This is a genomic window from Nonomuraea sp. 3-1Str (assembly GCF_031570565.1).
In the GTDB taxonomy this organism is placed as follows: domain Bacteria; phylum Actinomycetota; class Actinomycetes; order Streptosporangiales; family Streptosporangiaceae; genus Nonomuraea.
On sequence record NZ_JALHBK010000017.1, the window covers coordinates 1 to 173,743 of the forward strand.

The following is a 173,743-nucleotide window of genomic DNA, read 5'->3' on the forward strand; positions in this document are numbered from 1 at the left end:
GAGTACCTCTCGCTGGACATCGCCGCGGCCGTCGTCGACTCGCTGGAGGACGCCGTGGCCCACATCCGGGAGTACGGCTCGGGGCACACCGACGCGATCGTCACCCGGTCCCAGGGGGCCGCCCGCCAAGCTGCCCGTGCTGCCCGAGTGGGCGGACGTCGCGGTCCTGACACCGATCCACCTGCGCGGCGACGCGGGTGCGCTGCCGGCCGAGGCGGCCCGCCACGTGATGACGATGCTGGCGATCTCCCGGCCCGGTGATCCGTACGCCGGTCTCGCCCTGGTCAAGGAGGCCTGCGACAGCCGCAGCCTCGCGGACTTCGGCTGGGCGCTGTTCCAGCGCTGGCAGGCGGCCGGCTACCCGTCCAAGGAGAGCTGGATGATGGACGCGCTGGCACTGCTCGGCGACGACGAGACCGTCCGACGGCTGACGCCGTTGATCAGGACCTGGCCCGGCGAGGGCGGGCACGCGCGGGCGGTCGCGGGCCTGGACCTGCTGGCCGGCATCGGCTCCGAGGTCGCGTTGATGCACCTGCACGGCATCGCCGAGAAGGTCAAGTTCAGCGGGCTCAAGAACCGGGCCAGGCAGAAGATGGACGAGGTCGCCGCGGGGCTCGGCCTGACGTCGCAGGAGCTGGCCGACCGGCTGGTGCCGACCTTCGGACTGTCCGCCGACGGCAGCCTGACCCTCGACTACGGCCGCAGGCAGTTCGTCGTCGGCTTCGACGAGCAGCTCAAGCCGTACGTGACCGACCCCGCGGGAAAGCGGCTCAAGAACCTTCCCAAGCCGGGGGCGAACGACGATCCGGAGCTCGCGCCCGCCGCCCACCAGCGGTTCGCCGGGCTGAAGAAGGACGTGCGCGCCGTGGCCGCGGACAACATCCGCCGGCTGGAGCAGGCCATGGTGAACCGGCGCCGCTGGAGCGGTGCGGAGTTCAAGCGGCTGCTCGTCGGCCACCCGCTGCTCTGGCACATCGTACGGCGGCTGGTGTGGGGCCTCTACGACCCCTCGGGCCTGCTCACGGGCGCCCTGCGCGTGGCCGAGGACCGCAGTTTCGCCGACGTCGAGGACGACACGCTGACGTTGCCCGACGAGGCCGTCGTCGGGGTGGCGCACCCGCTGGAGCTGGGGGAGCAGCTGGCCGCGTGGGCCGAGATGTTCGCCGACTACGAGATCCTGCAGCCGTTCCCGCAACTGGGCCGGGAGACCTGTCAGCCGGACGAGACGCTGCTGTCCGAGATCAGCGCCGCCAAGATCCCCACCGGCAAGGTGATCGGCCTGGAACGACGTGGCTGGCGGCGAGGCGCGCCACAGGACGCCGGCATCCAGTGCTGGATCGAGCGTGACGTGCCCGACGGCAGGACCATCACGATCGGTCTCCTGCCGGGCATCGCGATCGGCTACCACGAGTTCGCCGACGAGCAGACCCTGGAGGGGGTCGGCCTCGACGGCCTCGACGGCCTCGACCCGATCACCGTCTCCGAGATCCTGCGGGACCTGCGGGAGATCACCCGATGAACGAGCACGTCCAGCGGCCCCCGGCCGAGATCCGCTACGCCGGCGAGCTGGCCCGGCTGCGGGAGAACGACACCGACGCCCGACCGCCCGGCTGGGCGTTGAGCCTGCGCGCCGCCCGGCGCTTCGTCCTCGGGGACGAGAAGCTGGGCATCAGCCGCAAGTTCGTGGGTGATCCTTCACTGATCGACCGATCCCTGGTGACGCTCGCGACCAACCGCGGGCTGATGCTGGTGGGTGAGCCGGGCACAGCGAAGTCGCTGCTGTCCGAGCTGCTCGCCGCGGCGGTGAGCGGAACCTCGACGCTCACCATCCAGGGCGGAGCGGCCACCACCGAGGACCAGATCAAATATTCGTGGAACTACGCGCTGCTGGTCGCCGAGGGCCCGTCCACCCGGTCGCTGGTGGCCGCTCCGCTGCTGCGCGGCATGGCCGAGGGCAAGGTGGTGCGCTTCGAGGAGATCACCCGGTGCCCGCTGGAGGTGCAGGACTGCCTGCTGTCGCCGCTGTCGGACCGTGTGCTCGCGGTGCCGGAGCTGACCGGTCCGGAGGCGATGGTGTTCGCCCAGGAGGGGTTCACCGTCATCGCCACCGCCAACACCCGCGACCGCGGCGTCAACGAGATGAGCGCCGCGCTCAAGCGCCGGTTCAACTTCGAGACCGTCTTCCCGATCGCCGACTTCGACACCGAGCTGCTGCTGGTGGAGGCGGAGGCCACCGCTCTGCTGAAGCGGTCAGGCGTCGGCGCGCCGCCACGGCGCGACGTGCTGGAGGTCCTGGTCACCGCCTTCCGCGAGCTGCGCGAGGGGCAGACCGCGCGCGGTGACGCCACCGACCGGCTGTCCGGGGTGATGAGCACCGCCGAGGCCGTCTCGGTCGCGCATGCCGTCGGACTGCGCGGCTGGTTCCTGCGCGGAGAGCCCGGCACCCCCGCCGACCTGGTCTCCTGCCTGGCCGGTACGGCGGCCAAGGACAACCCGGAGGATCTGGCGAAACTCCGCAGGTACCTGGAGCAGAAACGGCACGGCGACCAGTGGAAGGCCCTGTACGAGGCCCGCCACCTGCTTCCGGGCTGACGATGGCGGTCACATTCCTCGGCGTGCGGCACCACAGCCCCGCCTGCGCCCGACTGGTCGCCGACACCATCCATTCCGTACGCCCCGCGTACGTGCTGGTCGAAGGCCCCGCGGACATGAACCACAGGATGGACGAGCTCCTGCTCGGCCATGAGCTGCCGATCGCGGTCTACACCAGCTACCGGGACCCGGAACGACGGCACGGCTCATGGACGCCGCTGTGCGGCTACTCCCCGGAGTGGGCGGCGCTGACCGCGGGCCGTGAGGTCGGCTCCGAGCTGCGTTTCATCGACCTGCCCGCCTGGCATCCGGCGCTGGCCGAGGTCCGCAACCGTTACGCCGACGCCGAGGCTCGCTACAGCGAGGTGACCAGACGGCTGTGCCGTACCTTCGCCGTGGACAACGCGGACGCGTTGTGGGACCACCTGTTCGAGATCGAGCCGGCCGACGGGCTGGCCGAACGGCTGGCCACCTACTTCGACCTGGTGCGCGGCGACACGCAGGCCGGGCCGGACGACCTGGCCCGCGAGGCGTACATGGCGCAGTGGATCCGCGCCGCCGTCGCCGACGCGGGCGACAGGCCGGTGGTCGTGGTCACGGGCGGCTTCCACCGCCCCGCCTTGGTCCGGCTGGCCGAGCAGGGTGATCGCGGCTGGCCGGAGGTGCCGCGGCCGCCGGCGGACGCGGTCGTCGGCAGTTACCTGGTGCCGTACTCGTTCCGGCGGCTGGACGCCTTCGACGGCTATCAGTCGGGTATGCCGTCGCCGGGCTACTACCAGCACCTGTGGGAGTCCGGTCCCGCCGCCGCCGCGCGCGGGCTCACCGAGGCGGTGACGGCCCGGCTGCGCGCCCGGCGCCAGCCGGTGTCGACCGCGGACCTGATCGCCGCCCGGGCCACCGCGGAGGGGATCGCGCTGATGCGCGGTCATCCGCATCCGGCCCGGGTCGATGTGCTGGACGGCCTGGCCGGCGCGCTGGTCAGCGAGGCGATCGAGACCCCGCTGCCCTGGGCGACCCGTGGCCCGCTGCGGGCCGGCCACCATCCGGTGATCGTCGAGATGATCGCGGCCCTCAGCGGTGACCGGGTGGGCCGCCTGCATCACTCGACCCCGTTGCCACCGCTGGTCCACGCGGTTCTCGGGGTACTGGGCGGCCCGGGTGAGGAACGGCTCGACCTCGGCAGGGAAGCCGACCGCGAGCGCAGCCGGCTGCTGCACCGGCTGCGGGTGCTGGGGATCCCCGGAGTGGCGCGCACCTCGGGACCCCGCCCGGCAGGCGGCACGGAGCTGGTCGAGCGATGGACGCTGACCGAGTCCGACGACCGGCTGCCCGCTCTGATCGAGGCCGGCGGGTACGGCGTGGACCCGCAGGAGGCGGCGGCTGCCGCCCTCGCCGAACGGATCACGGGCGCGGACCTGGACCAGTTGGCCGACGTTCTGTTCGACACGGCGCTGTGCGGCATCGGCGAACTGACCGGACAGGTGCTGGACGACCTGGCGCGGGCTGTCGGCGCGACGGCCGATCTGGCATCGCTGGGCCGCACCCTCACCGTCGCCCTGGCGATGTGGCGCCACGACGACCTGTTCCGCACCAGCGGCAGCACCACCTTGGGCGCGGTCGTCCAGGCCGCCACGCGCCGGGCGCTGTGGCTGGCCGAAGGCGTGCGCGGCGGCCCCGCACCGGCTGACCTCCAGCGCATCAACGCCATGACCGCCGTCCGTGACGCCCTCAGGCACGCCGGCCCGTCGCTCGGGCTGGACACGCACGCGGCGCTGGGCGTCGCCGACCGGCTCGCCGCCGCCCGGGAGGCGCCACCCGACCTGCGCGGAGCGTCGCTGGGGCTGGGCTGGTCACTGCGTGGTACGGCTGCCGCGGACCCCGCGCGGGCGGTGCGCGGCGCGTTCGTCCCGGCGTCGGCCGGGGACTGGCTGGCCGGGTTGTTCGCGCTCGCCCGCGAGGAGGTGCTGCACACCGCCGGCCTGCTGGAGCTGCTCGACGAGCTGGTCGGAGGGATGACGGATGACGACTTCCTGGTGGCCCTGCCCGCGCTGCGCCAGGCGTTCGGCTTCTTCCCGCCCCGCGAACGGCACCTCATCGCCACTCGCCTGGTCGAGCGGCGCGCCGGCGGCGCGTCCGGATGGGACCTGATGCGGCTGGACGCGGCGCCGGAGCTGGTGGCCGCCGGTATGGCACTGGACGAGCGGGTCGAGGCGGCACTGCGCCGGGAAGGACTGATCACCCCATGACCGACCCCACCCTGGAACGGTGGCGCCTGCTGCTCGGCGAGCCCGGCGGCGCATGCCTCGGCGGGCGGCAACTCGACGCACGGGCCGCCGCCCGTGACGCGGCGCTGGACTGGCTCTACGGCCGCGACGAGGACCTGCGCCGGCGTGGCGTACGGCGAGGCGGGACGGGCCCGTCGACGCTGACGACCTTCGACTGGCTCGACGACATCGCCCGGCTGTTCCCCAAGGAGACCGTCGAACGACTGCAACGTGACGCGGTCGAGCGTTACGAGATCCATGACGTGGTGACCGACCCGGCCGTGCTGGCGCGCATCGAACCCAATCCCGCGCTGCTCAAGGCGGTGCTGCGGACCAAGCACCTGATGAACCCGCAGGTGCTGCGGCTTGCCAGGCGGATCGTGGAGCAGGTCGTACGGCAGCTGATGGAGAAGCTCGCCACCGAGGTCCGGAGCGCGTTCTCCGGCACCAAGGTGCGACGGTCCGGGGGGATGCGGCTGGCCCGCAACTTCGACATGGCCAAGACCCTGCGCGCCAACCTCGGCCGCTACCAGCCCGAGACCGGCAAGGTGGTGATCGAGACCCCGTTCTTCTTCTCCCGCACCCGCCGCCACCTGGAGCAGTGGCAGGTGATCCTGCTCGTCGACCAGTCCGGGTCGATGGTCGACTCGGTGATCCACTCCGCGGTCACCGCGGCGTGCCTGTGGGGGCTGCCCGGTGTACGCACCCACCTGGTGGCCTTCGACACCGAAGTGGTGGACCTGACCGCCGACGTGGACGATCCGGTGGAGTTGCTGATGAAGGTCCAGCTCGGCGGCGGCACCGACATCGCCCGCGCGGCGGCGTACGGGGCGGGCCTGGTGGACCGGCCGCGCCGGGCGATCGTCGTGCTGATCTCCGACTTCTACGAGGGCGGTGATCCGCACCGGCTGGTGCGCGTCGTGCGCGACCTGGTGGCCCAGGGCAGCAAGGTGCTGGGCCTGGCCGCCCTCGACGAGCAGGCCAATCCCGCCTACGACCGGGAGCTGGCGCAGCGCCTGGCCGATGCCGGAGCCTATGTGGGCGCGATGACACCCGGCGAGCTGGCGACCTTCGTGGCGGAGCACGTGGGCCGATGAGGACGGATCTCCTCGGGCTCACGGCGGACTCCCTCGCCGCGCTCACCAACCGCGGCCTGGTCAAACGTGCGGGCAAGGAGGCCGGTCCGGAGCTCCGGACCGACGCTGACGGCACCGTGCACGGCAGCTTCCCCGACGGCGTGGCCGCGGCCCTGCCTCCCGGCGGCCTCGACGTGGCCCGCTGCACCTGCGGCGCCACCGGCGTCTGCCGGCACGTCGTCGGGGTGGTCCTCGCCTACCAACGGCTGCCCGCTGAGCCTGCCCCGGAGCCCCTGCCCTGGTCACCGGGGCAGGTGACCGACGACGAGCTCACCGCCAGGATCGGTGCCCGCCTGATGGCCGCCGCTCGCCGCACGGAGCGAGCCGGATTCACCGCGCGGGTCCGCCGCGCCACCTCCGCCGATCCGGTGCCGCAGGTCGAGCTGCCCGCCGCGACCGTGCGCTTCCTGGTCCCCGGCGACCTCGGATTCGTCCACACCGACGCCGTCGCCGGTACCCGCGACGACGTCGTCGCCCTGGCGGTGTGGGCGTTCCGGGCCGCCGACGAGCTGCACCCCGGAGTCCCCGAGGTGCGCGTCGACGTCGGCGGCGAGGCCGGCGCCGGTGCCGGTTCCGGGCTGGAGCCGGCCCTGGGGCTGGCCGGCACGGTCCTGCGTGAGGGCGCGGCGCATCTCGGTCAGGGCCTTGAGGCCACCATCGCCGACGTGCGGCGCCGGCTGGACGCCGCCGGGTCGCGCTGGCCGCTGCTGGCCGTTGGCGACCTCGCCGAGCAACTGGCCGCCTATCACGACCGGAGCGCCCACTACCGTCCCGAGCTGCTCGCGAGCCACGTCGCCGAGCTGCACGCCCGGCACCGGGCGGTGACGCGGCCGGACGCCACCCTGCGCAGCAGCGTGCTCGGCACCGCCGAGGCCGCCGAGACCCCGTTGCGCCGGGCCCGGCTGGAGAGCCTGGGCTGCCGGATCCGCGGTCTGGGCGACCAGCGGATCGCCGAGGTCTACCTGGCCCACGGCGACAGTGGCATGGTGCTGGTCCTCCGCCGTCAGTGGGACGGCGACGACGACGGGGTGGCGCCGGCCCGGCGGCGGATCGCCGGCTCCACGCTGGCCGCGCTGGCCACCGGCAACCTGGTCACGGAGTCCGCCGTCCGCAGCGCCAGCCGTACGGTGCGGCTGGCCACCGGCCGGATCTCCAGGACGACGGTCAGCCCGTCACGGGGCGACTGGGATGAGCTGCCGCCGTCTCTGCTGGTGACCGACTTCGCCGCGCTCAGCCGTGAACTCGACGGCCTCACGCTCCGGCCCATCCGCCCGAGGGCGGAGGCGGAGCTGGTCCGGGCCGTCGCCGTCGCGCGGGTGGAGGCCGTCGCCTACGCCCCCGGAGACCAGCGCCTCGACGCTGTCATCGTCGACCGGGCGGGTAACACCGCCACGGTGCGGGCCGTTCACACCGGCGCCGCTCCCGGACGCCTCGACTCGCTGGCCGCCGTGCTCGCCGGTGAGGAGGGCGAGCTGCGTTTCGTCAGCGGCGTGGTCGGGCGGACCGGGGGCGGTGTCGTCATCGAACCGGTCGGTCTGGCGGTCGGCGGCCGGATCGTCGTCCCCGACCTGCAGCCTGCCGACGCAGGCGGCAGGCTCATGGCCGCCGCGGACGCCCGGCACGAACCGCTGACCGCGGCCCTGATCGACACCCGGGGACTGCTCGCCGAAGTGGCCCATCACGGCTTGTCCCACCTGCCGCCGACCTACGACGACCGGCTCGCCGCCGCGGCGCAGCGGTTGACCGTGCTCGGGCTGCACCGCATCGCCCAGGCCGTCACGGCCTTCGCGGCGACGCGCACCCACGACTCCGACGAGGCGGTCGAGCAGGCCTGGATCGACGCTTACCTGCGCCTGGAGGTGGCTGTGGACATGACCTGACCTGTACCCGGTGCGTCCTTGCCCGGAGGGTCAGACGCGGACCACCGCGGTGCGGGCGTGGCCGCGGCTGCCGCCGACCTTCACCTTGACCGCCTTCCTGGCCTTGCGGACGCCGCGGTCGCCTTCCTTGACCGATCTCACCGGCCAGGGCAGCGTGATCTTCACCTCGTCGGCGGTCCTCGACGGGTCGGAGACCGCGAGCCGTACCCGCTTGTGGTCGCGGCGGATCAGCAGCGTGCAGGGGCCGTCGGCGGCGAGCGGTCCGTCCGCTGTCTCGACGGTCCCCGCGCGCCAGAAGACGGCGGCGAGCACGTCGTCGCGGGAGACGGCCTGCACCGCTCCGGAGTTGGCCAGGATCTCGACCCGCCCGCGGTAAGCCGCGGTCTGCGCGATGGAGGCGTCGGGCAGTACGGCATAGGCGTAGCGCGCCTTGTGCGGATCGACGCCGTGGTCGACGAGGATCGTCGTGTAGTGCCTGGTGACGGGGGTCTTGTCGCCTCCGGTGGTGGCGCCCTGGTCGATGTCCCGCCAGCGGCCGGTGCGCTTCTCGCGGACCACCTTCGCCTCGACGCCGTCGAGCAGCGCGTAGCCGGCCGTACCCGACAGGTGGACCCAGCCGTCGCCCCGGGTCAGCGGCGGATGTCCGTCGTGGGTGTTGCGGTTCTCCACGACGGTCTCGATGCGGCGGCCGTCGGAGGCCGAGATGCCGGTGCCGAGGGCGATCACCGCGTCGTCGAGGAGGAACCACGCCTTCTTGGCCCGCAGCGAGGAGCCGTCGGCGATCAGCTTCATGGCCGCCACGCCGTACTCGCCGTCAAGCGCCACGCCGCCCGCCCACGGGGTGGGCGGCAGGCGACGCTTGCCGTGCGTGAGAGCGGCGCGTCTGCGGGTGTCGACCGTCGTGCCCGGCAGCCGGTACGGGTCGATCGTGGGCCACAGGTCGTCGTTCCAGTGGGTGAGGTCGCCGGTGTAGAGGTAGGTCATGCCGTCGCCGGTGTACCAGCCGTGCAGGTTCTCCTGGTTCATGGCCTCGGCCGCGCCGATGCGCTCCGAGCTCATCGCGATCGCGTAGGCCCAGGTGGGGCGGCGGTGCACGACCCGGTCCATGTCGGCGAAGACGTACGTGCCCGTCGTACGCGGGCCGACCGGCACCGACGGGTCCTCCAGCAGGGCCTTGGCCCGTGCGACGCTCGCCAGCGGCGCGAGCGTGTCGTAGGGGAAGGCCTGGTTGCGGGTGAGCCAGCCCTTCACCAGTGGTCGCCAGCGCCGGGCATAGCGCTCCGGCGCCGCCTCCAGCAGGGTGAGGACGGCCTCGACCGCCTTCTGCCCCGAGTGGTAGTCGCGGTGGCCCTGCACCGAGATCTGCCGGCCGCGTACGCAGTCCATCATCAGCCCGTCGAAGATGAACGGCGCGAACGAGCGGTCCACGATGTCGTAGACGTTCCCGATTCCGGTGATCTCCCACGGTGACCTCGCGAGCATGGCGATGAGCTTGGCCACGCTCTCCAGGTAGTCCACGCCGTAGCTGCCGGTGTAGGGGTACACGGCGTGCTGGATGAACGACCCGTCACGGTAGAAGCCGTCGCCTGGTCCCGCGGTCGGCCGCAACAGGTCGGAGACCGCGTCCCCGGCCCGCGTGATGAGGCGCGCGTCGTGGGTGAGCAATCCGCGCATCGCCACCGCCATGGCCTTGCCCGCCCGGTTGGCGCCGGTCTCGACGACGCCGGGGTGGCTGACGCGGCGCTCCGGGTCGGGGCACCAGCGGCGTAAGGGGCGCAGCCAGCGCTCCAGGCGGTCCTTGGGCAGGCCGTCGTACAGCAGGGCGCAGGCTTCGGTCAGCGAGCGGGGGACGCCGATCTCCCACCAGTACCAGTTGCTGCCCCGCCGGTCGAGCCCCTCGTGGTAGGCGTGCTCGTACAGGAAGTCCAGCGCGCTGACCGCGGTCTCGGCGACCTGCCTGTCCCCGTGCATGGCGGTGCCCGGCGTGGCCCAGCCCAGCGCCAGTGTGCGCATGCGGTTGTAGGAGCGGTTGAAGTTGCCCGTCCGGGGGTCGTCGAGCGGCAGGTCGGGCCACAGGCTCGGGCGACCGGGGACGGGCTGCAGCTTGCGCAGCACCGCGTTGGCCGAGCCTTCGATCGCCTGGGTCTTGTCGGTGTAGGTCGAGTCGTACGATCCGCCGGCCAGCAGGCTCACCCACCGCTCACGCGCGGCGTCGAACGCGGCGGCGTTGACCGCGGTGGTGTTGAACGCGGCGGTGCCGAATGCTGTGGTGCTGAATGCGGTGGTGCCGACCGCCTCGGCCGGTCTGTCCCACAGAGCGAGGCCGGCCACGGCCGCGGTGCCCAGCAGGGCGGACCGCCGGCTGAGGGGGTGGGGCATGGCGGCCTTTCCGACGATCGTGCAGATATCACTTGAAAGGATCATATGTCGACAGGAGGGGTGTCCATTTCGGCTTCGGCGAGGATGTCCTCCGCCCCCGAGCCCTCTCGATGAGGTTCACGATCCGGCTGCGGGACCGCGTAGGTTGATCAGATGTCCGTTGCCCGCTGTGGTGTCCTGCTGGGTGTGGCGGCCTACGTCCTGTGGGGTCTGTCCGCCCTCTACTGGCCGCTGGTGGAGCCCACCGGCTCACTTGAGGTCCTGGCCCTGCGCGTGCTGTGGTCGCCGGTGGCGATCGCCCTGCTGGTGCTCGCGACGGGCCGCCGCCGTCAGGTGGCCGCGCTCCTGCGCCGCCCGCGCGACCTGCTCCTGCTCGCCCTGGCCAGCGCGCTGACCTCGATCAACTGGGCCCTGTTCATCTGGGCCACGATGAACGGGCACGTCGTCGACGCCTCGCTCGGCTACTTCATCACGCCGCTGGCCAGCGTCACGCTGGGGGTGGCGGTCTTCGGCGAGCGGCTGAGCGTCCGCCAGTGGACGGCCATCGGGCTGGGTGCGGCCGCCGTGCTCGTCCTCACGATCGGGTACGGCGGCCCGCCGTGGATCGCGGTCGGCCTGGCGGTCACCTTCGGCGGCTACGGCATGATCAAGAAGCGGGTGGGCGCCGGGGCCGTCGAGGGGCTGATGGTGGAGACGGCCGTGGTGTTCCCGCTCGCCCTGGTGTACACGGTGTGGCTGCAGGCGACCGGCCAGGCCACGTTCGGGCACGTGTCGGCGGTCAACACCCTGCTCGGCATCGGCGCCGGCTTCGTCATGATGGCGCCGATGCTGCTGTTCAGCGCCGCCGCCACGAAGATCCCGCTCAGCCTGACCGGCATGCTGCAGTACATCGAGCCCATCGTGCAGTTCCTGGTCGGGCTGCTGGTCTTCAAGGAGTCGATGCCGGGCAGCCGGTGGGCGGCGTTCGGGCTGCTCTGGGCCGCTCTGGCGGTGCTGACCGCCGGCGGCCTCAGGCGACGGGATCGGCAGTCGGACGTGGCTCGTCGTCCAGCTCGACCGCGCTCCGCTCGATCATCTCGAACTGGCGCATCAGGCGTTCCAGATCCGGAGGCGAGACCGTGAACGTGTCGTGCACCGCCTCGCCCGCCGCCGTGTAGCTGAGCTCGTGCCCGCACGCGCCGTCCCACAGCCCGGTGATGACGCGCATCGGCGGGGGCAGGCGGTCCACCTGAACGCGGCGCACCTGGACCCCGGCCGCCAGCTGCTCGCGGGCCAGCGCGTCGAGGTCGTCCGTCCACTCGTGGTAGATGAACACCCGTCGGATCTTCACACCGCGCGCCAGCGCGTCCAGCTGGGCGCGCCAGTACTGCCTGCCGACCGGCTGGCGCCACCACGTGAGGTCCACGGCGGGGACGCTGGTGACGCAGATGTGCTCGCGTGCCTGCGCGATGAGGCGCAGGAAGACCTCGTTGTCGCCGTACGGCGTGCGGAAGTGGCCGCGTTCGAGGTCGGCGAGGGTGCGCAGGCACTCCTCGAAGGCGGCACGGCAGGCGTCCTCGGCGGGCGTCCCCTTGTAGTCGCGCTCGACGTGCTTGGCCGCTCGCAGCATCGGCTCCATGAGGTCGGTCATCCACGGAATCCTGTCGATCGTGGAGACCATCTGGCCGACTCTGGTCTCGTGCTCGACCCGGCGCCTGTCCTGGATCAGCGACTGGATCTGCAGGGTGATGACGCCGCCGATGAGCCCGGCGACGGTGCCGAGCGCCTGCGCGGTGTCCTCGCGGACGTAGAAGATCACGCCGAGCAGCACGGACAGGCCCGTGCCGATGATCAGGACGGGGTCGACGGCGAACGGCGACTTCGGGTGGGGCCTCTTCACCAGGACTCCCGGGGGCACAGGCGGGGGGACGAACCAGCATAGTCGATCTTGTCTGTCGCCGATCGCCGATTTCGGGCTCGATCATCTGAAGGGGATGTTGAGCCAAGGGCTGTTCGGGTCGCTCGTCAGGATTCTGTGTGCGTTGAGCATCTGCCCGTACCAGTCGCCGAACTCCTCCTCGTCGAAATGGAGGCAACGGCCCAGAACGTAGGCGGCCGAGAAGTCTTCCCATGATCGGTAGTTGATCCGGCTGAGCCTTCCGGCGCGGAGAACGGCCCGTTCGGCCTCCGCCAGGTCGCAGTAGCGGGCGCCGAGTCCCCACCGGGCCATCTTGGAAGCCCGTCCGTAGTCCCATGCCTCCACCGTGTGGACGAATCTGCCCTCGGCGAGGAGGCCGTCTGCACGAAATCGCGCCTCGTATCGGATGATCCGCCCGATGAGCCGTTGCGCTCCGGCGACCTGGGTCTCCGTCTCGGAGTCGCTCATGGTGACCCCGTCGGAGGCGGTGTCCTTCTCCGCGGCGCTGTTCCGTATGACCCGCGTGGTCGCCTGGCGCCAGTGATCCACCTCGACCATGCCACCGAAGTCGCGGGCGAGAACACTGCGTACCCGCAGGACCAGCCCCCAGAACGGGCTGCTCATCCGGCCGTTGAGAAGGTCCTCCTGGACCGGCAGCCACTCCTCGCGGCTGGTGATGTCCCACCACTCCTTGAGGCGTTTCCTCTCCCGGACGTAGCCGGTGCCGTGCCAGCCCATCGCGTTCCAGAGTGAGGCGTTGCTCACGCAGAGAAGAGCCCCGCAGGCGAGGCCGTGAGCGACCGGGCCGTGCAGCGGGCCTCCGGTCCATAGCGTGCGCAGCTCGTTTCGGCGAGGGTGGGGCATCCGGTCGGCGTGCCGGCGCCACGTCAGCCGATGGGCGGCGGTCGCGGGGAAGAACGCTTCGCACGGGCTGCCGGGGTTGACGGCCAGCCACTCGTCGTCCTGGGGCCAGTTCCGGGCCAGTTCGCCCAGGTCGTCTTGGAAGAAGACCGGGTCGGGCGCGGGTGCCGGGAGCATCCCGTCGGTGAGGAAGGCAAGGGCCTTGACGCCGGGCCGCGGGCCCCAGAACGTGGGGGTGTAGCCGACCCAGCCGGGTTGGGCATCGGCCCTGGCGCGCGACATCGGGTGATAGAGGTTCGCGGTGGCGAGGACGTCGAAGTACGCAGCCCAGTCGCCCCGCATCTTGGCTTCGTACAAACCGCGTTCGATGTCGGTGGGGGCTTGCCATGCGGGGGCGGGAGATCCCGCTCTCCCGTCGCCGGGCGCGCCCTGTCTCCCCATGAGGTCAGGGCTCATCCCTTCCCACGCCCCCATGCCGCAATACCTTACAACTGCCGGGACCGCCGCTCTGCCTCGCCGCCGGTGTGGGCATCGCGGTCGTCTCCGATTTCCGGTGAGTGCTGAAAGTTTCAGTTCTGTCGGCGTGTTCGCCCAGCTCGCGCGGACCCCTGCTTGACCGGCCGGCGCTCTGCGGAGAGGTTCGTTCTCGCGAACCTTTCTGATCGAGGGGGTCCGATGAGTCACGCCCGTCGCCGGTTGCTCGCCCTCCTGCTTCCCGGTCTCCTGGTCGCGCTGGGCGGCCTGGTGCCCTTGACGCAACAGCCCGCCGGCGCGGCCGGCGACCCGCCCGGCCCCGTGACGGGTAACGCCACCTACTTCGACGGACTCGGCGCGCCGTACGGCGGCTGCGGAGTGCCGCAGGCGAATCTCGACTCACCGGACTTCGTGGCGCTCAACGTCTACAACACGCCCGGCGACTACAGCTTCTACCCGCGGCCGTTGACGGGGGCGAACCTCAGCAAGGCCGGGTTGTGGAACAACGGGCTGAACTGCGGCCGCTACGTGCAGGCAGAGATCGGCGACCTCTGCACCGGCACCAACGACGGCGCGCAGAACCAGCCGTTCTGCCGCAACGGCTCCTGGGTCGCCGACGCCTACAAGGGCGCGAAGCTCACCATGCTGGTCGCCGACAGTTGCGGCGACTCCAACGCCTGGTGCCGCGACGATCCCTACCACCTGGACCTGGCCAAGGACTCGCTCAACCGGTTCGTGAAGAACGGCGCCACGGTCGGGGACATGTATCCCAGCCATTGGAACAACCGGCGCGTCACCTGGTCGTTCGTCCCCGCGCCGAACTACAGCGGCGACATCGGCATCGGGTTCCTGCGGTCCGCCCAGGTGTGGTGGCCCGCCATCTCCGTCTCGCACCTGGCCAACGGCATTCACGGCGTCGAGTACTTCGCCGACGGAGCGTGGCGGACGGCTCAGATGAACGGCGACATGGGCCAGTCGTACGTCATCGGCGGGACCACGTCGGGGGCGAGCCGGTTCCAGATCCGGGTGCGGGACGTCACGGACACGCTGATCAACGGCGGACGCGTGTACAGCTTCGCGCTTCCGCCGGCCTGCGACCCGCAGTGCGGCACGCCGTACACCAAGGTCGGCTACACCACCTCGGACGGCCCGACCTCCACGCCCACCCCCACACCCACGACCACCGCCACTCCGACCCCCACGACCACCGGCGGCACCGGCGGCTCCTGCGGCGTGGACTACCAGGTCGCCAACGTCTGGCAGGGCGGCTTCACGGCCAACGGCACCGTGCGGAACACGGGGACCACGACCTTGAACAACTGGACGGTCACGTGGACCATGCCGGCCGGCGTGACCCTGACCAACGCCTGGAGCTCCACCATCACGTCGTCGGGTGCCACCTGGACGGTCAAGGCGCCGAGCTGGGCCGCGAGCCTGGCGCCGGGCGCGTCGGCCACCTTCGGCTTCCAGGCCAACGGCCCGTCCACGCCCGGCCCGACCGGCATCACCTGCTTCTGAGGAACGACGTCTGCCTTCTAAGGAACGACGTCGGCCAGGGGAGTGGCGGCGTGCCCGGTCAGACGCGGGATGTCGTCGCTCACGCCGTCCAGTTGCCCGGCCGCGATGGCGGTGTAGGTCGACACCCACGCGTCGACCTGCCAGTCAGGCGCGCCGTAGGAGGCGCGCGACCGGTAGGCGTCCTCCACGGTCTCCGGGTGGTAGGTGATCGAGCGGCCGGTGGTCTCCGACAGGATCGCGGCGATCTCCGCCATGGACAGCGACCGCGGGCCCGTCATGTCGTAGGTGCGGCCCTCGTGCCCGGTGGCGTTCAGCAGCACCTGGGTGGCGGCGTCGGCGATGTCGTCCTGGGCCACGACCGCGGCCCGGCCCTCGCCCGCCGGGCCGCGGATGACGCCGTCCTGGCCCACGAGCGCGGGCATGAAGTCGGCGTAGAGGTTGTCGCGCAGGAAGGTGAAGGACAGGCCGCTGTCACGGATGTGCTCCTCGGTCGCCCAGTGATCACGGGCGAGGGTGAAGACGGCGTCCGGCGCGGCGCCGAAGAACGACAGGTACACCACGTGCCGTACCCCGGCTTCCGCGGCGGCGTCCACGAACGCCAGGTGCCGGCTCAGGCGGTCGGGCGACTCCGGGGCCGAGATCATGAAGAGCACCTCGATGCCTTCCAGCGCGCGGGCGGCGTCGCGGTCACCGTACGCGCAGCGGGCCGTGGTCGCGCCCGGTAGCTGAGGGGCGCGGTCCGGATGCGGCACCGCCATGCGCTGCGCCGCCCCGGCCGCCGCCACCCTGCGGGCGATCCGGCCGCCGATGCGGCCGGTGGCCCCCGTTATGGCGATCTTCGCGTTGTCGGGGCGGGTCATGGGCGACCTCCTTCGGAGACTGTCCGGCCAGTCTGGCAGCCGGCGCCGGGCGCCTCGCGGAGGAGGCGCACATGCCGGTCACAGCCCCTGCCGTACCGGCCGCACCGTCGTCAGTGCTTGGCGGCGCAGTCGTAGAGGGTGGTGTCGCCCATCATCAGGCCGCCCATCGTCAGACCGTCGGTCGTCGGACTGCCCGGCGCGGTGGAGGTGGGACGTCCTCCATACGCGGCGGCGGGGACCTCGGTGCAGTTCTCCTTGATCCATTGCGAGCGGCCCGCGCTCGTCCCGCCCATCATGGCGCCGACGCCGCCCCCGCCGGATCCCAGGACGAAGCGCAGGTGCCCGGAGCTCGTCCAGTCCTTCAGCTGCTGAACGGTCGGAGCGTCGTCGATGCCGATGAAGCCGCCCATGCCGATGACGGTCGCGTCACTGTTCAGGATGAAGGGGGAGGCGGCCATGGAGCCACCCTCGGCGGCGAGCTTGATCCGCGCGGAGCCGGAGTTCTCGACGGCATAGTCGAGGATCTTGCGCTGGTCGGAGGTCAGCTCGGCGCCGCCGCCGGGGAACCGGGGTGGCATGCCACCGTTCCCGCCCGGGAATCCTTCGGGGAGCTTCACGCCTGGCGGGAGCCGCATCCCTTCCGGGAGTCGGAACCCGCCCGGTCCCCGGCCGCCTCCGCCCCCGAGACCGAAGGGCATGGCCGGCGGCCCGGCGGTGGGGTTGGCGCCGCCCATCACCGACGTGGAGCCCGGAACGCTGATCGCCCAGGCCGCGGGCGCCGACAGCACCGCCAGGATCGCGACGCCGAGGGCGGCTGGCAGCAGCCGCCGGCGGCCGGCGGACAGCAGGAGCAGGACGATCGCCGCCACACCGGCCGTGGCCACGGGCCACGCCAGCCAGCCGTTCCAGGACGGGACCCGCTCGATCACGGCATAGGCCCAGGCCGCCGTCACCGCGACGGCCCCGGCTCCCAGCGGGAGCGCCCAGCGAGCCCCCGCCCGGTGGGCGCGGGCCAGCGTCGTGGCGAAGCCGGCGGTGACGGCGGCGATCGCGGGAGCCAGCTGCGTGGTGTAGTACGGGTGGAAGATCCCCTGCTGAGTGGCGTACACCAGGCCGCAGATCACCAGCCAGGCTCCCCACAGCACCCATCCGGCCGCGGCGAGCGGCTCACCGGGCATCGTGACCCCGCGCCGGCGCAGTACGGCGACGGCCACGGCCAGCGCCAGCGCCACCCCGCACAGGGGCAGCAGCCAGCTGATCTGCCCGCCGACCTGGTCGTTGAAGAGCCGGCCCAGGCCGGCCGCTCCGCCGAACGAGATGCTGAAGCCGCCCAGGCCGCCGCCGCTCCCGCCGAGAATCCGCCCGAGACCGTTGTAGCCGATGACCAGGTCCCAGGCGCTGCCGTCGGTGCTGCCGCCGATGTACGGGCGGTCGCCGGGCCAGAGCGCGACCATCGCGACCCACCACAGGGAGGACACCGCGAGGACGCCGCCGGCGGCCGGCAGCCTGGCGAGGCGGCCGGGCCAGGGACCGCGCGCGCCGACCAGCCAGGCCGCCGCGAAGGCGGGGATCACCATCCAGGCGGCCAGCATCTTGGTCAGGAAGCCGAGGCCGATCAGGAGCCCGGCGCCGCACAACCACCGCAGGGCGGCCCGGCCGGACCCCGTCCGCAGGGCCCGGGTCAGCGCGTATGCCGCCGCCACCAGCGTCAGCACCAGCAGGGTGTCGGGGTTGTTGTCACGGTTGATCGCCACCGTGATCGGCGTCAGGGTCAGCACCAGCGCGGCCAGCAGTCCCGCCGCCTCGCCCGCCCACAGGCGGACGGCGCGGTGCAGGAGGAACACCGTGGCCACGCCCTCCGCCACCTGGGGCAGGATCAGCGCCCAGCCGCGCATGCCGAAGATCTTGGTGCTGAGGACCTGCGGCCAGAGCGCCGCCGGCGGCTTGTCGACGGTGATCACCCCCGCCGGGTCGTAGGCGCCGAACAGGAAGTTCGTCCAGCTCTGGCCCATCGACTTCACGGCGGCGGAGTAGTAGCTGTTGCCCCAGCCGAGGGAGCCCAGGGCCCAGCCGTACAGGCCGGTGGCCAGGAGCAGGATCGCCGCGAGCGCGGCCGGAGCCGCCCAGCCCGGAAGCGGACGGTCCGCGGCGCGTGGCGGCGACGGCAGTTCGGTGGTGTCGGTCATCTGGGTCACTTCTCCGGAGACGGTCAGGGCGTGGTGCGGCGGAAGACGGCCAGCCGCAGCACCACGAAGCGGACAATGGTCACCAGCACCGACGAGGCGGTGAGCACCAGCGTCTCGGCCGCGGCCGACGCCTCGGGCTGGACCTGGCGGAACAGCAGCACGGCGGCGGAGGTGACGACGTACCCGAGCAGGAACAGGGCTCCGGCTCCCAGGTGGGCCCGTCCGGCGCCCGTGCCGGACCAGCGGAAGGTGAGGCGGCGGTTGGCCTCGGTGTTGAGTACGGTGAGGACGACCAGCGACGCCAGGTTGGCGAGCACCGGCGGCCACCACGTGCGCAGCAGCCAGTAGAGCAGCGCCTGACCGGCTGTCGAGAGCACGCCGATGGTCGCGAAGCAGCCGACCTCCCAGCTGATCCGGGAGCCCGCCCCGCCGGTGGCCAGCACGGCGTCGGGGTGCTCGGCGGCGGGTGCGGGGCGTCCCGGCAACGGGGCCCGCGCGGCGCCGGACGCCTTCATGCGGGCCACCCGCCACAGTCCGCGCAGATCGTCCGCGGCGGTGCTGACGACGTCGACCCGGGTGTCCACGTCCTCGACCCAGTCGACGGGGACCTCGTGGATGCGCAGCCCGTTGTGCTCGGCGAGCAGCAGCAACTCGGTGTCGAAGAACCAGGCGTCGTCCCGCGTCCGTTCGAGCAGCGGGCCGAGCACGTCCGTACGGGCGGCCTTGAAGCCGCACTGCGCGTCGCTGAACCGGGCTCCGTGGGTGAGCCGGATGATCGCGTTGTAGCAGCGGGAGATCAGCTCCCGGCGCGGCCCGCGCACGGTGCGCGCGCCGGGGGCCAGCCGGCTGCCGATGGCGAGATCGGAGTGGCCGCTGGCGAGCGGGGCGATCAGCGGCAACAGCCCGTCCAGGCGCGTGGACAGGTCGACGTCCATGTAGACGACGATGTCGGCCTCGCTCGCGCCCCACACCGTACGCAGCGCGAGCCCGCGCCCTTTCCCGTCGAGGTGGACCACGTCCGTCCCGGGCAGCTCGGCGGCCAGCTCCCGGGCCACCTGCAGCGTCCGGTCACCGCTCGCGTTGTCCGCCACGGTGATCCGCCAGGGGAACGGCATCCGCTCAAGCAGGTGCGCGTGGAGGGTGCGCAGGCAACCGGGCAGCGCGCGCTCCTCGTTGTGGACGGGGATGACGATCTCGACGGTGGGATTCGCGAGCTTCGCGGGCTGGAAATCGCGGAGGGCGCCCAGGCCGCGGGTGGTGTTGGTCATGGATGTCCTCGGGTGGCAAGGCAGGGGTGCCGGATCGCGCGGTGCGCGGGAACGGGCTACTCAAGACTCGCTGCCTTGCCCCCGGGGGAACGTCCGCCTGGAGGATGGTTCTGAGCTGCGGCGATCGCAGCAGACGCGGGCGCGGGCTACCACGCCCGCGGTTCCCGGCCGATCAACGGGCCTGGGGACGGACCAGGCCGGTCTCGTAGGCGATGATCACCAGTTGGGCGCGGTCGTGCGCCTTCAGCTTGGTCATGGCCCGGTTGACGTGCGTCTTGGCGGTCACCCGGCTGATCCCCAGCAGGTCGGCGATCTCGTCGTTGGTGCGCCCGTGGGCCACCAGGATCATCACCTCGCGTTCGCGCTCGGTGAGCACGGCCAAATCTTCGGGCACGTGCTGGGCGGAGACGCCGGGGCCGGCCAGGAAGCGGGTGATCAGACGCCTGGTCGCCGACGGTGACAGCAGCGCCTCGCCCGCGGCCACCACCCTGATGGCCTCCTGCAACTCGCCGGCCTCCACGCCCTTGCCGAGGAAACCGCTGGCGCCCGCCTGGAGCGCGGCGAAGACGTACTCGTCGATCTCGAACGTGGTCAGGACCAGCACCCGGACTCCGGCCGTGGCCGCCTCGCAGGTGATCTCCCTCGTCGCGGCCAGACCGTCCATTCCCGGCATGCGGACGTCCATCAGCACCACGTCGGCAAGGGTCTCCCGCGCCAGCCGTACGGCGTCATGACCGTCGGCGGCCTCGCCGACCACCTCCAGATCGGGGGCGGAGTCGATCAGCACCCGGAACCCGGCGCGGACCAGCGCCTGGTCGTCGGCCAGCAGCACTTTGACGGTCATCACGCGTTCTTCCTGGTGGTGGGGAGCACGGCGTGCACCCGGAAGCCGCCGCCGTCCACGGGACCGGCGAGGAAGGTCCCGTCGACGGACAGGGCCCGCTCGCGCATGCCGATCAGCCCGTGACCGGTCCCGGAGGAGGTCCCACCGGCATCGCTCCGACCGTCGTCGGCGACGTCGACGATCACCTTGTCGGCGGCGTAGCCGATCCGCACGGTCGCGGTCGCGCGCGGCGCGTGCTTGCTCACGTTGGTCAGCGCCTCCTGGACGATCCGGAACGCGGCGAGGTCCACCGGAGCGGGCAACGGCCGCGGGTCGCCGTGGACCAGCCAGCCCAGCCTCAGCCCGGCCGCGGTGAAGGAGTCGGCCAGTTCGGGCAGGCGATCGAGCCCCGGCGCGGGCTCGGTCAGAAGGTCGTCGCGGCTGCCCGGACTGCGCAGCAGCCCCACTGTCGTCCGCAGCTCCTCCAGCGCCTCCTTGCCGGCTTCGCGGACATGGCCCAGCGCCGTGCGGGCCTGCTCGGGCTCGGTCGCCAGCATGTACGCGGCTACCTGCGCCTGCACGTTGATCAGCGCGATGTGGTGGGCGAGAACGTCGTGCAACTCCCGCGCGATGTGCAGCCGCTCCTCCATCACCCGGCGTTCGGCCTCCTCCTCCCGTGTCTCCTCGGCCCTGCGCGCCCGCTCCTCGACGGCGGCCACGTAGGCCCGGCGGCTGCGCAGCGCGTCCCCGACGGCGGTGGCCATGCCGATCGACGCGATCGGTGCCACCACTTCGGGCGCCAGCCACGCGCTCTCACCGGACACGACCGTGGCCATGGTCACCACGAGCGCGGCGAGCCCTCCGTAGGTCCACGCGTGCCGGCGCGGGCATCGCGAGGCCACCGTGTACACCGCGACCGCCGGCCCCAGGCTCAACAGGCTCCGCCCGCCGTCGGTCATGGCGTAGGCGGCGAACCCGGTGACCGTGACGGCGAGAACGGCGCGGGGCCAACGCCGCCGGAAGATCAGAGCGCCGCAGACGACCGAAGCCAGCGCGATGTCGTCAGCGGTGAGGGGCGGAATCCGGGCATGCCACTCCACCCCCGGCGGAGGGGGCGCGCCCCGCGCCAGCAGCGTGATCGCATACACGCACCCGGCCAGGATCGTTTCGGCCACATAGGGGCGGGAGAGCAGCTCCCGTCTCAGCCAGGTCACCGTACGCACCTCTAAAAGGTAGGTCTGACCTGGGCGATTTCCCTCATCCCGGGGTACCCATCGGCCCTACTGCGACCGCAGTACGGCCAGACCGGGCTCGGCGTCCAGGCCGGCGGATCAACCTCAGCCGAGCGGCGGTGAGCCTGCCCAGTCCGGTAGCGGTTCGCATCGTGCTCTCCACTCCGGCGGCAGGTGGGCGCCCGAGGCGGCCGCGACGATGCCGCCGACGATGGCGCACGTGGTGTCGACGTCGCCGCCGGCCGTCGCGGTGGTCCACATGGCCGCTGTGAAGTCGTGGCGTTCGCGGGCCGCCACCCAGAGGGTGAACGGGACCGTGTCATGTGCGGAGACCTGCCGCCCGTTCCCGAGCATCCGGGCGGCGAGTGCGGGGTCGCTGATGGTGAGGAGGTGCCGGGCCTCGCCGATGCCGTCGTGGACCATGCTCGCGGGTACGTGCTCCCTGATCCGGTCGAGGAAACGCCCGGCGGGGAGGTCGGGCTCCTGGACGGTCACGGCTGTGGCCACGGCGACGGCCACGGCGCCGGCCACCGCTTCGGGATGCGTGTGGGTGACCTGCGCCGACAGGGCCGCCTGCCGGGCGACGTGCGCCAGGTCGCCGGCGAACCAGGCGCCGAGCGGCGCCACGCGCATCGCCGCCCCGTTGCCCCAGGAGCCCCTGCCGTCGAACAGTTCGGCCGAGAGCCTCCGCCAGTCGCCTCCTTCACGGACCAGCCGGAGCATCCGGTTGGTGGCCGGGCCGTACCCGCGGTCGAAGTCATGGCGGGCGGCGAAGCTCGCGGCGAGCTTGTCCTGGTCGATGGCGCCATGGTCGTCCAGGACGCGGTAGACGGAGCAGGCCATCTCGGTGTCGTCCGTCCACTGCCATGGGCCGGGTGGAAGGAGGCGAGCGGAAAGGGCGTGGCGGTGGTCGGGGACGAAGAACTGGGAACCGAAGGCGTCGCCGAGGGCCAGGCCATGGAGGGAGGCGGTGGCCCGCGCGAGGGGATGAGGTGACATCCCCTTCATTGTGAGGTACGTCAGGGCAGCCATCGCGCGCGGAGCACGCCGTCGGGGTCGGGGAGCACGGCGGCCAGCAGCGGGTGGCGGTCGTCCGCGTAACCGGAGAGGACCAGCATCGCGCGGGCTCCGGCCAGCCTCGCGGGCAGTGCCGGGTTGTCGGGGTCGTCGACCGTCAGGCTGGTGATGTGCCCCTGAGGGTCCTGCCAGACGATCTCGACGAGGTTCTTGCCGGCCAGGGCGTCAAGGGTCGCGTCCACGTCCGTGGACAGGTCGGGCCAGACGAGCAGCCTGGATCGGGGAGCGAGCCCGCCGCGTGTCGCGGCGACCTCGCCGGCGGTGATCCGGTGCCAGCGTGAGGCGTTGAAGACATGCCCCTCCTCCAGCACCACCGCGCCGCGCTCGACGAGAAGAGCGTCCAGCTCGGCCCAGAACGCCCCGTCGGCGGGGCGTCGCCGCGCGGCGTCGTCCTCGTCATCGTCGTCGAGTCGCGGGTCGTACGGTGACCGGCTCATCGGCTCGGCGAAGAGCCCCCGGTGGTGAGTGAGCGCCACCGCGTGCGGGCACGGTGACTCGCTGCCGACATAGACGTGCTGGTCGTAACCGACGTGGACGAAGAAGCGGTCCTCGTCCTCCAGCCGGCACCAGGCGCCGTTGTCGCGCAGCATCGCCCGGACCAGCTCCAGCGCGACGGCCATCGGCACCCGGGCGCCGTCGTGGTAGCCGGTCAGGTCGGGCGGGAACAGCCCGGCCAGACCGTGACCGTCGAGCGGGGGCTCCACTCCGAAGTTCACGAAACCGGTCACCCCGGGCTCCCGGATGGTCAGGTGGGTGATGCCGGTCTCCTCGGCGAAAGCGGCCACGGCTTCCAGGTAGGCCGCTTCCACCGGACCGTGGTCGCTGTGCACGTCCTCGGGGCCGGCATAGGAGCCGTCCTCGGTGCGGTCCGCGGGGTCGTACTTGGTGATCCGGTGGACGTGGACGCTCATGCCGGCTCATCCTGCCGTACGGAAGCCGTACGGAAACGGCCTTGCCGGTGGGCCGTGGGTGGCTGCTAGGGTGTGGAACGGTTGGGATCGGAATCGAGGAGAGCAGACATGGCAGGTGACGACGACATCTCCGGGTGATACCGGAGGTTGATCGGCCCCGGCAGGCGCGTATGCCCGCCGCCGGCGTGGCCTTGATCGTCGTTTTCCCTGTCCCTTTCGCCGGGCTGCTCCGGCACGCCCGGACCACGTATGCACGAGGTCTCCCGCATGTCCGACGCGTTCATCATCTGCTCCAACCTGTCCTTCTCCTGGCCTGACGACACGCCCGTCTTCAGCGACCTCTCCTTCACCGTGGGCGCCGGCCGGACGGGCCTCGTCGCCCCGAACGGCGCGGGCAAGAGCACGCTGCTCAAGCTGATCGCCGGCGAGTACCGGCCCGGTGGCGGCAGCGTGTCCGTCGACGGCGTGCTCGGCTACCTGCCCCAGAGCCTGCCGCTGACGGGCGACCAGGCCGGCGACCTGACCGTGGCGGAAGTCCTCGGGATCGCCCCGGTGATCGCCGCGCTGGACGCCATCGAGTCAGGCGACGCCGGCGAGGAGCACTTCACCACGATCGGCAACGACTGGGACATCGAGGAGCGCACCCGGGCCCAGCTCGACCGGCTCGGGCTCGGCCACCTGGAGTTCGCGCGCCCGCTGCGCACGCTGAGCGGCGGGCAGGTCGTGTCGCTGGGCCTGGCCGCGCAGCTCCTCAGGCGGCCCGACGTCCTGCTGCTCGACGAGCCCACGAACAATCTCGACATCGGCGCCCGTCGCAGGCTGTACGACGTGCTCGGCGACTGGAACGGCTGCCTGCTCGTGGTCAGCCACGACCGGGCGCTGCTCGACCGCATGGACCGCATCGCCGAGCTCGACCGGGGCGAGGTCCGCTTCTACGGCGGCGACTTCACGGCGTACGAGGAGGCCGTACGCACCGAGCAGGAGGCCGCCGAGCGGAGCGTGCGCAGCGCCGAGCAGGAGCTCAAGCGCGAGAAGCGGGAGATGCAGCAGGCCCGCGAGCGGGCCGAGCGGCGGGCGAGCAACGCGGCCCGCAACCTCAAGAACGCCGGCCTGCCGCGCATCTTCGCCGGGAACATGAAGCGGGGCGCCCAGGAGTCGGCCGGGCGGGCGGGCCAGACGCACGCGGCGCGGGTCGGCGACGCCAGGGCCCGTCTCGACCAGGCGGAGCGCGACCTGCGCGACGACCAGAAGATCGTGCTCCGGCTGCCCGACACCAACGTCCCCGCCGGCCGCACGGTCTTCCTCGGCGAGCACCTGCGGGCACGCGGCCTGTTCGCCGAGCCCGGCGTCGACCTGACGATCCGCGGACCCGAGCGCATCGCCCTGACCGGCCCCAACGGCGCCGGCAAGTCCACCCTGCTGCGGCTGATCAGCGGCGAGCTGGAGCCCGACGGGGGCACGACCAGGCGCGCCGACGGCCGGGTGGCCCATCTGTCGCAGCGGCTCGACCTGCTCGACGTCAGGCGCACCGTGGCGGAGAACCTGGCCGCGTCCGCCCCGGACATGCCGGAGGCGGAGCGGATGAACCTGCTGGCCCGCTTCCTGTTCCGGGGCTCCCGCGCGCACCTGCCGGTCGGGGTGCTGTCGGGCGGCGAACGGCTGCGCGCCACGCTGGCCTGCGTGCTGTTCGCGGAGCCGGCGCCTCAGCTCCTGCTGCTCGACGAGCCCACCAACAACCTCGACCTGGTCAGCGTGGGCCAGCTGGAGAGCGCGCTCGGCGCCTACGAGGGAGCGTTCGTGGTGGTCAGCCACGACGAGCGGTTCCTCGCGGAGATCGGGGTGGACCGCTGGCTGGAGCTGTCCGGGGGGCGGCTGCTGGAGACCGGAGGGCTCACCGGCACGTGACGCAGCCGCCCCGGGCGGTCAGTCGGTCAGGGCGGTGCGGAGCTTGTTGAGCACGGCGCGGAGGATGCGCGAGACGTGCATCTGCGAGATGCCGAACTCCTTGGCGATCTCCGACTGGGTCATGTTGCCGTAGAAGCGCATCAGCAGGATGTTCTTCTCCCTGGCCGGCAGGGCGTCGATGAGCGGCTTGATCGAGTGCCGGTCGAGCAGGGTGTCGAGGGAGTCGTCCTGCGCGGGCAGGAAGTCGCTCAGCTCGGCGGCGTCGTCGTCGGCGCCGCCGACCGGGGCGTCCAGCGACAATGCCGAGTAGGCGGTGGAGGCCTCCATGGCCAGCAGGACGTCCTCCTCGGAGATCCCCAGCTTGGCGGCCAGCTCGGACACGGTCGGCGAGTGACCGAGGACCTGGGTCAGCTCGGCCGTGGCCTTGTTGAGCTCGATGCGGCGTTCCTGGTAGACGCGCGGCACCCGGATGGCCCACGTGCGGTCACGGAAGTGCCGCTTGACCTCGCCCAGCACGGTGATCATGGCGTATCCGCGGAACTCGTGACCGAGCGTGGGGTCGTAGCCGTTGATGGCCTTCATCAGGCCGACGTAGGCGGCCTGACGCAAGTCGTCCATGGGCTCGCCGCGGTAGCGGTAACGGCGGGTGACCTCGGTCACCAGGCCCTCATGCATCTCCACCAGGCGCTCGCGAATGCGCGCGGCGTGCAGGTCGGAAGTCTGCGGGTCGGCCAGGCCGGCCAGGAGTTCCTCGGCGGTGAGCTGCTCGAATGCGACGGTGAGGACGGACACTGCTGCTCCCAGATGGGCGGGGCGGCCTCGTCCATGGAAAAAAGCCCATGCAGAGGCACGCCTTGGTTCTCGCGTAGTCAAAGCCCTCTGCTGGACTTCGCGATCTACCATGCCCGCTCCACGGGCCTCTGTCACCCATTTTCCGGTCACGGAAGCGTAACGAAGATCTGGTCGGTCCGGCTCGGCGTGCAGACGGAGGAGGTCGTTCCAGGCCGCGGCGGTGGAGCGCGAGGCCGGCCGCCGCGGTGGCCTGTCACGTCATGCTGACGGTCAGTTGGCGCAGTCCTGCTTGTGGAGCGCCAGCGCCATCTCGTACACCTTGCCCTTCTGGAGGAGGAACGAGTAGTAGGCCCCCGTGACGCCGGGGACGTCCACGTACGGGTAGCCGCTCGCGGCCGTCTTCACCTTGGGATAGGCCTTCTTGATCTGCTTGTAGGTGGAGCCCAGGCCGATGCCCGCCGGCGTCTTGACGCCCTTCGGGGCGAAGATCATCGCGACGCCGTGCTTCTTGGAGATGTAGAGCCCGACGCCGTCGCTGCCGGTCGGATGCGCCTTGAGCTGCCATCCGGTGCAGGAGGGGGAGTCCAGCCCCTTCTTGTGGGAGATCTTCCCGGTGGCCTGGGCGGCCTTGGCGCTCATCCCCAGCTTCACGCCCCCGTAGCCCGCGGGGCCGAACGTGGTGCCGGAGGTGGCGGCGTGGGCGGCGGGCGCGACGGCGCCCAGCGTCAGGCCGGCCGTCACCAGCGTCGCCAGCGCGGTACGGGTCATCGTGTTTCGGATCATGCACGGTTGGACGGCCGAAGGGGAGCAGAAGTTGTCACTTCTCCCTAGATCGTCGCCGCCTCCGGTAAGCAGAGGGTGAGCGCTCCGGGGACGGCCTCGGCCTTGAGCCGGGTGGTGGCCTCGCGCTCCCCGCCGTCCAGCTCGTACGTCAGCGGCGCGCCGAACCGGGCGGACACCTTCCTGGCGCGCGTGATCCGGACGAACGGGGAGTCGTCGGAGCGGCCCGCGGCCATCTTGCCGAGCACCCGGGCCCACTGGATCGGCCCCTTGGCGGTGGAGACGCCCACCTCCAGCCAGCCGTCGTCCGGCCGGGCGTCGTCGAACGCGTCGATGCCGCCGGCGATCCTGCTCACGTTGCCCAGCAGCAGGCAGCTCGCGTCGCCCTCGAACCAGGTCGTCCCGTCCACCTTGATCTTCATCGGCACCAGCGGCCCGCCGACGTGCCGGACGGCCGCCTTGACGTAGCTGAGCTTGCCGAGCCGTCTCTTGGCCTGCCCGTCGGCGTCGGCGATCATGTCGGCCTCGAACCCGGCGCCCGCCATGACCGCGAAGTGCTCCCCGTTCAGCAGCCCCAGGTCCAGCTTCTCCCGCCGGCCGTGGAAGCCGATCCGCACCGACTCCTCCAGGTCGACGGGGATGCCGAGGTTGGTGGCGAACAGGTTCGCGGTCCCCGCGGGGAGGATCGCCATGGGCACGCCGGTGCCGGCCATCGCGTCGGAGCAGCGCTGCACCATGCCGTCGCCGCCCCAGACGAACACCAGGTCGGCGCCCTGCTTGAGCGCCTGGCGGACCTTCTTCGGCGCCTTCCTGCTCTTGGGCACCTCGTACCAGAGGAGATCGCCCACGTTCTGTTCGGTGATGAGCACGCGGAGCCGGTCCAGGCCCGCGCCCAGGGTCTTCTTGCGGTGCGCGACGACCGCCACGGTGAGGGACATGCCACCCCGACTACCCTCGCCGCCGTCGTTCAGGCGAGGAATCATCTCCGGCCGACGGGGTAGCCGTCCGCGAACGCATCTCGCAGAAAGAGCCGCAACCATGACGCTTCACCAGCGCAAGGCCCGCGCCGACGGCGACAGCCGCCTGGGGCAGCGCCTGACGCTCGCCAGCCTCGCGGTGGCGCTGGTCATGGTCCCGTTCGGCCTGCTGCTCGTCGTGGCCAAGATGCCCCTCAACGGGCTCGACGCGGGAGTCGCCGCGGACCTGCACGAGTACGCGCTGGCTCATCCGGGCGTGACCAGGCTGCTCATCGTGTGGACGGATCTGTTCGGGCCCTGGCCGTGGCGGATCGCGGTCATCGCGTACGCCGCCTGGCTGATGTACAAGGGGGCGCCGCGGCTGGCCGTCTGGGCGGTCACCACCGTGACCGTGGGCGGGCTGCTCGGCCTCGCGCTCAAGATCGTCGTCGCCCGGGCCAGGCCGCACCTTCCCGACCCCGTCGCGCTCGCGCCGGGCGACTCCTTCCCGTCGGGGCACGCGGTCAACGTGACGCTCGGCGCCGGAGTGGTCGTCCTTCTCCTGCTGCCGCACCTGCCCCGCTGGGGACGGTGGGTGGCCTGGAGCGTCGCCTGGTTCCTCGTGCTGTCGGTCGGCTACACGAGGATCGCGCTCGGCGTGCACTGGGTGAGCGACGTGGTGGCGGGGATCGTGCTGGGCGTCGCGGTGGTCGCGGCCACCGCGGCGGGATTCGAGACGTGGCGGCGGGAGGAGGGCCGCAGGCCCGTCTCGCCGCTGACCGAGGGAGTGGAACCCGAACAGGTGAAGGTGACCCATGACCACAAGAACTGAGCACGTGAAGCACTACGCGCTGACGCTCTTACTCCCACTGCTCCTGCTGGCGGGCGTGACCTACGGCGTGGGCGAGCTGATCCTCGCCGTGCCGACCGGCGAGGCGGGTGTGAGCCGGGCCCTGGCCGCCGACCGCACCTCGCTGGGGAACACGCTCACCGACTTCGGCAGCAGCCTGTCGGACACCCCGTACATCGTGGCGCTCACCGCGATCGCCGTGATCCTCTTCCGGCTCGCGTACGGGCGCTGGCGCGAGTCGGTCTTCCTCGTCGCGGCGGTCTGGAGCCAGTCGCTCGTCTTCCTGGCCGTGACCGAGATCGTCGGGCGGCACCGGCCGCCGGTGGAGCACCTCGACCCGGCCCCGCCCACCTCCAGCTTCCCGTCGGGGCACGTCAGCGCCGCCGTCGCGTTCTACTGCGGGGTCGCGCTCGTCCTGGCCACGCACGTCCGCAACCGGGCGCTCCAGGTGGTGATCTGGGTGGTCGGCATCGCCGCCCCGCTCGCCGTCGCCTTCTCCCGGCTGTACCGCGGCATGCACTTCCTCACCGACATCACCTGGGGGCTGCTGCTCGGCGCCGTCTGCGTCGTGGTGGCCGCCCGCGCGATCCTGTACCGGCGCTCGCCGGCGCGGACGCGGGACTCCGCGCCGCAGGCCGTGCGGGGCGCTCAGTCGTCCATGACGCCGTAGGTCGAGGCCCGGAACACGAAGGAGGCCCAAGAGCGGTAGGGCCGCCACGCCTCGGCCAGCTTCCGGTACGCGGCGGGCGGCGCGTCCTCCGGCAGGCCGTACGCCTCGCGCAGGATGGCGAACAGGCGCGGCTCGTCCCCCGGGAACGCGTCCGGCGCGCCCGCCCCGCGGATCAGGATCAGGCCCGCCGAGAACGGGCCCACGCCGGGCAGGGCGCGCAGCTCGGCCAGGGCCTCCTCAGGGGCGAGCGAGCGCAGGTGCTCGGCGGTGAGGACGCCGTCGAGCGCCGCGCGGGCCAGCCCGCGCAGCCATTCCTCCTTCTGCGCGGGCAGGCCGAGGCCGCCGGCGTCCACCAGCGTCATGGGCGGCGGGAACGCCGTGTACGTCCGCTCGTCCACGGTGACCCGCGCGCCGTACCGCTCGGCGATGCGCTGCTTGATCCGGGCGGCGATCAGCATCGACGAGCGCTGCACGATCACCGCCCAGCACGCCGCCTCCCACGGGCTCCAGAAGCACACCGGCCGCAGTCCGGGGCGGCGCCGCTGCAGGTCGCCGAGCACCGGGTCGGCCTCGCCGAGCTTGGCGAAGCCGGCGCCGTCCACGTCGAGGGACAGGATGCGGGCGACCTCGCCCCGGACGCCCGGCCCCGCGGCCCGCGTCGTGGCCACGGCGACCCCGCCCGGCGCGGCCGTGACGCTCACGCCGATCGGCAGCCAGTCGGCCTCCGCGCAGTAGGCGAAGCGCAGCGCCCGCCCGTCGGAGGGCAGCGCGCTGGTGGCCGGCCAGTCCTCGACGAAACGCAACGAGGCTCCGAAGTCGAACGGTCCCTCGGCGGTGAGCGCGAATCCGTGCGTGGTCATGCGCGCATGTTACGAGGCGTCAGGGCCAGGCTCGTCAAGAGACGCAGAGGCCGGCCAGGCGGCGGACGTCGGCGCGGATCGACCGCCGCAGCAACCACCTCAGCGCCGGCTCCAGCAACCGCTCGGAGGTCACGCGCGGGGTGACGCGCACGTGGAAGGTGAAGCGGCACCGGTTCTCGCCGAGCGGCTCGACCAGCCTGCCGCCCTCGGCGTCGATCCCCGAGGTGGTGCGCCAGGCGAACGAGCGCCCCGGCTCCACCCGGATGACCTCGCCGCCGTTGCGGTAGGTCCGGCCCGCGAACCGCATCACCTCGGCGGTGGTCGTGCCCACCCGGACGATGCCTTCGGGGCACGGCGCCATCGTCTCGACGCCCTCGCGCCAGCGTGGGTCCTGGCCGTAGTCGGCGACGACCGCCCACACACGCGCGGCCGGGCAGGCGATCTCCCCGTCCTCCTGAAGCTCGATCACCCGGCGATGATAGGGGGTCGGCGGAGATGCCGGTGCGATGGCCGAGAAGGCGGTCTCACCCGCGCGGGAGGGTCACGCGCCAGGCGTGCGGGGCGACGGTCCAGGTGCGGGCGGTGTACGGGCCGATCAGCTCGCCGTCGGCGTTGACGTGCACCGGAGGGCCGGAGAGGCGGACGCGTGAGCCGCGGACCGTCACGACGTCCGCCCGGCTGGTGTGCCTGCCCAGCTTCAGGAGAAGGCCGTAGCACAGGCGGCGGAGCGGGCCCGTGGCGAAGGAGACCATCACGTCGGCGACCCGGTCGGCGGGGCCGGCGTCGGGGGTGATGGGCGTGCCGCCGCCGATGGTGCGGCCGTTGCCGATGCCGACCATGAGCACCCGGCGGCGCCCGTCCGCGACCACCCTGCCGTCCACCTCCACCCGCAGGGGCACGCCACGGGTCCGCACGCCGGCGATCACGCTGCCGGCCGCGTACGCGAAGCGCCGCAGGTACGGCTTGAGCGGCTGCGCCGTGCGCGCGGCCTCGACCCCGACCCCGGCGTGCACGGCGTTGACCACGACGCCCCCGTCGTCGTCGCGCAGCAGGTCGAGCGCGTGCGGCTCCCCGGTGGCCGCCACCCGGGCCGCCCGCACCGGGTCGAGCGGCACGCCGAGGGCGCGGGCCAGGTCGTTGCCGGTGCCCATGGGCACCAGCCCGACCGTCCGGGAGTCCAGCTCGCCCCGCTCGGCCAGCGCCGCCACCAGGCAGTGCAGCGAGCCGTCCCCGCCGAGCACCACGGGGTCGCGTCCGGGATGCTCTCCCAGGAGGCCGGGCAGCTCGGACGGGTCCTTGATCCGGGCCTCCACGGTGTCGGCGTGCCGGGTCAGCTCGGACAGGACCTCGGACAGCACGTCCTCGTCCGTGCCTCCGGCCGAGGAGTTGACGATGGCCAGCAGTCGGCGCACGAGTGCTCCCTTCTCACCTGCCGCCGTCTACCCCGTTCCGCGCCCGCGAGTCCCCTCATGGGCGAAGCGGCCGTCAGGTGCGCGGAACGGAGGCCGGCGGTCGTCAGGCCGGGCCGATGTTCCAGGTGCGCAGCGTGCGGTCCTCGGTGACGCCCGTCACGACCGGGAGGCCGGTGGCCTGGGCCAGGGTGGCTGTGAGGATCGGGCCGCCGGGGCCCGGCCCGAGGGAGCCGATGACGTCGCCGTCGGTGAGGTTCCAGACGCGGACGAGGACGTCGCCGCCGGACGGGTTGTGCACGGCGACCGCGATGGGGACGTCGCCGCTGCGGCCCATGGCCAGCGCGGTCACGCCGCGGTCGTCGGGGCTGCGCTCGCTGAACGTCCACCTCTCGCGGCGCTTGCCGGTGGCCAGGTCGTACACGCGGAGGGTGGCGTCCTGGTGCGTGGAGACCAGGACGGTCCTGCCGTCGATCTCGCCGCAGGCCAGCCGCTCGACGCCGCCGATCTCGCCGGTGACGAACGTGCCCGTCACCTTGCCGTCGGAGAGCCGCCGCACCCGGATCCGGTTGTTGCCGTCGCCGGTGACCAGCACGGGCTTCCCGCCGAGCGTGCCGAAGGCCAGGCAGTCGACGCCCTGGAAGTGGTCGGTGATCGTGGGCCCGATCTGCTTGCCGGTGGTGAGGTCCCACAGCCGTACGACGCTGTGGAGGTCCTTGGAGCCGTCGTACTTCTGCGACACCGCGACAGGGCGGCCGGCGACGGTCACCCCGATGACGGGGTCGGTGGCGCGATGGTCGGCCAGGCTCTCGCCCGTCAGGCTCCACAGGCGCATCCTGCCGTCGCCGTGGCCGGAGGCGACGACGGGAGTGCCGTCCCGCTCGCCGCACGCCACCGCGGTCACCGAGGCGCCGCCGTCGCCGAGGCGGGTGGCCGCCGCCTGGGCGGTGTCCCAGGCCAGCACGGTGCCCTTGCCGGTGCCGCAGGCCACCAGGGCGCCGGTGGCGGCGAGCGCGGTGGCCGTGCCCCACTCCCCGGGGAGGGCGACGGGACGGGTGAGGGGCGCACCGAACGGCTGCGGCGTGGGCGTCGCGCCGGCGGAGGCGGAGGCAGTGGGCGCGGGCGTCCCGGTCGGGGACGGCCGGGCGGCCTGGCCGCGGCGCCCGAGCACGGCGAACGCGGAGACGGCCGCGGCAGCGGTGACGGCGGCCCCGCCGATCAGGGCCCGCCGGCTGAACGTCCTGGGCCGGCTCGGCTCGGTCGCCGCCTCCCGGATGTCCGGGGCCTCCCGGATGTCCGGGGCCTCCCGGATGCCCGGGGGCGGAGGGACGGTGACGGGGCGGGCCGCTCCGTCACCGGTACGGCTGATCAGCCGTTGCAGCAGCTCGGGAGCCGTCGGCCGGGCCGCCGGGTCCTTGGACAGGCACTCCTGGATCGGTCCCGTCAGGCGGGGCGGAACGCCGGTCAGGTCGGGTTCCCTGCTCAGGACGCCGTTCAGGATGGCCGGCACCGTCTCGCCCGGGAAGGGCGGGTGCCCGGTCGCGGCGAACACCATCGTGCCCGCCCAGCTGAACAGGTCCGACGGCGCCCCGACCCGCTCGCCCCTGAACTGCTCGGGCGACATGTACGCGGGGGTGCCGATGGGGCCGGAGGCGAGCGTGGTGGCGTCCAGCGCCTTGGCGATGCCGAAGTCGATGACGATCGGCCCCTCGGGGCCCATCAGCACGTTGCCCGGCTTGAAGTCGCGGTGCACGATCCCGGCGTCGTGGATCGCGGCCAGCGCGGTGAGCGTCGAGATCGCCAGCCGGTCGAGCGCCCCTCCGCCGCGCGGTCCCTCGGCGCGGACGACCTCTTGGAGGGTGTCGCCGGGGACGTACTCGCTCACGATGTACGGCCGGTCGCCCAGCGTCCCCATGTCGAGCACGGCGGCGGTGCAGAACGCCGCCACCCGGCGGGCCGCCTCCACCTCCCGCAGGAAGCCCTTGACGGCGTCGTCGTCCTGGCTCAGATGGCTGTGGACGACCTTGACCGCGACGTCGCCGCCGCCGTCGCGCACACCGCGGTAGACGACGCCCTGGCCGCCGGAGCCGAGCACGCCGACGAGCCGGTACGCGCCGATCCGCTCGGGGTCGCCTGGCCGGAGCGGGCGTGAACCCGGCATCCCGCTCCCTTCCCGGACGCGCTGTGATCTGTGGGGCGATGCACACCCTAGGGCCGCACGACCCTCCCCCGGAAGCCGCACGACCCTCCCCCGGAAGCCGGAAGCCGGAAGCCGGAAGCCGGAAGCGGGGGTCAGCGGCGGGAGAGGCCGGAGAGCTGCCAGGAGAGGGCGCGCCGGACCCCGGGGAGCCGTCCGGCCAGCCCCATCACCGCGTTGCGGAGCGGGCGCACGGCCCGCCCGGCCGTGGCGAGGCGGGTGAGCCTGCTCGCCAGCCCCACCACCTCCTCGGCGACCGGCCGGCGGGCGTCGGCGTAGGCGTCGAGGAGGTCCGGCGAGCCGCCGTCGAGCACCCGGGCCAGGGTCTCGCCGAGCGTGACGGCGTCCTCGATCCCGAGGTTCATGCCCTGGCCGCCCGCGGGCGAGTGGACGTGCGCGGCGTCGCCCGCGAGCAGCAGCCGTCCCGACCGGTACGTCGCGGCGATGCGGTGGTGGACGCGGAAGCGCGACCCCCACACCACCTCCTCCACGACGGCGCGCTCGGCCCGCGGCCCGCGCTCGTCCAGCAGCGCCTGGACGAACGCCAGGTCCGGCTCGCGCGGCGCCTCCTCCACCGTGGCCACGATCCGGTACATGTCCCCGGGCAGCGGGGCGACGACGACCAGGCCGGCGGGCGAGAAGTACAGGATGACCTCCTCCGCCGGCACCCCGCCGCGCAGGCGCACGTCGGCGAGCGCGAACGACTCGGCGTACGTGCCGCCCTCGAACGCGATCCCGGCGTGCTCGCGGACCGTGCTGCGCATGCCGTCCGCGCCGACGAGGTAGGCGGCGCGGACGTGACGGCCGTCGTCGAGCGTGGCGGTGACGCCGGACGGGTCCTCGGCGACGGCGGTGACGGTGCGCGGGCGCAGCACCTCGACGCCCAGCTCCTTCAGCCGCGCCCGCAGGTGCGCCTCGGTGTCGGCCTGGGAGAGCATCAGCGTGTACGGGTACGGGGTCGGCAGGTCGCCGAAGGGGACGCGGACGAGCAGGCGGTCCCGGTCGCGCACGGTGAAGGTGGGCACGCGCGTGCCGTGGGCCACGAGCCGGGACGTCACGCCGTACGGCTCCAGGAGTTCGAGGGTGCGGGAGTGGACGACGGCGGCGCGGGAGGTGTTGGCGCCCTCGGCCTGCGCGTCGACCACGGTGACGGCGCGGCCGCGCTGGGCGGTCACGACGGCGGCGGTCAGCCCGACCGGTCCGGCCCCGACGACGAGGACCTCGGTGGTGATGTCCATGGCTCCTCCATGCGGTCTGCGGTCAACGGCTGTTGGCCAACGCTTGTAGGCATCACGGTAGGCTCGGCCGCCCGTCATGTCAACGGCTGTTGGCCTACACTCGTTGGCATGAGGAGATCTTCGGAGGAGACGAAAGCGGTCATCCTGGGGGCGGCGCGGGAGCGGTTCGCCGCCGACGGGTACGAGCGGGCCACCATCCGGGCCATCGCCGGGGACGCGCGCATCGACCCCGCCATGGTCATGCGGTACTTCGGCAGCAAGGAGCGCCTGTTCGCCGCCGCCTGCGCGTTCGACCTGGCGCTGCCCGCTCCCGGCGCGATGCCCCGGGAGCGGGTCGGCGAGCTCCTCGTCGCCCACTTCCTCGAACGCTGGGAGAGCGACGAGGCGCTGCAGATCCTGCTGCGCACCGGGGTGACGAACCCCTCGGCCGCCGAGCGGATGCGCGAGATCTTCGCCGCGCAGCTCGTCCCGCTCGCGGCCGAGCTGTCCGGCGACCCGGAGAGCGCCCCCCGCCGCGCCGGGCTGGTGACCACGCAGGTGCTGGGGCTGGCGCTGTGCCGCTTCGTGCTGGAGATCCCGCCGGTCGTGGCGATGGGCCGCGAGGAGGTCGTGCGCTGGGTCGGCCCGTCCGTCCAGCGCTACCTGCTCGACCCCGCGTGAGCCGGACGCGCTGACCTCCCGCCCGGGTCGCCTCCTGCCGAATGGGGAGATGTGGGAGGATCCGGGCGTGCGAAGCGTGCGGGCGGTCAAGGGTGCGCTGCTCGTCGCGGGGACGTCCTCCGACGCGGGCAAGAGCGTGGTGACCGCCGGAATCTGCAGGTGGCTGGCCCGTCAGGGAGTCCGCGTGGCGCCGTTCAAGGCGCAGAACATGTCGCTGAACTCCTACGTCACGGTCGACGGCGCGGAGATCGGGCGGGCCCAGGCGGTGCAGGCGCAGGCGGCCGGCGTCGAGCCGGACGCCGACATGAACCCCGTGCTGCTCAAGCCGGGCAGCGACCGCCGCAGCCAGGTCGTGCTGCTCGGCCGGCCCGTCGCCGACGTCGACGCGATGGAGTACGGCCGGGTGCGCGACATGCTGCGCGCCACCGCGCTGCGCTCCCTGGACCGCCTCAGGAGCCGGTACGACGTCGTGATCTGCGAGGGCGCCGGCAGCCCCGCCGAGATCAACCTGCGGCGCGGCGACCTGGCCAACATGGGGCTGGCCCGGGCCGCCGGCCTGCCCGTGATCGTGGTGGGCGACATCGACAGGGGAGGGGTGTTCGCCTCCTTCTACGGCACGGTCGGGCTCCTGGAGGCGGCCGACCAGGCGCTGGTGGCCGGGTTCGTGGTGAACAAGTTCCGCGGCGCGCCGGAGCTGCTGCGGCCCGGGCTCGACCAGATCCGGGCGCTGACGGGCCGCGAGGTGTACGGCGTGCTGCCGTGGGCCGACGGCATGTGGCTGGACGTCGAGGACTCCCTGGCCCTGGACTCGCGCCCGGTGGCGGGCCGGGAGCCGTACGGGCGGCAGACGCTGCGCGTGGCCGTGGTCCGCCTGCCGCGGATGTCGAACTTCACCGACGTGGACGCGCTGGCGGCCGAGCCCGGGGTGGTGATGCGGTTCGTCACGGCCGCGGCCGACCTCGACGACGCCGACCTGGTGATCCTGCCCGGCTCGCGGGCCACGGTCGACGACCTGGACTGGCTGCGCCGCACCGGACTGGCCGCCGCGCTGCTGGCGCGCAAGGGGCCGATCCTCGGCGTCTGCGGCGGCTTCCAGATGCTCGGCCGGGAGATCGTGGACGAGGTCGAGTCGGGCGCCGGCCGGGTGGACGGGCTCGGGATGCTGCCGGTGCGGTTCGCGTTCGTCCCGGACAAGGTGCTCGGCCGGCCCTCCGGGCACGCCTACGGCCGGCCGGTCACCGCGTACGAGATCCACCACGGCGTCCCGGTGGTGGAGGGCGGCGAGCCGTTCCTGGACGGCTGCCGCGTCGCGAACGTCTGGGGCACCACCTGGCACGGCGCGCTGGAGAACGACGGCTTCCGGCGCGCCTTCCTCGCGGACGTGGCCCGGGAGGCGGGGCGCGACTTCACGCCCGCGCCGGGCACGGACTTCGCCCGGCTGCGCGAGGAGCGCCTGGACGCGCTGGGCGACCTCGTGGAGCGGCACCTCGACACGGCGGCGCTGCTGCGCCTCATCGAGCACGGCCCGCCGGAGCTGCCGTTCCTCCCGCCGGGAGCTCCCGACCCCGTCCCGTAGGCGCGGCGGTTGCCGGTACCCGGAAGGAATCCGCGACCGCTCTTGCCGGACTCGCCCCTGACGCCGCCCCGTCCCGATCGCCCACCATGGCGGCATGACAGCAGTGGTGCAGGCCGAAGGGCTCAGCAAGTACTACGGCGGGCGCCGTGGCCTGGAGGACCTGACGCTCGACATACAGCCGGGCGAGATCTTCGGGTACCTCGGCCCGAACGGCGCGGGCAAGACGACCACGATCCGGCTCCTGCTGGACGTGATCCGGCCCACGCGTGGCCGGGTGCGCGTCCTCGGCGAGCCTCCCGGCGAGGCGGCGGTCCGGGCGCGGATCGGCTACCTGCCCGGCGACCTGGCGCTGGAGGGACGCGAGCGGGCCCGCGACTACCTGGCGTTCCTGGCCGGAGTGCGGGGCGGGGTGCCGCCCGCCCGGGTCGCCGAGCTGGCCGAACGGCTCGACGCCGACCTGTCCGTGCCGATGCGCAAGCTGTCCAAGGGCAACCGGCAGAAGATCGGGCTGATCCAGGCGTTCATGCACGAACCCGAGTTCCTCATCCTGGACGAGCCGACCACGGGACTCGACCCGCTGGTGCAGCAGGAGTTCCTGGCCATGCTGCGGGAGGTGCGCGCCTCCGGGCGCACGGTGCTCATGTCCTCGCACGTGCTGGCCGAGGTGGAGCACGTCTCCGACCGGGTCGGCATCGTCCGCGCCGGCCGCCTGGTCGCCGTCGAGAACGTGTCGACGCTGCGCGAGAAGGCCGTGCGCCGGGTCGAGCTGCACTTCGACGCGCCGGTGCCGCGAGAGGCGTTCGAGGGGCTGCCGGGCGTGCGCGACCTGCGGGTGGAGGGCGCCGGCGTCCGCTGCACCATCGACGGCCGGCCCGACCCGCTGATCAAGGCCGCCGCCCGCTTCACCGTCGTGCACCTCGTCAGCGCCGAGCCGGACCTGGAGGAGATCTTCCTCACCTACTACAGCGAGGAAGGCGCACACCATGATCATCAAGAGTCTGCGTGACCACCTCCGGACCCTGGTGGGCTGGACGATCGGCCTCAGCGCGTTCATGTCGATGTACCTCGGCATCTACGGCAGCATCAAGGACGACCCCCAGACCTACAGCGCCCAGGCCATGGCCAAGTACCCCGGCGCGCTGAGGGACCTGATGGGCGGCCTGAACGACATCGCCAGCGGCACCGGCTACCTCCAGTCGGTCGCCTACCAGCTCTTCGTCCCGGCGTTGCTCTCGGCCTGCGCGATGATCCTGGCCAACCGGTCGCTGGCCGGGCCCGAGGAGGCGGGCACGCTGGAGCTCGTCGTCACCCTGCCGGTCAGCCGCCGGCGGCTCGTGCTGGAGCGGTTCGCCGCGCTGGCGCTCGGCCTGCTCGCCGTGGCCGTCGTGACGTTCGCGGTCGCGTGGGCCATGACCCGGGCCGTCGGCATGGACGTCTCCTTCGGCCGGCTGCTGGCCGCGCACACCGGCGTGTACCTGCTCGCCCTGTGCTTCGGCACGGTGACGCTGGCCGTCGGCGCCGCCACCGGGCGCAAGGCCGTCGCCTCGGCCGTGCTCGGCGCGTGGGCCGTGCTCGGGTACATGGTCGTCACCGTCGGCCGGAACGTGGACGCCGTCTCGTGGCTCAAGTGGGTCTCGCCGTTCCACTACTACGGCGAGGGCAGGCCCCTCTATCAGGGGCTCCCGGCCGGGGACTACCTTGTGCTGGCGGGGGCGACGGCCGTGCTCGCCCTCATCGCGGTCCTCGCCTTCGACAGGCGTGACGTAGGAGTGTGATGGTGGCCTCCCGGGTGCCCGCCGACCTGCTCGGCGGGCACTTACAGGTGCTCGCGCGGGCCGCCGGCACCGGCCGGCTGCCGGACCGGGCCGATCTGGACGCCTACCACGAGGCCGGCGCCCGCGCCGCCCGGCTGGGGGTCCCGCTGCGCGCCGTGGTGGACGCGGCCCTGTCGGCGGCTGAGCAGCCGCCCGCCGGTGAGGGGGCGGGCAACCCCGCGCGGGGCGGCCCGGCCGTGCTGGCCGCCCTGCGCAGGGCGGTCGCCGCGCTCATGGAGGGGTACGAGCGGGCCCAGCTCGCCGCGATCCGTGAGGAGGAGACGGCGCGCCGGGAGTTCGTGGACGACCTGCTCCTCGGCCGGGCCGAGCGGCTCGCCGAGCGCGCCGAGCACTTCGGGCTGCGGCTCGCCGAGTCGTACGTCGTGGCCGTCGCGCGCGGGCTGAAGGACGGCGAGCAGGACCGCATCGAGCGCGACCTGGTCGCCCGCTTCGGCTCCCACAACGTGCTCGTGGCCGTCCGCGACGGGCTGCTCGTCTGCGTCGCGCCCGCCACGCTGCCGGCCGCGGTCGGGGAGTTCACCCACCATGTGCGCTCCCGCTTCCCCGCGGGCTGGCGGGTGGGGGTCGGCCGCCCGCAGCGCGGTCCCGGCGGCGTGGTGGCCTCGTACCGCGAGGCCGCGTCCGCGCTCGACCTCGCCGACCGGCTCGGGCTGGTCCGGGACGTGGTCAAGGCCGCCGACCTGTTGGTCTTTCCCGTACTGCTGCGTGACAGGAGCGCGATGGAGGACCTCGTGACGAGCGTGCTGAGCCCGCTGCTGAGCGCCCGTGGCGGGCACGGGCCGCTGCTGGAGACGCTGGAGGCGGTCTTCGCCGCCCAGGGCAACCAGACGGCCGCCGCCCGCCGCCTCGGCATCAGCACCCGGGCCGTCACCTACCGCCTGGAACGCGTCCGGCGGCTGACGGGCTTCTCCCCGGACGACCCCACGCAGCGCTTCACCCTGGAGACGGCCGTCCTGGGCGCCCGCCTCCTGGAGTGGCCGTGGTCCTGAGGAGTGTCCTCGTCACCTGTCGATCGCCAGCCGCAGGCCGAAGCCCACGATGACCACGCCCGTGACCCGGTCCAGGACCCGCCTGACCCGGGGCGTGCGCAGCACTCCGGCCATCAGCGTCGCCAACCCGACGAGCACGGTGCTCCACACCAGCCCCTCGGTCACGTGCACGCCCGCCAGCAGCAGCCCCATGGCGGCGTGCGGCGCGCCGTCCGGGATGAACTGCGGCAGCATCGCCACGTAGAAGGCGCCCACCTTGGGGTTCAGCAGGTTCGTCACCAGCCCGCGACGGAACCCGGTCCGGAACCGCGTCTCCTGGCGCCCCTCCGCCTCCTCCGGCGCGGCCGTGCCCCGGGTGAGCAGCATCCGCGCGCCCATCCACACCAGGTACGCGGCCCCCGCCCAGCGCAGCACGTCGTAGGCGAGCTGGGAGGCCGCGAGCAGCGCGGACAGACCGGCGGCGGTGAGCACGCCCCAGAGCAGCGTGCCGAGCTGGATGCCCAGCACGACGCCCCACGCCGTCCGCCGCCCGGCGACGACGGAGGTCCGCAGGATGAGCGCCGTGTCCAGCCCCGGCGTCAGCGTCAGGAACGCGACGACCACGGCGAACGACGCGACAGAGGCACCGATCTCCATAGCGCCGCACCCTATCCAAACCATGTCGAACCGGGCGGATCACCGTCCCCGCGGCGAGTGACGCGATCCCGGCGATCTATTCTCGTGAGCCGTGAAAGAAGCGGGAGAGCGCCACGCGAGCTGGCTTGAACTGTTCTTCGACCTGGTCGTGGTGGTGGCGGTCGCCCAGCTCGCCCACCGCCTCGCGCACCCGACGTGGGCCAACGTGGCCCTGTTCGCGGTGCTCTACTACGCGGTGTGGAGCGTGTGGACGTCGCTGACCCTCTACTCCAACGTCCGCGCCGAGCAGACCCACACGCGCAGCATGCTGATCGGCATGTTCGGCATCGCCGTCATGGCCGCCGCCGCGCCCGACGTCGCCCACGAGATCGCCGGTGTCGGCACGCACGACGGCTGGTTCATCGCCGCCTACATCACCTGCCGCATCAGCGCCTCCCAGTCCCTGCAGGCGTCGGGCACCATCATGACGGCCTGGCCGGCGACCCAGCTCGGCGCGGGGCTGGCGCCGTGGTTCGCCTCCATCTGGGTGGATCCGCCGCTCCGGTACGCCCTGTGGGGGCTCGGCGTCCTGCTCGACGTGGTCTTCTCGGTGGCGCAGAGCCGCCGGCCCGAGCGGTTCGTCGCGGAGATGCGGCGCCAGGCCGAGCGCGTGGAGCAGCGGCAGCGGCACAGGGGCGGCGCGGTGCGGGCGCGCCCGCCCCGCACCGTCACCGCCGCCGTCCTCGACCCCGCCCACCTGGGGGAGCGCCTCGGTCTCTTCGTGATCATCGTGCTGGGGGAGGCGGTCATGCAGGTCGTCCTCGCCGCGTCGGGCCAGGACTGGCAGCCGCCGCTCGGGCTCGCCGCCGTGGCCGGGTTCGGGCTGATCGTCTCGCTGTGGTGGCTCACGCTCCAGTACGGCCTGAGCGCCGTCCCGGGCGTCGGCGAACGGGGGCTCAAGTCGTACGTCGCGCTGCCCGCGCACTTCGCCATGACGGCCGGCATCACCGCGACGGCGGCCGGGCTGGGCGTGGTCGCCGCCGCCCCGGAGGAGCACCTGCACGGCGGCACCGGGTGGGTCATGGGCGGCGGGCTGGCCGTCTACTTCGCGGCCTCCGCCGTCCTGGGCTTCGCGGCGCGGGCCGGGCGCGTGTGGCTCTGGTGCTGGGCGCTGCCCGCCGTCGTGGCGCCGCTCGTGGTGGCGGCGGCGTCGGGTCTCCTGCCGGGGTGGGGCGTGGTGGCCCTGCTGCTGCTCGTGGCCCTGTGGCGGGTCGCCTACCGCCCCCGCGGCGGCCGTGCCGCGGGGGCGGTGTCGCCCGCCTGACGGTCAGGGGATCAGCAGCAGCTTGCCCGTGGTGCGGCGCGAGGTCAGGTCCTCGTGGGCCCGCGCCGCCTCCGCCAGCGGGTAGCGCGCGGAGACGTTGATCCGCAGCCGTCCCTCCCTGATCCAGCCGAACAGGTCCGAGGCCCGCTGGAGCAGCTCCTCCCGCTCGGCGATGTAGTCGGCCAGGGTCGGGCGGGTGAGGAAGAGGGAGCCGTTCTTGTTGAGCGTCTGCGGGTCCACGGGCGGCACCGGGCCGCTGGCCGCGCCGTACAGGGCCATGAGGCCGCGCGGGCGCAGCGCCTTCAGTCCGCCGTCGAACGTCGCGGCGCCCACCCCGTCGTAGACCACGTCCATCCGCCCGCTCAGCGCCTCGGCGAAGTCGTCGTAGCGCAGCACCTCGTCGGCCCCCGCCTCGCGGGCCAGCTTCTCCTTCTCGGCGGTGGACACCGTGGCGTGGACCTTGGCGCCCCTGAGCTTGGCGAGCTGGATGAGGAGCTGCCCCATGCCGCCGGCGCCGGCGTGCACGAGCACGTGGTCGCCCTCGCGCACGGCGTGCGTCGAGTGGGTCAGGTAGTGGGCCGTCATGCCCTGGAGCATCGTGGCGGCGGCCAGCTCGGCGTCCACGCCGTCCGGCACCGGCACCAGCCGGTCGGCCGGCACCACGGCCTTCTCGGCGTAGCTCCCGAGCACGCTCGCCCACGCCACGGTGTCGCCCACGGCCACGTCCCGCACGCCGGGGCCGACGGCGGACACGGCACCCGCACCCTCGGAGCCGATCGCGGCCGGCAGCGCCAGCGGGTACGCCCCGGAGCGGTGGTAGGTGTCGATGTAGTTCACGCCGGCGGCCGCGACGTCGACCACCACCTCGCCCGGGCCCGGCTCGGGGTCGGGACGTTCGACGTGCTCGAGGACCTCTGGGCCGCCGTGGGCGGCGATCACTATGGCTCGCATGCTCCTAGTCAACCCCCGCCCGGGTCTCCCGATTCCACCGCCCCTCCTCCGCTCGATGCCGCGACACTTCCTTACTCAGAGTTGACTAATGTGACTAAAACGGAATACTGGGACACCTGATCGGCCGCTGCTCACTGATTCAGAGGATGCCCATGCCGGATGGCCACACCCTGCCCGCGACGCGCTCGTGCCGGGCATGGAGCCGGCCCGGCCGCTTACGGCGGCGGGCGGCGCGTGGACGCGGCCCGAGCCGGCCGTCCCGGGACGGCGACGCGTCTCGCTGACGCCTCCCACCGGCGGCCCCTCCCGCCCGGCTCGTCCTCCCCCCCGACCTCAGGATTCTCATGCCGCAAGACTCCCTCATCGTCGCGACAGTGATCGGCGTCGCCGTCCTCGCCGTCGCGGGCGTCCTGCTCGTCCACCTCCGCGCACGTCGGGAACTGGCCCTGACCCGCGGGCAACTGGCCCAGGCCCGGCAGGCGCAGGAGCACCTGTCACGCGAGACCAGCGCCCGGGACCAGCGGCTGAGGGAGGCCGAGCGCCGGCTCCAGGAGGCCGCGGAGCGCAAGGCGTTCGAGGCGGCCGAGGCCGTCCGCGACGCCCGCGGCCAGTACGACCTGGTGTGCGCCGAGACGGAGTACCTGCTCGACAAGCGGATCCCCGCGCTGGCCTCGCACCTGCGGTCCCCGCACGTGATCGTGCCCGGCATGCAGAACCCGGCCCTGGCCGGCACTGAGATCGACCGGCTGCACCGCGGCATCCTCGACGCGCTCGCCCGCGCCATCCGCGACGAGGGCGAGCGCGTCGACGAGGCGGCCCAGGCGGTCGTCAGGGGCGCGATGTCCCGCGTGCAGACCCAGGCGCTGCGCGCCCAGGACCTGCTCGCGGACGTGCAGCGGCGCTACAGCGGCGACGAGCACACGGCGCTGATGCGCGAGGTGCTGGGGCTCGACATGTTCAACGAGCTCATCATCCGGCGCGTCCAGGCCACCGGCATCGCCTGCGGGGCCACGCCCGGTCTGTCGCGTGACGACACCTACCTCGTGGACCTGATGGTGGGCGCCATCTCCCGCGTCGAGAACTTCGAGCAGCGCGTCGAGGGGCCGGCCAACCACCTGCGCCGCCGGGTCGGCGTGGCCGCCCGCGCCGCCGAGCCGATCCTGTTCATCACCTCCGAGCTGCTGGCCAACGCGGTCCACCACTCCCACGGCACCCTCAAGGTGTCCATCGCCGTGCACGAGACCAACACCGGCGCCGCCATCGTCATCGACGACGCCGGGGTGGGGCTGAACGAGGAGCAGTACGCCCGCGCCACCCGCCTGCTCAGCGGCGCCCAGCCCGTGCGGCTGATCGACCTCGGCAACCCGCCGCACACCGGCTGGGCGGCGATCGGCCGCCAGGTGGCGCACTACGGCATGCAGGTCACGGTCAAGAAGAGCGCCTTCGGCGGGGTCCAGGCCGTGGTCGGCATCCCGAACGAGCTGCTGGTGGAGATGCCGGAGCACATCCGGCCCTCGGTGCTGGCGCCCGAGCCGGTCAGGGCCGTCCCGGCCGCGACGCTCCGCCGGGAGCCCGCCATGACGGCGTCCCGGGCCGGCGGCCCCACCGCTGTGCCGGCCGCTGCGCCGGTCACCGCGCAGGCCACTCCGCAGGTCCCGTCGCCGGCCCCTTCGCCGGCGACGGTGCCGATCAGCGAGCCGGCCACGGGCCCGATCGGCGCCCCGTTGTCCGCGTCCGCGTCCGGCCCCGTGCCCACGCAGGCGACCGGCGAGCCGGGACGGAGCGAGTCCGGGGAGCCCTTCCCCGGGCTGCCCCAGCGCCGCCGCCAGACGCCCCGGACCACCCCCGGCCGCGCCGGCGGCCCGGGCGGACGCTCGGGCGGCTCCGCGGACAAGGCGCTCACCACTCCGGAGGAGGCCCAGAGGAGGTGGGGAGACTTCCAGACCGGGGCCGAAGCGGGCCGCCGCGAAGCGCTCCCGTCCCAGCCGCACGACTTCACCGAAGGGAACTGACCACCCCATGGACGCCCACTCCGCTGCCCCCACCGCGCAGACCAAGGGCCGCCCGCTCTCGCTAGACGTGTCCTGGGTCCTGTCGCCGCTGCTGGCGCTGCCCGGCGTGAGCCGGGGCGTGGTGCTGAGCCGTGACGGGCTCATCCTCGGCGGCTCCGCCGGTACGTCGGTCGAGGCGGGGGAGCGCGCCGCCGCCATGACCAGCTCGGTGCTGGGCGCCGCGCGCGCCCTGTGCGAGGGCCTCAGCAACGGCGCCGACGGCGAGGTGGTCGACATCGTCATCTCGGCGGGCACCGGGTACTACTACATCGCCCCCGCGGGCGAGCGGGCCGCCATCGTGGTGGCGGCCACCGGAGCGGTCAACATCGGCTCCCTGGCCTACGAGGTCCAGCTCCAGGTGCAGAAGCTGATCAAGGCCCTCGACGAGGCCAGCGCGGCCAGGACGCCGGGCGTCCGGGCATGAGCTCCGGACGGCAACGGCGGCGTGTCGTACCGGACTACATGGCCGCCGCCAGGGTGGTCGTGCCCGAGCACATCAGCATCGAGCGGACCACCCTCGTCTACGTCGCTCCGGACGTGGTCGCCAACGGGCTGGACCCGCCGGCGTCGCACCTGCTGACCCTGCTGGGGGAGGGGCCGCTGTCGGTGTACGAATGCGCCGCGCACCTCGGCCTGCCGTACTGCGTGGTGCGCCTGCTGGTGGCCGGGCTGGTGGCCGGAGGGACGCTGCTGACCCGCGACCCGCCCCCCGCCGACCTGCCCGACCTGGAGATCTTGGAGTTGGTGCTCAGTGGCCTTCGCGCCCTCTGACGGCCGGATCAGTGCCGATCACATACCGGTCAAGCTGGTCATCGCCGGGCCGTTCGGCGTGGGCAAGACCACCATCGTCAACGCGCTCTCGGAGATCGAGCCGCTCAACACCGAAGAGATGCTGACGCAGGCCGGCACACTGGTCGACGACCTGACCGGCGTCAACGAGAAGACCACGACCACGACCGCGATCGACTTCGGCCGCCTCACCCTGCCCGGCGTGGTGCTCTATTTGTTCGGGGCGCCGGGGCAGACCCGGTTCCAGGTTCTCTGGGACGAGCTGGTCCGGGGCGCGCTGGGGGTGCTCGTGCTGGCCGACACCCGCCGCATCGACGACAGCTTCGCCGTCCTGGACCTGGTGGAGGGCGCCGGCATCCGCTACGCGGTGGCCGTCAACCACTTCCCCGACTCGCCCCACTACCCGGCCGACGTCCTGCGCAAGGCGCTGGACCTGGACCCGCGCACGCCGCTGCTGGTGTGCGACGCACGTGACCCCGTGTCCGCCCGCGCCTCGCTGATCGCGCTGGTGGAGCACATCAGAGAGCTGGTTCTATCGTGACGACGCGCTACATCCCCGACGCCGGCCGCCTGTACGGGCCGGAGTTCGCCCGAGACCCGCAGGCGGTGTACGCCTCGCTGCGCGCGCGGCACGGCGCGGTGGCGCCCGTCGAGATCTCGCCCGGGATCGGGGCGCACCTCGTGATCGGCTACCAGGCCGCCGTGGACGTGCTCACCAACGTGGGGGGCGCGTGGAGCAAGGACTCCCGCGACTGGATGGCCGCCCTGCCCGAGACCCCGGAGGCGGCCGGCGCGGTCGGCATGCTCGGCTACCGGCCCAACGCGCTGTTCTCCGACGGGGCCGAGCACACCCGCTACCGCAAGGCGATCATCGACTGCTTCGGCATGGTCCAGCCGCACAAGCTGCGCCAGCTCGTGATCGAGGTGTCCGACTCGCTCATCGCCCGCTTCGCCGCGACCGGCGAGGCCGACCTGGCCGCCGACTTCGCCAAGCCCATCCCGCTGAAGATCTTCAACCGGCTCTTCGGCCGCCCCGACTCCGACAGCGACGCCCTGATCAGCGCCCTGTCGGACCTGATGGAGGCCGACGGCGAGGCCGGCGCGCGCGGACTGGACGCCTTCAGCCGCTACCTCGGCGAGCTGGTCACGGCCAAGTACGCCGACCGGGGCGACGACCTCACCTCCTGGTTGATCGACCACCCCGCCGGGCTGAGCCAGGACGAGCTCATCTGGCAGCTCGTCCTGGTGGTGGCCGCCAGCTACGAGCCCACGGCCAGCCTCATCTCCAACGCCATCTCCCGCATGGTCAGCGACGACCGCTACTACAGCTCGCTGACCAACGGAGCGCTGAGCACGTACGACGCACTCCTGGAGGCGCTGCGCGCCGAGCCCGCCATGGCCAACTACGGCCCCTACTTCGTGCGGCAGCCCGTGCACTTCCACGGCACCTGGATCCGGCCGGCCGAGCTGGTCCTGGTCTCCTACGCCGCGGCCAACACCGAGCCCGCCAACGTGCCCGGCGGGCTGCGCTCCGACGGGGGCGCCTACCTGGGCTTCGGCGCCGGGCCGCACCGCTGCCCCGTCAGCGACCCGGCCATGCTCATCGCGATGACCGCGATCGAGCGCCTGACCTCCCACCTGTGCGACCTGGAGCTGACCGTGCCCCGCGAGGAGCTGTCCTGGCGGCCCGGCCCGTTCCACCGGTCGCTCGCCCACCTTCCGGTCCGTTTCACACCTATCCGTCCCGATCAGCCTGGAGAATCCCCTTGGGCAGTGCAGCCCCCGTCGTCCTCGATCCCTTCGGCCGAGACCTTCCCGGAGAGGTCCGCAGGTTACGTGACCTCGGCCCCGTGGTCCTCGTAGAGCTGACCGGAGGGATCCCCGCCTGGGCCGTCACACGCCACGACCTGCTCAAGGAGCTGGTCCTCAACCCCATGGTCAGCAAGGACAAGCGGCACTGGCGGCTGCTGCCGCAGGCCATGTCGGAGCCCGGCTGGACGTGGATCATGACCTGGATCGGCGTGTCCAACATGCTGAGCGCGTACGGCGAGGAGCACCGGCGGCTGCGCAGGCTCGTCGCCCCCAGCTTCACCGCGCGCCGTTCCCGGGCGATGCAGCCGATCGTCGAGGGCATTGTCGCGGAGCTGCTGGACGCCATGGCCGCCGTGCCGCCGGGCCAGGTCGTGGACCTGCGCGCCGCCTACGCCCACCCGCTGCCGATGCGGGTGATCTGCGAGCTGTTCGGCGTCCCCGCGCACATGCGGGAGGAGATGGCCCGGATGATGGAGGCCATCATGGACACCTCCGCCACCCCCGAGCAGGCGGCGGCCACGGCGGCCCAGATCGGCACGGTGCTGCCCGCCCTGGTGGCCTACAAGCGCGAGCACCCGGGCGACGACCTCACCACGGAGCTGATCAACGTCCGCGACAGCAGCGCCGCCGGCGTGGGCGGGGGCGCGTCGCTGAGCGACGACGAGCTGCGCGACACCCTGCTGCTGCTCATCGCCGCCGGGCACGAGACCACGGTCAACCTGATCGGCAACGCCGTGCACGCCCTGCTCACCCACCCCGACCAGCTCCGGCGCACGCTCGCGGGAGAGATCTCGTGGGAGGCCGTGGTCGAGGAGACCCTGCGCTGGGCGCCGTCCATCGCCCACCTCCCGCTGCGCTTCGCCGTCGAGGCGATCGACGTGGGCGGCGTGCGGATCGAGGCGGGGGACGCGATCATCACCTCCTACCTCGCCGCCGGGCACGACCCGGACCAGCACGGGCCGGACGCGGCGGCCTTCGACGCCACCCAGGAGCGGGACGAGCACCTCGCGTTCGGGATCGGTGTGCACCGCTGCATCGGCGCCCCGCTGGCCCGCCAGGAGGCGCTCACGGCCCTGCCGGCGCTGTTCGCCCGCTTCCCCGACCTGCGCCTGGCGGTGGAGGCGGACGCGCTCACGCACGTGCCGTCGTTCATCGCGCACGGCTGGAGCGAGCTCCCCCTGCTCCTGCACCGCTGATCACCGAGCCGCGGCCCGGAGTCCCCCTCCGGGCCGCGCGGCCGGCATGGCGCGAAGAGTGTCAGGGGATCTCCACCCGGGCGAGCGCGCCCGCTTCGAGGGCCACCCAGATGGCCCCGTCGGGCCCGACCGTCAGACCGTGCGGCTCCGCGCGTACGTCACCGGCTCCCGCGCCCGTCGCGGTCAGGTCGTACTCGTCCACCTCGCCCTTCACGGTGATGCGGCCGAGGCGGTCGGTGGCCCACTCGGTGAACCACAGCGCCCCGTCCGGTCCCGAGACGACGGCGTGCGGGCGGCAGGCGCGGTCCGGCAGCGGGAACTCGCTGATCTCGCCGGTCACGGTGACGCGCCCGATCTGCCCGGCGCCGATCTCCACGAACCACAGCGCCCCGTCAGGCCCGGCCGTGATGCCCGCCGGGGCGGCCCCGGGCGTGGGCAGCCGGTGGATCGTCATCTCGCCGTCGAGCGAGACGCGGCCGACGGCGTCGCCCTGGTTGAGCGTGAACCACAGGGCGTCGTCCGGCCCGGCGGTGACGGCCGAGGGCATGCCGCCCTTCACCGGCACCTCGAACTCGGTCACCGTGCCGTCGCGGGAGATCCGTCCGATGCGGTCGGCCTGCATCCGGGTGAACCACATCGCCCCGTCGGGGCCCGCGGTGATGCCGTACGGCGAGCCGGCCTCGAAGGAGGTCACCTCGCCCGACTCCGTCACCCGCCCGACCCGGCCTCCCTGGAACTCGGTGAACCACATCGCCCCGTCGGCGCCCGGTGTGATCACGGTCGGTCCGCCGTCCGCCGGGTCGAGCCGGTGGACGACCGGCTCCTCGCCGGGCACGAGCCTGCCCACCATGCCCTGGTGGACCAGCGTGAACCACAGTGCCCCGTCGGGGCCGGTCGCGACGCCGTAGGGGGCGCCCTGCGGGATCATGGTCAGTGACATACGTGTCCTCCTGAGACTTCCAGCCGCGTCCCCCGGAACCGCCTGTGCAGGGCGCGGTCGTGCGTGACCACCACGAGGGTTCCCGTGAAGCGGTCGAGGGCCTGCTCCAGCTCCTCGGCCAGCTCCGGGGACAGGTGGTTGGTGGGCTCGTCGAGCAGCAGCACGTCGTGCTCCTCGGCGAGCAGCCGGGCCAGCGCCAGCCTGCGCCGCTGCCCCACGGACAGCGCGCCCACCCTGAGGTCGAGCGTCTCCGCCCGGAACAGGCCGGTGGCGAGCAGCGCGGTCCGCCGCTCGTCGGGGTGGCCGTGGCCGTACGCCTCCAGGACCGGCAGCGCGGGGTCGAGAGCCGTCTCCTGGGCGAGGTGTCCCACGCGACCCCGGGCCCGCTCGGCGACGGCCCGCAACAGCGTGGACTTGCCCGCTCCGTTGTGCCCGTGGACGAGCAGCCGGTCACCGGCCCGGATCACGAGCGACTCGACGCTCAGCCGGTCGCCCACCCGCACGTCCCGCAGCTCGGCCACCACCGGGCGCGGGGACCGGGGCGACACCCCGTCGGCCTCCGCCGGCCCGCAGGCTGCCTCCGCGGCGCCGGGGGCGGCGTCCGCAGGGGTGGGGGCGGTGAACGTGCCGCGGAAGCGGAGCGGGGCCGGGGGCCGGGGGACCGGGTGCTCCTCCAGCCGGCGCAGCCGTTCCTGGGCGTTGCGGACCCGGCCGGCGATCGAGCTCTGCACCCGCCCCGCGTTGCGGTCGTAGGCCATCTTGTTGTTGTCGCGCATGGCACGGCCTTGGGCGACGCGGCGGGCGGTCGTCGCGGCGTGGTCGCGCACCTGGCGCACCTCCTCGCGCCAGGCGGTGTACGCCTGCTCCCAGCGGGCCCTGGCCGCCGCCTTGGCGGCCAGGAAGCCGGCGTAGCCCCCGCCGTATCGGGTGACCTCGCCGCCCTCCACCTCGATCACGGCGGTGGCCACCCGGTCGAGGAAGATCCGGTCGTGCGCCACCACGACGACCGTGCCGGGATGGCCGCGCAGACGCTCCTCCAGCCAGCCGAGCGCCGACTCGTCGAGATGGTTGGTGGGCTCGTCCAGCAGCAGCGTCTCCGGCGAGGCGGCCAGCACGCACGCCAGCCCGAGCCGGGCCTGCTCGCCTCCGGACAGGCTCCCCAGCGTCCGCTCCCGGCCGCCGGCCTCGCCGCGGCGGGTGTGCGCGGACGGGCGTTCGGCGGTGAGGTGGGGAAGGCCGAGGGCGTGGAGGGACTTGTCCACCCGGGCGTCCGCTTCGTAGCCGCCCCGTGAGGCGAAGGCCGTGAGCAGGTCGCCGTACTCCTCCAGCGAGGCGTCGTAGCCCTCGGCGGGCTCGGCGGCGAGCGTGGACTCCAGCTCGCGCAGCCGCCGCTCCATGGCCCTGAGTCCGGCCAGCGCGGCGTCGACGGCCTGCTGGACCATGAGGTCGGAGGACAGGCCGAGAGTCTGGCCGAGGTGGCCGACCTCGCCGGACACGACGACCTCGCCGGAGTCGGGCCGCTCGGCGCCGGAGAGGAGCCGCAGCAGGGTGGACTTGCCCGAGCCGTTCTCGCCGACGATGCCCAGGCGCTCGCCCCGCCGGACGGACATGGACACGCCGGACAGGACCCTGCGGTGGGCGTAGGACTTCGTGATGTCTCGAAGCAGGATGGTCAGGATGGAACTCCAATCGCAACTTGTGTAGCGTTAGCATGGCAGACTCGAAGGACTAATGCAACTGGAGTAGCGTTTGAAAGTGGTGAAGCGGCCCGGTGGACGCAGCGCGCGCGTGCGCGACGCCGTGCGGCAGGCGACGCTCGGCGAGCTGGCCGAGCACGGCTTCCGCGGCCTGACCGTGGACGGCGTGGCGGAGCGCTCGGGCGTCCACAAGACGACCGTCTACCGGCGGTGGGGCACCGTCGAAGGGCTCGTGGCCGATGCCCTGGAGCTGGCCGCCGGCGAGCCGTGGCCCATTCCTGACACGGGGACGGTCCAGGGCGACCTGCGGGGCGTCGTCGAGCTGGTGCGGAGCGGGTTCGAGGATCCCGAGCTGGGGCCCGTGTCGTCGGCGTTCGTGGCGGCGGCCATGCAGAGCCCCGAGGCCGCGCGGGCCCTGCGCGCCTTCTTCGAGGCCCGCCACGAGCAGTCGGCCCAGGTCGTGCGGCGGGGCGTGGAGCGGGGCGAGCTGCCCGCCACGGTCGACGCCCGGGAGGTGGTCCGGGTCGCGGTGGCGCCCGTCTACTACCGGCTGTTCGTCGCCCACGAGCCGGTGAGCCGGGGCGACGCCGACCGCGCCGCCGACGCCGCCCTGGCCGCCGCCCGCGCCGGAGTTCTCTGACGAGCAGGGCCCCAGCCCGCGCCGAGGGTCGTATGGATTCTGTACATACAAGTATGTACAATCGAAGGCATGAGCACGAGAACGGCCTTGATAGAGGCGACGTCGGAGCTGTTGTGGGAGCGCGGCTACGCCGCCACCAGCCCCACGATGATCCAGAGGCGGGCCCACGCCGGCCAGGGCAGCATGTACCACCACTTCTCGGGAAAGGCGGGCCTGGCCGTCGCCGCCATGGGCTATTCGGCCGAAAAGCTGCGCGAGACCGCCGAGGCGGTGCTGAGCGGGAGCGGCTCGGCGGTCGAACGCGTGTGCGCCTATCTCGACCTCGAACGCGACCCGCTGGCGGGCTGCCGCTTGGGCGGCCTGGTCCAGGACTACGACGTGGCGACCGACGACAGCCTGCGTGCTCCGGTCGCGGAGCTCTTCTCATGGCTGGTCGGGCGCATCACCCAGGTGCTCGAAGAGGACCGCGAGGACTTTCGCCCGGACGCCGACATCCTGGCGACCGCTTCTATGGTGGTGGCCGCCGTGCAGGGGGGTTACGTCCTGGCCAGAGCCACCCAGGACCCGCAGGCGTTCCGGCGCGTCACCCAGGCCGCCAAGCAGGCGGTGCGCGACCTCGTCCGCGGGCAATGAGCACTCGGACGCTGGAGCGGGCCATCGCGGCGCCGAGCGGACGTGCGCTGGCCGCCGTCTGTCTCGGCTTCTTCATGGTCCTGTTGGACGGCAGCGCGCTCAACGTCGCCCTGCCCGCGATCGAGCGGGACGTCCACGGCTCCATCACGGCGCTGCAGTGGGTGGTGAACGTCTACACCATCCCACTCGCCAGCGTGCTGCTGACGGCGGGCAGCATGAGCGACCGCTGGGGCGCCCGCAGGCTGTTCGCGGCCTCGCTGGCCACCTTCACCGCGGCCTCCCTGCTGTGCGCGGTCAGTCCCACGCTGAACGTGCTCATCGTCGCGCGGTTCGCGCAGGGACTGGCCGCGGGCGGGCTGCTGCCGACCACCTTGGCGATCATCGCCCGCACCTACCCCGACCACGCCGAGCGGGCAAGAGCCATCACGGTCTGGGGCGCGACAGGCGGGCTCGCCCTGGTGGCGGGGCCGGTCGGCGGCGGGCTGCTCACCGACCTGCTCGGCTGGCGCGCGATCTTCGCGATCAACATCCCGATCGGCCTGGTCACGATCCTGCTGGCGCTGCGCCACGTCGCCGAGACCCCCCGACGCCAGGCCCGCGCCGACCTGCCCGGGCAGGTGGCGGCGGCGGTCGCACTCGCGTCAGTCACCGCGTGGCTGATCGAGGGCGGCCCCCTCGGCTGGGGCTCGGCCGTCCCCCTCGGGCTGCTGGCACTCGGCACCGCCGCGACCGCCGCCTTCCTGCTGATCGAGCGGCACTCCGGCCATCCCATGCTGCCGCTGGCGGTCTTCCGCCGCGCCGCCTTCTCCGCGTCGGTCGGCAGCGGACTGGCGTTCCAGTTCGCCGGGTACGGCATGCAGTTCATGCTCGCTCTCCATCTTCAACAGCACTGGAGTCTCGGCCCCGCGCGAACGGGCGTATGGTTCCTGCCCTTCTCGATCGCCTGGGTGTTCGGCACCATCGTGATCAACCGCCGCCTGATCGGGCTCGGGCCCCGGGCACTGCTGTGGAGCGGAGCGCTGGTGTCCGCCGCCGGGGCGATGCTGCTGCTGGGCGTCGCGGGGCCGGGCACCTGGCCACTGTTCCTGGCGGGCACAACGCTGGCCGGGCTCGGATGCGGCGTGTTCTCGCCCAGCTTGAACGCCGCCGCGCTCCAGGCGATCGACCCGGCCTACGCGGGGCTCGGCTCAGGAGTCCTCAACACCGCCCGCCAGGCCGGCATGGCCATGGGGGTGGCGCTCCTCGGCTCCCTGGTGTCGATGCGCGACGCGGCGCTGGGCGTCCACCTCGGCGCGGCCCTGCTCACCGCCTGCTTCCTGACCATCGTCTGGCTGAGCCTGCGCTACCTCCCCGGTCGCTCCGACCGGCTCGCGTGACCACCGGCGGCGGCCACGGCGTCGTACGGGTGGGGTGAGGTTCGGGCGGGGTGCGGCGAACCTCAGGTCTGCTGCTGGCCCCGCAGGTCGAAGTCGTCGAACGTGGTGCGCAGCACCGACTCGCTGTCCTTGGGCGTGCGGGCGAACAGCCCCACGTACCCGTTGCCGAGCCCGTTCGGGTCGTCCACCTGCTGGACCCGATCGCCGTTGACCCACATCGTCAGCCGCACCGCGCTCCCGCGCTGCTCGCACGACGCCTCGATGCGGGCCTTGCCCGGCAGGCCGTCCACCTTGACCGGCTGCGCCAGCGTGCCGCCCGAGCCGTCCACGATGCGCCGGATGCGGGCCTGCCCCGACGTGTCCAGGCCGAACTCGTAGGAGGTGCGGTCGTCGGCCGAGTGGCAGTACACGCCGTACTCGCCGCTGCCGACGACCTGCCGGACCTGCGCGGTGACGCCGACGACCACGCTCTGCGGCATCATCGGCGTCGGGGTGCTCGACGGCAGCGGCGTCCCCGTCGGCGTGGCGATGAGGTACGACGTGGGCGCCTTGATCCGGCGCTCCTCGTAGTCCTCCTCCACGTCGAGGCCGAACGTGCCGTCGGTGCGGTAGCCGTAGGAGGCGGTCTCGTCGGGGTCGTAGGTGCCGCCCCAGCCGCCGGAGGTCTGGGTGAAGTCATCCTGGAGGAGCGTCAGCCCCTCGGGCGGCCCGCCGGGCGACAGGAACGTCCACGCCGCCAGGACCGCGCCGGCGAGCGCCACCGTCCCGACGGCCAGCCCGGCGGCCAGGAGCCCCCGCCTGCGCCCGCGCGAGGGGGATCCCGGCCCGCCGCCCGGGACCGGGTGCGGGACACCCGGCTCGGTGAACGGCGTCGTCCCCTGCTGCTGCCAGCTCAGCCGCACCGTCCGCGCCGCCTGCTCCGGCGCCGCCGAGCGGCCCACCAGGTGGTCGAGGAGCTGCTGCGCCGTCGGCCGGGCCGCCGGGTCCTTGCGCAGGGCGGCGGCGACCAGCTCGCGCAGCGACGGATCGACCTGGCTCAGGTCGGGCTCGGTGTTGAGCACCTGATAGACGATCGCGGGCAGCGTCTCGCCGCCGAACGGCGCCCTGCCGCTCGCCGCGTACGCCACCAGGCAGCCCCACGAGAACACGTCGCACGCCGGCGACACCGGGTCGCCCCGCAGCACCTCGGGCGCCATGTAGCGGGGCGTGCCGACGATCTCGCCGGTGCCCGTGACCCCGCTGAGCGTGTCGAGCGCCCGCGCGATGCCGAAGTCGATCACGCGGGGGCCGACGGGCGACAGCAGCACGTTCGACGGCTTGAGGTCGCGGTGGACCACCCCGGCCCCGTGGATGGCGGTCAGGGCGGTGGCCACGCTGACGGCCAGCGCGTCGAGGCTGGATCCGCGCAGCGGTCCGGACTGCTCGACGGCCTGCTCCAGGTTGGGGCCCGGCACGTACTCGGTGACGACGTAGAGGATCCGGCCGTCGAGGGCCGCCTCCAGGACCGCGGCGGTGCAGAACCTGCGCACCCGCCGGGCGGCGTCGGCCTCCCTGCGAAAACGCATGCGGAACTGCTCGTGCTGGCTGAACTCCGCGTTGATCACCTTGATGGCGACGCGCTGCCCCGCGGTGTCCTCGGCGAGGTGCACCGTGCCCATCCCGCCCCTGCCCAGCACGCTCAGCAACCTGTAGCGCCCGATGTGGGAGGTTTCACCGCTCACGGCGGGTTAGCTTACCGATATCGGCCTCGTCCGGGTGGGCCGACACGGGCTCGCCGCCGACCGGGCTCACCTGCGTGAGCGACTTGCGCTCCGAGCCGCAAAGAACATATGTTCGATATGTAAGAACACCCGCCTTCCCCCGGGTGGCTGAACACAGTCGAAAAGCCGCGGGGAGAGGCGTCTTGAGCAGACTCTATGGCGATCCGATCGAGGTGTGGACCCGGGAGGGCGAGCCCAGCCAGTTCGTCTGGCGTGACCGGCTCTATCTCGTGCGCCGCGTCCTCGACCACTGGGTGGTGACGCGCGAGTGGTGGAAGGTGCGGGAGGGCGATCCGGGCGAGCGCCAGTTCTGGCGGGTCGAGGCCAGCCCGGGGCGTGAGGCGGGCTCCTACGAGCTGAGGTTCGACACCGCCAGCGGCGGCTGGCTGCTCCTGAGGGCGTGGGACTGATGGGCGCGCCGTTCCCGCACCTCAACGTGGCCTCCGCCTACTCGATGCGGTACGGCACCGCGTTCCCGCGCGAGCTGGCGCGGCGGGCCGCCGACGACGGCATGGACATCCTCGCGCTGACCGACCGCGACGGTCTGTACGGGGCGGTCAAGCACGCGCAGGCGTGCGCGGACGCCGGGATCGGGCCGGTCTTCGGCGTCAGCCTCGTCCTCGCCGGAGCGGGCGGCCCCGACGGCGCGCTCGACGGCCTCACCCTCGACTCCGGCGGCGCGCTCGACGACCTGAGCCCCCTCGCCCGGAGCCGGAAGCCGCAGCGCCCCCGCACCGGGGCGGACGCCGAGGACCGGATCACCGTGCTGGCCCGTTCGGGCGGCTGGTCCCGCCTGGCCCGGCTGGTCACCGACGCCCACTACGCGGGCGGGCGCGGCGAGCCGCGGGTGACCCGGGAGATGGTGGCCGCGTGGGCCGGCCCCGGCGTCACCCCCGACGACGGGCTGACGGTGCTGCTCGGCCCCCGCTCCGACGTGGGCCGGGCGATGGCCGCGCGCCGCGACGAGCGGGCCGCGGCGCTGCTCGGCCTGTGGCGCTCCATGGTGCCCGGGGTGGTGGTCGAACTGGTCGACCAGTACGGCTTCCGCGACGCCATCACCGCCGTCCGCATGCTTGCCCTGGCCGAGTCCGCCGGGGTGCCCGCCGTGCTCAGCAACGCCGTCAGGTACCTCGACCCGGACGACCACCAGGTGGGCGACGTGCTCGACGCGGCCCGCCAGCTCGTCCCGCTGCACCCGCGCCACCTGGAACGCACCACCTCCCACGCCTATCTCAAGGGCTCCAAGGACATGGCGATGGTGGCCGCGAAGATCTGCGGCTCCGACGCGCGCCGGGTCGCCGATCTGCTGCGCGCCACCCGCAGGGTCGCGGAGGAGTGCGTGATGGACCCGCGTGAGCTGCTCGCGCTGCGCGGCGACCCGCCCGCCCTGCACCTGCCCGAGATCGGCGCCGACCCGGTGCCGCTGTTGCGCCGCCGGGTGGAGGACGGGATGGCGGCGCGCGGCCTGGCCCGCTCCCGGGAGGCCGGCGAACGGCTCCGGGACGAGATGGCGATCATCGAGCGCAAGCGCCTGTCCGGCTACTTCATCGCCGTGTCCGACATCACCGACATGATCCGGCGGATGGGCATCCGGTGCGCCATCCGCGGCTCCGGCGCGGGCAGCCTGGTCAACTACCTCATCGGCATCGGCGAGGTGAACCCCCTCCACCACGGCCTGCTCATGGAGCGCTTCCTGTCGGAGGGCCGCGTCGGGCTGCCCGACATCGACGTGGACGTGGAGTCCGCGCGCCGGCTCGACTGCTACAAGGCCATCTTCGACAGGTACGGCGAGCAGCGCGTGGCCTGCGTGTCCATGATGGAGACCTACCGGGCCCGCAGCGCGATCCGTGACGTGGCGGGCGCCATGGGCCTGCCCCCGTACGAGATCGACGCGATCGCCAAGGCGTTCCCGCACATCAGGGCCAGGCAGATCACCGCGTCGCTGAGCGACCTGCCCGAGCTGCGCGACAGCAGGCTGGGGGAGGCGGGGCTGGACCGGGTGTTCAGGCTGGCCGAGAAGCTCGACGGGCTGCCCCGGCACATCGCGCTGCACCCGTGCGGGGTGCTGATCGGCAACTCCGGGCTGCGCGACCGCACACCGGTGGAGCGCAGCCTGCTGGAGTTCCCGATGTCGCAGTTCGACAAGGACGACGTGGAGGAGGCGGGGCTGCTCAAGCTGGACGTGCTGGGCGTGCGCATGCAGTCGGCGATGGCGTACGCGCTGGGCGAGATCGAGCGCGTGGACGGCGTCGTGGTCCGGCTGGACGAGCAGCGCCCTCCCGACCCGCAGGCCCGCGACCCGGAGCCGCCGATCCCGGAGCCCCGGCCGATCCCGGAGACCCGGCCGGAGATTCGTTACGTGCCGCACGACGACCAGGACACCTACGACATGATCTGCGCCGCCCGCACCCTGGGCTGCTTCCAGATCGAGTCGCCCGGCCAGCGCGAGCTCGTCGCCAAGCTGGAGCCGCGCGCGATGCACGACCTGATCGTGGACATCTCGCTGTTCCGGCCGGGACCGGTCAACTCCGACATGGTCACCCCCTATCTGGAGGCCAGGCACGGGTGGCGCGCGCCCTACTACCCGCACGAGCGGCTGCACGAGGCGCTGAAGGAGACGCACGGTGTCGTGGTCTTCCACGAGCAGGTGCTCAGGGTCATCGCGGTGATGACGGGGCGCGACCTGTCGTTCGCCGAGATGCTGCGGCGCTCGCTGTCCACGCCCGAGGGGCGGGAGCTGGTCCGCAAGACGTTCGTGCCGCTGGCCAAGGCGAACGGGTTCGACGACGCGACCGTGGAGCGGGCCTGGGAGGTGCTCGACGCGTTCGGCGGGTTCGGCTTCTGCAAAGCGCACGCGGCGGCGTTCGCGCTGCCCACCTACCAGTCGGCCTGGCTCAAGCGGCACCACGCGGCGGCGTTCTTCGCCGGGGTGCTCACCCACGAGCCCGGCATGTACCCGCAGCGGGTCATCATCGACGAGGCCCGCCAGTGCGGGGTCACGATCCTGCCGCTCGACGTGAACCGGTCGGGCCGTGACTGGCAGGTGGAGCGCCTCGGGCCGCGCCCCCCGCTGCGGCTCCGGGTCCAGGCGGACGCGCTGGGCGAGCCCGGCGCGCCCCGGCGGGCGCCGTTCAGGGCCGAGGAGTTCAGGCCGGGGGAGCTGGGCAAGGGATACGCGCTGCGGGTGCCGTTCTCGGCGGTCAAGGGGGTGAGCGAGGCGGAGGTGGACCGCATGGTCGCGGGCGGGCCGTACACGTCGCTCGCGGACTTCTGGGACCGCGCCCGCCCATCGCGGCCGATCATGGAGCGGATCGTGCAGGTGGGCGGCCTGGACGCGCTGCACGGCCTGAGCCCGGGCGGCGGCGGCGACCGCTGGCGGCCCGGCCGCCTGACCCGCCGCGACCTGGTCGCCCAGGTGGGCGCCCTGGAACGCGCCTCCGCCTCACACGTGGGGCACGCCACCGCCGGCCGCTCCAAGCGCTACGCCCCCGCCCGCCCCGTGCCGCCGGGCAGGCAGCGGGAGGGGGAGGCGGCGGCCGTGCAGCTCCCCCTGGGGTTCGGCGAGCACATGCCGCCGGGCGAGCTGCCCGAGATGACCGACGCCGAGATGGTGGAGGCCGAGCTGGAGATCCTCGGCATCGACGTCTCGCGCCACGTGATCAGCTTCTACGACGAGCTGCTCGACGCGCTCGGCGTGGTGCGCTCCAAGGACCTGCTGCGGCAGCGCAACGGCGCGGAGGTGCTGGTCGCCGGCGTCAAGGTGGCCACGCAGACGCCGGCCGTGCGCTCGGGGCAGCGGGTCATCTTCACCACGCTCGACGACTCGACGGGCCCGGTGGACCTGACGTTCTTCGAGTCGGTGCAGGGCAGGTGCGCGGCGACGGTGTTCGGTGCGTGGCTCATGGTGGCCCGGGGAGTGGTCCGGCGCACGGGCACGCGGGCGGTCTCGCTGCGCGCGGTGGACTGCTGGAACCTCGCCGACCTCGAACGGGTGTGGCGCTCGCAGGGCGTCGAGGCGGTCCGGGCGCTGATGGCCCGCGACCCGGAGTCCCGGGGCGGCGTCGGCGGGCGGCCCATCGAGTACGCCAACGGCTTCCTGCTCTCGCCGTACTCCGACCTCGGCCCGGCGGTCGCGTCACCGCCGCGCAAGCTGTGGCACGCCAGCCCGGGCAGCTCCGGCCCCACGGCCGCCTGACAAGGCCCGGACGGGGCCCGGACGGGGCGGCGGGGCCGGCGGATCAGCTCGCCTGGCCGAGCGGCGCCGACTCCGGCGGCGTCGCCGGCCGGCGCGTCCCGGGCAGCACGGTGGGCATGGCCACGCCGCGCGCCGAGCACTGGACGGCCGTGATCTGCCGGACGGTCGCCGCGCACAGCAGCGCCGCCGCCGCCAGCGCCACCAGCTCCGGCACGCCGACCCCGGTCAGCCCGTCGGCCGACGTCTCCCGCGGCAGCCGTACGAGCACCAGCGCCAGCGTGGTCAGCCAGCTCGTCCACCACGCCGCCAGCAGCACGAGCCAGCGGCGACGGCGGCCGGCCGGCGGCAGGGCGCCACGCCACAGCTCGTCGACCAGCAGGACGGGCGCCACCAGGTTGACGCCGGGGATCAGCCAGGCGGCGGCGACCGGCCCGGCCGTGGCGGACCGGTGGTCGGCCTGCCGGGCATGCACCAGCCAGGTGGTGTACGCGGCGGCGCTGGCGATCGTGGCGACGCCGAGCAGCAGGATGAGGACGGCGAAGAGCGTCACCGGGCCGACGACCGCCTCGGCCTCCGCGCCTCGGGGACGGCCGTCGAACGCGGCGAGCTGGGCGGCGAGGCTGCGCCCCCGGACCAGCTCGAAGGTCACGAGGGCGCCCAGGCAGAGGACCTGCGCGGCGAGCGTCACGTATACGGCGGAGGCGGCTCTCGTAGGCGGTGCCTGGGCGTAGCGCACGTTGGTTCTCCCCCCGTGCCATGCGCTGGGTTCTCCCTCACCTTGTATCCCGCCGAGCTCATTGTTAATCAGCCCACCACGCCGGATTCCCACGCCCAAGCTGCGATTTCCACCCGATTACGGACACCGAGTTTCGCCTGGATGCTGCCGAGATGCGTCTTGACCGTCGACAGCGAGACGAACAGCTCGCCGGCCACCTCCTGGTTGGTGCGGCCGCGGGCCACCAGCCGCACCACGTCGAGCTCCCGCTCGGTCAGCGGATCGTCCGGGGCGGGGGTGCCGCGCTCGGGCCTGGCCAGGTGGCGCAGCAGCCGCACGGTCACCGACGGCGACACCAGCGCCTCCCCGTCCGCCGCGGCCCGGACCGCCTCGATGAGCAGCGTCGGCCCGCTGTCCTTGAGCAGGAAACCGGTGGCGCCGGCCCGCAGCGCGCCGTAGACGTACTCGTCCAGGTCGAAGGTGGTGACGATGACCACCCGCATCGGGCTCTCCACGCCGGGCCCGGCCAGGACGCGGGTCACCTCCAGCCCGTCCAGCTTCGGCATCCGGATGTCGAGCAGGCACACGTCCGGCCGCAGCCGCCTGGCCTCGGACACCGCCTCGGCGCCGTCGGCGACGGCCGCCACGACCTCCATGTCCGGCTGGGCGTCCAGGATCATCTGGAAGCCGGTGCGAACCAGTTGCTGGTCGTCTGCGATGAGCACCCGAATAGTCACGCCGAACACTCTAGGATCGGCCGTTCGGCCGAGGGACAACCGGACGCACGGCCGATCCGCCGCACGGGCCGCGCCGGAAGACTTTCCGGCATGAACGACGTGCTCGCTGGACGTGAGCTGACCAAGAGATTCGGGCAGACGGTGGCCCTGGCCGGCGTGGACATGACGGTGCGGCCGGGGGAGGCCGTGGCGATCATGGGGCCGAGCGGCTCCGGCAAGTCCACGCTGCTCCACTGCCTGGCCGGCATCATGCGGCCCGACTCGGGGGAGGTGCGCCTGGAGGGCACCCGCATCGACGACATGGGCGAGCGGAAGCGCAGCGCCCTGCGCCGCACGCGCTTCGGCTTCGTCTTCCAGTTCGGCCAGCTCCTGCCGGAGCTGCCCGCCGACGAGAACGTGGCGCTCCCGCTCATGCTGGGCGGGGTGACGAGGACGGACGCCGTACGCCGGGCCAGGGAGTGGTTCGGCCCGCTCGGCCTGGGCGGCATGGAGACGAGGCGGCCCGGCGAGCTGTCCGGCGGCCAGGCGCAGCGGGTGGCCATCGCCCGCGCCCTGGTGACGCGGCCCGCGGTGGTCTTCGCCGACGAGCCGACCGGCGCCCTCGACCAGACGACCGGCAACGACACGATGCGGCTGCTGGTGGACGCCACCAAGCACAACGGGGCCTCGCTCATCGTGGTCACCCACGACCCGGGCGTCGCCGGCTGGTGCGACCGCACGGTCGAGGTCCGGGACGGCGTGCTGCTCGCCGCGGGGGCCCGATCATGAGCGCGGGCACGAACGCGGGCCTGACCTGGCGGCTGCTCAAGGGCGGCGGGCGCAGGGGCATGCTCGGCACCTGGCTCACCCTGGGAGCCGTCGCGGTGTCCACGGCGCTGCTGCTGTTCGCGGTCACGGTGGACTTCGCCTTCGCCGACCGCGCCGACCGGGGCGCCTGGCGCAACCCGGTCGCCGCCGGCTCGCGCCCGGCCGTCGCGGTCGAGGCGAGCCGGCACGACTACGTGCGCGGCAGGGAGATCACGGTGGTGGACCTGGCGGCCCTGCCGGGGAAGAGCCCCGAGCCGCCGCCCGGCCTGCCGCGCCTGCCGGCGCCCGGCGAGGTGTGGCTCTCGCCCGCCCTGGCCGAGCTGGCGGACCGGCTGCCCCCGGCCGAGCTGGCCGCCCGCTACCCCGAGCGGGCCGGCGTGCTCGGAGACGAGGCGCTGGTCCATCCGGACGAGCTGATCGTGGTCGCCGGTCGCGCGCCGGACGCGCCGGAGCTCACGGCCGCGCGCAGCTCCGACTGGATCGTCGGCTCGCCGCCGGTCAAGGTCGCCTCGCTGGCGGGGGAGCCGACGGAGGACGCCGAGGGGTACCAGATGCTCGCCCTCATCGCGAGCGTGCTCATGGTGGTGCCGCTGCTGGTGTTCGGCGGGGCCGCCGCCCGGCTCACGGTGGCGCGCCGGGACCAGCGGCTGGCGGCGCTGCGGCTGGTCGGCGCGACACCGGGCCAGGTGGTGGCCATGACCGTGACGGAGGCGGTGATCGTCGCGTTCGCGGGCGCCCTGGCCGGCGCCGCCGCGTACGGGCTGGCCGTGCCGCTGCTGTCCCGCGTGGAGATCGACGGCGGCCCGTGGTTCGTCTCCGACCTGTGGCCGAGCCCGCTGGTCATGATCGGGGCCGTGGTCGCGGTGCCGCTGCTGACCGGCCTGTCGGCCGTGGTGGGGCTGCGGCGGGTCGTGGTCAGCCCGCTGGGCGTGGCCAAGCGGGAGACGCCTCCCGGGATGCGGTTCGTGCGGATGCTCGCGCTCGTCGCGGCTCTCGCCGCCGTTCCAGTGCTCTCCCGCGGCACCAGCGCCGGTGTGATCGCGGTGGTGATCGGGCTGGCGTTCCTCTCCCTCAACCTGGCCGGCCCGTGGGTGGTAGGCCTGATCGGCAGGATCACCGCCGCCTCGGCCCGCCGCCCGGCCCGGCTGCTGGCCGGGCGCCGGCTGGTCGACGACCCGCGCGCGGCCTGGCGCACGGTGAGCGGCGTGGCCCTGACCGGCTTCGTGGCCGGCTTCCTCGGGCTGCTCAGCCCCGGAACCCTGGTCGGGGCCCAGGACACCGGCCACCTGCGTGTGACCGCGCCCGCCGGTCAGGCCGCGGCCGTGGCGCAGCAGAGCCGGGACCGGCTGAAGCAGGCCGGCGTGGCGGCCACGGTGACGACGAGGAAGGACGTCGTCGTGATCGCTCTGAAGGACGCGACCCGGATCACCGGCGAGGACGCGCGGCGGAAGAAGCCGGACGAGGCCGTCACCCAGGCGGACCCCGCGGTGCTCGACCGGGCGCGGACCGCCCTCACGGGCCTCGTGCCCGGCCGCGCGCCGACGACCCAGGCCGATGACGAGTCCTTCGGGAGCCGGCTCCTGGGCGACGTCGCCACGGGCACGGTCGTGGTGCTGTCGGTGTCGTTCCTGGTGGCCATCGCGAGCGCGGGCATCACCGCCGCCTCCTCCGTGCTGGACCGGCGCCAGACGTACGCGCTGCTGCGCCTGGCCGGCACGCCGCTGGAGGTGCTGGACCGGGCCCGCCGCGCGGAGACGCTGATCCCGCTGGCGGTCATGGGCGGCGGGGCGATCCTGGTGGGGGCGTTCTGCGGGATCCCCTTCATGATCACCGACCCGAACCTCTCGGGCCTGGTCACCCTCCTCGTGTGCGTCGCCGCCGGCTTCGCCGGGGTCGTCGGGGCGGGGGCGCTCAGCAGGCCGCTGCTGCGGTCGGTGACCGCCGACCCGGCGCCCCGCCCGGACTGACCGGATTCAGCCGAGGACCAGGTCGCGGACCGTGGTGAGCTGCTCCTCGTCACGCGGCCCCATGACCAGCAGGGACGTGACGGGGGAGGCGCGCCACGGTTCGAGGCGCTCCTTGATGCGCCCCGGCGGCCCCACGAGCGCGATGCCGTCGGCCAGCTCGTCCGGGATCGCCTGGAACGCCTCGTCCTTCCGGCCCGCCAGGTACAGCGCCTGGATCCGCTCGGCCGCCTCGGCGAAGCCCATCCGGCCCATGATGTCGGCGTGGAAGTTGCGGTGCCGGGCGCCCATGCCGCCGATGTAGAGCGTGAGCATCAGCTTCACCCCGTCGAGCGCGGCCCGGACGTCGTCGGAGACGACCACCATGACCATGGCCGCGATGTCGAAGTCGGGGCCGCGCCGCGCGAGCGCGTCGCCGTACATCTCCTCGATCTTGGAGGGGAACGTGAACAGCGGCAGCCAGCCCTGCGCGACCTCGGTGGCCAGGGCGACGTTCTTGGGGCCCTCCGCGCCGAGGTAGACGGGGATGTCCGGGCGCAGCGGGTGCGTGATGAGCTTGAGCGGCTTGCCGAGCCCGCCGGGCAGGGGGAGGGGATAGTGCGGGCCGTCGCCGGTCACGGGCTCCTCGCGCCGCCACACCTTGCGCATGATCTCGACGTACTCGCGGGTGCGGGCCAGCGGGCGGGCGAACGGCTGGCCGTACCAGCCCTCGACGACCTGCGGGCCGGAGGCGCCCACGCCGAGCAGCAGCCGCCCGCCCGTGAGATGGTCGAGCGTCATGGCGGTCATGGCGGTCGTGACCGGGGGTCGGGCCGAGAGCTGGGCGACCGACGTGCCAAGCTTGATGCGAGACGTGTGGGCCCCGTACCAGGCCAGCGGCGTGAAGGCGTCGCTGCCGTACGCTTCGGCGGTCCACACCGAGTCGTAGCCGAGCCGTTCGGCGGCCCGGACGAGCTCGGTCGCGTCGTTGGGATGGCGCTGCCAGTATCCGAGGTTGAGGCCGAGTTTCATGACACCTCCAGAATTTAGTTCTATTACGGCGGCGCCGGCCTCGCGTGTCAATGCATGATCTACCGGGGAGGTCTGACCTGTGCTCAAGGGTCTGTGCCGCATAACCTCAGTCCTGCTGTTCCTCGCCGCAGCCCCCGCGGCCCTTCTCCCGGCGGCCTCGGCGCAGGCGCGGGCCTCGAAGCCGAACATCGTCATGGTGCTCGCCGACGACCTGGAGACGGGGACTCTGCCGTACTTCCCGAACATCACCCGGCTGGTGCGCGAGGGTGCCACCTTCGACCGGCACTTCGTGACGAACTCCTGGTGCTGCCCGTCCCGCTCGTCGATCCTGCGCTCCCAGTACGTCCACAGCCACGGCGTGTGGACCAACACCCCGCCCGAGGGTGGTTTCGACAAGTTCCACACGACAGGTCTGGAACGTTCCACCGTGGGCGTCTGGATGCAGCAGGCCGGATACCGCACCGGGCTCATGGGCAAGTACCTCAACCACTATCCCGGCGGCAGTGCCGAGGAGACCTTCGTGCCACCCGGCTGGAACGAGTGGGACGTGCCCGTCCGCCGCCTCTACGAGGAGTACGGCTACCGGCTCAACGAGAACGGCAGCACCGTCGACTACGGCTGGGCCGAGGACGACTACCTGTCCGACGTGCTCGCCCGCAAGGCGAGCTCCTTCGTCACCGCCTCCGCCGAGCCGTTCTTCCTCTACCTCGCGCCGATCGGGCCGCACAACCCGAACAACCCGGCCGTCCGCCACGCCGACGCCTTCGCCGGGGCCAAGGCGCCCCGCACGCCCTCGTTCGACCAGGAGGACGTCAGCCGCGAGCCGGCCTGGCTGCGCCGGCACCCGAGGCTCTCGGAGAGCGCCATCGCCCGCGTCGACGAGCGTTTCCAGGCCCGGATGCGCTCCATGCTCGGCGTGGACGACCTCGTCGGCTCCGTCGTCGAGGCGCTGCGCGCCTCCGGCAAGCTCGACAACACCTACATCATCTTCACCTCGGACAACGGCTTCCATCTCGGCACTCACCGCCTCAAGCAGGGCAAGACCACGCCCTTCGAGGAGTCCATCCGGGTGCCCCTCGTGATCCGGGGGCCGGGGGTCGCGGCCGGCTCGACGGTCAAGGAGATGACGCAGACCGTGGACCTGGCGCCTACGTTCGCCGAGCTGGGCGGGGCGACGGTGCCGGCGTTCACCGAGGGGCGCTCGCTGGTGCCGCTGCTGCGCGGGCAGCATCCGTCGCCGTGGCGCAGGAACGCGCTGGTCGAGTTCGCCAGGCCGGCCGACAAGTCCTCGGCCGCCCAGACGCCCGTTCCCGACTACCAGGCGGTGCGCACCGAGACCCACGCCTACGTCAAGTACGCGACGGGGGAGACCCAGCTCTACGACCTCGTCAAGGACCCGTACGAGCTGCACAACCTCGCCGCCGACGCGGACCCCGAGCTGGTGCGCAACCTCCAGGAGCGGCTCCAGGCGATGGTCGCCTGCTCGGGCGCGAACTGCCGGGAGGCCGACGTCAAGGAGTGACCCGTCACTCCCCGGCCGGGGCGGGGTAGGCGCGCGCGAGGTGGTCCGTCACCGCCTCCGCCGCCTCGTCCGGATCGCCGTCCAGCACCGCCCGCAGGATGCGCCGGTGGTCGGCCTGGAGCCCCGAGGTGTCGCCGAGCCGGACGACGGCCTCGACCGCGTACCTGCGCAGCGAGTCGCGCAGCGAGCGCATGAACGCGGCCGTCAGCCGGTTGCCTGACGCCTCGGCGAGCGCGCAGTGGAAAGCCGTGTCGTGCTCCACGAACTCCTCGGCCGAGGCCGCCGCGTCCATCCCGGCGATCGCCTCGGCGAGCACCGAGGTGTCCGGGCCGGTCAGGGCGGCCCGTGCCGCCGCCCAGCGCTCGATCATCAGCCGGGTGTCGATCACCTCGCGCGGTTCCAGCGAGGCCAGCCCGAGGTGCAGGCGCAGCAGATCGGTGAGCGCCGCGCCGGGCTTGGAGACGAGCACGGCCCCCGCGTCAGGTCCCCGGCCCACCTGCGACGACACCACGCCGAGCGTCTCCAGCACGCGCATCGCCTCGCGCACCGACGACCGGCTCACGCCGAGCTGCTCGGCGAGGTGCCGCTCGGCGGGCAGCCGGTCGCCCGCCGTCAGCCCGTCCTCGGCGATGCGGCGCTCCACCTGCGCGAGGACGTCCTCGAACGCGCGGGTCTTCCTGACGGGCTGCCAGCCGGTGCCGGTCAACGGGTCTCCCTGGATGCTATGGTCTGACCATACTGTGGTCTGACCATACCTCGGTTCCTCGTCAGGATCTGGTCCTCGGAAGGAGAGCGGTGCGAGTCGCCCTGTTCATCACGTGCGTGAACGACACGCTCTTCCCCGGCACCGGCAAGGCCGTCGTGTCCCTGCTGCGCCGGCTGGGCTGCGACGTCGACTTCCCCGCCGCGCAGACCTGCTGCGGCCAGATGCACGTCAACACCGGTTACCGCGAGGAGGGCGTGCGGCTCGCCCGCCACTTCACCGAGGTCTTCGCCGGGTACGACGCGGTCGTCGCGCCGTCGGGCTCCTGCGCCGCGATGGTGCGGGAGCAGTACCCCAAGCTCGTACGGCCCGGCAGCAGGGGAGCGGCGGCCGTCGCCGAGGTGGCGCCCCGGGTGTACGAGCTGACCGAGTTCCTGGTGGACGTGCTGAAGGTCGAGGACGTGGGGGCGTACTTCCCGCACCGGGTGACCTACCACCCGACCTGCCACTCGCTGCGCGGTCTGCACCTCGCCGACCGCCCGGCCCTGCTGCTCCGCAACGTCCGCGGCCTCGACCTCGTCCCGCTGGCCGGGGCGGAGGAGTGCTGCGGGTTCGGCGGGACGTTCGCGGTCAAGAACCCGGCCGTCTCCGCGGCGATGGGCGCCGACAAGGTGCGCAGTGTCCTCGACACGGGCGCCGAGGTGCTCTGCGCGGCCGACAACTCGTGCCTCATGCACATCGGCGGCATGCTCAGCCGCCAGCGGACCGGCGTCCGGGTCATGCATCTGGCCGAGATCCTCGCCTCCACCGAAGAGGGCAAAGCATCATGAGCGCCACTTTCCTCGGCATGCCCGGAAATTTCCCGAAAAACGCCGCGCAGGCCGTTCAGAACTCGCAGCTCCGGTACAACCTCCGCAAGGCCACGCACACCATCCGCGGCAAGCGCGCGAGCGTCGTCGGCGAGCTGCCCGACTGGCAGGAGCTGCGCGCCGCCGGCAAGGCGATCAAGGACGAGACCCTGCGCCACCTCGACCGGTACCTCGTCCAGCTGGAGGAGGCCGTCACCGCCGCCGGCGGCCACGTCCACTGGGCGAGGGACGCCGCCGAGGCCAACCGCATCGTCGCCGGCCTGGTCAAGGCCACCGGCGAGACCGAGGTGGTCAAGGTCAAGTCCATGGCCACCCAGGAGATCGGGCTCAACGAGGCGCTGGCCGCCGAGGGCGTCACCGCGTACGAGACCGACCTCGCCGAGCTGATCGTCCAGCTCGGCGACGACTTCCCCAGCCACATCCTCGTGCCCGCCATCCACCGCAACCGGGCGGAGATCCGCGAGATCTTCCTCGACAAGATGGACGACGCGCCGCCCGGCCTGACCGACGAGCCCGCGGCCCTGGCCGAGGCCGCCCGCGTCCACCTGCGCGAGCGCTTCCTGCGCAGCAAGGTGGCGATCTCGGGCGCCAACTTCATGGTCGCCGAGACCGGCACGCTCGTCGTCCTGGAGTCCGAGGGCAACGGCCGCATGTGCCTGACCCTGCCGGAGACGCTGATCAGCGTGGTCGGCATCGAGAAGGTGCTGCCCACCTGGCGCGACCTGGAGGTCTTCCTCCAGCTCCTGCCGCGCAGCTCCACCGGCGAGCGGATGAACCCGTACACCAGCACGTGGACCGGCTCCGCCGAGGGGCAGGACTTCCACCTCGTTCTGCTCGACAACGGCCGCACGGACGTCCTCGCCGACGAGGTCGGCCGCCAGGCCCTGCGCTGCATCCGCTGCTCGGCCTGCCTCAACGTCTGCCCGGTCTACGAGCGCGCCGGCGGCCACGCGTACGGGTCGGTCTACCCCGGCCCCATCGGCGCCATCCTCACCCCGCAGCTGCGCGGCATGACCTCGGATCTCGACGCGTCGCTGCCCTACGCCTCCAGCCTGTGCGGCGCCTGCTACGAGGTGTGCCCGGTCGCCATCGACATCCCCGAGGTCCTCGTCGACCTGCGGGCCAAGGCGCCGCACGGCGCGGCCGAGCGGGCCGGCATGCGCATCGCCGGATGGGTGCTCAACGACCAGGCCAGGCTGGCCACGGCGCAGCGGGCCGCCACCCGGCTGCGCAAGCTGGTGCCCAGGCGGCTGCCCGGTCCGCTGTCGGCGTGGACCGACACCCGGGACCTGCCGGACATCCCGGAGGAATCCTTCAGAGACTGGTGGGAGCGAGAAGGGTGAGCAGGAGCGCGCGCGAGGAGATCCTCGCCCGGATCAGGCGGGCCGTCGACGGGGCCCCGGAGCTGGAGATCCCCCGGGACTACCGCGCGACGGCGCCGGTGGACGACCTGGTGGCCCTGTTCGCCGAGCGGGTGGGCGACTACCGGGCGATCGTCCACGTCGTGCCCGAGGCCGAGGTCCCGGCCACCATCGCCGGGATCGTCGCCGGGCGGCACATGGTCGTCCCCGACGGGCTCCCGGAGGCGTGGACGCCCGCGCGGGAGGCGGGCGCGCCCCCGGCCGACCCGTACACGGCGGACGGCGTCATCACCGGATGCGCCGTCGCCGTCGCCGAGACCGGCACCATCGTGCTCGACACGGGGCCGGGCCAGGGGAGCAGGGCGCAGACGCTCGTCCCCGACTACCACCTGTGCGTGGTCCGGGCGGACCAGATCGTGGCCGGGGTGCCCGAGGCCGTCACCCGGCTCGATCCGGCCCGCCCGCTCACCTGGATCAGCGGCCCCTCCGCGACGAGCGACATCGAGCTCAACCGCGTCGAGGGCGTCCACGGCCCCAGGACACTGGAGGTCCTGATCAGCACCTGATCCCGTCAGTACCTGATGACGGCCGCGACGTCGGACACCTTGTCGGTGAACCACAGCTCCGCGTCCGTCATGGCCGCCGCCCTGGCCAGCGCCGAGTCGGCGCGCTCACGCACCGGCTCCTCGACGCCCCACCCCCGCAGCTCCCCCTCGTCGGTGGAGACCTGCGTGCCGCCCTCGCCGACCCACACCTCACGCGGCAGCTCACCGGGCGACAGCAGGGCGTGCACGCGCCCCTCGCGCAGCGCCTGGAACACCCGGGCCAGCCCCGTCGGTCCGGACGCCTCGCGGTGCCGGTCGAGCAGCTCGGCTCGCCTGCCCTCCAGCCACGCGTCGAGCGCCTTCTCGACGTCCCGCTCGAACGCCCCGTGGCCGGAGCGGCTGCCGTGCTCCACCATCACGATCCGGTCCGACGCCTTCGTGCCGAGGTGGTCGGTGAGCATGGCCCGCGACTTCGGGTCGCCGGCCACCAGGACGAGCTCGGCGCCGATCCGCCGTACCTGCTCGTCCACGTCCCGCGCCACCGCCGCCGCGTTCCTCTCCCAGGTCTCCTCCACCGCGTTCTCGTAGCGCCGCTGCGACCAGCCGCCCTGGGCGGTCTTCTGCAACGGCCAGTCCTCCGCCTCCACGGTGGACGTACGCGGCGACCCGCCCCCGAAGACCGTCACCTCGGCGCCCGTGTGGTCCACGATGACCCGTAGGTGCGGCACGTTCTCGCCCCTCGCCAGGAGCAGCGGCGTGACGTGCGGCAGCGGCGACCAGACCGCCAGCTCGCTCGGCGGCGGCTCGGCCAGCGGCTCGGCGAGGACGACGTCGCCGTGGGTGGCGAACAGCGCCTGGCCCGGCCCCGGCCGTAGGGCCTCGCTCTCCACGACCTTCAGCGTGTCGGGGTCCGCCGCATCCAGCCGGTCCCGGACGGCGTGCCAGCGGGACTCACGGTCCCCCTCGGTGAACGCCCCCGTGTAGACCGACGCGTACGGCCCGCGGCGCTCGTACAACGGCCGGATGAAGTCGAGCCGCACGGGTCACCACCTCCGCTTCTCCATCCCGAGTCCCAAGGCCTCGGCCACCTGAGCGACGTTCTCGAAGCTGCGGTCCGGCAGCCCCCGCACCATGCCGACGATGTGGTCCGGCGCGTGCCCGTCCTGCGCCTGCCGCACCAGCTCGTCCTTGGAGGACGGGAAATGGCTGTCGTTGAGCCACCTGGCCAGGTCGCTGCGGGCCTCGACACCCTCCTGCGTGATGCCCTCGGGGGTGCCGGGCTCGTGTCCGGGCGGGTACTTGCCGTGGCTCTCCTCACCGGTGGCTGACATGGGCTCGGGCTCCTTCCACTCCTCCGCGTGGGTCGGGCCGCCGCCGCGTACCAGCCCCTCGGTCTCGTGCTTCTGCTGCTCGTCGACGCGTGGAGTGTGTTTGGCGCTTCCTCGATCCATGGTTCTCACTCCTCTCCTGGGCGCCCCTACCCCCGCTTTCATGGGCAAACATCGCAGAGAACATCGCGCCTGTGTACGCTGCCGGTCGTGTTCGATGCCGACGTGAAGGTCGTCACCCCCCGGCTCACGCTCCGCCCCTTCGGCCCGGCCGACGCCGCGCGGATCAGATCGATCGTGGAGTCCGGCGTCCGGTTCCTGCCGCCGAGAGCGCCCGCGCACGTCGCCGGCGTGCCCCACTGGCTGGAGACCGGCGTGCACGAGCTGCGGGAGTCCGGCCAGGGCACGCACCTGGCGATGGCCGACGCCGAGGGCCGCATCGTCGGCGCCATCAGCCTGTTCAAGACGTCCTGGGGCGCCGGCACGACCGAGGTCGGCTACGGCGTCCACCCGCTCCACCGGGGCCGCGGCTACGCCACCGAGGCCGTGCGCGGGCTGACCGCGTGGGTGTTCGCCACCACCGACCTGCGCCGCGTCGACCTGACGGCCAACCTGGACAACCTCGCCTCGCTCCGCGTCGCCCAGAAGTCCGGCTTCACCTGGGAGGGCGTGCTGCGCGAGGCCAGCCTGGAGGACGACGGGCCGCACGACCTCGTCGTCTTCGGCCTGCTCCGCGAGGACGGCCGCACCCCCGCCGAGACGCTGCCCCGGGCCGAGCTGCGCACCCCGCGCCTGCTGCTGCGCCCCCTGTCGGAGGCGGACGTGCCCGGCCTGGCCGCCACCGGCGCCGACTCCCTCACCCAGGCCAGGACCGGCGTGCCGCGCGGCTACACCGAGGCCGACGCCAGGGCCTTCGTCGCCGTCGCCGAGCGGATGCGCGTCAGGGGCGAGGGGATCGCCTGGGCCGCCGTCGAGCTGGACGGCTGCCGGTTCGCCGTCAACGTGGACCTGCGGGACGTCGACTGGCGCAACGAGTCCGCCGAGGTCGGCTACATGACCGCGCCGTGGGCGCGCGGCAACGGGTACGCGGGGGAGGCCGTGCTCGGCGTCGCCCGGTGGCTGTTCGAGGTCCAGCGGTTCCAGCGGCTCGTGCTGCGCGCCGCCGTCTCCAACCCCGCCTCCCAGCGTGTGGCCGAGAAGGCCGGCTTCGTCCGCGAGGGCGTCGCCCGCAACGCGCTGCGCGGCGAGGACCTCGTCGTCTACAGCCTCGTCCCGTCCGACCTGCCCTAGCCCGGCATCTGGTTAAACCACCACGAAACCGTCACTCTTGGTGGTGAGGACGGTGAGGCGCCATGATCACGGTGGTCGGCTGGGACGGATCGGAGCTGTCGGCCGAGGCCGTCGACCGGCTCCACGCGGCGACGCTGGTCGTGGGCCCCGGCGCCCTGCTGGGCCGGCTCGAACTCTCGGCGGCCGTCGTGCCCGACGACACGCTCCTGCAGCCCCACGACCGCATTCTCCCGGAGCCCCACGGCCGCACGCTCCTGGAGACCCTCGACCGGCACGCGGAGGAGGGCGGCGGCCCGGTCGTCGTTCTCACCCAGGGCGACCCCGGCTTCTTCGGCGTCGTCCGCTCCCTGCGGGCCCACGGCCTGCGGCCCGAGGTGCTGCCCGCCACCGCGCTCGTCACCCGCGCCTTCGCCTGCGCCGGGCTGCCCTGGGAGGACGCCCTCGTCGTCGCCCCGGCCGGCCCGGACCAGCTCGGCCGGGTCGTCAACGCCTGCCGCGCCCACCCCAAGGTGGCGATCCTCGTCACCCCGGGCGTCGGCCCCGCCGAGATCGCCCGCGAGCTGGCCCCCACCACCCCCCGCTCGCTCATCGTCTGCGAGGATCTCGGCGGCCCCGACCGGCGCGTCACCCACAGCCGCATGGGCGAGGCCACCACCCGCCCCTGGAAGGACCCGGACGTGGTGCTGGTCATCGACCCGCTGCACCGGCCCGGCCCGCCCGGGTGGGTGGCGGGCGCGCAGCCCGGACCGGCCGAGTGGGCGCTGCCGCTCGGCGGCCCCCTGCCCCCGGAGGTCATGGCGTTCGTCCTGGCCAAGCTCGGACCCCGGCTCGGCGACCTGGTGTGGGACGTCGGCGCCGGCTCCGGCGAGATCGCCGTCGAGTGCGCCAGGCTCGGCGCGGCCGTCATGGCCGTTGAGCGCGACGAGCATGCCTGCGCCCGGCTGCGCGCCTCCGCGCTCGCCCACGGCGTCAAGGTCGCGCTCACCCGCGGCCAGGCGCCCCCGGCGCTGGAGCCCCTGCCCGACCCGGACGCCGTGTTCGTGGGCGGAGGCGGCATCGACGTGATCGTCGCCTGCGCCGAGCGCCGCCCCCGCACGCTCGTGTGCGCCGTCAGGACCCTGGAACGCGTGCCCGCCGTGCTCGACCGGCTCCGCGAGCACGGCTATCGTGCCGAGGGCACCCAGATCCTCGCCTCCAAGCTCATCCTCCAGCCCGACGGCTCGCACGGCCTGGCCGCCTCCGACCCGGTCTTCGTCGTCCACGCGGTCCCCGCGTACACCGAGTGACCTGTCGCTCACGGGTGCGCATCGGTTATCCTCGCGTGTCTTTGTCTACCTCCGGAGATTCCCTCGATGAAGCCGCCGCTCCTGCTGATCGGGCAGGGCTCGAACGATGACGCCGACTCCGCGGAGTTCGGCAGGTTCGTCCACCGGCTCCGCTGCCGGCTCGACCAGCACGCCGCCGACGTCTCCGGCGGCTACCTGGAGCGCGCCACGCCGCGGTTGAGCGAGTCCGTGGCCTCCCTGGTCGCCCGCGGCCACCACCGCCTGGTCGCGCTGCCGCTGAGCCTCAGCCGCGTCGGTGAGGAGTGGCCGCAGGCGCTGGAGGCCGAGACGCGACGCCACCCCACGCTGATGTACGACTACGGCCGCCCCCTCGGCCCCGACCCCCGCGTGCTCGCGCTGCTGGCCGAGCGGCTCAAGGACGCCGCCACCGAGATGCCGCGCCTGCGTCCCCTGGAGGTCGTCGGCGGCAGGTTCCGCCAGCTGCGGGCCGTCGACGCTCCGGCCGCCGAGCTGCAGCCCGGCCACGTCGAGCCCGGCGACACCGCCGTCGTGCTGGTCGGCGAGGGCTCCACGGACCCGGCCGCCAACGCCGAGATCCACCGCGTGTCCCGGCTGTTCTGGGAGACCCACGCCTACGACTTCATGACCGTCGAGACGGCGTTCGTCTCCGTCACTCCGCCCGGCGTGCCCGGTGGGCTCGAACGCTGCCGCCGCCTCGGCGCCAAGCGCGTCATCGTGGTCCCCTACCTGCTGTTCGCCGGCGGGGTGCTGGAGCGAGTGTGGGCGCAGGCGCTCGCCTACGGAGCGGGCCATCCTGACTTGGACATCCGCTGCGCCGAGGTGATCGGCGACTGCGACACCCTGGCCGACGTCGTCATCGACCGCTACGAGGAAGCACTCCAGCTCGTCCCCTGATCCTCACCTTCCTGATCCCACGGAGGTTCGCCGTGCTCGCAGAGACGCTCGCCGCGATCCGTCCCGCCGACCCCCGGGCGCTCGCCGAGGCCCGCGCCCACCAGGACCGCCTCACCAAGCCGCGGGGCTCGCTGGGCGTGCTGGAGGAGGTCGCCGTACGGCTCGCCGGTGCGGCCGGCGCCAGCCCGCCGCCCATGCCCGAGCCCGCGACGCTGGCCATCTTCGCGGCCGACCACGGCGTCCACGCCAGCGGCGTCACGCCCTGGCCGCAGGAGGTGACCGTCCAGATGGTCGCCAACTTCCTCGCCGGCGGCGGCGTGGCCAACGCCTTCGCGGCCCAGGCGGGCGTCTCGGTGACCGTGGTGGACGTCGGCGTCGCGGCCGACCTGCCCGACGCACCGTCGCTGCTCAAGCGGAAGATCGGGTACGGCACCGCCGACCTGTCCAAGGGGCCGGCCATGACCGTCGACCAGGCGGCGCGGGCCATCGAGGCGGGCATCGCGGTCGCCCGCGACCTGGTCGCCGGCGGGGCCCGCTGCCTGATCACCGGCGACATGGGCATCGCCAACACCACGGCCTCCGCCGCGCTCGTCGCCGCCTTCACCGGGGCCGACCCGGCCGACGTGACCGGGCGCGGCACCGGCGTGGACGACGCCACGTACGAGCGGAAGGTCGGCATCGTCCGCGAGGCCCTGCGCGTCAACGGCGTCACCCGGGCGGGCACCGAGGCCAGCGACGCGCTGCGCGTGCTCGCCGCCGTCGGCGGGTTCGAGCACGCGGCCATCGCCGGTTACATCCTCGGCGGCGCCGCCGCGCGCGTGCCGGTGATCCTCGACGGCGTCATCGCCGGAGCCGCCGCCCTGGCCGCCGCGGCCCTGGACCCCGCCAGCGTCGACCACTGCGTCGCCGGGCACCTCTCGGCCGAGCCCGGCCACACCGCGGCCCTGGCCGCCCTGGGGCTGCGCCCCCTCGTCGACCTGGAGCTCAGGCTCGGCGAGGGCACCGGCGCCCTGCTCGCCCATCCCCTCGTCTGCGCGGCCGTCCGCACCATGCACGAGGTCGCCACGTTCGACTCGGCGGGGGTGACGGAGAAACCGGTGTGACGGCTGATGACACGGGTTGACGCGGGCGAAACACCGGGCGCGCCCGGACCCGGTAGGTTTACCTCCTGACACAGCCCAACCCTCGCGAACGGGAGAATCCCACCATGGGCCCCTACCTCCTCGGCCTGCGGCTCTCGGGTCGCCGGGTCCTCGTCGTGGGCGGCGGCCGCGTCGCCCAGCGCCGGGTTCCCGCCCTGCTGGAGGCGGGCGCGGTGGTCACCCTGGTGTCGCCCGGTGTCACCCCCGCTCTCGACGACCTCATCGCCGCCGGCCGCGTCACCTGGCACGCCCGGCCGTACGAGGTGGGCGACTGCGACGGCGCCTGGCTCGTCCAGGCCTGCACCGACCAGCGGTCCGTCAACACGGCGGTCGCCGCCGAGGCCGAGGCCAAGCACATCTGGTGCGTACGCGCCGACGACAAGGACGCCACCGCCGCCTGGACCCCCGCCTCCGGGCGCGTGGACGAGATCACCGTGGCCGTCACCGCGGGCGGCGACCCGCGCAGGGCCGCCGGCATCAGGGACGCCGTGGTGGGCGCCCTGCGCGACGGCACCGTGGACGCCCGGCGCAGCCGCACCAAGCCCGTCGGCGTGGCCCTCGTCGGCGGCGGACCCGGCGACCCCGGGCTCATCACCGTGCGCGGCCGGCAGCTCCTGGCCCAGGCAGACGTCGTGGTCGCCGACCGCCTCGCCCCCCGCGCCCTCCTCGACGAGCTCGCGCCGGACGTCGAGCTGATCGACGCCGCCAAGGTCCCGTACGGCAGGTCACTGCCCCAGGAGAAGATCAACGAGCTGCTCGTGGACCGCGCCCGGCAGGGCAAGTTCGTGGTGCGGCTCAAGGGCGGCGACCCGTTCGTGTTCGGTCGCGGCGGTGAGGAGATGCTCGCCTGCGCCCGCGCCGGGATCCCCGTGGTCGTCGTGCCCGGCATCACCAGCGCCGTCGCCGTGCCCGCCTCGGCGGGGGTCCCCGTGACCCATCGGGGCGTCAGCCAGGAGTTCCACGTCGTGTCCGTGCACGTGGCGCCCGACGATCCCGCCTCGACCGTCGACTGGCCCGCCATGGCCCGCTCGCAGGGCACATTGGTCCTGCTGATGGCCGTGGAGCGGCTCGCCAAGGTGGCCGAGGCCCTCCTGCGAGACGGACGCTCACCGGAGACTCCCGTAATGGTGGTGCAGGACGGTACCCTTCCGACCCAGCGGGCGGTTATCGCTCCACTGTCCACCGTGGCCGACCGCGTGTCCGCGGCCGGGATACGGCCGCCGGCGATCGTCGTCGTCGGCGATGTCGTGAGCGTCGGCCAGGAGGTCGAGATGGTTCGAGCGGAGCGCTTGCCGTGAACACGGCCATGGATGACGGGCGCCAGGAGTCGCCGGGGGAGCAGACGTTGCGCTTCCGCGCCATCACGGACGAGGACGCCGCCGACCCCGGCGCCGCCTCACCGGCCGCGCAGCCGGAGGAGGACCCCTCACCAGAGGCGGGAACGGACTCCGTACCGGAACCGGAGCCCGAGCCCGAGCCCGAGTTCGCAACGGAGCCCGAGCCCGAGTACGCAACGGCACCGGAGCCCGAGCCGGAGCCTGAGTTCGCGACGGAGCCGGAGCCCGAGGAGCCGCCCGCCTCCCGGCCCTCGCTCTTCCAACCCGCGGCCTTCCGCCCGCCGGCCTCCCGGGCCTCGGCCGCGCAGGCAGAGCCCGAGGCCGCCGCCGAGCCTTCGACCGAGCCCGAGCCCACGGCCGACGCTGAGCCTTCGCCCGAGCCCGACGCCGAGCCTGAGCCCCAGCCCGACGCCGAGCCTGAGCCCCAGACCGATGCCGAGCCTGAGCCCCAGACCGACGCCGAGGCCGACACGCAGCCGGGGACCGATCCCGATCCTGATCCCGAGACCGCGACCGGGACCGGGACCGCTCAGGCGGAGCCCGAGACCGGGAGCACTCGGCAGCCGGCGACAGACCCTGAGCCGGACCCGGAGACAAAGCCGGAGCCAGAGCCAGAGTCCGAGCCAGAGCCTGAGCCTGAGGCCAAGGCTGGGACGGGGGCGCAGGCTCTTCCTCCGGAGACCGTCGCCGCGCTCACCTCCGCCCTCGACACCCTCCGCGTCAGCGTCGCCGACCTGCGCTTCGGCCTCGACCTGCCGGGCGCCGACGAGGCCAGGCAGGCCCGCGCCGACCTCCTGGCCCAGCTCCAGGACTACGTGCTCCCCAGAGTGCGCACCAACACCGCGCCCGCCCTCATCGTGATCGCCGGCTCGACCGGCGCCGGCAAGTCCACGCTGGTCAACTCTCTGGCCGAGAAGAACGTCTCCCGCACCGGCGTCCGCCGCCCCACCACCGGCGTACCCGTGCTGGCCTGCCACCCGGAGGACCAGCGGTGGTTCGCCGAGGGAGAGCTGCTCGGCGGCCTGCGGCGCATCGACAAGCCCACGGCCGAGTCCGGCCCCGACAGCCTCGTCGTCGTCCCCACCGAGAAGCTGCCCCAGGGCGTGGCGCTGCTCGACACCCCCGACATCGACTCGGTCGTCGAGAAGCACCACGAGATCGCGCAGCGCATGCTCGACGCCGCCGACCTGTGGGTCTTCGTCACCACCGCCGCCCGCTACGCCGACGCCCCCGCCTGGAACCTCCTGCGCATGGCCAAGGAGCGCGGCGCCCGCCTAGCCATCGTCCTGTCGCGGGTCCAGCCGAAGGCGCGCGAGGTGGTGCTCAAGCACTTCGCCCGCATGCTCACCGAGTACGGCCTGGGGGAGATCGACCGGTTCGTCATCGGTGAGTCCAAGGTGGTCGACGGCCGGCTGCCCGACAGCGAGGTCACCGACCTGCGTCTGTGGCTGGCCGAGCTGTCGGTCGACGAGGAGCGCCGGGCGCAGGCCGTACGGGAGACCCTGGACGGCGTGCTCGACAGCTTCCGCACCCGCGTACCCGCGCTGGCCAAGCACATGGAGACGCAAGTGGCGTTCCGGGGCGAGCTGCGCTCCGACGTGGACGCCGCGTACCGCAACGCGCTGTCCGACATCGACCGGGCCTTCCGCGGCGGCTCGCTGATCCACGGCGAGGTGCTCGCGCGGTGGCAGGACTTCGCGGGCTCGGGCGACCTCATGCGCACGCTGCAACTGCGCAGGCGCGGCCGCGCGGCCCGGCAGGCCCCCGAGCGGGTGCTGGCGTTCAGGGCGGCGCTGCGCGCCGGTCTGGAGTCGGTGATCGTCGCGGCCGCCACCCGCGCCGCCGACGAGGTGGCGGCCCGCTGGCGCCACCGCTCGCCGCTCGGCGCGAAGCTCGCCGCCGATCTCGACCGGCCCTCCGACGATCTCGTACGGCACGCGGCCCGCGCCATCGCCGCCTGGCAGGAGCACGTCACCGAGCTGGTGCGCACCGACGGAGTGGCCAAGCGCTCGGTGTCGAAGGTCGTGTCGTTCGACGCCGACTCGCTGTCGTTGATCTTCATGGTGGCGATGTTCAGCGGCGCGACCACGGGTGTGCCGCACCGGCTGGTCAACGCCCTGCTGGGCGCCGAGTCGCTGCGCGGCATCGGGGCGAAGGCGCTCAGCGACCTGCGCGCCAGGATCGGCATGCTGTTCGACGAGGAGTCCATGCGTTACGTGCAGGCGCTCGACTCGGCCGGGATCCCGGACGAGTCCATCGCGACACGGCTCTACCAGGCCACGTACAACCTTGAGGTGGCGCGATGACCACCATGACCACCAGACCCGGCCTGGCGCCGCGGCTCACCGCGCTCACCAAGCTCGTGGAGCTCGGGCCCGGACGGCTGGAGCCCAAGCTGCTGGCCGAGGCGAGCACGTTGCTCAAGCGGGCCGGCGAGCGGCTCAAGCTGTCGTCGGAGCACACCGTCGTCGCGCTGGCCGGGGGCACGGGCAGCGGCAAGTCGTCGCTGTTCAACGCCATCTCGGGGCTGGAGCTGTCGCCCACGGGCGTGCGGCGACCCACCACGGCGCGCACCCATGCCTGCGTGTGGGGGCTGGAGGGCGCCGCGCCGCTGCTCGACTGGCTGCAGATCCAGGAACGGCACCGGTTCGCCCGTGCCAGCGCCCTCGACCGGGGCGAGACCCAGCTCCACGGGCTGATCCTGCTCGACCTGCCCGACCACGACTCGATCAGGGCCCTCACCGACAACGAGGCGGACCGGCTCATCGGCCGGGCCGATCTAGTGGTGTGGGTGCTGGACCCGCAGAAGTACGCCGACGCCTCCACGCACCGCCGCTACGTGACGGAGCTGGCGGGGCACGAGGCGGTGACCGTGTTCGCGCTCAACCAGGCCGACAAGCTGAGCGCCGCCGAGCTCGCCGAGCTCGTCATCGACCTCAACGACCTGCTGCGCCGCGAAGGCGTCGAGCACCCGACCGTCGTCCCCACCTCGGCGACCACCGGACGCGGGGTGGACAGTCTCAAGACCGTCGTCGCGGGAGCCGTCTCCCGGCGCCGGGCCGCCATTCAGAAGCTGGAAGCCGACCTCCACCGGCTCGAACAGCGGATCAACACGGCCATGCCGGTGGGAGAGTCCCTGTCCGCCCCGTCGGCCGTGGACGACGCCCGCAGGCTCGGCCTCACCGACGCGCTGTGCGACGCCGTGGGCGTCCCGGCGGTAGGCGAGGCCATGGAGAACGTCTACGCCGAACGCTCCATGAACTGGGTCGGCTGGCCGTACCCGCGCTGGATCTCCAAGCTGCGGCCCGACCCGGTCAAGACGCTGCGGTTGCAGGACGTCGGGGACGAGATCCGCGGCATCACCACCGGCACGGTCAGCGCCCAGACCGCGGAGGTGGTGAACGCGGTGCAGGCCCTCGCCGACGGGTTGTCGGGCGACATGCAGCCGGTGTGGCGGTCGTCCCTGCATCACGCCGCCCGCTCGCACCTCAAGCAGCTTCCGCAGGCCCTCACGGAGGATCTCTCGGAGGTGGCGCCCCGGCTCGACCAGGTGCCGGGCTGGTGGTGGCTGCTGAAGATCTGGCAGTACCTGCTGGTGGCGGCGTTCGTGCTCGGACTGGGCTGGCTGGTGACGGGACTGTTCCTGCCCGGCCAGTCGCCGCTCGGCTTCCAGCTCCTGGGTGACACGGCCGCGCTGCCATGGGTGGGGCTGATGATGGCCTCGGTCCTGGGCCTCGGGGCACTGTCGGGCATCGCCGCACGCAACTTCGTCGAGCTGGGAGCATCGAAGGAGCGCGAACGGCTGGAACGGGAGATGCGGCGACGGGTCGCGGCGGTGGCGGAGACCATGGTGGTTGAGCCGGTCGAACGCGAGCTCGGCCGCCACCACACCTTCTACACGGCCATCCGCACCCTCGCCGGCTAGCTGGCCCGCACACTCGCATTCGCCCGTTCGCGCCGACCCGACGGCCCTGCCACGGTCCGGCAGGGCGATGCAGTCCGGTACGGTGTCGCGTTCTCGTACGGTGTCGCGGTTTCCTACGGTGTCGCGTTGTCGTATGGTGTCGCGGTTTCCTCCGGTGTCCCGGTTTCGTACGGTGTCGCGGCTTCCAACGGCGTCGGGCCGACGCACGGCCCTCTTGCGCTGACCCTTCGGCAGCGGTGAGCCGAGCGCCACGACGTTTTCCACAACCGGCCCGCCCCTCCACCCCGCATATCCACAGAACGCCATTCGGCGCCCCGGGCCCTCCACCCCTTCCGGCACCGTGATCCCAGGTTGCGGGCACCCCGCCCGCTGACATGGGAGGCAATGGGATGAACGACATCTACATCACGCTCACCGGAAACGTCGCAGCAGAGCCCCGTCAGTACACCTTCGAGGACGGGGCGAAGGTCACCTCACTCCGGGTCCTGACGTCGCACCGCTACTTCGACAGGAAGACCGGCCAGTGGACCGACGGCGAGAGGGTCTGCTTCGCGGTGCGCTGCTGGCGGTCCCTCGGCGACAACGTGGCGCAGTCGATCAAGATAGGGCAGCCCGTGGTGGTGTCCGGCAAGCTCCGCATCCGCGAGTTCGGCCCGGAGGGTGACCGCCGCTTCATGCCCGAGATCGAGGCGAGCGCGGTGGGTCATGACCTGCGCTGGGGCACCGGTGCCTTCGTCAAGCCGGAGCGTGGCGGCGGCGCTGCCACGGTGAGCAAGGAGATGCGCGACCGCCTGGACGCGGAGACCCAGGACTGGGCCATGGGCATGAGCGCGGGCATGAGCGCGGGCATGGGTACGAGCACCGGCACGGGCATGGGGACGAGCGCGGGCACGGGCATGTCGGGAAGGACCGATCATGCCCGCCCGTCTCTTCCGGAGCCTCCCGCCTTCACCCCGCTTCCCCTTGCCCCGGCGGACGACGCAGGCGAAGCCGCCTACGCCTCCAACCAGAGGGACCTCGCTCCCGCCACCCGCGCAGGCGAGCCTCGTCACGCCGCCGACCAGGCAGAGTCCCATCACCTTCACACCATGGGAAAGGCCTCCGACACCGGCGACGGGGCGGACGCACTCCGTGCCGACGACACCGCCGCCTCCAATGTTCAGCGGCCCAAGACCTCGCCCGCCCCGACCTCTCCGGCCTCCGGCAAGGCGCCTTCCAAGCCCTCCCGCTCCAAGGGACGCCCGGCCCGTACCGACGGCACCGTGATCCGCATCCTCGGTGAGGACGACAACGAGCACGAGGCGGAAGACGCCGAGTGGCCCACCAGGGAGCCGATCGCGGCCTGACACCGCCGCACTCCCACACACAACCGGCCCGACGCCCTCTCCCCAAGGGCTTCGGGCCGGTACGGCCAGGTGAGGGTCCATACGAGAAAGCCCCTCAGCCCCAGAACCACTCAGAACACCCCGCCGACCTCACGACAAGCCGGCACCCGAACGGACACAAGAAAGCCGAAGGCGGACACGAGAAATAGCAGAACAAGAAGCCTGAAGGGGGCCAACACCCAATCTGAAGGGAAACGACCCGAGGCCTGGAGCAACGCCGCAAGGCATGGAAAGGGCCCAGCTCAACCCGCCGGAAGAACGCACTCCCGGGGGAACATAGGCCCGGAGGGCGAACAACGCCGGTTCAGAGGGGTGACAACGCGATGCCTGGAGGGGGAGCAACGTCAGCCCAGGAGGAGAGCAATGGGGCTGAGAGGGGACAAGGGCGAGTCGTCGGCCACCAGAAGCCAAGCTGAGAAAGACCAGCCCAGATAGGCCAAGCCCAGAAGGACCAAGGCAGAAAGACCAGGCCAAGGCGTCGCATCAAGATCAGACAAGACGTCGCATCAAGACCAGGTCACACCTCGCGCCATGGCTACTCCTTTCCGTCGTCTCCCCGCTCGTGGAGTGAGCCGGAATCTCCCTTAGAGACCACGATGACCTAGGTGGTCCCGTCGCCCAACGTATCGGTTCCGATCGCACAACGCACACTCCGCAACTATTGTGTTACATATCGTTAGTCAGGGAGGAGACGTGATGGCGGCCCCTCGTCACACCCCGATCACGCCTCGCGACGGAGTGTCCACCCTGGTCGGCCGCTGGCCGCTGCTAGGGCAGCGGCGTCCCCTCGTGATCTATCTCGTCGGGATCGTGGCCCTCGACCTCGTCGCGATCGTCCTGCTGGCGGCGTCCACCCCGGTTCGGTGGTCGGACGTCATGGCATTCGTCGCGCTCATGGCGTGCGGCGCGGTATGCATCGAGGCGACGAGACGTCTCGGCATGCCCGCCGGCGTCTCCCGCGACCTGCTGTCAGCGTGGTGGTTGCCGGTGGCGCTGCTGCTGCCGTCCCTCTATGCCCTACTCGCGCCCATCGTGTTGCAGATGCTCCTGCAATGGCGGGTCCGGGCCACGGTGCTGCATCGCCGTGTGTTCAGCTCGGCCGCCATCGGATTGGCGGGATGCGCCGCCTCGATGGCGTTCCACCGGCTGGTGCCGGATCCGGCGGCGCTGACGCGGGGCGCCATCGAGCCGATCGGCTTGGCGGTGGCAGCGGCGATCGTGTTCGCCCTGCTCAATACGGCCCTCATCGCCCTGGCCGCGCACATGGCCGACCCCGAGGTGCCGTGGCGCGAGGTCCTGTGGGACAAGGAGAGCGCCCTGCTCGACGTCGTGGAGCTGTGCCTCGGCGTCAGCGTGGCCATCTCGGCCGGTCTCAATCTCGGCCTGCTCATTCTCGCGCTGCCACCGGTCGTACTGCTGCAACGCAGCCTCCTGCACGCCCAGCTCCAGGCGGCCGCCCGCACCGACCCCAAGACCGGCCTCCTCAACGCGGCGGCGTGGCAGCGCGAGGCCGACACCGAGATCGTCCGCGCCCGGCGCACCGGCGAGACACTGGCACTGCTCATCGTCGACATCGACCATTTCAAACGGGTCAACGACCGACACGGCCACCTCGTCGGCGACCAGGTCCTGGCGGCGGTCGCGGCCACGCTGCGGAGCCAGTTGCGCGAATACGACGTGGTGGGCCGCTTCGGCGGTGAGGAGTTCGTGGTCCTGCTGCCCGGGGCCGACGTCCACGAGGCGCGCCAGGTGGCCGAACGCCTCCGCAACCGCATCAGTCACATGGCGGTCGCCGCCGACGACGCCATGATCACCGTGACGATCTCGGTGGGGGTAGCCATCATGACCCTGCACGGTGACGACCTCATAGAGCTCCTGGCCGCCGCCGACCTGGCCCTCTACCGCGCCAAGGAGCTCGGCCGGGACCGCATCTGCCTCCCGGTCATCCAGCCCACCCACCTAACCGACACCGAGACGGCAGCGATCCCGGTCCCCTCACCCCTCGAAGACCTCCACCCCGAAGACCTCCACCCTGAAGACCTCCACCCTGAAGACCTCCACCCTGAAGAGCTCCACCCACCCCAAGAGCTCCACCCCGAGGATCTCAACCCCGAAGACCTCAACCCCGAAGACTCGCAGTCGACGCTGGACCACTCATCGGCCTCAGACCCTCAATCAACGCCGGACCGCCTCTCGACCCCCAACTCCCTCATGACAGAGCTGTCGCTGAACGACGAGCCGGAGTTAGCGCCCAGTTCGACACCTCAACAGCTCCCAGAACAGCCGCCGCCAACGGCAACGGCGGGCGACTGAGATGGACCGGGCACTGCCAAGAGGGACCCAGGCGCTTGCGAGCGGTGATCGACTGCGTCCCCCACGGCCAGAACTCCCGGCAGCAGCCGCAGGGACGAGATCGTCTCCCAGCCGGAGCGGATGGAACGGCCGGAGTGGATGCAACGGCCGGAGTGGATGCAACGGACGGTGGATCCGCATGCCCCAGCCGGGCGGCGGTTCCCCGAGGGTGAGCCGTGTCCCCGGGACAACTCACGAGGGGCTTTGGTACGGAGGCAGCGGCATCGACACCTCGACTCCCTCTCGTTCCAGCGACGCGTCGGGGGAGGCCGGGATCAGGTTCGGATGATCCCGATGCCGCCTCCCCGAACGTCGCGGCCGAACAGGTGCCAGAGAGGATCAAGGCTCCTGCAGGTCTCCGGCACACATGGGGATCAGTCTGTCCTGGGGAGTGCGGTCACGGGGACTCGACCGAGGATCGCCTGGCGGGGAAGCCGTGGCTGCGCGCGGCGAGGACGACCCCGAGCACCGGCAGCAGGAGCAGCAGCACACTCCACGGGAACGACTCGCTGCCGAGCAGGTCGAGCAGGATGCCGCCGATGACACCACCGCCCGCCATGGCGACGTTCCACAGCGTGACGAGCATCGCCTGGGCCGCGTCGGCTTGGTCGCCGCCCGCGTCACCGGCCGCGGTCTGGAGCAAGGTGGGCACCCCGCCCCAGCCGAGACCCCACAGGACGGCGGCGAGGTAGACGAAAGCGGACTGATCGGCCAGGACGGCCAGCAGCGCGGCGGCCACGGCGACCGACAGTGCGCTGGCGATGCTGAGGGCACGCAGCCGGTGATGGATCTGGGCACCGACGATCCAGATGCTCACCAGCGAGGCGGCGCCGAAGACCAGGAGCACCAGGTCGGTGTTGCCGCCCATGCCCAGATCGTCGAGGAAGGCGGCGATGTAGGCGTACAGGATGGTGTGGGCCAGGACGAAGATGAGTGTGACGAACAGGACTGCGGCCACCCCCGGCACGCGCAGGGCCCGCAGCATCCGGGGCCGCTCGCCACTGGACTGTCCCGGGAAGTCCGGCACCGTCGCCATGATCCAGGCCAGCAGCAGCACGGTGAGCGCCGTCATCGCGAAGAAGGCCACGCGCCAGTCGGTCACCTTGCCCAGGAAGGTCCCGGCCGGTACGCCGAGCGAGAGCGCGACCGGGATGCCCGCCATGGCGATGGCTATCGCCCTGCCCTGGAGGTGAACGGGGGCCATGCGGCGCGCGTACCCCGCGAGCAGCGCCCAGGCGAGGCCGGCGGCGACACCCGCGACGAACCGCGCCGTCATCGTCAGGGCGTACAGCGACGACATGGCCGTGATCGTGTTGGCCAGGGCGAAGCCCCCCATGGCGGCCAGCAGCAGTCGCTTGCGCCTCCATCTCGCGGTGGCCGCGGTCAGCGGGATCGCGGTCAGCGCGGTGCCGAGCGCGTAGATCGTCACCGTCTGGCCGGTCGCGGACTCGCCCACGCGGAGGTCGTCGCTCATCGCCGGGAGCAGGCCCGCGGGGAGCGTCTCTGTGAGACTGGTGATGAAGACGGCGGTGGCCAGGGCGAGCAGGGCGAGGAGCGGAAGTTTCTGCTGCTCCTCGCCCCTGCCCCTCGTGCCGGATCGGGCGCCGGTGCCTGCGGCCGAGCCGGCTGCGGTGTCGGGTGCGGTACTCATGTGGTGTACTCCGGGTCTTTCCAGGGACGTCGTCTGTTCGGCCGCACCGTGTGCGGTGCAGCGGGTCTGGCGGCAGTGATCCGGGCATGGGCGACTGCGCCGGTGGGTCACGCCCGGCGCAGGCCGCCGTCGACGGGGAGCCGGGCGCCCGTCGTGAAGGTCGCGTCCGTCGCCAGGAAGAGCGCGGCGCGGGCGACCTCCTCGGCGGCTCCGAGACGGCCGAGCGGTGGCAGGGACGCGGCGCTGCCGCCCGGCGACTCGATACAGTCCGGGGCCACCGCGTTGACGCGGATGCCGCGGGAGGCGAGCTCCGCGGCGAGGTCGTGTACGGCGGCGGGGGGCGGGGCGGGTGTGGTGAGCACCACCGCGCCACCGTCCTTGACGTGCGACAGCAGCGGTCGCGTGGTGGGTACGGAGTCGGCGAAGAGCAGATCCACGCCGCCGCCGGCCTCCAGGTGAGTTCTGAGAGCGGCCGGGTTGACGACACGGGCGGAGGAGCCCAACTCGTCGCCCAGCCGCATGCGTTCCTGCGGTGTGCGGGCGGTCAGCAGGATCCGCGCACCACCTTCCACGAGGCGCTTGGCGATGGCCAGAGCAATGCCTGTGGCATCCCCGGCGATCACGCCTCTTTTGTCCCCGTACCTGGTCATGCTTATGGTTCCCTCTCACACGTGTCGTTCCGTGGGGCACGCGTGGCGCCTCACCCATACGACTGTGCTTTCGGGCGCTTCAGGTTTTCTTCGGAAGGGCTGACGGCCGCCTGCAGGTGGTGCCGTCGGAAGCCATGAGCGAGTCCATCTCGATGCATGCAAAGACATGTCGAAAGCCAGGAGCGAGTCCGCCTTGATCCATGCAAAGACATACAGTGGCCCCATGCGGTTTGGGGTGCTCGGGCCACTGGCCGTGTGGGACGAGGAGGGGCGGGAGGTCAAGATCCCGGAGGCCAAGGTACGGGTGCTGCTCGCGGATCTGCTCGCCCACGACGGAGGCCCCGTCTCGGCGGACCGGCTCATCGACGACCTGTGGGGCGACCGCCCGCCGGGCAGACCCGCGGGCGCCCTGCACACCAGGGTCTCCCAGCTGCGCCGGGTCATCGGCCGGGACCGGGTGGTGCGGCAGCCGCCGGGCTATCGGCTGGAGCTCGACGGCGACGAGCTGGATGCCACGCGGTTTCGCTCCCTCGTGGCCGAGGCCCGGTGCAGCCCGGATCCGCGCACCCGGGCCGCCCTGCTCACCGAGGCCCTCGACCTGTGGCGGGGGCCCGCCTACGCCGACTTCGCGGACGAGGAGTTCATGCGGCCGGCCGTGCAGCACCTCACCGAGCAGCGGCTGTCGGTGTTGGAGGAGCAGGCCGAGGCCCGCCTCCAGGCCGGAGACCACGTGCTGCTAGCCGCGGAGCTCGCGGACCTGGTCTTCCGGTACCCGTTGCGGGAGCGCCTGCGTGCCCTGCACATGCGGGCCCTCTACGTGTCAGGGCGGCAGAGCGAGGCCCTCGGGTCGTACGAGGACCTGCGGCGCCGGCTGGCGGAGGATCTGGGAGTCGACCCCGGCCCCGAGCTGACCGCGTTGCACCGGGCGGTGCTTCGGCAGGATCCCCGCCTGGAGACCCCGCCGGCGCCGGGCCCGACGGCTGCCGGGGGCGAGGTGCCCGGGCGCACCCACTCGAACCTGCCGGTGCCGCTCACCCCCCTCATCGGCCGGAGCCAGGCCCTCATCGACCTCTCCGGCCTCCTGCGCGGCACCCGGCTGGTCACGCTGACCGGCCCCGGCGGCGTCGGCAAGACCCGCCTGGCCGTGGCGGCGGCCGCCGCGGTGGGAACGGACGAGGGCGCCGGCGACGGCATCTGGCTCGTCGAGTTCGCCGGCCTCCGCGCCGGCACCGGCGCCGACCTCGCCCAGGTCATCGCCGCCACGCTCGGTATCCGGGACGACACCCACTCCCCCCGGCCCGGCGCCGGCTCACCGGCCCACCGCCTCGCCGATGCCCTGCGGGATCGCCGCATCCTGCTCGTGCTGGACAACTGCGAACACATCGTCGACGCCGTGGCGGAGCTCGCCGATGTCCTCCTGACCACCGCCCCCGCACTGCGGGTGCTGGCGACCAGCCAGGAGCCGCTCGGCCTGGCGGGTGAGGCCGTGTTCCTGGTCGAACCACTCCAGGACCCCGATGCCGTACGGCTGTTCATGGACCGCGCCGCCGCATCCGCCCCCGGCTTCCCCACGGACCTGGACGCCCTGGAGCCGGTGGACCGCGCGGCCGTCGCGGAGATCTGCCGCCGTCTGGACGGCATCCCGCTCGCCCTCGAACTCGCCGCCACCCGCGTACGGGCGCTCGGAGTCCGGGAACTGGCGGATCGGCTCAATGACCGGTTCAAGATCCTCGGCTCCGGCCGGCGCGGCGCACCAGCCCGGCAGCAGACCCTGCGGGCGATGATCGACTGGAGCTGGCAACTCCTCGGCGCGCCCGAACGGATCGTGCTGCGCCGCCTCGCCGCGTTCGGTGACGGCTGCGACCTTGAAGCCGCCACCGCGGTGTGCGCGGGCGACGGCGTCGCCCGGGAGGAGGTGCCCGAGCTCGTGGCGCGCCTCGTCGATCGGTCCCTCGTGGTCGTGGTGAACGGGCCCACGGGGCCCCGCTACCGGCTCCTGGAGTCCGTGGCCGCGTACGCGATGGAGCGGCTGTACGAGATGGAGGACCTGACCGCCGTACGCGACCGGCATCTGCGTCACTACCTGGCGCTCGCCGAACACGCCGAGTCCCGGCTGCGCGGCGCCGAGCAGCGGTCCTGGCTCTCCCGGCTGGATGCCGAGACCGGCAATCTGCGCGCGGCTCTCGAGGAGGCGATACGCCGCGCCGCCGCGGGTGAGGCGGCCGATGCCGTGGGCCTGGCCACCGCACTGTCGTGGTGGTGGTTGCTGCGCGGCCGTCTCATCGAGGCCCGGCGCAGCCTGGAGGCCGTGCTGACCGCCGTTCCGGCGTCGGCGCCCGCGCCGGTGACGGCGGAAGCAGCGCTCCTGCACCGCGCGTTCGCGCTGCTGACGGGTGATCACTGGGCTGCCGCCGCCCCGGACGCCGACGCCGTCCCCGATCTCGTACGCCGCGCGCGTGGCCTGTGGTTGTGCGCCTACGGCCTGTTCAGCGCCGGTGCCGCAGCCGACAGCGACACGTGGAACACGCGCGCCCTGACCCTCTTCACCGAGGCGGGCGACCAGTGGGGCACGGCCGCCGCGCTGGGCCTGCGGGCGAGACTCGCTCTGGACCGCGGCGACCTGCGAGGGCTCGGCCGCGACGGGCGGCGCAGCGCCTCGCTCTTCCGCGAACTGGGCGACAGATGGGGCGAGTTGCAGACGGTGTCGCCGCTCGCCGTGCTCGCCGAGATCAAGGGGGAGTACGGCGAGGCGGAGCACCGCCAGCACGAAGGACTGCGGATCGCCCGGGACCTGGGCCTGGCGGCGGAGGTCGCGGCGCGGCTGTCCGGGCTGGGCCGCCTCGCGCTGCTGGCGCGCGACTGGGGCCGGGCGCGCGAACTGCACGAGCAGGCCCGTCGCATCGCCGCCGAACAGGGCTACATCTACGGCGAGCTCCACGCCGAGATGGGCCTGGCCCTCGGGGCGCGCCGCTCCGGTGACCTGGACGCCGCGGAGGCGCACCTGCTGCACATACGCGACGGCTACGGGCACGTGTCGTCCCAGGCGGGGGACCATCTGCTCCTCGCCGAGCTGGGCTTCGTCGCCGAGCTCCGCGGCGAAGCGGCCCAGGCCGTCGCCCACCACCTGCACGCTCTCGACGTCGCTCGCTCTCTCGCCGAGCCCCGAGCCCTCGCCCTGTCGCTGGAGGGTCTCGCGGGCGCGCTGTCCCGGCAGGAGCACACCGTGGCGTGCGCCGCGGTCCTGCTCGGCGCGGCTGACGCAGCCCGCCGCAGCGTGGGCGCACCGCTCCCACCCGCCGAACGCGGTGACGTCGACCGCATCACGGCGGCCGCGCGGGCCGTCCTGGGCGAGGAGGCTTTTGCGGAGAGATTCACGCACGGCACCCGGCTGACCGCCGACGAGGCCGTACAGATGGTGATCGATGGACCGTGCTCGTCCTGGTCGAGCTGTTGACGCAAGCCCTGTGGCCATGGTGCCGGCACTGGCCGGCCGGCCCCACGGCCACAGGGACGCCGTCACCGCCGCCCGCGGTCGCCGGGACGAGGACCGGCCGGAGCCTCCGGCGCCGTGATCCGGTGCCCGGCCGCGGCCTCAGGCGCCACAACCCCGTACCTCGGCCGTCCCTCCGGCTGTCTTCGGTGCCCGACCGGCGGAAGCCCGGTCGAGAGCCCCTAAGCTAGATGTCATGCCGGAGTACATCTACACGCTGCAGCGCGTGCGCAAGGCGCACGGCGACAAGGTTGTCCTTGACGACGTCACGCTGTCGTTCCTGCCCGGAGCCAAGATCGGTGTCCTGGGCCCGAACGGCACCGGTAAGTCGACGCTGCTCCGGATGATGGCCGGCCTGGAGCAGCCGTCCAACGGTGAGGCGCGGCTCATGCCGGGCTTCTCGGTCGGCATGCTCCAGCAGGAGCCCCCGCTGAACGAGGAGAAGACCGTCCTCGGCAACGTCCAGGAGGGCGTCGCCGAGACGATGGCGATGCTCGAGCGCTACAACGCGATCGCCGAGCAGATGGCCACCGACTACAGCGATGCGCTGCTGGACGAGATGGGCAAGCTGCAGGAGCAGCTGGAGCACCGCAACGCGTGGGACCTCGACAGCCAGCTCGAGCAGGCGATGGACGCGCTGCGCTGTCCGCCGCCGGACGCCGACGTGACCACGCTGTCCGGTGGTGAGCGCCGCCGTGTCGCGCTGTGCAAGCTGCTGCTGGAGGCCCCCGACCTGCTGCTGCTCGACGAGCCCACCAACCACCTCGACGCCGAGAGCGTGCAGTGGCTGGAGCAGCACCTGGAGAAGTACGCCGGCACCGTGCTGTCCGTCACCCACGACCGCTACTTCCTCGACAACGTGGCCGGCTGGATCCTCGAGCTCGACCGTGGCCGCGCCTACGCCTACGAGGGCAACTACTCCACCTACCTGGAGGCCAAGGCGCAGCGGCTCAAGGTCGAGGGCCAGAAGGACGTCAAGCGCAAGAAGCGCCTCGAGGACGAGCTGGAGTGGGTCCGCTCCAACCCCAAGGCCCGCCAGACCAAGTCCAAGGCCCGTCTCCAGCGCTACGAGGAAATGGCGGCCGAGGCCGACAAGCACCGCAAGCTCGACTTCGACGAGATCCAGATCCCGCCGGGCCCGCGCCTGGGCACCACCGTGATCAGGGCCGAGGACCTCACCAAGGGCTTCGAAGACCGGCTGCTCATGGAGAAGCTCTCGTTCGACCTGCCGCGCAACGGCATCGTCGGCGTCATCGGCCCCAACGGCGTCGGCAAGACCACGCTGTTCCGCATGATCACCGGCAGCGAGACGCCCGACAACGGCTCTCTCGTCGTGGGCGACACGGTCAAGATCTCCTACGCCGACCAGAGCAGGGGCGGCATCGACCCCAACAAGAACGTCTGGGAGGTCGTCTCCGACGGGCTCGACCACATCAAGGTCGGCAACGTCGAGATGCCGTCGCGCGCCTACATCGCCGCGTTCGGGTTCAAGGGCCCCGACCAGCAGAAGAAGGCCGGCGTCCTGTCCGGTGGCGAGCGCAACCGGCTCAACCTGGCGCTCACCCTCAAGCAGGGCGGCAACGTCCTGCTCCTCGACGAGCCCACCAACGACCTCGACACCGAGACCCTCTCGTCGCTGGAGAACGCGCTGCTCGACTTCCCGGGTTGCGCGGTCATCACCTCGCACGACCGGTGGTTCCTCGACCGCATCGCCACGCACATCCTGGCGTGGGAAGAGGGCTCCAACTGGTTCTGGTTCGAGGGCAACTTCGCCGACTACGAGAAGAACAAGATCGAGCGGCTGGGCGCCGACGCGGCCCGCCCGCACCGGGTGACCTACCGCAAGCTCCACCGCGACTGATCCCGGCGTCCACGGCTCAGGGCCCGGGCCTCACGACTCAGGGCCCGGGCTGGGGGCCCAGGCTGAGGGCGCGGTCCCGGGTCGCGACTCGCACGCGCGCCGCCTGCCGGGTCCAGCGGCACAGATCCCTCGCGAGGTGCGCCAGGGTCTCCGGTCGCGCGGCTGCTCACCCGCTTCGTCCAGAACGACCTCCGGCCGTTCGAATCTGGACACCGACCGTGCTGCCACCCCGTGCTGCCGGTCCGTGCTGCCGGCCCCCGACCGGGCCGCCGGTCGGCCGGGTGAGAAGGGCCGGGTGAGAAGGGCCGCGTGGGGGCGGGTACGGTGGCGGGCGTGGTGCACGAATCGCTCGAAACCCTGACCCGGCGGCACGTCTTCCCCCGCATGGTGCGGTTCGCGGACATCGACTCGCTCGGCCACGTGAACAACGTCCGGTTCTTCGACTACCTGGAGGACGCCCGGCTCGGCATGTTCCACATCGACCCGTACCGGTCGGGTGACGCGCCGTTCAAGGGGCTGGTCATCGCCCGGCACGAGATCGACTACCGGCGGCCGTTGACGTTCAGGGCCGAGCCGGTGCGGGTGGAGACGTGGGTGACGGAGATCAAGCCGGTGCGGTTCACGCTGGCCTACGAGATCCGTGACGACGACGAGGTGTTCGTGACCGCGTCCTCGGTGGTCGTGGGCTACGACGTGGAGGCCGGCGCGCCCCGCAGGCTGACGCCGCAGGAGGTCGCCTACCTCGAACGCTTCAAGATCCCTGCCTAGCGGCGTGTCCCCTCCGAAGCGGGACCTGAGGCGCTGGGTGATGCTCGCCCTCGGCGTCAACGCGCATGCCAGCGTCACCCTGGGCCTGTTCGGGCTCCCCCTCGTCATGCCGGATCTGCAACGCTTCTTCGAGCTGCCCCTGCCGCTGGCCGGCATCGTGGCGAACGCGCCGGGCATCGGCGTGCTGTTCGCCCTCGTACCCTGGGGCGTGCTGGCCGACCGGCACGGCGAGCGGCTGGTGCTCGGCCTGGGCGTGGGACTGGCGGCGGTGTTCTTCGCCGCCGTCACGCTCGTCACCGGAGTCTGGGCGGTCGTCGGCCTGCTGGCGCTGGCGGGCGCCGCCGGGTCGGCCGCGATGGTGGGCGGCGGCCGGATCGTGCTGCGCTGGTTCCGCCCGCCGGAGCGCGGCGTCGCCATGGGCCTGCGGCAGGTGTCCTACACGCTCGGCATGGCCGTCGCCGCCTTCGTCCTGCCGCCTGTGTCACGCGCGCACGGCATCCCGGGCGTGCTGGCGGTGTGCGCCGCCGTGAGCCTGCTGGCCGCCGTGCTGGCCGCCCTGTTCCTGGCCGAGCCGCCGCGCGACGGCCCCGGCTCGGGTCCCGCGCCGGTCGGCTCGCCGTACCGGCAGCCCGCCCTCTGGCGGGTCCACGCGACGAGCGCGCTGCAGGCGGTGCCGCAGATCGTGGTCAGCACGTACGGCGTGGCGTGCCTCGTCCACGTGTACGGCTGGGACGGCGTGCAGGCGGGACGGCTGTTCGGCGTGGCCGCGATCGGCGGCGCGGCGGTGCGCATCGCGGTGGGCCGCTGGTCCGATCGGACGGGCCTGCGGATGGCGCCGCTGCGCCTGCTGACGTTCGGCAGCCTGGCCGTGCTCGTCCTGCTGCTCGCGGGCACCTTCACCGGGTCGTGGCCGGGCCCGGTGATGCTGGCGCTGGCCGCGGTGATCACGGTGGCGGGCAACGGGCTGGCGTACCTCGCGGCCGGGGAGCTCGCCGGGCCCGGCGCGGCCGGGCGGGTGCTGGGCACCCACAACACCATCCAGAACGTCGTCGCGCTGGCCGTGACCCCGCTGGCCGGCCTGCTGATCACAGGGGCGGGCTACTGGGCGGGGTTCGCGGCTGGGCTGGTGTGCGCGCTGCTCTCGGTGCCGGTCATCCCGGTCCGGGGCGAACGCGGCGCGCACACCCTCTCCCCTGAAGTCAGGTGACGGGTGTGCCCAGCAGCCAGGCCGCCGTGTCCGGAGGAAGGACGTCACCCGCCAGGGAGCCGCTGGACAGCAGGACGCGCTCATGCGGCGGCAGCCGTACGGCCTCCGTGCCGCAGTTGAGGACGCACACCAGCCGCCCCCGGCCGAAGAACAGCGCGTCCTCGGGGGAGTCCAGCCACTGGATGGTGTGCGGCATCTCCTCCACCAGCTCCCGGCGGCAGGCCAGCGCGGCCCGGTAGAACTCCAGGGTCGAGGCCGGGTCGCCGGCCTGCGCCTCCACGCTCAGCGCCCCGAACTCCGCCGGTTGCGGCAGCCACGGCCGCGTCTCGTCCGGGGAGAACCCGTGGGAAGGTCCCGTCACCGTCCACGGCAGCGGCACCCGGCAGCCGTCGCGCCCGGGCAGCTTTCCCTCCGACTGGAAGAAGACCGGGTCCTGCCGCGCCTCCGGGGGAAGATCCTTCACCTCGGGGAGTCCAAGTTCCTCCCCCTGGTAGAGATATGCCGACCCGGGAAGCGCCAACATGGCGAGCAATGCCGCTTTCGCCCTGAGGAGTCCGGTTCCGGGGTCGGCGGTCTCGTAGCGGGTGCGGTGCCGTACGACATCGTGGTTGGACAGCACCCAGGTCGCGAACGGCACGGTCGCCAGCGTGTCGTCGATCACCTTCCGGAACGCCGTCGCCGACCACGGAGCCTGGAGCCAGGCGAAGTTGAAGCTCTGGTGCAGCTCGTCCGGCCGGACGTAGCGGGCCAGGTCCTCCGGGTCGTCCGTCCACACCTCGCCCACTGCCATGCGCTCGCCCGGGTAGCCGTCGAGCAGCTTGCGCCACGACCGGTACACGTCGTGCACCTCCGGCTGCCCCCACACCGGCGAGCGCGAGGTGAACGACTGGTCGTCCACCCCCGGCAGGTCCGGCAGCCCCTCCGCCTTGTACAGCCCCATCGCCACGTCGATGCGGAACCCGTCGACGCCCCGGTCCAGCCAGAACCGCAGGACGTCCAGGAACTCCTCGTGGACCTCCGGCTCGCGCCAGTTGAAGTCGGGCTGCTCCGGGGCGAACAGGTGGAGATACCACTGTCCGTCGGCCACCTGGGTCCACGCCGGCCCGCCGAAGGTGGACTGCCAGTTGTTCGGCCGGTCGCGGAAGACGTAGCGCTCACGCCGCTCGCCGCGCAGCGCCGCCTGGAACCACGGGTGTTGCGAGGAGCTGTGGTTGGGCACGATGTCGACGAGCACCCGCAGCCCGTGCTCGTGCGCGTCGGCCACCAGCGCCTCGAAGTCCGCCACCGACCCGAACAGCGGATCGACGCCCCGGTAGTCGGCCACGTCGTAGCCGCCGTCGGCCATGGGGGAGGGGTAGAAGGGCGTCAGCCAGATGGCGTCGACGCCCAGCCGCCGGAGGTACGGCAGGCGCTCCCGGATGCCGGCGAGATCGCCGACGCCGTCACCCGAGGCGTCGGCGAAGCTGCGTACATAGATCTCGTAGACGACCGCGTCACGCCACCAAGGGATAGTCATGGGGCGGTCATGCCCGTTATGTGGGTGAGTTCACCAAGCTGTGCGCAGCGTAAACCAGGTAGTCCCAGAGGCGCTTCTCCTGCTCCTCCGGAAGCTCCAGCGAGTCGACGCCGTCGCGCATGTGCTTGAGCCAGGCGTCGCGCTCGGCCTCGCCGATCACGAACGGCACGTGCCGCATGCGCAGACGCGGATGGCCGCGCTCCTGGCTGTAGGTGTTGGGGCCGCCCCAGTACTGGATCAGGAACCCCCGCAACCGCTCCTCCGCACCCGTCAGATCCTCTTCGGGGTAGAGGGGACGGAGCAGCGGGTCCTGGGCCACCCCCTCGTAGAAGCGATGCACCAGCCGCCGGAAAATCTCCTCGCCCCCGACGGCGTCGTAGAAGGAGGTCTCAGTCACGCTGCAAGCCTACGCGCCGGGCACCAGTGCGATGCCGGCGGTGTCCATCGCGTTCTTCACCTTGAGCCGCATCTCGCGGGCGACCTGCGCCTGCTTGGAGGGCAGCGTCTTGGCCGAGATGCGGAAGACGAGCATGCTGTCGGAAAGCTGCTCCACGCCGAACACGTCGGGCCGCTCCACGATCACCGTCTCCCGGAACTCGGGGTCGTCCCACATCTCCTTGGCGATCCGCTCCAGCACGTCGCGCACCGCCGTCACGTCGCTGTCGTAGCCCACCGGGACGTCCACGTAGGCCCGCGACCAGCCCTGCGACTCGTTGCCGACCCGGGTGATGGTGCCGTTGCGCACGTACCAGACCCGGCCGTCGGCGTCGCGCAGGCGCGTGATGCGCAGCGTGACAGCCTCGACCGTGCCGACGGCGGCGCCCGCGTCGATCATGTCACCCACGCCGTACTGGTCCTCCAGCAGCATGAACATGCCGGCGATGAAGTCCTTGACCAGCTCCTGCGCGCCGAAGCCGATCGCCACGCCGAGGATGCCGACGCTGGTCAGCAGCGGCGCGATGGGGATGGTCAGCCGGTCGAGCACGGTGAGGACGGCCGTGCCGAGGATGACGATCGAGGCGACGTGCCTCAGCACCGAACCCATGGTCTCGGCCCGCTGCTTGCGCCGCTCGTGGAGCAGGACGTCGATGCTCTCCGAGCCGACGCCGTTCCGGCGGAACCGGGTCATGATCGAGCCGCCGGTCGCCGCCCGGGTGACCACGCGGGTGATGAGCCGGTGCGCGACGTTCCGGATCACGAACGCCAGGATGAGGATCAGCACGATCGTGATCAGGCTGGCGACCAGGGGCGCCCAGACCGCTCCGTCCAGCAACCCGACCATCCAGGAGCAGAGGAAGGTGTCACTGCTGCAGGTCGCCGCCATCTGCTGCCCCAGGCTGTCGAGGCTCGGCAGCACGGACGTCGGTGAGGGCGATGGCGTTGGGGTCGCCAGGAACACTGGGGGGATCCCCTTTCGAGAAGCGGTTCGGCCGGCGGATTGGACCGATTTCGATCCACAAGATACCGCCGACCGAACCGGCCGCCGTCACATCGCGCCGGGGAAGACGGGGTCGTCAGGCCCGGGGCCGCGGAGGGCGAGGCCTGACGCTCCGGTGACGGACGGCCCGGCAGGGACGAGCACCCGGAAGCAGGTCCCGTGCCGTTTCTCCGGAAGGCGTACCTTCCGGACACCCTCCGGTGTGACCCGGAGGGAGTCGGTGTGAAAACCGTGGAGCCGGCGGGACGGCCAAGGCTCCCGCGAACGGGAGACCTCCGCACCGGCCGCCCCGCCGGCTCCGTGAAGCCGCGATGGATGCGGTGAACCGCGGTGGCTGCGCTCCACGCGGGTCACCGCCTGTGTCATTCGCCCACCGCGGCGAGCACCCGAGCGACCTTCGTCGCCGCACCAGCCGGGTCGTCCGCCGCGTGCATCCGCTCTCCCCAGGACCAGCAGTACCACCAGTCCGGCAACTCGGAGACCGCCGTCGGCCGACAGGTGACGTTCTCGGACAGGCTGGTCGCGTTCGGGTTGATCACCCGGACGAACAGCCGGCCGGTCTGGGTGCGGACCACTCGTGCGAGCAAACCGCGAGCGCCGAGCTCCGCTACCAGACGCTCCAGGTGCTCGAAATCGTCGTCCCCCACCTTTCGTCCCTCCCTCGCTTTGTTGCTGGTGGGCCAAAGATGACTCAAGTCGGCGCGTTACGCAACGAGCACATCCCGATCACAGGGAGTCGCTATTCCCTCGTGGGTTGTAAGAAACAGTCCGCCGGAGGACGATCCTTAACCGTAAGCTTCAAGAGGACGTTTTCTTCCCGTCCACAATGGTCCATAGTCTTCGGTAGGCGGAGTGCAACCCAGAGACTACGCTGAGTCGTCGGTCGTGGATCGTTCGGGACGTGTGTGAGAGGGGCCGGGATGTCCGGCAGGCAGCACAGGGAAACGGAGATAGCGCGGCGGACCAGAGCCAGGGGGCTCGCCGCCGGCCGCACCCCTGCCCAGATCGCCGAGGAGATCCATGAAGCCTGCGAGTCGCAGTTCGGCACGACGAAGATCAAGAGCCATCGTCTGTCGCACGGCATCGCCCTCGCCGACGTCATCGAGCAGGTGCGCGCCCTGTTCGAGTGCGACGCCAAGCCGCCGCCGGGCATCGGCGAGACCCTCCTGTCGGCGTACGAGAGCGGCCTGAAACGCCCCGGCCCCGAGTACCTCCACTACCTGTGCACCGTCTACCGCGTCGAGCCCTCGGCCCTCGGCTACGACGGCCCCTGCATCTGCGGCCACGGCCACCGGGCGCCCGGCGGGCCCGCCTTCGACGTCGCGGAGCGCGTCCCGTCCTCGGTGGAGGCGCGTGAGCAGCGGCCCGACCCGCCCGGTGAGGAGGAGCCGCCGCACGAGAGCCAGGAGGACGAGAACATCCTCCGTCGCGCCCTGCTCCACCTGCTCGGCGACAAGCCCTCCATGAAGCCCGAGGGGCCGGTGCTCGGCGCCATCGACGGCATCAGGCGCCGCATGGACGAGACGCTCGTCTGCGCCACGGTCTCGCCGGCCATGCTCGACCAGTGGGAAGAGGTCACGCAGGCCTTCGGCCGGCAGTACACGACCACCGCCCCGCTGCGCCTGCTGTGCGACGTGGTGCTGGAGCTGGGCGCGGTCCGCAACGCCATGAAGCATCGCCAGCCGATCGACCTGCAGGAGCGCCTGTGCCGGATGGTCGCGCAACTGGCCGGGCTGAGCGGCATGATCATGATCAACCTGGGTGACCACCGCCTGGCGCGCTCGTTCTTCCGCACCGGCCGCATCGCCGCCGACGAGACCGGCGACCGCGCGCTGCGCGCCTGGGTGACGGCCCGCGAGTCGCTCGTCCCGCTCTACTACGGTGACGCCCGCGAGGCGCTCAACCTCGCCAAGAAGAGCCGTGACCTGGCCGGCGCCACGCCGTGCGCCGCGCAGGCCATGGCGCCGGTCGTGGAGGCCCGCGCGCTGGCCATGCTGTCGGGCACCGACAGCAAGAAGGAGATCGTCGACCAGGCCAAGCGCGCGCTGGCCCGGGCCCGCAACGCCTTCAGCCACATCAAGGGCGACGAGCGCGAGGACATGGCGTTCGGCTACACCGAGCGTCAGCTCTACTTCTACCAGGGCGACGTGCTCACCAAGCTCGGCCAGACGCTGGAGGCCGAGGTGGTGCTGGAGCAGGCCCTCGACAAGTACCAGGACCACATCCTCGACCAGACGCTGATCAGGCTCGACCGGGCGCAGTGCCGCCTGATCGAGGGCGACGTCACCGAGGCGCTGGAGGTCGGCACCGAGGCTCTGCGCCTGCTCGGCCCGGAGTACCGCACCGACTTCATCATGCGCCCGGCGCTCGCCTTCGAGCAGGCGGTCATGCAGCGTGACCCCGGCCATCCGGGCCTGGTCGCCTACCGCGAACAGTTGCGCCCCGAGCCGGTCGCGGGCGAAGGAAAGGCCGGTGCATGAACCTGAAGATCCGTCGTTACCGCTGGTCCGACCTGGACACGATCCTGGCGCTGCACCAGATCTGCCTGGCCCAGGTCGGCCTGTTCCCCGGTGACGGGGTCTACTACGACGACGACTTCCCCCGCATCCAGGAGCTCTACCTGGTGTGCGGCGGCGACTTCCTGGTGGGCGAGACGGGCGGCCGGGTCGTCGCCATGGGCGGGCTACGGCCCATCGACTCGGGCAAGGCCGAGATCTGCCGGCTGCGCGTCCACCCGGAGCTCCAGCGCCGCGGCTACGGTGCCGCGATGCTCACCGCCCTGGAGAAGCGGGCGGTCGAGCTCGGCTTCCACAGCGTCCGAGGCGACACCACTTTGCGGCAGGAGGCCGCCCTCGCGCTGTACGCGCGGCACGGGTGGCGCGAGATCTCCCGCTCCCGCGTCGGCGACCTCATCGTGGTGTACGGCGAGAAGCGGCTCGTGCCCGCCGCCGTCCTCGACGCCTGATCCCCCGCCTCGCCCCGCCTCGCCCTGCCTCACCCCGCCTTGCCCCGTCTCCACCTGAGTCCTGTGGGCAAAGCGTGACGGGAGAAAAGGGGGATTCGATCACTCCTGCGGATATGGATGTACGAACCCCCGGGTGAGCCTCTTCCCTCCCGGTGGTAGAGGAGTATCCCCGACTGCTGCGAGTACATCCGCGGCTGCGTTTCGTAGTGAGATGCTTCCGCCATGACAGGCGTGGCCGCTCCCCGACCCCTCCTGGGAGCCGTGCTTCTGTTGTTCGTCAGCGCCGCATGGGGGTCGGCGTTCCCGCTGATGAAGGATCTCATTCTCCGGATGCCGGTAGAGGATCTGCTGGCCGAGCGTTACACGATCGCAGCAGTGACGCTCCTGGCCCTGCGCCCGGGCGTGCTGCGGGGGCTGTCGTGGCGTACGTGGGGAAACGGGCTGGTCCTGGGCGTCATGTTCGGGGTCGGCCAGGTCGGGCAGGCTTTCGCGCTGGACAACCTGCCCTCGGCCGTGTCGGGGTTCGCCGTCGGGTGCAGCGTGGTTCTCACGCCCATCCTGGCGCTGGTGCTGTTCAGGACGAGGATGCCGGGGCGGGTGTGGGCGGGGGTCGCGCTGGCTCTGGCGGGCATGACGGTGTTCACGCTGCTGCGCGGCGTCGGCGACCAGCCGATCTCGCTGCCGGCGCTCAGCGTGACGCTGGTCGCCGCGGCCCTGTACGCGGGGCACACGCTCCTCCTGGCGCACTTCTCGCGCACCCGCGAGGGCTTCAACGCCTACGCCCTGACCGTCATCCAGCTGGGCACCATCGGGCTCATGACAGGCGGCTACGCCGTGCATGACGGGCTGAGCCTCCCGGTGAGCCTTCCCGACTGGGGGGTGCTCGCCCATCTGGCGGTGGTGTCGTGCGCTCTGGGGTTCCTCGCCCGCTCGTACGGCCAGGCGCACGTGGCGGCCGTGCCCAGCGCGGTTCTCATGTCGTCGCAGCCGCTGTGGGTGGCGGCCATCGCGGTGATCTGGTTCCACGAGCCGGTGGACTGGAGCATGATCCTCGGTGGTGGGCTCATGGGCGCGGCGATGCTTCTGGCCGTACCGTCGCGTACGACGGCGCCCCCGCGTGCTGACGCGTCCCGTCCCATGACGCCCCTTCCGGTGGCGCCACCGCCGGTGGAGGAGCCGGCGGACGGCGCGCCGCGGCGCGTGCAGCTGCTCGCCGTGTCCCGCCAGGCCTCGAAGAGGCTGGCCGACCTCAAGGTCAAACGGGAGGAGCCGGGTCAGCCGCGGGAGGCGCCCGTGCCGCAGGGGCCGCCCGTCGCGGGGGCGGCGTGCGGCGACAGCCCGGCGTGCCGGCTGCAGCTTCACCAGATCAAGGGCAGCGGCCAGCCGAGCCTCGACCGGCTGATCCAGCGGGCGACGGTCATCGTCCGCGCCCGCAATCTGCCCGGTCCTGGCTGCTGCCGGTCCCTCACGCTGTCGGGAGGTTGCCTGTGCGCGCTGATCGAGGAGGCCGAGCAGAACGGAGAGGTGACAAAGGTGTGCTGGTTTCAGCACGGCTGACCATCTGATAATCATCGAATAAACACGCCAGTCAGCTATTACTAGCTAACTTATGCGTCCTAAAACTTGATAATCGGTGCTGTGCCCGAATAATGGTGTATTAGTCCCAATGGAGGGGTAGAACACCATGAAGCGCATCATCGTGCATAAGTCGGGCTCAGCGCAGCTCACCGGAACCTCGAGCGTCATCCACAAGGGGTGACCGGGGGAGTTTCCCACCAGCGGGTACCGAGTGATCCGCCTGTCGAACCGGGGGCCGTACGGCTGTTGATGCCGATGATCGACGGACACCGCCGGCCCCACGGCCCGTACACCGTCGCCTCCGCTCTGCTCCACCACCTCGTGCCGGGGGTGCTGGAACGTTCCCCAGAGCTGGTCGCCGCCCACGACATCGAGATCAGGGCGGCGGCCCCGGGCCTGCGTGACGTGGTCCCGGCCGGACGCGCGACGATCGACGCGAGCCTGCCCGACGACGAGCGCATCCTCGTGCCCGCGCCCCGCCGCACCCTGCGGCTGGCCAACGGGCTCACGGAGTTCGTCCGCGAGGTTGTGCCCCCGGGGCGCACCCTGATGGTGTGCAACGGCGCCGAGACCGACCCGACGGACGCCGAGCTGCTCGACGTCATGACCCGCCGCATCCCGCCCGAGGTGCTGACCGTCGTCGTGTACGAAGGCGGCCCCGCACCCGCCGGCGACCCGCGCGGCCCCGGTGCACTGTGGGACCTCGTGGACCGGTGCGTGCACGAGGGGTTCCTGCACGCCGTGGCCGAGGCCGGCCGGCGCGGGCTGGAGACGGCCGAGCCGGGCGGCGAGCCGTGGTGGCGCTTCGCGCAGCGCACCGCGACCGCGCTCGGCGGGCTCGGCCGCATCGGTGAGGCGCGCGAGGTGTGGGCGTGGGCGCGCAGGTGCAGCCAGGATCCGGCGGTCCACGCCGCCTGCGCGTACGGGCTGGCGATGCTCGACGCCCGCGACCCCGACCCGCAGCGGCGCGACCTCGCCCGGGCCCGTGAGTGGGTCAACGAGGCCATCGCCATCTCCACCCTGCTGCGCGACCCGTTCGAGAGGGCCTTCAAGCTCGGCTTCGACCGCAACGGGCTGGCGCTGGTGGAGCTGAGGGAGGGACGGCCCGAGGCGGCGCTCGCGCTGGTGGAGTCGGCCATGGAGCTGGCCGGCGAGCTGGGGGAGCGGCATCCGCTGCACCGCATGGTGCTGCACGCCAACCGGGGCCGCCTGCTCGCGGGGCTCGGCCGTACCAAGGAGGCGCTGGACGACTACACCGCCGCCATCGCCCTCGACCCCGGCTTCCCCGACCACTACCTGGACCGGGGCAACCTGCTGGCCAAACTCGGCCTCCCGGACGAGGCGCTGGCCGACTACGAGAGCGCCATCCGGGCCGGGCCGCCGATGCCGGAGGCGTACTACAACCGCGCCGAGCTGCGGATCGCCCGCGACGACACGGACGGCGCCCTGGCCGACCTGGGTCACGTGCTGGAGCTCGATCCCGGCTACCTGGACGCGTACATCAACCGGGCAGGGCTGCTGGCCGCCCTCGAACGCGACGAGGAGGCGTGGGCGGACGTACGCGCCGGGCTGGCGCTGGCGCCCGGCGACGTGCACCTGCTCGTGGTGCTCGGACAACTGGAGACGACCGCGGGGCGGCTGGGGGACGCGCACGCGACGCTGGACGCCGCCGTCGCCGCGGCGCCGGGGCTCGCGGCGGCGTGGGGCAACCGGGGGGTGCTGCGGTTCGCGGAGGGGGACGTCGAGGGAGCGGTGGACGACCTGTCCCGGGCTATCACCCTCGATCCCCAACCGGACCTGTACGCCAACCGCGCGGTGGCGCTGCGCTCGCTCGGCCGTACGGCGGAGGCCAGGACGGACGAGCGACGCGCCTCGGTCCCGTGACCGCCACCATCACGCCGGAGGACTTCGCACCGCGGCGGGTTGAGACTACGGGGGCTTGGGACAACGGGGGCTGTGACTGCGGCGGGCTGAGACTGCGGGCGTTGGGGACTCCGGGGCTGGGACTGCGGTTGGGCGCTCCGGCCCCGGCCCGCTCGGGACCATGGCCGGATAGGACTACGGTTGGACGCGTGGGCTTCGACGAGCTGCTCCGTGAACTCCAGCCGGGCGCCGGCGCGCAGGCCGCCGGCATCAGACGCGGCTACGGCGGGCCGCCTCCCCGCTCCGTGGCCCTCACCGCGGGCCCGGACCGGTTGCGCTGCGCGTCCCTGCTGAAACCCCTGTACGCGTGGGCGGCGGCCGGGCTGATCGGCGACCACGAGCGCTGGCGCCGCCACGCCGAGCCGGCCGTGGTCGTCTCCTCCAACTCCGACACCCTCGCCCTGTGGCTGTCCGTCGGCCCGCGTGCCATCCTGGACGCGATCCACCGCCGCACGGGTGTCCGCTGGGCGCCGCCGAACGCGGATCCGTCGCGGTTCGGGTCCGTGGAGGTGTCGGCCGCCGAGGTCGCCGCCGCGTACGCGGAGCTGGCCCAGGCCGCCCTGGCGGGCGACCCGGTCGCGGGCGCGATCCTGGAGTGGATGCGCCTGGTGGGCGGCGAGCAGACGTTCGGCGCCCGGGAGGCGCTCGCGGCGCCGGAGGCGGCCGTCAAGTGCGGCTGGTACGGCGGGCTGGAGGAGACGTGCCTGCGCACCCACGCCGTGGCCGTCCTGACCCCGGGCGGCAACCGGGTGGTGGTCGTGGTGGGCCTGACCGCGCAGCCGTACACCGACGAGCTGGAACGCGACATCTACCAGGCACGGGTGGCGGAGGGGCTGCCGGTGGAGGCGGAGCACGAGAAGGCGGGCGGCGCGCTGCTGCGCGGCCTGCTGCACACGACCCTCACCGAGCTCGGCGAAACCTGACCCTCCCGCCACCCGCGGCCTCTCACGGGCGACTCCTCACAGGCGGCTCCTCACGGGCGGCCTCTCACGAGCGGCCTCTCACGGGCGGCTCCTCGCGAACGGCTCGTCACGAACGGTCCCTCGCGGACGGTCTCTCACGAACGGTTTCTGGCGGGCGGCGCTGCGCGGGCGGCTACTCACCGGCATCTCCCCGTACGGCTGTGAGCGGACGGGCGGCCGTCAGCTGGCGTGACCGGGGGTTGGGCGGGTAGCCGGATTGGCCGGGTGCCTGGGCAGTCCAGTGGCCCGGCGGTCGGAGGTACGCGAGGATGGGCCCGTTCGAGGAAGATTCGGGTGGGTTCGGGAGGCATGTGTGAGGCTTACCGTACTGGGCGGATGTGGGGCGTGGCCGGCGGCGGGCCAGGCGTGCAGCGGCTATCTGGTGGAGTACGACGGCTTCAGGGTGCTGATCGACCCCGGTTACGCGACCCTGCCGAGGCTGCTGGAGTCGGTGGCGGCCGAGGAGGTGGACGCGGTGCTGGTCAGCCACGGCCACCCCGACCACTGCTCCGACCTCAACCCGCTGCTGCGGGCCCGCGCCCTGGGCGACGCCCCACCGGCCGCGCTACCTGTCCACGCGCCGCCCGGCGCGCTCGACGCCGTGCTGGCCCTGGACAACCCGCGCATGCTGGCCTCCAGTTACGTGCTGTACGAGCTGGCGCCGGAGGCGGCGGTGGAGCTCGGGCCCTTCCGGGTGGACACCTGGGCGCTGCCCCACCACGTCCCCAACGCCGGGCTGCGACTCACCGCGGGCGGCCGGACGCTGGCCTACACCGGCGACACAGGGCCCGCCGCCGAGCTGACCGAGCTGGCGCGGGACGCCGACCTGCTGCTGGCCGAAGCCACCTATCCGGAACGGGTGCCGGACGAGGACGCCCCGTACCTGTCGAGCGCCCTGGACGCGGGCCGAACGGCGTCGCGGGCCGGCGCGGCCCGTCTGGTACTCACCCACCTGTGGCCGGACACGCCGCCGGAGCCGGCTCTGGAGGCGGCGGCCAAGGAGTACACGGGCGAGCTCATGGCGGCCGGCGGCGGCCTCACGATCTCCTTCTGACCGCCACCTTCGCTCTGCCGAAGGTGTCAAATCGTCACTCGTGGGCCGAAGACTTTGTCGCGGGCTTCGTCACCATGGCCACCCGGCGGCACTTCACCGGCCAGGTGGACGCCTACATCGGCGAACTCGTCGTCCGCGCCGGGGCGGAGCGCATCGGCGTCGGGCGTGCCCTGATGAATGCCGCCGAGTCCTGGGCACGCGCGCACGGTCTGCGGCGCGTCACGCTGGAGACCGGTGCGGCCAACGTCCGAGCCCGAAGCTTCTACCAAGGGCTGGGGTATGCGGAGGAGGAGGTGCGGCTGAGCAGGCCGGTATCTGATTGATGATCAGACGGCGTCAGCGGTCTCCCGCGATGCCGGCTTTGATCCTGATGCTCGGCAGGTCTCAGCCGCGTGCGGCGTAGCGCTCGATGGCGCTGATGAACATGTCCTCGGCCAGGGCGTAGAGCTGGTCGATCTCCTGCGTGGCGGCGGTGAAGCGGCCCCCCGCCTCGGAGGCGGCCAAACCCATGCCGACAGTGTCCAACAGGCGTTGGAGCGGGCTGACGATCTCCTCCGGCACGCCGGCGTCCCGCAGCATCGCCTGGACGGCGTTGCGCGGGCGCCGGGCCTCGGGCGTGACCGTCGGGCGTGTGAACAGCAGTAGGAACAGCTCCGGGTGGCGCCGTGCCACCTCGCGGACGCCCGCGCCGAACGCGCGCAGCCGGTCCTGCCACGGCAACGCGGGATCGTCGTCCGGCATCTCCTGCAGGAGCCGTTCCACCAGGCCGTCCAGAAGCCCCTGCTTGTCGCCGACGTAGCGATAGAGCGCCATCGGGGTGACGCCGAGCCGGTCGGCGACCGCGCGCATGCTGACCGCGGGCAGGCCGCGCTCTTCGGCGAGTTCGAGGGTGGCGTCGAGCACCTCGTCACGGGTCAGCCCGCGGGTGCCGCGACCGCGCTGGGCCGGGGTCTTCACGGATCACAGTCTAGCCGTTAATATACGACGTATATCTACACCGTATATTAACGAGCTTCACCGAGGAGGCCGGAGTTGCCCAGCACCGTCGTCCGCCGTCCCGGCCGGACCCTCGCCATGGCGGCGACCGCCGGCTACCTGCTCGTTCTGGACCTCACCGGGGTGAACGTCGCGCTGCCCGCCATGCAGGACGATCTCGGCGCGGGGCTGGGCGAGGTGCAGTGGGTCGTCGACGCCTACGCCCTGACGCTGGCCGTCCTGCTCCTGACCGCCGGCGCGCTGGCCGACCGGGTGGGCCGCCGCCGCCTCTTCCTGACCGGCCTCGGCGCGTTCACGGCCGCGTCCCTGGCGTGCGCCCTGGCGCCTGGAGCGTTGGCGCTGGACCTCTTCCGGGCCGCGCAAGGCTGCGGAGCGGCGATCCTGTTCGGGACGGCTTCGCCTCTGCTGGCGGCCGCCTACCCACCGGGCCGCCGGCGCGACCGCGCCCTCGGCATGTTCGCGGCGGCCTCAGGGGCGGCCATCGCCACGGGGCCGCTGCTCGGCGGCGCGCTCACCGAGGTGTTCGGCTGGCGTGCGATCTTCTTCCTCAACGTGCCGGTCGGCGTGCTCGCCCTCGTCGTCGCCCCGCGGGTGCTGGCCGAGTCCCGCGATGCCCGGCCCCGCCCCCTCGATCCGGTCGCGACGGTGTGCCTGACCGCCGGGCTCGGGGGAGTCATGTGGGCGCTGATCGAGGGACCGCGCATCGGCTGGACGGCGCCCGGGACGATCATCTGTTTCGCCGTGGCCGCGGCGGCCACGGCCGTCCTGGCACTGCGCCGCGTCCCGGACCCCATGATCGACCTGTCGCTGCTGCGGGACCGGCTGTATGCGGCGAACACCATCGCCGCGCTGGCCTTCCACGCCGCCGGCGCCGGGGCCCTGGCCTACTTCTCGCTGTACGTCCAGGGGCCGATGGGCGCCCGCCCCGCCCAGGCGGGACTGTGGTTCCTCACCTTCAGCGTTCCGGCCCTGGCCGCGCCGGTGCTGCTCGGACGGATCATGCACCGGTTCCCCTCCGCCCGGCTGGTCGCGGCCGGACCGGCGCTGGCCGCCGTCTCCTCGCTCCTGCTGGCCGCCACCTACGAGCTGCACTCCTGGCCCGCGATGGTGCCCGGATTCGTGGTCGGCGGGACGAGCATCGGGATCGGCAACCTCGTCACCGGCCGAACGGCGCTGGCGTCGGCGCCCGCCGAACGCGCGGGCGTGGCCGCGGGCATCGCCAACACGGCCAAGCAGATCGGCATCGCCGCGGGCGTCGCCGTCCTCGGTGTCCCGTACCAGCTGGACGGCCTGGGCGCGATGCTCCTCACGGCGGCGGCCATCGGCGTCCTCGGCGCGATTCCGGCGCTCCACCTCATGGTCTCGCGCCGGCGGCGCCAGGCCACCCTGATGGTCGGTCGACAGCCCCCCGCCGGTGGCGTCTGACGGGTCACCCGCCTCCCAGGCTCCTCTCCAGGCCGCCTCCTCCCCCTCTGAGAGGTCAGCCGTCCCCCTTCCCACCGCCGGTCTCGGCCGGCTCCTCGGCCAGGACGAGAGTGAGCAGGCCGGGGAAGCGGCCCTCGAACTCGTCGCGGCGCAGCCGGTTGAGGCGGCGCGCGCCCTCGTCGCGCTGCTCCAGCAGCCCGACGTTGCGCAGCACCGCGAAGTGGTGGCTGAGTGTCGACTTGGCCACGGGCAGATGGGTGAACGTGCCGCACGGACGGGTCCAGTCGGGCACCTCGGCCAGCGCGCCGCCAACGGCGGTCGGGGTCTAGGCGGTCGCCGGAGCCCGAGCGAGGATCAGGGCTGACCGGCCGTTGGTCTCATCGGTGGTCGAGAGATTCCGGCGTCAGCGCTTCATGGCGCCGTCCGCGATGGCGTCCGCGGCCTCGCCGATCGCCATGCCGACGATCTCCAGTCGTCGCACGAGTTCACGCTGCTTGAGGGCGTCCGCGGTGATCTCACCGGAGAAGATGCGGGAGATCTCGTACTGGTACATCCGCCGGATCTGCCCGCCCATCTTCTTGGCCTCCAGGGCGTCGTGCACCACGGCCGAAGGGCGGGAGGCGAGGTCGCGCACCGCGTTCTCCAGCGCGTCGATCCCGGCGATCACCTGGTCGAGGAGGGGGCTGAAGCGGATCTGGTCCGGTACCCGGTACAGGTGCGACTCCCGTACGAAGTCGCGCAGCGAGTCCAGCACGTCGTCGATGGAGCGGGAGAGCCGGAACAGGTCCTCCCGGTCGATGGGGGTGACCAGGGCGGTGCGCAGTTCGTCGACCAGGCGGCGGCGCTCTTCGTCGCCGAGGTGCTCGATCGTGCGCATCTGCTCGTGCGCCCCGGTACGGCCGACCTCGCCGCCGATCATGGCCATGGCCAGCCAGGCGCCCTGCTTGGTCGCTTCCAACTGGCCGAGCAGGGCCTCCGTCAGCGCGCTGTCCATCCGGCCGGTCATGAGATCGCGGATGCGCCGAAGTCGCTTCATCACACTCCTTCCACGGCTCGCGCCGCATCAAGGCTTGTCAGGGGTTATGCCCGCGTGGGGACGGATGATCTGGTTGCGGATGGGCGGTGCAGATTCTTCGGGGCCCGGAGCACTGGAGTGCGATGTGAGAGCCGGCGCATGGTCAGGTCGAGGAGAGGATGAAGGCGACGCCGGCGGCCAGGAGGGCGCTGGCTGGAAGGGTGAGCAGCCAGGCGACGACGATCTTGACGGCGGCGTACCAGCGCACCCGGCCCCCGCCCGTGGCCACGCCGGCTCCGATGAGGCCGCCGGCCACCGACTGCGTCATGCTCACCGGCATGCCGAGCAGCGCGCAGGCGATCACGGCCGTGCCCGAGGCGAGCTCCGCCGAGACGCCGTGCAGCGGCCGGGAGGCGATGATCTCATGGCCGAGCGTGCGGCCCGCCCGGGGCAGGCCGTACAGCGCGCCGAGTCCGAACAGGACCGCGACCAGCGACGTGTACGGCAGCGGCGCGCCCGAGAAGCCCAGTGCGATCATGAACACGGCGAGCATCTTCTGGCCGTCGTTGGCGGCGTAGGCGACGGTCTGGAGCAGGAACCCCGCCCAGTGCCAGCGCTCCAGCCCCCGCGTGCTGGACCAGCGCACCAGCAGCAGCGCGACCCCCCACGCCACCAGCCCGCCCACGAACGGCGCCGCCAGGCCGAAGGCCAGCACCAGCGCGACCGCCCCGGCCGAGACGGGCAGCCCCCAGCCGAGCCCGGCCCCGGTGAGGCCGCCGACGACGGCCAAGGTGAGGCTCGTCGGACGGCCTTTCGCGCTCAGCACGGTGACGACGGTGAGGGCGGCGAGCACGGCGACCGTCATCGCGGTCCGCCCGCCGGGTTCGTCGAACGTGGCCAGCCGGTGCACGAACGTCCGCGCCACCGCCTGGGTCGCCAGCGGCACCAGCGCCACCATGACGACGAGGGCCAGGATCCCGGTGGCGGGCCTCACCGTCGGCAGCTTGAGTCCCGTGGCGAGGAGGGCGCCTCCGTCGTTCATGCCGGTGACGAGCGCGAACAGGCAGGCCACTGCGACCAGTATGGCGAAGTCCAACGGTGAGCGTGCCTCCGTTCCGGCCGGCGCGCGCGACCGGCGTCGCAGGGCGCATACCCGTGATCGGCTCGACGATGGGGGAGCTTCCATTCTGCTGGAGAACGGGGTTCGATGGGACTACCGGGGCGGAGACCCTCTCCAAGGGCCTCTGCCCGGGGTCGGCGTGGCGGGTACGCTCGTTGGACGCGCGCATCGAGTCGCGGGCCGAGTCCCAGATGCTGAACGTCCGGGTGGGGCCGGTCGCCGGGCGGTAACCTGCCCAGGTCGGAGCGAGCGCGCCTACCATTCCACGTCCGCGAAAGTAATGACATGAGCCCAGCCGAGTACGTCCTGACCCTGTCGTGCCCCGACCGGCCAGGGGTGGTGGCCGCCGTCTCCGGGCTGCTCGCCGGGCAGGGCTGCAACATCACCGAGAGCCAGCAGTTCGGCGACCGGGCCGCGCGCCGCTTCTTCATGCGCGTCCAGTTCACCTCCCCGCTGGCCGAGGACGAGGTCCGGGCCGCCTTCGCCGCGCTGGCGCCGGAGTTCGGCATGGAGTTCGAGCTGCGCGACATGGCCAGGAAGCCGCGGGTGCTCATCATGGTGAGCAAGTTCGACCACTGCCTGAACGACCTGCTCTACCGGGTTCGCAAGAAGACCTTGGACATCGAGGTCGTCGCCGTCGCCTCCAACCACCCCGACCTGCGCCCGCTCACCCAGTCGTACGGAATCGACTACCACCACCTGCCGATCACGCCGGAGACCAAGCCCCGGCAGGAGGCCGAGGTGCTGGCCCTGGTGGAGCACTACCAGGTGGACCTCGTGGTGCTGGCCCGCTACATGCAGGTGCTGTCGGAGGACCTCTGCGCCAAGCTGGCGGGAAAGGCCATCAACATCCACCACTCGTTCCTGCCGTCGTTCAAGGGCGCCAAGCCGTACCACCAGGCGCACGCCCGGGGCGTGAAGCTGATCGGCGCGACCGCGCACTACGTCACGTCGCACCTGGACGAGGGGCCGATCATCGAGCAGGAGGTGGCCCGCGTCAACCACAGCCACTCGCCCGAGGACCTCGCCGCCATCGGGCGCGACGTGGAGTGCGTGGCGCTGGCCAGGGCCGTCCGCTGGCACGCCGAGCAGCGCGTCCTCCTCGACGGCCACAAGACCATCGTCTTCCCCCGCTGAGCCGTCCGCCCTGGGCGGGTTGCTGTCAGCGGGGGGTGGTGTCCCTCACCGGGGGTGGCGGACTCGGGTCATCCGAGTGAGCTGACCCCGCTCATCATGTTCGACATGGTCGATGAGGCCCTGGCGCGGACGGACGGACGGACGCGACGCGGGTGCGAGTGCGGGAGCCGCCTTCGCGAGGGGGCGGGTCAGCACGTCGTGTTCTCGGGCGGGAGGACCTTGTCGGTGAAGTAGCGGTTGATGTGGTCGCGAGCGCAGGTGTTCACGCCGTACAGGGTGTGGCCGGGGCCGTCATGGTTGATCGTGACACTGCCGGCGACCTGGCCGATCGCTCTGGCGACCGCGTCCGATTCGCCCCAGGCGCCCGCGCCGAGCAGAGGCGGAAGGGTTTTGGGGAGCGGGGCGGGTGGGTTGGTGACGGGAGTCGGCCAGCCGATGCACTGCAGCACGCCGGTCGCTATGGTGCCGGCCGGACCCGCGTTGGGGGCGACCTTCCGCAGACGGCTGATCGTCGCGTCGAGCTCCTTGCGGTCGGCGGCGCGAGGCCAGTCGGTGCACTCCGTCATGCCGGTGGCCTGGTCGGGGTAGCGGGCGCCTCTGGCGGGGAGGAAGGCGGAGGCGTCGCCGGCGTGAGCCTTGCGGATGGCCTGCGCCAGGCCCGGCCAGGCGGTCCGGCCCTGTCTGGCCGATGCGATGGCGAAGGCTTGCAGGTCACTGCCCGTGTAGGCGACGTTCTTGGCGGCGGGGACGGGAACGCGGTCGGCTCTGGCCACGAGCGCTCGCCATGTGGCGGGGACGTCCTGGCAGGCGTTGGCGGCACACCAGTCGAAGAAGCGGGTCAGGAACCGCTCGTTGCCCTTCGCCATCTCCTCCGCCTCCCGGCTCCAGTCGGCGGCGCTGTGGTTCCAGGTGCCGTCGAGGACCATCGTGCGCACCTGGTCCGGGAAGAGGCGGGCGTAGGCCTGGCCGTAGAAGCCGGCGTAGGAGGCGCCGTAGTAGTTGAGCTTGGCGCCGCCGAGGGCCTTCCTGATGGCCTCCATGTCGCGGGCGTGGTCGGCGGAGCTCATGTTGGCGAAGAGCGTGGGATCCGCCTGGCGGCAGACCTCCGCCTGACCGCGGTTGGTGTCGGACAGCCGGCCGAAGTCGGCGTCGTCGCGTGGGAACGCGGGGAGCGGGATGCGGGTCCACATGCAGGGCAGGCCGGTGCTCAGGCCGCCGAACTGCGCGCCGTAGCCGCGGGTGTCCCACGTGACGATGTCCATGCGTTCACGCAGGTCGGTCCACCAGCCGGACTGCGCCTGGGTGATGGCGACGCCGGGCCCGCCCGGGCCGCCGTAGGCGATCAGGGCGACACCCTCCGAGGTGCCGGTGGAGGCGAGGCGGCCCAGCTTGAGGGTGATCTTGCGGCCGCCGGGGTCCTGCCAGTCGACGGGAACCTGAAGGTCGGCGCACCGCATGCCGACCTTGTCGTTGGGGCACGGGCTCCACTCGAGAGCCTCCGCCGCGTGCTGGGCGCGCATCCCGCTCCCGGCGGTCAGCAGGACCACTGCCATCGCGATTGACTTCAGCATGCGGATCACGATGCTGCACGGGACGGGCGTGGCGCGTCGGACCACGGTCTGATATCCGAGGGCGTGAATCAGACCCGGGTTTGTCATCCCCCTCGGTTCCGGCGTTTCCGCCGTCTGCGGCCGGGTCGGCGGCGGCGGCCCGGCCGTGATGAGACGGCCTGGTCAGGGGCGGTAGGTGCCGAAGAACCACTGGTTGCCGTACGGGTCCTCGCAGGCGTACTCCCTGGACCCGTACGGCTGGTCGGTGAGCTCCATGGTGATGCGGGCGCCCGCGTCCCGTGCGCGGGCGAGGTGGGCGTCGGGGTCGGCCACGGCGATGTAGATCCCCGGGCCGCCGGTCCTGCCCCGGCCCAGCATGATCATGTCGTTCTCGACGAGGAGCTCGGCGTGACTGACCCCGCCCTGGTCGTCCTTGGACACCTCGTGCGCCCGGAAGCCGAACGCGGTGGTCAGGAAGTCGAGGGCGGCGGTGCAGTCCGGGTAGCGCACGAGCGCGTAAACGGTTCGTTCCACATGGTCAGTGTGCGCGGCGGGGCGCGCCGGGTCTTGGACGAATCTGACCGGGCGTTGTGCCGGCCAGCGCCCGGAACTCCCGGTTGAGGTGGGCCTGGTCGTAGAAGCCGCACGCGCCGGCGACGTCGGCGATGGGCGTGCCGGCCCTCAGCAGGGCAGCCGCCCGGCCGAACCGGATCACCCGCGCCGCCGTCTTGGGCGTGATCCCCACCTCGTCGTGGAAGCGCGCCACCAGGTGCCGGTGGCTCCAGCCGAGCGCCTCGGCCAGCGCCGAGACGCGCACCCGGCCGCCGGAGCGCACCAGCTTCGCCCACGCCCACGGCACCTGCGGGCCCAGCTCGGGTCCGGCCAGGATGCGCTCGCGCAGCAGCCGGTCGACCAGCGCCAGCCGGTCGTGCCACGACGGTGTCTCCGCCAGCCGGGTCACTGTGGGCTCGGCCAGGGGACCCAACACGTCGGTGACCGGGACCACGGTGTTGGCCAGGTGGCGCATGGGCAGGCCGTACAGGCGTCTCGCGCCGAACGGGGTGAGGTGCACCTGCACACCGTCGGTCGTTCTGCTTGTCCGGGTCGTCGTGAAACGGTCGCCCGGCCCGGCCGCGAACGACGTGACGCGCACGCCGCCGACCTCCATCGCCGCTCCGAGCCCCAGGATCAGCACCGCGCCGGGGAAGGCCGCCTCGTTGCGCGTCAGCGGGTGTGCGGGGGTCTCGCGGTAGGCGGTCAGGCGTGTCACGTACGGGCGCAGCGCAGGGCTGGGGACGGCGTCCACCATCACGAGCTCCGGCTCGGTCATCAGCTCTGCTCCGAAATCAGCCGCGGCTCCGGCACCGGCCCTGGCCTCGGCTCCGGCGTCGGCCTGGCGTGGGCGTCGGCTCTGGTCCCGGTCCCGGTCTCAGCCCCGGTCCCGGTCCCGGTCCCGGTTCTGGCATCTGCCTGGGCGGGCTCATATGGGCGACTATAGGCGGCGCCACCGACGATTCTCGGCCCCGCGGACCTCCGGGGTAGCGACAGGAGGGACACGGGCAAGGCCGAGGCCGGCTCGCGTGCCGTCCCTGCCCGCCGTGCCCGAAAGGCCGGCGGGCACGGCGAGGCGGACCGGCGATGCGGTCAACAGGGCAGGCCCCGTGATGGCGGGGGAGGGAGGCCGCCCCTACAACCCCGTGTGGTGGGCCAGGAAGGTGAGGGTGTCCGCCGACAGGTCCACCGTGCGGCTGATCGAGCGGGCCCCGTGCCCCACCTCCGTCTCGGTGCGCACCAGGATCGGCCGGTCCGACGACGTCGCGTGCTGGAGCGCCGCGCACATCTTCCACGCGTGCAGCGGGTGGACCCGCGTGTCCGACTGGAACACCGTGAACAGCACCGCCGGGTACGCCACGCCCTCGCGCACGTGGTGGTACGGCGAGTACGACCACAGCCACCGGAACTGCTCCGGGTCCCCGGCCGAGCCGTACTCGACGTTCCAGGTGGCCCCCAGCCCGAACAGCTCGTAGCGGACCATGTCCAGCAGCGGCGCCGAGCACGCCACGGCGGCGTACAGGTCGGGTCGCTGTGTCAGGGCGGCGCCGACGAGCAGGCCGCCGTTGGAGCCGCCGGAGATGGCGAGCTGCTCCCGCGTGGTGACGCCGGTGGCGATGAGGTGCTCGGCCGCCGCGTGGAAGTCGTCGAACACGTTCTGCTTGTCGGCGAGCATGCCCGTGCGGTGCCAGTCCTCGCCCTCCTCGCCGCCGCCCCGCAGGTTGGCGATGGCGTACACGCCGCCCGCCTCCACCCAGGCCAGGATCGACGCGGAGTAGCCGGGTGTCATCGACAGGCCGAAGCCGCCGTAGCCGTACAGGATGGTGGGGCGCGGCCCTTCGGCGTCGACCGGCGCGATGACGAGCATCCGCACCTCGGTGCCGTCCTTGGACCGGTAGACCTCCTGGGAGGTGCGCACCGGCGGCACCTGGACCGCGCCGGGCGAGGCGGCCCACAGCGTGGTCTCGCCGGTGCGGGCGTCGTAGCGCTGGATGGTCGGCGGGGTGGTGTTGTCGGTGTAGCCGAACCACGCCTCGAAGCCGCCCTCGGGCCGCTCCGACAGGCCGCCGATCGAGCCGAGACCGGGAGTCGGCACCCCGCTGAGGCGCTCGCCCGTGGCCAGGTCGTGCACCGAGATCTCGCTGATGGCGTGACGCGTCCAGCTCACCAGCATGACCGGGCGTTCCAGGTCGTCGAGGATGGCGAAGTCGGACAGCACCGCCTCGGGGTCCTCGGGGATGAGATCGCGCCACCCGTCGGCGCCCGGCGTCGCGGGGTCGGTGACGCAGACGCGGGCGCGCGGCGCGTCGCGGTCGGTGTGGACGTACAGCTTGCCGTCGCGGCCGAACGTGAGCCCCGTCTGCGCGTCCACGCCTTCCTGTACGGCCACGAGCTTCGGCCGGTCCGGCGTCGAGGCGGTCAGGTCGGCCACCCACAGGTCGTTGCGCGGAGCGGTGCCCTCGTGCGCGGAGACCTGCAGCCAGTGCCCGTCGCGGGAGACGGAGACGCCGTAGTAGTTGGTCATCTTCAGGCCCTGGCCGAAGATCATGACGTCGTCCTCGGTGGACGTGCCGATCCGGTGCAGGTAGACGCGGCGGTGGAACTGCGACTCGTTCTCCGGCACCTCGGTGCTCGGCAGGCGGCGCACGTAGTAGAACGCCTCGCCGCCCGGCAGCCAGGCCACGGGGGAGTAGCGGCAGCGGTCGATCGGTCCCTCGACGCGGGAGCCGGTCGCGACGTCGATGATGTAGAGGACCGACTCCTCGTCGCCGCCCACCGAGATCTGGTACGCGAGCAGGCGCCCTTCCTTGTCGGGCTGGACGGCGTCGAGCGTGGTGAGCCCGGACGGGTCGATGGCCATGGGGTCGACCAGCGCCCGCTCGGTGCCGTCGGGCTCGGCGACGTAGTAGACCGCGTGCTCCTGGTCGGGGGTGCGGCGGCTGAAGAAGCAGCGCCCGCCGCGCCAGGCCGGCGTGCCCACGGAGCCGGACCGCAGCAGCTCACCGATGCGCTCCCGGAAGCGCTGCTGCCCGATCTCCCGCTTGAACAGATCGGCCTGAGCGAGCAGCCAGCCCTGCGTCTCGGGGCTGTCCGGATCCTCCAGCCAGCGGTAGGGGTCGGGCACGGGCGTCTCGTGCAGGACGTCGACGGTGTCCTCACGGCGCGCGGTGGGATACGGCTCTCGCGTCATGCCCGAACCTTACTGCGAACGAACGCGCGTAAAGCCCGGGTGATACGGGCATAAAACGTACCGTGCGTCCCTCCGGTCATTCCGGGCTGGGGGTTATGGGGTGGCGGGGACCACGCGGGAAACGCCAAACTGGGTGACAGGACGGTGCCGTGGTGCTCATCCGCTGGACCGTCCGGCGGAGGTCCACGTGACGGAAGCATCGATGCCCCAGGAGGGGCCGACAGCCGGGACATGCCACGGCATGTCCCCTTTGATACGCGCGCGGCGGGATGAGGCCCGATGATGCGCCAGGTCCTGCTGCTGAATGCCACCTACGAACCACTCACGACTCTTTCCCTGCACCGTGCCATCGTGCTGGTGCTGCGGGAGAAGGCCGACGTCGTGCACCGCGACGGGCGGGGCGCGGTCCTGCGCTCGGCCAGCCGCACGCTCGACGTGCCTTCCGTGATCCGGCTCCGAAGATATGTCCGCATCCCCTACCGGTCGCGCATCCCCCTCACCCGGGCCGCGCTCATGCGCCGCGACGACTACCGCTGCGCCTACTGCGGCCAGCGGGCCGAGACCATCGACCACGTGATCCCCCGCTCGCGCGGCGGGGCCCACACGTGGGAGAACTGCGTGGCCTCGTGCACGACGTGCAACCATCGCAAGGCCGACAAGTACCTGGAGGAGCTGGGGTGGTCGCTGCGCGTCACCCCGGCGGTGCCGCGGGGCGCCCACTGGAGGCTGATCGGCGCCTCGCTGGTCGGTGACCCGCAATGGGCGCCCTACCTCGAAGAGGCCGCCTAGCGCCGGACGACGGGCCCGCACCCAAGAGGTGCGGGCCCGTCGTGCGCCCACCCGCGACAACTGCTTTGTGCCGTTTCACAGGCGGATGGCAGGATCCCGGCATGTGGACCTTCACGGCGGACGTCGCCGAATACGCCGCGGCCGCCGAGCCGTTCCTGCTGGCCGATCCCGTGCGCAACACGGTCCCGCTGACCGTGCTGGCCGACATCCGTGAGGGGATGCCGGCGCAGGGCGCGGTGTTCGGCTGGTGGACGTCCGGGGGCGAGGTGCGCGGCGCCGCGTTCCGCACGCCACCCCGGGCGCTGGTGCTCGCCGACATGCCGGTCGAGGCGGGGATCTCCCTGATGCGGGAGAAGATCGGCGAGGTTCCCGCCATCGTGGGGCCGCGCCGGCTCGCCGAGGCGGCCTGCGAGGCGCTCGGCCGGTCCGGTGACGTGCGCGCCGAGCGCCTCTACCGGCTCGGCGGGCTCACCGTCCCGGGGACGCCGGGGCGGGGCCGGACGGCCACGGCCGGGGACTTCCCGCTGATGGTGGCGTGGCTGGACGCGTTCGGCGCCGAGGTGGGCATGGACACCGGCGATCCGGTCGAGGCGGCCACGCGGCGGCTGGCCCGCGGGGATCTCGTGGTGTGGGAGGAAGACGGCGTGCCCGTCTCGATGGCGGGGGTGTCGCCCGGAGTGGGCGGGATGTGCCGCATCGGGCCCGTCTACACGCCTCCGGCCTGCCGGCGACGCGGTTACGGCTCGGCCGTCACCGCCTTCGCCAGCCGCCGGGCGCTGGACGAGCGGTGCGACGAGGTGGTCCTGTTCACCGACCTGGCCAACCCGACGAGCAACGCCGTCTACCAGGCCATCGGCTACGAGCCGGTCGCGGACTACGCGCACGTGAGGTTCGGCGGATCCGCCTGATCCGTCGTCGTACCCTGTGCTCATGCCACGTTACGACTTCCGCTGCCGCGCGTGCGGCTCCACGTTCGAGGTGTCCCGTCCCATGTCCGCCTCCGGCGACCCGGCGCCCTGCCCGGAGGGCCACGACGACACGGTCAAGCTGCTGTCGATGGTGGCCATGACCGGCGGCGCCGCCGCCCCCCGTCCGGCCGCCGGCGGGGGCGGCGGGGGCGGCGGCTGCTGCGGAGGCGGATGCTGCTCCTGATCCCCAGGCTGCTCTATCCGATCGTGGGCGCGGTGGGCGGGCCGTACCCGCCGCCGCCCCCCGACTCGCAGCGCAGCACGTCACCCACGCCGACCGGCAGGGCGTTGACCTTGAGCATCTGACGCTCGCCCGCGGTGCCCGGGTTGAGCGTGACGCGCGGCGGAGCGCCCGCCTCGCCGCCCGCCAGCCCCCACGCCGGGGTGACCGACCGCTCGAACCACAGGGACAGCGAGGTGCCGGAGCAGAACTCGTACTCGCGGACCACACCGTCGCCGCCCCGCCACCGGCCCGCGCCGCCGCTCCCCGGCCGTACCTCGTAACGGGTGACGCGGACCGGGAACAGCGTCTCCAGCACCTCGATCGGCATGTCGCGCAGCGAGCCGTTGACGTTGTTGATCAGGCACGTCTCGCCGTCGCCGCCCTCCCAGGCGCCCCAACCGCCGACCGTGGCCTCCTGCGAGACGTAGAGCTTGCCGGTGCGCGGGTCGGTGCCGGTGAACTGCACGATCATGGAGTCGCCGTACGACGCCGCGGCGACCCGTTCCGGCAGGGCCGGTGCCAGGGCCTTGACCACGAGGTCGATGAGCAGCCCGAGGTGCGAGTAGTAGTACTGGCACGCGGCGGGGGAGCGGGCGGCCAGCATGGAGCCGGGCCGGGTCTGCACCGACAGCGGCCGGAACGAGCCGCCGTTGAGCGGCACGTCGCCCGACACGAGCAGCTTGTAGCCCACCCGCACCGCCGCGACGGCCTGCGCGGCGCCGCAGTTGACCGGGCCGAGCGCCTGGTCGGCGCAGTCGGTCAGGTCCACGTACATCGACTCGCCCGACACCGTGACGGTGACGTTCACCGGCAGGGGCGTCGCGAGGTCGATGCCGTCGTTGTCGAGGTACCCGCCCGCCCGGTACACCCCGTCGGGGATGGCGGCGATCGCGGCCCGTTCCATCCGCTCGGTCTGGGCGAAGATCTCGTCCCGGGCGGCCATGACCGTGTCGAGGCCCCACCGGGTGACGATCTCGGCCAGCCGCCGCCGGCCCATCATGACGCAGCTCACCTGGGCGCGCAGGTCGCCGAGCGTGGCGTGCGGGAAGCGGACGTTGGCGCCGATGACCTCGTGCAGGTCGACGCACGGCCGGCCGTCCTCGTACACCTTGACCGGGCCGAGCCGCAGCCCCTCCTGGAAGATCGAGGTGGAGTCCATGGAGCCGCCCGGGTCCTTGGAGCCGACGTCCAGCCAGTGGGCCCGCGATGCGGCGAACCCCACCAGCTCCCCCTCCACGAAGATCGGCCCGTACACGGTCACGTCGTTGAGGTGCGTGCCGCCGATGTAGGAGTCGTTGAGCACCCACACGTCGCCCTCGCGCCACACCTCCGGCCCGTGGCGGCGCTCGGTCTCGCGGGTGCACACCTCCAGGTTGCCCAGGAAGATCGGCAGGCCCGACGACTGGCCGAGCACGTTGTGGTCGCGGTCGAGCAGCGCGACCGCGCAGTCCTTGGCCTCGTAGATGACGGGCGTGTAGGAGCTGCGGATGAGCGTGGTGTTCATGTCCTCCGCCGCCTGGACGAGCGCGCAGCGGATGATCTCCGTGGTCACGGGGTCGATCACTGGTCCACCTTCACGATGAGGAAGCCGTTGCCGTCGACCGTGGCCAGGCACCCGGGCGGGACGACCGTGGTCGCGGTCTCCTCCACCACGATGGCCGGCCCGGCCAGCTCTCCGTCGAGATGCGCGCGGCGCAGCACCGGCGTGGTGTGCACGGCGCCGTCGAACACCACGTCCCGTACGGCCGGCGCCGCCGCCGAGGGGACGCCGGGGACGCCGGCGGCGGCGCGCGGGAAGGACCCGAGGCCGGTGCTGCGCACCATGACGAACTCCACCGGGGCCTCGGGGGTGGCGTGGCCGTAGCGGCTGGTGTGGGCCTCGGCGAAGCGGGCGGCGACCTCCCGGAGGAAGCCCGGCCCGGCCGGCTCGCCCGCCTCCCGCAGCGGGATCGTCAGCGTGTAGTCCTGGCCCTCGTAGCGCATGTCGACGGCGTGCTCGACCCTGCGCCGCTCCGCCGGCACGCCCTGCTCGGCCAGGGCCTCCAGCGCCCGCGCCTCCAGGCCGGCGAGCAGCTCCGCCAGCTCGGCTCCGTCGAGGGCGTCCTGCGGCCGGAAGTACGGGTGCGTCAGGTCGCGCCGGACCTCGGCCTCCAGCATGCCCCACGCGGAGAACGCGCCGGGGAAGCGCGGGATGACGACCTCCGAGATGCCCAGCTCGCGGGCGATGAACACGGCGTGCATCGCGCCGGCCCCGCCGAAGGCCACCAGGGAGAACTCCCGCGGCTCCACCCCGTGCTCGACGGTGAGGGTCCGGATGGCCTGGGCCATCTTCGCGTTGGCCACGGCGCACACCCCTTCGGCCAGCTCCAGGGGGTCGAGGGCGAGCTCCTCGGCGAGGGTGGCGAGGGCCGCTCCGGCCGCCTCCACGTCGAACTCCATGAGGCCGCCCGCGAACCACGCCGGGTCCACCCGGCCCAGCACCACGTTCGCGTCGGTGACGGTGGGCCGCGTGCCGCCGCGGCCGTAGCAGGCGGGGCCGGGCATCGCGCCGGCGGACTCCGGGCCCACGCGCAGCGCCCCCGCCTCCGCGTACGCGATGGAGCCGCCGCCCGCGCCGATCGTGTGCAGGTTGACGACGGGCATCAGCACCGGGTGGCCCTCGATGCGCGCCTCGGCGCTCACGTCCGGGCGGCCGTCGACCACCAGGGACACGTCGAACGAGGTGCCGCCCATGTCCACGCAGATGACGTTGCCGCGGCCGAGGAGCCTGGCCGCCGCGACGCCGCCCATGGTGCCGCCCACGGGCCCGGAAAGGAGCGTCTGCAACGGCCTGCGCATGGCGTAGGCGGCGTTGACCAGGCCGCCGGAGGACTGCATGACGTGGACGGGCACGCCCGGCCCGCGCTCGGCGAAGCGCCGCTCGACCTCGGCCAGGTAGCGGCGGACGACCGGGCCGGTGTACGCCTCCAGCACGGCGGAGGAGGTGCGCTCGTACTCGCGCCACTCGCGCGCCACCTCGTGCGACAGCACGACGAGGACGTCGTCGCCCAGCTCCTCCCGCAGGATCTCCCCGGCGCGCACCTCGTGGCGCGGGTCGGCGTACGAGAACAGCAGGCACACCGCGACCGCGTCGAACCCCTCCTCGCGCACCCGCCGCGCCGCCCGCCGCACGCCCTCCTCGTCCAGCGGGACGATCTCCTCGCCCCGCCAGTCGAGCCGGCCGGCCACCTCGGCCACGTCCTCGCGGGGGACGAGCGGGGCGGGCTTGCGGTAGCGCAGGTCGAACATCCGGTCACGGTTGCCGCGGGCGATGTGGTAGACGTCCCCGGCGCCGGCGCTCGCCAGCAGCAGCACGCGCGCGCCCTTGCGCTCCAGCAGGGCGTTGAGCCCCTGGGTGGTGCCGTGCACGAAGTACGAGATCTCGGCGGGGTCGTCGACGACCCGGGCGAGGGCGGTGAACACGCCCTCGGCGAGGTCGTGGGGCGTGGTGGACGCCTTCGACGCCACGACTGACCCGGTCGTCTCGTCGTAGCGGACGACGTCGGTGAAGGTGCCTCCGATGTCCATGGCGACGCGATAGCTCATGCCGTGAACGGTATGCGGTCGGCGTGGCGCGGGCATGTGCGGGCCGCGCGGCGGAGCGCGGCCCGCGGTGCGTCGCGCCTGACGGGCTTGACGGGCGCTACGCGGCCCTGGCGCGCTTGCGGCGCTGGAACGGCAGGAACCGGTCGGCCAGGTGGGGGCGGGACGGGGTCAGCGTCGGCTCGACCGCCAGGATGCGGTCGAAGCGGAACGCCCGGATGGCCCGGCGCATCCGGCACACCCCGACGAGGTACCAGTACTCCCGGTGGACCAGGCACGTCACCGGCTCCACGTCACGGACGGTGACGTGCCCGGCGGCGTCGCAGTAGTGGAGCCGGATCATCATCCGGCTGGTGATGGCGTCGGCGATGAGACGGGCCCGGGAGGCGACCTCCATGGGCAGGGGGTCGGTGAGCGTCGACAGTGTGGCGGCGATGACGTCGTCGTCGAGCTCCAGATGCTCCAGAGCGTGCTGCAGGCCGCGCCTGGCGGTGGCGGCCTGGGGGCCCGTGCCGAGGTGGGCCAGAGAGAGGGCGAGGGCGGCGATCTCGGCGGTCGTCAGCGGGCGGGTGGTGGGCTTCACGACTCTAGCCATACCCCTACGATACGGAGCGCCACCGACAATTTTCGAAAGCGTGTGCGCAAGCAAGGGAACACTGACCCCCGCGGACAGCGCCGCCCGGCGCCCCTCGACGGGGGAGCCGGGCGGTGCGCCGGGTGTCAGCGGGAGAGCTGGGTGAGGTCGCGCGAGGCGCCGGTCGAGGCGGACGTGGTCATCGCCGCGTACGCCTGGAGCGCCACGCTGACGGGCCGCTCGCGGTCGCGCGGGCGGTAGCCGCCGAGGTCGGCCAGCAGCCGCTCGCGCCGCGCCGCCAGCTCGGCCTCCGGCACCCGCAGCTCCAGCGCGCGCGACGGGATGTCGATGTCGATGATGTCGCCGTCCTCGACCAGGGCGATCGCGCCGCCCTCGGCGGCCTCCGGCGAGGCGTGGCCGATCGACAGCCCGGACGTGCCGCCGGAGAAGCGCCCGTCGGTCACGAGCGCGCACGCCTTGCCCAGGCCCCTGCCCTTGAGGAACGAGGTCGGGTAGAGCATCTCCTGCATGCCCGGGCCGCCCTTCGGGCCCTCGTAGCGGATGACCACCACGTCGCCCTCCTTCACCCGCCCGCCGAGGATGCCCTCGACGGCCTGCTCCTGCGACTCGAACACGACCGCCGGCCCGCTGAACTTCCAGATCGACTCGTCGACGCCGGCGGTCTTGACCACCGCCCCGTCACGGGCGATGTTGCCGTAGAGCACGGCCAGGCCGCCGTCGGCGGAGTAGGCGTGCTCGAGGTCGCGCACGCAGCCCTCGGCGCGGTCGAGGTCGAGGTCGTCCCAGCGGTTGTCCTGGGAGTACGGCTTGACCGTGCGGACGTTGCCGGGCGCGGCGTGCCACAGCTCGACGGCCTCCGGCAGCACCTGGGGCGAGAGCGGGTCCCACTGGGCCAGCATCGAGCCGAGGGTGCCGCCGTTGACCGTCGGCACGTCGCGGTGGAGCAGCCCGGCGCGGTCGAGCTCGCCCAGGATGGCGGGGATGCCGCCGGCGCGGTGGACGTCCTCGACGTGGTACTTGTTCGTCGCGGGCGCCACCTTGCACAGGCAGGGCACGCGCAGCGAGATCTCGTTGATCTCCTTGAGGCCGAAGTCGACGCCCGCCTCGCGGGCCGCGGCCAGGATGTGCAGGATCGTGTTGGTCGAGCCGCCCATGGCCACGTCGAGCGTCATCGCGTTCTCGAACGCGTCACGCGTGCCGATCGAACGCGGCAGCACCGACTCGTCGTCGTCCTCGTAGTAGCGGCGGGTGATCTCGACGAGCCGCCGGCCGGCGTCCTCGAACAGCTTCTTGCGCGACCGGTGGGTGGCCAGGATCGTGCCGTTGCCGGGCAGCCCCAGGCCCATGGCCTCGACCAGGCAGTTCATCGAGTTGGCGGTGAACATGCCGGAGCAGGACCCGCAGGTCGGGCAGGCCGCCTCCTCCATCTCCAGCAGCGTGGCGTCGGAGACGGAGTCGTCGGCGGCGGCGACCATGGGGTCGACCAGGTCGAGCTTGCGGCCGGGCGTCTTGCCCGCCTCCATGGGGCCGCCCGAGACGAAGACCGTCGGGATGTTCAGCCGGAACGCGGCCAGCAGCATGCCAGGCGTGATCTTGTCGCAGTTGGAGACGCAGATCAGAGCGTCGGCGCAGTGGGCGTTGACCATGTACTCGACGGCGTCGGCGATCAGCTCCCGCGAGGGCAGGGAGTAGAGCATGCCGCCGTGGCCCATGGCGATGCCGTCGTCGACGGCGATCGTGTTGAACTCACGCGGGATCGCCCCGGCCTCGCGGATCGCGGCGGAGACCACATCGCCGACCTCGCGCAGGTGCACGTGCCCCGGCACGAACTGGGTGAAGCTGTTGGCCACGGCGATGATGGGCTTGCCGAAGTCGCTGCCCGCTACACCGGTGGCGCGGAGCAGGGCGCGCGCGCCGACCATGTTCCTGCCGTGGGTGACCGTACGAGACCTGAGGGCGGGCATAGTGCTTCTCCCATCGCTTTCCAGTCTTCACATGGTACGGCCCGCCGCCCGGTGGCTGAGACAGGGTGTCCACCAGTCGGACGCTTCGCTCCCGTTCCGTGGGACGCCGGTATCGAACCCCCCAAAGTCGTCAAAAATCGGCGTAAGCTATCTTTTGTACTGACTGGTCAGTTCAAAGGGAGGGAAGCCACCGTGATCGTCGCCAAGGGCCTGTCCGTGGAGGAGGCTTACGCCGGGGTCTCCCTGGAGGCCGGACCCGGCACGCTCACCGTCGTCGCCGGTCCCGCCGGGAGCGGCCGCACCAGCCTGCTCCTCACGCTGGCCGGGCGGATGAAGCCCACGGCGGGCACCCTTGCCGTGGCGGGCCACGTCAAACCTCGCGCCATCCGCAAGGTCGCCGCGCTGGCCCTCGTGGACGGGGTGACCGACCTCGACAGGGCGCTGACCGTCGGGGAGCACCTGCGCGAGCGCGGGCGCGGGCCGTACCCGAAGCTGCTGGGACAAGCCGGGCTGCGGCTCGGCGACGCCGGCGAGCGGACGCTCGTACGCGAGCTGGACCGCGAGGGCCAGGTGCGGCTCGGTGTCGCGCTGGCGCTGCTCGACGACCCGAAGGTGATCGTCGCCGACAATGTCGACGCCGGCCTGCCGCCCGACCGGCAGGAGGCGCTCTGGACCCTGCTCGACGGCCTCGACCGCACCGTCGTCGCCTCGTGCGTGCACCCGCCCACCCGCTACGACCACCTCGTGGAGCTGTGATGAGAGGCATGCTGCGGTCGAGACTGCCCAGGCTGGCGCTGGCGGCGGTCGTCGTGCTGCCCCTGCTGTACGCGGGGCTGTACCTGTGGTCGTTCTGGGACCCGCAGGGCAACCTGGACCGCGTGCCCGTCGCGCTGGTCATGGAGGACCGGCCCGCGACGGCCGGCGGCAGGACCCTGCACGCCGGCCAGGACCTCGCCGACGAGCTGCGGGAGCGCCACGTCTTCAACTGGCACGAGGCGACCCCCCGGCAGGCCGCCGACGGCGTCAGGGACGGCAGCTACTACCTGTCGCTGACCGTCCCCGCCGACTTCAGCTCCCGGCTGGCCTCGCCCGCCGACGACGCGGGCACGCCCGAGCCCGCCCAGCTCGGCGTCCGCGTCGACACGGGGCGCAGCTACATCGTCGGCAGCATCTCCGACGCCGTGTTCAACGAGGTGCGGGCCGCCGCCGAGCGCACCGCCGTGCACGGCTACTTCGACCGGGTCTTCATCTCCATCGGCGACATCCGCGACAAGACCACCGAGGCCGCCGACGGCGCCGGCCGGCTCCACGACGGCACGGTCAAGGCCGGCGACGGCGTCTCCAAGCTCAACGACGGCCTCGGCACGGCCGAGAGCGGCGCCCGGCAGCTCTCCTCCGGCCTCGACACCGCGGGCAGCGCCACCGCCCGCCTGCGCGACGGCTCCGCGCAGGTCACCGACGGCATCACGCAGGCCCAGCGCGGCATCGGGCAGCTGCGCGGCGGCCTGACCAAGCTGCGCAGCCAGGGCACCGCCCCGCTGCGGCAGGGCGCGCGGGAGGCGTCGGCCAAGGTCCGCGCCCAGACCCGCACCGTCGACCAGATCGCCGACAAGTACGTCCCCCTCCTCAACGAGTGGGGCCCGCAGGTGGCCAGTGCCGCCGAGCGGGTCGCCGACCAGGCCGACCGGCTCCAGGACCCCGAGGCCGCCGAGCTGGCCGCCGGCGCCCGGGAGCTGGCGGCCAGCGCCCGCAGGATCGCTCAGGTGGCCCCGCAGCTCGGCCCGCGCGTGAACGAGGTCAGGCGGCAGGTCGACCAGCTCGACGCCGGCCTGGCCAAGCTCGCCGCCGGCGCCGCCAAGATCGACAGCAGCGTGGGCAAGGCGGGCCGGGGCGCCGACGAGCTCTACCGGGGCGCCACCAAGCTGCGCTCCGGGTCCGCCCAGGTCACCGGCGGGCTCACCCAGCTCGACGGCGGCCTGACCCGGCTCGGCGACGGCGCCGACCGGCTCTCCACGGGCGTGGACCGGCTGCACGACGGCGCCGGCCAGGTCGACAAGGGCCTGTCGCGGCTCGCCAAGGGCTCCAAGGACCTGGCCGACGGCCTCGGCGACGGCGCCAAGCAGATCCCCGACTACGACGCCCAGGAGCGCGACGCCCGCGCCGACATGATGAGCGACCCCGTGCACCTGGACAAGGACGTGGACAACGAGGTGCCCAACTACGGCACCGGCTTCGCCCCGTTCTTCCTGCCTCTGGCCCTCTGGGTCGGTGCGATGATCGCGTACATGGTGCTCAAGCCCCTCAACCAGCGGCGCCTGGCCGGCACGTCGGGCGCGCTGCGGATCGCGCTGTCCGGGTGGTTCCCGGCGGTCGCGCTCGGCGCCGCGCAGGTCGGCGTGCTCGCGGCCGTGCTGCGGTTCGGCCTCGGCCTGCAGGCCGCGAACTGGGCCGGCGTGGCCGGCCTGCTCCTGCTGGCCGCCGCGGCCTTCCTCGCGGTCGTGCAGGCGGTCAACGCGCTGCTCGGCCCGCCCGGCCGGGTCGTGGCCCTGGCGCTGCTGATGCTCCAGCTCACCTCGGCGGCCGGCACGTACCCGATCGAGACGTCGCCCGGCTTCTTCCAGACCATCTCGCCGTGGCTGCCGATGAGCTGGGTCGTCGCGGCGCTGCGCCGGCTGATCAGCGGCGGCGACCCGACCGTGGTCTGGCAGGCCTGCGGCGTGCTGGCCGCCTTCCTCGTGCTGGGCATCGCGCTCACCACCCTCGCCGTGCAGCGCGGCCGCACATGGACGGTCAAGCGGCTGCACCCGGAGCTGGCGCTGTGAGCCGGCAGGACACCCGGTCGAAGGTGTTCGCGGCCGCCATCGAGCTGATGGCCGAGCAGGGCTACACCGCCACGACCGTCGAGGCCATCGCCGAGCGGGCCGGGGTGGCCAAGGGCACCGTGTTCTACAACTTCGGCAGCAAGGAGGGGCTGTTCGGCGCGCTGCTGGAGCACTCGATCGGCCGGCTGGCCGAGGCCCTGGCGGCGGCCGACACCGGCGGGACCGCCCTGGAGGCGCTCGACTCCGTCGTCCTCGGCCAGCTGCTCTTCTTCGAGGAGCACGGACCGCTCGCGCGGGTGCTGCTGGCCGAGATGTGGCGGACCGCCTGGCAGGAGGCGGTGGCGCAGCTGCGCGAGCAGGCGCTCGGCGTGTACGCGGCCGTGCTGCGCCGGGCCGCCGCCGCCGGCGAGGTCAGGGCCGACCTCGACGTGGAGACCGCCGCCACCGCCGTCTTCGGCATGGTGCTGACGGTCTCCATCGAACGGCGGGCGCTCTACCCGGACCGGCCCGTGCAGCGGACCCACGCCACCCTGGCCGAGCTGCTGCACGGCCGGATCAGATGACGGCCCGCCGCGCCACGGGGCGGGTCAGTCCTCGCCGTAGCGGGCCGGCAGCACCTCGGCCGCGATCTCGTACAGGCGCTCGATCTCGGCGTCGGTCAGCGCGCGCTCGCGCTTGGTGATCCACTTGCGGGCCCGGCCGCCCTCGTAGACGTCCACCCCGCGGATCGTCATGATCTTCCAGGGGACCGCGGGGCCGTAGATCGCCAGGGACGGCACGACCTGCACCTCGCGGCCGTACACCTTGCTGATCAGCTCGCTGGCCGCCGACGCCTCCATCTTCGCCTCGGCGATGCGGGCCTTCTTGTCGAACGGGCCGTGGTAGAGCTTCTTGCCCATCTGCACGCGGACCGGCAGCTGCTTGTCCCACTTCTCGGAGTCGACCGCGTACACGCCGGTCGGCCCGACGACGAGGTGGTCGATCTGGGCCTCGGTGCCGGGGATCGCCCTCGCGTGCAGGGTGCGGTAGCCGTTGCGCTCCAGCTTGCGCAGCTGGGCCTCGGTGCGCCGCTCCGCGACGGAGGCGCGCCGCCACGCCGGCACGGTCGAGCTCGACCGGGCACGGTAGACCGCGTCGGCGATCGCCGCGATGACGCCCGCCGTCACGCCCAGCCGCCAGTCGGCGAGCAGGAAGCCGGCGACCAGCGCCACGGCGACCGCCAGCAGCGCGCGGTTGCGGAGCGAGCGGTAGCGGGGCTGCTGGATCAGGCCGCGCAGGGAGGCGCGCACCACGGGCACGGAAGCGGGCACGGACGCGGCCGCCGATCGCTCGGCGCCGCTCTGCCCGGCGGTGGCCGGGTCGGCGTCGGTCTCGGTCTCTGGTCGGTCGCTCACCCAGATGGGCGAGGCACTGCGACCGTCTTCTCGCTGGTGGTCGGAGTCCACGCGATTCACCGTAGCCCGTGGAGATCGTCGATTCCTAGTGTTGGTCCGTCCATAGTTTTATGGCTCAGGTCACCGTGTCCCGCGCCGGATTTCCGGGTATCTATTACGTTCCTCGCCAGAGATCCCTGGTGGGCGTAACGTGTGAGACTTTCACGAGCTATCCGACTCGCCGGGGTGCCGAGGCCGGGACGTCGTCAGACGGCGTCGTCGGGCAGGCGGTCGAGCAGGGCGACGACGTGCTCGCTCACCCCCGCCATCAGCGTCGAGGGCGCGATCGCCGCGTCCGCGATCGCCGAGAACAGCGACGGCAGCCCCGGCAGCGGGAACCCGTCGTCCTTCGAGGCGGCTGCGCCGATCGCGTTCTTGTCCAGGGCGGCGCGGCTGCGCTCCCACGCCTCCAGCACCTCCTCGGGCGACGGCACGCCGAACCCGTGGCCGACCGGCGCCGCGTGGCGCAGCCGTACCAGCGGGGTCTCGGCGAAGGCCAGCGCGGTGCGGGCCCGCAGACCGAGGTCGGCGCGCGGCTCCGGCGGGATCCAGTGCATCGCCGTGCACGGGTTGCGGCAGGTGGAGACGCACACCGCCAGCGCGCCGGCCACCTGGCTGTGCTGCCGGTCGAAGTAGGCGCGCCAGCCCTCGGCGGGCTCGACCGCGACCCGGAGCGTCCGGTTGGTGGCCGACTGCTCGGACTTGGTGTGGTCGCAGTCGCGGTCGCCGATCACGCCGAAGCGGCTGCCCGGGGCGCTCAGGCCGTCCGGCCAGCGCACCGGGTCGCCCGCGTGACCGAGCTGCGGCTCGAACGCCAGGAGCGGCAGGTACTCGCTGGCGATGTGCACGGCGGCGATCATCGGGCTCAGCTCGCGGCGCCGCCAGCGGATCGCGATGACCTCCAGCAGCAGCCCGTACGCGGGCCGCAGCGACTCCAGCGCCCCCCTCGGCTGCTCGCGGGGCGTCTGCGGCATGTGGCACGCCCGGGCCTGCCGCCTCAGCTCCGCGGGCACGGCCCTGGCCTCCGCCGCGAAGTCCTCGGCGTCGAGGGAGAGCAGCCGCTGCCCGAACTCGCACACATCCGCCACCTCGGCCGACGGGGCGAGCGCCCCGAGGTCGGCGAACGCGTGGCGGCGGGCGAGGGTGACGAGCAAGTCGCGCGTGGACTTCACGTGGTCACTCTCTCACGGGGCCGACCCGTCCCCCGGCAAAGCGGGCGCCTCGCCTGTTTCGCGTCAAGCAGATCATCGCCGGCCTTTTCCGCCGATGCCCGCAGACCCCGGACCCCTCAGGCCGGTCAGGGACAGGGGGCGCGGATGCACTGGATGTCGCCGGGCTCCCTGGTGGCCGACGGCTCGGGAGTCGGCTCCTGGGGGTCGGCCGTCGTCGGCTCCTGGGTGGGCTCGGGCTCGCGCGTGGTGGGCGGCGGCGTCGTCGTGGGCGGGGTCGTGCTGGGGGTCGCCGTGGGCGTGGTCGCCGTCGGCGTGACCGTGGGGGTGACGGGCGTGGGCGTGCCGCTCGGCCGCACGCTGACGCCGGTCTTGGGCGGGGGCGCGGACGGGTGGCGCGTCACGGGCGGGTCGGCCGCGGTCGTGGTCCTGCTCGTCGTGGCGGCCGGCGTCGGGCTCGTGATCGGGTCGGCGGCGCTCTGGTCGCGGGTCCAGACGGACCCGGCGACGGCCACGCTGACCGTGACGGCCGCGGCCACCGACGCCAGCGCGCTCAGCAGCCCGCGCCGCCGGCGCGAGGAGAGCCGTGCGTCCGGCTCGGCCAGCGCCCGCCGCGCCGCGCCGGCCAGCTCGGCGGCCGACGGCCAGCGCATGTCGGGCGCCTTCTCCAGCGCCCGCTGGACCACCTGCCGGGGCCCCGCGGGAATCTCCGGCGGCAGCGCCGGGACGGGCGCATGGAGGTGCTTGTAGATGATCTGCACAGGCGTGTCGCCCTCGTACGGCAGCCGCCCGGTCAGGCACTCGTACGCCACCACGCCCAGGGCGTAGACGTCGACCGCGGGGGTGACGCCGCTCGCGGTGGCCAGCTCGGGGGCGCAGTAGGCGGCCGAGCCCAGCATCGCGCCGGTGGCGGTGAGCTGACCGGCCGAGACGGAGTGCGCGATGCCGAAGTCGGTGAGCGCGACCCGCCCGTCGGGCCTGATCATCAGGTTGGCCGGCTTGACGTCACGGTGCACGATGCCCTGCGCGTGCGCGGCGCCCAGCGCGTCGGCCACCTCGGCCACCAGCCGCATGGTCTCGGCCGGATCGAGGGCCCGGCGCCGCAGGATCCGGTCGAGCGACTCGCCCTCGACGTACTCCATCACCAGGAAGCTCATCCGCCGCCCGGCGACCTCGCACGTGCCGTAGTCGTAGACGTCGACCACGCCGGGATGCCGCAGCGTGGCCATGGCGCGGGCCTCGTTCTGGAACCGCCGGGCGAACGCCGGGTTCTCGGCCAGCGCGGGCATCATCACCTTGACGGCGACGGTGCGGCCGAGAACCGTATCGGCGGCGCGCCAGACCTCGCCCATGCCGCCACCGCCGACGCGGTCGGCCAGCACGTAGCGGTCGTTGAGCGTGGTCCCGGAGCCGAGCACGCCTTCGAGGCTAACACCGGCAGGCCCATGACCAGGCCGGAATCCGCCACGGACGGCCCACCGCGGCGGGAAAGGCCGAGGGCCCCGGCACGGGGCACGGGACCCTCGGGACACCGGTCGCTACGCCGCGGACTCCGCGTCCTTGGCCCGGTTGCGCAGCGCGCGGCTGACGCCGTCCGCCCCTTCCAGGATCAGCCGGCGCAGCGCCTGCGGCGGCTGGTGCTCGGCGAGGTAGCGCTCGGCCGCCTCCACCGTCTCCGGCTCGATGAGCAGCGACGGGAAGCACCCGACCGCGAACGTCGACGCCTGGTCGAAGGTCCACTCCTTGTAGATCCGCCCGACCTCGGCGAAGTACTTGTCGCGGTACGGCTCCAGCAGCTCGACGTGCTGCGGGTCCTGCAACCCGGTGATCGTGGTGCGGGCGATGTGGTTGGCCAGCCCGCCGCTCACGACGGCCGCCCAGGCCGCCGCCTTGGCCTCGGCCGTCGGCACGGCCGCCCGGCACAGCGCCGCGGACCGCTCGCCGGTGGCGGTCGGGTCGCGCCGCAGCTCGGCCTCGATGTCCGCCTCGCCGAGCACGCCGCCCGACACCAGCGCGTGGACGAGCGTCCAGCGCAGGTCGGTGTCCACGGTCAGGCCCGCGGGCACCGCCGACCCGTCGAGGATGCCGCTGAGCAGCGCGAGGTCGCCCTCGGAGGTGGCCACCGGCGCGAACGCCTGCAGGAACGCGAGCTGGTGGTCAGAGCCCGGCTCGGCGCCCTCCAGCAGCGACCGGAGCTCGGTGGCGAGGAGAGCCAGGCCCTCCTGCCGCCAGGCCGGGTCGGCGTACTGCTGCACGGCCATCCGCGCCTGCCGCAGCACCGCCTGCAGGACCGTGATGTCCTTGACCGTGCCCACGCCCGACACCACGAGCCGGACGTAGTCGCGGGTGGACAGCTCGCCGTCGCGCGTCATGTCCCAGGCCGCCGACCAGCACAGCGCGCGGGGCAGCGACTCGGTGAAGCGGGCGATGCCGCCGTCGACCAGCGTGCGCAGCGACCGCTCGTCCAGGCGGATCTTGGCGTACGTCAGGTCGTCGTCGTTGACGAGGACCAGGTCGGGCTGCTCCTCGCCGGCCAGCTCGGGAACGGCCGTGCGGGCGCCCACGACGTCGAGCTCGACCCGCTTGACCCGGGTGAGCACGTCGCCGTCCAGCTTGTACAGACCGATCGCGACGCGGTGCGAGCGCAGCGTCGGGTAGTCGGCCGGGGCCTCCTGGAGCACCTCGAAGCTGTCGAAGCGGCCGTCGTCGGTCAGCGTGAAGGAGGGGCGCAGGGTGTTGACCCAGGCCGTCTCCAGCCACTCCTTCGACCAGGACGACAGGTCACGGCCGGAGGTCCGCTCCAGGGCGTTGAGCAGGTCCTTCAGCTCGGTGTTGCCCCAGGCGTGCTCGTTGAAGTAGTCACGCACGCCGGCCAGGAAGTTGTCCAGCCCCACGTACGCGACGAGCTGCTTGAGCACCGAGGCGCCCTTGGCGTACGTGATGCCGTCGAAGTTGACCTCGACCGCCTGCATGTCGGGGATGTCGGCGGAGATGGGGTGGGTGGAGGGGAGCTGGTCCTGGCGGTAGGCCCAGGACTTCTCCACGTTCGCGAACGTCGTCCACGCGCCCCCGCCCCAGCGCGTCGCCTCGGCCTGCGCGAGCACGGACATGTACGTGGCGAACGACTCGTTCAGCCACAGGTCGTCCCACCAGCGCATGGTGACGAGGTCGCCGAACCACATGTGCGCCATCTCGTGCAGGATCGTCTCGGCGCGCCGCTCGACCACCGCGTCGGTGACCCGGGAGCGGAAGACGTAGTCCTCCAGGAAGGTGACGCAGCCGGCGTTCTCCATCGCGCCGGCGTTGAACTCCGGCACGAAGAGCTGGTCGTACTTGCCGAACGGGTAGCGGACGCCGAACACCTTGTGGAAGAAGTCGAAGCCCTGCCGGGTGACCTCCAGGATGTTGTCGGCGTCGAGGTGCTCCGCGAGCGAGGCGCGGCAGTAGATGCCGAGCGGGATGCCGTCGTGCTCGGAGGTCACCTTGTGGTACGGACCGGCCACGAGCGCGGTGATGTACGTGGACATGACCGGCGTGGGCGGGAACTCCCACCGCTTGGCGGGCTGGGCGGCGCCGTGCTTGCCGCCCTCCGGGGCCAGGTCATCGACGCTGGAGGCGGCGGCGTTGGAGACGACCTCCCAGTCGGCCGGCGCGAGCACGGTGAGCTGGAAGGTGGCCTTGAGGTCGGGCTGGTCGAAGCAGGCGTACATGCGGTGCGCGTCGGCCGTCTCGAACTGGCTGTGCAGGTAGACCTTCTGGTCCACCGGGTCGACGAAGCGGTGCAGGCCCTCGCCGGTGCGCATGTAGGCGCAGTCGGCGTCGACGCGCAGCTCGTTGGTCCCGGCCAGGGAGGGCAGCGGGAAGCGGCCCTTGTCGGCGTCGTAGGCGGAGACGTCGAGGTCCTCGCCGTTGAGCGTGACGCGGCGCACCCGCGCGCCGTGCAGGTCGATGAAGGTGGACGCGCCGGGCTGGGTACCGGCGAAGCGGACAGTGGTGACGCTCTCGAACCGCTCGTCCCCCTCGGTCAGGTCGAGGGCGACCTCGTATGACTCGACATTCAGCAGCCGGGCGCGCTCGCGAGCCTCGTCCCGAGTCAGGTTGCCTGCCAAGTTGTGCTCCTTTTCACCACTCCGTCGGGGTAGTCGGCATCCTGTCACGTGGAATAGGAGACCGACGTTCCCAGGTTATGGCCATACATGACTACGAGGACTCCTGCCGATCTGTGGTTCGACCCCTCCTGCCCCTTCGCCTGGGCGACCTCGCGTTGGCTGATCGAGGTGGAACAGGTTCGCCCCATCGAGCCGCGCTGGCGCCTCATGAGCCTGAAGCTGCTCAACCAGGACAAGGACGTCCCCCAGGAGTACAAGGAGCGCACCGTGCGCGCCATGGGGCTCGTCCGGGTCATCGCCGCCGCCCAGCAGAAGTACGGCGACCAGGTGACCGGCCCGCTCTACACCGAGTTCGGCACCCGCCTGCACAACGAGGGCAGGTCCAAGCGGCCGGAGCTCTACCGTGAGATCGCGGAGGAGTCCCTGACGGCGGTCGGCCTGGACACCGAGGTGGTCGCCGCCATGGAGTCCGAGGAGTTCGACGACGCCATCGCCGCCTCCCACGAGGAGGGCATCGGCCTCGTCGGCGAGGACGTCGGCACCCCGATCATCCGCGTCGGCGCCAACGCCTTCTTCGGCCCCGTCATCACCCGCGTCCCGCGCGGCGAGGAGGCCGGCCGGCTGTGGGACGGCGTGCTGCTGGTGACGGCGTTCGAGGACTTCTTCGAGCTCAAGCGCACCCGCACGAGGTCGCCCCGCTTCGACTGACCCGCTCCGGCTGACGCGCCTCCGGCGCCGCCTCCACCGGTGCCCGGGGCGAGGTCCTTCCCTCCCGGGCACAGTCCCGTACCTTCCTGACGAACCCCAGTCATGCGCACGCCCTCGCCAAGTCGGGGGCGGCGCGCGAGTATGGGGCCATGCGCAAGCTGTACATCGGCGGTGCCTGGACCGCGTCGGTCTCGGGTGAGGCGATCGACGTCGTCAACCCGGCCACAGAGGAGCTCATCGACCGGGTGCCGGCGGGCGCGCCGGCCGACGTGGAGGCCGCGGTCCTGGCCGCGCGCGCAGCCTTCGCCGCCTGGTCGGGCGCCGATCCCGCGGACCGCGCCAAGCTCCTCGCCGCCGCGGCCGAGCTGCTCGAACGGCGCGCCCGCGAGGTCGCCCATGTCATCGCGACCGACATGGGGGCGCCGCTGCGATTCGCGCTCAAGGTGCAGACGCTGATGCCCGCCGGGGTGCTCGCCTCCTACGCCCGGCTGGCCGAGAGCCATCCGCGCGAGACGCGCACCGGCAACTCCCTGGTGCTCAGGGAGCCGGTCGGCGTGGTCGCCGCGATCACCCCGTGGAACTACCCGCTGCACCAGGTCGTCTGCAAGGTCGCGCCGGCGCTGGCCGCGGGCTGCACGGTCGTGCTCAAGCCGAGCGAAGTGGCGCCGCTCGCCGCGTACGCGCTGGCCGAGATCCTCGACGAGGTGGGCCTGCCGGCCGGGGTGTTCAACCTGGTCAGCGGGCGCGGACCCGTGGTGGGGGAGGCCATGGCGGCCCACCCCGAGGTGGACATGGTGTCCTTCACCGGCTCGACCGCCGCCGGCCGCAGGGTCGCGGCGCTGGCGGCCGAGGGCGTCAAACGCGTCGCGCTGGAGCTGGGCGGCAAGTCCGCCAACGTCATCCTGCCCGACGCCGACCTGGTCACGGCCGTCAGGTCCGGCGTCGCCAACTGTTTCGTCAACTCCGGCCAGACCTGCTCCGCCTGGACCCGCATGATCGTCCATCGCGACCAGTACGACGAGGCGGTGGGCCTGGCCGTCGAGGCGGCCCGGTCGTACACCGTCGGCGACCCCCTCGACGACGCCACCCGCCTCGGCCCGCTCGTCTCGGCCGTCCAGCGCGACCGCGTCATCCGCTACATCAACCGGGGCCAGGAGGAGGGCGCCCGGCTGGTCACGGGCGGCACGGAGCGGCCCCTGCCGCGCGGCTACTACGTGGAGCCCACCGTCTTCGCCGGGGTCGAGCCGGGCATGGCCATCGAGCAGGAGGAGATCTTCGGCCCGGTGCTGTCGATCGTCCCGTACACCACCGAGGAGCAGGCCGTCCGCATCGCCGACGGCACCCGCTACGGCTTGTCGGGCGCCGTCTGGGCGGGCACGGAGGAACGCGCCCTGGCCGTGGCCTGCCGCCTGCGCACCGGCCAGGTCATGATCAACGGTGGCCGCTTCAACCCCTCGGCCCCGTTCGGCGGCTACAAGCAGTCGGGCATCGGCCGGGAGCTGGGCGAGGCCGGCCTGGAGGAGTACCTGGAACTCAAGTCCCTCCAGCTGTGACTAGAGGATCATTCCGCCGGTCGCCAGGAGGTTCTGGCCGGTGATCCAGCCGCTGTCCGGGCCGGCCAGGAACGCCACGACCGAGGCGATGTCCTCGGGCCGTCCCAGCCGCCCCAGCGCCGTGAGCGCCGTCGCCCGCTGCAGCGCCTCCGGGGGGTTGCTGGAGCGCAGCATGTCGGTGTCCGTGGCGCCGGGCGAGACGGTGTTGGCGGTGATGCCGCGGGGGCCCAGCTCGCGCGCCGCCACCTTGGCGAACTGCTCGACCGCCGCCTTGCTGGCCGCGTAGAGGCCGATGCCGGGGCCGGGGATCGCGGTGTTGAGGGTGGAGATGGCGATGATCCGGCCGCCGTCGCGCATGACCCGGGACGCCCACTGGATGGCCAGGAACGTGGCGCGGGCGTTGACGGCGAACACCCGCTCGTACGTCTCCTCCGGCACCTCGGCGATGGTCCCCAGCCCGCCCTCGGCCGCGTTGGAGACGATGACGTCCACGCCGGGCAGCAGCTTCTCCGCCTCGGCGAACAGCCTCTCCAGCTCCTCCTTGACGCCCTGGTCGGCCTGTACGGCATGCGCGCCGGTCTCGTCGGCGACCCGTGCCGCCGTCTCGGCGCTGCCGAGGTAGCTGAAGACCACCTCGGCTCCGTCGGCGCGCAGCCGCTCCACGATCGCCCTGCCGATGCCCCGGGACCCGCCCGTGACCAGTGCGCCCTTGCCCGCGAGTACGGTCATGCCGCCAATCTACGCCTTAAGGATGATCTTGCGCGCCTCGTTCTTGGGGAGCCGGTCGACGTACAGCCTGCCGTCGAGGTGGTCGGTCTCGTGCTGGAAGCACCGGGCCAGCGAGCCCCGGGCCTTGACGCGCAGCGGGCGGCCGAGCCGGTCGAGGCCCTCGACCGTCACCCCGGCGGCCCGGGCGACCGGCGCGTAGATGGGCGTCCCGGTTCTCCGGTCGGGCACCGACAGGCAGCCCTCCTCGTCGAGGATCTCCTCGGGGTCGTCGACGGTCAGCACCGGGTTGATCACGTGCCCCTTGCGCCCGCTGATGTCGTAGACGAACAGCCGTCGCGACACGCCGATCTGCGGGCCGGCCAGGCCGACGCCGTCCACCGCGTACATCGCCTGGAACATCTCGTCGATCAGGCGGCGCAGCTCCCGGTCGAAGCCCTCGACGGGCTCGGCGGCCGTACGCAGGACCGGGTCGCCGATCACGCGGATCTCACGCATGGATGCTCAACTTCCGTAAGGGGCGGTCTTGGTTAGCAGTCCTTACTGTAGCGAGCCGCCGCGCCGGCCACAGCTCCTCGCGGGGTGCTGTGGAAGACTGGACGGGTGCGTGTCTACATCGGTGCCGACCATGCCGGCTATGAGCTCAAGAACCATCTCGTGTCCTGGCTGAAGGACCACGGCCACGAGGTGACCGACTGCGGTCCCTTCGTCCTCGACGCCGAGGACGACTATCCGGCGTTCTGCCTGCGGGCGGCCGAGGGCGTGGCAGGCGACCCGGCGAGCCTCGGCGTGGTCATCGGCGGGTCGGGCAACGGTGAGCAGATCGCCGCCAACAAGGTGCGCGGCATCCGCGCCGCCCTCGCCTGGAACGAGGAGACGGCCCGGCTCGCCCGCGAGCACAACGACGCCAACGTCGTCAGCGTCGGCGCCCGCATGCACTCCACGGAGGAGGCGACCAGGTTCGTGGAGGTGTTCCTGGCCACGCCGTTCTCCGGCGCCGAGCGGCACAGCCGCCGCATCGCCCAGGTCGAGAGCTACGAGACGATCGGCCAGCTCCCCTCGCTGCCGTAGCCTCCCTACGTCCTGCGCCGGGGCTCGCGCCTCGGCATCTCGTCACGCAGGGGCCGCCTGTCGGCGGCCTCCTGCTGCTCCTTCGACGGCCGCGACACGTCGCGGGCCCGCATCGCCGTCACCGCCGTGATCTGCATGCTCTGCAGTGCCATGCGCCGAGCCTACGTCAGAAGGTCAGCCCCGCCCACGGCTTCGGGCTCCACGCCATGGCCGCGGCCAGCTCCCGCACCGCGCCCGGCGTGCGCTCGCGCAGCAGCCCGGCGTCGAGCTGGGCCGTCAGGAGCCCGTCGCCCAGGTAGGCCGAGCCCAGCGCGGCGACCGGCAGCGACACGTCCGGCTCCTCCTCGACCGGCTTGCACTCCGCGCCCGCCGGGTCGGCGGTGAGCCGCCAGCGCCCCGCGTTCCACGGGCACACCTCGTCCCCGACCTCCACGACCAGGTCGACGGGTGCCGCGTAGGAGCGGGCGACGAGCGCCTTCTCCACCTCGACCACGCGTACCCACAGCTCGTCGTGCCAGCGGGCGCGCAGCTGGCGCGGATTGGCGAGCAGCGCGATGAGCGGGTCGTCCAGCGGTCTCGTGCCCGCGTCGACGCGCGTGACCAGGTCGCGGTCGAGCACACCCCGCCACAGCAGCGCGTACGCGGCCGGGTCCGCGGCGAACAGCTCCACCAGCAGCAGCTCGCCGCCGGCCATCCCGTTGTCGTCCCACGACGGCTTGATCCGGAACAGCGCGTACCCGCGCACCCCCTCGTCGTCCTCGACCACGATCGAGCGCAGCGGCCCGGCGCCCCGCTGGTCGGCCTCGTCGTCGGCCAGCACGTTGTCCCAGGTCTCCTTCGTGCGCGCGTACAGTCCCGGCCGCCTGGTCACGACGGAGGCGAACAGCCGCTCGTAGTCGGCGCGGCGCTCCTGCGGCTTCGCGACCCGCATCCGCAGCGACGGGTCCTGCGGCGCCCCCGGGACGAAGGCCGCGTCGTGGGTGCTGATGCGGAACCCCTGCTGTACGGCGGCCCTGCCGTACCCGAAACGGCCGTAGATCGAGGCCTCGGAGGCGTACAGGGCCGCGACGCTCTCGCCGCGCTCGCGCACGTCGGCGAGCTGGCGGCGCATCAGGGAGGACAGGATGCCGCTTCGGCGGTGCGAGGGCAGCACGCTGACGGCGGTGACGCCCGCGACGGGCAGCTGCCGCCCGCCGGGGACCGTCATGGTGAGGCTGTAGGCGCCCGCGAGACCCACGACGGCGTCGCCGTCGAAGGCGGCCAGCGTGCGGTCGAACTCCGTCTCGGCCTTGTACCGCTCCTTCTGGGAGGGGGTGGGGCTCCAGCCGAACGCCTCCTCCAGCACTGCGGTGGCCGCGCTCCACTCGGATTCGCCGATCGGGCGGATGGGATAGGTCATCCGTCAACCGTAGGAGCGCGTGAAGGCCGCCGGCCACCCAATATCCCCGCATCATGATCTAGGCGTTGGTCAAGTGGGCTGCCCAAACGTGTGCCAGACCGATACAGTCAGGCGCATCATGAGTTCCCGACCGGCGCCGCTGATCCCGCCACGGCTCCGCGCGCTCCTGGTGCGGGTGCCGCTGCTGGTGCCCGCCGTCCGGCTCCTTCGGCGGGCCCTGACCCGTGACCGCAACCTGCTGGTCACGCTGGTCATGCTGACGCTCGTCGTCGGCCTGCTGGCGGCGCGCGTGTCGACCGAGTGGTTCTCGCCGTCGCTGCTCATCCTCATCACGCTCGTGGGCGGCCTCCAGCTCCGGCTGGCCAGCCTGGCCAAGCTGCTGGGCGCCGTGGCGGTGGCCCTCGGCTACATCGCGCTCACCCTGGGCGTGGGCCGGATCGGGCTCGGGCTCATGGTGACGATCGGGTTCACGACCGTCCTGGCCGTGCTCATGGCGCGCACCCGCGGCAAGCTCGGCGTGCAGGGGCTGCGCGGCGACGCGATGCTGCTGGAGCTGCGCGACCGGCTGCGCAGCCAGGGCGAGCTGCCGCCGCTGCCCAAGGACTGGGGCGGCAGGGTCGTGCTCAAGCAGGCGGGCGGCTCCTCCTTCGGCGGCGACTTCCTGGTCTCCATGCGCGACGGCGACAAGGTGGACATCGCGCTGGTCGACGTGTCCGGCAAGGGCGTCGACGCGGGCACCAGGGCGCTCCTGCTGTCCGGCACGTTCGGCGGGCTGCTCGGCTCGGTCGGCGACTTCCTGCCGGCCTGCAACACCTACCTGCACCGCCAGCGCGGCGACGAGGGCTTCGTGACCGCCGTGCACGTACGCCTGGACCTGGCGACCGGCGACTACACGATCACCTCGGCCGGGCATCCGCCCGTGGTGAAGTTCGACGCGGGCACCGGCAACTGGCAGGTCTCCTCGGCCAAGGGCGTGGTCCTCGGCGTGGTGCCCGACCTGCACTGCGAGCCCGACAGCGGCACCCTGCGCAAGGGCGACGCGCTGATGTTCTTCACCGACGGCCTGATCGAGCAGCCGGGGCGCGACATCGACGCGGGCCTGGACAAGCTGCTCGGCGAGGCGGAGCGGCTGCACGCGTCGGGCTTCCACGACGGCGCGCGGGTGCTGGTCAACGCCATGGCGTCCGGGCACAACGACGACTGCGCGCTGGTGCTCATCTGGCGTCCCTGAACGCCGGGCCATGACGAACCACACGGGCGATTGGTGAAGACCGTCACTGGCCGAGGGATCTCCGCCCTGAGATCGTCGTACTTGCTTGCCCATGAGCCCGGGCCCCGGGGGAGCGGCGCGGCTTCTTCCGGGGTCCGGATCCCTGGCGGTTCCAGGGTGCGGACTCCACGTGCGGACGGGTGCCGCGCGCGGTCAGAGCCAGCCGGAGTCGCCGGCGATGCGGATGGCGTCGACGCGGTTGCGGGCCCCCGTCTTGCACATGATCCGCGACAGGTGGTTGCGCACGGTGCCGACCGACAGGCAGAGCTGGTCGGCGATCTCCGCCGAGCGGGCCCCGCCGGCCGCGACGCGCAGCACGTCCATCTCGCGCCGGGTCAGCGGGTTGGCGGCCGACTGGAGGGCGGCGGCGGCGAGCTCGGAGTCGACCGCGCGGCGGCCCGCCGCGACCTGCCGCAGCCCGTCGGCCAGCCGCTCCGGCGCGACGTCCAGACTCATGAACCCGAGCGCGTGCGCCGCGAACGCCCGGCGCACCTGACCGGGATTGGGCTGCGCGGACAGCACCAGCGCCCGGCAGCCGGGCGCCTTGTCGTGCAGCGCGGCCAGCACCGGCAGACCTCCCGCGCCGGGCAGGTCCAGGTCGACGACCGCCGTGTCGGCCCCGGACGCCAGCGCCGCCGGAACCACGTCCTCGGCGCCGCCGACCTCGGCCACGACCCGCATCCCGGGCTCGGCGCCGAGCGCGGCGACCAGGCCGCGCCGTACCAGTGGCAGGTGCTCGGCGACCAGGATCCGGATCAAGGCACTCCCATCGTCATTTCCCAGGGTGATCGTGTGATCGCGTACTGTCAACGAAGTCTCTCGGTTCGCCCAAGGGGGCGCAAGCCAAACAGATGTGCAGAGCCAGCCAGGTGTGGAGAGTTCGACTAGTCTTGGGGACTCGGGACCTTCCGTTTACCTGGAGAGCTGCCTAGATGAACTGGCTGTTCCTGGCCGGGATCGCCGTCTTCCTCATCGGACTGATGGCCTCCATCGCGCTGCACGAGATAGGCCACCTCGTGCCGGCCAAGATTTTCGGCGTCCGGGTGACCCAGTACATGGTCGGCTTCGGCACGACCGCCTGGTCGATCCGGCGGGGCGAGACCGAGTACGGCTTCAAGTGGATCCCGCTCGGCGGCTACATCCGCATGATCGGCATGCTGCCGCCGCGGCCCGGCGACGCCCCGGGCAAGCTCCGCGGCACCTCCACCGGACCGTTTCAGGGCCTCATCGAGACCGCCCGCGAGGCGGCCATGGAGGAGGTGCGGCCGGGCGACGAGGACCGGGTCTTCTACCGCAAGAAGTGGTGGCAGAAGGTCATCATCATGTCCGGCGGCCCGGCGATGAACTTCGTGCTGTCGTTCATCCTGTTCTCGATCCTGCTCGTCGGCATCGGCGTGCCGACCGCGGCCCCGATCGTCTCCCCGCAGACCAACACCTGCGTCATCCCGGTCAGCGAGAAGCGCACCGAGTGCCGTCCCACCGACCAGCCCACCCCCGCCGCCAAGGCGGGGCTCAAGCCGGGCGACAGGATCGTTTCCCTCGGCGGCCAGAAGATCGCCACCTGGGACGACGCCACCCGCCTCATCCGCGGGCACGGCGCCGGCACCGTGGCGCTGGGCATCGTGCGCGACGGCAGGCCGATGACCCTGTCCGTCACGCTCATCGCGCAGGACCGGCCGTCGCCGACCGACCCGAACAAGGTCGACAAGCAGGTCGGCTTCCTCGGCGTGCTGCCCAGTCAGGTCATGGAGAAGCAGAGCTTCGGCATGGTCGCCGGCTACATGGGCGAGCTGACCGTCCGGGTCGCCGGGTCGCTGCTCAACCTGCCGGAGAAGATGGTCGGCGTCTGGCACGCCGCCTTCTCCGGCCAGGAGCGCGACCCCGAGGGCCCCGTCGGCGTCGTGGGCGCCGGGCGGATGGGCGGCGAGATCCTCTCCTCGGACATGACCACCGAGCAGAAGGTCTACAACCTGGTGAGCCTGCTGGCCGGGTTCAACCTCGCGATCGGCATGTTCAACCTCATCCCGCTGCTGCCGCTCGACGGCGGCCACATCGCGGGCGGCCTGTGGGAGGGCCTCAAGCGGGCCTTCGCCCGCATCACCCGCCGGCCGGAGCCCGCGTACGTGGACATCGCCAAGGTGCTGCCGCTCACGTACGCGCTGGCCCTCGTGATGATCGTCATGGCGGGGCTGCTGGTCTACGCGGACCTGTTCAACCCGCTCAAACTCACCGGCTGACCCGCCGCCCGGGCCCCGCGGGGTCGCGGGCGGCGGAACAGGAAGAACGCGCCTGCCACGCACAGCAGGCCCACGCCGACGGCGCCGCCGCCCACCAAGATCTCCGTCTGGTCGATCGGCGGGTGGGCGATGGGCGCGCCGACCGGCCCGTTCCCGAAGTACTTCTTCCCCTCGTACGGCACGGCCGTGGTCTTCACCGGCGCCGCCGAGGACGCGGCCCTCACCGCGGCGCCCGCGTCCACCAGCCCGAACCCGAGGTAGGCGGTGTAGCCGGCCGGCGGCCTCTGCGCCGTCCTCACCAGGAGGTCGCGGACCTGCCGGGGCGTCAGCCGGGGGTTGGCCGACAGCATCAGCGCCGCGGTGCCCGCCACCAGCGCGCACGCCGGCGAGGTGCCGTCGCCCGACTCGTAGCCGCCCGTGTTTCTCGCGGCGTAGATGTCGACGCCGGGAGCGGCGATCGTGTTGTACGTGTGCACCTGCGAGAACTTCGCCCGGATGCCCTCCGGCGCCATCGCCGCCACCGCGATCACGCCGGGGTAGCCGGCCGGGTACGACATGGTGTTGTTCGCGTCCACCTCCAGGGGGTCGTCCGAGCCGCCGTTGCCGGCACTGGCCACGAGGACCACGCCCTTGCCGACGGCGTAGTCGACGGCCGCGGCCGTGTCCTCCTCGTAGCCGCCCCAGCCCCACTCGGCGGTGCCCAGCGACATGGAGACGACCCGGGCGCCGTGGTCGACGGCGTAGCGGATGCCCTTGGCCAGGGCGCTGCCGGCCCGCTCGCTCTCCTTGTCCGCGCCGGCCCGGCCGGCCTTGACCGCCGCCTCCGCCCGCTTGCGGGCCGGGTCCTCACGGTCCCAGATCACCCGTACGGACAGCACCCGCGAGCCCGGAGCCACGCGCAGCACGCTGGAGGCCATGGCCGTGCCGTGCTCCCCCCAGTAGCTCTTCCCGGGACGGGCGCCGCCGCCGATGAAGTCGGGGCCGCCGCTCACCCGGCCCTTGAACTCCGGATGGCTCCGCATCACGCCCGTGTCCAGGACCGCGACGGTGACGCCCTTGCCCTGGGCCACGCGCTGGGCGGCCGGCACCCGCATGGCCGACTGCTCCCAGCCGTGCGGCGCCTCGGCCAGGCCCGGCGCCGCCGTGCCGGCCACGAGAGCCGCGGTCAGGGCGGCCGCGCCCGCCATTCTGCCGATCATGGGCCCACCTTCGGGATCTGGCTGTTCAACCGGGCGGCCAGGGTTTCGGCCAGCCCCTTGGCCGTGGAGGCCCAGGCCGAGCGGTCGGCCTTCTGCTCCAGTGGCCTGTTGCCCCACGGAGCGGGCAGTTTGCCGGCGCGGCGGCCGTCCGCGGGGCCCGCGGTGACCGCCACGAACAGCGGTGTGTAGAGGTCCATGACACCCCGGCCGCCGTCGCCCGCGCGCGCGGCGTCCTTCCACTGCGTGCCGGGCGCGGCCAGGGCGCGCACCACGCGTTCCTGCCCGTCCTGAGCGTCGCGGACGTGCTCTTCGAGGTCCTCCTTGGCGGAGAGGTCACGGAAGGTCACGATCGCGACGGTCGCCGCCGTGCCGCCGGAGTCGTCGACGTACGTGGCCCGCATGGCCGCCACGCAGCCCCGCTGGGTGGCGAGCGTGGCCAGGGAGCCGGACAGCGCCGCCTTGCACGAGGTGCCGGAGGAGAGCGCGACCCTCGTCCAGCCGTGCTCGGTGCCGGGGTCGTCCTGCTTCTTGTCAGGGTCCTGCCGGCCGATCGTGGCGGGGAAGAGCTTGTCGGCGGGAAGGTTGCGCCACAGCTCCATGGAGAACTGCTTGTTGCGGATCTGCTGCTTGCTGTTCGAGACGGCGTGCCAGATGAGCCCGCCGCCGCCGAGCGCCGACAGCAGCCCGAACCCGGCGACGAGCACCCCTGCGATGATCCGGCCCGCCCCTCGCCTGCGCGGTCCGGGCGCCGGTTGCCCGCCGTGCGGAGGCACGGGCGGATGGGGGCCGCCGCTGACGTACGGTGCCTGGGGCGGGTAAGGTCCGTGCGGCCCCGGCTGCTGAGGGGGCGGCCCGTAGGGATGCCCGCCGGGCGACTGGGGGGCGGGGAACCCCGGCCCTGGACGGGGCGGGGGGTATGTCATCGTCTCTCCCGTCGTTCATCACTTGCGGCACATGACCTTATAGGTCACCTCAGACATCGACTGTCACGACGCCGGCCGACCCGCTCATCTCCCGGGCTCGGAGCCGCTGATCCCCGGCGTGCCGCCCAGGCGCATCACGTGGCCGGTGATGTGGTCGCGGGCGGCGGCGACGGCGCGGGCCACCAGGGTGTCCACGTCCCGGCGCGGGCGGGCGCCCGACAGGAGCAGGGTGGCGTAGCCGTGCGTGGTGGCCAGGTGCACGTACACGAAGTCGGCTGTGTCGGCCCACGAGGTGTCGCCGGGCAGGACGTCGCCGGCCAGGGCCATGAGGGTGTCCATGAGGCGGCGGCTCTGCTCCTGGACGGTCTCGGCGTGCGGGGCGGCGAAGTCGTGGGCGAAGACGAACTCCACGCCGGCGCGATGGCCCAGCACGTAACGGGTGTAGGCGCCCGCGGTGGCGGCGAGCCGCTCGACCGGATCGGGCCCGGCCCGCTCGGCCGCCTCGGCGAGAAGGTCCGTGATGGCGGCGATGACGGACGCGGCGCAGGCGGCCAGCAGGGCCTCGCGGTCCGGGAAGTGGCGGTACGGCGCGGCCGACGACACGCCCGCACGGGCCGCGACCTTGGCCACCGAGAACCCCGCGACCCCGGTCTCCGCCAGGAGCGCGATGCCCTCACGGATCAGCTCGGCGCGCAGGTCGCCGTGGTGGTAGCCGCGTCGTGGCGTCGTGGGACTGCTCATGGCGAACGATTCTCTCCCCTCCGGCATGTGAGACGCCTCTAACATAATGTTAGAGTGCTCTTACTTCTGAAGAAATGGGACATTTCATGCGAAAGCGCACACTTGGCACGCAGGGCCTCACGGTGTCGGCTCTGGGGTACGGCGCGATGGGGATCTCCCTGGCGTACGGGCCCTCGGACGAGAAGGAGGGGACGGCGACCATCCGCCGGGCCCATGAGCTCGGCGTGACGTTCTTCGACACGGCCGAGCTGTACGGGCAGGGCGAGAACGAGCGGATCGTCGGCGCCGCCCTCGCCCCGGTGCGTGACGAGGTGGTCATCGCCACCAAGTTCGGTTTCGACTTCACCGGCACCCGGGAGGGCGGGGTGGACAGCCGTCCGGGCCACATCCGGGAGGTCGTCGACAACAGCCTGCGTCACCTCGGCGTCGACGTCATCGACGTGCTCTACCAGCACCGCGTGGATCCCGGCGTGCCTATCGAGGACGTGGCCGGGACGGTCAGGGAGCTCGTCGACGCGGGCAAGGTCCGCTACTTCGGCCTGAGCGAGGCGGGGGCCAACACCATCCGCCGCGCCCATGCCGTCCAGCCCGTATCGGTCCTGCAGACCGAGTACTCCCTGTTCGAGCGCGACGTCGAGACCCTCCTGCCGGTGCTGCGCGAGCTGGGGATCGGATTCGTCGCCTACTCGCCCCTCGGCCGGGGCTTCCTCACGGGCCAGGCCAAGCCCGGCGCCGAGTACGACCCCAGTGACATGCGCAGCTGGGACGCCCGTTTCCAGCCCGGCAACTACGAGCGGAATCTGGAGGCCACCCGCCGGCTCGCCGACCTGGCCGCCGACAAGGACGCCACCGTCGCCCAGCTCGCCCTGGCCTGGCTCCTCGCCCAGGGCGACGACATCGTCCCCATCCCCGGCACTCGCAGCCGCGGGAGGCTGGAGGAGAACGTCGCCGCCGCCGACCTCGTCCTCGACGAGGCGGACCTGAAGCGCGTCGCGGAGATCCTCCCCACGGGCGGCTTCGGCGCTCGCTACCCGGAGCAGCACCTCCCCACCTGGGACTGACACCGCGGCCCCCGTTCCTTTCCCGGGGCGGGAACCGCGGCCGTACCGGTATCAGGTCAGGGTGAGCGGTGTGGCGGCGGCGATGTGGGTGAGCTTGTCAGGGTTGCGGATGAAGTAGATGCCGGTGACGAGGTCGTCCTCGACCTTGAGCGCCATGACGCTGTCGATCTCGCCGTCGAGGCGCAGGAGGAGCGCCGGATCGCCGTTGACGGTGGTGGGCTCGCCGGTGAGCGTGCCTTCCTTGTCGCCGAGACTGGCGAGGAGGAGGCGGACCACCTTCGCGAGGCCGGTGACGGGCCGCAGCGCGGCGCTCCTGACGCCACCGCCGTCGCTGATCAGGACGACGTCAGGGGCGAGCACGTCGAGCACGCCCTGCAGGTCGCCGGTCTCCACGGCGTGCTGGAACGACGCGACGGCGGCCTGGGCCTGGCGCGGGGAGACCACGTGGCGAGGGCGGCGGGCGTCGACGTGCTTGCGGGAGCGGTGCGCGATCTGGCGGACCGCGGCGGGGGTCTTGCCGACCGCCTCCGCGATCTCGTCGTAGTCGACGTCGAAGACCTCGCGCAGGACGAACACGGCCCGCTCGGTGGGCGAGAGGGTCTCCAGGACGAGCAGCACGGCCATGGACAGGCTCTCGGCGAGCTCGGCGTTCTCCGCGACGTCCGGCGACGTGAGCAGCGGCTCGGGCAGCCAGGGGCCGACGTAGGCCTCCTTGCGCCGCCGCAGGGCCCGCAGCCGGTCGAGCGCCCGCCGGGTCGTGACACGCACGAGGAACGCGCGCTGGTCGCGGACCTGCGCCAGGTCGATCTCGGCCCAGCGCAACCAGGCCTCCTGCAGGACGTCCTCGGCGTCGGCCGCCGAGCCGAGGATCTCGTAGGCGACGGTGAAGAGCAGGTTGCGGTGGGCGACGAAGGCCTCGGTCGCCGGGTCCGCGGCGTGGTCGTGCATCCTCGAATCCTTCCATGGCGGCCCGTCCCCGCAGGCTGGGCATGGGGGGCGGGCATGGGGGAGCGGGCGGCGCCTGGGCCGCCCGCTTCAGGGGGGCTACGACACGTACGCGGGCGCCGCCTGGACGCGCTGCTGCCGGGTGTTGTCCTTGGCCTTCAGGACGCGTGCGCCGGGCTTGCGGGCCTCGTCGGCGAGCTGCTTGACGGTGTGGGCGACGATGAACTCCTTGAGGCGCGCGCCCGGTCCGCCGCCGACGTAGAACCGGATGGCGGTGTCGTCCTTGCGCGCGAACTGGAAGATGCCGGCGCCGCGGCCGAGGCTGACGCACAGCCCGGCGAAGGCGACGCTGATGGCTTCGGGCGCTCCGCCCTCGATCCGGCGAAGCACGGCGTCGGCGGCGTGCGGGCCCAGCTGGACGGCGGCCTGGCAGCCCATCCGGTAAGCGAGGCCCGAGGGCGAGGCCGCATCCCCGGCGGCGACGATGCGGTCGTCGTCGACGCTGGTCAGGGTCTCGTCGGTGAGGAGGCGGCCCGTCTCGTCGGTGCTGAGGCCGCTGCGGGCGGCCAGGTCGGGAACGCCGAAGCCGGCTGCCCAGATGGTCAGGTGGCCGCGCACCTCGCGGCCGTCGGCGAGGCGGACGGCGTCGGCCGTCACGGACGCCGCCTTGGCGCCGGGGCCTTCGAGGACGGTCACGCCGAGGGCCGCCAGCCGCTTGGCGACGAAGCGGCGGCCGTTCGGGTGGAGGTAGGGGCCGAGCTGTCCTCCGCAGACGAGGGTGACGGTACGGCCCGCCTCGGCGAGCTCCGCCGCGATCTCGATACCGGTGGCGCCGCCGCCCACGACCGTCAGCGCCGCGGTGGCGGGCGCGGCGGCCACGGCCTGGCGCAGCCGCTCGGCCTCCTCCAGGGTGGCGATCTGGTAGGCGAACCTGTCCGCGCCGGGCACCTCAGGCACGCCGCTGCGGCTGCCCACCGCGTAGATCAGGTGGTCGTACCCGACCGTGCCGCCGCCGGCCAGCGAGACGGTCCGCGACTCCCGGTCGATCGCGGTCGCGGTGTCGACCACGAGCTTGACGCGTTCGCTCAGGACGTCCTCGTAGTCGACGACCGCGTCGTCGGACCCCGCCACCAGCTGGTGCAGGCGCACGCGCTCGACGAAGGCCGGGCGCGGGTTGACGAGGGTCACGGCCACGTCGTCGCGGCGGGTCAGGCGGTTGGCCGCGAGGACTCCGGCGTATCCGCCGCCGATCACGATGACTTCCGTCCGGCCGCCGGTGTGCTCCGTCATGGTCTCTGCTCCGTTCGCTCGGGTTTCGCACACAAGGCGCCGGACGGAGGGAACCTGTGACAAGGTGTGGCGCGGATCACATCGGGCGGTGGGTCGGAGCGGAGCTGATCGAGTTCGCTGTGCGGGTGGCGGCGGCGGGTGCCGGTGGTGAGCCGACCGGCGGTCCCGCAGCCCGACCCCCGCTAGTGGCGGAGAGTCTTCTTCAGAGTGTGTGAATGGCAGTCGTCAGGATCGGCCTCAATCGGGTTGAATCCATCCGGGCGGCAAACGTGCCCAGCCTGAGGTCGTCGGTGACCTGGATGACGTGTTCATCGATGAGGTAGGCGTAACGTGCCCAGCGCGGGCTGCCACGGACGGAACCGGGTGGCGTCCGGGTCGAGGAGTTCCACCGAGCGTGCCGTACATTCGGTGCGTGAATGTGTCGGAAGCGATCCGGGTGCGGTAGATGTTCGTCTTCGCGCTCCCGCACCGCGGCCGGCTCACGTGGCCGCTCCGCGCGGTCCGGCTCGCCGGGCTGGTGGTCCTCCTGGTCACCATCATGCGGACGGATCCCGGCCTGATCGACCGCCGTCCCGTCGTGATGGCCGGGCTGCTCGCGGCGGCGAGCGCGGGATGGCTGCTCTGGCTGGCCTCGGACTGGCTCGGCCGCCGTTCGCTGGTCGTGGCGCTGCTGCTGATGGGCGTCGCGGGGGCCGCGCTGACGGGTGCGGGTGCGGGCGTGGCCGTCGCGTTCCCCGCCGTGGCGCTCATCGACGCCGGAGCCAGGCTGCCGCCGCGCCAGGTCCTGCCGATCACGTTCGCGACCGTCGCGGCCATGGTCTCGCTGAGGCCCTCCTCGCCCTGGCCGTACCTGGTAGCGCACGTCTCGGTGCTGGTGGCGTGCGTGTTGCTCGGGACGTTCAGGAAGCAGGTGCTGCAGCGCGCGGAGCAGGCAGAGCTGCTCCTGGGCAACGCCGAACGGGCGGCGCAGGAGCGGGCCAGGGCGGCGGCGCTGGCCGAGCGTTCGCGAATCGCCAGGGAGATCCACGACATCCAGGCGCACGCGCTGTCGGCGCTCTCGGTGCAGCTCAAGGTGGTGGACGCGCTGGTGGAGGAGGGGGCGGAGGACGAGCGGATCAGAGTCTTCCTCCGGCGGGCGCAGGAACTGGCCGACGAGGGGCTGGTGGAGACCAGGCGCGCCATTCTCGCGCTGCGGGACGAGGCACTGCCACTGGAGGAGCTGCTGACCGGCCTGGCCACGGCCTACGCCGACCGTGCCGGCAAGCCCGCGGAGCTGGAGATGGAGGCGGCATCCGCGGAGCTGTCCGCCGACGTCGCCCTGACGCTGTATCGGGGTGTGCAGGAGGCGCTCACGAACGCACGCAAGCACGCGCCGGGAAGCCCCGTGCGCATACGCCTCGCTTACGGCACACACGCCACGCTGAGCGTTGTCAGCCAGGGCCCTGCCGCGCCGGTCGGCTCCGGCTTCGGGCTGCGCGGGCTCAGGGAACGGGCGGAGCGGCTGGGCGGGACGCTGAGCGCGGCCCCCAAGGGAGAGGAGTGGCACGTCGACGTGCGGATCCCGCTGTGATCAAGGTGGTCGTGGCCGACGACCACCCGGTCGTCCGCGACGGACTGGCGGTCCTGCTCGGCCTGCTGCCCGACGTGGAGGTGGTCGCGACGGCGGGCACCGGCGCGGACGCGGTCGCGGCCGTGGCGGCGCACCGTCCCGACGTGGTGCTGATGGACCTGCGCATGCCCGAACTCGACGGCGTCGAGGCCATCCGGTGGATCGGTCGTGAACACCCGCGGACCGGCGTGGTCGTGCTCACCACCTACTCCGATCAGCGGGAGATCGCGGCGGCGTTGCGCGCGGGCGCGCTCAGCTACCTGACCAAGGACGCCTCACGCGAGGACATCTACCAGGCGGTGGCCGCCGCCGCTGAGGGACGCAGCCTGCTCACCAAGCGGGTCCGCGAGTCGCTCTTCGACGCCGCTCCGTCCCCCGAGCCTCCGGACGGGTTGACGAACCGCGAGCTGGACGTGCTCAAGCTGGTCGCGGCGGGGCTGTCCAACCGGGAGATCGTGCAGCGGCTGCGCGTGAGCGAGGCCACGGTGAAAACGCACATCAACCGCATCTTCGCGAAGATCGGGGCGCGGGACCGCGCGCAGGCCGTCCGTTACGCCTACCGGCGGGGGATCGCCTCCGACTCTCAACCCACGGGTTGACGCGAACCAACCTCCGGCTTGACGATCGGCCCCGGCCCTGCGACCTACCGTCGTCTGCCATGAGCGATGTGAGCGTATTCCTCCTCAACCTGATCATCTTCGCGATCGCCATCGAAAGCGACATCGGCCGGCGGAAGGTGGGGCTGTTCCGGCTCCTGCGCCCTGTGGCAGGGGCGGCGGCGCTGGTTCCGATCTTCTTCGACGGCTTCGAGCTGTCGGGCACCGGGCTGCTGCTCGAAGCCGCGGCCACCGTGCTCGGCCTGGCGATGGGACTGGCCGCGGTCTCGTTCATGCGGTTCGAGTACGTGCCGGACAAGCAGGCCGTGTACTCCAGGGCCGGGCTTGCCTACGTGACCGCCTGGGTCGCCATCACCCTGACGAAGGTCGCCTTCTCGTACGGCGCGACGCACGTGTTCGGTCCAGAACTGGGCCGCTGGATGGCGGCGCACGACGTGGGAGCGAACGCGCTGAAGGCGGCGATCATCCTGCTCAACGTGTCGACGATGCTGGCCAGGGTCGGCGGCATCCACGTCAGGGCAAGGGCGACGGCCGCGCCGCGACCGGCTCCCGTTCCGGCCGGCGGGCCCGGCTCTTAGCACGTGAGATCCGGGCAGCTCAACTGCGGGTGCAACGGCACCACGCCGTCCGCGAGCACCAGATGTGCGGCACCCTCCACCGAGACCCGTTTCACCCCAAACACCACCTCGCATCAGATGCGACATGCATCGCATCTGATGCGGGATCCCGTCCGGCGTCCGGAGAAGTGGCAGGCAGCTGGCCACCCGCCAACGCACAGGATGACCTCGGCGGACGCCGCCCTCACAGACCGACGGCCAGCTGAAACGCCTTCTTCAAGAGCGCGAATAGCTCATCAGATGCTATTCGTCTCCTTATCAGTTCATCGAGATGTGGACGTGGTCGAAGTGGTTCTCGGTGATGCTGCCGCGGTCCGACATGGCGCTCCATCCGGAGCCCTGGTTGATGCGCTGCCGCCAGATCACGTACTTCACGCCCAGCTTCGCCTTGTTCGCCAACGCCCAGGCCGCGAGGCGGTCGCCGAGGGCCTGGTTGGCGGCGCTGGGCATGGTGCCGCCCGAACTCATCATGAAGTCGCACGCCCGGCCCAGCGGGTGCTCGCCGCTCGACCCCGAGCGGAAGCAGCCGACCGTGAACGGCAGGGAGAAGTTCTTCTGGACCAGCGCGCGCATCGCCTGGGTGCGGGGGGTGATGTTGTCGGTGCCCGACGGCAGCTCGGGCGCCCAGGTGCCGTCGGAGCGGCGGCCGGTGCTGACCGGCACGAGATCCTTGAGCTTCTTCTCGATGTCGTCGATGACGTCCTGGGCCTCGTCGCGCCGCTTGGCGACGTCCGCCGTCTCGGTGCTGATCCGGGTGGCCAGGGCGGCGGCCTCGTCGGCCGCCCGCTTCTTCTCGTCGCGGGCCTTGGCGACGCCCGCCACGACCGTCTGCTGGTCGCGGGTCATCTGCTCCAGGACGGCCGCGCCGGCGGCGCTGTTGGGAAGCATGAAGCCGAGGACGGCCGGGTCGCCGTTCTGGTAACGCAGCTGCGCGATCTCGGTGACCCGGCGCTCGGCCGTGGCGACCGCCTGCTCGGCGGCGGCGAGCCGCTTGCCGGCCGTGCCGGCCGCCTGCTGGGCCTTGGCCAGCTCGACCCGCTTGAGGTTGTAGCTCTCGATGAGCTTGTCGACCTTGCCGTTCAGTTTCTTCAGCTCGGCGCGCAGCTCGGACTCGCTGGGTTTGGGCGCGGCGGTCGCGGTGGCCGCGCCGAAGCCGGCGGTGGCGATCACGACGCCGATGACGAAGTTGATGGCAAGGCGCGTGGGGGACGCGGACGCCACGGAGTATTCCTCTCCCTCTGCCGGCCGGGTTAGCTGACGGGTTCGGGATGGGAGGTCCCTACCACCGAAGTGGATTCACCCCAGATGCGGTGGGTCCCCGGCTCCCGAGCGACGCGCCCGGGATTAGGCGTGTACCAGCTGTTACGGCCGGTACCGAAGGGATACTAGTAGTAAAGCGGAGGTCATGCGACTCCAATCGGAGATCAATCAGTGATCAATCTGTGATCGGAGCAGCCGGGCCGCCTCCTCGGGGAGCACGTCGTTGACGAACGCGCCCATCGCCGACTCCGACCCCGCCAGGTACTTCAGCTTCCCGGGCGCCCGCCTGATGCTGAACAGCTCCAGGTGCAGGTACCCCAGCTCCCGGTCCTGCCGTACCGGAGCCTGGTGCCAGGCCGAGACGTACGGCATGGCGACGCCGAACATCCCGTCCAGAGCCCGCAGCACCGAGGTGTAGAGCGGCGCGAACGCGGCGCGCTCCTCCTCCGACAGCGCGGCGAGGTCGGGGACCTGCCGGTGCGGATAGACGTGCACCTCGAACGGCCACCGGGCCGCGGCCGGGACGAAGGCCGTCCACAGCTCGTTGGCGGCCACGACCCGGGTCCCGGCGGCGCGCTCGGCCGCCAGCACGTCCGCGAACAGGTTGCCCCCCTGCCGGGCCGCGTGCCGCGCGGCCGCGCCGAGCTGGAGCTTCGTGCGCGGCGTGACGTATGGGTAGGCGTAGATCTGCCCGTGCGGGTGGGTCAGCGTGATGCCGATCTCCTCGCCCCGGTTCTCGAAGCAGAAGACCTGCTCGACGCCGTCGATCGCGGACAGCTCGGCCGTACGGTCGGCCCAGGCCTCCATCACCAGCTCGACCTGCGCGTCGGACAGGCGGGAGAACGAGGAGGAGTGCTCCGAGGTGAAGCACACCACCTCGCACCGTCCCACCCCCGGACGAACCTCGCTCAGGCCCCCCACATCCTGATAAGTCCCGAGATTCGTGGAGAAGGAGGGGAAACGGTTCTCGAAGACCACCACGTCATAGTCGCGCGCCGGGATCTCCGAGGCCCGCGTGTCCGTCGACGGGCACAGCGGGCACTCGTCCGCAGGAGGCATGAAGGTGCGCGTCTGCCGGTGCCCCGCGACCGCGATCCACTCCTCGGTCAGCGGGTCGTAACGCAGCTCGGAGGCCACCGGTCGCGGATTGAGCGGCCGGCGGTCGATCGCGCCGCGGTCGGCGTCGTCGCTCCGGTCGAAGTAGATCAGCTCCCGGCCGTCGGCCAGATGGGTGATGGTGCGCTTCACGACTACCCCTCAGCGATGATCAGTTGTCCGGCCCGGTCGGCCAGCTCGGTGCGTGCGTCCTCGGGCAGCCCCGCGTCGGTGATGACGACGTCGGCCTCGGCCAGCTCGGCGATCGTGCTGATGCCGATCGTGTTCCACTTCGTGTGGTCCGCCGGGACCACCAGCCGGTGCGCCGCGGCCACCAGCTCCCTGTCGGTCTCCGCCTCCAGCAGGTTCGGCGTGGTGAACCCGGCCCGCACGCTCATGCCGTGCACCCCGAGGAACAGCGTGTCCACGTGCAGCCGGCGGATCGCGGCCACCGCCACCGGGCCCACCAGCGCGTCGGAAGGAGTGCGGACGCCCCCGGTCAGCACGACCGTGCGGTCGGGGCGCGGGTTGCGGTGGAAGACGTCGGCGACCGGCACGGAGTTCGTGATGACCGTCAGCTCGGGCACGCCCGTCAGATGGTGGGCCAGCGACCACGTCGTGGTGCCGGCCGACAGCGCGACCGCGGTGCCCGGCCGTACGAGCTCGGCGGCGGCACGCGCGATGGCCTCCTTCTCGTGCTGCTGCCGGGCCGACTTGGCGGTGAAGCCCGGCTCCTCCGTGGACCCCTGGTCCAGCGCCGTCGCGCCGCCGTGGACCTTGGCCAGCAGGCCGCGCTCGGCGAGGACCTCCAGGTCGCGGCGGATCGTCATGTCGGAGACGCCGAGCTCGCGCACGAGGTCCGCCACCCGGACGCCGCCGCTGCTGCGCACGCGCTCGAGGATGGTCTGCTGTCGCTGCTGTGCCAGCAAGCCCGCGCTCCTTCCAACAGATTCCACCAAATTATGACATGCCAGTGTTGGGGAATGTTGACCGGTCTCACCCTTGTGCCGGAAGCGCCGGCGGGAGACGTTGGAGACGCACGTCACACCAGAGCTCGTCGCTTTCACAGGGAGGCTCGTATGGCCAGGCGCAGTCGCAAGGGCAAGGCCCGCAGGAAGAAGAAGGCCAACCACGGCAAGCGTCCCACGGCGCGCTGACGCCCGCCCGGCCGGCGGGACCGCGGCGACCGGGACGGCGCGGTCGGGTCAGCCGGGCAGGTGGGCGAGGGCCTCGTCGATGCGTTCCTGCGGAAGCGCGAAGTCCTCCATCGCCCCCGACAGGTAACGGTCGTACGCGGCCAGGTCGAAGTGACCGTGACCGCACAGCGCCGTCAGGATCACCTTCTCCTCGCCGCTCTCCTTGCAGCGCAGCGCCTCGGCGATCGTCTCGGCCAGCGCGTGCGTCGGCTCGGGCGCGGGCAGGATCCCCTCGGTACGGGCGAAGCGGACACCGGCCTCGAAGCACTCGCTCTGCGACTTGCTGACCGCCTCGAACATCCCCAGCTCGTACATGTGCGACAGCAGCGGCGACATGCCGTGATAGCGCAGGCCACCCGCGTGGATCGGGTCCGGCACGAAGTCGTGGCCCAGGGTGTGCATCTTGAGCAGCGGCGTGAACCCCGCCGTGTCGCCGAAGTCGTAGGCGTACACACCTCTGGTCAACGACGGGCACGCGGCCGGCTCGACGGCCCTGATCACCGGGTCGATCCGGCCGGCCAGCTTCTCGCGCAGGAACGGGAAGACGAGTCCCGCGAAGTTGGAGCCGCCGCCGGTGCAGCCGATGATCACGTCGGGCGTCTCCTCCATCTGCTGGAGCGCCTCCTCGCCGATCACGGTCTGGTGCAGCAGCACATGGTTCAGCACCGAGCCGAGCGCGTACCGGACGTCCTCGCCGGAGCCGGCCACCTCGACCGCCTCGCTGATCGCGATGCCCAGGCTGCCGGACGAGCCGGGCGTCTCGGCGAGCACCCTGGCCCCGGCCTTGGTCACGGGCGACGGGCTGGCGTGGACCGTCGCGCCGTACACCTGCATGAGCGAGCGCCGGTACGGCTTCTGGTCGTAGGAGGCCCGCACCATCCAGACCTCGCACTCCAGCCCGAACTGCGCGCACGCGAACGCCAGCGCGCTGCCCCACTGCCCGGCGCCGGTCTCGGTGGTGAGCTTCCGCACGCCTTCGCGGGCGTTGTAGTACGCCTGCGGCACGGCGGTGTTCGGCTTGTGCGACCCGGCGGGGGAGCCGCCCTCGTACTTGTAGTAGATCCGAGCCGGGGTGCCGAGCGCCTGCTCCAGCCGGCGCGCCCGCAGCAGCGGCGTCGGCCGCCACAGCCGGTAGACGTCCAGCACCTCCCGCGGGACGGCGACGAACCGCTCGCCGCTCACCTCCTGGCCGATCAGCTCCATCGGGAACAGCGGCGCGAGGTCGTCCGGGCCCACGGGCTGCCGGGTCGCCGGGTGCAGCGGCGGAGGCGGGGGCGCGGGCAGGTCCGGGACGATGTTGTACCAGTGGCCAGGGATCACCGTTCCAGTCTGCGCCGGTCCCGCCCATCTCACCAGGTCACGCGCCGGATCACCTGGAGCTCCTTCAGCCGGGTCCACGGTTCAGCCGGGGTCCTCGATCGCCGGCCGTCCGGGTCTGTCCACCCGTACGACGACGTCGGCGCTCGCCCGGGGCCGCGCCTCGCGCTCGTAGCGGGCATAGGCGGGCAGCCGCCAGCGCTCGTCCTCGCCGGTGCCGCGCGCCAGCGCCGCCTCCGACAGCCACAGATGCACGCTCAGCTCCGCCGGCAGCCCCCGCCCCAGGAGCAACGTCCCGTCGAGCAGCAGCACCCCTCCCACGGGCAGGTCCTCGTACGGCAGGCGGTAGGCCCGGTCCGCGCCGCTGTCCCACAGCGCCGGCAGCACCTTGCCGGTCCCGCCGGGCTCCAACGGCCCGAGCACCTCACGGACCAGCGCCCCGGTGTCGAGCCAGTCGTCGTAGAACACGTCCGGATCGGTACGGCCGTACTCCAGCCGCAGCGACGCGGGCCGCAGGAAGTCGCCGGCGGACACCCGCACCACCGCCCGCCCGCGGACCCTGAGCGGCGCAACGAGGGCGTCGGCCAGCCGCCCCGGCTCGCCCGGCGGCGCACCGTCGAGCAGCACCCGCATCCGCCGGTCGCGGGGAAGGGCGTCGATCCGCCCGGCCAGCTCCTCCGCCAGCGCCTCCGGCGAGATCGGTCGCACACGCATCGCCCCGAGCCTACGCGACCTTCCCTCACCCCACCGGCGGCTGCCCGCGGCCCGCCTCGCCGTCCTGTCGGTGCCGTCCGCCAGGGTGTGACCATGACACGCGAGGCCGTACCCGAGTTCCTGGACATCACCGGCCCGGACCAGCTGCCCCCCGCGCTGCGCCGCGAGCTGATCGAGTGCTGGGTCACGGTGACCAACGCCGGAGGCGCGGCCGGGTTCCCGTTCCCGCCCGTCACCTTCGACCAGGTGGCGCCCGTGGCCGACCGGATCATCGCCGGTCTCGACCCGCACCGCGGCCGCCTCCTCGTGGCCCTCCTCGGCGGAACACTCGTCGGCTGGCTGCACGTACGCAGGGACGCCGAACCGCTGACCTCCCACTGGGGCACGGTCCACCACGTCCAGACGCACACCGCGTTCCGCGGCAGGGGCCTCGGCGCCGCGCTGATGCACCGTGTGCGCCGCCTGGCCCGCGAAGAGATGGGACTCGAACAGCTCCACCTCGCCGCCCGAGGCGGGACGGGCCTGGAGGACTTCTACGCGCGGCTGGGATGGAAGGAGATCGGCCGCTGGCCCGGCGCGCTCCGCCTCGCACCCGGCGACGACCGCGACGAGATCCTCATGGTGCTCACCCTCTGACCGGCGCGCCGCCCAGTGCGGCGATCTCAGGCGGCCACCGTGTCATCGAAGCCCATGGCCTCATCACGAACCGGACGCTCGGGCTTGCCGGGCAGCCAGGCCAGGGCCAGGACGACGCCGAGGAGACCGAGGCCCCCGCTGGTCGCCAGGACCAGGTCCAGAGCATGGACGAAGGCGGAGCGGACCGTGTCCTCCAAGGCCGCCGAGCCGGTGGATCGTGCGGCGGCCAGCCCGGCGAAGACGCTCTCGCGTGCCTGCTCCGGCACCGCGGCCCGGTAGGCGGAGGTGAGGATCGAGCCCAGCACCGCCGCGCCGAAACTGCCGCCCAGGGTGCGGATGGACTGATTCACCGCGGCACCGACGCCGGCGGTGCCGGGTGACAGAGTGCCCAGCGCCGCGTCCATCGCCGTGGGCAGGACACAGCCGAGCCCGAGTCCGTACATGGCCGTCCAGGCGGCCGCCCACCCGGTGCCGCTGCCCGTACCGGTGGTGGCACCCCAGAACAGGCCCCCGGCGAGCAGGACGAACCCGACACCGACCGCGAGCCTGGGTCCGATCAACCTGCTCAGCCTGTTCGCCGTCGCCATCCCGATGAGCAGCCCGCCGATGAGCGGCAGCAGGCGCAGGCTGCTGCCCATCGCGTCCGTCCGCAGGTTCGCCTGGAAATACTGCGGCAGCACGAACAGAACGCCGAACATGGTGAAGTTGACGAGCGTGGCCAGCGCGGTGCCGACGGTGAAGCGCGCATCGCCGAACAGCGCGAGGTCCACCAGCGGCGCGCCGGTCCGTCGCTCCCAGACCACGAACAGCCCGAGCGCGGCCGTCCCGCCGAGGATCGGCCCGAACACGGCGGCGTCGGTCCAGCCTCGTTCACCGATCTCGATGAGGCCGTAGGTCAGCCCTGTCAGCGCCGCGCTCGACAGCACCACACCGCCCACGTCGATCCGCCTGCCGCGCTCCTGCCGCGATTCGGGCAGCCAGGCGGCGACCGCGAGGAACGCCAGGACGACGACGGGGATGTTGATCAGGAAGACCGAGCCCCACCAGAAGTGGTTCAGCAGCCAGCCGCCCAGGACCGGACCGATGGGAAAGGCCAGCAGCGAGGCGCCCGCCAGCGTTCCGATCGCCTTCGGCCGCTCCTCCGCGGTGAACATCGCCGGGATCAGCGCCAGCATCGTCGGCATGATGAGCGCCGCTCCCAGGCCCAGCACGGCACGTGCCGCGATGAAGATCCCGGTCGAGGGGGCGTAGGCGGCGGCCAGCGAGCCGGCGCCGAAGATGACCAGCGCGGCCAGGAGCGTCCTCTTGCGGCCCAGGCGGTCGCCCAGCATTCCCGCCGGGATCATGCCGGCGGCCAGCACCAGCGTGTAGACGGTGACGAACCATTGCAACTGGACGTTGTCGGCGTGCAGGTCCTCGGCCATGCTCGGCAGGGCCAGGTTGAGGATGGTCACGTCGAAGCCCACGGCCAGCGACGTGAGCACGAGCGCGGTCAGCGCCCACCATCTGCGTGAGTCGGGTTGATGCGACATCGCGGGTCCTACTTCATGGCGTTCATGATGAGCTTGTCGAACTCGCGGTCCGGCAGCGTCCTGTTGAGCTCCAGGAGCTGGTCGGCCGTCCAGCCGACCGGGTAGCGCGTCTCGGGCTTGTCGGCGTCGACGGCCTGCCGGATGGTGGTGGCGACCAGGCCGGGGTCCGAGCCCTGGGTGTTCTCGCCGAGTTGCGACTCGGCGCGTCCGGCCATGGCTTCCGCCATCTGCCCGTACGCGGTCGCGCCGGAGATCTCACGGAGGTCCTGTGCCGTACGGTCTTCGAACTCGGTCTTGATGATCCCGGGCTGGATGATCACGACGTCGATGCCGAACGGCTCCACCTCCATGCGCAGCGAGTCGGAGTAGGCCTCCAGGGCGTGCTTGCTCGCGTAGTACCAGCAGCCGAGCGGGAGCGCGATCTCGCCGCCGATGGAGGAGACGTTGACGATCGTGCCGGACCCTTGCTCGCGCATGTACGGCAGGACGAGCTGGGTCAGCCGGGCCGGTGCGAAGACGTTGACCTCGAACTGGTCGCGCGCCCGGTCGATGGGGATGTCCTCGGCGGCGCCGTGCAGGACGGTGCCGGCATTGTTGACGAGTACGTCGATGCGCCCCTGCTCCTCGACGACCGCGGCGACAGCGCGTTCCAGGTCCTCCGGCCGGCGTACGTCCAGCGCCAGGGCGTGTCCGCCGGCGTCGCGGATGTCGTCCATCCTGGGTACGCGCCGCGCGGCGCCGTAGACGATGTGGCCGGCGCGGATGAGTTCGAGGGCGGTGGCCTTGCCGATGCCGGCGGAGGCGCCCGTGACGAGAACGACCTTCTCCATGATGAATCTCCTCTTCGGTGCAGGCCAACGGTAGGGTTGTGTTTTGCGCCGAGACAACTGACGGAACTCATATGGCCAGGTAGAAGGCCGCATATTGGTGCAACGAGCTTGCAGCTGAGTGCAACCGACCGAGGAGAGGACGACGTGCCAGGAGACCGGTTGACCAGCGAGGACCGCCGCCGCATCGCCGAAGGTCTGGCGGCCGGCCTGTCGTACGCGGAGATCGCCCGCCGGCTGGGACGGTCCAGGTCCACCGTCACCCGCGAGATCGCCAGGAACGGCGGCCCGCACGGCTACCGGGCCGCCCGTGCGCAACACGCCACGAACTGGCGCGCCCGCCGCCGCAAGCGCGCTCCCCACGCCGACGTTCCGCACCCCACCGACAACCGTGACGTCCGTACGGCCAGGGAGTTCGAGGAACAGTTCGTCGCCATGATGATCGAGAGCGGAATGGCGCCCATGACCGCCAGGGTGTTCGCCGCGCTGTTCCTCAGCGAGGGCGGCAGCCTGACCGCCACGGAGCTCGTCCGGCAACTCCACGTCAGTCCGGCGACGGTCTCCAATGCCGCCAAGTGGCTCGAACAGCGGGCGATGATCGCCCGGGAACGCGAAGCCCGCCGGGTGCGTTACCTGGTCGACGTCGATGTCTGGTACCGCACCTGGGCGGCCAGCGCCAGGACGATAGCGATATGGGCCGACACCGCCCGGCACGGCGCCGGGATCTTCGGCACCGACACACCCACCGGCGACCGGCTCCGCACCACCAGCCAGTTCTTCGCACTGCTCGGCCACGACATGGGCCAGGCGGCCGAGCACTGGCGGCAGGCCCTCTCCATGCAACCCCAGCGGTGAACTGCGTCAGGTGAGAGCGGCCGCCAGGGGGTCCTCACGTGGCGATGAAGTCGTACCTGTCCAGCTGGGCGCGCACGTCTGTGCCGGCCGTGCGGAGCCGTGGATCAGCCGGGAGACACTCAGAAGCCCACTCCCCGTCCGGGGGAGTGGGCTTCGTGCGGTCGTGCTGGTCGGGGCGACAGGATTTGAACCTGCGACTTCTTGCTCCCAAAGCAAGCGCGCTGCCAAGCTGCGCCACGCCCCGCTGCGCCGGGTACGCACACGCTCCGGGACTCCGGTACGCTTACGCCCTGACGACCGGTTGAAGTCTAGACCAGACCACGACCGGTTCGTGCGGACGTAGCTCAATGGTAGAGCCCTAGTCTTCCAAACTAGCTACGCGGGTTCGATTCCCGTCGTCCGCTCCAAAGGGCCTTCCCCTGGTGGCCCAGAGCTCTTCCGGCACCTCCACACCCCTCTTGGGGAGTGCGAGCGTCCGCTTGGACCTCCGGGTCCTGGCCTCGCCCACGGGCCCGTACCGAGCGCCACCATGTCAAAGGACGGGTGAGCTGATCTCACCGGGGTACTCCGAGCCACGTAGCCCGATCAGCGCCGCTCGCCGTCCACGGCGACGTCACGCCGCAGGCTCAGGAGTCGGCGCGGAAGAGCGCCCAGACGGCCTTGCCGCCGCGGGCCAGCGGGTCCCAGCCCCAGCACTGGCTGTAGGTCTCGACGATGTAGAGCCCCCGCCCGTTCTCCGAGACGAAGTCGGGCTCCTTGGGCATCGGCACTTCGTCGCTCGGGTCGGCCACGGCCAGCAGCACGTGCGGCGCCACCCTCATCAGCAGCAGTTGGATGCCCTGCGGCGCGCTGGAGTACATCGCGTACCTGACCGCGTTCGTCACCAGCTCCGACACCACCAGCGTCGCGTCGTCGCTCAGCTCCGACAGCCCCCAGCTCCGCAGCGTCGAACGTGTGACGTCGCGCGCGGTCTTGACGGAGTCGGCCTGGAAGGGGAGCGGGCACGAGGTCGTGTACGGCTTGCCGGCCGTCAGCAGGCTGTCGAAGCCCACCTCGCGCGTAATCTGCAGGCAATCGGCAGTGGCCAAGGAATCCTCCACCATCCCGCCGATACCTCCTGCTGCCCTCGATTTAGTGCATGTCTGGCCAAAATGCACTAGACCATCATGGGTCACGGGTCCGGGTGCCTGCAAGACCCAAATGCACGTGCATGTGCAATGTGCAGCAGCATGAGCGGTTACTCGGATGGGTATCCGAATCGGACACCAGGTTGGGACCTTGTCATACCCGACGATGTGGTGTCACTGTGTGTGCGGACCTTGATAGGAGGCAGAGTGACGCAGAACCAGCCGGGTTCCGGCCCTACGGCGCTGCGTATTCTCCTGGGCTCCCAGCTGCGCCGGCTCAGGGAGGCGAAGAGCGTCACCCGCGAGGAGGCGGGCCACCTGATCAGGGGTTCCGAGTCCAAGATCAGCCGTATGGAGCTGGGCCGCGTCGGGTTCAAGGAGCGCGACGTCGCCGACCTGCTCACCCTGTACGGCGTGACGGACGCCGAGGCCCGCGCCGCCGTCCTGGATCTGGTGACCAAGGCCAACGAGCCCGGCTGGTGGCACCGCTTCAACGACGTCCTGCCCACCTGGTTCCAGGCGTACGTGGGCCTGGAGGAGGCCGCGGAGCGGATCAGGACGTACGAGGTGCAGTTCGTGCCCGGCCTGCTGCAGACCAAGGAGTACGCCCGCGCGGTCGTCACCGCCGGAGCGGCCGGCGTCGGCCCCGACGAGATCGCGCGCCGCGTCGACCTGCGGCTCGAACGCCAGCGCCTCCTCGACCGGCCCGACGGCCCGATCTTCTGGGCGGTCATCGACGAGGCGGCGCTGCGGCGCCCCATCGGCGGTGCCGAGGTCATGCGCGCCCAGCTGGAACATCTGGCGGACCTGATGCGCCAGCCCAACATCACGATCCAGATCATGCCGTTCAGCTTCGGCGGCCACAGCGCCGAGGGCGGCGCGTTCAGCATCCTGCGCTTCCCCGACCGCGAGCTGCCGGACGTCGTGTACGTCGAGCAGCTCGCCAGCGCCCTGTACCTGGACAAACGCGAGGACGTCGACCGTTACACCGAGGTGATGGAGCGGCTCTGCGCCGTCAGCACCACCCCGGACGAGACGGCCGCGTTGCTGCGGACCATCGCCGACGAGTTCTGAGGCCCGTCACGTCGCTGTCGGGTGCGCACCTGCCCTAGACTGGCCATCGGCGCTCGTATCCCGCCGTGGCGGAGCATGCCCCAGCGCCGCTCATGTGGGCGCGGCGCGTGAGCCGTACCGATTGGACGCGCCCGCGATCACTCGAAGCATGATCAAGGAGACCACCCCGTGAAGACCGCTGTCGAGGAGCTCAGCCCGACTCGGGTCAAGCTCACTGTCGAGGTGCCGTTCGACGAGCTGCGCCCCAGCCTGGATGCCGCGTACAAGAAGGTCGCGCAGCAGGTACGGGTCCCCGGGTTCCGCCCCGGCAAGGTCCCGGCTCGCATCATCGAGCAGCGCTTCGGCCGCGCGGTCGTGCTGGAGGAGACCCTCAACGACGCGGTGCCCAAGCTGTACGGCCAGGCCGTCGACGAGGTCGACGTGTTCCCGGTCAGCCAGCCCGACATCGAGGTCACGAAGATCGACGACGGTGAGCAGATCGAGTTCACCGCCGAGGTCGACATCCGGCCCAACTTCGACGTCCCCGAGTACAAGGACGTCGAGGTCGCCGTCGACTCCGCCGAGGTGACCGACGCCGACATCGACGCGCAGCTCGACGCCCTGCGCCAGCGTTTCGCCACGCTGACGGGCGTCGAGCGCCCCGCCACCTCCGGCGACTTCGTCGTCATGGACCTGCGGGCCGAGATCGACGGCAAGAACATCGAGGAGCAGCAGGCCAGCGAGGTCTCCTACGAGGTCGGCGCCGGCTCGGTGCTCCAGGGCCTCGACGACGCGCTCGAGGGCATGTCCGCGGGCGAGGAGAAGACCTTCCGCACCGAGCTCGTCGGCGGCGAGAACGCCGGCGAGCAGGCCGACGTGATCATCAACGTCAAGTCGGTCAAGGAGAAGGTCCTGCCTGAGCTCGACGACGAGTTCGCGCAGCTCGCCAGCGAGTTCGACACGCTGGAGGAGCTCAAGCAGAGCATCCGCGAGCAGTCCCGCCGCAACAAGCTGATCGACCAGGTCGTCCAGGCCCGCGAGAAGGCCCTCGACACGCTGCTGGAGAAGCTCGACATCCCGATCCCCGACAGCGCGCTCAAGGCCGAGGTCGACGCCCGCAAGCACAACCTCGAGCACCAGATCGCCGAGAGCGGCCTGAGCCGCGACGCGTTCTTCCGTCTCTACCAGACGACCGAGGACGAGCGCTTCGCCGAGTTCGACACCAGCTCCCGCAAGGCGATCAAGGTCGGCTTCGTGCTCGACAAGATCGTCAAGGCCGAGGAGCTGGGCGTCAGCGAGCAGGAGCTGACCAACTTCGTGGTCCGCCGCGCCATGGAGATGGGCGTGCAGCCCAACCAGCTCGCCCAGCACCTGGCCGACAACGACCAGCTCACGCTGGCCATGGTCGAGATCGTTCGCGACAAGGCCAAGGCCGTGCTCGGCGACGCCGCCAAGGTCGTCGACAGCGACGGCAACGAGGTGGACCTCAAGGCCATCTACACCGAGATCAACGGTGAGGAGGTCGTCGAGGAGTCCGCCGAGGACGAGAGCGACGAGAGCGTCGAGGCCGCCGACCAGGCGGACGACACCGCCGGCAAGGCCGAGGACAAGCCGGAGGCGTAAGGCCCCCGGGCGCGAGTCCGGAGCGCGGCCACCGTACGGGCCCACGGCCCGAGCGGTGAGCGCCCACGCACGCGCCGAAGCCCCCAAATTCTATGATTTGGGGGCTTCGTCCTTTTCTTGGGCAGAAGAGGGTCCATGGGCGACCAACCCTTCCTCGCGATCCTGGCCTTCGGCATCGCGCTCCTCGTTCCGGGCGTGCTGTCCAAGCGCCTGAACGTGCCGGGACCGATCCTGCTGGTGCCGTTCGGCGCCGTGGTCGGGTTCCTGCCGGCGCTGCACGGGCTGCACGTGCAGCCGGAGGTGGTCCTCAACGTCTTCCTGCCGCCCCTGATCTACCGGGCGGCGTTCCTGACCGCGCCCCGCGAGAGCCGCCAGGACGCGCTCCCCATCACCATCCTGGCCGTCGGCCTGACCTCCGCCACGGCTCTGTGCGTCATGGTCGCCGTCGGCTTCGCCGTACCCGGCCTGCCGTGGGCCGCGGCGCTCGCGCTCGGCGCGGCGATCGCCCCCACCGACCCCGTCGCCGCCACCTCGGTGCTGCAGCGCGTCGGCGCCCCCAGGCGCCTCGTGACGATCCTGGAAGGCGAGAGCCTGCTCAACGACGGCGTGGCGCTCACCCTGTTCGGTCTGGCCCTGTCCGGCCTCAGCGGCGAGGTCACCGTCGCCGACGGCGTCATCGAGCTGCTGCGCGTCGTCTGCGGCGGCATCCTGTACGGCCTGGCGGTCGCGTGGGTCATCGGCAAGGTGCGCCGCGTGTTCCACGACGCCGGCAGCCAGATCGTGCTGTCGCTGCTGACCCCGTTCGTCGCGTACCTGCCGGCCGAGCACTTCGGGGTGTCCGGCGTCCTCGCCACCATCGTCACCGGCTTCGTGCTCGGCATCAGCCCCCAGGGAGTGCTCCAGCCGGCCTCGCGGCTGAGCGGCCAGGTGTTCTGGCGAGTGCTGTCCCACCTGCTGGAATCCACCCTGTTCGTCCTGCTGGGCGTGCAGATCATGGACGTGTTCCACGAGGTGCGCGACCTGCCCTGGACCCAGCTCGCTCTCACCGCCCTCGTCGCGATGGCGGTCGTGATCGTGCTCCGGCTCGCCTGGACGGCGCTGGTCCTCGCACCCGTACGCCTGGGGAGGCCGATCGAACGGCGTCAGCGGCTGGTCCTCGGCTGGGCCGGGATGCGCGGCGCCATCACGCTGGCCATCGCCCTGTCCATCCCGCTCGACGCCCCGAACCGGGCCCTGCTCATCTTCCTGGCCGCCTGCGTCGTGCTGGTCACCCTGGGAGTGCAGGCCACGACGCTCGCCCCGGTGCTGCGCCGGCTGGGCGTGGGAGAGCCCCAGGAGGAGGTCCAGGAGGATGCCACGGCCAGGGAGGCGCTCCTGGAGGCCGCGCTGGCCCGCCTGGACGAGCTGGCCGCCGACGACAAGGTGGACGACCGGACCGCCGAGGTGTTCCGGCAGCTGTTCGAGCTCCGCCTCGACCGGGTCCGCGAGGTCCTCGGCGACCTCGACGGCGACGGGGACGGCGCGGACGCCGATGCCGGCGCGGAATCGCACCACGTCGGGCTCCGTCGGGAGCTCATCAGGGCCCAGCGCGACAAGTTGCGACACCTTTACCGCAAGGGCGTCATCGGTGCCGACACCATGCGCAAGCTTGACCACGAGCTGGACGTCGAGGAGCGCCGCAGGGTCTCCGGAGGGGCCTGACCCAACCTGCGCCGTCAGCGAACAGTACGTGGAGCGGGCATGACCTGTGGGCGGCGCGCGTTAAGGTCACAAGCAAAGCCAATCGATTACGACGCATCGGAAGGTGACGCTGTGACCAGCCCGCCGACCTTCTATCAGCCTGAGTCGCGAGGCCGTGAGAACGGCTCGTCCTTCCGGCTTGAGGACCAGCTTTACCAGCGCCTGCTGCGCGAGCGCATCATCGTGCTCGGTCAGGAGGTCAACGATGAGATCGCCAACCGGATCTGCGCGGAGCTGCTCCTGCTCGCCGCGGACGACCCCGACCGCGACATCACCCTCTACATCAACTCGCCCGGCGGCTCCGTCAGCGCCGGAATGGCGATCTACGACATGATGGAGTACGTCCCCAACGACGTCTCCACGGTCGTGATGGGCATGGCGGCCTCGATGGGGCAGTTCCTGCTCTCCGCGGGCACCAAGGGCAAGCGCTTCGGCCTGCCGCACGCCCGCATCATGATGCACCAGCCGTCGGGCGGCATCGGCGGCACCGCGGCCGACATCGCCATCCAGGCCGAGCAGATGCTGTACGTGAAGAAGACGCTGGCCGAGCGGATCGCCTTCCACACCGGGCAGCCGCTGGAGCAGATCGAGGCCGACTCCGACCGTGACCGCTGGTTCACGGCCGACGAGGGCAAGGACTACGGCTTCATCGACCACGTCGTTCGCAGCGCTCGGCAAGTGCCCTCGCAGGGCCCCGTCTCCTAGGGGGAGCTGAAGTGAACATCGAAAGCCGCTACGTCCTCCCCTCGTTCGTCGAGCGCACGTCCTACGGCGTGAAGGAGATGAACCCGTACAACAAGCTCTTCGAGGACCGCATCATCTTCCTCGGGGTGCAGATCGACGACGCGTCGGCCAACGACGTCATGGCCCAGCTGCTGACGCTGGAGTCGCTCGATCCCGACCGGGACATCAGCATCTACATCAACTCGCCCGGCGGCTCCTTCACGGCCATGACGGCGATCTACGACACGATGCAGTTCGTCCGGCCGGAGATCCAGACCGTCTGCCTCGGCCAGGCCGCCTCCGCGGCGGCCGTGCTGCTGGCCGGCGGCACCCCGGGCAAGCGCTTCGCGCTGCCCAACGCCCGGGTCCTGATCCACCAGCCCTCCACCGAGGGCGGCGGCCAGGGAAGCGACATCGAGATCCAGGCCCGCGAGATCCTTCGCATGCGATCCCTCCTGGAGGACATCGTGGCGAGGCACTCCGGAAAGTCCTCCGCCGAAGTCCGCAAGGACATCGAACGCGACAAAATTCTCAACGCGGACGAGGCGAAGGCGTATGGTCTGATCGACGACATCATTCCGTCGCGGAAGAAGCGAGCTCAGGCGGTTGCTTCCTGACGAGGATGTGACGCACCGGAGCGCTGCCCAATAGGGCACGTTCCGGTGCGACTCGCCGCCAGGGGGCTCACTGAGGGCCCAGAAGACGGTAACGTCGAAACCTGAGCGGTTCGGACCGGGTCCGGAGGACACGGATCGCGGAGCAGGGCGGTCCCACGCAAAGGAGTATCTGGGGTGGCACGCATCGGCGACGGGGGAGACCTGCTGAAGTGCTCTTTCTGCGGGAAGAGCCAGAAGCAAGTCAAGAAGCTCATTGCCGGTCCAGGCGTCTACATCTGCGATGAGTGCATCGATCTCTGCAACGAGATCATCGAGGAGGAGCTCTCCGAGTCCTCCGAGCTCAAGTGGGACAACCTGCCCAAGCCGAGAGAGATCTACGAGTTCCTCGACGCCTACGTCATCGGTCAGGACAAGGCGAAGAAGGCGCTCTCGGTGGCGGTCTACAACCACTACAAGCGGGTGCAGTCCGGTGACCGGGGCAGAGACGACGGCCTGGAGCTGTCCAAGAGCAACATCCTGCTCCTCGGGCCCACGGGCTCCGGCAAGACACTGCTCGCACAGACGCTGGCGAAGATGCTGAACGTGCCCTTCGCCATCGCCGACGCCACGGCCCTCACAGAGGCCGGCTACGTCGGCGAGGACGTCGAGAACATTCTGCTCAAGCTCATCCAGGCCGCCGACTACGACGTCAAGAAGGCCGAGACGGGCATCATCTACATCGACGAGGTCGACAAGATCGCCCGCAAGAGCGAGAACCCGTCGATCACCCGCGACGTCTCCGGCGAGGGCGTCCAGCAGGCGCTGCTGAAGATCCTGGAAGGCACCACCGCGTCGGTGCCGCCGCAGGGCGGCCGCAAGCACCCGCACCAGGAGTTCATCCAGATCGACACCACCAACGTGCTGTTCATCTGCGGCGGGGCGTTCGCCGGCCTGGAGAAGATCATCGAGTCTCGGGTCGGCAAGAAGGGCATCGGCTTCAACGCCGTCATCCGCTCCAAGGAGGAGATCGACACCGTCGACATCTTCTCCGACGTGATGCCGGAGGACCTTCTCAAGTTCGGCATGATCCCCGAGTTCGTCGGCCGGTTGCCGGTCATCACCTCGGTGCACAACCTCGACCGCGAGGCGCTCGTCCAGATCCTCACCGAGCCCCGCAACGCGCTCGTCAAGCAGTACCGCAAGCTCCTGGAGCTCGACGGCGTGGAGCTGGAGTTCACCGACGACGCGCTGGAGGCCATCGCCGACCAGGCGATCCTGCGCGGCACCGGCGCCCGCGGCCTGCGAGCCATCCTGGAGGAGGTGCTCCAGTCCGTGATGTACGAGGTGCCCTCCCGCAAGGACGTGGCCCGCGTCGTCATCACCCGCGAGTCGGTGCTGGAGCACGCGATCCCCACGCTCGTACCGCGCGACCAGCTCGCCGCCAAGCAGCAGCGCACGCCGCGCGAGAAGTCGGCCTGACCCGCAGGCCGGAGCCTTCGTCCCCGCGTACGCCCCATGGTGCAAACCGTGGGGCGTATCGCTTTCCCGCCTCCCTAGAATGGGGCACTGTGACAACGCCAGAGCTGCCCACCCAGTACACCCCGGCCGACGTCGAGACCCGCAGCTACGAGCGATGGGTGTCCGAAGGCTACTTCCACGCCGAAGCCGGCAGCTCTCGCGCGCCGTTCAGCATCGTCCTCCCGCCGCCCAACGTGACGGGGGTCCTGCACATCGGGCACGCCCTCGACCACTCCATCCAGGACACGCTCACCCGCCGCGCCCGCATGCAGGGGCGCGAGGCGCTCTGGCTGCCCGGCATGGACCACGCCGGCATCGCCACCCAGAACGTCGTGGAGCGCGAGCTGGCCAAGCAGGGCCTGTCCCGCCACGACCTCGGACGCGAGGCGTTCGTGGAGCGCGTCTGGGAGTGGAAGGAGGAGTCCGGCGGCCGGATCCTCGGCCAGATGCGCAAGCTCGGCGACGGCGTGGACTGGGCCCGCGAGCGCTTCACCATGGACGAGGGGCTGTCCCGCGCCGTCCACACCATCTTCAAGCGGCTCTTCGACGACGGGCTCATCTACCGCGCCGAGCGCATCATCAACTGGTGCCCGCGCTGCCTGACCGCGCTGTCCGACATCGAGGTCGAGCACAGCGAGGACGAGGGCGAGCTCGTCTCCATCCGCTACTCCGACGACATCGTCGTCGCCACCACCCGGGCCGAGACGATGCTCGGCGACACCGCGGTGGCCGTCCACCCTTCCGACGAGCGCTACGCGCACCTCGTCGGCACCATGGTGGAGGTGCCGCTGACCGGGCGGATGATCCCGATCGTCGCCGACGAGCACGTCGACCCCGAGTTCGGCACCGGCGCGGTCAAGGTCACCCCCGCCCACGACCCCAACGACTTCGAGATCGGCCGCCGCCACTCCCTGCCGTCGCTGACGGTCATGAACGAGCGCGGCGTGATCACGGCCCACGGACCGTTCGAGGGGCTCGACCGGTTCGAGGCGCGCCCTGCCGTGGTGGCCGCGCTGCGGGCCGAGGGCCTGATCGTCGCGGAGAAGCGACCGTACCTGCACTCGGTCGGCCACTGCTCGCGCTGCAAGACCGTGGTCGAGCCGCGGCTGTCGCTGCAGTGGTTCGTCAACGTCGCCCCGCTGGCCAAGGCCGCGGGCGACGCCGTGCGCGACGGCCGCACCCGCATCCACCCGCCGGAGCTGGTCAAGCGCTACTTCGAGTGGGTCGACGACATGCATGACTGGTGCATCTCCCGCCAGCTGTGGTGGGGCCACCGCATCCCGGTCTGGTACGGCCCGGACGGCGAGGTCGTGTGCGTCGGACCGGACGAGGCTCCGCCGGAGGGCTACACCCAGGATGCCGACGTGCTCGACACGTGGTTCTCCTCGGGCCTGTGGCCGTTCTCGACCCTCGGCTGGCCGGAGGCGACGCCCGAGCTGGCGCGCTTCTACCCGACCTCGGTGCTGGTGACCGGTTACGACATCCTGTTCTTCTGGGTGGCCCGGATGATGATGTTCGGGCTGTACGCGATGGACGGCGAGCCGCCGTTCCGCGTCGTGGCCCTGCACGGCATGGTCCGTGACCAGTACGGCAAGAAGATGTCGAAGTCGTTCGGCAACGTCGTCGACCCGCTCGACTGGATCGAGCGCTTCGGCGCCGACGCGACCCGCTTCACGCTCCTGCGCGGGGCCAACCCCGGCGCCGACGTCGCGGTCAGCGAGGAGTGGGCGGCCGGCTCCCGCAACTTCTGCAACAAGATCTGGAACGCCACGCGCTTCGCGCTCATGAACGGCGCGACGACCGGCTCCCTGGACGGGCTCGACCTGACGCCGGCCGACCGCTGGATCCTTTCGCGCCTGCAGAGCGTCATCTCGACGGCCGACGCGGCCTTCGAGGAGTTCGAGTTCGCCAAGGTGTCCGACCTGCTCTACCACTTCGCGTGGGACGAGGTCTGCGACTGGTACCTGGAGCTGGCCAAGATCCAGCTCGGCGAGGGGCTGGAGCACACCAGGCTCGTGCTCGGGCACGTCTTCGACGCGCTGCTGCGGCTGCTGCATCCGTTGGTGCCGTTCGTCACCGAGGAGCTGTGGCGGGCCGTCACGGGCGGCGAGTCCATCGTGGTGGCCCCCTGGCCGGTGGTGGAGTCGGCCTACGTCGACGCCGGCGCCGAGAAGGAGATCGTCGCGCTGCAGGAGCTGGTGACCGAGGTCCGCAGGTTCCGCTCCGACCAGGGGCTGAAGCCGGGGCAGAAGGTCGCCGCCCGGCTCGGGCTGGCCGGCACGACTCTCGCGGGGCAGGAGGTGGCGATCCGCTCCCTCCTGCGGCTGACCGAGCCGGACGACGGGTTCTCCGCCACCGCCCGCCTCGCCGTGGGCGAGGTGACCGTCGAGATCGACACGGCGGGAGCCATCGACGTGGTCGCGGAGCGGAAGCGGCTGGAGAAGGACCTGGCCGCCGCCCGCAAGGAGGCCGCGCAGGTGGCGGCCAAGCTGGGCAACGAGCAGTTCATGGCCAAGGCCCCCGATGACGTGGTGGCCAAGGTCCGAGGACGCGCTGACCAGGCCCAGGCGGACATCGCGCGCCTTGAGGCACAACTCGCCGGCCTGGGGGTTTGAGACCTCCCAGCACGGGGAAGGCTTTCTTCTTACTGAAGTTGGGTCTTGGGACCCCGCGCGGGCTGGTAGAGTTTTCCGCGCGGGGCCAGTTGGCCCGGATCTCCTCTGACTGAGCCGAACTTCTGGCTGCGTTCACCTCGTGTTGGACAAAGGCTAAAAGTTCGAGTAAGTTAGCAGGGTTGCCTCGAAGCGGGGCAGACCCGGTATCTACCGGATCGGGCGGTTTGACAAGAACCTCTCGAATCTGATAGAATACCGACAGACGGAATGTAAGCCTCTCGCAGTTCTGGGGAGTACGCGTCCGTTTCTTGAGAACTCAACAGTGTGTTAAAAGCCAGTGCATGATGCACAACCCCGTCATTTCGGTGACGGATTCCTTTTTTCAGTTAGGTTCAGACCT

Annotated in this window: 148 protein-coding genes, 2 tRNA genes, 1 pseudogene and 1 riboswitch; of the genes and pseudogenes, 81 read left to right on the forward strand and 70 right to left on the reverse strand. The window is 72.3% G+C overall.

Annotated features, from left to right (window positions below; translation table 11 throughout):
* The 6 genes and pseudogenes from MTP10_RS25265 to MTP10_RS25290 all read left to right on the forward strand — a co-directional run.
* A pseudogene (locus MTP10_RS25265) lies at positions 1-129 on the forward strand (gamma-glutamyl-phosphate reductase); the annotation flags it as partial.
* A 7-nt stretch (positions 130-136) separates the two neighbouring features.
* Complete coding sequence (locus MTP10_RS25270; RefSeq protein WP_310712135.1) at positions 137-1,519, forward strand: DUF4132 domain-containing protein; 1,383 nt, start codon at positions 137-139, stop codon at positions 1,517-1,519.
* Positions 1,516-2,592, forward strand: a complete 1,077-nt coding sequence (locus tag MTP10_RS25275) for an AAA family ATPase (RefSeq protein WP_310712136.1) — start codon at positions 1,516-1,518, stop codon at positions 2,590-2,592. The genes MTP10_RS25270 and MTP10_RS25275 overlap by 4 nt, the downstream gene beginning before the upstream one ends.
* A gap of 23 nt (positions 2,593-2,615) precedes the next feature.
* Positions 2,616-4,838, forward strand: coding sequence for a DUF5682 family protein (locus MTP10_RS25280; RefSeq protein ID WP_310712137.1), 2,223 nt, complete (start codon positions 2,616-2,618; stop codon positions 4,836-4,838).
* Positions 4,835-5,953 carry a VWA domain-containing protein gene (locus tag MTP10_RS25285; RefSeq protein WP_310712138.1) on the forward strand — a complete coding sequence of 373 codons (1,119 nt, stop codon included), beginning with the start codon at positions 4,835-4,837 and terminating at the stop codon, positions 5,951-5,953. Before MTP10_RS25280 ends, MTP10_RS25285 begins: the two co-directional genes overlap by 4 nt.
* A complete protein-coding gene (locus MTP10_RS25290) occupies positions 5,950-7,872 on the forward strand; it encodes a hypothetical protein (protein ID WP_310712139.1) in 1,923 nt (640 codons plus the stop codon). The genes MTP10_RS25285 and MTP10_RS25290 overlap by 4 nt, the downstream gene beginning before the upstream one ends.
* 30 nt (positions 7,873-7,902) lie before the next feature.
* On the opposite strand, the gene MTP10_RS25295 is transcribed toward MTP10_RS25290, so the two are convergent.
* A complete protein-coding gene (locus MTP10_RS25295) occupies positions 7,903-10,251 on the reverse strand; it encodes a polysaccharide lyase 8 family protein (RefSeq protein ID WP_310712140.1) in 2,349 nt (782 codons plus the stop codon).
* 153 nt (positions 10,252-10,404) lie between these two features.
* On the opposite strand from MTP10_RS25295, the gene rarD reads away from it, so the two are divergent.
* Positions 10,405-11,373 carry an EamA family transporter RarD gene (gene rarD, locus MTP10_RS25300; RefSeq protein ID WP_310712142.1) on the forward strand — a complete coding sequence of 323 codons (969 nt, stop codon included), beginning with the start codon at positions 10,405-10,407 and terminating at the stop codon, positions 11,371-11,373.
* Here rarD and MTP10_RS25305 read toward each other — a convergent pair.
* A complete protein-coding gene (locus MTP10_RS25305) occupies positions 11,261-12,130 on the reverse strand; it encodes a hypothetical protein (protein ID WP_310712143.1) in 870 nt (289 codons plus the stop codon). The two genes, rarD and MTP10_RS25305, sit on opposite strands and share 113 nt — an antisense overlap.
* Positions 12,131-12,211: 81 nt before the next feature.
* Entirely contained in the window at positions 12,212-13,351 is a 1,140-nt protein-coding gene (locus MTP10_RS25310) for a DUF1266 domain-containing protein (protein ID WP_310712144.1), read from the reverse strand.
* A 333-nt stretch (positions 13,352-13,684) separates the two neighbouring features.
* On the opposite strand from MTP10_RS25310, the gene MTP10_RS25315 reads away from it, so the two are divergent.
* Positions 13,685-15,001, forward strand: coding sequence for a cellulose binding domain-containing protein (locus tag MTP10_RS25315; protein WP_310712145.1), 1,317 nt, complete (start codon positions 13,685-13,687; stop codon positions 14,999-15,001).
* Between the two features lie 17 nt (positions 15,002-15,018).
* On the opposite strand, the gene MTP10_RS25320 is transcribed toward MTP10_RS25315, so the two are convergent.
* The 7 genes from MTP10_RS25320 to MTP10_RS25350 form a co-directional block, all read right to left on the reverse strand.
* Entirely contained in the window at positions 15,019-15,861 is an 843-nt protein-coding gene (locus MTP10_RS25320; RefSeq protein WP_310712146.1) for an SDR family oxidoreductase, read from the reverse strand.
* A 110-nt stretch (positions 15,862-15,971) separates the two neighbouring features.
* The gene (locus MTP10_RS25325; protein ID WP_310712147.1) at positions 15,972-18,047 is read right to left on the reverse strand and encodes a glycosyltransferase family 39 protein; all 2,076 of its coding nucleotides are present in this window, start codon (positions 18,045-18,047) and stop codon (positions 15,972-15,974) included.
* Positions 18,048-18,070: 23 nt separating this feature from the next.
* Positions 18,071-19,315, reverse strand: coding sequence for a bifunctional glycosyltransferase family 2/GtrA family protein (locus MTP10_RS25330; RefSeq protein ID WP_310712149.1), 1,245 nt, complete (start codon positions 19,313-19,315; stop codon positions 18,071-18,073).
* 172 nt (positions 19,316-19,487) lie between these two features.
* On the reverse strand, positions 19,488-20,159 hold the full coding sequence (locus tag MTP10_RS25335) for a response regulator transcription factor (RefSeq protein ID WP_310712300.1): 672 nt from the start codon (positions 20,157-20,159) through the stop codon (positions 19,488-19,490).
* Positions 20,159-21,352 carry a histidine kinase gene (locus MTP10_RS25340; protein WP_310712150.1) on the reverse strand — a complete coding sequence of 398 codons (1,194 nt, stop codon included), beginning with the start codon at positions 21,350-21,352 and terminating at the stop codon, positions 20,159-20,161. Before MTP10_RS25340 ends, MTP10_RS25335 begins: the two co-directional genes overlap by 1 nt.
* A gap of 123 nt (positions 21,353-21,475) precedes the next feature.
* Positions 21,476-22,369, reverse strand: a complete 894-nt coding sequence (locus tag MTP10_RS25345) for an ADP-ribosylglycohydrolase family protein (protein ID WP_310712152.1) — start codon at positions 22,367-22,369, stop codon at positions 21,476-21,478.
* A 20-nt stretch (positions 22,370-22,389) separates the two neighbouring features.
* Positions 22,390-23,358: an RNA-binding protein gene (locus MTP10_RS25350; RefSeq protein ID WP_310712153.1), complete on the reverse strand. Its 969-nt coding sequence runs from the start codon at positions 23,356-23,358 to the stop codon at positions 22,390-22,392.
* Between the two features lie 267 nt (positions 23,359-23,625).
* Here MTP10_RS25350 and MTP10_RS25355 point away from each other — a divergent pair, with 267 nt between their 5' ends.
* Positions 23,626-25,263 carry an ABC-F family ATP-binding cassette domain-containing protein gene (locus tag MTP10_RS25355; RefSeq protein ID WP_310712154.1) on the forward strand — a complete coding sequence of 546 codons (1,638 nt, stop codon included), beginning with the start codon at positions 23,626-23,628 and terminating at the stop codon, positions 25,261-25,263.
* Positions 25,264-25,281: 18 nt separating this feature from the next.
* Here the strand turns inward: MTP10_RS25355 and MTP10_RS25360 are convergent, their stop codons facing one another.
* The 3 genes from MTP10_RS25360 to MTP10_RS25370 all read right to left on the reverse strand — a co-directional run bounded on the left by MTP10_RS25360 (position 25,282) and on the right by MTP10_RS25370 (position 27,773).
* Entirely contained in the window at positions 25,282-26,055 is a 774-nt protein-coding gene (locus MTP10_RS25360; RefSeq protein ID WP_310712155.1) for a SigB/SigF/SigG family RNA polymerase sigma factor, read from the reverse strand.
* A 270-nt stretch (positions 26,056-26,325) separates the two neighbouring features.
* On the reverse strand, positions 26,326-26,823 hold the full coding sequence (locus MTP10_RS25365; protein WP_310712156.1) for a hypothetical protein: 498 nt from the start codon (positions 26,821-26,823) through the stop codon (positions 26,326-26,328).
* Positions 26,824-26,882: 59 nt separating this feature from the next.
* Positions 26,883-27,773 carry a diacylglycerol kinase family protein gene (locus MTP10_RS25370; protein ID WP_310712157.1) on the reverse strand — a complete coding sequence of 297 codons (891 nt, stop codon included), beginning with the start codon at positions 27,771-27,773 and terminating at the stop codon, positions 26,883-26,885.
* Between the two features lie 100 nt (positions 27,774-27,873).
* On the opposite strand from MTP10_RS25370, the gene MTP10_RS25375 reads away from it, so the two are divergent.
* Together MTP10_RS25375 and MTP10_RS25380 are read left to right on the forward strand one after the other, a co-directional pair.
* Entirely contained in the window at positions 27,874-28,623 is a 750-nt protein-coding gene (locus tag MTP10_RS25375; RefSeq protein ID WP_310712158.1) for a phosphatase PAP2 family protein, read from the forward strand.
* Entirely contained in the window at positions 28,607-29,311 is a 705-nt protein-coding gene (locus MTP10_RS25380; protein WP_310712159.1) for a phosphatase PAP2 family protein, read from the forward strand. The genes MTP10_RS25375 and MTP10_RS25380 overlap by 17 nt, the downstream gene beginning before the upstream one ends.
* Here MTP10_RS25380 and MTP10_RS25385 read toward each other — a convergent pair.
* From MTP10_RS25385 to MTP10_RS25405, 5 genes are all read right to left on the reverse strand, one after another.
* Positions 29,290-30,171, reverse strand: coding sequence for a hypothetical protein (locus tag MTP10_RS25385; RefSeq protein ID WP_310712160.1), 882 nt, complete (start codon positions 30,169-30,171; stop codon positions 29,290-29,292). The genes MTP10_RS25380 and MTP10_RS25385 overlap by 22 nt on opposite strands.
* 34 nt (positions 30,172-30,205) lie before the next feature.
* The gene (locus MTP10_RS25390; protein ID WP_310712161.1) at positions 30,206-30,640 is read right to left on the reverse strand and encodes an SRPBCC family protein; all 435 of its coding nucleotides are present in this window, start codon (positions 30,638-30,640) and stop codon (positions 30,206-30,208) included.
* A 55-nt stretch (positions 30,641-30,695) separates the two neighbouring features.
* Positions 30,696-31,583 carry a diacylglycerol kinase family protein gene (locus MTP10_RS25395; protein WP_310712162.1) on the reverse strand — a complete coding sequence of 296 codons (888 nt, stop codon included), beginning with the start codon at positions 31,581-31,583 and terminating at the stop codon, positions 30,696-30,698.
* 103 nt (positions 31,584-31,686) lie between these two features.
* A complete protein-coding gene (locus MTP10_RS25400) occupies positions 31,687-33,741 on the reverse strand; it encodes a protein kinase domain-containing protein (RefSeq protein WP_310712163.1) in 2,055 nt (684 codons plus the stop codon).
* Positions 33,742-33,872: 131 nt separating this feature from the next.
* Positions 33,873-35,015 (reverse strand): FAD-dependent oxidoreductase, encoded by a 1,143-nt coding sequence (locus MTP10_RS25405; RefSeq protein ID WP_310712164.1) that lies wholly within the window; start codon positions 35,013-35,015, stop codon positions 33,873-33,875.
* Between the two features lie 108 nt (positions 35,016-35,123).
* On the opposite strand from MTP10_RS25405, the gene MTP10_RS25410 reads away from it, so the two are divergent.
* The 5 genes from MTP10_RS25410 (at position 35,124) to MTP10_RS25430 (ending at position 40,075) form a co-directional block, all read left to right on the forward strand.
* Positions 35,124-35,675, forward strand: a complete 552-nt coding sequence (locus MTP10_RS25410) for a TetR family transcriptional regulator (protein ID WP_310712165.1) — start codon at positions 35,124-35,126, stop codon at positions 35,673-35,675.
* Positions 35,676-35,742: 67 nt separating this feature from the next.
* A complete protein-coding gene (locus tag MTP10_RS25415) occupies positions 35,743-37,251 on the forward strand; it encodes a cobyric acid synthase (protein ID WP_310712166.1) in 1,509 nt (502 codons plus the stop codon).
* A gap of 94 nt (positions 37,252-37,345) precedes the next feature.
* Positions 37,346-38,257 (forward strand): ABC transporter ATP-binding protein, encoded by a 912-nt coding sequence (locus MTP10_RS25420; RefSeq protein ID WP_310712167.1) that lies wholly within the window; start codon positions 37,346-37,348, stop codon positions 38,255-38,257.
* The gene (locus MTP10_RS25425; protein ID WP_310712168.1) at positions 38,235-39,026 is read left to right on the forward strand and encodes an ABC transporter permease subunit; all 792 of its coding nucleotides are present in this window, start codon (positions 38,235-38,237) and stop codon (positions 39,024-39,026) included. The genes MTP10_RS25420 and MTP10_RS25425 overlap by 23 nt, the downstream gene beginning before the upstream one ends.
* A complete protein-coding gene (locus MTP10_RS25430; protein WP_310712169.1) occupies positions 39,026-40,075 on the forward strand; it encodes a helix-turn-helix domain-containing protein in 1,050 nt (349 codons plus the stop codon). Before MTP10_RS25425 ends, MTP10_RS25430 begins: the two co-directional genes overlap by 1 nt.
* Positions 40,076-40,087: 12 nt before the next feature.
* On the opposite strand, the gene MTP10_RS25435 is transcribed toward MTP10_RS25430, so the two are convergent.
* Positions 40,088-40,711, reverse strand: a complete 624-nt coding sequence (locus MTP10_RS25435; RefSeq protein ID WP_310712170.1) for a LysE family translocator — start codon at positions 40,709-40,711, stop codon at positions 40,088-40,090.
* 91 nt (positions 40,712-40,802) lie between these two features.
* Here MTP10_RS25435 and MTP10_RS25440 point away from each other — a divergent pair, with 91 nt between their 5' ends.
* On the forward strand, positions 40,803-42,014 hold the full coding sequence (locus MTP10_RS25440) for a low temperature requirement protein A (protein WP_310712171.1): 1,212 nt from the start codon (positions 40,803-40,805) through the stop codon (positions 42,012-42,014).
* 3 nt (positions 42,015-42,017) lie between these two features.
* On the opposite strand, the gene MTP10_RS25445 is transcribed toward MTP10_RS25440, so the two are convergent.
* A complete protein-coding gene (locus MTP10_RS25445) occupies positions 42,018-42,965 on the reverse strand; it encodes a quinone oxidoreductase (RefSeq protein WP_310712172.1) in 948 nt (315 codons plus the stop codon).
* A 344-nt stretch (positions 42,966-43,309) separates the two neighbouring features.
* Between MTP10_RS25445 and MTP10_RS25450 the strand changes: the two genes are divergently transcribed.
* Genes MTP10_RS25450 through MTP10_RS25475 form a run of 6 tightly spaced genes read left to right on the forward strand, consistent with a single transcriptional unit; the run spans position 43,310 to position 48,813 of the window.
* Positions 43,310-44,977, forward strand: coding sequence for a hypothetical protein (locus MTP10_RS25450; protein WP_310712173.1), 1,668 nt, complete (start codon positions 43,310-43,312; stop codon positions 44,975-44,977).
* 7 nt (positions 44,978-44,984) lie between these two features.
* Entirely contained in the window at positions 44,985-45,440 is a 456-nt protein-coding gene (locus tag MTP10_RS25455; protein WP_310712174.1) for a roadblock/LC7 domain-containing protein, read from the forward strand.
* The gene (locus tag MTP10_RS25460) at positions 45,437-45,787 is read left to right on the forward strand and encodes a DUF742 domain-containing protein (RefSeq protein WP_310712176.1); all 351 of its coding nucleotides are present in this window, start codon (positions 45,437-45,439) and stop codon (positions 45,785-45,787) included. The genes MTP10_RS25455 and MTP10_RS25460 overlap by 4 nt, the downstream gene beginning before the upstream one ends.
* Complete coding sequence (locus tag MTP10_RS25465) at positions 45,768-46,346, forward strand: ATP/GTP-binding protein (protein ID WP_310712177.1); 579 nt, start codon at positions 45,768-45,770, stop codon at positions 46,344-46,346. Before MTP10_RS25460 ends, MTP10_RS25465 begins: the two co-directional genes overlap by 20 nt.
* Positions 46,343-47,668 carry a cytochrome P450 gene (locus MTP10_RS25470; RefSeq protein WP_310712178.1) on the forward strand — a complete coding sequence of 442 codons (1,326 nt, stop codon included), beginning with the start codon at positions 46,343-46,345 and terminating at the stop codon, positions 47,666-47,668. The genes MTP10_RS25465 and MTP10_RS25470 overlap by 4 nt, the downstream gene beginning before the upstream one ends.
* Positions 47,656-48,813, forward strand: coding sequence for a cytochrome P450 (locus tag MTP10_RS25475; protein ID WP_310712180.1), 1,158 nt, complete (start codon positions 47,656-47,658; stop codon positions 48,811-48,813). The genes MTP10_RS25470 and MTP10_RS25475 overlap by 13 nt, the downstream gene beginning before the upstream one ends.
* Positions 48,814-48,874: 61 nt before the next feature.
* Here the strand turns inward: MTP10_RS25475 and MTP10_RS25480 are convergent, their stop codons facing one another.
* Both MTP10_RS25480 and MTP10_RS25485 read right to left on the reverse strand, forming a co-directional pair.
* Positions 48,875-49,753, reverse strand: a complete 879-nt coding sequence (locus tag MTP10_RS25480) for a virginiamycin B lyase (RefSeq protein ID WP_310712181.1) — start codon at positions 49,751-49,753, stop codon at positions 48,875-48,877.
* The gene (locus MTP10_RS25485) at positions 49,744-51,432 is read right to left on the reverse strand and encodes an ABC-F family ATP-binding cassette domain-containing protein (RefSeq protein WP_397334509.1); all 1,689 of its coding nucleotides are present in this window, start codon (positions 51,430-51,432) and stop codon (positions 49,744-49,746) included. The genes MTP10_RS25480 and MTP10_RS25485 overlap by 10 nt, the downstream gene beginning before the upstream one ends.
* A 76-nt stretch (positions 51,433-51,508) precedes the next feature.
* Between MTP10_RS25485 and MTP10_RS25490 the strand changes: the two genes are divergently transcribed.
* The 3 genes from MTP10_RS25490 (at position 51,509) to MTP10_RS25500 (ending at position 54,099) form a co-directional block, all read left to right on the forward strand.
* A complete protein-coding gene (locus MTP10_RS25490) occupies positions 51,509-52,090 on the forward strand; it encodes a TetR/AcrR family transcriptional regulator (RefSeq protein WP_310712183.1) in 582 nt (193 codons plus the stop codon).
* A gap of 69 nt (positions 52,091-52,159) precedes the next feature.
* On the forward strand, positions 52,160-52,723 hold the full coding sequence (locus tag MTP10_RS25495; protein ID WP_310712184.1) for a helix-turn-helix domain-containing protein: 564 nt from the start codon (positions 52,160-52,162) through the stop codon (positions 52,721-52,723).
* On the forward strand, positions 52,720-54,099 hold the full coding sequence (locus MTP10_RS25500; protein ID WP_310712185.1) for an MFS transporter: 1,380 nt from the start codon (positions 52,720-52,722) through the stop codon (positions 54,097-54,099). The genes MTP10_RS25495 and MTP10_RS25500 overlap by 4 nt, the downstream gene beginning before the upstream one ends.
* 62 nt (positions 54,100-54,161) lie before the next feature.
* On the opposite strand, the gene MTP10_RS25505 is transcribed toward MTP10_RS25500, so the two are convergent.
* Positions 54,162-55,820, reverse strand: a complete 1,659-nt coding sequence (locus MTP10_RS25505) for a serine/threonine-protein kinase (protein ID WP_310712187.1) — start codon at positions 55,818-55,820, stop codon at positions 54,162-54,164.
* 182 nt (positions 55,821-56,002) lie between these two features.
* On the opposite strand from MTP10_RS25505, the gene MTP10_RS25510 reads away from it, so the two are divergent.
* Both MTP10_RS25510 and MTP10_RS25515 read left to right on the forward strand, forming a co-directional pair.
* On the forward strand, positions 56,003-56,269 hold the full coding sequence (locus tag MTP10_RS25510) for a DUF6504 family protein (protein ID WP_310712188.1): 267 nt from the start codon (positions 56,003-56,005) through the stop codon (positions 56,267-56,269).
* Positions 56,269-60,054 (forward strand): DNA polymerase III subunit alpha, encoded by a 3,786-nt coding sequence (locus tag MTP10_RS25515; protein WP_310712301.1) that lies wholly within the window; start codon positions 56,269-56,271, stop codon positions 60,052-60,054. The genes MTP10_RS25510 and MTP10_RS25515 overlap by 1 nt, the downstream gene beginning before the upstream one ends.
* Before the next feature lie 43 nt (positions 60,055-60,097).
* On the opposite strand, the gene MTP10_RS25520 is transcribed toward MTP10_RS25515, so the two are convergent.
* Complete coding sequence (locus MTP10_RS25520; RefSeq protein WP_310712189.1) at positions 60,098-60,790, reverse strand: DUF4328 domain-containing protein; 693 nt, start codon at positions 60,788-60,790, stop codon at positions 60,098-60,100.
* Between the two features lie 68 nt (positions 60,791-60,858).
* Complete coding sequence (locus MTP10_RS25525; protein ID WP_310712190.1) at positions 60,859-61,506, reverse strand: response regulator transcription factor; 648 nt, start codon at positions 61,504-61,506, stop codon at positions 60,859-60,861.
* A gap of 90 nt (positions 61,507-61,596) precedes the next feature.
* On the opposite strand from MTP10_RS25525, the gene MTP10_RS25530 reads away from it, so the two are divergent.
* Together MTP10_RS25530 and MTP10_RS25535 are read left to right on the forward strand one after the other, a co-directional pair.
* Entirely contained in the window at positions 61,597-62,274 is a 678-nt protein-coding gene (locus tag MTP10_RS25530) for an ABC transporter ATP-binding protein (protein WP_310712191.1), read from the forward strand.
* The gene (locus MTP10_RS25535; protein WP_310712192.1) at positions 62,271-64,280 is read left to right on the forward strand and encodes an FtsX-like permease family protein; all 2,010 of its coding nucleotides are present in this window, start codon (positions 62,271-62,273) and stop codon (positions 64,278-64,280) included. The genes MTP10_RS25530 and MTP10_RS25535 overlap by 4 nt, the downstream gene beginning before the upstream one ends.
* A 6-nt stretch (positions 64,281-64,286) precedes the next feature.
* Here the strand turns inward: MTP10_RS25535 and MTP10_RS25540 are convergent, their stop codons facing one another.
* Positions 64,287-65,288, reverse strand: a complete 1,002-nt coding sequence (locus MTP10_RS25540) for an LLM class F420-dependent oxidoreductase (protein ID WP_310712193.1) — start codon at positions 65,286-65,288, stop codon at positions 64,287-64,289.
* Between the two features lie 79 nt (positions 65,289-65,367).
* On the opposite strand from MTP10_RS25540, the gene MTP10_RS25545 reads away from it, so the two are divergent.
* Entirely contained in the window at positions 65,368-66,810 is a 1,443-nt protein-coding gene (locus tag MTP10_RS25545) for a sulfatase (protein WP_310712194.1), read from the forward strand.
* 4 nt (positions 66,811-66,814) lie between these two features.
* Here MTP10_RS25545 and MTP10_RS25550 read toward each other — a convergent pair whose 3' ends face one another.
* Positions 66,815-67,516, reverse strand: a complete 702-nt coding sequence (locus MTP10_RS25550; protein ID WP_310712195.1) for a FadR/GntR family transcriptional regulator — start codon at positions 67,514-67,516, stop codon at positions 66,815-66,817.
* A gap of 89 nt (positions 67,517-67,605) precedes the next feature.
* Here MTP10_RS25550 and MTP10_RS25555 point away from each other — a divergent pair, with 89 nt between their 5' ends.
* The 3 genes from MTP10_RS25555 to MTP10_RS25565 are packed head-to-tail and all read left to right on the forward strand — an operon-like array spanning position 67,606 to position 70,309.
* Positions 67,606-68,343: a (Fe-S)-binding protein gene (locus MTP10_RS25555; protein ID WP_310712197.1), complete on the forward strand. Its 738-nt coding sequence runs from the start codon at positions 67,606-67,608 to the stop codon at positions 68,341-68,343.
* On the forward strand, positions 68,340-69,725 hold the full coding sequence (locus MTP10_RS25560) for a lactate utilization protein B (protein WP_310712198.1): 1,386 nt from the start codon (positions 68,340-68,342) through the stop codon (positions 69,723-69,725). The genes MTP10_RS25555 and MTP10_RS25560 overlap by 4 nt, the downstream gene beginning before the upstream one ends.
* Positions 69,722-70,309, forward strand: a complete 588-nt coding sequence (locus tag MTP10_RS25565) for an LUD domain-containing protein (protein WP_310712199.1) — start codon at positions 69,722-69,724, stop codon at positions 70,307-70,309. Before MTP10_RS25560 ends, MTP10_RS25565 begins: the two co-directional genes overlap by 4 nt.
* A gap of 5 nt (positions 70,310-70,314) precedes the next feature.
* Here the strand turns inward: MTP10_RS25565 and MTP10_RS25570 are convergent, their stop codons facing one another.
* Together MTP10_RS25570 and MTP10_RS25575 are read right to left on the reverse strand one after the other, a co-directional pair.
* Complete coding sequence (locus MTP10_RS25570; RefSeq protein WP_310712201.1) at positions 70,315-71,328, reverse strand: Vms1/Ankzf1 family peptidyl-tRNA hydrolase; 1,014 nt, start codon at positions 71,326-71,328, stop codon at positions 70,315-70,317.
* Positions 71,329-71,331: 3 nt separating this feature from the next.
* Positions 71,332-71,739, reverse strand: a complete 408-nt coding sequence (locus MTP10_RS25575; protein WP_310712202.1) for a DUF2795 domain-containing protein — start codon at positions 71,737-71,739, stop codon at positions 71,332-71,334.
* Positions 71,740-71,826: 87 nt separating this feature from the next.
* Here MTP10_RS25575 and MTP10_RS25580 point away from each other — a divergent pair, with 87 nt between their 5' ends.
* The 9 genes from MTP10_RS25580 (at position 71,827) to MTP10_RS25620 (ending at position 85,209) form a co-directional block, all read left to right on the forward strand.
* Positions 71,827-72,906 (forward strand): GNAT family N-acetyltransferase, encoded by a 1,080-nt coding sequence (locus MTP10_RS25580; protein WP_310712203.1) that lies wholly within the window; start codon positions 71,827-71,829, stop codon positions 72,904-72,906.
* 62 nt (positions 72,907-72,968) lie between these two features.
* The gene (locus MTP10_RS25585; RefSeq protein ID WP_310712204.1) at positions 72,969-74,192 is read left to right on the forward strand and encodes an SAM-dependent methyltransferase; all 1,224 of its coding nucleotides are present in this window, start codon (positions 72,969-72,971) and stop codon (positions 74,190-74,192) included.
* A 66-nt stretch (positions 74,193-74,258) separates the two neighbouring features.
* On the forward strand, positions 74,259-75,107 hold the full coding sequence (locus MTP10_RS25590) for a sirohydrochlorin chelatase (RefSeq protein ID WP_310712205.1): 849 nt from the start codon (positions 74,259-74,261) through the stop codon (positions 75,105-75,107).
* 32 nt (positions 75,108-75,139) lie between these two features.
* On the forward strand, positions 75,140-76,210 hold the full coding sequence (gene cobT / locus MTP10_RS25595) for a nicotinate-nucleotide--dimethylbenzimidazole phosphoribosyltransferase (RefSeq protein WP_310712206.1): 1,071 nt from the start codon (positions 75,140-75,142) through the stop codon (positions 76,208-76,210).
* A gap of 104 nt (positions 76,211-76,314) precedes the next feature.
* On the forward strand, positions 76,315-77,547 hold the full coding sequence (cobA, locus tag MTP10_RS25600; RefSeq protein ID WP_310712207.1) for a uroporphyrinogen-III C-methyltransferase: 1,233 nt from the start codon (positions 76,315-76,317) through the stop codon (positions 77,545-77,547).
* Positions 77,544-79,892 (forward strand): dynamin family protein, encoded by a 2,349-nt coding sequence (locus MTP10_RS25605; RefSeq protein ID WP_310712208.1) that lies wholly within the window; start codon positions 77,544-77,546, stop codon positions 79,890-79,892. Before cobA ends, MTP10_RS25605 begins: the two co-directional genes overlap by 4 nt.
* Entirely contained in the window at positions 79,889-81,511 is a 1,623-nt protein-coding gene (locus MTP10_RS25610) for a GTP-binding protein (protein ID WP_310712209.1), read from the forward strand. Before MTP10_RS25605 ends, MTP10_RS25610 begins: the two co-directional genes overlap by 4 nt.
* 389 nt (positions 81,512-81,900) lie before the next feature.
* The gene (locus MTP10_RS25615; protein WP_310712210.1) at positions 81,901-82,857 is read left to right on the forward strand and encodes a single-stranded DNA-binding protein; all 957 of its coding nucleotides are present in this window, start codon (positions 81,901-81,903) and stop codon (positions 82,855-82,857) included.
* A 735-nt stretch (positions 82,858-83,592) separates the two neighbouring features.
* Positions 83,593-85,209, forward strand: coding sequence for a GGDEF domain-containing protein (locus MTP10_RS25620; RefSeq protein ID WP_310712211.1), 1,617 nt, complete (start codon positions 83,593-83,595; stop codon positions 85,207-85,209).
* A gap of 436 nt (positions 85,210-85,645) precedes the next feature.
* Here the strand turns inward: MTP10_RS25620 and MTP10_RS25625 are convergent, their stop codons facing one another.
* Complete coding sequence (locus tag MTP10_RS25625; RefSeq protein WP_310712213.1) at positions 85,646-86,899, reverse strand: MFS transporter; 1,254 nt, start codon at positions 86,897-86,899, stop codon at positions 85,646-85,648.
* Positions 86,900-87,006: 107 nt separating this feature from the next.
* Positions 87,007-87,522 (reverse strand): SDR family oxidoreductase, encoded by a 516-nt coding sequence (locus MTP10_RS25630; RefSeq protein ID WP_310712214.1) that lies wholly within the window; start codon positions 87,520-87,522, stop codon positions 87,007-87,009.
* Positions 87,523-87,772: 250 nt separating this feature from the next.
* On the opposite strand from MTP10_RS25630, the gene MTP10_RS25635 reads away from it, so the two are divergent.
* The 4 genes from MTP10_RS25635 (at position 87,773) to MTP10_RS25650 (ending at position 94,875) form a co-directional block, all read left to right on the forward strand.
* A complete protein-coding gene (locus MTP10_RS25635) occupies positions 87,773-91,003 on the forward strand; it encodes a BTAD domain-containing putative transcriptional regulator (RefSeq protein WP_310712215.1) in 3,231 nt (1,076 codons plus the stop codon).
* A gap of 232 nt (positions 91,004-91,235) precedes the next feature.
* Positions 91,236-92,900, forward strand: coding sequence for an energy-dependent translational throttle protein EttA (ettA, locus tag MTP10_RS25640; RefSeq protein WP_310712216.1), 1,665 nt, complete (start codon positions 91,236-91,238; stop codon positions 92,898-92,900).
* Positions 92,901-93,233: 333 nt separating this feature from the next.
* A complete protein-coding gene (locus MTP10_RS25645) occupies positions 93,234-93,668 on the forward strand; it encodes a thioesterase family protein (protein ID WP_310712217.1) in 435 nt (144 codons plus the stop codon).
* A gap of 4 nt (positions 93,669-93,672) precedes the next feature.
* Complete coding sequence (locus MTP10_RS25650; RefSeq protein ID WP_310712218.1) at positions 93,673-94,875, forward strand: MFS transporter; 1,203 nt, start codon at positions 93,673-93,675, stop codon at positions 94,873-94,875.
* Here MTP10_RS25650 and MTP10_RS25655 read toward each other — a convergent pair.
* The 4 genes from MTP10_RS25655 to MTP10_RS25670 all read right to left on the reverse strand — a co-directional run bounded on the left by MTP10_RS25655 (position 94,868) and on the right by MTP10_RS25670 (position 98,476).
* Positions 94,868-96,391 carry an alpha-amylase family glycosyl hydrolase gene (locus MTP10_RS25655; RefSeq protein ID WP_310712220.1) on the reverse strand — a complete coding sequence of 508 codons (1,524 nt, stop codon included), beginning with the start codon at positions 96,389-96,391 and terminating at the stop codon, positions 94,868-94,870. The genes MTP10_RS25650 and MTP10_RS25655 overlap by 8 nt on opposite strands.
* A 16-nt stretch (positions 96,392-96,407) precedes the next feature.
* Positions 96,408-96,788 (reverse strand): globin, encoded by a 381-nt coding sequence (locus MTP10_RS25660; RefSeq protein ID WP_310712221.1) that lies wholly within the window; start codon positions 96,786-96,788, stop codon positions 96,408-96,410.
* Positions 96,789-96,797: 9 nt separating this feature from the next.
* Positions 96,798-97,748: a mechanosensitive ion channel family protein gene (locus MTP10_RS25665; protein ID WP_310712222.1), complete on the reverse strand. Its 951-nt coding sequence runs from the start codon at positions 97,746-97,748 to the stop codon at positions 96,798-96,800.
* 443 nt (positions 97,749-98,191) lie between these two features.
* Complete coding sequence (locus MTP10_RS25670) at positions 98,192-98,476, reverse strand: hypothetical protein (RefSeq protein ID WP_310712224.1); 285 nt, start codon at positions 98,474-98,476, stop codon at positions 98,192-98,194.
* A gap of 273 nt (positions 98,477-98,749) precedes the next feature.
* On the opposite strand from MTP10_RS25670, the gene MTP10_RS25675 reads away from it, so the two are divergent.
* The 7 genes from MTP10_RS25675 (at position 98,750) to MTP10_RS25705 (ending at position 106,634) form a co-directional block, all read left to right on the forward strand.
* Positions 98,750-100,309: an XRE family transcriptional regulator gene (locus MTP10_RS25675; protein WP_310712226.1), complete on the forward strand. Its 1,560-nt coding sequence runs from the start codon at positions 98,750-98,752 to the stop codon at positions 100,307-100,309.
* Entirely contained in the window at positions 100,306-100,794 is a 489-nt protein-coding gene (locus MTP10_RS25680) for a GNAT family N-acetyltransferase (protein ID WP_310712227.1), read from the forward strand. The genes MTP10_RS25675 and MTP10_RS25680 overlap by 4 nt, the downstream gene beginning before the upstream one ends.
* Before the next feature lie 222 nt (positions 100,795-101,016).
* Positions 101,017-102,351, forward strand: a complete 1,335-nt coding sequence (locus tag MTP10_RS25685) for a DMT family transporter (protein WP_310712228.1) — start codon at positions 101,017-101,019, stop codon at positions 102,349-102,351.
* Positions 102,352-102,627: 276 nt separating this feature from the next.
* Entirely contained in the window at positions 102,628-104,256 is a 1,629-nt protein-coding gene (locus tag MTP10_RS25690) for a tetratricopeptide repeat protein (RefSeq protein ID WP_310712229.1), read from the forward strand.
* A 188-nt stretch (positions 104,257-104,444) separates the two neighbouring features.
* Positions 104,445-105,218 carry a hypothetical protein gene (locus MTP10_RS25695; protein WP_310712231.1) on the forward strand — a complete coding sequence of 258 codons (774 nt, stop codon included), beginning with the start codon at positions 104,445-104,447 and terminating at the stop codon, positions 105,216-105,218.
* 352 nt (positions 105,219-105,570) lie between these two features.
* Complete coding sequence (locus MTP10_RS25700; protein ID WP_310712232.1) at positions 105,571-106,311, forward strand: MBL fold metallo-hydrolase; 741 nt, start codon at positions 105,571-105,573, stop codon at positions 106,309-106,311.
* A 23-nt stretch (positions 106,312-106,334) separates the two neighbouring features.
* Positions 106,335-106,634, forward strand: coding sequence for a GNAT family N-acetyltransferase (locus tag MTP10_RS25705; protein WP_310712233.1), 300 nt, complete (start codon positions 106,335-106,337; stop codon positions 106,632-106,634).
* 61 nt (positions 106,635-106,695) lie between these two features.
* Here MTP10_RS25705 and MTP10_RS25710 read toward each other — a convergent pair whose 3' ends face one another.
* Positions 106,696-107,268 (reverse strand): TetR/AcrR family transcriptional regulator, encoded by a 573-nt coding sequence (locus MTP10_RS25710; protein WP_310712234.1) that lies wholly within the window; start codon positions 107,266-107,268, stop codon positions 106,696-106,698.
* Between the two features lie 75 nt (positions 107,269-107,343).
* Between MTP10_RS25710 and MTP10_RS25715 the strand changes: the two genes are divergently transcribed.
* Positions 107,344-108,732: an MFS transporter gene (locus MTP10_RS25715; protein ID WP_310712235.1), complete on the forward strand. Its 1,389-nt coding sequence runs from the start codon at positions 107,344-107,346 to the stop codon at positions 108,730-108,732.
* A 55-nt stretch (positions 108,733-108,787) separates the two neighbouring features.
* Here the strand turns inward: MTP10_RS25715 and MTP10_RS25720 are convergent, their stop codons facing one another.
* The 3 genes from MTP10_RS25720 to MTP10_RS25730 all read right to left on the reverse strand — a co-directional run bounded on the left by MTP10_RS25720 (position 108,788) and on the right by MTP10_RS25730 (position 110,843).
* The gene (locus tag MTP10_RS25720; protein WP_310712236.1) at positions 108,788-109,024 is read right to left on the reverse strand and encodes a helix-turn-helix domain-containing protein; all 237 of its coding nucleotides are present in this window, start codon (positions 109,022-109,024) and stop codon (positions 108,788-108,790) included.
* Positions 109,025-109,135: 111 nt separating this feature from the next.
* A complete protein-coding gene (locus tag MTP10_RS25725; RefSeq protein ID WP_310712237.1) occupies positions 109,136-109,768 on the reverse strand; it encodes a DUF47 family protein in 633 nt (210 codons plus the stop codon).
* 142 nt (positions 109,769-109,910) lie between these two features.
* Positions 109,911-110,843, reverse strand: coding sequence for an inorganic phosphate transporter (locus MTP10_RS25730; protein ID WP_310712238.1), 933 nt, complete (start codon positions 110,841-110,843; stop codon positions 109,911-109,913).
* A 309-nt stretch (positions 110,844-111,152) separates the two neighbouring features.
* Between MTP10_RS25730 and purU the strand changes: the two genes are divergently transcribed.
* Positions 111,153-112,004 (forward strand): formyltetrahydrofolate deformylase, encoded by an 852-nt coding sequence (gene purU, locus MTP10_RS25735; RefSeq protein WP_310712239.1) that lies wholly within the window; start codon positions 111,153-111,155, stop codon positions 112,002-112,004.
* Positions 112,005-112,192: 188 nt separating this feature from the next.
* Here purU and MTP10_RS25740 read toward each other — a convergent pair whose 3' ends face one another.
* The 4 genes from MTP10_RS25740 to MTP10_RS25755 form a co-directional block, all read right to left on the reverse strand.
* Positions 112,193-113,575, reverse strand: a complete 1,383-nt coding sequence (locus MTP10_RS25740) for an alpha/beta fold hydrolase (protein WP_310712240.1) — start codon at positions 113,573-113,575, stop codon at positions 112,193-112,195.
* A gap of 162 nt (positions 113,576-113,737) precedes the next feature.
* Entirely contained in the window at positions 113,738-114,088 is a 351-nt protein-coding gene (locus tag MTP10_RS25745; protein WP_310712241.1) for a VOC family protein, read from the reverse strand.
* Positions 114,089-114,092: 4 nt separating this feature from the next.
* Positions 114,093-114,884 (reverse strand): helix-turn-helix transcriptional regulator, encoded by a 792-nt coding sequence (locus tag MTP10_RS25750; protein ID WP_310712242.1) that lies wholly within the window; start codon positions 114,882-114,884, stop codon positions 114,093-114,095.
* A gap of 357 nt (positions 114,885-115,241) precedes the next feature.
* Positions 115,242-117,296, reverse strand: a complete 2,055-nt coding sequence (locus MTP10_RS25755) for a prolyl oligopeptidase family serine peptidase (RefSeq protein ID WP_310712243.1) — start codon at positions 117,294-117,296, stop codon at positions 115,242-115,244.
* Between the two features lie 282 nt (positions 117,297-117,578).
* Here MTP10_RS25755 and MTP10_RS25760 point away from each other — a divergent pair, with 282 nt between their 5' ends.
* From MTP10_RS25760 to MTP10_RS25770, 3 genes are all read left to right on the forward strand, one after another.
* Entirely contained in the window at positions 117,579-118,085 is a 507-nt protein-coding gene (locus MTP10_RS25760) for an HNH endonuclease (RefSeq protein ID WP_310712302.1), read from the forward strand.
* A 101-nt stretch (positions 118,086-118,186) separates the two neighbouring features.
* The gene (locus MTP10_RS25765) at positions 118,187-118,993 is read left to right on the forward strand and encodes a GNAT family N-acetyltransferase (protein WP_310712244.1); all 807 of its coding nucleotides are present in this window, start codon (positions 118,187-118,189) and stop codon (positions 118,991-118,993) included.
* Between the two features lie 22 nt (positions 118,994-119,015).
* Positions 119,016-119,237 carry a zinc ribbon domain-containing protein gene (locus MTP10_RS25770; RefSeq protein ID WP_310712245.1) on the forward strand — a complete coding sequence of 74 codons (222 nt, stop codon included), beginning with the start codon at positions 119,016-119,018 and terminating at the stop codon, positions 119,235-119,237.
* Between the two features lie 13 nt (positions 119,238-119,250).
* Here the strand turns inward: MTP10_RS25770 and MTP10_RS25775 are convergent, their stop codons facing one another.
* From MTP10_RS25775 to ilvD, 4 genes are all read right to left on the reverse strand, one after another.
* Positions 119,251-120,840: a hydantoinase B/oxoprolinase family protein gene (locus tag MTP10_RS25775; protein WP_310712246.1), complete on the reverse strand. Its 1,590-nt coding sequence runs from the start codon at positions 120,838-120,840 to the stop codon at positions 119,251-119,253.
* Positions 120,837-122,861: a hydantoinase/oxoprolinase family protein gene (locus tag MTP10_RS25780; RefSeq protein ID WP_310712248.1), complete on the reverse strand. Its 2,025-nt coding sequence runs from the start codon at positions 122,859-122,861 to the stop codon at positions 120,837-120,839. The genes MTP10_RS25775 and MTP10_RS25780 overlap by 4 nt, the downstream gene beginning before the upstream one ends.
* A 97-nt stretch (positions 122,862-122,958) precedes the next feature.
* Positions 122,959-123,453 carry a WYL domain-containing protein gene (locus MTP10_RS25785; RefSeq protein ID WP_310712249.1) on the reverse strand — a complete coding sequence of 165 codons (495 nt, stop codon included), beginning with the start codon at positions 123,451-123,453 and terminating at the stop codon, positions 122,959-122,961.
* Positions 123,454-123,578: 125 nt separating this feature from the next.
* The gene (gene ilvD / locus MTP10_RS25790) at positions 123,579-125,417 is read right to left on the reverse strand and encodes a dihydroxy-acid dehydratase (RefSeq protein ID WP_310712251.1); all 1,839 of its coding nucleotides are present in this window, start codon (positions 125,415-125,417) and stop codon (positions 123,579-123,581) included.
* Between the two features lie 192 nt (positions 125,418-125,609).
* Between ilvD and MTP10_RS25795 the strand changes: the two genes are divergently transcribed.
* The 3 genes from MTP10_RS25795 to MTP10_RS25805 are packed head-to-tail and all read left to right on the forward strand — an operon-like array spanning position 125,610 to position 128,802.
* On the forward strand, positions 125,610-126,173 hold the full coding sequence (locus MTP10_RS25795) for an ATP-binding cassette domain-containing protein (protein ID WP_310712252.1): 564 nt from the start codon (positions 125,610-125,612) through the stop codon (positions 126,171-126,173).
* A gap of 8 nt (positions 126,174-126,181) precedes the next feature.
* Positions 126,182-128,239, forward strand: coding sequence for a YhgE/Pip domain-containing protein (locus MTP10_RS25800; RefSeq protein WP_310712254.1), 2,058 nt, complete (start codon positions 126,182-126,184; stop codon positions 128,237-128,239).
* Positions 128,236-128,802, forward strand: a complete 567-nt coding sequence (locus MTP10_RS25805) for a helix-turn-helix domain-containing protein (protein WP_310712255.1) — start codon at positions 128,236-128,238, stop codon at positions 128,800-128,802. The genes MTP10_RS25800 and MTP10_RS25805 overlap by 4 nt, the downstream gene beginning before the upstream one ends.
* A gap of 24 nt (positions 128,803-128,826) precedes the next feature.
* Here MTP10_RS25805 and MTP10_RS25810 read toward each other — a convergent pair whose 3' ends face one another.
* The 4 genes from MTP10_RS25810 to pepN form a co-directional block, all read right to left on the reverse strand.
* Positions 128,827-129,633, reverse strand: a complete 807-nt coding sequence (locus MTP10_RS25810) for a nuclease-related domain-containing protein (RefSeq protein WP_310712257.1) — start codon at positions 129,631-129,633, stop codon at positions 128,827-128,829.
* 245 nt (positions 129,634-129,878) lie between these two features.
* Positions 129,879-130,844: a hypothetical protein gene (locus MTP10_RS25815; protein ID WP_310712259.1), complete on the reverse strand. Its 966-nt coding sequence runs from the start codon at positions 130,842-130,844 to the stop codon at positions 129,879-129,881.
* Positions 130,845-130,969: 125 nt separating this feature from the next.
* Positions 130,970-132,259 carry a serine/threonine-protein kinase gene (locus MTP10_RS25820; RefSeq protein WP_310712261.1) on the reverse strand — a complete coding sequence of 430 codons (1,290 nt, stop codon included), beginning with the start codon at positions 132,257-132,259 and terminating at the stop codon, positions 130,970-130,972.
* A 120-nt stretch (positions 132,260-132,379) separates the two neighbouring features.
* Positions 132,380-134,950 carry an aminopeptidase N gene (pepN, locus tag MTP10_RS25825; RefSeq protein WP_310712263.1) on the reverse strand — a complete coding sequence of 857 codons (2,571 nt, stop codon included), beginning with the start codon at positions 134,948-134,950 and terminating at the stop codon, positions 132,380-132,382.
* A gap of 87 nt (positions 134,951-135,037) precedes the next feature.
* Here pepN and MTP10_RS25830 point away from each other — a divergent pair, with 87 nt between their 5' ends.
* Entirely contained in the window at positions 135,038-135,658 is a 621-nt protein-coding gene (locus tag MTP10_RS25830) for a disulfide bond formation protein DsbA (RefSeq protein ID WP_310712265.1), read from the forward strand.
* Positions 135,659-135,807: 149 nt separating this feature from the next.
* Positions 135,808-137,211, forward strand: coding sequence for an aldehyde dehydrogenase family protein (locus MTP10_RS25835; RefSeq protein ID WP_310712266.1), 1,404 nt, complete (start codon positions 135,808-135,810; stop codon positions 137,209-137,211).
* Here the strand turns inward: MTP10_RS25835 and MTP10_RS25840 are convergent, their stop codons facing one another.
* Together MTP10_RS25840 and def are read right to left on the reverse strand one after the other, a co-directional pair.
* Entirely contained in the window at positions 137,212-137,940 is a 729-nt protein-coding gene (locus MTP10_RS25840; RefSeq protein ID WP_310712267.1) for an SDR family oxidoreductase, read from the reverse strand.
* A gap of 9 nt (positions 137,941-137,949) precedes the next feature.
* Positions 137,950-138,435 (reverse strand): peptide deformylase, encoded by a 486-nt coding sequence (gene def / locus MTP10_RS25845; protein ID WP_310712268.1) that lies wholly within the window; start codon positions 138,433-138,435, stop codon positions 137,950-137,952.
* A 105-nt stretch (positions 138,436-138,540) separates the two neighbouring features.
* Here def and MTP10_RS25850 point away from each other — a divergent pair, with 105 nt between their 5' ends.
* Positions 138,541-139,008, forward strand: coding sequence for a ribose-5-phosphate isomerase (locus tag MTP10_RS25850; RefSeq protein ID WP_310712269.1), 468 nt, complete (start codon positions 138,541-138,543; stop codon positions 139,006-139,008).
* Positions 139,009-139,013: 5 nt separating this feature from the next.
* Here MTP10_RS25850 and MTP10_RS25855 read toward each other — a convergent pair whose 3' ends face one another.
* Both MTP10_RS25855 and MTP10_RS25860 read right to left on the reverse strand, forming a co-directional pair.
* Positions 139,014-139,160, reverse strand: a complete 147-nt coding sequence (locus MTP10_RS25855; RefSeq protein WP_310712270.1) for a hypothetical protein — start codon at positions 139,158-139,160, stop codon at positions 139,014-139,016.
* A 14-nt stretch (positions 139,161-139,174) separates the two neighbouring features.
* On the reverse strand, positions 139,175-140,407 hold the full coding sequence (locus MTP10_RS25860; RefSeq protein ID WP_310712271.1) for a GNAT family N-acetyltransferase: 1,233 nt from the start codon (positions 140,405-140,407) through the stop codon (positions 139,175-139,177).
* A gap of 118 nt (positions 140,408-140,525) precedes the next feature.
* Between MTP10_RS25860 and MTP10_RS25865 the strand changes: the two genes are divergently transcribed.
* A complete protein-coding gene (locus MTP10_RS25865; protein WP_310712272.1) occupies positions 140,526-141,638 on the forward strand; it encodes a PP2C family protein-serine/threonine phosphatase in 1,113 nt (370 codons plus the stop codon).
* Between the two features lie 192 nt (positions 141,639-141,830).
* Here MTP10_RS25865 and MTP10_RS25870 read toward each other — a convergent pair whose 3' ends face one another.
* Positions 141,831-142,436 (reverse strand): response regulator transcription factor, encoded by a 606-nt coding sequence (locus MTP10_RS25870; RefSeq protein WP_310712273.1) that lies wholly within the window; start codon positions 142,434-142,436, stop codon positions 141,831-141,833.
* 173 nt (positions 142,437-142,609) lie between these two features.
* On the opposite strand from MTP10_RS25870, the gene MTP10_RS25875 reads away from it, so the two are divergent.
* Positions 142,610-143,914, forward strand: a complete 1,305-nt coding sequence (locus MTP10_RS25875) for a site-2 protease family protein (RefSeq protein WP_310712274.1) — start codon at positions 142,610-142,612, stop codon at positions 143,912-143,914.
* On the opposite strand, the gene MTP10_RS25880 is transcribed toward MTP10_RS25875, so the two are convergent.
* From MTP10_RS25880 to MTP10_RS25890, 3 genes are all read right to left on the reverse strand, one after another.
* Positions 143,875-145,113 carry a S8 family serine peptidase gene (locus MTP10_RS25880; RefSeq protein ID WP_310712275.1) on the reverse strand — a complete coding sequence of 413 codons (1,239 nt, stop codon included), beginning with the start codon at positions 145,111-145,113 and terminating at the stop codon, positions 143,875-143,877. The two genes, MTP10_RS25875 and MTP10_RS25880, sit on opposite strands and share 40 nt — an antisense overlap.
* Entirely contained in the window at positions 145,110-145,817 is a 708-nt protein-coding gene (locus MTP10_RS25885) for a hypothetical protein (RefSeq protein WP_310712276.1), read from the reverse strand. Before MTP10_RS25885 ends, MTP10_RS25880 begins: the two co-directional genes overlap by 4 nt.
* A gap of 303 nt (positions 145,818-146,120) precedes the next feature.
* Positions 146,121-146,777: a TetR/AcrR family transcriptional regulator gene (locus MTP10_RS25890; RefSeq protein WP_310712277.1), complete on the reverse strand. Its 657-nt coding sequence runs from the start codon at positions 146,775-146,777 to the stop codon at positions 146,121-146,123.
* Positions 146,778-146,863: 86 nt separating this feature from the next.
* On the opposite strand from MTP10_RS25890, the gene MTP10_RS25895 reads away from it, so the two are divergent.
* Complete coding sequence (locus MTP10_RS25895) at positions 146,864-147,838, forward strand: aldo/keto reductase (protein ID WP_310712278.1); 975 nt, start codon at positions 146,864-146,866, stop codon at positions 147,836-147,838.
* 51 nt (positions 147,839-147,889) lie between these two features.
* On the opposite strand, the gene MTP10_RS25900 is transcribed toward MTP10_RS25895, so the two are convergent.
* Complete coding sequence (locus MTP10_RS25900) at positions 147,890-148,786, reverse strand: RNA polymerase sigma-70 factor (protein ID WP_310712279.1); 897 nt, start codon at positions 148,784-148,786, stop codon at positions 147,890-147,892.
* Positions 148,787-148,882: 96 nt separating this feature from the next.
* Positions 148,883-150,073 carry an FAD-dependent oxidoreductase gene (locus tag MTP10_RS25905; RefSeq protein ID WP_310712280.1) on the reverse strand — a complete coding sequence of 397 codons (1,191 nt, stop codon included), beginning with the start codon at positions 150,071-150,073 and terminating at the stop codon, positions 148,883-148,885.
* A 445-nt stretch (positions 150,074-150,518) separates the two neighbouring features.
* Between MTP10_RS25905 and MTP10_RS25910 the strand changes: the two genes are divergently transcribed.
* Genes MTP10_RS25910 through MTP10_RS25920 form a run of 3 tightly spaced genes read left to right on the forward strand, consistent with a single transcriptional unit; the run spans position 150,519 to position 152,877 of the window.
* The gene (locus tag MTP10_RS25910) at positions 150,519-151,643 is read left to right on the forward strand and encodes a histidine kinase (RefSeq protein WP_310712281.1); all 1,125 of its coding nucleotides are present in this window, start codon (positions 150,519-150,521) and stop codon (positions 151,641-151,643) included.
* Positions 151,640-152,281, forward strand: coding sequence for a response regulator transcription factor (locus MTP10_RS25915; RefSeq protein WP_310712282.1), 642 nt, complete (start codon positions 151,640-151,642; stop codon positions 152,279-152,281). The genes MTP10_RS25910 and MTP10_RS25915 overlap by 4 nt, the downstream gene beginning before the upstream one ends.
* 59 nt (positions 152,282-152,340) lie before the next feature.
* Positions 152,341-152,877, forward strand: coding sequence for a hypothetical protein (locus tag MTP10_RS25920; protein WP_225302437.1), 537 nt, complete (start codon positions 152,341-152,343; stop codon positions 152,875-152,877).
* Between the two features lie 297 nt (positions 152,878-153,174).
* On the opposite strand, the gene MTP10_RS25925 is transcribed toward MTP10_RS25920, so the two are convergent.
* The 5 genes from MTP10_RS25925 to MTP10_RS25945 all read right to left on the reverse strand — a co-directional run bounded on the left by MTP10_RS25925 (position 153,175) and on the right by MTP10_RS25945 (position 158,498).
* Complete coding sequence (locus MTP10_RS25925; RefSeq protein ID WP_310712283.1) at positions 153,175-154,137, reverse strand: hypothetical protein; 963 nt, start codon at positions 154,135-154,137, stop codon at positions 153,175-153,177.
* A gap of 4 nt (positions 154,138-154,141) precedes the next feature.
* A riboswitch (cyclic di-AMP (ydaO/yuaA leader) is annotated at positions 154,142-154,277 on the reverse strand.
* 67 nt (positions 154,278-154,344) lie between these two features.
* On the reverse strand, positions 154,345-155,424 hold the full coding sequence (gene galT / locus MTP10_RS25930; RefSeq protein ID WP_310712284.1) for a galactose-1-phosphate uridylyltransferase: 1,080 nt from the start codon (positions 155,422-155,424) through the stop codon (positions 154,345-154,347).
* Positions 155,425-155,426: 2 nt separating this feature from the next.
* A complete protein-coding gene (locus MTP10_RS25935) occupies positions 155,427-156,200 on the reverse strand; it encodes a DeoR/GlpR family DNA-binding transcription regulator (protein ID WP_310712285.1) in 774 nt (257 codons plus the stop codon).
* A gap of 276 nt (positions 156,201-156,476) precedes the next feature.
* Complete coding sequence (locus MTP10_RS25940; protein ID WP_310712286.1) at positions 156,477-157,787, reverse strand: TrpB-like pyridoxal phosphate-dependent enzyme; 1,311 nt, start codon at positions 157,785-157,787, stop codon at positions 156,477-156,479.
* Between the two features lie 81 nt (positions 157,788-157,868).
* A complete protein-coding gene (locus tag MTP10_RS25945) occupies positions 157,869-158,498 on the reverse strand; it encodes a uridine kinase (RefSeq protein ID WP_310712287.1) in 630 nt (209 codons plus the stop codon).
* Between the two features lie 93 nt (positions 158,499-158,591).
* Between MTP10_RS25945 and MTP10_RS25950 the strand changes: the two genes are divergently transcribed.
* The gene (locus tag MTP10_RS25950) at positions 158,592-159,134 is read left to right on the forward strand and encodes a GNAT family N-acetyltransferase (protein WP_310712288.1); all 543 of its coding nucleotides are present in this window, start codon (positions 158,592-158,594) and stop codon (positions 159,132-159,134) included.
* Between the two features lie 26 nt (positions 159,135-159,160).
* Here the strand turns inward: MTP10_RS25950 and MTP10_RS25955 are convergent, their stop codons facing one another.
* Together MTP10_RS25955 and MTP10_RS25960 are read right to left on the reverse strand one after the other, a co-directional pair.
* A complete protein-coding gene (locus MTP10_RS25955; RefSeq protein WP_310712289.1) occupies positions 159,161-160,666 on the reverse strand; it encodes a DHA2 family efflux MFS transporter permease subunit in 1,506 nt (501 codons plus the stop codon).
* Positions 160,667-160,674: 8 nt separating this feature from the next.
* Positions 160,675-161,496: an oxidoreductase gene (locus tag MTP10_RS25960; RefSeq protein ID WP_310712290.1), complete on the reverse strand. Its 822-nt coding sequence runs from the start codon at positions 161,494-161,496 to the stop codon at positions 160,675-160,677.
* A 159-nt stretch (positions 161,497-161,655) separates the two neighbouring features.
* Between MTP10_RS25960 and MTP10_RS25965 the strand changes: the two genes are divergently transcribed.
* Positions 161,656-162,348, forward strand: a complete 693-nt coding sequence (locus MTP10_RS25965; protein WP_310712291.1) for a helix-turn-helix domain-containing protein — start codon at positions 161,656-161,658, stop codon at positions 162,346-162,348.
* Between the two features lie 167 nt (positions 162,349-162,515).
* On the opposite strand, the gene MTP10_RS25970 is transcribed toward MTP10_RS25965, so the two are convergent.
* Positions 162,516-162,592 (reverse strand) — tRNA-Pro (locus tag MTP10_RS25970).
* Positions 162,593-162,681: 89 nt separating this feature from the next.
* Here MTP10_RS25970 and MTP10_RS25975 point away from each other — a divergent pair.
* Positions 162,682-162,755 (forward strand) — tRNA-Gly (locus MTP10_RS25975).
* A 219-nt stretch (positions 162,756-162,974) separates the two neighbouring features.
* Here MTP10_RS25975 and MTP10_RS25980 read toward each other — a convergent pair.
* Entirely contained in the window at positions 162,975-163,436 is a 462-nt protein-coding gene (locus tag MTP10_RS25980) for an ATP-binding protein (protein ID WP_310712292.1), read from the reverse strand.
* A 246-nt stretch (positions 163,437-163,682) separates the two neighbouring features.
* On the opposite strand from MTP10_RS25980, the gene MTP10_RS25985 reads away from it, so the two are divergent.
* The 7 genes from MTP10_RS25985 to MTP10_RS26015 all read left to right on the forward strand — a co-directional run bounded on the left by MTP10_RS25985 (position 163,683) and on the right by MTP10_RS26015 (position 173,343).
* On the forward strand, positions 163,683-164,549 hold the full coding sequence (locus MTP10_RS25985; RefSeq protein WP_310712293.1) for a helix-turn-helix transcriptional regulator: 867 nt from the start codon (positions 163,683-163,685) through the stop codon (positions 164,547-164,549).
* A 168-nt stretch (positions 164,550-164,717) separates the two neighbouring features.
* A complete protein-coding gene (tig, locus tag MTP10_RS25990; RefSeq protein WP_310712294.1) occupies positions 164,718-166,151 on the forward strand; it encodes a trigger factor in 1,434 nt (477 codons plus the stop codon).
* A 135-nt stretch (positions 166,152-166,286) separates the two neighbouring features.
* The gene (locus tag MTP10_RS25995) at positions 166,287-167,852 is read left to right on the forward strand and encodes a Na+/H+ antiporter (RefSeq protein WP_310712295.1); all 1,566 of its coding nucleotides are present in this window, start codon (positions 166,287-166,289) and stop codon (positions 167,850-167,852) included.
* A gap of 111 nt (positions 167,853-167,963) precedes the next feature.
* The gene (locus tag MTP10_RS26000) at positions 167,964-168,596 is read left to right on the forward strand and encodes an ATP-dependent Clp protease proteolytic subunit (RefSeq protein WP_310712296.1); all 633 of its coding nucleotides are present in this window, start codon (positions 167,964-167,966) and stop codon (positions 168,594-168,596) included.
* Between the two features lie 11 nt (positions 168,597-168,607).
* Positions 168,608-169,231, forward strand: a complete 624-nt coding sequence (locus MTP10_RS26005; RefSeq protein ID WP_310712297.1) for an ATP-dependent Clp protease proteolytic subunit — start codon at positions 168,608-168,610, stop codon at positions 169,229-169,231.
* A 174-nt stretch (positions 169,232-169,405) separates the two neighbouring features.
* On the forward strand, positions 169,406-170,689 hold the full coding sequence (clpX, locus tag MTP10_RS26010; RefSeq protein ID WP_310712298.1) for an ATP-dependent Clp protease ATP-binding subunit ClpX: 1,284 nt from the start codon (positions 169,406-169,408) through the stop codon (positions 170,687-170,689).
* 89 nt (positions 170,690-170,778) lie between these two features.
* Positions 170,779-173,343, forward strand: a complete 2,565-nt coding sequence (locus MTP10_RS26015) for a valine--tRNA ligase (protein ID WP_310712299.1) — start codon at positions 170,779-170,781, stop codon at positions 173,341-173,343.
* The last annotated feature ends 400 nt before the right edge of the window (positions 173,344-173,743 follow it).

Excerpts from the sequence above, each read along its gene's own strand:
- MTP10_RS25330 (WP_310712149.1), bottom strand. The coding sequence starts at position 19,315 with ATGACCAACACCACCCGCGGCCTGGGCGCCCTCCGCGATTTCCAGCCC.
- MTP10_RS25900 (WP_310712279.1), bottom strand. The coding sequence starts at position 148,786 with ATGCACGACCACGCCGCGGACCCGGCGACCGAGGCCTTCGTCGCCCAC.
- MTP10_RS25560 (WP_310712198.1), top strand. The coding sequence starts at position 68,340 with ATGAGCGCCACTTTCCTCGGCATGCCCGGAAATTTCCCGAAAAACGCC.
- MTP10_RS25780 (WP_310712248.1), bottom strand. The coding sequence starts at position 122,861 with ATGAGCTATCGCGTCGCCATGGACATCGGAGGCACCTTCACCGACGTC.
- MTP10_RS25875 (WP_310712274.1), top strand. The coding sequence starts at position 142,610 with ATGAACTGGCTGTTCCTGGCCGGGATCGCCGTCTTCCTCATCGGACTG.
- rarD (WP_310712142.1), top strand. The coding sequence starts at position 10,405 with ATGTCCGTTGCCCGCTGTGGTGTCCTGCTGGGTGTGGCGGCCTACGTC.
- MTP10_RS25375 (WP_310712158.1), top strand. The coding sequence starts at position 27,874 with ATGACGCTTCACCAGCGCAAGGCCCGCGCCGACGGCGACAGCCGCCTG.
- MTP10_RS25430 (WP_310712169.1), top strand. The coding sequence starts at position 39,026 with ATGGTGGCCTCCCGGGTGCCCGCCGACCTGCTCGGCGGGCACTTACAG.
- MTP10_RS25350 (WP_310712153.1), bottom strand. The coding sequence starts at position 23,358 with ATGAGCGTCCACGTCCACCGGATCACCAAGTACGACCCCGCGGACCGC.
- MTP10_RS25785 (WP_310712249.1), bottom strand. The coding sequence starts at position 123,453 with ATGGCTAGAGTCGTGAAGCCCACCACCCGCCCGCTGACGACCGCCGAG.
- MTP10_RS25960 (WP_310712290.1), bottom strand. The coding sequence starts at position 161,496 with ATGGAGAAGGTCGTTCTCGTCACGGGCGCCTCCGCCGGCATCGGCAAG.
- MTP10_RS25755 (WP_310712243.1), bottom strand. The coding sequence starts at position 117,296 with ATGACGCGAGAGCCGTATCCCACCGCGCGCCGTGAGGACACCGTCGAC.
- MTP10_RS25770 (WP_310712245.1), top strand. The coding sequence starts at position 119,016 with ATGCCACGTTACGACTTCCGCTGCCGCGCGTGCGGCTCCACGTTCGAG.
- MTP10_RS25945 (WP_310712287.1), bottom strand. The coding sequence starts at position 158,498 with ATGCGTGTGCGACCGATCTCGCCGGAGGCGCTGGCGGAGGAGCTGGCC.
- MTP10_RS25290 (WP_310712139.1), top strand. The coding sequence starts at position 5,950 with ATGAGGACGGATCTCCTCGGGCTCACGGCGGACTCCCTCGCCGCGCTC.
- purU (WP_310712239.1), top strand. The coding sequence starts at position 111,153 with ATGAGCCCAGCCGAGTACGTCCTGACCCTGTCGTGCCCCGACCGGCCA.
- MTP10_RS25740 (WP_310712240.1), bottom strand. The coding sequence starts at position 113,575 with ATGCTGAAGTCAATCGCGATGGCAGTGGTCCTGCTGACCGCCGGGAGC.
- MTP10_RS25540 (WP_310712193.1), bottom strand. The coding sequence starts at position 65,288 with ATGAAACTCGGCCTCAACCTCGGATACTGGCAGCGCCATCCCAACGAC.
- cobA (WP_310712207.1), top strand. The coding sequence starts at position 76,315 with ATGGGCCCCTACCTCCTCGGCCTGCGGCTCTCGGGTCGCCGGGTCCTC.
- MTP10_RS25955 (WP_310712289.1), bottom strand. The coding sequence starts at position 160,666 with ATGTCGCATCAACCCGACTCACGCAGATGGTGGGCGCTGACCGCGCTC.
- MTP10_RS25890 (WP_310712277.1), bottom strand. The coding sequence starts at position 146,777 with ATGAGCAGTCCCACGACGCCACGACGCGGCTACCACCACGGCGACCTG.
- MTP10_RS25675 (WP_310712226.1), top strand. The coding sequence starts at position 98,750 with ATGTCCGGCAGGCAGCACAGGGAAACGGAGATAGCGCGGCGGACCAGA.
- MTP10_RS25760 (WP_310712302.1), top strand. The coding sequence starts at position 117,579 with ATGCGCCAGGTCCTGCTGCTGAATGCCACCTACGAACCACTCACGACT.
- MTP10_RS25335 (WP_310712300.1), bottom strand. The coding sequence starts at position 20,159 with ATGACCGTCAAAGTGCTGCTGGCCGACGACCAGGCGCTGGTCCGCGCC.
- MTP10_RS25860 (WP_310712271.1), bottom strand. The coding sequence starts at position 140,407 with ATGACCTATCCCATCCGCCCGATCGGCGAATCCGAGTGGAGCGCGGCC.
- MTP10_RS25685 (WP_310712228.1), top strand. The coding sequence starts at position 101,017 with ATGACAGGCGTGGCCGCTCCCCGACCCCTCCTGGGAGCCGTGCTTCTG.
- MTP10_RS25615 (WP_310712210.1), top strand. The coding sequence starts at position 81,901 with ATGAACGACATCTACATCACGCTCACCGGAAACGTCGCAGCAGAGCCC.
- MTP10_RS25725 (WP_310712237.1), bottom strand. The coding sequence starts at position 109,768 with ATGAAGCGACTTCGGCGCATCCGCGATCTCATGACCGGCCGGATGGAC.
- MTP10_RS25575 (WP_310712202.1), bottom strand. The coding sequence starts at position 71,739 with ATGGATCGAGGAAGCGCCAAACACACTCCACGCGTCGACGAGCAGCAG.
- MTP10_RS25435 (WP_310712170.1), bottom strand. The coding sequence starts at position 40,711 with ATGGAGATCGGTGCCTCTGTCGCGTCGTTCGCCGTGGTCGTCGCGTTC.
- MTP10_RS25610 (WP_310712209.1), top strand. The coding sequence starts at position 79,889 with ATGACCACCATGACCACCAGACCCGGCCTGGCGCCGCGGCTCACCGCG.
- MTP10_RS25800 (WP_310712254.1), top strand. The coding sequence starts at position 126,182 with ATGCTGCGGTCGAGACTGCCCAGGCTGGCGCTGGCGGCGGTCGTCGTG.
- MTP10_RS25275 (WP_310712136.1), top strand. The coding sequence starts at position 1,516 with ATGAACGAGCACGTCCAGCGGCCCCCGGCCGAGATCCGCTACGCCGGC.
- MTP10_RS25765 (WP_310712244.1), top strand. The coding sequence starts at position 118,187 with ATGTGGACCTTCACGGCGGACGTCGCCGAATACGCCGCGGCCGCCGAG.
- MTP10_RS25690 (WP_310712229.1), top strand. The coding sequence starts at position 102,628 with ATGATCGACGGACACCGCCGGCCCCACGGCCCGTACACCGTCGCCTCC.
- MTP10_RS25425 (WP_310712168.1), top strand. The coding sequence starts at position 38,235 with ATGATCATCAAGAGTCTGCGTGACCACCTCCGGACCCTGGTGGGCTGG.
- MTP10_RS25905 (WP_310712280.1), bottom strand. The coding sequence starts at position 150,073 with ATGACGGAGCACACCGGCGGCCGGACGGAAGTCATCGTGATCGGCGGC.
- MTP10_RS25480 (WP_310712181.1), bottom strand. The coding sequence starts at position 49,753 with ATGTCACTGACCATGATCCCGCAGGGCGCCCCCTACGGCGTCGCGACC.
- MTP10_RS25515 (WP_310712301.1), top strand. The coding sequence starts at position 56,269 with ATGGGCGCGCCGTTCCCGCACCTCAACGTGGCCTCCGCCTACTCGATG.
- MTP10_RS25880 (WP_310712275.1), bottom strand. The coding sequence starts at position 145,113 with ATGATCGGCAGAATGGCGGGCGCGGCCGCCCTGACCGCGGCTCTCGTG.
- MTP10_RS25295 (WP_310712140.1), bottom strand. The coding sequence starts at position 10,251 with ATGCCCCACCCCCTCAGCCGGCGGTCCGCCCTGCTGGGCACCGCGGCC.
- MTP10_RS25380 (WP_310712159.1), top strand. The coding sequence starts at position 28,607 with ATGACCACAAGAACTGAGCACGTGAAGCACTACGCGCTGACGCTCTTA.
- MTP10_RS25410 (WP_310712165.1), top strand. The coding sequence starts at position 35,124 with ATGAGGAGATCTTCGGAGGAGACGAAAGCGGTCATCCTGGGGGCGGCG.
- MTP10_RS25320 (WP_310712146.1), bottom strand. The coding sequence starts at position 15,861 with ATGACCCGCCCCGACAACGCGAAGATCGCCATAACGGGGGCCACCGGC.
- MTP10_RS25450 (WP_310712173.1), top strand. The coding sequence starts at position 43,310 with ATGCCGCAAGACTCCCTCATCGTCGCGACAGTGATCGGCGTCGCCGTC.
- MTP10_RS25950 (WP_310712288.1), top strand. The coding sequence starts at position 158,592 with ATGACACGCGAGGCCGTACCCGAGTTCCTGGACATCACCGGCCCGGAC.
- MTP10_RS25910 (WP_310712281.1), top strand. The coding sequence starts at position 150,519 with ATGTTCGTCTTCGCGCTCCCGCACCGCGGCCGGCTCACGTGGCCGCTC.
- MTP10_RS25345 (WP_310712152.1), bottom strand. The coding sequence starts at position 22,369 with ATGTCACCTCATCCCCTCGCGCGGGCCACCGCCTCCCTCCATGGCCTG.
- MTP10_RS25365 (WP_310712156.1), bottom strand. The coding sequence starts at position 26,823 with ATGACCCGTACCGCGCTGGCGACGCTGGTGACGGCCGGCCTGACGCTG.
- MTP10_RS25325 (WP_310712147.1), bottom strand. The coding sequence starts at position 18,047 with ATGACCGACACCACCGAACTGCCGTCGCCGCCACGCGCCGCGGACCGT.
- MTP10_RS25405 (WP_310712164.1), bottom strand. The coding sequence starts at position 35,015 with ATGGACATCACCACCGAGGTCCTCGTCGTCGGGGCCGGACCGGTCGGG.
- MTP10_RS25920 (WP_225302437.1), top strand. The coding sequence starts at position 152,341 with ATGAGCGATGTGAGCGTATTCCTCCTCAACCTGATCATCTTCGCGATC.
- MTP10_RS25865 (WP_310712272.1), top strand. The coding sequence starts at position 140,526 with ATGAGTTCCCGACCGGCGCCGCTGATCCCGCCACGGCTCCGCGCGCTC.
- MTP10_RS25830 (WP_310712265.1), top strand. The coding sequence starts at position 135,038 with ATGACTACGAGGACTCCTGCCGATCTGTGGTTCGACCCCTCCTGCCCC.
- MTP10_RS25530 (WP_310712191.1), top strand. The coding sequence starts at position 61,597 with ATGAACGACGTGCTCGCTGGACGTGAGCTGACCAAGAGATTCGGGCAG.
- MTP10_RS25585 (WP_310712204.1), top strand. The coding sequence starts at position 72,969 with ATGATCACGGTGGTCGGCTGGGACGGATCGGAGCTGTCGGCCGAGGCC.
- MTP10_RS25400 (WP_310712163.1), bottom strand. The coding sequence starts at position 33,741 with ATGCCGGGTTCACGCCCGCTCCGGCCAGGCGACCCCGAGCGGATCGGC.
- MTP10_RS25995 (WP_310712295.1), top strand. The coding sequence starts at position 166,287 with ATGGGCGACCAACCCTTCCTCGCGATCCTGGCCTTCGGCATCGCGCTC.
- MTP10_RS25370 (WP_310712157.1), bottom strand. The coding sequence starts at position 27,773 with ATGTCCCTCACCGTGGCGGTCGTCGCGCACCGCAAGAAGACCCTGGGC.
- MTP10_RS25840 (WP_310712267.1), bottom strand. The coding sequence starts at position 137,940 with ATGACCGTACTCGCGGGCAAGGGCGCACTGGTCACGGGCGGGTCCCGG.
- MTP10_RS25855 (WP_310712270.1), bottom strand. The coding sequence starts at position 139,160 with ATGGCACTGCAGAGCATGCAGATCACGGCGGTGACGGCGATGCGGGCC.
- ettA (WP_310712216.1), top strand. The coding sequence starts at position 91,236 with ATGCCGGAGTACATCTACACGCTGCAGCGCGTGCGCAAGGCGCACGGC.
- MTP10_RS25635 (WP_310712215.1), top strand. The coding sequence starts at position 87,773 with ATGCGGTTTGGGGTGCTCGGGCCACTGGCCGTGTGGGACGAGGAGGGG.
- MTP10_RS25385 (WP_310712160.1), bottom strand. The coding sequence starts at position 30,171 with ATGACCACGCACGGATTCGCGCTCACCGCCGAGGGACCGTTCGACTTC.
- ilvD (WP_310712251.1), bottom strand. The coding sequence starts at position 125,417 with ATGCCCGCCCTCAGGTCTCGTACGGTCACCCACGGCAGGAACATGGTC.
- MTP10_RS25895 (WP_310712278.1), top strand. The coding sequence starts at position 146,864 with ATGCGAAAGCGCACACTTGGCACGCAGGGCCTCACGGTGTCGGCTCTG.
- def (WP_310712268.1), bottom strand. The coding sequence starts at position 138,435 with ATGCGTGAGATCCGCGTGATCGGCGACCCGGTCCTGCGTACGGCCGCC.
- MTP10_RS25455 (WP_310712174.1), top strand. The coding sequence starts at position 44,985 with ATGGACGCCCACTCCGCTGCCCCCACCGCGCAGACCAAGGGCCGCCCG.
- MTP10_RS25680 (WP_310712227.1), top strand. The coding sequence starts at position 100,306 with ATGAACCTGAAGATCCGTCGTTACCGCTGGTCCGACCTGGACACGATC.
- MTP10_RS25620 (WP_310712211.1), top strand. The coding sequence starts at position 83,593 with ATGGCGGCCCCTCGTCACACCCCGATCACGCCTCGCGACGGAGTGTCC.
- MTP10_RS25285 (WP_310712138.1), top strand. The coding sequence starts at position 4,835 with ATGACCGACCCCACCCTGGAACGGTGGCGCCTGCTGCTCGGCGAGCCC.
- MTP10_RS25445 (WP_310712172.1), bottom strand. The coding sequence starts at position 42,965 with ATGCGAGCCATAGTGATCGCCGCCCACGGCGGCCCAGAGGTCCTCGAG.
- MTP10_RS25535 (WP_310712192.1), top strand. The coding sequence starts at position 62,271 with ATGAGCGCGGGCACGAACGCGGGCCTGACCTGGCGGCTGCTCAAGGGC.
- MTP10_RS25355 (WP_310712154.1), top strand. The coding sequence starts at position 23,626 with ATGTCCGACGCGTTCATCATCTGCTCCAACCTGTCCTTCTCCTGGCCT.
- MTP10_RS25310 (WP_310712144.1), bottom strand. The coding sequence starts at position 13,351 with ATGCGGGGCGACTGGGCTGCGTACTTCGACGTCCTCGCCACCGCGAAC.
- MTP10_RS25315 (WP_310712145.1), top strand. The coding sequence starts at position 13,685 with ATGAGTCACGCCCGTCGCCGGTTGCTCGCCCTCCTGCTTCCCGGTCTC.
- MTP10_RS25655 (WP_310712220.1), bottom strand. The coding sequence starts at position 96,391 with ATGACTATCCCTTGGTGGCGTGACGCGGTCGTCTACGAGATCTATGTA.
- MTP10_RS25495 (WP_310712184.1), top strand. The coding sequence starts at position 52,160 with ATGAGCACGAGAACGGCCTTGATAGAGGCGACGTCGGAGCTGTTGTGG.
- MTP10_RS25460 (WP_310712176.1), top strand. The coding sequence starts at position 45,437 with ATGAGCTCCGGACGGCAACGGCGGCGTGTCGTACCGGACTACATGGCC.
- MTP10_RS25835 (WP_310712266.1), top strand. The coding sequence starts at position 135,808 with ATGCGCAAGCTGTACATCGGCGGTGCCTGGACCGCGTCGGTCTCGGGT.
- MTP10_RS25500 (WP_310712185.1), top strand. The coding sequence starts at position 52,720 with ATGAGCACTCGGACGCTGGAGCGGGCCATCGCGGCGCCGAGCGGACGT.
- MTP10_RS25590 (WP_310712205.1), top strand. The coding sequence starts at position 74,259 with ATGAAGCCGCCGCTCCTGCTGATCGGGCAGGGCTCGAACGATGACGCC.
- MTP10_RS25750 (WP_310712242.1), bottom strand. The coding sequence starts at position 114,884 with ATGACCGAGCCGGAGCTCGTGATGGTGGACGCCGTCCCCAGCCCTGCG.
- MTP10_RS25420 (WP_310712167.1), top strand. The coding sequence starts at position 37,346 with ATGACAGCAGTGGTGCAGGCCGAAGGGCTCAGCAAGTACTACGGCGGG.
- MTP10_RS25625 (WP_310712213.1), bottom strand. The coding sequence starts at position 86,899 with ATGAGTACCGCACCCGACACCGCAGCCGGCTCGGCCGCAGGCACCGGC.